The sequence below is a fragment of the Natronococcus sp. CG52 genome, assembly GCF_023913515.1.
GTDB lineage: Archaea > Halobacteriota > Halobacteria > Halobacteriales > Natrialbaceae > Natronococcus > Natronococcus zhouii.
Genome location: NZ_CP099391.1, coordinates 280,429 through 501,906 on the forward strand (window position 1 = coordinate 280,429; position 221,478 = coordinate 501,906).

General features: G+C 64.1%; 226 protein-coding genes, 10 tRNA genes, 1 other RNA gene and 5 pseudogenes (2 of these 242 cut by a window edge). 124 read left to right on the forward strand and 118 right to left on the reverse strand.

The genetic code is table 11. The annotated features are described in order from the left end of the window. A protein-coding gene (locus NED97_RS01395; RefSeq protein WP_252488956.1) for an MFS transporter crosses the window boundary here: on the reverse strand, positions 1-923 show its 5' portion. It extends 253 nt beyond the left edge of the window; 923 of the gene's 1,176 nt are visible here — the first part of the coding sequence; the start codon lies at positions 921-923; its stop codon lies beyond the left edge, outside the window. A 203-nt stretch (positions 924-1,126) separates the two neighbouring features. On the opposite strand from NED97_RS01395, the gene NED97_RS01400 reads away from it, so the two are divergent. From NED97_RS01400 to NED97_RS01410, 3 genes are read left to right on the forward strand one after another with little or no spacing between them, the layout of a single operon-like run. Continuing rightward, a complete protein-coding gene (locus NED97_RS01400) occupies positions 1,127-2,488 on the forward strand; it encodes an ethanolamine ammonia-lyase subunit EutB (RefSeq protein ID WP_252488957.1) in 1,362 nt (453 codons plus the stop codon). Between the two features lie 2 nt (positions 2,489-2,490). Then, positions 2,491-3,291 (forward strand): ethanolamine ammonia-lyase subunit EutC, encoded by an 801-nt coding sequence (eutC, locus tag NED97_RS01405; RefSeq protein WP_252488958.1) that lies wholly within the window; start codon positions 2,491-2,493, stop codon positions 3,289-3,291. 6 nt (positions 3,292-3,297) lie between these two features. Next, entirely contained in the window at positions 3,298-4,755 is a 1,458-nt protein-coding gene (locus tag NED97_RS01410) for an ethanolamine ammonia-lyase reactivating factor EutA (RefSeq protein ID WP_252488959.1), read from the forward strand. A 3-nt stretch (positions 4,756-4,758) separates the two neighbouring features. Here the strand turns inward: NED97_RS01410 and NED97_RS01415 are convergent, their stop codons facing one another. Together NED97_RS01415 and NED97_RS01420 are read right to left on the reverse strand one after the other, a co-directional pair. Then, a complete protein-coding gene (locus NED97_RS01415; RefSeq protein ID WP_252488960.1) occupies positions 4,759-5,079 on the reverse strand; it encodes a hypothetical protein in 321 nt (106 codons plus the stop codon). 79 nt (positions 5,080-5,158) lie between these two features. After that, on the reverse strand, positions 5,159-6,295 hold the full coding sequence (locus tag NED97_RS01420) for a thiolase family protein (protein ID WP_252488961.1): 1,137 nt from the start codon (positions 6,293-6,295) through the stop codon (positions 5,159-5,161). A gap of 181 nt (positions 6,296-6,476) precedes the next feature. Here NED97_RS01420 and NED97_RS01425 point away from each other — a divergent pair, with 181 nt between their 5' ends. After that, the gene (locus NED97_RS01425; protein ID WP_252488962.1) at positions 6,477-7,118 is read left to right on the forward strand and encodes a DUF5806 family protein; all 642 of its coding nucleotides are present in this window, start codon (positions 6,477-6,479) and stop codon (positions 7,116-7,118) included. Between the two features lie 3 nt (positions 7,119-7,121). Here NED97_RS01425 and NED97_RS01430 read toward each other — a convergent pair whose 3' ends face one another. Continuing rightward, the gene (locus NED97_RS01430) at positions 7,122-7,625 is read right to left on the reverse strand and encodes a DUF7529 family protein (RefSeq protein ID WP_252488963.1); all 504 of its coding nucleotides are present in this window, start codon (positions 7,623-7,625) and stop codon (positions 7,122-7,124) included. A gap of 97 nt (positions 7,626-7,722) precedes the next feature. Next, the gene (locus NED97_RS01435; RefSeq protein ID WP_252488964.1) at positions 7,723-8,445 is read right to left on the reverse strand and encodes a lipoate--protein ligase family protein; all 723 of its coding nucleotides are present in this window, start codon (positions 8,443-8,445) and stop codon (positions 7,723-7,725) included. 65 nt (positions 8,446-8,510) lie between these two features. On the opposite strand from NED97_RS01435, the gene NED97_RS01440 reads away from it, so the two are divergent. The 3 genes from NED97_RS01440 (at position 8,511) to NED97_RS01450 (ending at position 10,399) form a co-directional block, all read left to right on the forward strand. Beyond that, complete coding sequence (locus tag NED97_RS01440; protein WP_252488965.1) at positions 8,511-9,389, forward strand: hypothetical protein; 879 nt, start codon at positions 8,511-8,513, stop codon at positions 9,387-9,389. A 106-nt stretch (positions 9,390-9,495) separates the two neighbouring features. Next, positions 9,496-10,158, forward strand: a complete 663-nt coding sequence (locus NED97_RS01445) for a helix-turn-helix domain-containing protein (protein ID WP_252488966.1) — start codon at positions 9,496-9,498, stop codon at positions 10,156-10,158. Positions 10,159-10,216: 58 nt separating this feature from the next. Beyond that, positions 10,217-10,399, forward strand: coding sequence for a hypothetical protein (locus tag NED97_RS01450; protein ID WP_252488967.1), 183 nt, complete (start codon positions 10,217-10,219; stop codon positions 10,397-10,399). 75 nt (positions 10,400-10,474) lie between these two features. Here NED97_RS01450 and NED97_RS01455 read toward each other — a convergent pair whose 3' ends face one another. From NED97_RS01455 to NED97_RS01465, 3 genes are all read right to left on the reverse strand, one after another. Further along, positions 10,475-10,726 (reverse strand): Sec-independent protein translocase subunit TatA/TatB, encoded by a 252-nt coding sequence (locus tag NED97_RS01455; RefSeq protein WP_252488968.1) that lies wholly within the window; start codon positions 10,724-10,726, stop codon positions 10,475-10,477. Between the two features lie 167 nt (positions 10,727-10,893). Next, positions 10,894-12,279 (reverse strand): serpin family protein, encoded by a 1,386-nt coding sequence (locus NED97_RS01460; RefSeq protein WP_252488969.1) that lies wholly within the window; start codon positions 12,277-12,279, stop codon positions 10,894-10,896. 107 nt (positions 12,280-12,386) lie between these two features. Beyond that, entirely contained in the window at positions 12,387-12,896 is a 510-nt protein-coding gene (locus NED97_RS01465; RefSeq protein WP_252488970.1) for a DUF4385 domain-containing protein, read from the reverse strand. Between the two features lie 126 nt (positions 12,897-13,022). Between NED97_RS01465 and NED97_RS01470 the strand changes: the two genes are divergently transcribed. Further along, positions 13,023-13,508: a PaaI family thioesterase gene (locus NED97_RS01470; RefSeq protein WP_252488971.1), complete on the forward strand. Its 486-nt coding sequence runs from the start codon at positions 13,023-13,025 to the stop codon at positions 13,506-13,508. Between the two features lie 27 nt (positions 13,509-13,535). On the opposite strand, the gene NED97_RS01475 is transcribed toward NED97_RS01470, so the two are convergent. From NED97_RS01475 to NED97_RS01485, 3 genes are all read right to left on the reverse strand, one after another. After that, positions 13,536-13,709, reverse strand: a complete 174-nt coding sequence (locus NED97_RS01475; protein WP_252488972.1) for a hypothetical protein — start codon at positions 13,707-13,709, stop codon at positions 13,536-13,538. A 106-nt stretch (positions 13,710-13,815) separates the two neighbouring features. Then, positions 13,816-13,992, reverse strand: a complete 177-nt coding sequence (locus NED97_RS01480; RefSeq protein ID WP_252488973.1) for a hypothetical protein — start codon at positions 13,990-13,992, stop codon at positions 13,816-13,818. A 255-nt stretch (positions 13,993-14,247) separates the two neighbouring features. Beyond that, complete coding sequence (locus NED97_RS01485; protein ID WP_252488974.1) at positions 14,248-14,826, reverse strand: cysteine hydrolase family protein; 579 nt, start codon at positions 14,824-14,826, stop codon at positions 14,248-14,250. A 100-nt stretch (positions 14,827-14,926) separates the two neighbouring features. Here NED97_RS01485 and NED97_RS01490 point away from each other — a divergent pair, with 100 nt between their 5' ends. The 3 genes from NED97_RS01490 to NED97_RS01500 are packed head-to-tail and all read left to right on the forward strand — an operon-like array spanning position 14,927 to position 19,381. Continuing rightward, positions 14,927-16,579 (forward strand): Hvo_1808 family surface protein, encoded by a 1,653-nt coding sequence (locus NED97_RS01490; protein ID WP_252488975.1) that lies wholly within the window; start codon positions 14,927-14,929, stop codon positions 16,577-16,579. Positions 16,580-16,630: 51 nt separating this feature from the next. Then, on the forward strand, positions 16,631-18,148 hold the full coding sequence (locus NED97_RS01495) for an Hvo_1808 family surface protein (protein ID WP_252488976.1): 1,518 nt from the start codon (positions 16,631-16,633) through the stop codon (positions 18,146-18,148). Between the two features lie 30 nt (positions 18,149-18,178). Then, complete coding sequence (locus tag NED97_RS01500; protein ID WP_252488977.1) at positions 18,179-19,381, forward strand: nicotinate phosphoribosyltransferase; 1,203 nt, start codon at positions 18,179-18,181, stop codon at positions 19,379-19,381. A gap of 397 nt (positions 19,382-19,778) precedes the next feature. On the opposite strand, the gene NED97_RS01505 is transcribed toward NED97_RS01500, so the two are convergent. Further along, positions 19,779-20,378 (reverse strand): TIGR00296 family protein, encoded by a 600-nt coding sequence (locus NED97_RS01505; RefSeq protein ID WP_252488978.1) that lies wholly within the window; start codon positions 20,376-20,378, stop codon positions 19,779-19,781. A 213-nt stretch (positions 20,379-20,591) separates the two neighbouring features. Here NED97_RS01505 and rnpB point away from each other — a divergent pair. Continuing rightward, positions 20,592-20,964: RNase P RNA component (gene rnpB, locus NED97_RS01510), an RNA gene on the forward strand. Positions 20,965-21,027: 63 nt separating this feature from the next. Here rnpB and NED97_RS01515 read toward each other — a convergent pair. After that, the gene (locus tag NED97_RS01515; protein ID WP_252488979.1) at positions 21,028-21,819 is read right to left on the reverse strand and encodes a putative lipase; all 792 of its coding nucleotides are present in this window, start codon (positions 21,817-21,819) and stop codon (positions 21,028-21,030) included. Between the two features lie 593 nt (positions 21,820-22,412). Then, positions 22,413-22,485: transfer RNA gene (locus NED97_RS01520), tRNA-Arg, on the reverse strand. Between the two features lie 252 nt (positions 22,486-22,737). Between NED97_RS01520 and NED97_RS01525 the strand changes: the two genes are divergently transcribed. The 3 genes from NED97_RS01525 (at position 22,738) to NED97_RS01535 (ending at position 25,705) form a co-directional block, all read left to right on the forward strand. After that, complete coding sequence (locus NED97_RS01525) at positions 22,738-24,189, forward strand: single-stranded DNA binding protein (protein WP_252488980.1); 1,452 nt, start codon at positions 22,738-22,740, stop codon at positions 24,187-24,189. 63 nt (positions 24,190-24,252) lie between these two features. Continuing rightward, entirely contained in the window at positions 24,253-24,684 is a 432-nt protein-coding gene (locus tag NED97_RS01530) for a histone (protein WP_148857083.1), read from the forward strand. 1 nt (position 24,685) lies between these two features. Next, entirely contained in the window at positions 24,686-25,705 is a 1,020-nt protein-coding gene (locus NED97_RS01535) for a histone deacetylase family protein (RefSeq protein WP_252488981.1), read from the forward strand. Positions 25,706-25,722: 17 nt separating this feature from the next. On the opposite strand, the gene cca is transcribed toward NED97_RS01535, so the two are convergent. Beyond that, entirely contained in the window at positions 25,723-27,135 is a 1,413-nt protein-coding gene (cca, locus tag NED97_RS01540; RefSeq protein ID WP_252488982.1) for a CCA tRNA nucleotidyltransferase, read from the reverse strand. Between the two features lie 95 nt (positions 27,136-27,230). Between cca and NED97_RS01545 the strand changes: the two genes are divergently transcribed. From NED97_RS01545 to NED97_RS01550, 3 genes are all read left to right on the forward strand, one after another. Continuing rightward, positions 27,231-27,303, forward strand: a tRNA-Asn gene (locus tag NED97_RS01545). 185 nt (positions 27,304-27,488) lie between these two features. Continuing rightward, entirely contained in the window at positions 27,489-27,665 is a 177-nt protein-coding gene (locus NED97_RS23195) for a PDDEXK-like family protein (protein ID WP_345781217.1), read from the forward strand. Next, on the forward strand, positions 27,658-27,987 hold the full coding sequence (locus tag NED97_RS01550; RefSeq protein ID WP_345781218.1) for a group I intron-associated PD-(D/E)XK endonuclease: 330 nt from the start codon (positions 27,658-27,660) through the stop codon (positions 27,985-27,987). The genes NED97_RS23195 and NED97_RS01550 overlap by 8 nt, the downstream gene beginning before the upstream one ends. Here the strand turns inward: NED97_RS01550 and NED97_RS01555 are convergent. After that, positions 27,927-28,391 (reverse strand): CopG family ribbon-helix-helix protein, encoded by a 465-nt coding sequence (locus tag NED97_RS01555; protein WP_345781219.1) that lies wholly within the window; start codon positions 28,389-28,391, stop codon positions 27,927-27,929. The two genes, NED97_RS01550 and NED97_RS01555, sit on opposite strands and share 61 nt — an antisense overlap. Before the next feature lie 101 nt (positions 28,392-28,492). Here NED97_RS01555 and NED97_RS01560 point away from each other — a divergent pair, with 101 nt between their 5' ends. The 7 genes from NED97_RS01560 (at position 28,493) to NED97_RS01585 (ending at position 32,945) form a co-directional block, all read left to right on the forward strand. Next, on the forward strand, positions 28,493-29,701 hold the full coding sequence (locus tag NED97_RS01560) for a GTP-binding protein (protein WP_252488983.1): 1,209 nt from the start codon (positions 28,493-28,495) through the stop codon (positions 29,699-29,701). Further along, on the forward strand, positions 29,702-31,021 hold the full coding sequence (locus NED97_RS01565; protein ID WP_252488984.1) for a CobW family GTP-binding protein: 1,320 nt from the start codon (positions 29,702-29,704) through the stop codon (positions 31,019-31,021). It begins immediately after the preceding gene. 54 nt (positions 31,022-31,075) lie between these two features. Further along, positions 31,076-31,657 carry a MogA/MoaB family molybdenum cofactor biosynthesis protein gene (locus NED97_RS01570; RefSeq protein WP_252488985.1) on the forward strand — a complete coding sequence of 194 codons (582 nt, stop codon included), beginning with the start codon at positions 31,076-31,078 and terminating at the stop codon, positions 31,655-31,657. Between the two features lie 127 nt (positions 31,658-31,784). Next, the gene (locus NED97_RS23060; RefSeq protein WP_256493405.1) at positions 31,785-31,913 is read left to right on the forward strand and encodes a hypothetical protein; all 129 of its coding nucleotides are present in this window, start codon (positions 31,785-31,787) and stop codon (positions 31,911-31,913) included. Positions 31,914-31,986: 73 nt separating this feature from the next. Then, positions 31,987-32,061: transfer RNA gene (locus NED97_RS01575), tRNA-Ile, on the forward strand. Positions 32,062-32,288: 227 nt separating this feature from the next. After that, positions 32,289-32,519, forward strand: a complete 231-nt coding sequence (locus tag NED97_RS01580) for a hypothetical protein (RefSeq protein WP_252488986.1) — start codon at positions 32,289-32,291, stop codon at positions 32,517-32,519. A 9-nt stretch (positions 32,520-32,528) separates the two neighbouring features. Continuing rightward, complete coding sequence (locus tag NED97_RS01585; protein WP_252488987.1) at positions 32,529-32,945, forward strand: PIN domain-containing protein; 417 nt, start codon at positions 32,529-32,531, stop codon at positions 32,943-32,945. Between the two features lie 290 nt (positions 32,946-33,235). Here the strand turns inward: NED97_RS01585 and NED97_RS01590 are convergent, their stop codons facing one another. Beyond that, a complete protein-coding gene (locus NED97_RS01590) occupies positions 33,236-34,024 on the reverse strand; it encodes an NAD(P)-binding domain-containing protein (protein ID WP_252488988.1) in 789 nt (262 codons plus the stop codon). 219 nt (positions 34,025-34,243) lie between these two features. On the opposite strand from NED97_RS01590, the gene NED97_RS01595 reads away from it, so the two are divergent. After that, entirely contained in the window at positions 34,244-34,603 is a 360-nt protein-coding gene (locus tag NED97_RS01595; RefSeq protein WP_252488989.1) for a winged helix-turn-helix transcriptional regulator, read from the forward strand. A gap of 161 nt (positions 34,604-34,764) precedes the next feature. Here the strand turns inward: NED97_RS01595 and NED97_RS01600 are convergent, their stop codons facing one another. Then, a complete protein-coding gene (locus NED97_RS01600; RefSeq protein WP_252488990.1) occupies positions 34,765-35,454 on the reverse strand; it encodes a helix-turn-helix domain-containing protein in 690 nt (229 codons plus the stop codon). 166 nt (positions 35,455-35,620) lie between these two features. On the opposite strand from NED97_RS01600, the gene NED97_RS01605 reads away from it, so the two are divergent. Further along, a complete protein-coding gene (locus tag NED97_RS01605) occupies positions 35,621-36,205 on the forward strand; it encodes a PaaI family thioesterase (protein WP_252488991.1) in 585 nt (194 codons plus the stop codon). Further along, a complete protein-coding gene (locus tag NED97_RS01610) occupies positions 36,202-37,524 on the forward strand; it encodes an MFS transporter (RefSeq protein ID WP_252488992.1) in 1,323 nt (440 codons plus the stop codon). The genes NED97_RS01605 and NED97_RS01610 overlap by 4 nt, the downstream gene beginning before the upstream one ends. A gap of 147 nt (positions 37,525-37,671) precedes the next feature. On the opposite strand, the gene NED97_RS01615 is transcribed toward NED97_RS01610, so the two are convergent. Together NED97_RS01615 and NED97_RS01620 are read right to left on the reverse strand one after the other, a co-directional pair. Then, a complete protein-coding gene (locus NED97_RS01615) occupies positions 37,672-38,616 on the reverse strand; it encodes an LLM class flavin-dependent oxidoreductase (protein WP_252488993.1) in 945 nt (314 codons plus the stop codon). Positions 38,617-39,036: 420 nt separating this feature from the next. Further along, on the reverse strand, positions 39,037-40,050 hold the full coding sequence (locus NED97_RS01620; RefSeq protein WP_252488994.1) for a tyrosine-type recombinase/integrase: 1,014 nt from the start codon (positions 40,048-40,050) through the stop codon (positions 39,037-39,039). A gap of 420 nt (positions 40,051-40,470) precedes the next feature. Here NED97_RS01620 and NED97_RS01625 point away from each other — a divergent pair, with 420 nt between their 5' ends. From NED97_RS01625 to NED97_RS01635, 3 genes are all read left to right on the forward strand, one after another. After that, positions 40,471-41,595, forward strand: coding sequence for an FAD-dependent oxidoreductase (locus tag NED97_RS01625; protein ID WP_252490559.1), 1,125 nt, complete (start codon positions 40,471-40,473; stop codon positions 41,593-41,595). 117 nt (positions 41,596-41,712) lie between these two features. Next, positions 41,713-42,315, forward strand: coding sequence for a helix-turn-helix domain-containing protein (locus NED97_RS01630; RefSeq protein ID WP_252488995.1), 603 nt, complete (start codon positions 41,713-41,715; stop codon positions 42,313-42,315). Between the two features lie 192 nt (positions 42,316-42,507). Then, positions 42,508-43,290 (forward strand): DUF3267 domain-containing protein, encoded by a 783-nt coding sequence (locus NED97_RS01635; RefSeq protein WP_252488996.1) that lies wholly within the window; start codon positions 42,508-42,510, stop codon positions 43,288-43,290. A 101-nt stretch (positions 43,291-43,391) separates the two neighbouring features. Here the strand turns inward: NED97_RS01635 and NED97_RS01640 are convergent, their stop codons facing one another. Next, the gene (locus NED97_RS01640) at positions 43,392-43,784 is read right to left on the reverse strand and encodes a hypothetical protein (RefSeq protein WP_252488997.1); all 393 of its coding nucleotides are present in this window, start codon (positions 43,782-43,784) and stop codon (positions 43,392-43,394) included. A 292-nt stretch (positions 43,785-44,076) separates the two neighbouring features. On the opposite strand from NED97_RS01640, the gene NED97_RS01645 reads away from it, so the two are divergent. Next, positions 44,077-44,523 (forward strand): SRPBCC family protein, encoded by a 447-nt coding sequence (locus NED97_RS01645; RefSeq protein WP_252488998.1) that lies wholly within the window; start codon positions 44,077-44,079, stop codon positions 44,521-44,523. A 222-nt stretch (positions 44,524-44,745) separates the two neighbouring features. Here NED97_RS01645 and NED97_RS01650 read toward each other — a convergent pair whose 3' ends face one another. Next, positions 44,746-45,510: a CPBP family intramembrane glutamic endopeptidase gene (locus NED97_RS01650; RefSeq protein ID WP_252488999.1), complete on the reverse strand. Its 765-nt coding sequence runs from the start codon at positions 45,508-45,510 to the stop codon at positions 44,746-44,748. Further along, positions 45,511-46,173 carry an SdpI family protein gene (locus tag NED97_RS01655; protein ID WP_252489000.1) on the reverse strand — a complete coding sequence of 221 codons (663 nt, stop codon included), beginning with the start codon at positions 46,171-46,173 and terminating at the stop codon, positions 45,511-45,513. 188 nt (positions 46,174-46,361) lie between these two features. Here NED97_RS01655 and NED97_RS01660 point away from each other — a divergent pair, with 188 nt between their 5' ends. From NED97_RS01660 to NED97_RS01675, 4 genes are all read left to right on the forward strand, one after another. Then, positions 46,362-47,315: an ABC transporter permease gene (locus NED97_RS01660; RefSeq protein WP_252489001.1), complete on the forward strand. Its 954-nt coding sequence runs from the start codon at positions 46,362-46,364 to the stop codon at positions 47,313-47,315. Positions 47,316-47,419: 104 nt separating this feature from the next. Further along, positions 47,420-48,223 (forward strand): ATP-binding cassette domain-containing protein, encoded by an 804-nt coding sequence (locus tag NED97_RS01665; RefSeq protein WP_252490560.1) that lies wholly within the window; start codon positions 47,420-47,422, stop codon positions 48,221-48,223. 120 nt (positions 48,224-48,343) lie between these two features. Next, positions 48,344-49,894, forward strand: a complete 1,551-nt coding sequence (locus tag NED97_RS01670) for a multicopper oxidase family protein (RefSeq protein ID WP_252489002.1) — start codon at positions 48,344-48,346, stop codon at positions 49,892-49,894. A 1-nt stretch (position 49,895) separates the two neighbouring features. Beyond that, positions 49,896-50,324 (forward strand): hypothetical protein, encoded by a 429-nt coding sequence (locus NED97_RS01675; RefSeq protein ID WP_252489003.1) that lies wholly within the window; start codon positions 49,896-49,898, stop codon positions 50,322-50,324. Positions 50,325-50,413: 89 nt separating this feature from the next. Here NED97_RS01675 and NED97_RS01680 read toward each other — a convergent pair whose 3' ends face one another. Next, positions 50,414-50,887 (reverse strand): DUF6653 family protein, encoded by a 474-nt coding sequence (locus NED97_RS01680; protein WP_252489004.1) that lies wholly within the window; start codon positions 50,885-50,887, stop codon positions 50,414-50,416. A gap of 262 nt (positions 50,888-51,149) precedes the next feature. Further along, a pseudogene (locus NED97_RS01685) lies at positions 51,150-51,287 on the reverse strand (site-specific integrase); the annotation flags it as partial. Positions 51,288-51,478: 191 nt separating this feature from the next. Here NED97_RS01685 and NED97_RS01690 point away from each other — a divergent pair. After that, the gene (locus tag NED97_RS01690; RefSeq protein ID WP_345781220.1) at positions 51,479-52,591 is read left to right on the forward strand and encodes an acyltransferase; all 1,113 of its coding nucleotides are present in this window, start codon (positions 51,479-51,481) and stop codon (positions 52,589-52,591) included. Positions 52,592-53,984: 1,393 nt separating this feature from the next. Here the strand turns inward: NED97_RS01690 and NED97_RS01700 are convergent. Together NED97_RS01700 and NED97_RS01705 are read right to left on the reverse strand one after the other, a co-directional pair. Continuing rightward, positions 53,985-54,551, reverse strand: a complete 567-nt coding sequence (locus tag NED97_RS01700) for a DJ-1/PfpI/YhbO family deglycase/protease (RefSeq protein ID WP_252489006.1) — start codon at positions 54,549-54,551, stop codon at positions 53,985-53,987. 282 nt (positions 54,552-54,833) lie between these two features. Beyond that, positions 54,834-55,109: a PadR family transcriptional regulator gene (locus NED97_RS01705; RefSeq protein WP_252489007.1), complete on the reverse strand. Its 276-nt coding sequence runs from the start codon at positions 55,107-55,109 to the stop codon at positions 54,834-54,836. A gap of 443 nt (positions 55,110-55,552) precedes the next feature. Here NED97_RS01705 and NED97_RS01710 point away from each other — a divergent pair, with 443 nt between their 5' ends. The 3 genes from NED97_RS01710 (at position 55,553) to NED97_RS01720 (ending at position 58,630) form a co-directional block, all read left to right on the forward strand. Continuing rightward, a complete protein-coding gene (locus NED97_RS01710) occupies positions 55,553-56,272 on the forward strand; it encodes a queuosine precursor transporter (protein ID WP_252489008.1) in 720 nt (239 codons plus the stop codon). A gap of 134 nt (positions 56,273-56,406) precedes the next feature. Continuing rightward, positions 56,407-57,504: an aminopeptidase gene (locus tag NED97_RS01715; protein ID WP_252489009.1), complete on the forward strand. Its 1,098-nt coding sequence runs from the start codon at positions 56,407-56,409 to the stop codon at positions 57,502-57,504. A 511-nt stretch (positions 57,505-58,015) separates the two neighbouring features. Continuing rightward, positions 58,016-58,630 carry a DUF309 domain-containing protein gene (locus NED97_RS01720; RefSeq protein WP_252490561.1) on the forward strand — a complete coding sequence of 205 codons (615 nt, stop codon included), beginning with the start codon at positions 58,016-58,018 and terminating at the stop codon, positions 58,628-58,630. A 12-nt stretch (positions 58,631-58,642) separates the two neighbouring features. Here the strand turns inward: NED97_RS01720 and azf are convergent, their stop codons facing one another. Beyond that, positions 58,643-59,404: an NAD-dependent glucose-6-phosphate dehydrogenase Azf gene (azf, locus tag NED97_RS01725; protein WP_252489010.1), complete on the reverse strand. Its 762-nt coding sequence runs from the start codon at positions 59,402-59,404 to the stop codon at positions 58,643-58,645. A gap of 142 nt (positions 59,405-59,546) precedes the next feature. Between azf and NED97_RS01730 the strand changes: the two genes are divergently transcribed. Continuing rightward, on the forward strand, positions 59,547-59,909 hold the full coding sequence (locus NED97_RS01730; RefSeq protein ID WP_252489011.1) for a dihydroneopterin aldolase family protein: 363 nt from the start codon (positions 59,547-59,549) through the stop codon (positions 59,907-59,909). A gap of 128 nt (positions 59,910-60,037) precedes the next feature. After that, positions 60,038-60,547, forward strand: coding sequence for a DUF5790 family protein (locus NED97_RS01735; RefSeq protein WP_252489012.1), 510 nt, complete (start codon positions 60,038-60,040; stop codon positions 60,545-60,547). Positions 60,548-60,641: 94 nt separating this feature from the next. Here NED97_RS01735 and NED97_RS01740 read toward each other — a convergent pair whose 3' ends face one another. After that, a complete protein-coding gene (locus tag NED97_RS01740) occupies positions 60,642-61,379 on the reverse strand; it encodes a creatininase family protein (protein WP_252489013.1) in 738 nt (245 codons plus the stop codon). A 154-nt stretch (positions 61,380-61,533) separates the two neighbouring features. Here NED97_RS01740 and NED97_RS01745 point away from each other — a divergent pair, with 154 nt between their 5' ends. Beyond that, positions 61,534-61,881, forward strand: a complete 348-nt coding sequence (locus NED97_RS01745) for a DUF5789 family protein (RefSeq protein ID WP_252489014.1) — start codon at positions 61,534-61,536, stop codon at positions 61,879-61,881. On the opposite strand, the gene NED97_RS01750 is transcribed toward NED97_RS01745, so the two are convergent. Next, positions 61,878-63,797, reverse strand: coding sequence for an ABC transporter ATP-binding protein (locus NED97_RS01750; protein WP_252489015.1), 1,920 nt, complete (start codon positions 63,795-63,797; stop codon positions 61,878-61,880). The genes NED97_RS01745 and NED97_RS01750 overlap by 4 nt on opposite strands. Before the next feature lie 91 nt (positions 63,798-63,888). Next, positions 63,889-64,389: a DUF192 domain-containing protein gene (locus NED97_RS01755; RefSeq protein ID WP_252489016.1), complete on the reverse strand. Its 501-nt coding sequence runs from the start codon at positions 64,387-64,389 to the stop codon at positions 63,889-63,891. Between the two features lie 60 nt (positions 64,390-64,449). On the opposite strand from NED97_RS01755, the gene NED97_RS01760 reads away from it, so the two are divergent. Beyond that, positions 64,450-64,523: transfer RNA gene (locus NED97_RS01760), tRNA-Val, on the forward strand. Between the two features lie 256 nt (positions 64,524-64,779). Here the strand turns inward: NED97_RS01760 and NED97_RS01765 are convergent. The 3 genes from NED97_RS01765 to NED97_RS01775 form a co-directional block, all read right to left on the reverse strand. Then, positions 64,780-65,202 (reverse strand): ester cyclase, encoded by a 423-nt coding sequence (locus tag NED97_RS01765; protein ID WP_252489017.1) that lies wholly within the window; start codon positions 65,200-65,202, stop codon positions 64,780-64,782. 136 nt (positions 65,203-65,338) lie between these two features. Further along, the gene (locus NED97_RS01770; RefSeq protein ID WP_252489018.1) at positions 65,339-65,611 is read right to left on the reverse strand and encodes a hypothetical protein; all 273 of its coding nucleotides are present in this window, start codon (positions 65,609-65,611) and stop codon (positions 65,339-65,341) included. A gap of 433 nt (positions 65,612-66,044) precedes the next feature. After that, positions 66,045-66,491 carry a DUF7344 domain-containing protein gene (locus NED97_RS01775; RefSeq protein ID WP_252489019.1) on the reverse strand — a complete coding sequence of 149 codons (447 nt, stop codon included), beginning with the start codon at positions 66,489-66,491 and terminating at the stop codon, positions 66,045-66,047. 222 nt (positions 66,492-66,713) lie between these two features. Here NED97_RS01775 and NED97_RS01780 point away from each other — a divergent pair. Continuing rightward, positions 66,714-66,787: transfer RNA gene (locus NED97_RS01780), tRNA-Phe, on the forward strand. Between the two features lie 401 nt (positions 66,788-67,188). Then, positions 67,189-67,578 carry a hypothetical protein gene (locus NED97_RS01785; RefSeq protein ID WP_252489020.1) on the forward strand — a complete coding sequence of 130 codons (390 nt, stop codon included), beginning with the start codon at positions 67,189-67,191 and terminating at the stop codon, positions 67,576-67,578. 232 nt (positions 67,579-67,810) lie between these two features. Here NED97_RS01785 and NED97_RS01790 read toward each other — a convergent pair whose 3' ends face one another. Together NED97_RS01790 and NED97_RS01795 are read right to left on the reverse strand one after the other, a co-directional pair. Beyond that, positions 67,811-68,137 (reverse strand): RDD family protein, encoded by a 327-nt coding sequence (locus NED97_RS01790; RefSeq protein ID WP_252489021.1) that lies wholly within the window; start codon positions 68,135-68,137, stop codon positions 67,811-67,813. Between the two features lie 89 nt (positions 68,138-68,226). Further along, the gene (locus NED97_RS01795; RefSeq protein WP_252489022.1) at positions 68,227-69,774 is read right to left on the reverse strand and encodes a right-handed parallel beta-helix repeat-containing protein; all 1,548 of its coding nucleotides are present in this window, start codon (positions 69,772-69,774) and stop codon (positions 68,227-68,229) included. Positions 69,775-70,106: 332 nt separating this feature from the next. Between NED97_RS01795 and NED97_RS01800 the strand changes: the two genes are divergently transcribed. Genes NED97_RS01800 through NED97_RS01810 form a run of 3 tightly spaced genes read left to right on the forward strand, consistent with a single transcriptional unit; the run spans position 70,107 to position 73,194 of the window. Then, positions 70,107-71,225: an ABC transporter ATP-binding protein gene (locus NED97_RS01800; protein ID WP_252490562.1), complete on the forward strand. Its 1,119-nt coding sequence runs from the start codon at positions 70,107-70,109 to the stop codon at positions 71,223-71,225. Between the two features lie 28 nt (positions 71,226-71,253). Next, complete coding sequence (locus NED97_RS01805) at positions 71,254-72,213, forward strand: carbohydrate ABC transporter permease (protein ID WP_252489023.1); 960 nt, start codon at positions 71,254-71,256, stop codon at positions 72,211-72,213. A gap of 6 nt (positions 72,214-72,219) precedes the next feature. Then, positions 72,220-73,194, forward strand: coding sequence for a carbohydrate ABC transporter permease (locus tag NED97_RS01810; RefSeq protein ID WP_252489024.1), 975 nt, complete (start codon positions 72,220-72,222; stop codon positions 73,192-73,194). A gap of 53 nt (positions 73,195-73,247) precedes the next feature. Here NED97_RS01810 and NED97_RS01815 read toward each other — a convergent pair whose 3' ends face one another. Then, a complete protein-coding gene (locus tag NED97_RS01815) occupies positions 73,248-73,547 on the reverse strand; it encodes a hypothetical protein (RefSeq protein WP_252489025.1) in 300 nt (99 codons plus the stop codon). A 1-nt stretch (position 73,548) separates the two neighbouring features. Further along, complete coding sequence (locus NED97_RS01820; protein ID WP_252489026.1) at positions 73,549-74,751, reverse strand: ABC transporter substrate-binding protein; 1,203 nt, start codon at positions 74,749-74,751, stop codon at positions 73,549-73,551. Positions 74,752-75,164: 413 nt separating this feature from the next. Here NED97_RS01820 and NED97_RS01825 point away from each other — a divergent pair, with 413 nt between their 5' ends. Further along, the gene (locus tag NED97_RS01825) at positions 75,165-76,019 is read left to right on the forward strand and encodes an aldo/keto reductase (RefSeq protein WP_252489027.1); all 855 of its coding nucleotides are present in this window, start codon (positions 75,165-75,167) and stop codon (positions 76,017-76,019) included. A gap of 76 nt (positions 76,020-76,095) precedes the next feature. On the opposite strand, the gene NED97_RS01830 is transcribed toward NED97_RS01825, so the two are convergent. Further along, entirely contained in the window at positions 76,096-77,373 is a 1,278-nt protein-coding gene (locus NED97_RS01830) for a hypothetical protein (protein WP_252489028.1), read from the reverse strand. 80 nt (positions 77,374-77,453) lie between these two features. Beyond that, entirely contained in the window at positions 77,454-77,579 is a 126-nt protein-coding gene (locus NED97_RS23065) for a hypothetical protein (RefSeq protein WP_256493422.1), read from the reverse strand. Between the two features lie 85 nt (positions 77,580-77,664). Between NED97_RS23065 and NED97_RS01835 the strand changes: the two are divergent. Further along, positions 77,665-78,003, forward strand: a pseudogene (locus NED97_RS01835) (cupin domain-containing protein). Positions 78,004-78,482: 479 nt separating this feature from the next. On the opposite strand, the gene NED97_RS01840 reads toward NED97_RS01835, so the two are convergent. Further along, positions 78,483-78,554, reverse strand: a tRNA-His gene (locus tag NED97_RS01840). A gap of 292 nt (positions 78,555-78,846) precedes the next feature. Here NED97_RS01840 and NED97_RS01845 point away from each other — a divergent pair. Next, a complete protein-coding gene (locus tag NED97_RS01845; protein ID WP_252489029.1) occupies positions 78,847-79,302 on the forward strand; it encodes a DUF5814 domain-containing protein in 456 nt (151 codons plus the stop codon). 3 nt (positions 79,303-79,305) lie between these two features. Here the strand turns inward: NED97_RS01845 and NED97_RS01850 are convergent, their stop codons facing one another. Next, positions 79,306-79,713 carry a CopG family transcriptional regulator gene (locus NED97_RS01850; RefSeq protein ID WP_252489030.1) on the reverse strand — a complete coding sequence of 136 codons (408 nt, stop codon included), beginning with the start codon at positions 79,711-79,713 and terminating at the stop codon, positions 79,306-79,308. A gap of 144 nt (positions 79,714-79,857) precedes the next feature. On the opposite strand from NED97_RS01850, the gene NED97_RS01855 reads away from it, so the two are divergent. After that, the gene (locus NED97_RS01855) at positions 79,858-80,031 is read left to right on the forward strand and encodes a hypothetical protein (protein WP_252489031.1); all 174 of its coding nucleotides are present in this window, start codon (positions 79,858-79,860) and stop codon (positions 80,029-80,031) included. A 37-nt stretch (positions 80,032-80,068) separates the two neighbouring features. Here NED97_RS01855 and NED97_RS01860 read toward each other — a convergent pair whose 3' ends face one another. From NED97_RS01860 to NED97_RS01870, 3 genes are all read right to left on the reverse strand, one after another. Next, complete coding sequence (locus NED97_RS01860) at positions 80,069-80,704, reverse strand: RPA family protein (RefSeq protein WP_252489032.1); 636 nt, start codon at positions 80,702-80,704, stop codon at positions 80,069-80,071. A 1-nt stretch (position 80,705) separates the two neighbouring features. After that, positions 80,706-81,635 (reverse strand): replication factor A, encoded by a 930-nt coding sequence (locus tag NED97_RS01865; RefSeq protein WP_252489033.1) that lies wholly within the window; start codon positions 81,633-81,635, stop codon positions 80,706-80,708. Between the two features lie 151 nt (positions 81,636-81,786). Beyond that, entirely contained in the window at positions 81,787-83,034 is a 1,248-nt protein-coding gene (locus NED97_RS01870) for a sulfite oxidase (protein ID WP_252489034.1), read from the reverse strand. A 126-nt stretch (positions 83,035-83,160) separates the two neighbouring features. Between NED97_RS01870 and NED97_RS01875 the strand changes: the two genes are divergently transcribed. Together NED97_RS01875 and NED97_RS01880 are read left to right on the forward strand one after the other, a co-directional pair. Then, positions 83,161-83,472, forward strand: coding sequence for a DUF7091 family protein (locus tag NED97_RS01875; protein ID WP_252489035.1), 312 nt, complete (start codon positions 83,161-83,163; stop codon positions 83,470-83,472). Between the two features lie 6 nt (positions 83,473-83,478). After that, positions 83,479-83,817 (forward strand): annotated as a pseudogene (locus NED97_RS01880) (sugar phosphate nucleotidyltransferase); the annotation flags it as partial. On the opposite strand, the gene NED97_RS01885 reads toward NED97_RS01880, so the two are convergent. Further along, a complete protein-coding gene (locus tag NED97_RS01885; RefSeq protein ID WP_252490669.1) occupies positions 83,785-83,982 on the reverse strand; it encodes a hypothetical protein in 198 nt (65 codons plus the stop codon). The pseudogene NED97_RS01880 and the gene NED97_RS01885 overlap by 33 nt on opposite strands. A 70-nt stretch (positions 83,983-84,052) precedes the next feature. Between NED97_RS01885 and NED97_RS01890 the strand changes: the two genes are divergently transcribed. Beyond that, the gene (locus NED97_RS01890; RefSeq protein WP_252489037.1) at positions 84,053-84,730 is read left to right on the forward strand and encodes a hypothetical protein; all 678 of its coding nucleotides are present in this window, start codon (positions 84,053-84,055) and stop codon (positions 84,728-84,730) included. A 485-nt stretch (positions 84,731-85,215) separates the two neighbouring features. Here NED97_RS01890 and NED97_RS01895 read toward each other — a convergent pair whose 3' ends face one another. Continuing rightward, positions 85,216-85,470: a CDGSH iron-sulfur domain-containing protein gene (locus NED97_RS01895; protein ID WP_252489038.1), complete on the reverse strand. Its 255-nt coding sequence runs from the start codon at positions 85,468-85,470 to the stop codon at positions 85,216-85,218. 142 nt (positions 85,471-85,612) lie between these two features. Between NED97_RS01895 and NED97_RS01900 the strand changes: the two genes are divergently transcribed. Both NED97_RS01900 and NED97_RS01905 read left to right on the forward strand, forming a co-directional pair. Further along, a complete protein-coding gene (locus tag NED97_RS01900) occupies positions 85,613-85,852 on the forward strand; it encodes a PRC-barrel domain containing protein (RefSeq protein WP_252489039.1) in 240 nt (79 codons plus the stop codon). A 177-nt stretch (positions 85,853-86,029) separates the two neighbouring features. Beyond that, entirely contained in the window at positions 86,030-87,529 is a 1,500-nt protein-coding gene (locus NED97_RS01905; protein ID WP_252489040.1) for an amidase, read from the forward strand. A gap of 245 nt (positions 87,530-87,774) precedes the next feature. On the opposite strand, the gene NED97_RS01910 is transcribed toward NED97_RS01905, so the two are convergent. Then, complete coding sequence (locus tag NED97_RS01910) at positions 87,775-88,410, reverse strand: class I SAM-dependent methyltransferase (protein ID WP_252489041.1); 636 nt, start codon at positions 88,408-88,410, stop codon at positions 87,775-87,777. Positions 88,411-88,685: 275 nt separating this feature from the next. On the opposite strand from NED97_RS01910, the gene NED97_RS01915 reads away from it, so the two are divergent. From NED97_RS01915 to ribB, 4 genes are all read left to right on the forward strand, one after another. Beyond that, positions 88,686-88,880, forward strand: coding sequence for a cold-shock protein (locus NED97_RS01915; RefSeq protein WP_252489042.1), 195 nt, complete (start codon positions 88,686-88,688; stop codon positions 88,878-88,880). A gap of 208 nt (positions 88,881-89,088) precedes the next feature. Further along, positions 89,089-89,529, forward strand: a complete 441-nt coding sequence (locus NED97_RS01920; RefSeq protein WP_252489043.1) for a luciferase domain-containing protein — start codon at positions 89,089-89,091, stop codon at positions 89,527-89,529. Positions 89,530-90,006: 477 nt separating this feature from the next. Continuing rightward, positions 90,007-91,392, forward strand: a complete 1,386-nt coding sequence (locus NED97_RS01925; protein WP_252489044.1) for an FAD-binding oxidoreductase — start codon at positions 90,007-90,009, stop codon at positions 91,390-91,392. Then, entirely contained in the window at positions 91,389-92,120 is a 732-nt protein-coding gene (ribB, locus tag NED97_RS01930; protein ID WP_382205641.1) for a 3,4-dihydroxy-2-butanone-4-phosphate synthase, read from the forward strand. Before NED97_RS01925 ends, ribB begins: the two co-directional genes overlap by 4 nt. A 370-nt stretch (positions 92,121-92,490) precedes the next feature. Here the strand turns inward: ribB and NED97_RS01935 are convergent, their stop codons facing one another. The 7 genes from NED97_RS01935 to NED97_RS01960 all read right to left on the reverse strand — a co-directional run bounded on the left by NED97_RS01935 (position 92,491) and on the right by NED97_RS01960 (position 98,850). Beyond that, on the reverse strand, positions 92,491-93,030 hold the full coding sequence (locus NED97_RS01935; RefSeq protein ID WP_252489046.1) for a universal stress protein: 540 nt from the start codon (positions 93,028-93,030) through the stop codon (positions 92,491-92,493). A 16-nt stretch (positions 93,031-93,046) separates the two neighbouring features. Beyond that, entirely contained in the window at positions 93,047-93,370 is a 324-nt protein-coding gene (locus NED97_RS01940; protein ID WP_252489047.1) for an antibiotic biosynthesis monooxygenase family protein, read from the reverse strand. Between the two features lie 424 nt (positions 93,371-93,794). Next, positions 93,795-94,586, reverse strand: coding sequence for a helix-turn-helix domain-containing protein (locus NED97_RS01945; protein WP_252489048.1), 792 nt, complete (start codon positions 94,584-94,586; stop codon positions 93,795-93,797). 846 nt (positions 94,587-95,432) lie between these two features. Continuing rightward, a complete protein-coding gene (locus tag NED97_RS01950) occupies positions 95,433-95,822 on the reverse strand; it encodes a putative quinol monooxygenase (protein WP_252489049.1) in 390 nt (129 codons plus the stop codon). Between the two features lie 307 nt (positions 95,823-96,129). Then, entirely contained in the window at positions 96,130-97,119 is a 990-nt protein-coding gene (locus tag NED97_RS01955) for a sulfite exporter TauE/SafE family protein (protein WP_252489050.1), read from the reverse strand. Positions 97,120-97,121: 2 nt separating this feature from the next. Continuing rightward, entirely contained in the window at positions 97,122-97,268 is a 147-nt protein-coding gene (locus NED97_RS23430) for a DUF7512 family protein (protein WP_455429870.1), read from the reverse strand. A gap of 91 nt (positions 97,269-97,359) precedes the next feature. Continuing rightward, positions 97,360-98,850, reverse strand: a complete 1,491-nt coding sequence (locus NED97_RS01960) for an FAD-binding oxidoreductase (protein ID WP_252489051.1) — start codon at positions 98,848-98,850, stop codon at positions 97,360-97,362. 149 nt (positions 98,851-98,999) lie between these two features. On the opposite strand from NED97_RS01960, the gene NED97_RS01965 reads away from it, so the two are divergent. Then, complete coding sequence (locus NED97_RS01965) at positions 99,000-99,911, forward strand: helix-turn-helix transcriptional regulator (RefSeq protein ID WP_252489052.1); 912 nt, start codon at positions 99,000-99,002, stop codon at positions 99,909-99,911. A 265-nt stretch (positions 99,912-100,176) separates the two neighbouring features. Here NED97_RS01965 and NED97_RS01970 read toward each other — a convergent pair. Together NED97_RS01970 and NED97_RS01975 are read right to left on the reverse strand one after the other, a co-directional pair. Further along, positions 100,177-100,248: transfer RNA gene (locus tag NED97_RS01970), tRNA-Thr, on the reverse strand. 74 nt (positions 100,249-100,322) lie between these two features. After that, entirely contained in the window at positions 100,323-101,042 is a 720-nt protein-coding gene (locus NED97_RS01975; RefSeq protein WP_252489053.1) for a DUF7114 family protein, read from the reverse strand. Positions 101,043-101,102: 60 nt separating this feature from the next. Between NED97_RS01975 and NED97_RS01980 the strand changes: the two genes are divergently transcribed. Together NED97_RS01980 and NED97_RS01985 are read left to right on the forward strand one after the other, a co-directional pair. Next, positions 101,103-101,801: an enoyl-CoA hydratase/isomerase family protein gene (locus NED97_RS01980; protein ID WP_252489054.1), complete on the forward strand. Its 699-nt coding sequence runs from the start codon at positions 101,103-101,105 to the stop codon at positions 101,799-101,801. A gap of 61 nt (positions 101,802-101,862) precedes the next feature. Then, positions 101,863-102,396, forward strand: coding sequence for a GNAT family N-acetyltransferase (locus tag NED97_RS01985; RefSeq protein WP_252489055.1), 534 nt, complete (start codon positions 101,863-101,865; stop codon positions 102,394-102,396). Between the two features lie 12 nt (positions 102,397-102,408). Here NED97_RS01985 and NED97_RS01990 read toward each other — a convergent pair whose 3' ends face one another. Next, positions 102,409-103,203 carry an NAD+ synthase gene (locus tag NED97_RS01990; protein WP_252489056.1) on the reverse strand — a complete coding sequence of 265 codons (795 nt, stop codon included), beginning with the start codon at positions 103,201-103,203 and terminating at the stop codon, positions 102,409-102,411. A 268-nt stretch (positions 103,204-103,471) separates the two neighbouring features. On the opposite strand from NED97_RS01990, the gene NED97_RS01995 reads away from it, so the two are divergent. Continuing rightward, positions 103,472-103,542 (forward strand) — tRNA-Gly (locus NED97_RS01995). A 151-nt stretch (positions 103,543-103,693) separates the two neighbouring features. Here NED97_RS01995 and NED97_RS02000 read toward each other — a convergent pair. The 4 genes from NED97_RS02000 to NED97_RS02015 form a co-directional block, all read right to left on the reverse strand. After that, on the reverse strand, positions 103,694-103,864 hold the full coding sequence (locus NED97_RS02000; RefSeq protein WP_252489057.1) for a hypothetical protein: 171 nt from the start codon (positions 103,862-103,864) through the stop codon (positions 103,694-103,696). 88 nt (positions 103,865-103,952) lie between these two features. Further along, a complete protein-coding gene (locus NED97_RS02005; RefSeq protein WP_252489058.1) occupies positions 103,953-105,335 on the reverse strand; it encodes a hypothetical protein in 1,383 nt (460 codons plus the stop codon). A gap of 78 nt (positions 105,336-105,413) precedes the next feature. Further along, positions 105,414-105,776: a hypothetical protein gene (locus NED97_RS02010; protein ID WP_252489059.1), complete on the reverse strand. Its 363-nt coding sequence runs from the start codon at positions 105,774-105,776 to the stop codon at positions 105,414-105,416. A 1-nt stretch (position 105,777) separates the two neighbouring features. Further along, entirely contained in the window at positions 105,778-106,017 is a 240-nt protein-coding gene (locus NED97_RS02015) for an amphi-Trp domain-containing protein (protein WP_252489060.1), read from the reverse strand. A gap of 169 nt (positions 106,018-106,186) precedes the next feature. Here NED97_RS02015 and NED97_RS02020 point away from each other — a divergent pair, with 169 nt between their 5' ends. Then, on the forward strand, positions 106,187-107,020 hold the full coding sequence (locus NED97_RS02020) for an NAD(+)/NADH kinase (protein WP_252489061.1): 834 nt from the start codon (positions 106,187-106,189) through the stop codon (positions 107,018-107,020). On the opposite strand, the gene NED97_RS02025 is transcribed toward NED97_RS02020, so the two are convergent. From NED97_RS02025 to NED97_RS02035, 3 genes are all read right to left on the reverse strand, one after another. Then, positions 107,021-107,656, reverse strand: a complete 636-nt coding sequence (locus NED97_RS02025) for a DsbA family oxidoreductase (RefSeq protein ID WP_252489062.1) — start codon at positions 107,654-107,656, stop codon at positions 107,021-107,023. It lies immediately after the preceding gene. 113 nt (positions 107,657-107,769) lie between these two features. Further along, positions 107,770-108,540, reverse strand: coding sequence for a DNA-directed RNA polymerase subunit epsilon (locus tag NED97_RS02030; protein ID WP_252489063.1), 771 nt, complete (start codon positions 108,538-108,540; stop codon positions 107,770-107,772). 429 nt (positions 108,541-108,969) lie between these two features. After that, on the reverse strand, positions 108,970-109,890 hold the full coding sequence (locus NED97_RS02035) for a nucleotidyltransferase domain-containing protein (protein ID WP_252489064.1): 921 nt from the start codon (positions 109,888-109,890) through the stop codon (positions 108,970-108,972). Positions 109,891-110,313: 423 nt separating this feature from the next. Between NED97_RS02035 and mptA the strand changes: the two genes are divergently transcribed. Further along, entirely contained in the window at positions 110,314-111,240 is a 927-nt protein-coding gene (gene mptA / locus NED97_RS02040) for a GTP cyclohydrolase MptA (protein WP_252489065.1), read from the forward strand. An 80-nt stretch (positions 111,241-111,320) separates the two neighbouring features. On the opposite strand, the gene NED97_RS02045 is transcribed toward mptA, so the two are convergent. Together NED97_RS02045 and NED97_RS02050 are read right to left on the reverse strand one after the other, a co-directional pair. Next, positions 111,321-112,136 (reverse strand): TrmB family transcriptional regulator, encoded by an 816-nt coding sequence (locus tag NED97_RS02045; protein WP_252489066.1) that lies wholly within the window; start codon positions 112,134-112,136, stop codon positions 111,321-111,323. A gap of 81 nt (positions 112,137-112,217) precedes the next feature. After that, positions 112,218-113,858: a DUF255 domain-containing protein gene (locus NED97_RS02050; protein WP_252489067.1), complete on the reverse strand. Its 1,641-nt coding sequence runs from the start codon at positions 113,856-113,858 to the stop codon at positions 112,218-112,220. A gap of 138 nt (positions 113,859-113,996) precedes the next feature. Here NED97_RS02050 and NED97_RS02055 point away from each other — a divergent pair, with 138 nt between their 5' ends. Both NED97_RS02055 and NED97_RS02060 read left to right on the forward strand, forming a co-directional pair. Further along, on the forward strand, positions 113,997-114,584 hold the full coding sequence (locus tag NED97_RS02055) for an FxsA family protein (RefSeq protein ID WP_252489068.1): 588 nt from the start codon (positions 113,997-113,999) through the stop codon (positions 114,582-114,584). Positions 114,585-114,652: 68 nt separating this feature from the next. Beyond that, positions 114,653-114,726: transfer RNA gene (locus NED97_RS02060), tRNA-Ile, on the forward strand. Positions 114,727-114,958: 232 nt separating this feature from the next. Here the strand turns inward: NED97_RS02060 and NED97_RS02065 are convergent. Together NED97_RS02065 and NED97_RS02070 are read right to left on the reverse strand one after the other, a co-directional pair. Then, positions 114,959-115,468 (reverse strand): hypothetical protein, encoded by a 510-nt coding sequence (locus NED97_RS02065; RefSeq protein WP_252489069.1) that lies wholly within the window; start codon positions 115,466-115,468, stop codon positions 114,959-114,961. Further along, positions 115,468-116,013 (reverse strand): DUF7342 family protein, encoded by a 546-nt coding sequence (locus NED97_RS02070; protein WP_252489070.1) that lies wholly within the window; start codon positions 116,011-116,013, stop codon positions 115,468-115,470. The genes NED97_RS02065 and NED97_RS02070 overlap by 1 nt, the downstream gene beginning before the upstream one ends. An 833-nt stretch (positions 116,014-116,846) precedes the next feature. On the opposite strand from NED97_RS02070, the gene NED97_RS02075 reads away from it, so the two are divergent. Next, entirely contained in the window at positions 116,847-117,818 is a 972-nt protein-coding gene (locus NED97_RS02075) for an asparaginase (protein ID WP_252489071.1), read from the forward strand. Between the two features lie 367 nt (positions 117,819-118,185). Here NED97_RS02075 and NED97_RS02080 read toward each other — a convergent pair whose 3' ends face one another. Beyond that, positions 118,186-119,085: a polysaccharide deacetylase family protein gene (locus NED97_RS02080; RefSeq protein ID WP_252489072.1), complete on the reverse strand. Its 900-nt coding sequence runs from the start codon at positions 119,083-119,085 to the stop codon at positions 118,186-118,188. A gap of 120 nt (positions 119,086-119,205) precedes the next feature. Between NED97_RS02080 and msrA the strand changes: the two genes are divergently transcribed. The 3 genes from msrA to NED97_RS02095 all read left to right on the forward strand — a co-directional run bounded on the left by msrA (position 119,206) and on the right by NED97_RS02095 (position 121,533). Further along, a complete protein-coding gene (msrA, locus tag NED97_RS02085; RefSeq protein WP_252489073.1) occupies positions 119,206-119,871 on the forward strand; it encodes a peptide-methionine (S)-S-oxide reductase MsrA in 666 nt (221 codons plus the stop codon). Positions 119,872-119,961: 90 nt separating this feature from the next. After that, entirely contained in the window at positions 119,962-120,642 is a 681-nt protein-coding gene (locus NED97_RS02090) for a DUF502 domain-containing protein (protein WP_252489074.1), read from the forward strand. 138 nt (positions 120,643-120,780) lie between these two features. Continuing rightward, positions 120,781-121,533 (forward strand): TraB domain-containing protein, encoded by a 753-nt coding sequence (locus NED97_RS02095; RefSeq protein ID WP_252489075.1) that lies wholly within the window; start codon positions 120,781-120,783, stop codon positions 121,531-121,533. A gap of 64 nt (positions 121,534-121,597) precedes the next feature. Here NED97_RS02095 and NED97_RS02100 read toward each other — a convergent pair whose 3' ends face one another. Further along, a complete protein-coding gene (locus NED97_RS02100) occupies positions 121,598-121,942 on the reverse strand; it encodes a hypothetical protein (protein ID WP_252489076.1) in 345 nt (114 codons plus the stop codon). 1,466 nt (positions 121,943-123,408) lie between these two features. Between NED97_RS02100 and rdfA the strand changes: the two genes are divergently transcribed. Together rdfA and NED97_RS02110 are read left to right on the forward strand one after the other, a co-directional pair. After that, positions 123,409-124,035, forward strand: coding sequence for a rod-determining factor RdfA (gene rdfA / locus NED97_RS02105; RefSeq protein WP_252489077.1), 627 nt, complete (start codon positions 123,409-123,411; stop codon positions 124,033-124,035). Between the two features lie 78 nt (positions 124,036-124,113). Continuing rightward, positions 124,114-126,084, forward strand: coding sequence for an archaea-specific SMC-related protein (locus tag NED97_RS02110; protein ID WP_252489078.1), 1,971 nt, complete (start codon positions 124,114-124,116; stop codon positions 126,082-126,084). A 132-nt stretch (positions 126,085-126,216) separates the two neighbouring features. On the opposite strand, the gene NED97_RS02115 is transcribed toward NED97_RS02110, so the two are convergent. Together NED97_RS02115 and NED97_RS02120 are read right to left on the reverse strand one after the other, a co-directional pair. After that, positions 126,217-126,978: an IclR family transcriptional regulator gene (locus tag NED97_RS02115; RefSeq protein ID WP_252489079.1), complete on the reverse strand. Its 762-nt coding sequence runs from the start codon at positions 126,976-126,978 to the stop codon at positions 126,217-126,219. A 264-nt stretch (positions 126,979-127,242) separates the two neighbouring features. Beyond that, positions 127,243-128,406 (reverse strand): acyl-CoA dehydrogenase family protein, encoded by a 1,164-nt coding sequence (locus NED97_RS02120; RefSeq protein WP_252489080.1) that lies wholly within the window; start codon positions 128,404-128,406, stop codon positions 127,243-127,245. A 361-nt stretch (positions 128,407-128,767) separates the two neighbouring features. Here NED97_RS02120 and NED97_RS02125 point away from each other — a divergent pair, with 361 nt between their 5' ends. From NED97_RS02125 to NED97_RS02140, 4 genes are all read left to right on the forward strand, one after another. Then, a complete protein-coding gene (locus NED97_RS02125) occupies positions 128,768-129,814 on the forward strand; it encodes a TAXI family TRAP transporter solute-binding subunit (RefSeq protein WP_252489081.1) in 1,047 nt (348 codons plus the stop codon). 6 nt (positions 129,815-129,820) lie between these two features. Beyond that, the gene (locus NED97_RS02130; RefSeq protein WP_252489082.1) at positions 129,821-131,956 is read left to right on the forward strand and encodes a TRAP transporter permease; all 2,136 of its coding nucleotides are present in this window, start codon (positions 129,821-129,823) and stop codon (positions 131,954-131,956) included. Positions 131,957-132,040: 84 nt separating this feature from the next. After that, complete coding sequence (locus NED97_RS02135) at positions 132,041-133,633, forward strand: AMP-binding protein (protein WP_252489083.1); 1,593 nt, start codon at positions 132,041-132,043, stop codon at positions 133,631-133,633. Between the two features lie 183 nt (positions 133,634-133,816). Further along, entirely contained in the window at positions 133,817-135,001 is a 1,185-nt protein-coding gene (locus NED97_RS02140) for an acyl-CoA dehydrogenase family protein (RefSeq protein ID WP_252489084.1), read from the forward strand. A 15-nt stretch (positions 135,002-135,016) separates the two neighbouring features. Here NED97_RS02140 and NED97_RS02145 read toward each other — a convergent pair whose 3' ends face one another. Further along, the gene (locus NED97_RS02145; protein ID WP_252489085.1) at positions 135,017-136,162 is read right to left on the reverse strand and encodes a thiolase family protein; all 1,146 of its coding nucleotides are present in this window, start codon (positions 136,160-136,162) and stop codon (positions 135,017-135,019) included. A gap of 99 nt (positions 136,163-136,261) precedes the next feature. Between NED97_RS02145 and NED97_RS02150 the strand changes: the two genes are divergently transcribed. Together NED97_RS02150 and NED97_RS02155 are read left to right on the forward strand one after the other, a co-directional pair. Beyond that, positions 136,262-137,152 carry a 3-hydroxyacyl-CoA dehydrogenase family protein gene (locus tag NED97_RS02150; RefSeq protein WP_252489086.1) on the forward strand — a complete coding sequence of 297 codons (891 nt, stop codon included), beginning with the start codon at positions 136,262-136,264 and terminating at the stop codon, positions 137,150-137,152. Beyond that, the gene (locus tag NED97_RS02155) at positions 137,145-137,951 is read left to right on the forward strand and encodes an enoyl-CoA hydratase/isomerase family protein (protein WP_252489087.1); all 807 of its coding nucleotides are present in this window, start codon (positions 137,145-137,147) and stop codon (positions 137,949-137,951) included. The genes NED97_RS02150 and NED97_RS02155 overlap by 8 nt, the downstream gene beginning before the upstream one ends. A 344-nt stretch (positions 137,952-138,295) precedes the next feature. On the opposite strand, the gene NED97_RS02160 is transcribed toward NED97_RS02155, so the two are convergent. The 3 genes from NED97_RS02160 to NED97_RS02170 all read right to left on the reverse strand — a co-directional run bounded on the left by NED97_RS02160 (position 138,296) and on the right by NED97_RS02170 (position 142,902). Beyond that, a complete protein-coding gene (locus tag NED97_RS02160; RefSeq protein ID WP_252489088.1) occupies positions 138,296-140,527 on the reverse strand; it encodes an LUD domain-containing protein in 2,232 nt (743 codons plus the stop codon). Then, positions 140,524-141,030 (reverse strand): LUD domain-containing protein, encoded by a 507-nt coding sequence (locus tag NED97_RS02165; protein ID WP_252489089.1) that lies wholly within the window; start codon positions 141,028-141,030, stop codon positions 140,524-140,526. The genes NED97_RS02160 and NED97_RS02165 overlap by 4 nt, the downstream gene beginning before the upstream one ends. Before the next feature lie 108 nt (positions 141,031-141,138). Next, on the reverse strand, positions 141,139-142,902 hold the full coding sequence (locus NED97_RS02170; RefSeq protein ID WP_252490563.1) for an L-lactate permease: 1,764 nt from the start codon (positions 142,900-142,902) through the stop codon (positions 141,139-141,141). Positions 142,903-143,200: 298 nt separating this feature from the next. Here NED97_RS02170 and NED97_RS02175 point away from each other — a divergent pair, with 298 nt between their 5' ends. Then, on the forward strand, positions 143,201-146,284 hold the full coding sequence (locus NED97_RS02175; RefSeq protein WP_252489090.1) for an FAD-binding and (Fe-S)-binding domain-containing protein: 3,084 nt from the start codon (positions 143,201-143,203) through the stop codon (positions 146,282-146,284). A gap of 221 nt (positions 146,285-146,505) precedes the next feature. Here the strand turns inward: NED97_RS02175 and NED97_RS02180 are convergent, their stop codons facing one another. Continuing rightward, entirely contained in the window at positions 146,506-147,105 is a 600-nt protein-coding gene (locus NED97_RS02180) for a cupin domain-containing protein (protein WP_252489091.1), read from the reverse strand. 210 nt (positions 147,106-147,315) lie between these two features. Then, positions 147,316-148,410 carry a siroheme decarboxylase subunit beta gene (ahbB, locus tag NED97_RS02185; RefSeq protein ID WP_252489092.1) on the reverse strand — a complete coding sequence of 365 codons (1,095 nt, stop codon included), beginning with the start codon at positions 148,408-148,410 and terminating at the stop codon, positions 147,316-147,318. Positions 148,411-148,639: 229 nt separating this feature from the next. Between ahbB and NED97_RS02190 the strand changes: the two genes are divergently transcribed. The 5 genes from NED97_RS02190 (at position 148,640) to NED97_RS02210 (ending at position 152,752) form a co-directional block, all read left to right on the forward strand. Beyond that, the gene (locus NED97_RS02190) at positions 148,640-149,398 is read left to right on the forward strand and encodes a GNAT family N-acetyltransferase (RefSeq protein WP_252489093.1); all 759 of its coding nucleotides are present in this window, start codon (positions 148,640-148,642) and stop codon (positions 149,396-149,398) included. 148 nt (positions 149,399-149,546) lie between these two features. Then, positions 149,547-150,629: an anthranilate phosphoribosyltransferase gene (locus NED97_RS02195; RefSeq protein ID WP_252489094.1), complete on the forward strand. Its 1,083-nt coding sequence runs from the start codon at positions 149,547-149,549 to the stop codon at positions 150,627-150,629. 102 nt (positions 150,630-150,731) lie between these two features. Next, the gene (locus NED97_RS02200; protein WP_252489095.1) at positions 150,732-151,121 is read left to right on the forward strand and encodes a DUF5518 domain-containing protein; all 390 of its coding nucleotides are present in this window, start codon (positions 150,732-150,734) and stop codon (positions 151,119-151,121) included. 119 nt (positions 151,122-151,240) lie between these two features. After that, positions 151,241-152,002, forward strand: coding sequence for an SDR family NAD(P)-dependent oxidoreductase (locus tag NED97_RS02205; protein ID WP_252489096.1), 762 nt, complete (start codon positions 151,241-151,243; stop codon positions 152,000-152,002). An 87-nt stretch (positions 152,003-152,089) separates the two neighbouring features. Further along, positions 152,090-152,752: an HAD family hydrolase gene (locus tag NED97_RS02210; protein WP_252489097.1), complete on the forward strand. Its 663-nt coding sequence runs from the start codon at positions 152,090-152,092 to the stop codon at positions 152,750-152,752. Positions 152,753-152,755: 3 nt separating this feature from the next. Here NED97_RS02210 and NED97_RS02215 read toward each other — a convergent pair whose 3' ends face one another. Beyond that, complete coding sequence (locus NED97_RS02215) at positions 152,756-153,727, reverse strand: succinylglutamate desuccinylase/aspartoacylase family protein (protein ID WP_252489098.1); 972 nt, start codon at positions 153,725-153,727, stop codon at positions 152,756-152,758. A gap of 155 nt (positions 153,728-153,882) precedes the next feature. Between NED97_RS02215 and NED97_RS02220 the strand changes: the two genes are divergently transcribed. The 5 genes and pseudogenes from NED97_RS02220 to NED97_RS02245 all read left to right on the forward strand — a co-directional run bounded on the left by NED97_RS02220 (position 153,883) and on the right by NED97_RS02245 (position 157,604). Beyond that, complete coding sequence (locus tag NED97_RS02220; protein WP_252489099.1) at positions 153,883-154,401, forward strand: peptidylprolyl isomerase; 519 nt, start codon at positions 153,883-153,885, stop codon at positions 154,399-154,401. A gap of 231 nt (positions 154,402-154,632) precedes the next feature. After that, on the forward strand, positions 154,633-156,690 hold the full coding sequence (locus NED97_RS02225; protein WP_252489100.1) for a bifunctional metallophosphatase/5'-nucleotidase: 2,058 nt from the start codon (positions 154,633-154,635) through the stop codon (positions 156,688-156,690). Between the two features lie 131 nt (positions 156,691-156,821). Then, positions 156,822-156,935: pseudogene (locus NED97_RS02230) on the forward strand (SDR family NAD(P)-dependent oxidoreductase); the annotation flags it as partial. Between the two features lie 183 nt (positions 156,936-157,118). Further along, a complete protein-coding gene (locus NED97_RS02240) occupies positions 157,119-157,457 on the forward strand; it encodes a ferredoxin (protein ID WP_252489102.1) in 339 nt (112 codons plus the stop codon). Between the two features lie 63 nt (positions 157,458-157,520). Further along, positions 157,521-157,604: transfer RNA gene (locus NED97_RS02245), tRNA-Leu, on the forward strand. A gap of 297 nt (positions 157,605-157,901) precedes the next feature. On the opposite strand, the gene NED97_RS02250 is transcribed toward NED97_RS02245, so the two are convergent. Continuing rightward, complete coding sequence (locus NED97_RS02250; RefSeq protein WP_252489103.1) at positions 157,902-159,914, reverse strand: ATP-binding protein; 2,013 nt, start codon at positions 159,912-159,914, stop codon at positions 157,902-157,904. Positions 159,915-160,102: 188 nt separating this feature from the next. Then, positions 160,103-161,428 carry a CitMHS family transporter gene (locus NED97_RS02255; protein ID WP_252489104.1) on the reverse strand — a complete coding sequence of 442 codons (1,326 nt, stop codon included), beginning with the start codon at positions 161,426-161,428 and terminating at the stop codon, positions 160,103-160,105. Between the two features lie 199 nt (positions 161,429-161,627). On the opposite strand from NED97_RS02255, the gene NED97_RS02260 reads away from it, so the two are divergent. Continuing rightward, complete coding sequence (locus NED97_RS02260; RefSeq protein ID WP_252489105.1) at positions 161,628-161,870, forward strand: hypothetical protein; 243 nt, start codon at positions 161,628-161,630, stop codon at positions 161,868-161,870. Positions 161,871-161,899: 29 nt separating this feature from the next. Here NED97_RS02260 and NED97_RS02265 read toward each other — a convergent pair whose 3' ends face one another. The 5 genes from NED97_RS02265 to nadA all read right to left on the reverse strand — a co-directional run bounded on the left by NED97_RS02265 (position 161,900) and on the right by nadA (position 167,719). Beyond that, the gene (locus NED97_RS02265) at positions 161,900-163,375 is read right to left on the reverse strand and encodes an aldehyde dehydrogenase family protein (RefSeq protein ID WP_252489106.1); all 1,476 of its coding nucleotides are present in this window, start codon (positions 163,373-163,375) and stop codon (positions 161,900-161,902) included. 105 nt (positions 163,376-163,480) lie between these two features. After that, positions 163,481-164,170 carry an RNA 2'-phosphotransferase gene (locus NED97_RS02270; RefSeq protein WP_252489107.1) on the reverse strand — a complete coding sequence of 230 codons (690 nt, stop codon included), beginning with the start codon at positions 164,168-164,170 and terminating at the stop codon, positions 163,481-163,483. A gap of 69 nt (positions 164,171-164,239) precedes the next feature. Next, positions 164,240-165,055 carry a carboxylating nicotinate-nucleotide diphosphorylase gene (gene nadC / locus NED97_RS02275; protein ID WP_252489108.1) on the reverse strand — a complete coding sequence of 272 codons (816 nt, stop codon included), beginning with the start codon at positions 165,053-165,055 and terminating at the stop codon, positions 164,240-164,242. 6 nt (positions 165,056-165,061) lie between these two features. Next, positions 165,062-166,576 carry an L-aspartate oxidase gene (locus NED97_RS02280; RefSeq protein WP_252489109.1) on the reverse strand — a complete coding sequence of 505 codons (1,515 nt, stop codon included), beginning with the start codon at positions 166,574-166,576 and terminating at the stop codon, positions 165,062-165,064. A 9-nt stretch (positions 166,577-166,585) separates the two neighbouring features. Next, positions 166,586-167,719 (reverse strand): quinolinate synthase NadA, encoded by a 1,134-nt coding sequence (gene nadA, locus NED97_RS02285; RefSeq protein ID WP_252489110.1) that lies wholly within the window; start codon positions 167,717-167,719, stop codon positions 166,586-166,588. A 203-nt stretch (positions 167,720-167,922) separates the two neighbouring features. Here nadA and gfo6 point away from each other — a divergent pair, with 203 nt between their 5' ends. After that, positions 167,923-168,990, forward strand: coding sequence for a D-xylose 1-dehydrogenase Gfo6 (gfo6, locus tag NED97_RS02290; protein WP_252489111.1), 1,068 nt, complete (start codon positions 167,923-167,925; stop codon positions 168,988-168,990). Here the strand turns inward: gfo6 and NED97_RS02295 are convergent, their stop codons facing one another. Together NED97_RS02295 and NED97_RS02300 are read right to left on the reverse strand one after the other, a co-directional pair. Next, positions 168,991-169,968 carry an LLM class flavin-dependent oxidoreductase gene (locus NED97_RS02295; RefSeq protein WP_252489112.1) on the reverse strand — a complete coding sequence of 326 codons (978 nt, stop codon included), beginning with the start codon at positions 169,966-169,968 and terminating at the stop codon, positions 168,991-168,993. Positions 169,969-170,083: 115 nt separating this feature from the next. Then, positions 170,084-171,673 carry an amidohydrolase gene (locus NED97_RS02300; RefSeq protein ID WP_252489113.1) on the reverse strand — a complete coding sequence of 530 codons (1,590 nt, stop codon included), beginning with the start codon at positions 171,671-171,673 and terminating at the stop codon, positions 170,084-170,086. Positions 171,674-171,789: 116 nt separating this feature from the next. On the opposite strand from NED97_RS02300, the gene NED97_RS02305 reads away from it, so the two are divergent. Further along, complete coding sequence (locus tag NED97_RS02305) at positions 171,790-172,164, forward strand: hypothetical protein (RefSeq protein ID WP_252489114.1); 375 nt, start codon at positions 171,790-171,792, stop codon at positions 172,162-172,164. A 40-nt stretch (positions 172,165-172,204) separates the two neighbouring features. Beyond that, positions 172,205-173,431: a hydroxymethylglutaryl-CoA reductase (NADPH) gene (gene hmgA, locus NED97_RS02310; RefSeq protein WP_252489115.1), complete on the forward strand. Its 1,227-nt coding sequence runs from the start codon at positions 172,205-172,207 to the stop codon at positions 173,429-173,431. Between the two features lie 14 nt (positions 173,432-173,445). On the opposite strand, the gene NED97_RS02315 is transcribed toward hmgA, so the two are convergent. The 5 genes from NED97_RS02315 to NED97_RS02335 form a co-directional block, all read right to left on the reverse strand. Further along, entirely contained in the window at positions 173,446-173,802 is a 357-nt protein-coding gene (locus NED97_RS02315; protein ID WP_252489116.1) for a hypothetical protein, read from the reverse strand. A 196-nt stretch (positions 173,803-173,998) separates the two neighbouring features. Then, positions 173,999-174,391, reverse strand: coding sequence for a VOC family protein (locus NED97_RS02320; RefSeq protein ID WP_252489117.1), 393 nt, complete (start codon positions 174,389-174,391; stop codon positions 173,999-174,001). A gap of 169 nt (positions 174,392-174,560) precedes the next feature. Beyond that, positions 174,561-175,259, reverse strand: coding sequence for a helix-turn-helix domain-containing protein (locus tag NED97_RS02325; protein ID WP_252489118.1), 699 nt, complete (start codon positions 175,257-175,259; stop codon positions 174,561-174,563). A gap of 318 nt (positions 175,260-175,577) precedes the next feature. Continuing rightward, the gene (locus NED97_RS02330; RefSeq protein ID WP_252489119.1) at positions 175,578-176,102 is read right to left on the reverse strand and encodes a DUF5817 domain-containing protein; all 525 of its coding nucleotides are present in this window, start codon (positions 176,100-176,102) and stop codon (positions 175,578-175,580) included. 89 nt (positions 176,103-176,191) lie between these two features. Next, the gene (locus NED97_RS02335) at positions 176,192-176,638 is read right to left on the reverse strand and encodes a DUF6653 family protein (RefSeq protein WP_252489120.1); all 447 of its coding nucleotides are present in this window, start codon (positions 176,636-176,638) and stop codon (positions 176,192-176,194) included. A gap of 109 nt (positions 176,639-176,747) precedes the next feature. Between NED97_RS02335 and NED97_RS02340 the strand changes: the two genes are divergently transcribed. From NED97_RS02340 to NED97_RS02370, 7 genes are all read left to right on the forward strand, one after another. After that, complete coding sequence (locus tag NED97_RS02340) at positions 176,748-177,086, forward strand: cupin domain-containing protein (protein WP_252489121.1); 339 nt, start codon at positions 176,748-176,750, stop codon at positions 177,084-177,086. Between the two features lie 85 nt (positions 177,087-177,171). Then, a complete protein-coding gene (locus NED97_RS02345; protein WP_252489122.1) occupies positions 177,172-177,357 on the forward strand; it encodes a hypothetical protein in 186 nt (61 codons plus the stop codon). 67 nt (positions 177,358-177,424) lie between these two features. Beyond that, positions 177,425-178,801 carry an NRAMP family divalent metal transporter gene (locus NED97_RS02350; RefSeq protein WP_252489123.1) on the forward strand — a complete coding sequence of 459 codons (1,377 nt, stop codon included), beginning with the start codon at positions 177,425-177,427 and terminating at the stop codon, positions 178,799-178,801. Positions 178,802-178,877: 76 nt separating this feature from the next. After that, positions 178,878-179,114, forward strand: a complete 237-nt coding sequence (locus NED97_RS02355; protein ID WP_252489124.1) for a DUF7509 family protein — start codon at positions 178,878-178,880, stop codon at positions 179,112-179,114. 299 nt (positions 179,115-179,413) lie between these two features. Continuing rightward, positions 179,414-180,400, forward strand: coding sequence for a CDP-glycerol glycerophosphotransferase family protein (locus tag NED97_RS02360; protein ID WP_252489125.1), 987 nt, complete (start codon positions 179,414-179,416; stop codon positions 180,398-180,400). Continuing rightward, a complete protein-coding gene (locus NED97_RS02365) occupies positions 180,388-181,068 on the forward strand; it encodes an NTP transferase domain-containing protein (protein ID WP_252489126.1) in 681 nt (226 codons plus the stop codon). The genes NED97_RS02360 and NED97_RS02365 overlap by 13 nt, the downstream gene beginning before the upstream one ends. Positions 181,069-181,248: 180 nt before the next feature. Beyond that, complete coding sequence (locus NED97_RS02370; RefSeq protein WP_252489127.1) at positions 181,249-181,938, forward strand: glycerophosphodiester phosphodiesterase; 690 nt, start codon at positions 181,249-181,251, stop codon at positions 181,936-181,938. A gap of 69 nt (positions 181,939-182,007) precedes the next feature. Here the strand turns inward: NED97_RS02370 and NED97_RS02375 are convergent, their stop codons facing one another. The 3 genes from NED97_RS02375 to NED97_RS02385 all read right to left on the reverse strand — a co-directional run bounded on the left by NED97_RS02375 (position 182,008) and on the right by NED97_RS02385 (position 184,462). Next, positions 182,008-182,463 carry a GNAT family N-acetyltransferase gene (locus NED97_RS02375; RefSeq protein ID WP_252489128.1) on the reverse strand — a complete coding sequence of 152 codons (456 nt, stop codon included), beginning with the start codon at positions 182,461-182,463 and terminating at the stop codon, positions 182,008-182,010. A gap of 196 nt (positions 182,464-182,659) precedes the next feature. Then, on the reverse strand, positions 182,660-183,922 hold the full coding sequence (gene icd / locus NED97_RS02380) for an isocitrate dehydrogenase (NADP(+)) (protein WP_252489129.1): 1,263 nt from the start codon (positions 183,920-183,922) through the stop codon (positions 182,660-182,662). A gap of 207 nt (positions 183,923-184,129) precedes the next feature. Further along, a complete protein-coding gene (locus NED97_RS02385) occupies positions 184,130-184,462 on the reverse strand; it encodes a hypothetical protein (protein WP_252489130.1) in 333 nt (110 codons plus the stop codon). Positions 184,463-184,561: 99 nt separating this feature from the next. On the opposite strand from NED97_RS02385, the gene NED97_RS02390 reads away from it, so the two are divergent. Further along, positions 184,562-185,479, forward strand: coding sequence for an isoaspartyl peptidase/L-asparaginase (locus tag NED97_RS02390; protein WP_252489131.1), 918 nt, complete (start codon positions 184,562-184,564; stop codon positions 185,477-185,479). Between the two features lie 492 nt (positions 185,480-185,971). Further along, positions 185,972-186,868 (forward strand): type II methionyl aminopeptidase, encoded by an 897-nt coding sequence (gene map / locus NED97_RS02395; protein ID WP_252489132.1) that lies wholly within the window; start codon positions 185,972-185,974, stop codon positions 186,866-186,868. Between the two features lie 15 nt (positions 186,869-186,883). Here map and NED97_RS02400 read toward each other — a convergent pair whose 3' ends face one another. Beyond that, on the reverse strand, positions 186,884-187,084 hold the full coding sequence (locus NED97_RS02400) for a DUF7835 family putative zinc beta-ribbon protein (protein WP_252489133.1): 201 nt from the start codon (positions 187,082-187,084) through the stop codon (positions 186,884-186,886). Positions 187,085-187,328: 244 nt separating this feature from the next. Between NED97_RS02400 and NED97_RS02405 the strand changes: the two genes are divergently transcribed. The 3 genes from NED97_RS02405 to NED97_RS02415 all read left to right on the forward strand — a co-directional run bounded on the left by NED97_RS02405 (position 187,329) and on the right by NED97_RS02415 (position 189,362). Next, a complete protein-coding gene (locus NED97_RS02405) occupies positions 187,329-187,868 on the forward strand; it encodes an HIT family protein (protein ID WP_252489134.1) in 540 nt (179 codons plus the stop codon). Positions 187,869-187,957: 89 nt separating this feature from the next. After that, a complete protein-coding gene (locus tag NED97_RS02410) occupies positions 187,958-188,836 on the forward strand; it encodes a mechanosensitive ion channel family protein (protein ID WP_252489135.1) in 879 nt (292 codons plus the stop codon). Between the two features lie 115 nt (positions 188,837-188,951). After that, positions 188,952-189,362 (forward strand): cupin domain-containing protein, encoded by a 411-nt coding sequence (locus tag NED97_RS02415; protein ID WP_252489136.1) that lies wholly within the window; start codon positions 188,952-188,954, stop codon positions 189,360-189,362. A gap of 21 nt (positions 189,363-189,383) precedes the next feature. Here the strand turns inward: NED97_RS02415 and NED97_RS02420 are convergent, their stop codons facing one another. Beyond that, positions 189,384-189,620, reverse strand: a complete 237-nt coding sequence (locus NED97_RS02420) for a glutaredoxin family protein (RefSeq protein WP_252489137.1) — start codon at positions 189,618-189,620, stop codon at positions 189,384-189,386. 107 nt (positions 189,621-189,727) lie between these two features. Here NED97_RS02420 and NED97_RS02425 point away from each other — a divergent pair, with 107 nt between their 5' ends. Beyond that, positions 189,728-190,207 carry a redoxin domain-containing protein gene (locus NED97_RS02425; protein WP_252489138.1) on the forward strand — a complete coding sequence of 160 codons (480 nt, stop codon included), beginning with the start codon at positions 189,728-189,730 and terminating at the stop codon, positions 190,205-190,207. A gap of 21 nt (positions 190,208-190,228) precedes the next feature. Here the strand turns inward: NED97_RS02425 and NED97_RS02430 are convergent, their stop codons facing one another. Continuing rightward, on the reverse strand, positions 190,229-191,482 hold the full coding sequence (locus NED97_RS02430; protein ID WP_252489139.1) for a tRNA (N(6)-L-threonylcarbamoyladenosine(37)-C(2))-methylthiotransferase: 1,254 nt from the start codon (positions 191,480-191,482) through the stop codon (positions 190,229-190,231). 446 nt (positions 191,483-191,928) lie between these two features. On the opposite strand from NED97_RS02430, the gene NED97_RS02435 reads away from it, so the two are divergent. The 5 genes from NED97_RS02435 to NED97_RS02455 are packed head-to-tail and all read left to right on the forward strand — an operon-like array spanning position 191,929 to position 198,035. Further along, positions 191,929-193,017 (forward strand): M48 family metallopeptidase, encoded by a 1,089-nt coding sequence (locus tag NED97_RS02435; protein WP_252489140.1) that lies wholly within the window; start codon positions 191,929-191,931, stop codon positions 193,015-193,017. Further along, positions 193,014-194,621, forward strand: coding sequence for a DUF4129 domain-containing protein (locus NED97_RS02440; RefSeq protein ID WP_252489141.1), 1,608 nt, complete (start codon positions 193,014-193,016; stop codon positions 194,619-194,621). Before NED97_RS02435 ends, NED97_RS02440 begins: the two co-directional genes overlap by 4 nt. Beyond that, the gene (locus NED97_RS02445; RefSeq protein WP_252489142.1) at positions 194,618-195,307 is read left to right on the forward strand and encodes a DUF7269 family protein; all 690 of its coding nucleotides are present in this window, start codon (positions 194,618-194,620) and stop codon (positions 195,305-195,307) included. The genes NED97_RS02440 and NED97_RS02445 overlap by 4 nt, the downstream gene beginning before the upstream one ends. Continuing rightward, positions 195,304-196,647: a DUF58 domain-containing protein gene (locus NED97_RS02450; protein WP_252489143.1), complete on the forward strand. Its 1,344-nt coding sequence runs from the start codon at positions 195,304-195,306 to the stop codon at positions 196,645-196,647. Before NED97_RS02445 ends, NED97_RS02450 begins: the two co-directional genes overlap by 4 nt. Beyond that, entirely contained in the window at positions 196,644-198,035 is a 1,392-nt protein-coding gene (locus NED97_RS02455; RefSeq protein WP_252489144.1) for a hypothetical protein, read from the forward strand. The genes NED97_RS02450 and NED97_RS02455 overlap by 4 nt, the downstream gene beginning before the upstream one ends. On the opposite strand, the gene NED97_RS02460 is transcribed toward NED97_RS02455, so the two are convergent. Continuing rightward, the gene (locus NED97_RS02460; RefSeq protein ID WP_252489145.1) at positions 198,027-198,989 is read right to left on the reverse strand and encodes an AAA family ATPase; all 963 of its coding nucleotides are present in this window, start codon (positions 198,987-198,989) and stop codon (positions 198,027-198,029) included. The genes NED97_RS02455 and NED97_RS02460 overlap by 9 nt on opposite strands. A 256-nt stretch (positions 198,990-199,245) precedes the next feature. On the opposite strand from NED97_RS02460, the pseudogene NED97_RS02465 reads away from it, so the two are divergent. After that, positions 199,246-199,455 (forward strand): annotated as a pseudogene (locus NED97_RS02465) (SDR family NAD(P)-dependent oxidoreductase); the annotation flags it as partial. A gap of 194 nt (positions 199,456-199,649) precedes the next feature. Here NED97_RS02465 and NED97_RS02470 read toward each other — a convergent pair. After that, on the reverse strand, positions 199,650-200,669 hold the full coding sequence (locus tag NED97_RS02470) for an AI-2E family transporter (RefSeq protein WP_252489146.1): 1,020 nt from the start codon (positions 200,667-200,669) through the stop codon (positions 199,650-199,652). Positions 200,670-200,784: 115 nt separating this feature from the next. On the opposite strand from NED97_RS02470, the gene NED97_RS02475 reads away from it, so the two are divergent. After that, on the forward strand, positions 200,785-201,510 hold the full coding sequence (locus tag NED97_RS02475; RefSeq protein WP_252489147.1) for a DUF547 domain-containing protein: 726 nt from the start codon (positions 200,785-200,787) through the stop codon (positions 201,508-201,510). A 27-nt stretch (positions 201,511-201,537) separates the two neighbouring features. Here the strand turns inward: NED97_RS02475 and NED97_RS02480 are convergent, their stop codons facing one another. From NED97_RS02480 to NED97_RS02510, 7 genes are all read right to left on the reverse strand, one after another. Beyond that, positions 201,538-202,044: an amphi-Trp domain-containing protein gene (locus NED97_RS02480; RefSeq protein WP_252489148.1), complete on the reverse strand. Its 507-nt coding sequence runs from the start codon at positions 202,042-202,044 to the stop codon at positions 201,538-201,540. A 453-nt stretch (positions 202,045-202,497) separates the two neighbouring features. Beyond that, positions 202,498-203,226: a nucleoside phosphorylase gene (locus tag NED97_RS02485; protein WP_252489149.1), complete on the reverse strand. Its 729-nt coding sequence runs from the start codon at positions 203,224-203,226 to the stop codon at positions 202,498-202,500. A 122-nt stretch (positions 203,227-203,348) separates the two neighbouring features. Continuing rightward, on the reverse strand, positions 203,349-203,651 hold the full coding sequence (locus tag NED97_RS02490) for a HalOD1 output domain-containing protein (protein ID WP_252489150.1): 303 nt from the start codon (positions 203,649-203,651) through the stop codon (positions 203,349-203,351). 185 nt (positions 203,652-203,836) lie between these two features. Continuing rightward, the gene (locus tag NED97_RS02495) at positions 203,837-204,739 is read right to left on the reverse strand and encodes a carbohydrate kinase family protein (RefSeq protein ID WP_252489151.1); all 903 of its coding nucleotides are present in this window, start codon (positions 204,737-204,739) and stop codon (positions 203,837-203,839) included. A gap of 44 nt (positions 204,740-204,783) precedes the next feature. Next, complete coding sequence (locus tag NED97_RS02500) at positions 204,784-205,605, reverse strand: DUF63 family protein (RefSeq protein ID WP_252489152.1); 822 nt, start codon at positions 205,603-205,605, stop codon at positions 204,784-204,786. A gap of 96 nt (positions 205,606-205,701) precedes the next feature. Continuing rightward, positions 205,702-206,430: a hypothetical protein gene (locus tag NED97_RS02505; RefSeq protein ID WP_252489153.1), complete on the reverse strand. Its 729-nt coding sequence runs from the start codon at positions 206,428-206,430 to the stop codon at positions 205,702-205,704. Positions 206,431-206,497: 67 nt separating this feature from the next. Further along, entirely contained in the window at positions 206,498-207,478 is a 981-nt protein-coding gene (locus tag NED97_RS02510) for a ribose 1,5-bisphosphate isomerase (protein WP_252489154.1), read from the reverse strand. A 70-nt stretch (positions 207,479-207,548) separates the two neighbouring features. On the opposite strand from NED97_RS02510, the gene deoC reads away from it, so the two are divergent. Then, on the forward strand, positions 207,549-208,193 hold the full coding sequence (gene deoC / locus NED97_RS02515) for a deoxyribose-phosphate aldolase (protein WP_252489155.1): 645 nt from the start codon (positions 207,549-207,551) through the stop codon (positions 208,191-208,193). A 242-nt stretch (positions 208,194-208,435) separates the two neighbouring features. Here the strand turns inward: deoC and NED97_RS02520 are convergent, their stop codons facing one another. Next, positions 208,436-209,032, reverse strand: a complete 597-nt coding sequence (locus NED97_RS02520; RefSeq protein ID WP_455429866.1) for a DUF7344 domain-containing protein — start codon at positions 209,030-209,032, stop codon at positions 208,436-208,438. Between the two features lie 400 nt (positions 209,033-209,432). Then, complete coding sequence (locus tag NED97_RS02525; protein WP_252489157.1) at positions 209,433-210,611, reverse strand: NAD-binding protein; 1,179 nt, start codon at positions 210,609-210,611, stop codon at positions 209,433-209,435. A 256-nt stretch (positions 210,612-210,867) separates the two neighbouring features. Between NED97_RS02525 and NED97_RS02530 the strand changes: the two genes are divergently transcribed. From NED97_RS02530 to NED97_RS02545, 4 genes are all read left to right on the forward strand, one after another. Continuing rightward, the gene (locus tag NED97_RS02530; protein WP_252489158.1) at positions 210,868-212,682 is read left to right on the forward strand and encodes an outer membrane protein assembly factor BamB family protein; all 1,815 of its coding nucleotides are present in this window, start codon (positions 210,868-210,870) and stop codon (positions 212,680-212,682) included. A 131-nt stretch (positions 212,683-212,813) separates the two neighbouring features. Further along, entirely contained in the window at positions 212,814-214,064 is a 1,251-nt protein-coding gene (locus NED97_RS02535) for a potassium transporter TrkA (protein WP_252489159.1), read from the forward strand. Between the two features lie 43 nt (positions 214,065-214,107). Further along, positions 214,108-215,250, forward strand: coding sequence for a TrkA C-terminal domain-containing protein (locus NED97_RS02540; RefSeq protein WP_252489160.1), 1,143 nt, complete (start codon positions 214,108-214,110; stop codon positions 215,248-215,250). Positions 215,251-215,410: 160 nt separating this feature from the next. Further along, entirely contained in the window at positions 215,411-215,695 is a 285-nt protein-coding gene (locus tag NED97_RS02545) for a ubiquitin-like small modifier protein 1 (RefSeq protein WP_252489161.1), read from the forward strand. A gap of 167 nt (positions 215,696-215,862) precedes the next feature. Here NED97_RS02545 and NED97_RS02550 read toward each other — a convergent pair whose 3' ends face one another. The 4 genes from NED97_RS02550 to NED97_RS02565 form a co-directional block, all read right to left on the reverse strand. Continuing rightward, the gene (locus tag NED97_RS02550; protein WP_252489162.1) at positions 215,863-216,030 is read right to left on the reverse strand and encodes an ester cyclase; all 168 of its coding nucleotides are present in this window, start codon (positions 216,028-216,030) and stop codon (positions 215,863-215,865) included. Continuing rightward, the gene (locus NED97_RS02555; protein ID WP_252489163.1) at positions 216,002-216,331 is read right to left on the reverse strand and encodes an ester cyclase; all 330 of its coding nucleotides are present in this window, start codon (positions 216,329-216,331) and stop codon (positions 216,002-216,004) included. Before NED97_RS02555 ends, NED97_RS02550 begins: the two co-directional genes overlap by 29 nt. A 125-nt stretch (positions 216,332-216,456) precedes the next feature. Beyond that, positions 216,457-217,314 (reverse strand): hypothetical protein, encoded by an 858-nt coding sequence (locus NED97_RS02560; RefSeq protein WP_252489164.1) that lies wholly within the window; start codon positions 217,312-217,314, stop codon positions 216,457-216,459. 298 nt (positions 217,315-217,612) lie between these two features. Further along, on the reverse strand, positions 217,613-218,212 hold the full coding sequence (locus NED97_RS02565) for a cupin domain-containing protein (RefSeq protein ID WP_252489165.1): 600 nt from the start codon (positions 218,210-218,212) through the stop codon (positions 217,613-217,615). A 104-nt stretch (positions 218,213-218,316) separates the two neighbouring features. Here NED97_RS02565 and NED97_RS02570 point away from each other — a divergent pair, with 104 nt between their 5' ends. Further along, complete coding sequence (locus NED97_RS02570; RefSeq protein WP_252489166.1) at positions 218,317-218,496, forward strand: hypothetical protein; 180 nt, start codon at positions 218,317-218,319, stop codon at positions 218,494-218,496. Positions 218,497-218,608: 112 nt separating this feature from the next. Here the strand turns inward: NED97_RS02570 and NED97_RS02575 are convergent, their stop codons facing one another. The 3 genes from NED97_RS02575 to NED97_RS02585 are packed head-to-tail and all read right to left on the reverse strand — an operon-like array spanning position 218,609 to position 221,054. Then, entirely contained in the window at positions 218,609-219,550 is a 942-nt protein-coding gene (locus NED97_RS02575) for a GNAT family N-acetyltransferase (RefSeq protein WP_252489167.1), read from the reverse strand. Between the two features lie 5 nt (positions 219,551-219,555). Further along, entirely contained in the window at positions 219,556-220,800 is a 1,245-nt protein-coding gene (gene gatD, locus NED97_RS02580) for a Glu-tRNA(Gln) amidotransferase subunit GatD (RefSeq protein ID WP_252489168.1), read from the reverse strand. Between the two features lie 56 nt (positions 220,801-220,856). After that, positions 220,857-221,054, reverse strand: a complete 198-nt coding sequence (locus NED97_RS02585) for a hypothetical protein (RefSeq protein ID WP_252489169.1) — start codon at positions 221,052-221,054, stop codon at positions 220,857-220,859. A gap of 84 nt (positions 221,055-221,138) precedes the next feature. Between NED97_RS02585 and NED97_RS02590 the strand changes: the two genes are divergently transcribed. Beyond that, on the forward strand, positions 221,139-221,478 hold the 5' portion of the coding sequence (locus NED97_RS02590; protein WP_252489170.1) for a DUF456 domain-containing protein. Its footprint extends 242 nt past the window's final position; the window shows 340 of its 582 coding nt (coding positions 1-340); its start codon is at positions 221,139-221,141; its stop codon lies off the right edge, out of view.

The following is a 221,478-nucleotide window of genomic DNA, read 5'->3' on the forward strand; positions in this document are numbered from 1 at the left end:
GGAAAGCCGCTCGAGAGGCCGGCGCCGGCGACGAAGACGGCGACGAAGAGTATCGGTCCGGTCACGCCGGAGAACGCGACCGCCAGTGCGGGGATCGCGAGGGCGGTCGTGCCGAGCAGGAGCACGAGGTAGGGGACCCGGTCGACGACGAGCGTGTAGCCGGCCCGCGCGGGCACGTACGCCAGCAGGTAGGTCGATAACAGCAGGTTGGCCGTTCCCGTCCCGTAGAAGCCGCCGGCGTAGTAGGCGAGCCAGGTAAAGACGATCCCTTCGACGGCGCCGGTACACAGGATTCCGACGGACGCGCCGACGACGGCCGGCCGACGGAGGAGTTCTCCGAGCGCGTCGACCGAGATCGATCGCTCGGCCTCCATCGACGGGAGGTCGGTCCGAACCGCGACGACCGCGACCGGGACGAAACAGCAGGCGAGCACGAGGAAGACGACCCGCCAGTCGGTAACCACGAGAACGGCGCTGACGAGCTGGGGTCCGAGCACGGCGCCGACGGCCCACGCGAGCGCGTAGGCGGTGTAGATCCGGCCGCGACGGGCCGCGTGGAGGTGGCTCAGGACCGCACGGTCGATGCCGCGAAACACCCCCGCAGCCGTGCCCTGGGCCAGCAGCGCGAGCAGAAAGACGACGTACAGGGGGGCGGCTGCCATCGCGATGAGCGCACAGACGGCACCGACGACCCCGAGCGCGAGCGCCCGTCGCATTCGGATGCGGCCGGCGAGCAACCCCGTCGCGACGGCTGCGACGGCGAAGCCGACGGTTCCGGCCGGCGCGACCAGTCCGAGTGCCGCCTCGGACGCGCCGAACGTCGCCTCGAGACTCGAGAGGATCGGCCCTCTCGCCTGCATCGCCATCGCGTCGCCGAGGATGAACAGGAAAATCGCGACGGTCCACACTCGCGCTCGTTCCATACGTCGGCTGTCGTCTCGGCGGAGAAAACCGTGGCTATCGCGGAAGGTGTGGGACGACTCCGGCCCGCCGCTCGAGCGGGTTCGACGGCCGCACGCGTCGTCCGTCCCTCGAACGCACCGTGGCTTTCGTCGCAGCAACCGTTCGTTGGTAACAGCTACCAAACTATGAAGCGTATCCTCGTCATAGTGGCCGGCATCGCACTATGGCAATCCAAACCACTGATTCGGCGGCCGGGGATCGTTTCGATTCCGTCATCGAGGTTCTCGCCAAGGCGAACGAGCCCAAGACCGGCGACGAACTCGCCGGGATCGCGGCGTCGTCGGACGCCGAGCGGGTCGCCGCCAAACGGGCCCTGGCCGGAATGCGACTCGAGACGCTCCGCGAGAACCCGGTCGTCCCGGCGACGGACGACGAGGTAACGCGGGTCATCCAGGAGGCCGTCCGGGAGCCGGTGTACGACGAGATCGAGGAGTGGACCGTCGCCGACCTGCGGGAGTTCCTCGTCGCCAGCGACACGGGAGAGCGCGAGATCGCGGCGATCCGACCCGGACTCACGAGCGAGATGATCGCCGCGGTGACGAAGCTCATGTCGAACATGGACCTCGTCCTCGTCACCTCGAAGATGGAGGTGACGGCCCGCTGTAACACGACGGTCGGCGAGGCGGGAACCCTCTCGTTTCGACTGCAGCCGAACGACCCCGCGGACGACGTCTCGAACATCGTCGACGCCACGCGAGAAGGGCTGGCGTACGGCGTCGGTGACGCGGTGATCGGCATCAACCCCGTCCAGGACAGCGTCGAGACCACGACGCGCATCCTCGAGGCGACCCACGAGTTCGTGGAGGAGTGGGGCGTCCCGACCCAGAACTGCTGTCTCGCCCACGTCACCACCCAGATGGACGCCATCCGCGAGGGCGCGCCGGCGGACCTGATCTTCCAGAGCCTCGCCGGCACCGAGGCCGGGAACGACGAGTTCGGGGTAGACGTCGACCTCCTCGACGAAGCCTACGACCTCGCGCAGCGTCGCTGCGTGTCGTCCGGGCCGAACGTGATGTACTTCGAGACGGGGCAGGGTGCGGAACTCTCGGGCGACGCCCACCGCGGCGTCGACCAGCTCACTCTCGAGGCGCGCTGTTACGGCCTCGCGAAGCGCTACGACCCGTTCCTCGTCAACACCGTCGTCGGCTTCATCGGCCCGGAGTACCTCTACGACGGCCAGCAGGTCATCCGGGCGGGGCTCGAGGACGTGTTCATGGGCCAGCTACACGGCATCTCGATGGGGATCGACGCCTGCTACACGAACCACATCCAGGCCGACCAGAACGACATCGAGAACCTCGCCGTCCTGCTCGCCGCCGCGGGAACGAACTACTTCATCACGGTCCCGATGGGCGACGACGTGATGCTGAACTACCAGTCGAACAGCTACCACGACGCCGCCGCCCTCTGGGAGATATTCGACCTCGGCCCGACCCCCGCGTTCCGCGAGTGGCTCGCCGAGATGGATATCTGGCGCGACGGCCACCTCACCGACCGCGCGGGCGATCCGACCATCTTCACGTAACCATGGCATCCAACACCGATTCCGACTCCGACGCGCTCGAATCGACTCCCGATCACGACTCCAACCGCGATCACGCGGACGAGGAATCGCTCCGGCGAATCGTCGACCGCACGCCGACGCGCCTCGGCGTCGGTCGCGCCGGCCCGCGACCGACCACCGAGTCGCTGCTCGAGTTCCGGGCGGACCACGGCGTCGCCCGCGACGCGGTGCGCTCGCAGGTGAGAGACGAACTGATCGAGGACCTCGACCTCGTCAGGCTGCGGACGCGAGTCGCGGACAAGGATCAGTACCTCGCCCGGCCCGACCTCGGTCAAGAGCTCGACGACGGGAGCCTCGAGCGACTCGAGCGCGAGTGCCAATCCGACCCCGAAGTCCAGATCGTCGTCAGCGACGGGCTCTCGTCGACCGCCGTCGAGGCGAACGTCCCGGAACTACTGGCGGTCCTCCGGGACGGGCTCGAGAATCGCGGTATCTCCGTCGGAACGCCGGTCTTCGTCGAGTTCGGCCGCGTGGACGTGATGGACGCCGTCGGCGAGGAACTCGGCGCCGACTGCTGCGTGAACCTCATCGGCGAACGACCCGGTCTTCGGACCGCCGAGAGCCTGAGCGCGTACCTGGTGTACGGCCCGGAGCGGGGGATGGCGACCGCCAAGAAGTCGGTCGTCTCGAACGTCCACGGCGGCGGCCTCCCGCCGGTCGAGGCCGGCGCCGAACTCGTCGACCTGCTCGCCGAGATGCTTGAGGAGAAAGCCAGCGGTATCGACCTCCGCGAGGACGACCGCGAGTTCCGGACGGAGTCCTGACCGGCCGTGACCGAACGTCCGGAGCGGCTGACGAGCGTCGGCGTCGACGTCGGCACGACCACGACCCACGTAATCGTCAGCCGCCTGCGAGTCGAGACGCCGCCGGGAGGCGCCGCGAGCCCCGAGATCACCGACCGCGAGGTCGTCCACCGCGGGACGGTCCGCGAGACGCCGCTGCTCGACGCCGAGACGATCGACGTCGACCGCGTCGCGGCGTTCGTCGACCGCGAACTCGAGGCGGCCGGCGTCGAACCCGCGAACGTCGACACCGGTGCGGTGATCGTCACCGGCGAGACCGCGCGCCGGGAGAACGCCGAACCGCTCGTCCACCGGATCGCGGCGGACGCGGGCCAGTTCGTCGCGGCGACGGCCGGCGCCGACCTCGAGGCGGTGCTCGCCGGCCGCGGCTCCGGGGCGGCGACCCGCGCCGCCGAGACGGGCGGTACCGTCGCCAACGTCGACGTCGGCGGAGGCACGACCAACATCGCTATCTTCGAGGGTCGACCGAGTGCGGGTCGCGGGCGGAGCGGAGCGCGCGTCGGAGAGACGCGCTGTCTGGACGTCGGCGGTCGGCTCGTCGGGTTCGACGACGGAGGCCGGATCAGCTCGATCTCTCCGCCGGCACAGTTGCTCGCGGACGCGCTCGAGCTTCCGATCGCGGTCGGCGAACGGCCCGACGACGAAACGCTCGCCGCGCTCGCGGGGGCGATGGCGGATCGAATCGTCGCTCTGCTCGAAGGGCCGCCGTTCGACCCCCTCACGCGCGACCTGGTGATCGGCGACCCTCCGGAGGAACCGGTCGACCTGGACGGCGTCGTCTTCAGCGGCGGCGTCGGCCGACTCGTCGACGCGCCGCCGTCCGACCCGTTCGAGTACGGCGATCTCGGCGGGCTCCTCGCGGCGAGCCTCTCGAGCCACGAGACGGTCCGGTCGTGGCCGATGCTCGAGTCCGCGGAGGACATCCGGGCGACCGTCGTCGGCGCCGGGACCGAGACGACCGCCCTCAGCGGCCGCACGATCTCGCTCGAGGCCGACGCGCTTCCGCTGCGAAACGTTCCGGTCGCCGCGGTCGCGGGCGTCGCCGACCGTGAGGGCGACGCGCTCGTCTCGCGGTTCGAAGCGACGGTCTCCCGGATCGAGGAACTGCACGATCCCGCGGACCTCGACGCCGTCGCGCTCGCGATCAACGACGTCGGTTCCCTGGAGTACGAGCGGCTACAGGCGGTCGCCGATGCGCTCGAGGAGGCACTCGAGGCGCTCTCACGATCGGTATCCGTCGTCGTCGTCACTCGTCAGAACTGCGCGAAGGTCCTCGGACAGACGCTCCGGAGCCGAACGGACCGGCGGCTGCTCGTGCTCGACGAAGTACGAATCGCGGACGGGGACTACCTCGATATGGGGGCGCCGATGGCGGGCCACGAGAGCGTTCCCGTGGTGGTGAAAACGCTCGCCTTCGGGGAGTAACGGCTAGCTCTCTCGCTCGGACTGCCGTTCGTCCGCCGGCTCCCGATCGTCGCCTCTGGACGGCAGCGGCGCGTCGTCGGCCCTCGAGGGATGAATGTTGTAGTTGTTCCCTCTGTAGGGATCGCTCTCCGGATCGTAATCCAGCTCGCTGCGCTCGAAGAGGTAGACGAAGAAGCCAAAGAGCGGGACGAAGAAGGTGATCGCGGCCCACTTCCGCGGCGGCTCGAGGCCGACCCGCCCCGCGTCGTAGTAGACGAACGCGGTGATCCCGAGGTGCCAGGCGAGCGGAATCCCGATGATCGCCGCCAACAGGATGTTGCTCATACGCGCCCTACGACTCGAGACTACTAAATCGCCGGCCAAAAACGGACTCGAGAAACCCGAAGGGTCGAAATCGATCGCCTCAGTCGACTTCGAACTCGATCGCCGCACCCTGACCGAAGCCGACACAGAGCGTCGCCAGACCGAGACCGCCGCCGCGCTTTTGCAGTTCGTGGATCAGCGTTACCGGCAGGCGTGCACCGGAGGCGCCGAGCGGATGTCCGATAGCGATTGCGCCGCCGTTGACGTTGAAGATGTCGGGATCAATTCCGAGCTGATCGCGCGAGTAGAGACTCTGACTGGCGAAGGCCTCGTTGAGCTCGACGAGGTCGTACTCCTCGATGTCGCGGCCGTTGCGCTCGAGCAGGCCCTCGGTCGCGGGCACCGGGCCGATTCCCATAACGGTGGGGTCGACGCCGGCGACGTTGTTCCGGCCGACTTCGGCCAGGATCTCGAGGTCGTGCTCCTCGGCGAAGGCCTCGCTCGTCACGAGCAGGGCGGAGGCGCCGTCGGAGATCTGGGAGGCGTTGCCGGGGGTGACGGTGCCGTCGGACTTGAAGACGGTCGGCAGTTCGGCGAGCTTCTCGGCGGTCGTTCCGGGGCGGATCCCCTCGTCCTCGTCGACGGTGCCGTCCTCGGTTTCGATCGGGACGATCTCGTCGTCGAAGCGGCCTTCCTCGGTCGCCTCGGCGGCGCGCTGCTGGCTCTGTGCGGCGTACTCGTCCTGTTCCTCGCGGCTGACGCCGTACTCCTCGGCGACCTTCTCGGCGGTCATCCCCATCTGCAGTTCGCCGATGTTGTAGTACTCGGCCATCTTCGGGTGGACGTTCGAGTGATTCTCGCCCATCGGGACGCGGGACATGTTCTCGACGCCGCCGGCGATGATCGCGTCGCGGTTGCCCGCGGCGATCGCGTCCGAGGCGGAGATGACCGCCTGCATCGACGAGGCACACCAGCGGTTGATCGTCGTCCCGGGAACGTCCTCGCCCAGTTCCGACAGGAGCGCGATGACGCGAGCCATGTTGTTCCCCTGCTCGCCGCGTTGCTGGGCACAGCCCCACATCAGGTCGTCCACCTCCGCACCGGTGAGGCCGGTTTCGGCGAGGATATCGTCGATCAGCGCCACCGACAGGTCCTCGCTGCGGAGGTCCGCGAAGACGCCGTCTTCTTTCCCCTGCGGAGTTCGTACTGCCTCGACAACGACCGGTGTCTGTGTCATACTCTACCGAATGTCCTTCATGAACTTAAATCCGCGACAACTCTTACGGACGCAAGAGCCGTTTACGGCGCCGTTCGGTACGCATTCGTCGTCTGTCGCTCGAGACGCGTTCGTCCGCGAGAGGAGCCGCGTTCGCCTACGGGAGACAATCCTTATTTCGGGCGTGTGGGTATAGGCGGCCATGGACGAGGACGGACCGAGTGCAGGAGGGACGACGGACGAGAGCCGTGACGCCGACGTAGCCGAAACGACGGCCACCCGTGATGATAGCGAACAGCAGCGCGACGACGCGATGCCGGGCGTTCCGGATCCCGAACCCGAGGGGAGCGACGTGCCGGAAGACGTTCGAAAGTACGCCCGCTTCAAGAAGATGGACGGCGCCCAGTACGAGCGGGTCAACGAGTTCCTTCGCGACCGGACCTACATCACGGCCAGGGAGTGGGCTATCGCGCGGCTCTGTTCTGACTTCCGGACCGAGACCGGCGTCGAGATGACCAAGATCGGCGAGAACCTCCCCGAACTCGTCCCCTTCATGACCGACACCTACACGCCGCAGGCGGTCAACCAGGCTCGCTCGTCGTTCGAGGAGAAGGTGCGCATGGCGGGCGCGACCTTCCTCTACGGGGCGATGTGCGACTTCTTCACCGCCGAAGAGCTCGACGACGTGATGTACGAGTCGACCGAGGTCGCCAAGTTTCTGCTCGAGGTCGAAGGCGTCGACCTCTCCGTCGAGGACGAACTCGAGGCCGAGGAGCGCATCTCGAGCGTGATGCGGGAGGTGCGCGACGCGAGCGCGGAGCTTCGGGAGCGGGACGAGGAGTGAGGGCTACCCGTCGCCCCACTTCCGGACGTCCGACTCCTCGAGGAACAGCGACGGATCCTCGTGAGAGAAGACGATCCACTGCTCGGCCGCTTCCGGCCGGACGTGGATCTGGAGGTCCGCCTCGCGAAGCGCGCGCTCGAAGACGCCGTGGGACTCCGAGAGCGCGTACGTGAGCGGGACGAAGACGGCCGTCTCGGTCGCCTCGTCGCGCTCGACCGCAAGGGCGAATCGACGGTCGTCGCCCTCTGACGGCCGGTAGTACACCTCGGCGCCACCGAAGGTGACGTCCTCGCGGTCGACGAGTTTCGCGACGAGGTCGTACTCGTCCTCGGTCACTTCGACGTCGAGTCCGAACCGCTCCTCGTCGTCGACCGGCGTCACCTCGATCGGATCGAGCACGACGCCGTCCCAGCCGTCGTCGCGGTAGTTCGCGGCGATTCCGCCCGCGTCCGCGACCAGTTCCCCCCACTCCGGCGTCGTGACGGGGGCTCTGTCGTCGTCGCTCATCGCGACTCCTCCGAGGCTCGTCTGACCATACTCGAGACCACACCGTCCAGAGGAAAAACGTTGCCGCGACTCGAGCCGACCGGGATGGCTGTCGTCGCTATCGAGCGTCTTCGCTGACGCCCGCGGAGACGCCCTCGACCGCCGCCGAGTCGCGACCGTCGCCGACGAGCGCCTCCTCGAGCACCTGGCGGACCCGATCCGGATCCGACGGACCGCCCGCGTCGACCACGCTGCCGACGCTCGCCGGATCGAACGGCACCGCGAGTTCGCCGTAGACCGCCTCGAGCACCGCTGCGAGTTCCTCCCGCCGATCGACGAGGAGGATTCCCGAGACGAGCGCCGCGTCCTGTCGGATCCGCTGGGCGATGCCGACGATCTTTCGCGGTCCGTTCGCGCCTCCGGTCGACAGCGAGTGAGCGCCGGGACAGAACGAGTCCGCGGGCTCGCCGCGCTCGAGGTCGAGTCCCAGCTCTCCGAGTGCGCCCTCCACGGCCGCAGTAAGTCGCTCGTAGCGTTCGTCGGTCCCGCGGCGGAAGTCGGCGATCGGCTCGGCGCGAGCGAACGCGAGCGTCGTCTCGCCGTCGTAGGCGACGGCCCGCCCGCCGACGCTCCGTTCGACCGGCGGGAACCCTCGCTCGCGTACAGCCTTGCGGGCCCGGTCGTACCCGTCGAGTCGGCTGTCCCGTCGCCCGAACGCGACCTGGCGGTGGGGGATCCAGACGCGAACGGCGGGCTCGCCGTCCGCGGCGACCTCGAGCAGGCGGGCGCTCACCTCACGGTCGGTTTCGATCGTCCCCGCACGGCCCCGGAATACGCGCATACGCGGAGCGTTCGGGTCGATGCACCTAAACGCTCTCGCTGCGGAGTCGAACGCGAAACGTATCGATGGCCGTCTCCCTGCCCGAATCACTGCTCGTCCGGTACGAACGGTTCTCGCTGTACAACTCGCCCTACCGCGCCCACGACGGCGGCTGTGCGATCGACCTCTATCCGGGAACCCTGACGGACGGTCGAACGACCGCCGCACCCAGTCCCGTCTCCGGCACCGTTCGCGAGACGAAGACCGTCCGGGCGCCGCCGAAATCCTACGCGCCCGAGCACGACTACCTGATTCTCGTCGACTGCGAGGGCCCGGCAGGACTCGAGGGACTGACGGCCCGCGTGTTGCACGTCGATCCGGACGTCGAGGCCGGCGACCGGGTCGAAGCCGGTGACTCGCTCGGCACGCTCGTCCGTGCAGGCTTTTTCGCCCCGTGGGTCGACAACCACCTCCACGTCGGCTTTCGCGAACCCGGCCAAAATCCGCACCGGGCGTCGGGGTCGTTACCGGTCGATCCGGGCGTCGAGATCGAACCGCTCGCGTGGGACGGCGCCGGCACGGTCGTCGCGACGGGCGACACGTACGCCGTGCTCGACGCGCCGGCGCATCCCGACCCCGGCAAGACGTTCGTCGGCGTCGAGGCCGACGGCGGTGGAATCCTCGACGGCGGATTGCCACACTACGACGGCGGCGGCCTGCTCGGACCTGACGGGGCGATCGAGGGACCCGTCTCCCTGAACGGAGACCGACTCGGCGTCGTCGACGGTCGGACGATCACCTGGGGCGCCGTGACCGTTACCGCGAACGACGAGCCGATAACCGGGCTGTCGCTGTTCTGCGCTCGCGACGCCGACTTCGGGGCGAAGCTGATCTGTCCGGATCGGGCGTTCTCGGTCGGCGATCGAGTCGACGTATCGATTTACACTGATACGACGATTGCGTAGCGCGCAAATGCTCGTCAGAACTGGCGTACCTTCGTGAGTCGATGATTGTCTATCTGTCGTTAGCACGATATTATTATCGAGGGAGACGTAGTCGGGAGCCACGCGGATGGTCGTTATCCTCCGGTTCCAAACCCCCGTCGGAAACTCCGAACTCGGCAGTGCGCTTCGAGTGGAGAGCGGGAGCGCCGTCGAACTCGAGACGCTCGTACCGAGCAGGAAGCGGTCGATTCCGTTTTTCTGGATCCACGCTGCACCACCGGAGTCGATCGTCGACTCGCTCCGGGATCACGAGTCGGTCGAGAGCGTCGAGATCGTCGATCGAATCGACGACGCGACGCTCGTCGCGGTAGAGTGGGTTCCCGAATCGGATACCGTGTTTCGGGATATCGAGGTGTGTGACGGGCAGATCCTGCGAGCAGTCTGCCAGAAGGGGTACTGGGAGTTCGACGTTCGATTCGCCGAACACGATAACCTCTCGGCGTTCAGAGACCGTTGTGAACGTGACGACGTCGCTATTCACGTCCAGCGAATCTACCACGGCACCGACCCGGGCGAAGATCCGCGGTTCGGCCTGACGACCCCCCAGCGGGAGGCGCTGGCGCTCGCGGTCGAACGGGGCTATTACGATATCCCGCGACGGTGTTCGACGGCCGAGTTGGCCGCGGAACTCGGCATCTCGGGCCAGGCGATGACCGAACGCCTTCGACGGGCGATTGCGAACCTCTCTCGATATACGGTGCTCGCCTCGCGGTCGACGACCGACCGGTGAGACCCATGGTCTATCAGGTCCTCGGATTACCTGAATAGCCGCCGTACTTTCGACTGAGATGAGCACCGGAAGCATCGACAATGACCCTGATGAACCCGGCAGGGAGGACGATCGTGATCGCTCTCACGGCAACGAACTCTACATGATGACCGGTGGAACGTACGTCCTCTGTAGCGTCGACTCGTCCTCGACGCAGTGGATCGAAGTTAATTCGGTCGTCGACCTCGACGAATGGCGATGAACGGTCAGTGGCTGACGTAGCACGCCAATCGATGGGCGTCGCTTCCCGTTCGTGAGCCGCCCTCGAAAAACGGCGTCAGTCTGCGGCCCGCTCCGCTTCGGGTTCTGTCTCGGGATCGGGATCGCTGTCCAACTTCGAGGCGGTTCGCATCTCGTCGAGTTCTCGTTCGACCTGGACGCGTCCTTTCTGGAATTCACCCATGGACTCGCCGGCAGCGCGGGCGAGTCCGGGGAGCTTCGCCGAACCGAACAGCAGGACGGCGATGAAGAAGATGATGAGCAGTTCGGGCCCACCAGGCATCATGAATAGCGGTACTGTGGAACTCATCGCGAGCGAGAGTACGCCTTGGGAGGAGTTAAACTAGAAACCTGAGGCGGCCAGTACCGGACGGTGAACCGACCGCGCGGCGATTTCTCGGCGCTCTGTACAGCAACGCTCGAGCGGCCAACGAATACGAGCCGCGTCCAGACCGTGTGCTGAAACGTGTACGCTGATCACTCCCGCAGCGTCTCGCCGTCGACCACTCGACCGAAAAACAACGGCGTCTCCGTCGGTCGATCCCGAATATAAAACAGGAACGGTCGATCGACGGCCAGCTCGACCTGCTCCGCCGGCGCGCTCTCGTCCATCGCGACGGCCGTCGCGGCGGCGGCTTCGGTCCCTTCTTCGTCGACCTCGAGGAAGCTCTCGTGGACGATGTCGCTGATGAACAGGCCGCTCGAATCCCCTTCAACCATCCCGCTGAAGTCCGCGCCGCCTCCGAAGGCTCGCTCCATGCCGAGTTTCTGCATGACTTCGACGAGGCTGACCGTCGACTCGATGCCGAACTTCGGAAGCGCGAGGTCGACCTCCGGACGGGTGGTCTCCTCGAGCATGGTCGCCAGCCGATCGACCGAGAACGACTCCTCGAACGACTCGAACTCGCCCTCAGCCGGGAGAACGACGACCATGCTCGTGTCGTCGTTGGCGTACGGGAGCTCGACGAGCTGGTGGTCGTCGACGTCGGCGTAGCGCAACTCCTCGCGCTGGTGCATCATCTCGACTTCGGTCTCGCTCCCGTCGAGGCTCGCGAACGGCTCCGGCGTGGTATCGGCCGAGTCGAAGTCGTGTTTCCAGGCGGCGAGGAAGTACACCGCGTTCGTCAGGACGAGTCTGGTCGACTCGCTGATCGTGCTCTCGGGTAGCAGGTCCTCGATACGGTCGTCGGTCCGCTCCTCGACCCACGCGTTAATCTCCTGGCGTGCCGCTTCCGGACTGCCCGAGAAGTCGACGAGGCGTTCGCCGGCTTCGTAATAGAGTTCGAGCAACTCGAGGTACTCCTCCTCGAGCGCGAACCCGTCGTCGACCCAGACCGCGTTCGCACTCGAGAGTTCGAAGCCGAGTTCGTCCTCGTCGGTCTCGTTGTCGTCCGTACCGTACGGGTCGTCCACCTCCGCACCGTCTTCGTTTCGGCGCTCGAACTCCGCCTCGAGCGCGCCGAACGCCCCGTGAATCTCGTCGTCCTCGAGTTCGTATCGTAGGGCGTCGGCCATCTCCGTCGCCGTCTCGCCGCGGGCGCCGGCGTAGGTCATCGCCAGCGCGACGGAGACGCTGTACGGCGAGAAGAACAGGTTCTCGTCGGGCCCCTCGGCCCGAAGCTGCTCGAGGAGGTCGAGCGAGAAGGCGACGTTCTCGCGGATCTGTTCGGCGAGCAGGGCGTCCTCGAGGTCGGGATCGGTCACGAACCCGAGTTCCGGAAAGTCGCCGTCGTACTCGTCGGTCGGTTCGGTTCCGTTCGAATCGCCGTTCGACGTCGGGTCGTCGTCCGTGCCGGTACAGCCGGCCATCCCCGCGAGGAGGGCGCCGGAGAGCGCGAGAACAGTTCGTCGATCGGTCGACATGTGACTATCTCCCTCGAGCGCCTGTAAACGCTTTCTGGAGACTGAAACGCCGCTTTGAGCTTGATCGATCGTCGTACTCGATCGGCCGTCGCACTCGAACGGCCGTACTATCCGTGACGGTCGCGGTGTCGCTCCTTCGCGTTCTGATAGGCCTGGTCTTCACGGACTCGCTCCCAGTAGGACTCGAAGACCAGCGCCGCCGCACGCTTTTCGTCGTCGGCCCACTGCTTCGCCTCGCGTTCGCTCCCGTCGCTCGCGGACGCCGTCCGCTCGCCATCCGAGGCGCTGTGCGCCTCGCTCTCGTCGTACTTTCGCCCGCCAGGATACTTCGCGTAGCGCATGGCTCGAGTGTACCCCATCTGAAGGTACTTCCGGGCCATATCCATCCCCGGGAACTCGTCGTTCTCGCGGTACCGTTCGTACCGCTCGTAGATCGCTTCGGCCGACTCCTCGGCGCTCCCCTCGTCCGCGTACGACCACAGCGGCAGCAGTTCGCTCTTGTACGGTTCGACTTTGAACACGCCTTCCTCGCCGCGGCCGATCTCGTACTCGTCGGGGTTCTCGCGGAAGTCGGTGTCGTACTCTGGCCCCTCGGAGCCCTCAGACACGGCGATCACCGGACTTCTCGCGCGTGGTCGAACGCTGGTCCATACGAAACGGACGCCCTCGAGGCGAATGAACCTTCGACAACGGGTAACTCGTGAAACACAGCGATAAAGAGCGTCGCTGGTGGACGAGTGAGCATGAGCGACGATTCACCGGCCTCGGTCGAGGACGTCGACGACATCGCGCAGTTCCTCCAGAACTACATCGACGAGTACCACGAGTTCCTCTCGTGGATCGGGACGAGCGTCGACGACGTCGACAACGGGACGATGACGCTGTCGATCCCCTACGACGAGAAACTGACGAACATTCGGCCCCACGCCGGCGAGGATCAGCGACCCGACATCCACGGCGGGATCGCCGCCACCCTCATCGACACCGTCGGCGGATTCGCCATCCAGACGGATCTCGAGGATCCGCTCTCGACGGGCGTTGCGACGATCAACCTCAACGTCAACTACCTCCGGCCGGCGACGGGCGACCTCGAGGCGACGGCGGAGGTCGTCCGCGTGGGCTCGACCGTCGGCGTCAGCGAGGTCACCGTCGAGAGCACGACGCCGGACGGCGAGACGAAGGCGGTCGCGACCGGACAGGGATCGTATCGGATCTTCCGCACCGACTGAGGAGCGTCCGCTTCCGAGCGGGCACCCTCAGTCGAACGGTCGTTCGGAATCGGTTCGCGGTGGCTCGTCGTCCGGAACGGCATCCTCGCTGGCTCGAGACGCGCGGCGAAGCCGCCAGTGAAGATAGAGTCCGACTGCTCCAACGACGAGGAAGTAGAGGTAGATCGCCGTTTCCACGGAGGCGGGGACCGGGTCGAGCATCAGTGGAAACCTTGGTCCTGTTGCTCATACGGGTCCGCCTTCACAGTGACACGCTCTTTATATCGGGACGCCGGCTGTGACGAACCGATCGTGGTCTCGACTGTCGCTACCGTCCCGTGTCGTCGCTGGAGGAGAGCATCCAGTACCGGACGCCGAGATACGCGATGACGAGGCCGAACGTGACGGCGAACAGGAGCGCGCCGTCGGACACCGCGTACACCAGGGCGAGCGCGTTCAGTCCCACGCCGAGAAGGTATATCGAGCGGAGTCGGCGGTCGTTCACGGGTGTCCACGCTCCTCGGACCGATCGCGACCGGCGGCCGTTCGCGTTCGTCGACCGGTCGGACTCCGGCCGGTCGTCTGCGCTCGTTCGAGTTCCCGTTCCCGCCGTCTCGTTTGGACCATCACGGTGGAGCGTTGGGGGCCGTTCCCGAAAAACGCGTTCGGTTCGCGACCACGTTCCCGGCCGATGACGCGACCGACGACTGCCCGAGTCCACTCCCGTCGTGGTGCCGGGCGAATCCGCGCCGACCCGACGTTACTCGGACTCGAACGTGAGGTCGTCGCCATCGACGACTTCGCCGAACAGCCACTCGGCGTGCTCCAGGGCGTACTCGCGGTGTTCGTCTTCGATCGCGCCGATGTGGTCCTCGACCAGGATCGGCCGGAAGTCCCGAAGCCCGGCGCTGCCGCCGGTGTGGAGCACGCAGACGTTCGCGAGGGTGCCGCAGATGACCAGATCGCGGATGCCGCGGGCGTTCAACCACCCTTCGAGTTCGGTGTTGTAGAACGCGTCGTAGGTGTGTTTCTCGACGACGTGGTCTTCCTCCCGGACGTCGAGTTCCTCGACGATCTCGGCCTCCCAGGAGCCCTCGAGGACGTGTTCGCCCCACTGCTCGAACTCGTCGTAGTAGTAGGCCTCGTCGAACTGCTCGGGCGGGTGGACGTCCCGCGTGAAGATCACCTGCGTGTCGGTCTCGCGAGCCCGATCGACGAGGTTGGCGACCGGCTCGATCGCCTCCTCGCTGCCCGGCGCGTACAGCGTGCCGTCGGAGTGGCAGAAGCCGTTCTGCATGTCGACGACCATGAGGGCCGTGTTCGATGGCTCGAGGTGCATGTGTACCCGTAGGAACTCCGTCGCAAAAACGTTCTTGCGGTCGCTACCCGACCGGCGTCCTTTTTGTCCTCGCTTTCTTACTGGTAGTTATCACGGACAAATGAACGTAACGCGAACACGCCTGCTCGTCGTCCTCGTCGCGGTGGCGGCGATGCTGTCCCTCGTGGCGGTCGGCGGTGCCGTTCCGGGAGTCCTCTCGGACGGGTCGACCGGTGTCGAGGGCGGCGAGATGGCCGCTGCCGATCGTCCGAGCGATCCCACTACCGAGGACACCGTCGGCTACGTCGAAGGGTACTGGCACGACGACGAACTCGACGTCGACGACCGCGACGACGCCGTCGTCGAGGACGACGAACTCGAGGCGGTCGTCTACCGCTCGATGGCCCGCGTCGAGGAAATTCGCGGGCTGACGTTCGACGACGAGGTCTCGGTCGAGGTCATCTCGCGCGAGGAGTTCCAGGAGCAAAACGACGGCCTCTTCACCGACGCCGACGACCGACTGCAGTTAAACGTCAACAAGGAGGCGCTGTTCGCGGTCGATCGGAGCACCGACGCCACCGACGAACGGAGGGAACTCTACGGCGGCTCCGTCGCCGGCTACTACGAGCCGGGACCCGGTCAGATCGTTATCGTCTCCGACAGCCCGGAGACTCCCGAATTGGACGAGGTCATCCTCGGTCACGAACTGCTCCACGCCCTCCAGGACCAGCAGTTCGACCTGACGAGTTACGATCGGGAGACGGTCGACCAGAACAACGCCAAGAACGGTCTCATCGAGGGTGACGCCGTCCGGGTCGAGACCGAGTACGAGGAGCGCTGCGCCGGCGAGTGGGACTGCGCCCTCCCCGACGACGCGACGACGGCGCTGCCGGAACTCAACTGGGTCCTCTACACGATCATCTTCCAGCCGTACAACGACGGTCCCGACTACGTCGACCACCTGCGCGAAGGGGACGACTGGGACGCCGTCGACGCGGCCTACGACGACCCGCCGGACAGTAGCTCCGAGGTGATTCGGCCCGGCGAGGATCGCGACCCCGTCACCATCGAGGTCGAGGATCGCTCGAACGACGAGTGGCGCCAGTTCGAGGTCGGTGGCGAGGTCGCGAGCGAGACGTACGGCGAGGCGGGGATGGTCGCGATGTTCGCCGGGGACGCACACGACCGGAACCAGCCCTCGGTGATCGACAGGGACGAGTTCTTCGCCGAGGACCTGCAGGGGTACGACTACGACCAGCCGTACACCGACGGCTGGGCCGGCGACGAACTGGTCACGTACGTCACCGACGAGGCGACCGAGACCGACGATCCGGCGGCAGCGGCCGAACACGCCGGCTACGTCTGGCAGACCGAGTGGACCTCGAGCGAGGATAGCCAGCAGTTCGTCGACGGCTACCTGCAGTTGCTCGACCTCCACGACGCCGAGGCCGTCGACGGTCACCGGGACACGTACGTGATCGACGACGAGTACCCCGGCGCCTACCACGTCGACCGTGACGGCGAGACGGTGACGATCGTTCGCGCGCCGTCGGTCGACGAACTCCCGAACGTCGACTCCGGCGCCGCACCCGAGGGCGAAGACACGCTCGAGATCGAAGAGACCGATCCGAAGGCGTCCGACGACGGCGCCGGGGACGAGTCCGATGGCGGGAGCGACACGATCCCCGGCTTCGGCGTTCCCGCAGCGGTCGCGGCGGTTTCGATCGCAGTTCTCGCGATCGGCGTTCGGAACGCTGGTCGGAAGCGGCCCTGACCGTCACCCGGTCGACGAACCTTTGCTTCTCCCCTCGAATGCGTGCCACTGATGCGTCGAGTCACGCTGTTCGCGGTCGTCTTCATCGTCGTGCTGTCGGGGTGTACGCTGCCTGCCTCACCCGATCGATTCGATACCGACCGTGATCTCGGACACGTCGGCGACTACACCGCTGACGACACCTTCGAGTTCGACGACCGGACACATCTCACCGAGTCGCAACTCGAGGCCGTCGCGTACCGATCGATGGCCCGTATCGAGGTTCTCCGCGGGCTGAAGTTCGAACACGACGTCGAGGTCGAGGTGATCAGTCGGGCGGAGTACCGCGAGCAGCGTGGCGGCCGCTCGAACGCGTCCGCGTTCAGGAACGAACTCTGGCGCGGTGCGTTCGTCGTCGACGGCGAGACGGACGTCAACAGTGCACTCGACGACCTCTACGGCGAATCCGTCCGAGGTTACTACGCTAACGATCGGATCGTCCTCGTCGCCGACGACACCAGCGAGATCCGGATCGATCGCGGGACCCTGGTCCACGAACTGGTCCACGCCCTCCAGGACCAGCACTTCGGCCTCGAGCGACGCGGAAGCACGATCGACGAACGACGGGCCGAACTCGGCGTGCTCGAGGGCGAGGCGAACTACGTCCCACACCTGTACGAACAGCGCTGCGGCGAGGCGTGGCAGTGTATTCCCGATTACGAGCAGCCGGTCCCCGAACCCGACGATCGACCGTTCAACCCCGCGCTCTTCCTCTCGATCTACGCGCCGTACGCCGAGGGGCCGTCGTTCGTCGCCCACCTTCACGAGACCGGCGACTGGGACGCCGTCGACCGCGCCCACGACGACCGTCCGGCGAGCACCTCGCAGTTGATCCATCCAGAACGGTATCCCGACGCCGAACCGGTCGCCGTCGACGTCGCCGACCGCTCGAGCGACGACTGGGAACCGTACGCGGGTGGCGACGGCGAGCCGCGGACGGAGACGGTCGGCGAGGCGACGCTGTTCGCGACCCTCTGGGCGAACGGTGTGCTCGACCGGTCGCTCACGGAGGGCGGGACCGAGCTGGCGCCGTACAACTACTCGCATTCCACGACCGAGGGATGGGCCGGCGACACGTTCCGGGCGTATCACGACGAGGACGACCGGACGGCCCACGTCTGGGCGCTCGCCTGGGAGAGCGAGGAGGACGCCGAGACCTTCGCCGACGCCTATCGGGAGCTACTCGAGGCGAACGGCGCCGAGCCGGTCGACGACGATTCCGACCGTGTCGAGACCGACGCGGAGACGGTCGACAACGGTACCGACGTCTACCGGATCGGTGACGACGATCCCTTCGCCGGTGCCTATCGCATCACCGTGACGAACGAGAGGGTCGAGATCGTCGGTGCTCCGGCTGTCGACGAACTCGAGGCGGTACACGCCGCCGCGGACGATATCGAGACCGTGCACGGAACCGAGCCGGCCGTACTCGGGTCCGCCGACACCGCCGAACCATCGTCGCCAGCGGCGCCGATCCGACCCTCGACCAGTTCCGCGCTGTGGGCCGAGAGCGCGCCGGCAGACGGGTAGCTTATTTGGTCCCCGACTGAAACCGACGGTATGACGAACCCGTTCGGAACCGTCTCGTCCGAGGCGATCCTCGAGGGGACCGCGACGGACGCGTACTTCGAGCGCACGCACACGACGCTCGAGCACGCGGGCAAGGATCCCCACGTGGTCGCCGAGGTGACCGCCGATCAGTTTCCCACCGGCTCCTTCGACGTCTTCACCGGCGTCGAGGACGTCGCGACGCTGTTCGAGGGTCGCGACGTCGACGTCGACGCGCTTCCCGACGGCCAACTGTTCGACGGCGGCCCCGTCCTTCGGATCGAGGGGTCGTACCTCGAGTTCGCCGAACTCGAAACCTCGCTGCTCGGCTTCCTCTCGCAGCCGAGCGGCTTCGCGACGGCCGCACTCGAGGCGCGACTCGCGGCGCCCGACGCGACGGTTCTCTCGTTCGGAGCGCGCCACGTCCACCCCGCGATCACGGCGACGGTCGAGCGCGCCGCGCTGCTCGCGGGTCTCGACGGTTTCTCGCACGTCGCCGCGGGCGAGATTCTGGGCCGGGAGCCCGGCGGCACGATGCCCCACGCGCTCATGTTCTGCTTCGGCGAGGGGAATCAGTCCGAGGCCTGGCGGGCGTTCGACGAGGCCGTCCCCGAAGATGTCCCGCGGATCGCGCTCGTCGACACCTTCTGGGACGAGAAAAGTGAGAGTCTGCTGGCCGCCGAGACGCTCGGCGAGGACCTCGATGGCGTTCGCATCGACACCACGAGCTCCCGTCGCGGCGACTTCCGTCACATCATCCGCGAGGTGCGCTGGGAACTCGACGCCCGCGGCTACGAGGACGTCGACATCTTCTGTAGCGGCGGTCTCGGTCCCGACAACATTCGGCGCTTGCGGGACGTCGCGGACGGCTTCGGCGTCGGCAGCCACATCACCGAGGCCGATTCGATCGACTTCAGTCTCGACATCGTCGAGATCGGCGAGGGATCGGAAGAGTCCTCGAGCAGCCGGACGCAGTCCGGCGACGAGGGCGAACCGATCTCCAAGCGCGGCAAACTCTCCGGCGTGAAGGAGGTGTACCGCACCCCCGACGGCGGCCACCACGTCGCGCTCGCCGATCGAGCGGGTCCGGACGACGGCGAGGCGCTGCTCGAGCCGCTGGTGCGGGACGGCGAGATCGTTCGAGAGTCCGACCTCGAGGCCGCGAGCGAGCGCTGTCTGGCGGACGCCGAGGCGGTCGAGTTCGGCATCGAGTAGTCCGGAGACCGGATACTCGAAACGGTTCGACCCCGGAACTGGTCAGCACGGCTCCGTTTCGTCCGGAGGCGACTGACTCTCCGACCGAACTCGCGAACTGCCCGTTTTTGAGAATTGTCGCGTTACTCGTCCCGGCAACGTACGGTGGTGCCGTCGCTACGAGCGCTCTGTTCGCGTTCGGACCGGCCTGGCGGTTCGCTGTACACGTGGTTGTCTCGCTCACCGCGCTCTGGATCGCACGTCAGTTACTGTTCGAGGCGCTCGACGTCTTCCAGCCGGCTCGAAGAAAACGACTGACCAATCCGGGTATCCGTGGGTACAACCGGTACTGCTCGTCTGGTCCGCGATCGACAGCCTGACGCCGGTGAGCGACGAATAGGTGTGACGAACCCCGAGGTCAGAGCTCTTCGATGCTGCCGTCGGCTTCTCGCTCGCGGAAGACCTGTCCTTCGAAGAGCGTGACGACGACGTCGTCGTTCTGCCAGGCTCCCGGGGCGAGCTTCGCCTTCCGGCAGGTTCGATCGAGATACTCGCGGGCGCTCCAGCCGTTCTGGACGGGGACGGTCGGGTAGAGCCATCCACCCTCGCCGCCGTCGATGGCGACGCCGTGGGTACCGAGTTCGAGATCCGCCAGCGGATCGTCGGTGAGCACGACGCTCTTGACACCACAAACGGAGACGGTGAGGTTCTGTAGCTCCGAGGGACTGACTTCGGATCCGCAGGAGTCCTCGCTCGCTGCCTCGATCGCTGCGTCGACGATAACGTGTCCGAACTGGTCGTCCGAGCGGTAGCCGCCGGCACAGCCGCGCAGGCTGCCGCGGCCGCGGGTGGACTCGAGGCGAACGAACGCGCCGGTCCGCTCGTAGAACGCTTCTCGCATGCTGCCCGGTTGTTCTCGCTGTCCGTGTTGCACGTAGGATTCGACGGATTCGCGCGCGAGTTCGACGGCGCGCACTCCGTCTTCGTAGGAAAGGTCGACGCCGTGTCGCTGGGACATACAGATACACATGGTGATTCTCGTCCTAAAGCGCTTCCATTCGATCCGATCGGTGAACAGTCGCGCGACCGCGGGACTTATTCGGCTTCCACTCGTACAGTAAACTGGGAGAGAGAGCCTGGCTGCCGCGATGGTTGCGCCGGCGACGGCGGAACCACTCCACGTTGGTCACCCCTCCGGGTTGCCAACGCTCCTAACGTGGCCCACCTCTTCGAGATGTGCCACGCTCGCGAGGAAAGTCCCCCCACCTGTTCGGGCAGGTGACCGGACGCAAGTCCGGAGCGGGAGACCGCTGGCTCTGGAACAGAAACGACACGTCTCGGCCCGACCGATGATGCGCGCGAACCCGACCGAGAGGAAGGGGAGATAACCCGCAGAGGACGTGCGGTCGAAGAAACGTGGTTCAAACCCGCGGGTCACGCGTGGCGTGACCGACCGCACACAGACGGCCGAGGATCGATGGAACGGCGAACCCTCACCGGTGCAAGTCCGCGCCGTGGTAGCCCGAACGCCCCGCGGCCTCGCCGCGGACGGCGCGGACGCTCAGCCGAATGCCGGGACGAACAGAAGGGGGCTTACTCCTCTCACCCAGTTTTCGTACTCGAGTACCAACTACTGACGGCGTTCTCCGTCTCGACTCCACCGCCTCTCAGGAGTCGAAATCGTCGACGACTCGGTCCGCACAGCCGGCCGGCCGGTCGTGACGGAAGTACTCGCAGTGGCCCGGGACGGAGTCGGTGACGTCGACGTCCGCGTAGTCGTCCGGCGTCGGGCCATCCGAGAACCAGCCGCCGCAGTCGGCGCCCGCACAACCCAATCCGCTCTCGATGGTACTGAACTCGTAGAGAACGCAGACGGTGTCGTCGTCGCGGGAGTGATAGCTGTAAACGTCCGCGGCCGAGTCGCGGATTCCGTCCGCGAAGCGACCGTCCTCGCAGACGGAGTCGTCCTCGACTGCAGCGCCGAGCAGCGACGCGGTGTCGACGACGACGTCGCCCGCGAGTTCGTCGAGCGTCTTCAGTAGCAGTCGGCCACCGAGCGAGTGGCCGACGAGGCGAATCGTCGTGCTCGAGTCGTTACCGTACTCCTCGCGGAGCCAGCGACCCAGGCGAACGCCAGCCTCGTCGGCGTTGCTCTCTGCCTCCCAGAAGTTCGGCGAGTCGGAGTCCCACCGCGCCGCGACCATCGTTTCGCGGTAGTCCTCCTCCCGGAGGGCTAACTCGAGCGCGTACGTCTGGTCGTGGCTCGCTTCGTTCCCGTTCCAGCCGTGCGCGTAGACGCAGATTTCGTCGGCCTCGAGTCCCAGGGGGTCGGGACGCTCCTGCGTCAGGTCGACCGTCGGGTACTCGCGAGGCGAGTCGGGCCAGTCGCCGCAGTCTTTGACCTCTCCTGCGGACGCGACACCGCTGACGCCGGTTACGCCGACCGCACCGACCGTCACGGCCGACGTCGCCTTTAGAAGCCGTCGGCGCGTCGTTCCGTTATTCTCTCCGGGTCCACTGTCAGCATTGTTTTTAATAACCACGGTGAAGGTTACCAACGAATCTAGAAGCAAAAACCCTCTCCCGGTTATCCGTGAGCCTCTTTCGTCGCTCGACTCTCCTCGAGTCCGATTTCACTCAACAGATACTCACACCGCTACGCGGTGCTCGCGGGTTAGTTTCGTGAAAAGCGTCCTGACGGAGATTTGAACAGATGGCAGACGGTCGCTCACTTCGTTCGCGCTGCGACTGCCGTGTTCAAATCTCCGCATGGGAGCCACTTCCACGACGAATACTCGCACCGCTACGCGGTGCTCGTGAGTTTGTCGCGGAAGAATGACGTCCTGACGGAGTCTCACACGAACGGAGTGAGTGTGAGGCACGTCAGGTCGCGAATGAAATGAGCGTCCTGACGGAGATTTGAACTCGCCCAGAGGGTCCTGCTCACCTCGCTTCGCTCGGTTGCGCGGGCCGCCGCTGGTCTGCTCAAATCTCCGGGGAGTTTCGTCGACACCAGCCGCTCGCTTCGCTCGCGGTTTGGTGTCGACAGAAACGTCCTGACGGAGATTTGAACTCCGGTCCCTGGCTCCGCAAGCCAAGAGGATAGTCCACTACCCTACCAGGACTCATCTCTTCGTACCGCCGTCGGCATTAAAGCCCTTTCGAAAGCATCCGGCCGCTGGCCGCCGGTTCTGGGGTGTGATTGTCACTCGAGCCGCCCGCGAGTTTATATACGGAGGCGAGGCCAGCGATAGCATGATCGCCGACGAACAGGGTACCGGCGGCCCCTCGCAACGCCACGGTCCCCGTTCGGACCCCGTCCCGAAGATAGCGAATGAACAACGCTTATGCGCGGGCTACTCATGCACGAACATAGAATGAGCGACATCGAGGGCGTATACGAAGACCTCGAGGCCGACGTCTCTCTCGAGGAGTTTCGCGAGGCCGTCGAGGCGAAAGTCGAGCAGATGGGGGGACTCGCAGACGAAGAGACGGCGGCGATGCTCATCGCTCACGAGGTTGGCGAGAGCGAGGTCGGCGGCGTCGCCGACGTCGAACCCGGCATGGAGGAGGCGAAGTTCGTCGCCAAGGTGATCGACATCGGGGAGATGCGAACCTTCGAGCGCGACGGCGAGGACGCGGACGGCCGCGTCGTCAACGTCGAGGTCGCCGACGAGACGGGAGCGGTCCGCGCGGCGTTCTGGGACGAGCACGCCGAGGCAGCCATCGGCGAACTCGAGGAGGGCCAGGTGCTGCGGATCAAGGGCCGTCCGAAGGAGGGGTTCAGCGGCGTCGAGGTGAGCGTCGACGACGTCGAGCCCGATCCGGACACCGAAATCGACGTCCAGGTCTCGGATACGCACACCGTCGAGGCGCTCTCGCTGGGGCTCTCGAACGTCAACCTCGTCGGCGTCGTTCTCGACACCGACAGCGTGCGCACGTTCGACCGCGACGACGGCTCCGAGGGGAAGGTCTCGAACCTCACGGTCGGCGACTCGACCGGGCGCGTGCGAGTCACGCTGTGGGACGAACGGGCCGACCGATCGCAGGAGCTCGCGGCCGGCGACACCGTCGAGGTCGTCGACGGCTACGTCCGCGAGCGCGACGGCACGCTCGAACTGCACGTCGGCAACCGCGGCGCGGTCGAGGAGGTCGACGCGGAGGTCGAGTACGTTCCGGAGAGCACGCCCATCGAGAACCTCGAGATCGGACAGACCGTCGACATCGCGGGCGTCGTCCGCTCGGCCGACCCGAAGCGGACGTTCGACCGCGACGACGGCTCCGAAGGACAGGTTCGGAACATTCGCGTCCAGGACGCGACCGGTGACATCCGCGTCGCGCTCTGGGGCGAGAAGGCCGACGTCGACGTCGGACCGGGCGACGAGGTCGCGCTGGGCGACGTCGATATCCAGGACGGCTGGCAGGACGACCTCGAGGCTTCTGCGGGCTGGCAGTCGACGATCACGGTCCTCGAGTCCGACTCCGCGGCCTCGAACGAGAGCGATGGAGATCGGTCCGAAGACGGGAACGCGGGTCTGTCCGCGTTCGCCGAGGGGAACGACGGGTCGAGTACGAAGGCGGAAACCGACGCCGGATCGGCGGCCGATGGTGATGACGACACCGCATCGGCAGATGCGACGGACGATCCGAGCGACGGTGAGGAGATCGAGTTCACCGGGGTCGTCGTCCAGGCGGGTAGCCCGGTCGTTCTCGACGACGGCGAGACGACGATGAGTGTCGTCACCGACGCCGACGTCGGACTCGGCGAGGAGCTAACCGCCCGAGGGGTCGTCCGCGACGGCCGACTCGAGGCAAACGACGTGTTCTGAGGCGGTAAGCAGCGCCGAATTCGGAGGAAAAGCGTTAAGGGAGTTAGCTCCGGCTATGATGATATGAACGTCGAACTCCCGTTCGCCCCGGTAGATACGATTATTCGGCGGAACGCGGGCGAACTTCGGGTGAGTGCCGACGCATCGGAGGAACTCGCAAAGCGCATCCAGGAGCACGGAAGCGAGCTCGCGATCGACGCCGCCGAGCGAGCGACCGCTGACGGCCGGAAGACGCTCATGGCCGAAGACTTCGAGGTCGGTGTCGTCGTCGAGAAGGACGACCTCGAGCTACCGGTCGCTCCCGTCGACCGCATCGCGCGTCTCGAGATCGACGACCGGTACCGCGTGGCGATGGATGCCCGGATCGCGCTCGCGGACATCCTCGAGGACTACGCCGACAACGTCGCTCGAGCGTCGGCGATCCTCGCTCGACACGCCGACCGTCGAACGATCACCGACGACGACATCGAGACGTACTTCTCGTTGTTCGAGTGAGATGCAGTTTGGCTACAGCGAGGTCTGTCTCGCACACGATCCCGGGTCACGCCATCCGGAGGCCCCGGACCGACTGCGCGCGATCCGCGAACGACTGAAGAAGAAACACGGCGTCGAGTACGTCGAGAGCGATCCGCTCGGCATCGACGTGATGGAGGGCGTCCACGAGCGTGCGTACCTCGAGTCGGTCGAGGAGTTCTGCGCCGACGGCGGCGGCAGCTGGGACCCCGACACCACCGCCGTCGAGGAGACGTGGGACGCGATTCGACACAGCGTCGGGCTCGTCTGCTGGGCCGCGGAAGCGGCACTCGACGGCGCAGATGGTCGCAAGACGCCGTTCTCGCTCGGACGTCCGCCGGGCCATCACGCGGTCTACGACGACGCGATGGGCTTTTGCTTCGTCAACAACGCCGCGGTTGCCGCCCAGCACGTCCTCGATACCCGCGACGTCGATCGGGTCGCGATCGTCGACTGGGACGTCCATCACGGCAACGGAACGCAGGACATCTTCTACGAGCGCGACGACGTGTTCTTCGTCTCGCTTCACGAGCAAGGGCTATACCCCGGTACCGGTGACGTCGACGAGATCGGTGACGGAGACGGCGAGGGAACGACGATGAACGTCCCGATGCCGGCCGGAACGGACGACATCGGCTATCTCGACGCGCTCGAGGGACCGATTTCGACGGCCCTCGAGGATTACGATCCCGACCTGCTGCTCGTCAGTGCGGGGTTCGACGCGCACCGTCACGATCCGATCTCGCGGATCCGCCTCTCGACGGAGGCGTACGCGCTGATGACCGACCGGCTCCGGACGCTGTCCGAAACCACGGATGCGGCGCTCGCGTTCGTCCTCGAAGGGGGCTACGGACTGGACGTGCTCGCCGACAGCGTCGCTCTCGTTCACGAGACGTTCGACGGACGAGAGCCGATCGAGCCGGACGGAGAACGCGGTGCGGAGACGACCGAGGTGCTCGGGGAGGTCGCCGACGCGCACGACCTCGAACTGGATCTCGACTGAGTCGACGGCGGTCGAACTCAGGGGCGCGGATCGAAGTATTCTGCGAGCGCGGTTTCGAACTCGGGGAGCAGGGCCGACGTTTCGGTACCGACCAGTACCTCGTAGCCGTCATTGAGCGCCGTCTCCACGTGAGCGCCGAGTCCGACGTCGAAGAGCCGACCGCTCTCGAGGAAGGCACGGGCGGTAGTGAACTCGCGCTCGCGCTCCGTGACGTAGCGGCCCCCCTCGATGAACGGGCCGTAGGCGTCGGGGTCGTCCGCATACGACCCGTAGAAGCCTTCAGCGTGGTCGCGGACGTGGACGGGCGGGCCAACGTGTTGTTCGACCGCCGGTCGCTCGCTGACGGCGAGTTCGACGAAGACGACGGCGGCATCGTCGGCGAACGTCGTCGCTCGGAGGACGTCGAAGCCGCGATCGTCGAGACCGTTCGTGATCCCCTCAAGGGACTTCTGAAGCTGAGGGTAGAGCTGGTCGTCGACGAGATCCGGACTGTCGAATCGGATAGCGATGGGCGTCGTGGCACGGCGCTCGAGGTGGTCGCGGAGCGCCGTGGCGGTCAGGATATCCGGATCACGGGGATCGAAGTGATCGACGGAGGGCTCCTCGAGGAACTTCCGGGCGTAGTGCTGGAACCGGGCGACGTTCGCGGCCGAGCAGACGGCGGCGACGTTGCGCTCCGGATCGGTCGGATCGATGACGACGAGCGGATCTGTGAACGTCGCCTGGCCATGATTCTCGGGGTCGAGTTCGACCGGCGGCTGCCAGTCGGCCGTGGCCTCGAGCAGCGGGCGAAAGCCGCCGTACTCGACGACCAGCAGTTCGGTGAGGTAGCCGCTGAATCCGCGCGTCCGGAGGTCGCTGCCGTAGACGCCGATTCCCTTCAGGAACTGCTTGGTGAGTCGGACGTCGTCCGCGAGTTCGTCGTCGAGCCGTTTCTCGAGATACCGGGTGTGGAAGGGCGTGCGGTCGACGGCCGACCGGATTTCGGTCGCCGACTCGAGCCGAAAACACGGAACGACGTCGACGTCGAACCCCTCCCGCTCGCCCTTGACGTAGGGATGCTCGGCGTACTCCTCGTGGCCGTCGGGGAGCGTCGCGTGGCCGACCTCGAGTCCGTACTGCTCGAGCGTGTCTCGCTCGAGTTTGGGCGGGAAGCGGACGAAGACGTCGATGTCGCGGTCGCCGCTGATCCAAGTGTTGCGCGCGGTCGAGCCGACCTGTATCACGTCGGCGTCGGCGCACAGTTCGGTCGCCGCAGCTTCGGCTCGCTCGGTGAGCGTCGCCGCGACCTCGCGCAATCGCGCCCGTTCCTCCTCGTCGGGATCGACGCGGTCGTGAATCCGGGCAACGACGCTCTCGAACTCGGTCTCGTCGTCGTCGCTCGGCTCGTCCGGCTCGCTATCGTCGCGGTCGGCGTCCTCCTCGCTCATCGCCACCGAGTACTCGAGCGGTGCGTGAAAGGGTGTCGAACTCGCAGGAGGAAAAGCGAAAGCCCTATCAAATACCCACGACAACGTGGAAGTAAGCCGAAGTAGCTCAGATGGTAGAGCACCTCGCTGTTAACGAGGTTGTCCCAGGTTCGAGTCCTGGCTTTGGCGCTGTTTTTCACCGTTCCTCGTGAGAGAGCGTTCGCTCCGATCGAACTCGGGAGTGAAATCATCGAAACAGGCGGGTTCGATCCTGGCCCGGTCTTTTCCGGCCCCCTTTCGTCGCGAAGACGCCTTCCACTCTTGCTACCGGGACAACCCGTCAGTTGGGAGTCCGGTAGTTTATACCGGAAGAGGTGGCGAATCGGCGTCTGTCCGATCGACCGGCGTGCTACGAGGAACTCGAGGAGCCACAGAAGCGCAGCCGGGCGACGGAAGCGATCATGCAAGTGACGTTCGTGGTGCGCGACGTTCCCGTTCTCGTCCCGGCGTACGACAACGAGCCGTACGATCTGGTCATCGAGGTTGGCTGACGGATTCCACAGAATCCAGTCCAAGACTGCGTGTCGGAAGGGTGACGGGACGGTCGCGTTCGAGACGGTCAGTACGCGCCGACGGCGAGACGGCTACGATCGACGAGGGTACGACGATCGCGCCGAGTACTTCGGCGTTTGCGATCCGGTCAACGACAACCGCTATCTGATCTTCGTCTCCGAGGCCGCAACCGGAACAATGGAGATTCGGTTCCGCGAGCCGAAGCACGGACAGCGCGTCGGTACCAACTGGTGTGAAGACTACCTACTCGATGAGCGACTCGAGACGCTTCGAACTCCGGATCGGTTTTCCGGCAACTGACCGACGGCGTCGAGCGAAACGAGCGAGTAGTCGACGCTCTCGACGCCGCCGACGGCCCACAGCTTGCCGACGAACGACGAGATTTCCTCGAGTTCGGCCTCGAGAACGAACAGATCCAGACAGTAGTCGTCGACGTGGCTGTGATCGTTCGCTGCGACGGCAGCGTCGAACTCGTGGCGAAGCTCCGTGACGCGACGTTCGATACACGGCGTTCCGAAATCGTAGAGCACGCTGACGGTTCCGGCGAGGTAGGCGTCCTTGAGGCGGTCGTCCTCGAATCCGGGAGCAGCGATCCGGCGCTCTCGCGGACGACTTCGCTGCGGCCCGTATACTCGCGGGCGCCGCGTGGGCGCCGAGTCGCTCGAGTAGTTCCTCCGGCATCGAGACGCTAACGACGGGCGCATACCAAGACCTATACACGAATTAATAAATTTCGTCATTAAGTCTTATAGTGGTAGAAATAACTAACATTAACAAGAGGTGGGTTCGTATTCACAATCGGTCTATGACTGACGAGCGCATTCCGGTGACCGTTCTGAGCGGGAGTCTCGGTGCGGGGAAGACGACCGTACTCAACCGCGTGCTGACCGCCGACCACGGCCTCGACGTCGCCGTCGTCGTCAACGATATGGGCGAGGTCAACGTCGACGCCGAACAGGTTACCCAGCAGTCCGACCTGGGCGGCGAGGAAGAGATCATCGAGATGTCGAACGGTTGTATCTGCTGTCGCCTCCGCGGCGACATGCTCGAGGAGGTCGGTCGGCTCGCCGACCGCCGCGAGTTCGACTACCTGCTGGTCGAGTCCTCGGGGATCTCGGAGCCGATTCCGGTCGCCCAGACGTTCGCGATGGGCTTCGAGGACGCCGACTTCGATCCGACCGGCACCTACGACCTCGATACGATGGTGACGGTGGTCAACGCCCACAGCTTCTGGGAGTCGTTCGATTCGGGCGAGGCGCTCGCGAGCGAAGAACTCTCCGGCGATTCGGGCCGCGTTCCCGAGGAGGTCCTCCTCGATCAGATCGAGTTCTGCGACGTCCTCCTGTTGAACAAGTCCGATCTCGTCCCCGACGAGGCGCTCGAGGAGATCGAAACCGTCCTCGAGCGCCTTCAGCCGCGTGCGAAACTCGTTCGGACCGAGTTCGGCGACGTCGACCCGGCCGAGATACTCGGCACCGGCCGGTTCGATTTCCGGGAGGCGTCGAACTCGGCGGGCTGGAAGCACGAACTGCAGCACGAACACCACCACGATCCGCAGGAGGAGCACGGCGTTACCTCGTTCGTCTACGAGCACGACCGGCCGTTTCGTCCCGAGCGGATCGCCGGCCTGCTCGCCGACCTGCCGGACGAGCTGATCCGCGCGAAGGGGTTCTTCTGGAGCGCCGGCCGCGAAGACGTCGCGATGGGAGTCGACAAAGCGGGGACGTCCGTCCGCGCCGGTCCGTCCGGCCAGTGGCTGGCGACCCTCCCCGAAGCCGAACGCGAGCAGTACTTCGCCGCCCGACCCGGCCTCGAGGAGGACTGGGACGAGGAGTGGGGCGACCGGATGACCCGACTCGTCTTCATCGGCCGGGAGTTCGACGAAGAGCCCCTGATCGATCGACTCGACGAGTGCGTGCTGACCGACGCGGAGTTCGAGGACGAGGACTGGTCGACCTTCGACGATCCGTTCGAACCGGAAGACCGACGTGAACTCGCGCTCGCGAACGAGTAGATGTCCGTTCCGGTAACCATCCTCTGTGGCGAACTCGGCGCCGGGAAGACGACGCTGCTCTCGGGCCTGCTCGAGTCCGCAGACCGTGAGATCGCCGTCCTGGTCAACGACGTCGGCGAGGTCAACGTCGACGCGGACCTCGTGGAAGCGCGCACCGATCTCGAGACCGGCGACGAGGTCGTCGCCCTCGAGAACGGCTGTATCTGCTGTAGCCTCGGCGGCGAACTGTCGCGAGCCGTGATCCAGCTCTGGAAGGAACACGAGTTCGACCACCTCGTGATCGAGGCGTCGGGCGTCGGCGAACCCGAGCCGATCGCCCAGCAGTTCGTTCGCGGCCCCGCGGGCGGACCGTACGATCTCGACGCCGTCGTGACCGTCGTCGACGCTCGGCGGTTCTACGATCGATTCGCCGACGCCGACGGGACGCCGGTTCGTCAGGGTCCCGACGAAACCGGGACGCGACCCCTCGCGGACCTGCTGCTCGAGCAGGTGGAGTTCTGCGATCTGCTCGTCGTCAACAAGTGCGACCTGGTCGACGAAATGGAACGCGAGCGAGTCGTAGCGCTGCTCGAGGCGCTTCAACCCGACGCGGAGATCGTGACGACCGAGCACGGGGCCGTCGACCTCGAGCTCCTCCTCGGCGGCGACCACTTCGATTTCAGTGCCGCCCGCGAGTCGGCGGGCTGGAAGCGGGCGATCGAGACCGACGCGGACGATCGCGACGAGGCTGACGAACACAGCCACGACGGGGAGCAAGGCCACGATCACCACCGTGAACGCGGCGACGATCACAGCCACGAACACGGTGACGACCACGATCACGAACCCGATCACGCACACCCACCCGAGCGGTACGGTATCGACGTCGAGACGTATCACCGCCGCCGACCGTTTCATCCCGGCCGCTTCGCGTCGCTCTTGCGATCACTCCCCGACGGCCTCGTGCGCGCAAAGGGACTCGCGTGGATCGCCGGCCGCGAGAAGCAGGCCATCACGATGAGCTTCGCTGGGACGGAGACGACGCTCGAGGTCACCGGCCGTTGGATCGCCAGCTTCTCCGAGGAACGCCAGGAGACCTTCCGCCAGGGCCAGCCCGATCTCTCGTGGGGCGTGGAGTGGGGTGACCGCGAGAATCGACTGGCGCTCATCGGTCGCAACCTCGAGTGGGACGATCTCGAATCCCGACTCGACGACTGTCTCCTGACCGATTCGGAGATGGACGACGACTGGGCCGGTTACGAGAACCCCGCGCCGACGAGTATGGGCGAGACGGTGACGATCTCAGGGACCGAGCAGACGGAAGGAGCGTCCCGTGAATGATCGCGCTGCGCATCCGGGGAAGCGCTTATCGCCCCCCAGTATGGAGATACGCACATGACTGCTGATAGAGCGGATCGACGGAGCACGGACGACCACGGCCACGACGTTATCGACCCGCTGTACGTCGGGATCGTCACCGTCTCGAGTTCGCGCGCCGCGGAATCCAACCCGGACGATCCGGGCGGCGATACGATTCGGGACTGTTTCGAATCGGCGGGCCACGAGGTACAGGAGCGCGTACTGGTGCGCGACGACTACTCTTCGATCCGGACGGCAGTTCGCGGACTCGTCGCCCGCCAGGACATCGACGTCGTCTGTACGACGGGCGGGACCGGTGTCACGGCCGACGACGTCTCTCCCGAGGCAACCGCGTCACTGTTCGAGCGCGAACTGCCGGGCTTCGGCGAACTGTTCCGCTCGCTCTCGTGGGACGAGGTCGGCACCCGCGCGATGGCCTCGAGGGCGACAGCCGGGATCGCGGTCGATACGCCGGTGTTCTGCCTCCCGGGGAGTACGAGCGCCTGCCGGACCGCCTGCGAGGAGCTGATCGTTCCCGAAACGCCCCACCTCGCGGGGCTATCAACGCGTCACCGCGCCGGAACGATCGATCAGACGCTCGGGGATTACGACGAGTAGAGTGTCGCGATTCACCGCGGACATCGTCTCGGAATTCGTGTCGTTGTTATCTCGAGCTCGTCCGTTGTTAGCCGTCAGAACGCCTGAAACAGGATTTATCGACCTAGCTGACCTGGTTCTAAATGCTATGTGTCACCACTTCGAACCCATCACCGAGCTCAGCGAGGAAGAGCGGACTGACGTGCTCGAGTCTCACTCCCGGGAGGAACTCGAGGAGGAACTGAGCGAAGACGAACTCGAGGCACTCGTCGCGTAGGCTCACCGGCTATTTTCTTCGGGCAAAACAGACAGCAAGCGTTAACTATTGTGGACGGGTTCGTCAAACTCGAGGGCCCTTAGCTCAGTCTGGTTAGAGCGCTCGGCTCATAACCGAGTGGTCGATGGTTCGAATCCGTCAGGGCCCATGACGCCCGTAAAACTGGCTCTGGGGCGTTGAATCGGCTAAATTTGGCATTTCACTCGTTTTCGGTTGAAGGGCTCATCCAGAATGTGAAGGGTTCTGAGCCAGTGGAATTTGGCACTTTGTAGCCTCTCGACTCGAACTCTGCCCCTATCTAGCGCGGTGAACTCGATGCGTTCAACATGGGATGCACCGAAAGACACAGTATTCTGTGTACCCATAGATTCCTGTATGCCCAGTATCACGGTCAACGTGGACGACGACCTCAAAGCGCGAATGGAAAAGCACCCGGAGATCAACTGGAGCGAGGTCACGCGACAGGCCATCCAGGAGAAGATCGAGGCGCTCGAAATGATGGACGAACTCACCAGCGAGAGCGAACTCTCCGAGCGCGACGTTCAGGAAATCGCCGATAGAATCAACGAACGTGGACGCAAGCGCGTCGAAGAAGAATCGGCGTAGACTCGACGAATGAAGCTGGTCATCGACGCCAACGTCGTCATCTCTGCACTCATCGCTGATTCGAAGACGCGGGAACTCATCGTCACGCTCGAACCGGATCTTTTAACGCCCGCGTTTGTCCACGACGAAGTCGAGAACTACGAAGACCTGATCGTGGAGAAGTCCGGAATGGAGCCGGACCGAGTGGCACAGTTCATTGACCTCCTGTTTCAGTACATTGAGGTCGTTCCTGCCGACGACTTCTATCCGGCTATCGAGAAGGCAGACGCAGCTATCGGAGACACCGACCCCGACGATGTGCTGTACCTCGCGTGTGCAATCGCCAGCAATGGGGCCATCTGGAGCGACGATTCTGACTTTGACAAACAGGACCTAGTCAATACGTACTCGACGAGTGACGTGATCAACTCGTTTGATACGCTTTAGCTCGGCGGATCAGACTCACAGTTCCACGCACGCACTCGCAGAAATGACTCATCGCTGATCGCCACTATACAGCGCACCAAATCGGTCAGTACAGGTGAACGCGTTACCGGAGTAGCCATCCACCTGTCCGATAGTTGTTAAAAATTGATGATATTATTGATTGATGAGTTGCTCCGATCCTTGCCAAAGATATTATGGTATTGACTATCCACTCATATTCAGTTCATTGGCCAGTTCGGCTCTGGTGAGTCCCATGACGGCATAGACTTCAACCGTAGAGCTTGTGAGTCTTAACTAAAGGGGAATGACTTAAGATATTGACTGATGAGTTGTTCGGTTCCCAGATGAAGATATTCTGAGAGAGACTCTTCACTCATGTCTAATTCATTAGCAAGTTCTTGGATTGTGACTTCCTGCGAGGGGCTGTAATAGCCGTTTTCATATGCAGCCACAGTCGCTTTGAGTGCCGCTAACCGTGTCCGTGCCTCACTCGCGGTCAGTGAGCCAGTATAGATCGGCGAACCCGGTTCTATGTGACGGCCCCCCTCAGTAAGTAGACCTGTATCCACAGGAGTGAATCCAATATCTTCGATAAGACTCGAAACTACCCTTTTCGCCTCATCATCATCCCCAGCGATAAATATCGCAAAACGATCATCCGGATCGGCCTCAAGCCGTTGTCCGTCTCGGAGATTTTCCCAATAAATAGAATTGAATGCCTTGACCACTCTTGAGTCTTCGAGATGATCCGCAATGAGGTCCGTATGTGTCTTCCCTTCGTCGACTAGTCCATCACGCCCCGGATAATAATTTGAGGCACTGATAACGATCTTATCACTGAGAGTGTCCGCAGGGAGGGATTTGTATGCATTGAACGGAATCGCCTCCACGACGACTTCGCCGAAATCGGCTGCTTCAGAGACGGTCCCCGCATGAGCGTTGCTTCCCAGATCGTCAACGAGATCGGTGAGTGTTTCTGGCCCCCGAGAATTGCTGATCATAACCTCGTGGCCTGCTTCAACGAAGTTCTGAGCGGCTGTACTCCCGACATTCCCTGCGCCAATCATTCCGATTTTCATCAATGGTCTCCCGTTCCAGCCTATGAGTGGGGGACGTGAAAAGCTACCAAGTTAGGAGTCTGGTTGCTACTACCGAGAGTGGAAGTGAGGGGATCAACTTATCAATCCATACCCGTCTCAATTGAAACCTGAAGTACGTGGCTCGCTCCTCCTGTAGTATCCTCAACTGAGGATACTCCTCTTCGGAACATCTATTACTACGAATTTCGTAGTGGTGCTATGAGCGAGGGCAAAGGAAGTCAAGGGTCAAAACGGGGTGAAGGGGTTGATGAGAGTACGCTCTTCTCACTTCTTGGGAAGGCACATACCTTAGCAATCCTCAATGAAATTGTCACTACAGACAAGCAGTCGATCCGTTTCGGCGAACTCCAAGATTCGCTCGAACTTTCGCCGAATACACTCTCTCGACGACTCGATGAACTTGTCGAAGTTGGATTTCTTGAACGTACACAGTACGACGAAATTCCTCCACGAGTAGAATACGTAGAAACAGAAATGGTAAACGATCTCACGCCAGTTTTTCGAGGACTAGAGATATGGATGGAACGGCACGGATCAGATCAACTTGAGTGTTCCTGAGAATCAGTAGTTCATAAAGCCGTTAGCTGAAGCCTGTTCGGAACTCAATGTAATAGAGTGAGACGTTGTGGTCAATACAGGAGATAGAGGAATCGATCGGTATGAAGATTTCATCTACCGATTCGTACAATTACAACACAGATCGACTCTGACCCCCAGGATTATACCTCGTCCGTATCGTGCGTGGCTCCACTAAATACCGTGTTCGTCAGCCACTCTTCCGCTCTGCGGAGCCGGTACCGAAGTGTCGATTTCGGAAGATCTAGTGCAGCAGCCACGTCACCCAGCGATGCCTCTCGCGGCGTTCCGTAGTACCCGCACTCAACAGCTACCTCGATGGCCTGGCGCTGGTCGTACGGGAGGTTCATCTGTGAGAGATCTTGCCTCGGCCAGGCCGACGGAGACCCGACCTGGCTCAGCGAGATATTAACGCCCTTCGGGAGCCCGTCCTGTAGCTGGTCGAAAATCTCACCGCCCTTCGTTTCACCCGGGAGTAGGACTCGCCATTCGTACACGTTCTCGCGCCGTCGTGCATCGAACAGCGCCCCGTTCCCGACGGTTTGGGTTGTGAAGAAGGGTATCGAGTGGCAGTATCTCCCGCCGGACGTATACGCGTAGATGAGCCGACTTCCATTTTCCTCTGCGACCACTTCGTACTCTCCCTCGATAGTGCAACCGGGGTGCTCACCGAGGCACTCGTTGCATACCGAGTGATCCGTCATCACCCGCTCTACTTCGTTGAGCGCGTCCTCCGGCCCGACGAACCGGTCAACGCGCCAGAGTCCCGCACTCGATCCGGCAATCCGGAGCGCACGGCCGACGAGCTCTGGATACGAGATGAACACGTCCATGAGCGAATCAGCGCCTCGTTCGTATCTGGCTGTGAAAACAAATTCGCGCATATACAGTATCTGCCTCGGCTTTACAAATCTCTTCGGGGCCTTTGTGGAGGGTTTGGCCCGATAGTTACGTATGCGCGAACATAGAATTACGTGTTTCTCCGCCCGACAGCGTAGCATGAACGATCCGGCGACCCGAAACCTGGAAGTAGAACTACCCATTGACGTGGCCGAGCAGTTGGAAGATAACGACGAAACAGTCGCGGAAACGCTCGCGGCTCTCGCTAGGGATCATGTACAGATGCAAGAATCCATCAAAGCCTATACGGACCGAAACGATGAGGGGGCAGGACCCGATTCGGACCCGCTGGAGACCAATCCACCGATCGCAGAGTTACTCGGATTTCAGTTAGAGGCGGCTGGAGACGGCGAAGCAGTCGTTACTCTCGAACCTGGACCGGAACACGCCAATCCGATGGGAACACTTCACGGTGGCGTTCTCTGTGACATCGGTGACTTGGCGATGGGGGCCGCCTACGCGAGTCGGCTCGACGACGATGAGTCGTTCACGACGCTCGAATTGGACGTCAAGTTCCGGCGGCCCGTCTGGGAGAAGCCGCTCACTGCGACGGGGCAAGTCATGGATGCAGGACGAACCGTAGGGCTGGTCACGTGTGATGTCACCGGACCGGACGGGGAACTTGTCGCTCATCTCCAGAGTGTCTGTCTGACGTTACGAGGCGAAGCCGCTGGGGGCCGATGAGCGAGGATTCAGATTCTGTCCATTCGGAGATACAAGCGACCCTCTCTGCGATGTGGACAGATCCATCCTACCGTCGGTGGTTGGGGTGGGCCGCCCTGTCTCTCGCGTTTCTCTCCGTTGGGCTCCACCGTACCTCGATGGGCGTGCTCGCGGAAGTCCTCGTAAGGACGTTCAAGACGACCGGTACTGAGTTGGGGCTCCTGCACTCGTCGTTCTTCTATCTCTATGCTGCGCTCCAACTTCCTGCGGGAATTATCACTGATTACGCCGGGTCACGAAAGACGGCAGTGTATGGCACACTTGTTATGAGTGTCGGGGCAATGGTGTTCGCTGTCAGTCCCACTTATGCCGTTGCACTCGCTGCGAGGGCGCTCATCGGACTTGGTGCGAGCGTGCTGTATCTGGCAGTACTCCGATTCTGTGCGAACTGGTTTCGAGCGAACGAATTTGCGACGTTGTCCGGGCTGACGCTCACCGTCGGTGCTCTGGGTGGAATACTCGCAACGACTCCGTTGGCGGTCGCCGTGAGTCAAATCGGATGGCGCGAATCAATATTTGGAATCGGAGTTACTGGGATTCTCACTGCGATACTTGTGTATACCGCGGTTCGTAATACCCCGATGGATGCCGGACTTTCCCAAATCGATGGCGTCCCGCCTGCCCCCACCCAGAGTATTGCCGACATCAAATCGAATCTCTTTCACGTCCTCCAGACGCCCGTGACCTGGCTCCTCGGACTGTTTCTATTCTGTGGAATCGGCGTGGATTTCACGATCTTCGGCCTCTGGGGAATCCCGTACCTCGTGCAGTCGTATGGTCTGACTGTTACCTCTGCATCATCATATGTTCTCGTTGCTGGGATCGGCTGGGTGTTCGGACCGATAGTCTTTGGAGTTGTCTCGGATCGGTTGGAAACGCGTATGCCGTTGGTTCTCGGTTCAGTCCTAGTCGTCACTCTCATTTGGGTGACGTTTGCTGTTTTCGGGACAGCAAACCTCCTCATAGTCGGGGCGCTGTTTTTGACCGTGCGGTTTATGGGCGGTAGTGGGGCGCTTACATTCACCGTTATCAAAGAGCGGTTCGATCCGGCCGCCGCTGGGACCGCCATTGGAGCGATAAACTCGATGGGCTGGTTCGGTGCGGCAGTCTTTCCGGTACTGTTTGGGACCATGCTCGATACATTCTGGACAGGGGAAACGATCAACGGAGCGCGTGTCTACACGGAGACTGGATACAGAATCGGATTTGCACTTGCGGCTGGTGCTGCAGTTCTCATGGTGGTGTGTGCATTCTGGGCCATACGGCGACTCGATAGCTAATCGACAATCCTCACGATATCTTGACCCGAGTATCGAACAGTAGACGAGTCGGAGCGCCGCACAACAAAACGACATCGCCGACTCTACAGACGACCGCGGGATGCGGATAAACGAGGCGAGAGATTGGACCGCTGCTGAATTGGAGTGCTACTGGAACTGCGGGGCGATCTCGTCCCCGATCATCTCGTTCGTGCGACGCAGATTCTCAGTCCCGATGCCGGGATGATACGTGCGGAGAATCATGTGAATATCATCACCCAAGACGTCCTCGTACTCATCAAGTTCTTCAGCGATTTCCTCGGGGGAGCCGACCATCGTATAGTCGCGGATTTCTTGTTTCCGCTCCTGTGAGAGACCATCGTTACCGAGACCGAACCACTCGTCGTATTTGCGCTGTACGTAGAATAGACTGTCCTGAATCGTTTCCCACGCCGCTTCCTCGGACTCGTCAACGTAGCAGTACCGTTGGATGTATACAGTGAAGTCGCCAGACTTCTTCTCCACGTCGCGGAGCCGCTCGATGTATCGCTTCCGTTTTGCGATATCGTCAAGCGAAGTCATCTCGGGGGCCGTCCAACCGTCGGCCATCTGCGCGGAACGGCGAACCGCATTTTTCGATAGACCTCCTATCGTGATCTCGGGGGCGATATCGGGCTTCGGTGTAATCATTGCATCCTCGGAGACATCTGCAAACAGCGGCTGGTAGTCAAGCGGACCATCGCTCCACGCGCGGCGCGCAATCTTGATAGCTTCCTCTGTCCGGTTCGCACGTTCCCGTTTTGGGATGCCGAAGTTTTTGAACTCAACGTCCCGATAGCCGTTTGCGACACCGAGCGTGAAGCGTCCGTTAGACAGCAGGCTAAGGGTCGCTGCATTCTCTGCCAATCGGACCGGATTGTGTAGTGGGGCGAGGATCATCGATGTACCGATTTGGATATCATCAGTGGCCGTTGCGAGGCCACCAAGCGTCGTGGACACCCCTGGTAGATAGGCGTCTTCTGCGAAGTGGTGCTCAGAAGCCCAAAGACTGTCCAGGCCGACTTCCTCAGCGTGTTTACCGAGCTCAATCATCTCATCGTAGATTTCGGTCATCGAACGATCATCGTCCGGTCGTCGTTGACCGCTAAACAATCCAGTTCCAATGCGCATACTCTACCATCATCTTCGGGAGCATTGATTCTGTTGAAGCCCTATTAGTCAATACTATCCTCGGTGAACCAGCCGTTAGGTAGTTCCTCTGTACTGACCGACCACTAACGCTCGCAGATCCTTCCTCAGTTTTGCATTCTAGCCCTGTGTCATTTTATTATTGTGCTAACTCGGAGCAGATATCTGCCCTAAATAAAACGATACCAGTGATACAGCAGTGAGGATTAGCAGCATCAGCACCGTTTGTACCGAGAGGCTGTTAGTAATGCCAAGCACGCCGACTGCAAATAGCGCCATACCAGTTAGCAGGATCACAAATTGGGAAAGTCGTAGGTTAGCCATTAATCGAATCAGCTCATGGACTTAATTTCCGGGAAGGTAGCGTCGTCTCTGCCGGAGTTTTTCGCGTTCTGATCGTTGGTCATAATGGCGATCCAGAACTGCCTCGCTACAATCCATTCGATCACTCACGACATTCTCGGGAACGTCAGATTTGAGAAGATGGGTGATCGCACCACGCCGGACTGGGTGAGGGCTCAATGAGGAAGGGCAGGCATGCGAGTGCTCGGTCGGTAACGCGTCACAATCATCCAAATCCCGTTCGTGAGGACAATTATCGGTGTAAACGCACGGGCGCGTATACTGGTAGACGATCGTCCGACCACGGGTTCGGCTTAGCCGATCGCGTTTTGTTGCAAACAGCGGCTCACGGTCATACTGATCAACGATTCCTGGATGATTGACCGATAGCCAGTCATCCAAAACCTCGCAGACTCGGTCACTCAATGCAACGAATCGTTCGCTCTTTCGTCCGTTCTTGAGGGAAGTTCCGTCTTCGGGTCGGTGAACAAGCGTGAGGAATTGTTCGTCGCTGTTGTAATCCTCCCTGTCGAGCCCGATCACAGCTCCAATACGAAGTCCCGTGTGCCATAGGATTTCTAGTAGAGCGTGTTCTAAGCGTGCGTAGTGATATTGGTCGAGGAATTCCAATACCTGCTGGGCACGGTCCGGATTCAACAATTCGGAGCGAGCATCATCCTCGGTTGTCGTCGAGAGGATAATCTTCTCATCGGTCCCTGGCTCTACTGCATCGATCGTAGAACAAAAGCGGAGGAACATTCTCAGGGTTGCCAACTGTCCCTTCATACTGGCGGTTGCCAGCCCATCCTCGTTTCGTCGTTTGACGCGAAAGCGGTGAATGTCTCGCCCGCCGAACTCATTGAGATTGTCGATACCGTCTTGTTCACACCACTGCACAAACTGCTTGAGACGGTACCTATGAGACTGGATCGTCGCGTCCGCGAGTTCGTGACTCCGTTCGTCGAGGTACATCTGCATTGCCTCAGCTGGTGCGAGTGGTTCGAGGTTGTCTGTCATGGTTCTCTCACTGAAGGCCGATGACAAGCGAGTTCTAAACGCCATTCTAGGCGCTTCTCGCGTCTACTAACAGCTGGCTGAGACCCCAGAACATTCTGGACGTTCCCCGTCAGGGCCCATGGCACCCGTAAAATCGGCTTTGAGGCACTGAAGCGGCTAAATTTGGCATTTCACTCATTTTCGGGCGAGGGGATCATCCAAAATTTGCGGGGTTCTGAGCCATCAATATTCGAAGGAATGACGCGTCCAGAGGTTTGGTCTACATGTTCATCTGAATCTTGAATCTGGATTAAGTGCTATTACCTATTGATGAACCGACAAAATAACCGTAGCGCTAAACAAACGGCTAGCAATCAATCAGAGGTCTCAGATCAAAAAGCACTACTCATCGGGTGTGGGGTCGCAGGACCAGTCCTTGCGATGTTTCTCCAACGGATTGGAGTCAAACCGGTTATTTTCGAAGGGAAACCCGAACCGCGAGACGATGCGGGTTTCTTCCTCAATCTGGCGGCGAACGGGACCGACGTACTCGAAACGCTTGGAATCGAAGAGCAGGTTCTTGAACATGGCCACCGATCGGAGAAACTGGTTTTTCAGAATCACGTAAACAAACGACTTGGTGAAAATCAGCAGGAAACCGTACTCATCAAGCGCGGGCACCTTACGAAGGCGCTCCGAGAAGAAGCGCTCGAACGTGGAATCACCATCGAGTTCGGAAAGCGACTCACTGACGTCGAGATCCCGCACGAAGACATGGCCATCGCATACTTTGACGATGGAACAGAAGCCCACGGGAATTTCCTCGTCGGTTGCGACGGCATCCACTCCCAGACCCGGAAGTCACTCTTCCCAGGCGCACCTGAACCGGAGTACACCGGTATCATCGATTCCGGTGCATTCACGCGAAACGAGTCGGTCCCTCCATCCGACGGAATCATGCGAATGACCTTCGGCGTGAACGGGTTTTTCGGCTACCAGAAAGTCCCGACGGGGGAAATCTATTGGTTCGAGAATCACGAACGGTCGCAGGCACCGAGGCGTAGGGAGCTGGACGAAATCTCTCGGAGCCAGTGGAAAGACAAGCTGCTCGGGCTACACGAGCGAGATCACGAGCCAATTACCGAGATCATTCGTTCGACTGATGGGGACATCCGCAAGTGGCCAGTATACGACCTTCCATCGCTTTCGACGTGGCACCAAGACACGGTCTGTCTGATCGGTGACGCTGCTCACGCGACGTCTCCACACGTGGGCCAAGGAGCGTCACTGGCGATGGAAGATGCAATTGTACTGGTAAAGTGTCTCCGAGACGTTGAGGGAGTGTCTGATGCCTTCACAGCGTTCGAAGAACTTCGGAGAGAACGAGTGGAAGCGATCGTCGAGATGTCTCGGGAGACGAGAAATCAGAAGGCACCATCGAACATGATAACTCGAAAATTTCGTGATCTCGTCCTTCCGTTTTTCCTCAAACAGGGAGTCGAACGCTTCGAGCAGATCTACTCATATCGAGTTGGGTGGGACGAACCGATTGAAGTAGTGGAATAAGGTTGAAACGTTCCGCCGCGAGGACGCCAACATGTTCACCCGCGCCCCCAATAGGTCACACCTCCAAAGGTGCGTATGCCACGAGTCCGTCTGAAAGTTGGACCAATGCCGGATATGATGACATTGGCCGAGGAGTTTCCAGACATTTCTCTCCGATTTTTAGCGAACTATCCGAAAAATGAGGACGTTTGTAGCGTACTGGAAGTTCGAACGGATGAAACAAAACGGTTCAAAGAAACGATGGAGTACTGGGACACGGAGACTGTAGAGATATTGCACAGTGACGACGAGACGGTGGTCGTCATGCTAGAAGGGGAACCACCCGAGGGGTATTTCGTTTCTGAAGACATCGGATATCATCCGACGTCTCCCGTCGTCGCTCGTGACGGCTACCTGTTCATCGAGTTCGTTATGCCAGAATCGAAGATGGGTGACTTGTGGCAGTCTCTGGATGAGCGAGACGTCAATTATGACGTATTGTCTATCACAGAAGGATACGATGTTGTTGATTCGCTCACAGCCCGCCAGCGCGAAATATTGACCGTTGCTATCGAACGAGGGTATTACGATAACCCGCGCAAATGTTCACTCACTGATCTTGCCAACGAACTCGACGTCAATAAATCGGTCATCAGCGGTGTCCTCCATCGGGCAGAAGGAGAGATCATCAAAGATGCTATCGGAGATCCACGAGATTCCGAGACAATAGCCCAACCATGAAACTCGGATTTTCGGTAGTTATTCTCAGGAAGTAGTCCGCGTTCCAGATTTAGCCGAAGTGATGAAATGAACAACTCTACGGATACAGCAATAGCCGCTACTGATCGGACACAATTACTGAAAGAATGGCATCTGACTCGTCGCGTAGCCGGTCACTGGCTACTGGTATCGACGGGAAGTTTCTTCGTCGTTATGATTGCGTTCGGTTGGATCTTTCACTATCTCACCGGACATCCTCCGGACGTAACCTTCTCTATCGAAAGTGGGCGAGATGGGCTACTAACATTCGGGACGTTCGCTGCATTATTGCTCGCGGCAGTCGTTCCTCACGAATTGATTCACGGTGCAGCAATGTCCAGGTATGGTGGCAGACCTCGATACGGGGCGGGTGTCGCCTATTTCGTCCTCCCGTACGCGTATGCGACGAGCGACGAAGCGTACACACGCAATCAACTGTTGGTTATTCTCCTCGCTCCACTCGTTCTCATCTCACTTGTGGGTCTGGTGATAATGGTGGTCGTTCCATCGAGTTGGTTGCTCGTCCCGCTCGCTGCAAACGCGGCTGGTTCCGTCGGTGACGTCTGGATGGCGATCTTGCTACTTGATTACTCGTCGAACGTTCGTATCGAGGAGACGGCCGACGGAGTCGGAATCGAAATCTACGGCTCCGAAACCGATCGGCGGACGTATTCGTACGCGTCGCTCATCTGGAATACGGCTATAGGCTCGGCCGTCGTGTTCGGAACACTTGCTGGTGCTAGTATCTTCGCGGTCTTCGGTGCGCTCATATTCGGGGTTGAGTCGCTTACAGTCGGTGACCCCGAGACGTGGTGGTACGTACTCGATTACCACCGCGACCCCAACGGAAGCGGTGCTAGCTTCGGAGTCGGGGTTCGATTAATCGGCGTTCTTAGCGTAGTTGGCGGCGGAAGCTATGCACTGCTAACCGTCGTTCGTGAACGCTATCCGAAATGAACCAGTTACCCAGTACCGGTCGAAAATCGCATCGTTACACGCCGCGTGACTGGGCGCTGCTAGTTCCTATTTAAGAGCACACTCCCGCTCTACGCATGCTTCTAATTGTCAAAAACCACCGGTTCTAGTTTCGCACCGAGAATCCCGGCGATGATAGTGAGCAGGAACCGAACTCCCATCGTCAGATCGAGTGCGCCGAAGGCGAGCCCGATTGCGGCGACGAGGAATCCGACGGCGAATCCGTGCGTAGTGGCGGCCTTCGAATCAACTTTGCTGGCGACCCACGCCGCAGCCGGTATCGTGAGCAGAATTGTCACCAGGGGGAATAGCTGTGTCCCGACTACCGCGTTGAATTGGTCCAACGATCCCTGGTCGGGTTCGCCACCAGTCCCGAACGCGAGGAGGAACGTATAGGCGATGATCGCCACGATCAACAGGCCTAGTGAGAGAACGTGGGGTACGGTGCCGCCGATTACGATCCGTCTCCACTGCATGTCTGATAATTCCGTCATCACCTAGAAGACGGTCGCGCTGACGGTTGAGAATTGACGACCACATGTTCACTTCGGGGCTGTGGGTCGTTACCGGACGCGGGATAGAGCTCCTCTAGGTAAACTGCTCCTCCGTACTCGCTCACTGTCGCTTACTTCTTGGGACTAGGACACCATCTCGACTGGTGCTGAATATAGCGGTTGTGCGCGTCGCAGCGATTCGGACGGTGCAAAATTGTACAACTGGCACACGGAGAGTACGTTTATCTGGAGAGGCAGCGACTGAAGAGCTAGAATGCTGTTAGAAGAGACGACGGGTATGAAGGCGTCGCCGAGAGAGGTCTACCACTTTTTTGAAAAGATGGAGGAGAATTACGAGCGGTGGCATCCCGATCACATTACGTTCCGATGGGTCAATGGAGGTGCTTTAGAGGAGGGTGGAAAAGCCTATTTTGAGGAAGAGATCGCGGGAAAGATGCAGAAGAAAACGGTTCGATTCACGCGGATCGAACCGGATCGACACATCGAATTCGAACCGACGTCACGTGTGATCAAGCTTCTCATGCCAACCATCAGCTTCACTATCTCGCCTCACTCTGACGGCTGTGAACTTACGCAACACATCAAGGTACGAACAGGGCCGATCGGCGCTCGAATCAATCGACGGGAGTTCGAAGCCGTTCGAAAGCATATGAAAGAGGAAGGCGAAAATCTAAAACGCATCTTAGAAAGTGACGAGTAACCACTACCCGAGAGAATCGTTACGTCGCAAGTAGACCATCCGTAGCAGAGCGTCTCGTTCAGCCTCCTGTTCCGGTTCTGCCGACTACGCGGTGTGTGTCTTGCGGAGATTCGCATACCAAGGCAGAAGTATGAGCACGCGGATACGAGAGACGCTCCTTCCACCAATTATTCAGCCGACTATCTCTCACCGTTGACTCTTGATCCAGAGATTCGAAGATGTCTACGTGAGAATCCCCGATGCCAGTAACGTGGCAATCATAATGGCACCGTTCACGACGTTGTGGGCGACGATCGGTGCGACCAGACTCTCCGTCTCGTAGTATGCGATCGCGTAGTAGATTCCGAGGACGAACGCGAGCGCGAGCTGTGGGATCTGAAGGTGATAAATTCCCAGTGGAAACACCGTGAACCCGACGTGGGCGACGGTGAAAATCACCGCCGCAATGAGTCCTGATAGTGGGAGCACGTGGCCGAATACGGTGAACGTTCGATCGAAATACTGGGTCAGATACGTTTGAATGAATCCCCGGAACAGGATTTCCTCGGAGAGGCCCGAAACGATCCCCATGAAGACCAGGATCCCGATCACGTTCACGACAGTGACTTCGTACCCGAATTCCGGCGGTGTATCAGTCAGCAAAGGGACGAGCAACTCACCGAAAAACAGGAATAGGACTAGAACCGGAAAGAATCCCCGAGTGAGCAGCCGCTTCGACTCGCCCAGATTCTTCGTGTTCAGGCCCCACGAACGCCAGTCACCGCCGCTGAGATACCAGATACAGCCGAGTGCGAAACACAGCTGTACGAAGTGGTGGTCGATTGCGACGACCCACTGGACCGTCCGCAGATCGCTATTGAGCGGCAGGAGCCCCCGGAATCGGACCACATCTGTGAGCCACTGGCTGATATAGTAGAGGGAAAGTATGACGGCGACGGCAAGCAGTTGTGGGCCCCACAGCCGGAGGCGTGGACGGGTCGTGGACATTCAGGTACCTTCGGTATCGACTTCCCGTTCGATCCGTTCGTAGAGGTAATAAGAGTACACAACTGTCACGACCGCGGTCAGGAACGCCGGAACGAGCAAGAAGTAGATCGCCCACTCACCGAACAAGAGCCCGACAAGCGCCAGGATCGCCGTAAATTTGAACAGCCGGCCGCCGAGTTCGTGTGTTCGATACCACACCTCGTCGCTACTGAGCGTCCACGGAGTTCGAATCCCGACGAACCAATTCCGTTTGGCTTTCGTCAGGACGACCCCAATGTAGTAGAATAGGAGCGCTACTCCCGCGAGCAGCAGGTGCACGAAGGGAAACTCGTACCCGAGGTTGAACGCGAGAATTCCGGCGTGAACAAGAAAGAGAAAGGCAGTGAGGACGACGACGAACCAGTCGTAATACCGGCGAAAGACAGCAATGTTCTCCTGGAGTGGATCGATCCGCGGAAGCACGGCGAATAGTCCGATGAGGACAGCCATGAGCGCAGGCGGAAGCCACAGCGCCTGTTCTTTCGGCATGGTACCGCTCGGCTCGCCGGCGGCGTCCCAGTTCGTAACGAGTTGTTCGGGTACCGAGTCCCCGACGAGATAACTCAAGAGTGCTGCGAGTACTGCAATTCCACCTGCTATTGCGAGCCTGTGCGCTGTCTTCATACGCCAGCGTTCTCACTACAGCGTATCAATGTTCACCACTTCTCGATTCACACGAGCCGGAGGACCACACTCCCAATGACGGTGATGTGACCAAAGACACGGAAGAATCTGCGAACGGTCCTTGGAGTCAGTCACCCGGATCCGCGCAGATGATCGTCTTTCCTATAGTAACAATTGAAACGATTCACATGCTGATCGCCGATTCATCTGGTGATCAGGTGTGCAATGACGTGCAGTGGCTACTATATTTGATCTTCAGAGCTGAGTTCTATGGCTACATGTTCACCACAATGGTGAGACTCATTGGTGAGCGACCTTCTCTTGTGTATCCCAATCCAACCACTGTACGATGGACGCACCAAGTCGGTGCATTCACGCAACGGTACCTTCGGAGTCTTTCCCGAAGCAAACTCATACTCGCTCTCGCAATCGCCTGGCCAGTAGCGTGGTACCTGCTAACGATGGAATTTTTCATTCCATCGGAAGAACAGGTCGGAGCTATCAAAGCAAACAACGCGATTTCGTTCGGTCTCTTTGGCGCGTTTACCGTCACCGTTGCGGTTTTTGCAGGAGCGTTCGCGGGAGATCTCGAATCCGGTCGCTTCCGCATGTTGCGATCGCTGCCGATCTCGCCAACAGCGGATCTGACGGGTCGATTTCTCGCCGGGCTGGCGATCGCGGTCCCGTCGTTTCTCGTGACGATCGGCGCGGGATACGTCCACGGCGCAACCTACAGCCCTCGCGGGCTCCTTTCGATTCCGGTCGCGTTTCTGACGCTCTTCGTGTTCTGTCTCATTGCGATGGCACTTTCGATGGGACTCGCAGTGCTCATCACGAAACCGGAGTATATCACGACGCTCGCGGTCGTCATCGTCATCATGTCGTTTTTCCTCACGGGGTTCAACGGCGTCCAGCCGGCGATGCTGGCCGAAAATCAAGCGCTCGTCAACTATGTCCCGAACGCACTCGCAGCCCGCGTTCAAATTTTCTATCTGACCGATGCTGATTTCGCTCACTGGGGGTTGACGCCGCCGGCGATGCCTGATGGAATCGAACATTTGGGACTGCTCGTCGGATACGGCCTCGTACTGCTCGTCGCGTCCGTCGTCGTTATGCAGCGGGTTGCCTATCGGAGGGAGTGAAAATGACAATACTCGAAGCCACAAACGTACACAAGCGATTCGGTGATGAACAAGTTCTTCGGGGCATCGATATGCTCGTCGAAGATGGCGAGATCGTCCTCTTGATGGGACCGAACGGCGTCGGAAAATCGGTCCTTATGTCCTGTCTCGCAGGGAGTTCTCGGATAACGGATGGAAGTATCACACTGTTCGACTCGTACGATCCCGTCGAAGCGCAGTCGATGATGAGCGTAATGAAACAAGGGGAGATGACCGACCCGGACCTCACCGGTCGAGAGAACGTCGAGTTCTACCGTCGCCTCCATCCGCGTGGGGCCGGTGACGTCGGACGAATACTCGAACGACTCGAAATGGAAGACGACGCCGATCGTCTCGTTCGGACGTACTCCGGCGGGATGAAACGAAAAATCGAAGTCGCAATCGCGCTCTCGGTGGACGTTCCGTTGTATCTCCTTGACGAACCCGTCGCGGAACTCGATCTATCGATGATTCGGGTGTTGCATGACATGATCCTCGAACGTCGGGAGGCCGGAGCTGCGTTCCTCATCACCAGCCACACGCCACTCGATGCGCAGATCGCCGATCGTATCGCTTTCGTTCAGAACGGACGCATCGTCAAAAGTAGCGCACCAGACGCGCTACTCGAAACACTTCCATCCGTCCTTCGGGTTCGCGGCGGCGTGCCACCCGAAGAGTTACTCGTTGGTGGACGTGCGTTCCATCGCGGCGATGAAGTTCGTGGGTTCCTCCCCGAGGGAACCTCGCTCGATGACGCGAAGAGTGCACTGGACGCGAGTTACGAGTACGCACTCGTTGAAATCGATCGACCATCCTATACAGATATGTTCAACTATTACACCTACCTCGAACCGTCGGCAGCAGAGGGCATTCCTCCCATCGTAAAGTAATAGTTGACTGCCACTCGCAGAGCCAAACTCCGCGAACCCACACCGGGTTCTGCTTTCTGGTCAAGAGCAACATGTTCACCAGCATCTTGAACGGAATCTGAATCCAGATCCGAGTATCGCATGGAATTCACCCGTAGACGGTTGACGAAGCTCGGATTGACGGCTGGGGCAGGAGTAGTATTCCCAGTCGGTGCACTCTCGCGTCCCGTTGCGCGCCTTCTTGAAGCGAGTCGAGTTGCAAGTCCTGAAATCGAACGATTCGAGGTATCACTTCCCGTGCCACCGACGGCGGAACCGGTCCGTACCGATGAAACGACCGACTATTATGAACTCACACAGCGGGAGGAAACGGTCGAAATTCTCCCCGGATACGAAACGACGATCTGGGGGTACGACGGGCTCTTTCCCGGTCCAACGATCGAAGCACAAAGCGGACGGGAGGTCGTGATCGAACAGCAAAACGAGTTACCCGTTCCGGTCGCCGTACATCTCCACGGCGGCGTCACACCTCCGAAGAGCGATGGATACCCGACAGACCTCCTCTTTCCCAAAGACCTCGATCAAGATGCGATCCCCAGTCATCACACTGCTGGCACCGTTGATGGGATTTCCCACGGATCCAAAGAGTACACGTATCCAAACGAACAGCGGGCGGCGACGCTCTGGTACCACGATCATCGGATGGATTTCACCGGACCACAGGTGTACAAGGGCTTGGCAGGCTTCTACATCATCCGCGACGAAATCGAAGCGGACCTTCCTCTCCCATCGGGCGAGAAAGAGATTCCACTCTTGATCTGTGACCGTACCTTCCGAGAGAACGGGGAACTGTATTACCCGTCACTCGACCCGTCGCTCCTCGGCGAACACGGGGTCCTGCCGGTTGCGAGCGACGGGTGGTACGGCGATACGATACTCGTCAATGGGGCACCGTGGCCGAAATTAGAAGTTTCGAACACGAAGTACCGTTTCCGAATGCTCAACGGATCGAACGCGCGGGTGTACGATCTCGAACTCGATCCGGAACCATCCGCTGGCAGTGCGTTCGTACAGATCGGAAGTGATGGTGGACTGCTCGAAACACCGCTCTCACACGAACGGCTTCGTATTTCACCGGCGGAGCGATTCGACGTCATCATTGATTTCTCGAACTATTCGACCGAGACAGAAGTGACTCTCACGAACCGGCGCGGATCGGGAAAAACAGCCGACGTCATGCAGTTCGTGGTGACGCACGAGGAATCCGATGAAAGTGAAATCCCCTCGACGCTCGCACCCCCATTGGAGTTCCCCGATCCAGACAACGCTGTTGAAACTCGCCGGTTCAACTTCCTCGCGGGAATGGAAGGGGGAATGTCTACGATCAACCTCCAATCGTTCGACCCGGAGCGAATCGACGCCAAGCCGAAACTCGATACGACCGAAATCTGGGAGCTCGATAGTGACCCCGCCCATCCTGCTCATCTCCATCTGGTTCATTTCAAAGTCCTCTCTCGAAATGGCGATCCACCCGGACCGTACGATAGAGGATGGAAAGACACGGTATTTTTAGATGGAGACACTGTCGAAGTCGTCGCTCGATTTGGACCGTACCGTGGGAAGTACGTCTTCCATTGTCACAACCTTGAGCACGAAGACATGATGATGATGGCAAATTTCGAGGTGGTCTGACGTGAGTTTGGATCCCCAGCCGGACTCGGAGAGAACACTGGTCGGCGCTCTCACCAGTGAGTCGGTTACTCGCCTGCAATATTTCACAGCTGGTCTTGCGTTCGTTGTGGAACTGCTCTATCTCTGGGTAGCGGCGGAGGCGCTGTTATTCTGGCCAGTACACGGGGCGTTTTTTGCAGCGCTTGCTATTGGACAGGGCCTACTGGCTGTCAACTTGTTATTCGATCCCGGTCGGTGGACGTTCAGACTGGGAGTTCTATTCAACGCTGGTCTTCTCGTGTTCTGGGTTCTCGTTCGTGCCATTGAGACTACGTTCCCAGTATGGATTATTTCTGTCCGAACCCCTGTTGATGGCGTTGAATACATCGTGATGGCACTAGTACTCTCACTACTACTGTCCTTAATATGGATGTGGAATAATTCGAACTAACCGCAGTAAAGCCACGCCGAGAGGATACCGCGTTACGTACAGGTGACGCACGCATCGTTCTGGACGGAGGATCAATATGGGATATATTCTTACTGCGAATCGACTTCTTCGTAGTACTCGATAATCTCCTTCAAACACCACTGGTTGAGTCCTTGTGATGCGAGCGTGAAAACCAACGTTGAGACAGGCTTGCGTTTGTACGCCGCGTAGAGACCATAGAGCCCGATTGGGATACTCACGGTGTTTAGGATCTGTGGGTAGCCGAGACCGATGAGGCGGTGCCCGTCATTAGTCCAGCGTTCTTCATCACGTACGACCTTGTACATCCAGTCATCCAACTCTTCACTTGGTTCGCGGAATAGCACCGGATTGATGATTAAGAATAGGAGAATGAGCCCCAACAACTTCCATTGCCGATGGTAGAGTGCGCCCACGGCCACGAACCCTGCTGCCATTCGACTCCACCCGCTCTTCGGATTGGAGTGTCTGGCCCACATATTCTCTATCTCCGTCAACTCTTTGAGCATATCAACTATCTCGAAAGTGAGACGTTCCACTGTCACATTAACATTCCGCCACAGCGTTGAGTAGGCATTTGAACATACGGATAGTTCTGATCACTTGCAGTATTAGGATGTAGAAATTTGACCCAAATAAAACGACACCAATGACACGGTAGTGAGGATCAGCAGCATCAATACCGTCTGTATCGAGAGGTTGCTGGTAAGGCCAAGCACGCCAACTGCAAATAGCGCCATCCCGATCAGCAAGGTCGCAAATTGGTGAAGTCGGAGAGTAGGCATTGAATCGACTCAGTCCATAGACTCAATTTCCGGGAAGGTAGCGTCGTCGCTGCCGAAGTTTTTCGCGTTCTGATCGCTGGTCATAGTGGCGGTCAAGAACCGCCTCGCTGGCATCCATCCGATCGCTGACTACGTTTTCAGGGATATCAGCTTTCAGAAATGAGTGATCGGTGACGACTCACGGGGTGGAACGGATGATACACGGAACGCTATATCCTCCATCGAACAGCCTGTAAACGAGAGAGACAATTCGGACAGATTTGCGGTATAATTGGCTGATACTACTGTCCAACGGAGAATCGCTCAGCGAAGACAAAAGAACCATAATCGGGAACTGATTCTGTCCGAATAATGTCCGGACGCATTTACAGTATAGATTCTATGCGAATAATTGCGATGGTGTTCGTTGTCACAATCCATACAGACCTATTCAGGGGAGTCGGCGCGTATGGAAACGCGATCAATTTTGTGATAGACTCTTCGGCGCGGTTTGCGGTCCCGTTCTTTTTCATGACCGCAGGTTATTTTTTCGCCCTCAAAACCGCTCGTCGTGATCCGATCGCTTATTTCACCAGCCGAGCGGCCACTATCTCTTCGATCTACGTGTTCGGACTCTTGCTCACTACTCCCGTGTTCCTCGCAGGAGCCGCTGTACGCGAAGGTACTGGAGAGCGAGACGTTAGGAGTGTCATCATTCAGAGACTGTTCGAATTCGGTTCTCCGCTCGAACTAATTTACTATGGGAGCTCGGTATCGGAGATACTGTGGTTTCTTCCAGCACTACTTTTCTCACTTGCTCTCATTTGTCTCTTCGCCAGAACAAATATGGCAGCGTGGATGTTGCCCGTCTCGCTCGCATTCCACATTATTGGTCTCTTGGGGACGAGCTACACGATGTTCGTGGATATTCCGTTCGAGGTCAGAGACACGCTGTTCTTCGGGTTCTTTTACACTAGTCTCGGCTACTGGATCTACTCGCAGGAATGGCAGCCAAATGCCGATCGAAGCACGCTCTACCTCGGTGCAACCGTACTGTTCGGAGCGTTCCATATCGCCGAACGATACGTACTGGGATACGTTTTAACAGGGGAGTCAGTTACTCAGAGCGTCTATACGTCGAGCTACACGATCGCAACTGCCCTGGTCGCTGTCTCGTTGTTCCTCTTCCTCCTTTCACGGCCGAATCTCGGAAAGGCTACTCCGTTGCCGTCGTGGGGGAAATACGCCGTCGGTGTTTATGTCGCACACCCCTCAGTTCTGTTCATTCTGGAGCGGATGGGCGAGGTCCTGAGTGCGATGGGACACGAGATGAGGCACACGCTTCTGTGGCATCTCGCTCTGACTCCTACGACCTTCTTCGGTGCGTTACTCGTCTATCTCTCGGCTCACAGAGTAGGAGCCATTGAAATAGGTGGGACCCACCTGCCAAAATTAAGATCGATTCGAAATCACAATCAGAAGTGAATTGTCTGTCACGCCCGCCTAGATTCTTTCACCCGCTCTGGGCATCGACGTCGCGTTTTTGAGGAAATCCATCCGTGATTTCGTGGGTTTCCAGCTCGTCTCGGGTCAGCCCGGTCAGTCGGATACGCCTGGACGAGAATGACGAGCGGTGGAACGGTATCAGCGGTCCCGTCGCCGGAGTCCTCCGGGACTGCACCGACGGACCGCGAGAGAACGTGACCGACGATCACCACCGGTCGCTATTGCTGCCGACGAGATCGGGCCGACCCTCCGTCTCGACGATTCGAGATACGATGGAAGGGATTACCCGTCCGTGCTGGCGCGGCGCCGAGTGTCCGCGCGATCGCGGCCCCGCCGAGCGCGATGCCACTACCTACACGCGGGCGAGCAAGTGCCCGTCATCGAGATCACCCCACGACGTTCGGAGCGGTCGGGTGACGGCCTGCCGCCGCGAGGACGTCCCGCGTCGAGTCGTCGGTGATCGGCTCGATGCGAGCGATGACGTCTTCGACCGCCACTACGACCGACGAAACGTCCGCGAAAAGGCAGAACAGCGACGCGATTACCTTTCGGACCTATAACTATGAGTCACGACAATTCGAAGACTGCAACGAGCCGAACTCCATTCCCCTCAGAGCCGTCCAGAAACCTTCCGAACCGTCTCCGAATCGTCCGTGTTCCGATGGCGATCGCACGAACGCTACGCTCCGAACCAGAGCAGCCTATAGAAGCAAACGAACCGTACGGATGCGCTATCCGATCAGACTCCACGGTATTCGGGTGGCGAATACGGTCTCATTGCCGTTAATTCGAGTTAACTCGGCTTTAGCGAGGGAACAGCCATACCTATCGCCCGGCTGATACGGCCGATGACGAATAGTACGAGTGATCGGAACGAGCCGCTATCCGTTGCGCCCGGACGCTCCGTTGCGAAGCTGGCGGATCGGGACGTCTCCGTTGCTCCCACCACTGCACTACGGTACCAACTGAAACGGGTTACACGCCGATCGCACGACGGGAGCGCGGTTCGGAGCGAGCGAAGCAAGCGAGAACCGCGGACAGTGCGATCGGCTGCGCACTGACTTTCAGTGCCTACTGGAGTCGATCGATCCGGACGCACTCGAGCGACTCTTCGAATCGACGGCGGCCGACCCTCGCGCCTGAACGGTCGAATTTCGATACGCCGGCTATCTCGTGGGGATTAGCCGTTCTACCGACTTCGCGATTCCCGTCGAGGGCGTACCCGACGGACCAGAACGGGACGCCTTCGTCGGAGTAATTCAGCGAGGAGGGACGAACGTGCTCGCGGATGGCGGTCCGCGTACTCGTAACCTCCACCGCGTACGCTCGCGATGGGATCGACCAATCCAGTGGTTCCCCGTTCGGAGGTCCGTTACTCGGAAGCCGTCGCGAATTCCTCGACGAGCGTCTCGCAGAACGCCTCGAGGTCGTCCGGATTGCGGCTGGTGATCAGGCCGTCGTCGACGACGACTTCCTCGTCGACCCACTCGCCACCGGCGTTGCGGATGTCTGTCTCGAGGCTGTGGTAGGAGGTCAGCGCTCGCCCGTCGACGACGTCCGCCTCGACCAGGACCCAGGGGCCGTGACAGATCACGCCGATCGGCTTGCCGTCCGACAGGTGCGTTCGAATCAGGTCGATGGCGGCCTCGTTCGCCCGGAGGGTGTCCGCACCTACGGTGCCGCCGGGGACGATCAGTGCATCGTACTCGTCCGCGGAGACCTCGTCGAACGTTCGTTCGATCTCGTACGAGTCGCTGGGCTCGAGGTCGTTGTTGACGGTTTCGCCCGCACCGGTGTCGCTGCCGAGAACGTCGACGGTGGCCCCGGCATCCGTAACGACCTCCTTCGGTTCGGTGAACTCGACCTCTTCGGTGCCCTCCTGTGCGAGGAGTATCCCGACTGTCGTTCCCTCGAGCGGTTGCTGGTCGGTTTCGCTCATTGACGGGGATGACGACCGGTGGACGGACAAGGGTTGGACTTGCCGTTGCAACCGTCCACGTCGTCGCTCGTGGAACTCGTCACGGTACACCCGCCGCGCGCTCGAGAGATCCTGGAATCGGCCGAAACCGGCTTCGAGAGCCTGTCAGAACCCCCTCGAGAGCGCGTGTCTGCAGGATCGACGAACGATCGCCGACGCTGTCGCGCGGCTATGGGATAATCCTGTACTCCACACTCCGTCAGGAGTTGTTGGACCGCGGTGAGGTGGTTCCGAGCCGCCCGATCAGCCGTCGATGTACTGGGATTCCCAGTCTCGACGGTTCGCGATCGCGTCGTGGCCCGTGTCACTGATCGCGTAGTAGTTCGTCCGCCGGTCGAGTTCCCCCTTCTCGACTAGCTCTTTGTTGACGAGGGTGTCGAGATTAGGATACAACCGTCCGTGGTTGATGTCGCTGCTGTAGTACGTCTCGATCTCCTCTTTGATGTCCTGGCCAGATGGCTGGTCTGCTCCTGCGATGACGTACAGGAGGTCTCGCTGAAAGCCGGTCAAATCGTCCATACTTTACCTATCAGTAGCCACCAGTGCCACTCTATTTGTTATCAATCACGTATTACGTCTGTTGCAGCGGTTGTGAACGAGCTAGGCTGCTTGCAGTCGACGTGATCGTTCCTATACGTTCCGTAACTGACTGGTACGATGAGTCTCGTCGAATCGAACGTATACATCTCCCTGCACCGGTCTCAGCCCCCGAAACGGGCGAACACGGCTATCTGATCGTCGAAACAATCGTTTAGCGGCTTTCTATCGCAGTTTCAGACGGTTCGTTATTTGAGACTGTTCACAGTTGGTGAACGCTACCGCACATATTCGGTCCCGGCGTCGATGCCGACCGGAGGACGGGCGCCGACCCGCGATCGTGATCCACGCTCGCCTGCCGCGCGGACACGCGAACGCGGTTCGGATAGTATCGTTTAGGTATCCGCGCTCGAGACGCGGCCTGCATGGACCAGCATCGCGCCGCGCCGTCGATCGCGCAGGTTTCACTGATCGGCCTGTTCGTGGCAGCGCTCGTTACCGCACAGTTGACCGCCTCGAAGGTTCTCGCGTTCGATCTCCCCGCCTCGCTCCCGATCACGGGCGCGGAACTCGTCCTCCCCGGGGCGGCGCTGGCATACGCGTTGACCTTCCTCGCGAGCGACTGCTACACCGAACTGTACGGCCGGCGGGCGGCCCAGATCGTCGTCAACGTTACGTTCGCGCTGAACTTCGTCGTCCTCGCGCTCGTCTGGTCGACGATCGCCGCTCCCGCGGCGGAGGCGAGCGTCGATCCCGACGCGTTCTCGACGGCGCTCGGCGCCTCGACCAACGTCGTCCTCGGCAGCCTCCTCGCGTACCTCGTGAGCCAGAACTGGGACGTCTGGATCTTCCACCGGATTCGCGACTGGACCGGTCGCGAGAAGCTCTGGCTGCGCAACATCGTCTCGACCGGCACCAGCCAGGTGATCGACACCGTCATCTTCGTCTCGGTCGCGTTCGCCATCGCGCCCACCGTCCTCGGCGTCGGCGTGGCCCTCCCGCTCGAGGCGCTCCTCGCCCTGATCGTCGGTCAGTACCTGCTCAAACTCGTGATCGCCGTCCTCGACACGCCGATCGTCTACGCTATCGTCGCGCTCGTCCGGTCCCGGGAGTCGTCCGACTCGGAAGACGCATACACCGCCTGATTCGGTACCGCTCTGAACGGCGAGGATTCAGTAGCCGCTGGAAGTCGCTGCACACCCGATCACACAGCCGTCGTGCGATCGGTGCGGAGATCGTTTCAGTTGGTACTATAGTAGCCGGCGCGCGAGCCACGGGTATGGACGAACGCATCCGCGAACACGCCGAGGTACTGGTCGACTGGAGCGCTCGAGTCGAGGCCGGTGACGACGTCGTCCTCTCGGTCGGCCTCGACGCCCACGAACTGGCCGTCGCCGTCGCCGAGAAACTGGGCGAACGCGGCGCGAACCTTCTCGCGACGTACAGTTCCGGCGAGGTGAGCCGGGCGTACCTCCGGGCTCACGACGGCGACTTCGACGAGAGTCCGGATCACGAACGCGCGCTGCTCGAGGCGACCGACGTCTACCTCTCGATCGGCGGCGGGCGGAACACGAGCGCGACCGCGGACGTGCCGGGTGAGACGCGACAGGCACACCGCAGCGCCCGGACCGAGATCCGCGAGGCGCGCTACGAGACGCGCTGGGTGTCGACGGTCCACCCGACCAGATCGCTCGCCCAGCAGGCGAACATGGCCTACGAGGAGTACCAGGAGTTCGCGTACGACGCTATTCTCCGGGACTGGGACGCTCTCGCCGACGAGATGGCGAAACTCAAGGCGCTGCTCGACGAGGGCGCCGAGGTCCGACTGGTTTCACAGGGAACCGATCTCACGATGCGAATCGACGATCGCACCGCCGTCAACAGCGCGGCGTCGGTCGCTTACGACTCCCATAACCTCCCCAGCGGCGAGGTCTTTACCGCGCCCTACGGAACTGACGGCGAGGTCGTTTTCGACGTTCCGATGACGCTTCGCGGCGAACCGGTCCGGAACGTCCGCCTCGAGTTCGACGACGGCGAGGTCGTCGACTACGACGCGGAGCAGGGCGGGACGGTGATCGGCGAGATCCTCGACACCGACGAGGGCGCCCGTCGACTCGGCGAACTCGGGATCGGGATGAACCGCGGTATCGACCGCTACACGGACAGTATCCTCTTCGACGAGAAGATGGGCGAGACGGTCCATCTCGCGGTCGGTCGAGCCTACGACGCCTGTCTCCCGGAGGGGGAATCGGGCAACGAGTCGGCCGTCCACGTCGACATGATCACCGACGTCAGCGAGGAGTCCCGACTCGAGATCGACGGCGAGGTGATTCAGCGCAACGGGCAGTTCCGCTGGGAAGACGAATTCGGGAATTAGCTGTTTTTCGTCGACGTTTTGCGCGAACGATTTCCGGAGGCGACGTGAGCGGAAACAGTTGGTGTAGGTCGTGCAGCGAAACGGACGGATCCGCCGAGAGGACGAGTTCGAGGAGTAGTGCGGTTCGGAACGAACGAAGTGAGTGAGAATCGCGGATCGGAACGGCGGGAAGCACGAGCCGCGAGGAGTCGGTCCGCGAACGAAGGCGCTCGAGCCGGTCGAGATCCGTCTTCTCACCGGTACCAGGCCCCTCTTTCCCGTCGTTAGGGTCCTATTAGTACTGTTAACGGTCTCCAGACAGCCGGAGAAGCAACTGCATAATAATGGTACTGACCGGTATTTGTACCGAGTACCGCCATGACCGGTGGCGGAAGTAACCGGTCGGGGCGATCGCTGCACGTCCCCGATTTCCGCTTGTCGGCAGTTGTCTGCCCGCCCCGTCGGAGGCGGAACATATCCGGCGCTCACCGCTTTCCGTGACGTTCACACCCCTGGAGTGCCAACGATGGATATGTACAACCGGCTCCTGGCCGGCGTCGCGATCTACAACGATGGCCACTACCACGCCGCCCACGACGCCTGGGAGGACCACTGGCTCGAACTCGAGTCCGGCACCGACGACGAGCGGCTGCTTCACGGACTCATCCAGTTCACCGCCGCCGTCTACCACGCCCGCGAGCGGAACTGGGTGGGTGCGATCGGGCTGGCCGAGAGTGCCCAAGAGTATCTCGCCGGGCTTCCGACCGACTACCGGGGTCTTCGGCTCGAGCCGGTGAGGGCAGTGCTCGAGGAACTCGCGACCGATCCCGAAGTCGTCGAGCGCCGTTCCCCACCCCGGATCGAACACGGGGGAACCGCGCCGACGCTCGCGGATCTCGATGTCGAAACGACGGCGATCGCGGCGGCCGTTCTCGCGCCGGAGTTCGGATTCGACGCGGAACCGGTCGAGCGCGCGTGGACGTACGCGAGGCGGGATCTCGAGGCCGGCGAGGACGACAGTCGGTTCATCGCGCTGCTGTTCGACTTCGTTCGCGAGGAGCAACACCGAGGAATCATCTACCGCCGGCTGACCGGTCACGTCGACAGGCGACGGGCTCGAGAGGAGGACGTCGAGGGGCTGTTCTGACCGAGTCGGGAGCTACTCCTGCTCCGATTCGTCGGCGTGGTCCGCGGAGTTGTCCCGGGGTTCGTAGCCCAGGACCTCGCGAGCGCGATCGATCGAGTAGTACTTGCGGTCGTTGTCGGAGATGCCGTAAACGATCTCGTAACCGTAGTCGGCGCGGATACAGCGGTCGAACAGGTGCGCACAGTCCCGGTAGGAGAGCCACATCGCCTGGCCGCGCTCGTAGTCGATCGGCGGGTGGCCCTCGGTGAGGTTACCGATGCGAACGCAGACGACCGAGAGGCCGTACTCGTCGTGGTAGTACCGGCCGAGAGACTCGCCGGCGGCCTTCGAGACGCCGTAGAGGTTGCTCGGGCGGGGAAGTTCGGTCCCGTCGAGGAGATAGTCGTCGTGGCTCCGGTACATGTCCGGCGTCCGATCGTCGGTCTCGTAGGCGCCGACGGCGTGGTTCGAGGACGCGAAGACGACCTTCTCGACGTCCGCGGCGGCGGCAGCCTCGAAGACGGTCTGGGCGCCGTCGATGTTGTTCGTCAGGACGCTGTCCCACGGCGCTTCCGGACGCGGATCGCCCGCGAGGTGGATCACGACCTCGATCCCCTCCATCGCCTCGCGGACGGTCTCGTCGTTAATGATGTCGCCGACGACGAACTCGCCCGGCTGGTCGTCCGTCGGCGGATCGCGATCCATCAGACGCCACTCGTGCTCGTCGGCGAGGTCGCCGAGGATGGCCTGTCCGACTCGCCCCGCAGCCCCCGTCAGCAGGACTGACTGTGCCATTCATTCGGTTTGTGGGAAAGCGTCGATAAGTAACGTGCGGTTCGACGCCGACCTGATCGTCAGTATCACACTCGCACGGCGGGATTCGGCTGCGGGTAGACAGCATCGGAATTTCCTTGCCGACCGCGCTCGAGCATCACGTATGTCCGATTCGACGCCGACCGACGCGGAGGCCGCCTGCTTCGAGGCCGGCATCAAGTTCGGGTCGCTGTACCACCAGTTTGCCGGCACGCCGCTCTCACCCGAGAGCGCAGCCAGCCTAGAGACGGCTATCGAAGACGCGATCGAGAACCAGCCCCACTGTGCGGAGGTAACCGTCGAGATCCGACGAGACGAGCTCGAGGCCGAACTCGCCGAGTCGACGGCCGACTACACCGAACTGACGGGCCGCTTTCTCGAGGTCGAGATCGTCGTCGACTACGAGGGCTGTGAGGTCGTCACGCGCATGGCGATGGAGGATGGGTACCCGCTGATGCGCCTCGAGTCGGTCCGCGACGCCGCCTGAACGCCGCCGCTCCCACGACCTTCCTTTCGAAATCTCCCTGCCGTTTCGTCAATATCGGCCTATCAGGGGCCGTTTTCACTTTCACTTTCGGGCTATCTTTTAAACGAGGTGGCCGTGAAGGAGATGACATGAGTCAAGCGACGCTCGGCGACGACGAGGAACTGTTCGGCGAAGCGGCCAACGAGATGCGCGAGGACGTCGAATCCTCGCTCGAGAACGCCTGGGAGGCACTTCCGGAAGCCGGCGACGTCTGGGAAACCGACGCTGACAACGTGCTCGGCGTGCTCAACGCCCTCAAGTCCGCTCTGGATGCCGGCGACGCCGAGGAACACCTCCGCGACGCCAAGAAGTGGTACACGATGGGCCAGCGCGCGGACGCCTTCGAGGACGCCGACGACCTCGAGGCGGAGATCGAATCCCTCGAGGGGGCCATCAACGACATCTCCGAAGCGGGCGAGCAGGTCGGCGACCTCACCGCGACGATTCCGTCGCTTCGCGGGACGCTCGAGGACGCGGGTCCCGCAGCCGACGAGGACGAGAACGAAGACGCGGACGCTGCGGCAGACGAGGCCGACGAAGACGCCGAGACCGACGAGGCGGAGTCGGACGACGAGGAAGCGGCCGAAGCCGAGGAGTGAGCCGCGACACGCGTTCGTTATCCGAATCCGGCAGTAGTCACTACAGTCGAATCGAAGTGCTGCCGTCGTCGCTCCGCCGCACGTTCGTCTTCCCCTACCGTCGTTCGGGTCGCGAGACGTCCCGTTCGGCGACGGCCTCGAGGAGCCGACCCAGCGCGCCCGCCGCTAGCTCGAGTAACTCTTCTCCCCGCCGTTCGTCGCCGTCGGTCGGATCGCCGACGACCCCGTTGTCGGTGAACTCCGCCGAATCGTACGCCAGGTTCGCGTAGCTCACCCACTCGCCCCAGCCGTCCGCGGCGCCCTCTCTGGCGTCCTCGAGTCGGTCCTCGCGAACGAGGTCGGGAGCGACGTGTCGAACCAGCGCCGTCTCGAGGGGACCGCCGTGGCCCATATCGCTCGAGTGGTCGCCCACGGCCTGGAACCAGGTGAACGGGACGGCGTAGACCTCGCCGCTTCGCGTCAGCCGACCGCCGGCTTCCCGCAGCGCGTCGACGTTGCCGCCGTGACCGTTGACGAGCACCACGCGGTCGAAGCCGTGGTGGGCGAGACTCTCGACCGATTCCCGGACGTAGCTGCGGAACGTGTCCTCCGAGACCCACATCGTCCCCGGAAATTGTCGGTGCTCCTCGGCGATACCGACCGGAATCGCGGGCGCTCTGAGGACCTCGCGATCGAATGCCTCGAGCGCCGCGTCGGTCACCGCCTCGGCTGTCAGGACGTCCGTGCCGAGCGGAGCGTGGGGGCCGTGCTGTTCGGTGCTACCGACGGGGACGACCGCGAGGTCCGTCTCGAGGTCCCGTACCTCCGTCCACGTCGCCTCCGAGAGATTCATGAGGGAGTGAACCGACCCCGCGAGCATGAAACTCCCGGTGCGCCGCTCCGGTCAGCGATCGTCGGAACGCTGGCCCTGCGTACGTTTACCCGCCTCTCACGCCGTGGCGTACGCAGGGTTAACTTGTTTGCAGCCCGTAGCACACTATTCGACTATGAGCGATGATAACCGCGAACTCGGCGTCGAACTCGGCAACCTCGAGGAGGACCTCGAGAGCCTCGAGTATCCGGTCAGTCAGGACGAACTCCTCGAAGAACACGGCGACGAAGAGATCGGAATGGGCGGCGAGGAGTCGGCGACGCTCGAAGAACTCCTCGAACCGCTCAACGAGGACGAGTACGGGTCGTACGACGAGGTCGAGCAGGCGATCATGAATATGGTCAGCGACGACGCGATCGGACGGAAGAACTACAGCGACCGGACGCCGCCCGCGACGGGCGAGGACCGTCAGGAGGAGGGCGGTCCGGATCAGGAAGGGCAGAGCGAGCAGGAGTCGTTCTAGTCGTCGACTTCGGTTCGAGCCTGCCGTCGCTGGGCTCGCTCGATAAATTCTTGCGGCAGTTCGTCGATCTCTCCGGCCTGAACGCCCCAGAGGTGTGCGTAGAGTCCGTCGTTCGAGAGCAGATCCTCGTGAGTGCCGCGCTCGACGATCTGGCCGTCTTCGAGAACGATGATCTGGTCGGCGTCCCTGATCGTCGAGAGGCGGTGGGCGATGGCGAACGTGGTCCGCTCTTCGGTCAGGTCGTCGATCGAGCGCTGGATGAGCATCTCCGTCTCGGTGTCGACGTCGCTGGTCGCTTCGTCCAAAATCAGAATATCCGGGTCCTTGAGGATCGCACGAGCGATGGCGACGCGCTGACGCTGGCCGCCCGAGAGCTTGACGCCGCGCTCGCCGACCATCGTGTCGTAGCCGTCGGGCAGGTTCTGGATGAAGTCGTGGGCCTCCGCCGCTTTGGCCGCGTCGACGATCCCCTCCTCGCTGGCCTCGAAGGTCCCGTAGGTGATGTTCTCCTCGACGGTGCCGTAGAAGAGGTACGACTCCTGCCCGACGTACCCCATCGAGCGGCGCAGACTCGACAGCGAGACGTCGCGAATGTCCTGGTCGTCGATCCGGATCTCGCCCTCGTCGACGTCGTACATCCGGAGCAGCAACTTGAGCACCGTCGACTTTCCCGCGCCGGTCGGCCCGACGAGTGCGACCGTCTCGCCGCCCGGCACGTCGAAGGAGACGTCGTCGATGATCGTCTCCTCGTCGGTGTAGCCGAAGGTGACGTCCTCGTACTCGACGCGACCCTCCGTGACCGCGAGCGGGTCGGCGCCGGCGTCCTCCTCGACGCGCCCCGTCTCGTCCATCAGGCCGAAGATCCGCTCGCTCGAGGCCTCCGCACGCTGGTACATGTTGATGACTTGCCCGAACTGGGCCATCGGCCAGACGAGCTGCTGGGTCAGGAGGATGAACGTCGCGAACTGCCCGACCTCGAGCGTCCCGGTGAACGGGCCGGGTGCGCCCTGGAACACCCAGTAGCCGCCCACGAGGAAGGTGAGCACGAAACCGATCCCCGAGATCAGCTGCAGCCCGGGGAAGAACTTGATCCGGAGGTTGATCGCCCCCCAGTTGGTGTCGTAGTACTTCCGCGAGACGTCGTCGACGCGGTCGGATTCGTACTCCTCGGTGTTGCTCGCCTTGATCACCTGGATGCCGCCGAGGTTGTTCTCGAGCCGGGAGTTGACCTTCCCGACAGAGGAGCGGACGGCGGCGTACTTCGGCTGAATTTTTTTGACGAAGAGGTAGGTGAACGCGGCGATCAGCGGCACCGGTGCGATCGAGACGAGTGCGAGCTGCGGGTTGATCGTAAAGAGGACCGCGCCGACGCCGATCACCATCACGCCGAGCCGGAACGCGGAGTTCAGTCCGTCGTTGAGGAACCGCTCGAGCTGGTTGACGTCGTTCGAGAGGATAGACATCATCTCGCCGGTCTGCTTGTCGGCGAAGAACTCCATGTTCAGGCGCTGCATCTTGTCGTAGGTGTCGGTACGCACGTCGTGTTGGATGTCCTGTGCGAACGAGTTGAACCCCCAGTTCCGCACCCAGTGGAACGCCGCACCGATGGCGAACGACAGTGCGATAATGACGACGGTGAACGCGAACTGTTCGGTCTGATCCGTCGGGAGCCAGGCGTCCGGAACGAACTGGATGCTAAACGCACGTTCTTGCAGAAAGATCGCGTCGATCGCGACGCCGAGCAAGATCGGTGGAATCAGATCGAGCAGTCGCGCCAGTACGCTGCCGGTGATGCCGGCAGTCACCGAAAACCAGTAGGGACGACCGTACTCGAAGATCAGCCGCTTCATCGGGCTGTCGATGTTCTCCCGTTGTTCCTCGAAGGGGTCGTCATCCGCCCAGTCGACACCACTCATTGCCTTCGTCTCAGTGACCGCTGGTCATAAGAGTTCCCTACGAATCGAAACAGTCTCTACGAATCCGTGACGCGGTTTCGTCGCTGTCGCCTCACCCGTCGTTTTCGAGCCCGATCTCGACCTCGTCGCCGGGCTCGATGCCGGTTTCGTTCGCGTAGCCGAGGGGAACCTCGAGTACCCACTTCGCCTCTCCCCTGTACTCCTGTTCGCTGCCGTCCTCGTCGGGACCGGGTTCGGGCGCGTGGCGGATCGTCGCGATCTCGCGGTCGGCGTCGACGAAGATGATGTCGATGCCGAAGTCCATGTCCCGCATGACGTACGTCCGCTCGTCCTCGCTGGCGTGGACGAACAGCATCCCCTCGCCCGACTCGAGCGAGTCGTGATCGCTCAATCCGGTGTACTGCTCGCCGCGAGTGTCCGCGACCTCAGCGTCGACGACGGCTTTCGGTTCGCCACCGTCGTCGAGGATTCGGACGTCGGCTCGGTCCTCGCTCCAGGGCGCTGCCACGACGCCCAGTTGAACGAGGAACGCTCCGACGACGGCGACCGCAGCGACGACGAGGAGCCCTTTCCAGACCCGCTCGAGGACCATGCTACAGCTCCGACTCGAGAAAGTAAAGGTTATTCGGACGGGGTGATTTGTTCTCGGTACGGGCTCGTGGTCTAGCTGGTTATGACGCGGCCCTTACAAGGCCGAGGTCGGTGGTTCGAACCCGCCCGAGCCCACTATTGCTGTCGCGAACAATTCGTGAGCGGCAGTACCGTGATGTGAGGGCGGTTCGAATCAGGGAGCAGCTTCGCTGCGACCGTGGTTCGAACCCGCTCGAGCCAACTGATGCCGTTTCGACGACTCGCGAGCAGCAGTATCGCGACGAGCCCACCGCCGCGATTCGCGTTCAGATTCGTCGTACGGGCGGGATTTCTTCTCACTACGGACGATTCCAAAGCGGCGAGAATCAAGAGACGACGGTTCGTCGATCGACTATCGTTCAGACACCGTCCCGAGTTGTTCGAGGAAGCCCAGCACGTGATCGACGACCCACCGCTCGGCGATCCGTCCGTCCTCGACGCGGGCGAAGATCGTTCCGACCAGTTCGATCTCGTTTCCCGTCGGTTCGACGCCCATGAACTCGCCCTGGTGGGTTGCGTGCATGGTGAACCGATTCGCGACCGTGTCACCCTCGGCGATGACGTCGTCTACCGTTCCGTGCAGGTCGGGAAACGCGGCGTGGAAGTCTCTGATTTGCTGTTTGAACTCGTCTCGGCCGTGTAACTCCGACGGTTCCCACGGAGAGTGCTGGATAAAGTCTTCGGCGAGGAGGTCGTCGATCGCGTCCACGTCTCCCTCGTTCCAAACGTCTTCCTGCATGCGGCGGGCGAGCACTTTGTTGTCTTCGATGCTCATGAGCGTTATTCTGTGAGAGTAGTCGTAGGTCGGCCGTGGGAATAACGGTTGTCTCCGCGCACCCGTCCGGTTCGAAAATCGGGCCGTTACCGCCGTCCTCGAGGCCGCCTCGGCGCTCCGCAACCGGTTCTAACGGTCACTCGCCGCGGTCGTCTCGTTCCTCGTCGCGTCGATCCTTCCCCCGCTGCTCGTCTCCGAACGTGATCGTAAGTCCGGGCGGGAGCTCGACTTTCCGGAGTTCGACGCCGAAGGCGACGAGCAGCAGGACGAGAGCGCCGAAGAAGACGGCCGTCGGCTGGCCGTCCATCCAGACGACGAACGCCGCGAGGGCGACGGTCAGGATCGCGAAGAACGTGCGCTTGAACGCGGTCCAGCGGACACTCGAGGCGGGGGACGTGTTCGAATTCATAGTATCATCTCGGGAGCGGGCGCTGTCGGGGCCGGTACCGTGGCTGGCTCGGAAGCCCGGTCTAGCACGTGGGCGCGATGTAGCGGCTCGGTGAACCCGTGGTGCCCGTTTGTTTCTACTCGGCAGTACTATATTACTCTCCTCACCCGCGTTCCGAAAATTCCGATACCGGCTGTTTCCGCGTCTCGGACGGTACACGGCCGGCGATCGAACCCGCTCGCCGTTTCCGTTCCGTAGCCGATACGGGTTCGAGAACGTCTTGAGAGGACCACCTTCGATCGGCGGACTCCGAAGCGCCCGCTGTTCACAGTCGGTGGCTCGGTAGGAAGCAGTTCCGCGTGATTCAGCGACTCGACCCGAATCGAGACGGGACGTCAGGTGCTCGCGCGTAGCGCGGCATTGCGCGGAGTAGAACGGCCATAGGAGCGGGTAGTCAGTGCTTGAGCCGGGCGACGTTCTCCCGAATCTGTCCGATGAGCCCGCCTTCGGATTCCGCCTCGAGAGCGGCGTGGAGCGTCGAGTTCTCCGGTTCGTCCTTGACGACGATCCGGAGGTAGGGAGCGAGCTGTCCGAAGTTGTCCGACAGGATGACGGTGTGATTCTCCTCGTCGTGGTCGACGACGCCCGCGTCGGCCAGTTTCGGGACGTGACACTGCACCGACGAGACGTAGACGCTCTTGTACTCGTTTTTGGCGACCTCGTCCGGCGGCACGTCGTGCTCCCAGCCGGCGACTTGTTCGGCGATCCTCGAGAGCTCGACCGGCCCCTCCTGGCCTCGAAGCGCGTAGAGGAGATACCGTCGTCGACGGTTCGCCAGCAGCTCGAGAATCGTGTCTGCCGACAGTTCCTGGTCCTCCCGGTCCGAGCTAAGTGCTACCATAACATAGTGTTACCCGTCAGAGCGGAAAAGGGTGTCTTGAATATCCGCAAATCCAACACACGGTGGTAAATCGATGGTATACTTCGTATTATTCTCACCGTTATTGTTCGTTCATTTTCGTTTTTTCGAGTAGACTGAATGTATACCCGTATCGTTTGACCTGTTCGAACGTTGGCTCGGATTCGAAATCCTTTTTTATACCCTGAACGGAGGTGGGAGTAGGCCGCCTTAGCTCAGACTGGGAGAGCACTCGACTGAAGATCGAGCTGTCCCCGGTTCAAATCCGGGAGGCGGCACTTTTGGTGCGAACAAGACGACGAGCGCAGCGAGTCGTCCGTGAGCACCAACAGTGAAATCGACCGGTTTGAACTAGACTGAGGTTCTGCGAGCAACGCGAGCAGGTTCTCAGGCGTAGTTCACAATCCGGGAGGCGGCATCCCGATTTTACGAGATTCTCACTCGAGAAGTTACTGGGCTCGACTGAAGATCGAGCTGTCCCCGTTCCCGCGAGCGCAGCGAGCGGGAAGTCGAAAGACGAGCGCAAGCGAGTCTTCCTTCGGTACAAATCCGGGAGGCGGCAGTTCTGCTGCGAGCAAATCCGCGAGCAGCACCAACCCGCAAAAATTGCAGGTGAGAGGGGCCTCCCGGGGCGGTTGAAAGCCCAAAACGGTTAGACCCCGCCGTTCTCCACGAAACTATGTCCGACGATCGTCCCTCCGAAACGAACGAAGCACACATCGACAGTGCCGTGCTCGAGCGGACTACCGACCGGTCCGAGGTCGACGCAGAAACGATTACGGACGCGCTCGTCGTCCTCCACTCGGCGTTGATCGGCCGCCACGCCGAGTTCGAACGGGAGCACGACTACGCAACCGTCGGCGGCACTCGAGCGTATCGCGTTCCCGAAACCGTGTGGGACGACCTGGTCGACGAGTTCGAATTCGAGGACGAGGTCGCCACCGCGGTCAAATTCGCCCACACTGAGCAAGCGCAACTCGCGTTCACCGACGCTGTCAGCGTCGACGACCGCTTCGACGAAGGAGAGTTCGGCGTTGTCGTTGGTATCGATACCGCCGAGGAGTTCTAGCTCGTCCCGGGAGAGCAGCGGTTTCGGCGCGGTTCGAGTTCGGGAGGCAGCATCTCATTTCGATCGCCGGGGGTGAACGTACTCTTGCCAAATTCCGAACCCTCCCGGACGCGCAGCGGAGCGAACACGTCCGAGTCTGGCCCAAATCGTGGAAACGACGCGGGAACGAAAACGGAGGTTGCGTAATTTAAGAGTAGCCGATACATACCCCGTAACGGTGTCCCGTAATCGTTCAGTCTCCCGCCCGGACGACGGCGGTGCCACCAGCCACGTCTCCGACGCGCTGATGGGCGCCAGTCGCGTACGCGGCGACGATTCCGACGAGGTAGGGTACCGGAAGACCGCCCACCGGTCGGAGTAGACTTCGGACGACGGCGACTCGCCACGCGATCGGCGAGCCGTCGGCCTTTCCGACGACTATTCCGCGCGGGTGCTTGCCGACCGTCATACCGTAGTATCCTTCGAACGCCGACTGAGAGAGGAGTGCCGGTAATGCCGCGAACTGGAACGCGATGATCGAACCGATCCAGCCGCTGATTGCCCCGTCTACGAACGCCACCGGGGTGGGGATTTCTCCACGGGAAAACGGATGTGCCGTGCGGGCGGAGGCCGCCGAGCACTGAAAACCATCGGTACTGCAGGAGTGGTTCAGCGACGGACTTCGAAGCCCCACTGCAACCGGGCATCGTTCGCTGGCGGATCCGCGAAGGCGACGACGACCGTTTCGCTATCGGCTCGAGCGACGTGAAAACCGGTCGCGGAGCCGCTTTCCGCCCAGACGTTCCGGACGGAGGGAGTGACGTCGAGCCCGTGCGAGAGGACGAACTCGGTCGTCTCGCCGTCGCCCACGGCTTCCGCCGTTCTCACGGACTCCGTTCGGAAGCCCGCGTTGTCTCGAACGATAGCCGGTAACTCCTCGGCCTCGAGGGGCGTACAGTCGTGAAACTGGTTTCCGATGATCGTCGCGGAATCGTGGTCGGCCGCGAACGTGATCCCGGGTCCCCGGGAATCCGCCGCGCCGGAGATGTGACAGCCGGAAACCGTCACGCCGACCGTCCTGCCGCCGAAGCGGATCCCCGGTGTATCACCGTCACGGCCGTTGTCGGAGACGTCGCAGTCGGCCAGCCGGAGATCCGACCCGCCGTCAGCGAAGTCGACTCCCGGACCGCCGTTGTCGAAGACGCGACAGTCGGCCACGGCGACGTCGGCGATCCGCTCTCCCGTCGCGATGCGGACGCCCGCGCCGTCGTTAGCGGAAATCTGGGAGGTCGAGACGTCGATCGACGCGTTCTCGTCGGCCTCCGCCACGTGAACGCCGTGCCCGCCGTTCTCGGTCACGTGGCAGCCGTCGATCCGGTGTTCGCGGGCCGAAAACGGCGGTGGCCCCACCCCGATCCCCATCTCGCCTTTCTCGTCGATCACGATTCCATCCTCTTCGTTCGCGTGCGCCGAGCAGTTCGCGAACCGGGTCCTGCGATCCGCGGAGGTTCGGAACCCGACGCGGTTGCCGATCGCCGTACATCCGTGGACGAAGAAGTGGCCGGCGTGGCGCTCGCTCTCCTGCACCCCTGTCGCCTGGTTCTCGAACATGATCCCGTTGTTGCCATTCCCGCGAGCGTGGCAGTCGGCGACGACGACCGGTTCGGCGTCGGCCGCGAGTCCCGTTCCGATACCGATCCCGTTCGAGCCAATGTTGATCCCGTCTCGAGCGGCGTCGAAGTTTCGGCCGCAGTCCTCCGCGACGCAGCCGTGGACGAGGCTGTCGACCATCATGTCCGTCCCGATCCCGGTCGCGGCCGAGCCGGAGGCGTGAACGCCGACGATCCGACAGCGGCGGACGTGCTGGTAGTAGATGCACTTCTCGCCCGGATCGTACGACTCGCCGCCCGGGACGCCCGAGGCGTCGATCGTCATCCGTTCTACGGCGAGATCGGTCAGCGGCTCGTCCGATTTGCCGAATCCCTCGAGGGCGGCGAACCCGGATCCCTCGGCTCGGATCGTCGTCGCTCCCGTCCCGTCGCCGATCAGGCGGACGCGGGAGCGATGGGTGATCGGGCCGCCGATCCGGTACTCTCCGGCCGGGAAGTAGACACGGTCGCCACCCGCGTCGTGGGCGTCGTCCACGGCCGCCTGAATCACCTCGCGATCGTCGTCGGTACCGTCGCCGCTCGCACCGTACTCGGTCACTGATCGCATCGGGAGTAGCGTCGTCGGAACGGAAAATAACGGTTGTCGTCAGTTCGAGTGATGAACGTCGACTGTCGGTGAGAGCAGTTCTGACGGCTCATTCCGTACTCGAAAGCTACTGAGTTCACTCGAGACCGAGCCGCTTCCGTTCCTCTGAGCGCCGCTGGTACCGATCGAAGACAGCTTCGAAGCGTCGGCGTCGTTTCGACTCGAGATCGACGAAACAGGAGCGGCAGCTCCGACCCGTTTCTCCCCGTGCGGTTCGTATCAACAAATCTGGCGGTGCAACCGGGATTAATGGGCGAATACGACGTATCTCGTATTGTATGACATCGATCTCCATGGAAAACGTTAGCAAATACTTCGATTCGGGAGACACTGTCGCGAACTACCGAATCAACCTCGAGGCCGAAGACGGCGAGTTTCTCGCGTTTCTCGGGCCGTCGGGTTGCGGAAAGACGACGGCACTGCGGATGATCGCGGGGCTCGAGCAGCCGTCGGAGGGCGCGATCTACTTCGACGACGAGCGGGTCGACGGGCGTTCACCCAGTGACCGGAACGTGGCGATGGTCTTCCAAAACTACGCGCTGTACCCGCACATGACGGTCGCACAAAACATCGGCTACCCGTTGAAAGTCCGCGGGATACCGCCCGATGAGCGGGACCGAAGGGTAGCGGAGGTCACGAAGCTGCTGCACATCGAAGATCAGGTCCAGAAGAAACCGGCGGCGCTGAGCGGTGGACAGCGCCAGCGAGTGGCGCTCGCGCGCGCCATCATCAGGGAGCCGTCGGTGTTTCTCCTCGACGAGCCGCTGTCGAATCTCGACGCCAAGCTCCGCCAGGAGATGCGTATTGAGTTGAAGCGCCTCCAGAACGAGCTCGAGATCACGACGATCTACGTGACCCACAACCAGGAGGAAGCGATGAGCATGGCAGATAAGGTCGCGGTCATGAATCGGGGAACGATCCAGCAAGTCGCACCGCCACAGGAGCTGTACGATCGACCCCGAACGGCGTGGGTTGCCCGGTTTATCGGGTCGCCGCCGATGAACCTGTTCCAGGGGACCCGCCGTAACGGATCGATCGACCTCGGCGAGGCGGGGACCGTCGAGCTGGAGGGCGTGATGGACGTCGAAGCCGCCGTGGAAGCGGGAGGACGGGACGACGCGGGTGCGGCCAGTGTGCTGGCGAACAGCGCACACAGCGACGTCGCACTCGGTGTTCGGCCGGAGGACCTGACCGTTTCCACCACGCGGCCATCGTCGGGAAACGTGATCGAAGGAACCGTGGATACCGTCGAGCCGCTGGGCGAGTACGACCTCGTCAACGTTTCCGTCAACGACCAGATCGTGAACGCAAAAGTGTCGGAGGCGACCGTCGCGCGGGACGACAGCGTCTACCTGACGTTCGACGACGACGCCGCCTACCTGTACGACGACAACGGCGAGTTAGTCGTCTGATCGTCGAGACCGAGAGCTACGTGATTCCATGAGCTTACAAGATCACATCGACGGCCTCGCTACCGATCGCGACCTGGGCGAAGACCTGAATCTGGATCGCGAGAAGGTGGTCGCCCTGGCGGTGTTCCTGATTCCGGGCTTGACTCTCTTCGTTATTTTCTCCGTCGGGCCGATCGTCTACTCGGCGATCGGGAGTTTCTACTCGTGGGATACCTTTACGATGGAGAATTTCGTCGGCCTGGACAACTGGAGGCGTTCACTCACCGACCCCCTCATCGTTCACTGGTCGAACATGCGGGAGTTTCGGTATCCGATGGGCGCGCTCACCCACAACCTCCTCTGGGTCGTTATCCACGTACCCGCGAGCACGTTCCTGGGCCTCGCACTGGCGTTGCTGTTCGCCGATTTGAACGGTCGCCGCATCCTTCGCTCGATGGTCTTTGCGGGCTTTACCGTCCCGCCGATCGTCATCGGGTTGGTCCTGATGTTCGTCTACGATCCCCAGGCCGGGGTCTTCAACGAACTGCTCCGGGTGCTCGGTCAGGAGCAGTGGGTCCGCAACTGGACGCAGTCGCCGCAGGTGGCGATCTACGCCCTCATCGCGGGCGGAATCTGGGTCCACACCGGGTTCAGTATGCTGCTGTACAGTTCGGCGCTGTCAGCGATCGATCCGTCGCTGATCGAGTCGGCCAAGGTCGACGGCGCCGGCCCGTGGCGACGGTTCCGGGACATCATCTGGCCGCTGGTCAAGCCGGTGACCGCCGTGGTCGTCATCATGGGGATCATCTGGGTGATGCGGATGTTCGACATCGTCTACGCCGCCGGGGGCGCTGCAGGCGGACCGAACCACGCGTACTCGGTGCTGGGTATCGAGGTGTACCGGGCCGCGTTCCGGCCGGCGATCGACTACGGAATGGCGATGGTGGTGGCGCTGATTCAACTGTTCATCGTCGCCCCGCTCGCGCTATACATCGCTCGCATGAGGTGATTCGACGTGACTGAAGACGACCCACTCAAACCGACCGGCGCCGACGCGGGATCCGAGGCAGCGGCTGAAGACGACCGATACCTGCAGGTCGAGGAGGTGCCCGAGTCTGCGCCGGCGTCCGACTTCACCTGGCGGATGCGGATTGCTGACGCCGTTCCCTCGAAGCGACGGGCCCTCAAGTACGTCGTCGCGATCACCGTCGCCGTACTCTGGATCGTCCCCTTCATCGGCCTGTTCATGGCGTCGTTCCGGCCCCTTTCGGAGATCATCGGCGGCTGGTGGCACCTCGAGGGAATGACGATAACGTTCGAGAACTACTCCCAGGCGTGGAACTACAGCACCGCCCCGATGAGTCGGGCGCTGCTCAACACGTTCATCGTCACGATCCCGGCGGTGCTGGTCGTGATGCTCCTCGGGGTGATGACGGCGTACCCGTTCGCCCGGTTCGAGTTTCCGCTGAAGACGACGCTGTTCTTCCTGATACTGCTGGTTATGGCCGCGCCCCCGGAACTCGTTGCGATGGGCAACTACAACGCCCTCCAGGATATCGGGCTGTTCGACACGTACATGGGGCTGATACTGATCCACATCGGCTGGGGGCTCGGTTGGGTCGTGTTATTCCTGCGAAACTACTTGCTCGGCATCCCGGAGGAACTCGAGGAGGCTGCGCGCATCGACGGAGCCTCGCGGTATCAGATCTTCAGGACGATCATCCTCCCGCTATCGACGCCCGCACTCGTTTCGGTGGCGGTCATCCAGTTCACCTGGGTCTGGAACGCGTTCTTCTTCCCGCTGGTGTTCATGCGCTCACCCGAACTCTACCTCGCACCGCAGGTCCTCCCGCTGATGCGCGGGCGCGTTCAGGTCGAGTGGGGAATGATCGCCGCTGGATCGATCATGACGATGGCCGCGCCGGTGATCCTGTTCCTGTTGCTGGAACGGTACTACAAGCGGGGAATGGTCGCTGCCGTCGCGGATTGAACGTCGTTTCCGTTCGATCGTCCCTGCACCTCGTCGAATCGGTGAGCCGCCGATCACAGCGGCACCATCCCAGCTCGCGTCGCGCCCACGGTTACGACGATCACGACGACGTTCGTCAGGAAGAAGAGCCGTGAAGACATCCAGGCGAACGAGAGCAGGACCGCGATCGGAAGGGCGGCGATGAGCGCCGGCCAGAAGCCGCGAACCGCAAGCGTGGCGAAAAACGCCGTCGTGAATACGTACAGAAAGTCGACGGCGACGGCGTTGGCACTACTCCGCCGGACCTCCTGGCCGACGACGACGAGAGACTCGAGGACGCCGTCACCACCGCCGTCGTCGCCGACTCCGGACACGTTACTCCCCGACGGTCTCCCGTAACACGCCGTCGAGTGCCTCGACGATCGGTTCCACGTCCTGATCCGGCTCCGCCCAGAGCCCGAGCAGTTGCGACCAGAACTCCGCCTGGAACGGGTCTCCCAGCGCGTCGTCGAGGTCGGGCACGAGTTCGACCTCGTCCGCCTGTTCGGTTAGCTCGCGCATGACCTCGACCTCGAAGGCCTCTTCCGGGACGTTGAGGGACGAGGGGACGAAGCCCCCGCGTTCGGTCCAGACCTGTTGGCCGTCGGGCGAAATGATGCTCTCGACGGCGGTTCTTGCCTCGTCGGTCGCTTCCGTGTACGCGGGGACGGTAAACCAGTTGATGCTCGTCACCATCGCCTCGGTCCCGGGAAGCATGAAGTAATCCAGGTCCTCAGGGTCCTCGATCCCAGCGAACGCCGGCGTCCACGACCCCATAAAGTAAAGCGGCGTCTCGTTCTCCCAGAAGAATTCGTACTGGATCCCGAAGTCCCGGGCCTCGCTGAAGTACCCGGCCTGGAGGAGCTCCTGTAGCTCTTCGAAGGCGGTAACGACGCGCTCGTCGGTGAACTCGGCATCGCCTTCGATGAGGTCTTGCTGGAGTTCGTGGCCGTCCTCCTGTCGGAGAATGAACGCTTCCGTTACGTCGCTAAGCGGCCAGCCGACGCCGTTTCCGGAGGCCAGCGGCGCCTCGACGCCCTCGATGCCGTCGATCTCCTCGAGCAACTCGAGGAACGCGTCGTAGTTGCCGGGTTCCTCGAGCCCGTGCTCGTCGAAAAACGACGGACGATACCAGAACCCGGGCTTGAGATCCATCCCGAACGGGGCGGCGTATACCTCGTCGTCGACCGCCACCACCGCGTGCTCGGTGGAGTACTCGTCTTCGTTCCACAGATCACCCAGCGGCTCCAGGTGGCCCGCTGCCCCGTCGCTCCGTACTCGTCCCTCCGTGGGCAACACGACGATGTCTGCCGTTGCGACCCCCGCTTCGTAGTCCATCAGAGTCGACGTCAGGAGGGTTTCGGTATCCCGTGGCTCGTACGAGATCTCGAGACCGGTTTCCCCCTCGACGTAGTCGACCACCGCGAGGAAGTCTTCCTCCTCGTCCTCGGTCCAGACGGCGGTTACCGAAATCGCTTCCTGTGCGCTCACTCCTCCAGCGCTTCCCAGTCCAGCCAGTACGACGGCTCCTCCGCCCATACCTCGGAGTACGCTGCGCCGACCGGTGTGCGTATTGTTCTCGCCCATACAGAATCGTATGACCGATCGGATTCTTAATGGTTTTCCACATGTCTGTGTAATTACCGGTAGGCGTACAGTCGAATTTCGATATAGGTCGTCGCGAACGAGTGTTACACCGAACTCGCTCCGTCGGCGGCGCCGCCGGCGCAGTGCGATCGATTCTGCCCCGACCGTTCCCTCGAGTCGGACTCCGCCGCTGTCGAAGGAAGCGAGACGGTCGTCCGATCGGGTGCGCGGTTCGCCGCGGTCGACTACCGACCGGGCGAAGCGGGGAAAGCGGGCTCCCAGGGACTCGGATAGTTCCTGCCGTTCCGGTCGAAGCCGGCGGATGAACGGCCAACGGTTATCCGCCGCTCTCGAGTACCCCGCTCGTGAGCAACACTACGAACGAGAGCGATACCTTCGACATCGGCGAGACGACCGTCCGCCGGCTGGGATTCGGTGCGATGCGCCTCTGTGGCGACGAGATTATCGGCCCGCCGGACGACGAGGAGCGCGCACGCGAGGTTCTCCAGCGGGCGGTCGAGCTAGGCGTCGACTTTATCGACACGGCCGACTCCTACGGTCCGGGGGTGAGCGAACGGCTCGTCGGCGAAGCGATCGGCAACTCCGACGACGTTCTGGTTGCGACGAAGGCGGGACTGCTTCGCAACCGCGACGGCGAGTGGCTCGCCCACGGCGAACCGGACTACATTCGCAACCAGGTGCTCGCGTCGCTCGACCGGTTACGAACCGACACCATCGACCTCTACCAGTTCCATCGCCCCGATCCGGATACGCCGTTCGAGGACTCGGTACAGACGTTCGCCGAACTTCAGGACGAGGGTCTCGTCCGGAACGTCGGGGTCAGCAACGTCTCCGTCGAGCAACTCGAAACGGCCCGCGAGTACGTCGACGTCGCGACGGTCCAGAACCGGTACAACGTGGACGATCGGTCGGACGCGGACGTCCTCGAGGTTTGCGAGGAGAACGACATCGGGTTCATCCCGTGGGCGCCCATCGACAGCGACGACCTCGACGAACACGGCGAGACGCTCGACGAAATCGCGGACGACCACGACGCGACGCGGCGCCAGGTCGCGCTGGCGTGGCTTCTCGAGCGGTCGGACGTCGTCCTCCCGATTCCGGGAACATCGAATCCGGAGCACCTCGAGGCGAACGTCGCGGCCTCACAGCTGTCGCTGGACGACGAGGAAGTACAGCGACTGACCGAGGCCGGGACCTGATCCCGCCGGAGAGCGCGAGCGTCGTCGATCTCCCCCGGACCGACACACCGGGAACCCGAGCGAGAGACGGCTCGTCTCACCCGTCGAATCGGCTCGCGATACGCCGGGAGAGGTCGGTGAGGTAAAAGGAACCCCAGACCGCGGCGACGACGGCGCCGACGAGGTCGAACAGGAGGTCGACGATCGTATCGTCGATACCGTGCTGGGCGACGACCGCCTGGACCCCGAGTCGCTGTGCGCTCTCGTCGATGGCGAACTCCATGAGTTCCCAGACGACGCCGAACGCCAGGACGAACACGAGGATGAACGCGAACAGCATCGTCGGGGGAAAGTAGACCTCGTCGGTGTGAAGATCGATGGCCCGGACGACCGCGTACCCCGCCGCGGCGACGATCGACGCGGAGATCGTGTGTGTCAGACTGTCCCACGAACCGATAAACCCGTAGAACCCGGCCGAACCGAGCACGTGGAGGAAGACGGCTGCCGTGAGCCAGAACGCGAGTCCCGGCTCGATCGGCAGCCGGTAGTCCCGCTCGAGGAGCGCCGGCAGGAACGTAATCGCGAGCGCGATCGCGGCGTTCGCGATCGTCGTCAGGTCGCGACGGAGGAGGCCGTACAGCAGGAGGACGGCGAGTGCCACCTGCAGGACGCGAGCGAGTCGCCGGACGGTCCGGTCGGGAACGTCCAGCCGATCGCGGAGCAACGACGGCACCGCGACGGGTTCGCCGTCGGGTGCCGATTTCAGTCGAGTCGACTGCCGCTCGGCGACGCCCTCCGTGTGTCCCCGAAAGTACCGATCGAAGACGACGCCGGCGAGGAGCCCGGCAACCGCTGCGTAGGCGAAGTCGATCATCATCGCGCGGTTGGCCGCGTCCTGTGAGCGCCCGTCGAGAACGTACGCGGTTCCGAGCGCCGCGTCCGACAGCCACTGGGCGACGTTCCAGGCCCCGGCGACGGCGAGCGTCGTGAGCACGACCAGGACGACCGCGAACGTGTGGTTCATCCGGACCGGCGTGAACCGGTGGATCTCGACGGCGACGACGAGCGCAATCGCGGCGACGGCGATGTAGACGGCGACGGTCGTTAGGGGTGACTCGCCGAGTATCGTCGCGTCGGCGACGGGAACCAGGACGAAAACCAGCAGTTCCCAGGGTGGCATCACGAGCGGGTCTCGAAACGCGACCGCCGGGGCGAGCACGATAAGGACCGCAAATCCCGTAAATACGAACCAGCGATAGGAGCCGTCGAGTCCGTGAGTGACTGCCAGCACGGCGAGAACGGCTACGAGCATCCAGCCGAGGGCCGCGTTCCGTTGTGGCGCGTCGAGCACGTCGCCGAGTCGGGCGTCCGCCATACGCGTAGTACGGGCTGGAGTCCCTAAACGCGAGAGCCTGCGGCCGTCATTCTCCGACGAACACCGTCTTCAGGCGCGTTTCACAGTCCGGACAACAGAACGTCTGCCACGCCGTCGGATCGAGACCGCCCATCGTCTTCGTCCGGGTCGCGGTCGACGACGGTAGCACAGGTGGGACACTCGAGGCTGTCTTCGGAACCGGGCATCGACACCGACTACGTCCCCCTCGACGGTAGGTGTTGTTCGCGTCGAGGAGTGCCTTTAGGAGGGTGACTCGTGTGATGCTCGCGTATGGGCTACGATACTGCGTCGAAAGCGGACGTCGAGTCGGTCGTTCCGGACGAGTTCGGCGGAACGTGGTTCCTGAAGGACGCACTCGAGACGGACCACCTCGGACTGACGGTGCTCGAACTCGAACCCGGCGGCAAGGGAAAGCAACACGACGAAGCGGAGACCGGTTAGGAGGAGGTCTACTACGTCGTCGCAGGGAGCGTCGACGTCGAACTGGAGAACGAGACGGCGGCTCTCGAGTCGGGTGACGCGATTCGTCTCGATCCCGAGAAGCCCCGCCAGATCCACAACACCGGTGACGAGCGGGCGACGCTCGTGCTGGCCGGTGCACCGTTATAAGGCCACTCCCTTTTCGGACGCGTTTCTCGAGACGGATCTATTGCAGTGGCGTGTGCTGAGCCCCAGCGAGCCGACGGCGAACTGCGGCTCGAAATCGCGCGAGGGACGAGTGAGCGAACGGCGTGAGCGAGCGAATCGGCTGGGGAGGACGTGGTATCCGCAGCGTTCGCGCGAGCAGGACGCTCGTTTGTGCCGTTATCACCTCGTGTTGCCGCGCGTGTACGTACGAGAATCTGTGAAACCGGACGGAAGCCCGCTGCCGCCCGGGTGCGAGAATCGAACCACGGTCGTTCCGCTCGCGTTGCTCGCTTCACTCCCTGATTCGATTCTCTGACGACTCCTACGGCTCACGGATTTGTTCGCCGCAGGAAGTCCGGGTGCGAGAATCGAACCCGACTGCGAGACTCGCTCCGCTCGTCTCGCGTGATTCGATCTCGCCTTCCGGCATTTTCACTCCCCCTTTCAGTCGTCGTGAAAAAGTCCGGGTGCGAGAATCGAACCCGCGTCTCAGCCTCCACAAGGCTGAAGGATAACCACTACCCCAACCCGGACACGCTTACACTTACTTCTACATGCGGTTGGCCTAAAATACGTTACGACTCGAGGACGGGGATGTGCGACTCCGTACCGCACGTTTTCGATCGTCACGCTTCCGCTCACGGCTTTGCCGTTCGCGTTCCGCGGTTCCAACTCCGTGCTCACGGGTCGCGTTCGCTCCCCGTTCGCGTTCCGCGGTTCTCACTCACTTCGTTCGTTCCGAACCGCGCACGTTCCGAACCGCGCACGTTCCGAACCGCGCAACCGGGACGCTTTTTGGCCGGACGGCCGTAGGACCGTCAACGCGTGGCTATCACCGACAAGATCTACGTCAAGAATCACCGCCAGCTCAGCTCCCAGCTCGAGACGAACATCCCGAAGGGGGCGTTCAAGGGAGCGACGCTTGACGTGCTCTTCCAGGGCGAGGGCCTCGAGAAGTTAGACGAGGCGACCCGCGAGCGGGTGCTCGACTTCTCGGGTGACTTCCTCGACTGCGCCTGCGATAACAACCCCTACTGCGGCTGTCCGGAGCGGAAGTTCGTCCGGTACCTGCTCGAACTCCGCGCGCAGGGGCTCGGACCGAACGCCATCGTCGACGTGATGACCGACGACTACATGGTCTACGCCTACTCCGGCGACGTCCTGTCGTTTCTCGACAACGGCGTCCGCACGCTCGAGGCGGCCGAAGGGCTCGCGCGAGTCGAAGGCACGGAGGAAACGCTCGACGAGATCCGGCGGACGAAACGGGACCTCGCGAAGTAACGCTCAACGGAGCTGTGAGGGGCCGTCGGCGTCGTCGAGATCGTCGAGCAGGAGTACCTCGTCTTCCTCGTCCTCGAGTCGGTCCTGGAGTTCGTTGACGTAGGCCTTGTACTCGTCGAGCTGTTCGCGCAGGTGATCGGCCTCGAGTTCCAGGCGCTCGTGTTCGCGGATGAAGCTCTTGGGAACCTCGATCGTCGGGGGAAAGGAGAGGTCTTCGTCCGCGTCCGCCTCGCTCGCCTCGAGATCGGCCTCCGGAACCACGGCGACCTGGCCGTCGTGTTCGACGAGCAGGTCGACGTAGTCTCGGAAGACCGCGGACAACGAGATGTCGCGCTCCTCGGCGATGTCCTGTAACGCCTCGAAGGCGTCCTCGTTTACGCGAAACGAGATCGTCTTGTTCTTGTTCCCCATCGCGATAACGTTCGTCGGCCACGATACTTAACGATTCGTCAGACACGCAACCCGTGCGCTCCTACCGGGGCCAACCCCGGTTCACCTCGGCTCCGGGTTCGGCCGGCCGGACAGGCTACCCGCCTCGGCCCCACCCGTCCACCCATGCTCACCGACGTCCCCGGGATCAACCTCGAGCGCGTCACCGAACCCGCGCGGACGTTCGACCGGGCCGGCGGCGACGTCATCGAGCGACGCTGCGCCGACGTCGGCCACGAGGTAGCTGACGACGAGTTCGACGCGATTCGAACGATGATCGAGGCTGTTCGGTCGGAGTGATCGAAAAATCGGAAGCGCCGTCGGATCCGTGCTCAGTTCAGGCCGTCGCTTCGGCGTCCTCGATCTCCTCGAGGCTCTCGAGCGCCTGGATCACGTCGTTCCGGTAGTTGACGACCGGCGAATCGTACTGCTCGCGGGCCATCTGCGCGTACTCGTTCGTCGGTGCCGTCGAGCCGCTCTCGGGGGCTTCCTGCTCCGCTTCCCACTCCTCGAAGGCCTCGATGCGATCGAGGGTTCGCTCGGCGGTTTCGACGACCCAGCGGCTGCGGGTGTCCTCGTCGACGACCGCGATGGACTCGGGACGGACGGAGACGTTGACGCTTCCGTCGTCGGTCTCGTATGTACGAGGTTTGCCGACGATCGAGACGTAGGCCGGCGGCTCCGTGTCGCGGAGGACGGAGGCCGCCTCGGGCTGGTACTGGCCGGCGTAGACGAAGAACGTCCCCGTCGGGTCGACGACGCGGCCGCGCCAGTACTCGCTGTCCTCGCCGACGTCTTCGGTCTCGGTGAGCGTCCCGACGATGAACACGCGGTTCGCGCGGTCTCCCGTCGGAAGCAGCGCGTAGTTGGGTGCGCGTTCGTCGTCGCTTTCCTTGAACGTGTACGTCGAGTCGTTAAATTCGGAGGCGAAGGCGCGACGCGCGACTTCGCGGGTGAGTTCTGTCTGGGACATGTTACATCGACCTCGCTTTGATCAGCAGCTGTTCGGCGTCGACCGGCCCGTCGAACTCCTCGACGTCGTCGGCCAGCACGTAGCGGCCGAACGTCGGGCCCTCGATGCGGTAGTAGGTGCCGACGATCTGGTCTCGGATCTCGTCGGCGACGACGGTCGTGTCGAGCGCGTCCATCGCCATATCTTTGGCCTCCTCGAGGCTGATCCCGGTCAGCCCTTCGGTGGCGTCCTTGTCGAAGATGACCTCGTGGGCGTCGAGTCCGTCGTCGACGACGGCCTTGATGCGGAGGTCGAACTCGCCTTCGACCTCGCCGTGTTCGTTACAGCGGCCGTTCTGGAGTACTCGAGTGCAGTCGTCCTTCGGACAGCGCTTGATGAGACCGCTGCCGCTTTGCATGTCCACGAGAGCGCCCTCGATTTCGCTCGTGTCGTTGCCGACCTCTATCTCCTCGTCGAGTTCCTCGACGATGGTCGTGCTGTTGAGTTTGACCGAGTACCGGCCCTGGTACTCGTCGGTGACGACGTTGCGCAGTTCGTAGACGCCGCCCTCGTCGAGTGCGGGCAGATCGGATTTTGCCCACTTGGTGAACTTGATCGTCCCCGTCGGGTCGCCCAGCAGGCCGACCTGTGCGACGGAGTCGCTCCGGGGCTCCCACAGCTCGATGACCTTCGCGGTGAGGTCGATCCACTGTTCGGGTTCGTCGACGTCCTCGACCTGTGCGGCCTCGCTCGAGCCGCTCGAGAGGTCCTCGCGCTCGAGGCCGGCCTCCTCGAGGTAGTGGTTGGTGACGCTCCGGCGTGCCTCGTCGATCGGCACCTTGTACTCGTCGACGAGCGTCGTCAGTCGATCCTCGACGTCGTCGACGCTGACGTCGATGTGGTCCGAAAACTGGTCGTGTATGTCGTCCGCGTGCTGTCGTACGTCGCTCATTGTGTCACGCCTCCTCCTTGGTTTCATCGGGAGGCATACCACGTTTCGCTCCCGATCGTATTTAAACTGCCGGGACCGGGGTGAAAGTGAACCTCGAGCGCTCGCGGACGGTTCCGCTGATCGGCGATTAGCGCCGGATTACCCCGATCAGCTACGGTGGTACGACGTCGACCTCGACGGCGTTTGGCAGGACGGCGTTCGCCGCGTAACCACCCTCGTTCCAGGGGAACTCCTCGGCCTCGAGCGCGTCTCGCCAGGCGTCGGGATTCGAAATTCGCATGGGCTGCTGCCGTCCCCGCTCGTCGGTCGCGCGCGAAACGAGCACGTGTTCCCCCGGAACCGCGTCCCAGTCGTACCGGAACAGGCGCCACGCGCCCGCGTAGTCGGGGCCGAACAGCTCCGCAGTGTTCCACGCGTCGCCGCCGTCGATCGAAACCTCGACCCGATCGACGTCGTCGTCGCCGGCCCACGCTACGCCCGTGATCTCGATCGTCCCGTCTTCGGGAAGGGTGACGGCGGATTCGCCGTCCGGCGCCCCGATGATCGACATCACGGTCTGGTCGAACGTGTACGGATGCGTCGGCTCGCCCGTCTCGAGTTGTTCCCACGTATCGCCCGTCTCGACGGTCTCGTTCGATTCCGGTTCGACGCCGGCGGGGTGGATCCGGTAGGCCTCCTGCTGCCAGTAGGCGTGCTCGCCGGGCCGATCCAGGGAGTTCTCGACGACCATCGTGTCCATGAGCCGGAGCTCTTCGACCCACTTGACGCTGTTCACGCCGTACCAGCCGGGAACGATCACCCGAACCGGAAACCCGTGTTCGCGGGGCAGCGGTTCGCCGTTCATCTCGTAGGCGAGGATGCAGTCGTCGAGCGCCTTCGAGAGCGGGATCGACCGCGCGAAGACGTCCTCGCCGTCCGACGGATCGCCGCCGATAGCCGTGAGCCACGTCCCGCCGGCCGCGTTCTCCGGCTGGCCGCGCAGCACGGAACTGATCGGCGTTCCGGTCCAGACGGCCGTCCCGGCGGCCTCGCACCCCCACTGGACGCTTCCCGTCTCCGGTCGGTGCTGTCCGCGACCGTTTCCGGCACACTCCATCGTGTGCGCGACCGCGACGGTCGGGAACTCGTCTCTGAGTTCGGACAGCGAGTACCCTCCTTCGAGGTGGCCTGTCAGCGACACGCTCCAGGAACCCGCGTCGGCGTCGGGCATGTCGTTCCGGTGGCAGACGAAGTGCTCCTCGACGGGCGTCAACCAGTTCGCGTACGTTTCTCTGCTGGCCGCGCCGACGACCGTGTACTTGTCGGCCTCGTCGCGCGTCTCCCGCACGCCGCCTTCCTTTCGCTCGAGGATCGCGTCGATCTCGTCGTGACGGCTCTCCCGGGACTGTTCAGTGGCCATAGGTAGCGTGCAACACGAAGCGAAAAAACCCTTCTCCATGGTCGCCCGTCCGAGTGCCGTCGGCGCGAAGAGGGTTCGAGGGCGCCGGCGACGGGACTATGTGGCCCGCTCCCCAACGAGACGACGATGGCGGATCGTCGCCGGCTCGAGCGATTCATTCGAACGAAGCTCCGGGAGGCGGGCGAACAGTACGAGGCGTTCCGAAAATCGGGCGACGGACAGCTCGACGAGGCCCGGAGCGCCTACCAGTCCGCGAGGAACGCCCGCGGACTGCCCACAGACGAGCAAAACCGGGCCAAGATCGTCTGTCGCCGCCACGCCGAACGGCGAGCGGCGCTACTCGACGAGCAGTACCGGCCGGCCTGTTACGACGCGGGTCATCCGGACTGTGAGGGCTGCGTCGAAGACGTTCGCGAGGGTCGGATCGAAACCTGGTGACCGCCGATGGATCGCCCCGTCGTCGCCTGCATCCTCGCCGGCGGCACCGGAAACCGGCTCTACCCGGCGAGTCGACCCGGGCGGCCGAAACAGTTTCTCACGCTGGGTGGCGACCGGTCGCTGCTCTCCCGGACGCTCGAGCGTCCAGTTTACCGACGAACGGTGCGTCCTGACCACCGAGGGGCACGTCGATGCGGCCCACGATTACGCACCGGGTGCGGGGGTGCTGGTCGAACCCGAGAGCATGGACACCGGACCCGCCCTGGTGTACGCCGCCTGGCGGCTGCGAGATCGGTTCGAGCCGAACCCGCGTTACTCGCGCTCCCGAGCGAGCGCCACGAAACCCTGGTCGCCGAAGACGGTGTGATCGCCGAGCTCCTGGGGCATCACAAACTCGGTGCCGAATAGCGTCCCGGTCGCCGAGCGGACGCTGGCGAGAAACGCCACCAGCAAATCGATAGCTCCACGATTTAGAACGCCGAGAATCCATCTTCTGATTGATATCTCCACGATTCAGAACGCCGAGACCCCGTCTTATCAGACTCATAGATATACCCTCTATCCGTAACGGGTGAAGCGTATGACAGACTCAGCGGGACGCGACAACGAGGACCTGACCGTGAGCGATCGATTCGACCGACGGTTCTTCCTGAAGGGGATAGGCGGCGTCTCGCTGGCCGGCGGGGCGCTGGCGTCGAGCACCGCGGCCGGTGCGGAATCGGACGATGACGAAGAGGCGGAGCCCGAGGGACCAGCGGAATTCAAGAATCTCGGAGTGCAACACGGCTGTCCCCGCCATTTAGACGGGGGACGGATCATCGTCTTGAACGATAACGAGGCGGTGGTGAACGTCACAGCGACCGGGCCCGACGGATACGAGGAGACGATCGAGATCCAGATGCACGACGTCGGCCAGTTCGAACCCCTCGACGACGGTGAGTATCACCTCGAGACTGATCGCGACGATTTCGTTTTCGAGCGGACGGCAGTCGAGATCGACTGTCCAACCGAGGCGGAGTTCGTGGACCTCCGCGTGGACCTGGAGTGTGTCGACGGGAGAGGCCTGATAACGGTATCGAACGACAACGACGAGACGGTGAACGTCACGGTGACCGGACCCGACGGATACGACGAGACGAAGGAGGTGCCGGCCGGTGGCTCGACCGAGTTCGCAGGCCTAGAGAACGGTACGTACGAACTCGAGACCAGCCACGAAGACATCGGCCTCAATCGGACGAGCGTCGATATCGACTATTGACGAGTTCCGTGTAATCGTTAGCCAATACGGGCTGTCTTCCGAACCGGATTGGCAAGTGGAGATTTCTGTCAGTCACTGTCGCTGGAGGTGGCAGGATAGACGAGTACTGTCGACTTCGTTCCAAGCTCGTCATACTGTCGGACGAAACTATTTGAAGATCGGTCGCTCGAACTCAGCCGTCTCCGAAGGTGACGGGCGACCATTCGCGACCGACTTCTCACTGACTTCTGTCCGACAGTATCAGTAGGGGATCGCTGCAAACTCCAGAAACCGTGTGGCGTCGTTATTCCCCGCTGTAATGGGGGGTGACTCTAGGCTTTCTTCTGGCGGATAACGCATTTTCTGACGACTAAGACCCGATCAATTTCTCCTCATCCGACCGTCGACGACGGACTCCTCGTCGCGGACCGAGACCGGGCCGATCGGGTTCGAGAGGTCGTCGCTCGTCGCCGAAACGAAACGCAGGGGTGACCGCTCGACCGGCGTTACTCGTCGTCTCGTCCGTCTCCGTCGTCTTCCGTCACGACTCGCTCGACGACCGACCGGTCGCCATCGTCGTCGTCGTAGACGTACACCGTCCCCTCGTCCTCGTCGAGCGTCTCCCGGTGGCTCCCGTCGCAGAACGGGAACGAGTCCGAGAGCCCGCACCGACAGACCGCGACGTCGCCCTTTTCGCCGTCGATGTCCGACGGATCGAGTTTCCGCGGCCCGGTTTCCTCGAGTTCGACCAGTCGTGTCATCGGTGGGCCTCAGGGCCGGAGCGACGAAAACGTTCGCCTCGGCGATCGACGGCGGACGACGTTCGTTCCACGCCGTTCGCGCAGTGGATCCCTGCAGTTTCCTGCGGAGGTTATACAATTTCACGTACTGATGAGTATGCGTATGTGTGCAACCTTTACCGGCGACGACGAGGGAAAGCGCGTCGTTAACGACAACGGCGACGATATCGGGATCGTCAGCGAGGTCGACGACGGGACGGCCTACGTCGATCCGGATCCGGGGATCACGGACAGGTTCAAGTCCCAGCTCGGCTGGGGCGATGCCGACGAGGAGACGTACTCGCTCGACCAGCGTAACGTCGAAGCGATCACCGACGACGAAATTCGACTGAAACGTCTCTGAGCTACCGCCCGATCCGACGTGACCCGTCTCGGATGCCCTCGAGCGGTAACGTCGCCCGGGCATCCCTACCCGTTCTCTCCGCTCGTCGACCTCCGGAAGCGACGGGACCGCGACCGGTACCCGTTGCTTGCTAGTGCCACCGCCGTTCACTTCATCCGGACGAACGATTGGCCGTGTATGCCTATGCGGCCACCGACGAAGGCAGCCCTCGACGAACTCGGGGAGGAACTGTATCTGGATCTCACCGACGAGGAACTCGAATTCTTCGCCGAGATGGCCGAACGACGGATGGAATCGTACGAGACTGTTCTCTCCTACGATCCGGAACCGCGCCTCGGGGGTGCCGAGCGTCGCGAACGGAGTTCGGGGCGACGAGTCTCGAGCGACGAGGATCCGCACAACGCGTGGGTGACGCAGTGTTTCGTCGCCGGCGACGACGGCGGCGATCTCGACGGATGGGAGATCGGGATCAAGGACAACGTTTGCGTCGCCGGCGTCGAGATGACCTGCGGATCGCAGGTCGTCGAGGGGTACGTGCCGAACCGCGACGCGACCGTCGTCACGCGCCTTCTGGAAGCGGGTGCGGACGTCGTCGGGAAGACGAACATGGACGACATGGCGATGACGTCGACCGGTCACAGCGCCTTCGGCCCGGTCCTGAACCCCCACGACGACGACTACCTCGCGGGTGGCTCGAGCGGCGGCAGCGCGGTCGCCGTCGCCAGGAGCGAGGTCGACGCGGCGATCGGTTCCGACCAGGGCGGCAGCGTCCGCGTCCCCGCGGCGTTCTGCGGCATTGTCGGCCACAAGCCGACATACGGTCTCGTTCCGTACACGGGCTGTATCGGTATCGAGCACGCGATCGATCATCCGGGTCCGATGACCTCCGACGCCGAGAGCGCCGCTCGCATCCTTTCGGAAATCGCGGGCAGCAACGAACGAGACCTTCGAGAGCCCGGCGCGGTACCCGTCGAACGGTACGAGGAGGCGCTCGACGGCGACGTCTCCGATCTCTCGATCGGCGTTCTGGAGGAAGGGTTCGATCGATCGGGTGCGAACGACGACGTCCTCGCGACCTCGAGGGGGGCGATCGATCGGCTCGCGGAGCAGGGCGCGTCGATCGACGACGTCTCCGTGCCGATGCACGCCGACGCGCAGGACATCCACGACGTCTGTACCTCCGAGGGGCTGCTCGACGCGATGATCGGCGAGGGACTCGGCCACGGCTGGAAGGCGTGGTACAACCGGTCCTGGGTCGAGTCGTTCGGCAAGTACCGGCGGGCACAGAGCGACGACTTCCCCGCTCGGCTCAAACTGCTGTTGCTCATGGGCGCGTACACGAACCGCGAGTACCACTCGCGGTACTACGCGCGCGGTATGAACCTCGTCGTCGAACTCACGGAGCGCTACGACGAGGTGTTCGCCGGTTACGACCTGCTCGCGATGCCGACGGCGGTGACGAAACCACCCGAACACCAACCCGACCGAGATCAGTACGATCGCCTTCGAGAGACCGATATCGTCCACAACGCGACGCCGTTCAACAGAACCGGCCACCCCGCGGTGAGCGTTCCGGCGGGCGAGGTCGACGGGCTTCCCGTCGGTCTCATGCTCGTCGGCCCCCGCTTCGACGATGCGACGGTACTGAACGCCGCGTACAGTCTCGAGTCGACGTGACGCGAGGCGGGAGTTACTCGAGAACTATAGTAGCCACTGAAAGTCAGTGCACACCCGATCGCACGACGGCTGTGCGATCGGTGTGTAAATCGTTTCAGTTGTTACTATAGCGCTGACGGTTCGTCGGCGTGAGGAGAACTATCGTTAAAGTCGAACCGGCCGATATGTAGCTTAACTGTCGGCGGTAGGCGGATTGCATCGTGGGCCAGGTCCACGGAACTCGACCGCCGTACTCGACCAGTTACTCAGCGATTGGTTCGGTTCGATGTCGTTCGGAACGTTCGGACGGTGTTCCGCTTGCCGGGTTCCGAAGCAACCTCGTCGAAGCCCCGTTCGGTGAAGATCCCGTTCCAGTTGCGGTAGTAGAGGGGGAACTCGTCGTCGACGTAGTTCACGTCGGGCTCGGTCGACCGCGTTCGATCGGTTTCGCCCTCGTTCTCCGCTACGACGAGCAGATCGTCCGTAATCCGGGACAGTTCCTCGAAGACCCACTCGGCGTCCGGATGGAGGTGCTGGAGCGTCTCCACGGAGTAGATCGCGCCGAACTGGTCGTCAGCAAAGTCGCCGACGACGTCTTCGATCGCGTCCAGATAGAACTCCCCGTCGGTAGCGACACCGGGATAGGCGTCCTCCATCACGTCGATCGCCTCCTCGTTGAGTTCGATCCCTGCCAGACTCTCGAAGCCGTGCTCGCGGAGATGCGAGAGGTGGCGCCCCGAACTGCAGCCGAGTTCCAGAATCGGCGCGCTCCGGTCGGCGAACCGCTCGAGCGTACGACGAATCACGTCACTCGTTTCGTTCGGGCCGTAGTGGGCGTAGTACTCCGGTGAGTACGCTCCGGACCGTTCCTCCCACTGGCGCCGAACATCGTTAGAATCCACACCTACCAACCGCGGGGGCGACATAAAAACCCCGTCGGAGTCCGTCTTCCGACGCCGCGAGCGAGCACGCGGTCGGTTGCCAACTGCTGCAAGTGTGGATACTACAGAACCACCGCACCGTTGCGACGAATCGGACGGCACTGCCCGAATAAGTTCTGACAGGTGGCCGAACGTCGATTAGAAACGACCATAAGTGGGTGCTCGGACTCTGTCGGGAGGGATTTGCGGACAGATACGGAACCCTTAACCGTACACTCGATATTTATTTGGTCGTAATGGCAAACGGTAAGGTTGACTTCTTCAACGACACAGGCGGCTACGGATTCATCGAGACTGAGGATGCTGACGACGACGTGTTTTTCCACATGGAAGACGTTGGCGGCGAGGATCTGACTGAAGGTACCGAGATCGAATTCGACATCGAACAGGCCCCGAAGGGCCCGCGCGCGACGAACGTCGAGCGCCTATAATCTGACTCCTGTCGCCTCGAGGCGACATCACGGTGTAATCGATTTTTTGAGGCTTCGAGTTAGGTAGCAACTGCTCGGTTCGAGCTACCGTACCGGCTGAAACGGGTTTCGAAGCGAGAACTCTCCGCTACTTCACCGACCGGAAAGCCGTCTCTCGCGTCTCGCCCACCCGATCAGCTCATCTCCCGATACCCCCTCTCTAGAGGGGATGACAACCGATATCGAACCCCTCGTCACGTCCTGGCCGGGAATCGAGGCCGCTCCGCACCGACTCAGCGGTAGGGAGTTCACCCTCGACGGCCGCGAACTCGGTCACGTTCACGGTCGGCAACAAGTCGACATCCCGCTTCCGAAGCGCGTGCGCGACATCGTCGTCGCGAGCGGACTCGCGTCGAAACACCACCTGTTCCCCGAATCCGGCTGGGTTACGAAGTACCTCGAGTCGGATGCCGACGTCGACGAAGCCGTCCGGCTGCTTCGAATCGCCTATCTCTACCAGGTTGCTGCCCTCCAGCGTCGGGAGACGGTGGACGAGGCGATCGCCGAAGTAGACGTCGCGACCGAACTCGACGGCACGACGCTTCCGGACGGGCTGCGGGAGGTGTTCCCGCCCCTATCCTCGCTGTCACAGACACCGACGAACGAGTGAACCGCCTCGTTCGGGTCGATCAGTACGCCAGCGGGGCTATCGGTGTGTCGTTCCGACGAAACGGGAGAGCACTACTCTCCCGGATCCGGCGCACGGAGAACTGGTAACGAACGTCCGAGATCGACAAGAACTCCAGCGTCCCATCGCCCCGTACTATCGCCGAGTCCGGTGTCGCCGATCTACCTGCTCTGATATCAGCGCGCCCTCGGCGTTCACCGAGTCGAATATCTACAGAGGAGTGTCGCATCGGCGTGCGTGAGTGCTGGCGACGGGCGCAAGTGAAGAGACGATCCGAAGAGCGGAGGCACTCATGAAAGGGGAGTGACACATTGCATCGTCTGCACAGAAGTCAGCGGCTGCCGGCATGCCACTAGATAGCTATCTCCCCCTCGCAGTGGTAGCTAGCGTGGCTCACGTCACGCGCGTGGCTGGGAGCCGACAACTGTTCTCCAGAAGGGGAACGGGAGAGAAGAAACCATGGCAACAGCAACGAAAGACGACGCGGAGATTGAGCGATTATCGGGAACCCTCCGAGGCGAGCTGATCCAACCCGACGATCCGGAGTTCGACGACGCGCGCGCAATCTACAACGCGATGATCGACAAGCACCCGCGACTGATCGCCCGGTGTGCCAACGTCGCAGACGTCCTCGCAGCCGTGACGTTCGGGCGCGAACACGACCTCGAAACGGCGATCCGCAGCGGCGGTCACAACGGTGCCGGTCTGGGCACGGTCGACGACGGGCTAGTAATCGACCTTTCGAACATGACCGGCATCCGCGTCGACCCCGAAGCGAAGACCGTCCACGTCGAACCCGGGTGCACCTGGGGCGACGTGGATCACGCCACCCACGCCTTCGGACTGGCGACGGTCAGCGGGGTCATCTCCACGACCGGCGTCGGCGGACTGACCCTCGGTGGCGGTCACGGCTATCTGAGCCGCAAGTACGGCTTGACCATCGACAATCTGGTGAGTGCAGACGTCGTGCTGGCCGACGGTCGACTGGTTCACGCGACCGAGGACGAACACCCGGACCTCTTCTGGGCACTGCGCGGCGGTGGCGGTAACTTCGGCGTCGTCACCTCGTTCGAGTTCCAGCTGTATCCGGTCGAGACGGTCGTCGCTGGGCCGATGTTCTGGCCGATCGAAGAGCTCGAGGACACCATGCGCTGGTATCGGGAGTGGCTGCCGGAGGCACCGGAGGACGTCTATGCGGTCTATCTCACCGCCGAGGTGCCGGGTGATCCCTTCCCGGAAGAGATCCACGGCGAGAAGGTCTGCGGGCTCGTGTGGTGCTATCTGGGGCCGGAGAGTCGGGTGGAAGACGTGATTCAACCGGCCCGGGACGTCGCCGAGCCGCTGTTCGAACACGTCGGGGAGATGCCGTATCCGGCGCTCCAGAGCATGTTCGACGATCTCTACCCGCCAGGCGACCAGTGGTACTGGAAGGGTGACTTCGTGAACGAACTGACCGACGACGCTATCGCCGAACATCAGCGCTTTGCCGAAGTGCCGACGCCACAGTCGGGGATGCACCTCTATCCCATCGACGGGGCCGTCCATCGCGTGGACGGGAACGAAACCGCCTGGGATCATCGTGATGTCACCTGGTCGATGGTCATCTTCGGCGTCGATCGGGATCCGGACAAGAGCGACCTGATCACCGAGTGGGCCCGCGACTACTGGGAGGCGTTCCACCCGCATTCGGCCGGTGCATCGTACGTCAACTTCATGATGGAGGAGGGACGGGATCGGATTCGAGCCACCTACGGCGACAACTACGATCGGTTGGAAGAAATCAAGGCGAGGTACGATCCTGAGAACTTCTTCCACGTGAACCAGAACATCGAGCCAGCAACATGAGTCGTTTCGAGCGGAAGACGGAACTGCCGCCCTCGGAGAGAGCGGGAAGACGACCATCTCTCTCCGTGAGCAGTCGCCAGTCGCCGACCGACGTTGACGATGCGGTCGCCGCGTTCCGGGCTGGTGACCCGGTGTTGATTCACGATGCCACGGACCGGGAAGGTGAGACCGACCTCGTCTATCCGGCGCACGCCGTCACGCCGGGTGCCGTTACGCGGCTGCGCAACGACGCCGGTGGGCTCGTCTGTGTCGCGTTGGCCGACCGGGTGGCCCGCCAGTGGGGCCTGCCGTTCCTTCAGGAGACACTAGACCATCCCGCGACAGCGAACCACGACCTCGAGTACGACGAGCGTTCGTCGTTCTCGATCGCGGTGAACCACCGCGACACCCGCACGGGCATCACCGACGAAGACCGCGCGTACACCGTCTCTACCATCGGGGCGGGTGCTGCAGCCCCCGAGACGCTTGATTTCCCTGCCGAATTCCGCACGCCCGGCCACGTTCACCTGTTGCGGGCGGCGCCGGACCTGGTGGCCGACCGGGAGGGACACACGGAACTCAGCCTTCTGCTAGCGGAGGCGGCGAACCTGCCACCGGCCGCGGTCGTCTGCGAGATGCTCAACGACGAGACGGGGCGGGAACGTTCGCCAGTCTCCGCGAACTCGTCCGCGGATCGTAACGGCTTCCACTTCGTGGAAGGTGAACGCCTCATCGAGAAATTCAGTTAACAAATCCACCTTATTTCAAAACGGTCGGAGGATCCACGATTAGGCTCTGTAAGCGCCACTCAGCGTGTCCGCAACAGAAAATCGTGTAGAGAGGTACAACAAAACGAGAAGTGCCTGGACCGGGGTTCCCAGTCGAATTCGTGAGAAGAGTACCATAATAACTGAGTGTCCAGGTAGATAGAAATACCACTTGTGAATAGAACGGGAACACTCCACTCGTTCTCCGTTGTTCACCCATGGTCTCTGGTGGGACGACTTCTATCCGGGGTCTAAACAAGGCCCGACTACGTAAGGAGTCGGGAACGAGTAACTACTCCCTCCGAATAGTATTCGAAGATCACTCATCCCGTCAAGGAACATTTCAATGATGTCACGCTCTTTCTGGTCGGTCACGCGTCGCGATCGCGGGCGGCGTTTCGTTGCCGAGAGCCTCTTCAGTGCGTCGCACTACGATCACTGAAATGGGTGACCGACGAACAACGCTTTCGGAAACGCTTCCATACAACAGGTGAGCAAGTCCATGACGGCCGTGGCTTCCGATAACGATCTGGTCGAATCTGCCACCGACGGCCTGTTCGACGATCGTCTGAGCCGGTTTTCCCGATACCATCATCGTCCTGATTTCAAGCCCCTTTTCGGATGCTTTCTCTTGAGCTACTTCTAACAGCGTCTTTGCGTCACTTACCAACGACTCGTACCGGGGGAATTGCTCTTCAGATTTTACGAACGCTGCCCAGTACCCCTCGGGAAGCCGAAGGACGTGCAGCACCGTAATCTCTGTCTCAGGAAACGTTTCAAGTGCAAATTCGAATGCCTCATCGGCCTCCGATGAACCGTCTATTGGAATCAAAGTCTTTCCGACCTCGTGGTCGGTCTGTACGCCAGTTGATTCGATGCTGTGGTTGTTCATATTACTCTCTTTTATTCTACCTTTTCAGCAGCGTGGCTACGTTGCCGGATACACATCGAAGTGTCTGACCGTCGGTTCGAACTCCAGCAGGAAGTCTTCGTTCGGGATAGTATTTCGCTATCTCGATGTCAGGGCCAACGAACGCCTCTATCGCCGTTTCTGACTCCCAGAACGTGAGCGTGAAGAAATGCGCCTCGTCGCCTTCGATCCGACGGAGGAGATACGCGGCACGGTTCCCCTCGACCGACTCGTGGTCCGGAATCGCTCGTTGTTCGGTAAATTCGAGATACTCGCCTGCTTTCGATGCAGGCGTTTCTCCGTGCCAGATGCGCGCAATCATCGTTATCACGACCTTCGGCTGTGGTTCTCCTCATCCGATGAACGGCGTCCCTGAGCGGTGCTGATGAGTACCACTTCACACCGCTGACACTGATAGAAGGCGGTGGCACTCTGGTTGCCGAGGTACGTGCGGTGACCGGTAGGGTGCGTGCACTCGTTCACGTCTCCAATGACGAATTCCCGCCGTACCATCCGTCTCTGCCTGCTCGGTTTCGTCATCTGCAAGTATCCGTACGCACGGTCCATCGATAGCACTGCATTTGCACTATTACAAACCGAGTGGGCCAGATATACGCACAGTAATGAGGGAAATTCCGCTTTGCAGACGCGCCGCTGTCTCCCCTCAGTGTCGCGGTCACTCGCCGAGCGGAGGGATGATAGATCCGATTGCGGTCAGATGATTGATCAGACGTTTCAGTGGTAGGTTAGTCTTCATCGAACTGCGTAGCTGACACAGCGGTCACGTCCTGCTCATCGGAGATCTGACCGGCAGGAAGCGTGGTTCCTCGAGCTATCGTAACTGCCCAGGCTTCGGCGCGACGAAGTCGATACCGAAGCGTCGTCAGTGGCAGGTTGAGTTCGTCGGCGACGTCTTCGAGCGTCGCCTTGCGCGGATACTCGTAATAGCCGAGGCGCACGGCGGTTTCGAGCGCTTTGCGCTGTTCGTAGGGAATGTCCGTCCCGTTGCTTCGGTTAGTGTGTTGCCACTGCTCGGGCGTCCCGACGCGGCGAACCGTGAGGGTAACGTCGTCTGGAAGGTCGCTTTGGAGCGCGTCGTGGAATACGCCGAGGTCTCGGTTGGCGGGAATCAGGACGCGCCATTCGTAGTGCGGTCCGCGCTGTGTCGCATTAAACACGAGCCCGTCACCGAGGGTCGCGACGGCGAGCGCGGAGACGGAGTAACAGAAGGTCTCCTCGGCCGTTGAATGGTAGACCGTGCGGGTGGTCGGTTCGTGTTCGAGCACCTCGTACTCGACCCGGGCGTCACAGGCCGGATGTGGCCAGATGCACTCGTTGCAGATATCCGGATTGAGGTAGACGGTTTCGAGCGCATCAAGCGCGCGTTCAGGTCCCGTAATGCGTTCAACTCTCCATCCGGTGTCCGGAGATGCTGAAATAGCGAGGGCGGTTGCCACCACTTCCGGATGGTCGATATAGATATCTCTGACCGGATGAACACCTCGTTCGTAGGTGAAGAGAACGGAGTATTCGCGCATGCATACGGTTAGGGGAGGATCGGGCTTAGCTATTGAGCCAGATGTGGGCGAAATACTCGTTTGACTACAGTATACCCTCTGGATATTCGGGTATATTCGAACCGGTACTCTACCTCTGTTTCGAGAAAATCATTCGTGCGCTAATATTCGGATCGTCACGGTCCGATCGAACTAAACCAGACAAGCTAGAAATCACGCGGCACTATAGTACCAACTGAAACGATTTACACACCGATCACACGACAGCTGTGCGATCGGGTGTGCGCTGACTTTCAGTGGCTACTATACGTAGCCAGACAGATTCGTCGCACCGGAACTGTCTAGGTTACTGATCGAACCCTAGCGAGAGCCAGACGGGTTAGAAGCCGAGAATCCGTTGCGCGCGATCGACTGCCCCTGCTGCCAGTATAGTAGAGACAGTTCATCTCGAATCGATAGCGGATTTCTCACTCTATATTTCAGTCAGAGCATGTCGGAATCGTCTCTTGGAGGCTCCGTAGCAGAAGCTTTCGAACGGAAATATCAATAAATTATAATATCCTAGGCCGGGATTGTCTATTGATTTTGCGAGAGCTGTACCAAGTTCACTGACCGTTCGAGTAGCAAGATCTGGCAGAATAGATGGCGCTGTCGGGCGATTGTTGCGCCACAAATGTATGGGCGCTATAGGCTTCGGTTCGACTATCGAGCGAATGATCATTTGAGGCGTGAGGCGTTCGAATTCGGGGGTCTGAAAACAGTGATGCAAACGGGGATTCGGGTGGACACGGCCGCCGAGGCTCAGACCCACCGTCCCTAATCGTACACTCGAACTGTACATCGCCGATCGGACGACCACTCTTCGACTCAATCGTCTGGAACGCGATCGACACCTCGGTGAAGTTCGTGGACTAAGACACGTCCGCTTCCCAACTCTGAGGCTTTGTTCCTCAGCTCCTGGGTGAGGTCCTCGCCAATGTGGCCATAGACGTCGATGGATTCGAGTTCGATGAACTCGCCAATTGGGGGGAACTTCGGACCCGCAACCTCCATGTGAAATTTCAACGAGTCCTGATCAGCGTGCTTGTGCATCACGGTCATCCGATCTCCGTCGGCGCTGAAGTAGACGTCGTACGCCAGGATCTCCGGCTCGTTGGTCTCGACGAAATCCACTAGCTCCGCCATCGCCGGTTTGAGTTCTTCCAACTTCCCGTCGCGCACTACCGATCGGTCGATATACACGATGGAGTCAGACATCTCGCCCCCTGTTCTTGACGCTGCAACGGCGTTGTACTGCTTCCGTGTTGATCGCTACTGTTGTTGCCATAGGATCCCCTCTAGTCGCTGCGCCCAGCACGACAGAACCTCCTCCAGTACCGAGGCATCGGTGCAGGCGCCATTGGCCGGTTACGACGCGTGTTGTGTTAGCCGTTGTCACGGGGGGCAGTAGTTTCTATTAGCTCGACGAAAACACCCAGCAATATTGCTGCAGAAACCACGACAGGCCGGCGGGCAGCCTACCGTTCGGCCTCTATAGTAGTATCAGTCGAAGCTATGCTCGTAGTTAGTGGGTCCGTGGCGACCCATGTTCTCGATTCTTCCTGAGCGAATCGACCGACGCGTGGACGACCGCACCACTGACCAGAACTGCAGTTACGAAGACGAGGGCTGCACTCGCTGTCTCAAGCGTCTCGACGCCGTATACCGCACTCACCTGCTTACTTGCGGTGGCAATACTCCCAGCGAGCAGCATACCAGCGAAGTATCCCTTGATGTCAGCTTCGTTTACGAGACGCGTCGCACCTGCACCGATGCGAGCGCCGAGCGCGCTCCCGCCGAGCAACGCGGCGACAACAGGGATATTGACGGCGTTCGACTGGGCGTAGACGAACGTCCCGAACGCACCCGAAATCGAAATCTGGAGGATGCTGGTTCCAGCAGCGATTGCTGTGGGAATGCCGAACCCGTAGACCATGACGGGGAGCAGAAGGAATCCTCCACCGACACCGAGACATCCGCAGAGGATGCCGATACTCGACCCAACAGCAAGGATAACCCACACCGAGACGGTCGCACCGCCAGGTAGCGACATCATTGGTGGGAGTGTGATGGACTGAACTTCGGTAGCAACTCGGCCCGTTCCCGTTTCGGTACCGTCAGTACGAGCATCTCGGAGGACAACGAGTCCGACAACTCCCAGAAGGCCAACGTACGCCGCGCTGATGACGAAGTCAGCGCTGCCGAAATCCGTAAGCAGGAACACGATCCGGGTGCCGACCTCGATGCCGAATGTCATTCCGAGAATCATCACCGCCGCCAGCGTGTAGCTGACCTGACCGTGATCACGGTGTCTGAGCGCACCGATAACACTGGTGCCGAAGACGAACGCGAGTCCGCTCCCGACAGCTACCGGGGCCGGATATCCGATCACCAACAGCGTTGGCGTCACGAGGAACGAGCCTCCCATCCCGAAGAACCCAAAGAGGACGCCGATGAGCAGGCCGAACCCGACGAAGAGACCGATCATCGGGATACCGAGGCCAAGAGGTTCCATGGTCAGGTACTCACGAGCATTTCACGAGCGGCCGGGCTAGCAACCCGCGCCAGTGCCCCGTATCCGACGTACAGCACGAGTGCTTCAGCCAGCACGTAACCAACCGTGGCAACAGCCTGCCCGGACTCGCCGAGGACGGGAACGACCAGTAGGACGCTCAGACATACCACCGTTATACTCAGTAGTACGACCCAGACTGTCGATAAGCGGCATCCGACGGCCGGGGATTCCGACTCCCAATCACTCATGGTAGGCTCCTCCGTCGGCCTCAGCGCTTCCGGACGGCGTGATGTTCTGGTTTAGGCTGAACAGATTCGTCGGGTCGTACTCGTCTTTCAGGGCGACTAACCGCTCGTACGTCGGTCCAAACGTGGCCCGCATCATGTCGTTGCCCTCTTCGAGGAATCCCGGGAAGTTCAGGTACACCGACCCGTCCGAGAACTGGCGCATGTCGTCGAGACAGTCACGCACCCACTCGACGTTCGCGTCGTCGCCCTCCGGGCACTCCCAGTTCGCTTCGACGCCGAGCAGGAAGGGAGCGTGCCGTCCCGCGAACGCACTGTCTTCGACGTCTACTCGTTCGATCGCGCCACCCAACTGCCAGACATCGACCGTCGAGAGTGGTGACGGTGCTACATCGGTCCAGTAAGCGATTCGATCGATGGCGGAGTCCGACAGACCGTCGAGGTACAGCGACTTCCAGTAGTAGCGCATCCCGTCGGGGTAGTCCTCGTCGAAGAGCTGCTGGTAGTCCACGTACGGCATCGTCCCGCTGAAGTCGACAATCGGTTCAGCGATCTCCCGCAGGGGCGCGAGCGCGCGCTCACCGTCCTCGACCGACCCCGCGTAACAGCCCGTGATGGCGATCTTGGTGTCGTCCACCGCGTCCGAGGAGAAGAGTTCCTCATCGGGCATCACACCCGACAACGTGAGCGTGCTGGCTTCGTCGGGTGCTGACGCGACGTACTCGCGGTACGCGCGCAGACACTCGCGCATTCGGCCCCCCGGATAGAATACGAGGCAGGTCGCCACCTCGGGCCCGACCGGGTGGAGGTCGAACTCGAAGCCGGTAACGACCCCGAAATTCCCGCCGCCACCGCGAAGGCCCCAGAAGAGGTTCGGGTTTTCGTCTTCGCTGGCGGTCAGGTAGCCACCGTCTGCCGTGACCAGATTTACGGAGGCGAGGTTGTCGCAGGTTAGGCCGTACTTGCAGCGGAGGTGACCGATGCCACCTCCCAGCGTCAGTCCCGCGACGCCCGTCTCAGAGACGACCCCGCCGGGCGTTGCGAGACCGAAGGCCTGCGTCTCGTGATCGACATCCGCCCACGTGGCACCGGCCTGGACCCACGCTGTCCGTGCGTCAGGGTCTACCCACACACCCCGCATCTCGGAGAGATCGATGACGAGGCCGTCGTCGCAGACGGCCGTCCCGGCGACGTTGTGGCCACCACCGCGAACCGCCACCAGCAGATCGTTCTCGCGCGCGAAGTTCACCGCGCTGATGACGTCGCCGACGCCACGACATCGGGCAATCAGGCCCGGACGCTTGTCGATCATCCCGTTCCACACTGCACGCGCGTCGTCGTAGGCAGCGTCCTCAGAACGGCTGCGCCGTTCTGATGGAGTCGAAAGAGCGAAGCTCTTTCGAACGTCGTCAGGACAAATTAGATCGCCGTGGAATCCTGCTTCGAACTGTTCGATCTGTTCGATGGGGATGGCTAGTCGTGCCATACAGGAGCGGACGACCGCACGGATGTTGACCTCACCCGTCGAGTAGCATTCGGCATCGAGAGTACCGTTTCAGGTGGTGAGACGAATTTCGGATCGGGTACCGGATAGAGTTACTATCAGCGCCTCCCTCTGTCTAGAGGGTGAGTCACATGGTGCCTGACCAAGACGACCGATCGGACGGGGATAGTCGTCCACCCCCGGGCTCGCCGGTCTTAGAGGCGATTCTGGAAAACGAACGGAACCGTCGTTACCTCGGCCAGCGTCTGGACGCCGCGGGTGATCGTATCGATACGGACCTCCTCGGCGACATCGTCAGGCACGGTCCCGTCCTCGAAGCACTGCTGGAGGAACCGCTTGATCGGCGGGAAATCGAAGCGCGCCTCGACATCTCGCGGGCGACGAGCCACCGCTACACGCAGTGGCTCGACGAGCAGGGCTTCGTCGAGAAAGTCGATGGCCGATTCCAGTTGACCTGGCGCGGCGCAGTCATCGCCGAGGAAGTCCTCCGGTTCGAGGCGAACGTCCGGACCGCACACAGAATGACGCCGCTTCTGGACGCGGTCTGTGAGGATCACCGGGACTTCATCCTCGAACCGTTCGTGGATGCGACGATCACCGTCGCCGAATCGGACGATCCCTACAAACCAGTCGAGCGGTTCGTCGCGCTCGTCAACGAGTCGGAGACATTCCGGGGGTTCAACACGACGCACATGGCACCGCTGGTCCTCGGCGAGTTCCACCAGCGGGTGTTCGACGAAACCGACACCGAGATCATCTACCTGCCGCACATCGTCGAGAAACTCTTCGAGACGTACCCCGAGCGCGCCCGCGAGGCGATCGATCGCGGACACTTGACTCTCCGAACGCGCGAAAACCTGCCGTACGGCCTCGCGCTGTTCGACGACCGCGTCGGGATCGGGGGCTACGACGAGGCAACCGGTCTTATGCAGGTGTTCGTCGATACGGACGCGCCGATTGCGCGCGAGTGGGCCGAGCGCGTCTACGCATCGGTCAGAGCGGATTCCAAATCACTCGAAGAGCAGTCGGGTCCAATCTGGTAACACGCTCTCGGTGTGAAGGAATCGTTTTCTGAGTAGCTTCTCTCTGTGCGTAATACGGCTACCGAGAATCTATCAATACTATACGGTTTCAATGGAGGCGGCGATCTGAATTTTGGGCCGAGAACTCGCGCGAGCCGATAGTGTCGTCTTCTACGAGATGGATTCCATAGAATTACTTTGACTATCTCATCTAGAAACGCTTGGATCCCTCTTCAGAGAATTCTCAAGAGAAGGTTCTGCGCGGTATTATCAACAAAATTATAAGAGCCTAGGCCGGGATTTGAACCCGGGCTCTCGTCCTTACCAAGGACGCGCTTTACCGCTAAGCTACCCAGGCGCGTACTTTCTCGTTGACTCGAGTCCTCTTTATGGGTTTCGATTCGCCACCGGGCGTGGGTTACCGTAGCGCAGTTAGCTATCCGTCGCGGAGGTCGCCCGATCGGTCGTGGATTCCTCGATCGAACACTCGGACGGGATCGAGTCGGGCCCGATCAGACAGTGCTCGGCGGGCGGGAACGACGTTCCGGCGGTCGCGGCGAGCTCCTCGACGGTCTCGAGGAGCGTTGCGGACGGCGTTTCGTCCACGGCGGCGGCGCCGGCGAGGACGGCGAGTTCGAGGACGTCGCGCTCGAGGTTCGCGTCGTGGCTCGCCGGATCGACGACGTCGCCGCTGTCATCACGGTCGTCGAGGCGGTGAGTCTGGTCCTGGCCGAACGCCTGGACCGTCCGGACCGCCTTGCCGGCGGCGTCGGTGCGAGCGAGGAGGTAGAATCCGCGGGCGACGAGGATATCCGCAGCCAGGATCTCGAGGTCGCCGTCGATGTCCTGGCCGCCGTCGGTCCACGGCTCGGAGTGGGCCAGTGATCGCGTGAGGCGGAGTCCTTCGTAGATGAGCTGGACGCCGGCCGCGTGCGTGACGACGCCGTCGGTCTCGGCGGAGTCGCGTTCGTCCGTCTCGTCGCGTACGGTGGTCGCCTCGGACGCGACCGCTGTGGCGCTCTCGAGTGCGAGTGCACCAGGAAGCATCGATGCGTCATCGAGCGTCGATTCGATGAAGTCGTGCAACCGCGGTGGTTCGACGTCCGCGACAGCCTCGACGGCCGCCCGCCGACATCTGTCGGCCTGTTCCATCATGGGGCCGTTACGAGGGAGGAGGCAAAGACCTTTGGAAACGCCCGGTAGAGTCGTGGCATGATCGACGCTGACGACGACGGCTCGTTCCGGATCGTCACGATCGAGCGGCCTGCGCGGCGAAACGCGCTGACGGTCGGAACGCTCGAGTCACTCGAGGCGGCGATCGCCGAGGCCGAGGAGCCGGTGATCGCTCTCCGCGGAGCGGGGCCGGCGTTCTGTGCCGGCGCCGATCTCGCGGAGGTCGCCGATCTCGACCGAGGAGAGGCCGAGGAGTTCGCTCGGCTCGGACAACGCGTCGCCCGGACGATCGAGGAGAGTTCGGCCGTCGTCGTCGCCGAGATCGACGGCCCGGCGCGCGGCGGCGGGCTCGAGCTCGCGCTCGCCTGCGACGTCCGCGTCGGCACGCCCGATTCGACCTACGGCGAGCCCGGCGTCACTTTCGGACTGTTCGGCGCCTGGGGCGGGACGGTCAGGCTCCCACGGATCGTCGGCGAGGGCGACGCGCTCGAACTCGCCTGTTCCGGGCGGGTCGCCGACGCCGAAGAGGCGCTGCGGATGGGGCTGATCTCGCGACTCGAGGACGACCCGCGGACGGTGACGGAGGAGATCGCCGCGAACGCGGCCGACGCGTTGTCCGTCCTGAAACGTCGCCTCCGGGACGATCGCGACCGAGAGACGCAGGAACGACTCGAGGCCGAGGTCTTCGGCGACCTCGTCGCCTCGCACGCCGCGGATCTCGACGCGGTTCTCGACTAACGCGCCACTGATTGCCACACCGCCGAACGATTTTTCGACCGGCGCGAGAGAGAAGCGAGCGATGCCCGGACCCGCGTTCCTGCTCGGCGACGACGTGACGCTCCGGACGATCGAGGAGGCGGACCTCGAGTTCCTGCAGACGGCGGTCAACGATCCGCGGATCTGGCGGCCGATCGGCCGATCGACGCCCATCAACGCCGAGCAGGAGCGCGAGTTCTTCGAGAACGTCGTCTGTGACGACGACGGCGTCCACCTCCTGATCGCCGCCGACTCGGAGTCGGTGGGGACGATCGGCCTCGACTCGATCGACTGGGAGGCGCGGCAGGCGGAGCTCGGCTACTGGATCGCGCCCGAACACCATGGGCGGGGGTACGGCACCGAAGCCGCTGCACTGCTCGTCGAGCACGGCTTCGACCAGCTCGGGCTCCACAAGATCTCCGCGCGCGTGTTCGAGTTCAACGACGCCTCGCGGCGACTGCTCGAGTCGGTCGGCTTCACCGAGGAGGGGGTCCACCGGGACACCGAGTTCATCGACGGCGAGTTCCAGGACACACACTGGTACGGACTCCTCGAGGACGAGTGGCGGGCCGAGTGAGAGCCGAGCGTGTTAGTCGAGCGGCTCCGGGGCCGGCGGCACCCGGCGCTTGTGCGCGCTGCGCTCGTACATTCCGCGAATCCGTTCGACGGTCTCCGGCTCGATCTCGAGCTCTCGAGCCGTCGCGTCGACCGACAGCGGCCCGTCGACGTGGGTCGCGAGGATCGAGTCGAGCGTCTCGTAGCCGATCCCCATCTCCTCCTCGTCGGTCTGATCGGCCCACAGCTCCGCGGTGGGGGTCTTGGTCACCAGATCGTCGGGGACACCCGCGTGACGGGCGAGCTGGCGCACCTGTGCCTTGTAGAGGTTACCGATCGGGTGACAGTCGACCGCTCCGTCGCCGTACTTGGTGAAGTAGCCGACGGCGGCCTCGCTGCGGTTGCCCGTTCCGAGCACGACTCGATTCTCGTGGTTCGCCACCAGGTAGTTCAGCACGGCCCGAACGCGCGCTCGAGCGTTGCCGACCGCCTCGTGGTCGCTCTCCGCTTCGGGATAGGCGCCGAGCAGCGAGTCGACGATCGGCTCGATCTCGATCACGTCGTGGGTGATCTCGAGGTTTCGCGCGACGCGCTCGGCGTCGCTCATGTTCTCGTCGCCGCTGACGCGTGCGGGCAGGACGAGCCCGTGGACGTTCTCGGCGCCGAGCGCGTCGACTGAGAGGTTGGCGACGAGGGTGCTATCGATCCCGCCGGAGAGTCCGAGGACGGCGCCGTCTACGCCCGCCGCGTCGATCTGCCCGCGGATGAACTTCGTAATGTGGTCGTGTCGTCGTTCCAGTTCCGCGTCCGAAAACCGAAGGTCGATCATCGGCCGAGTGTACGTATGGATCGGCCTAATAGGCTCCCCTCGACCGAAAAAAGTGGACGGCCGGTCGATTCTCGAGGATTCGTGCGGAACGCTACGTTGAAGTGTAATCGGCAGCTACGTTCGGGTGACGAAAGCGTCGCGCGCCGGCGGTGAGCGATTTCGCAGGAATCGCGATCCGCGGGGCAGACGAACGAAGTGAGTCTGCGCCGGTGGTGAGCAAATCCTCCGAATTTGCGAGCCTCGGCGCGTGAAGAGTACAGCGACGAACGCGCCGGTGGTCTAGTGGCAGGACATAAGCTTCCCAAGCTTATAGCCCGGGTTCAACTCCCGGTCGGCGCACTTTTGCGGCGAACAAGAGCGCGAGCCGCACTTGCGGTCGAGGGGAGTGAGCCCTGCCAGTCGAAGCGGACGAGCGGAGCGGGGTCGAGCGCCTGGCTCTCGTTCGACTCCCGGGTCGGTGCATCCTTCTCGAGCAGCCACTCACAACCGCTCAGTCCCCGGCAAGTTCTCGGCTGACCGTCGCGAACAGCACGGCGTCACACGAGTAACAGGTGAACACGTCGGGTTCGATCCTTCGACTGCTTGTCCCCTCGTGAACGATCACCGATTCGGGTTCGACGGCGAGTTCCAGCGGCTCGTTACAGTGTGGACAGGTTTCCATACCGGTCCTACGGCCGTGCGGACCGTATACCGACTGCTCGCACGTGTTCCTCGAGAGGACAAGACCGGACGGCGAAGAGCCGAAACCGCTACAGGTAGCCGAACAGGATCCCGACGAGCACCAGCACCCACATAGCGACGCCGGCGAGCAGTAGGTCGTTGAATCGGGACTCTCGAGTCGCCCGTTTGGCCGCACCGGCGGCGATCAGCCCGAGAGCGATGACGACGAGCATCCGTTGGAGGACAACGTCGAGCGGGATCGCGTCGACACCGAGCAGCCCGTAGTCGAGCCAGATGGCCAGTGACAGCGAACCGGCGGCGACGATCGCAGCGTCGAGCCGTCGAGTGAGCCCGCGCGCGATCAGATAGGTCGCGGTCGGGATTCCGACCGCAATCACCGGGTAGAGCAGTGCCGCGATCATGTGTGGGGTGAGGAAGTGAGTGCGCCGCTCGAGGAGCAGTCCGCCCATCCGAACGCCGAGCAACAGCGCGAGGATGGTAAACAACAGGATAACGTGGCCGGCCTCGAGCCGACCGGCGGCGGCCGCGATCCGCTGGCGATCGTGGTCGGTCAGGCGACCGCCGAGCCCGCTCGACTCGCGCTCGGCCGGTCGTTCCTCGAGGGTTTCTCCGGCACTGCTGGCGCGTCGAACGCGACGGTTGGCTACCAGTCCGGCTCCCGCGGGGAGTACAACCATCCCCGTCAGGTCGACGACGGTCGCCCAGCCGTTGGCGTCCGACGGGCCGGCGTTGTCGAGATAGATCCGGCGAACGTCCTCTTCCGTGTCGACGCGGGGATGATCCATGAAGTCCGTCTCGACTTTCGACTGGGCGGCTTCGACGCCGTCGACGCGGTGACGGAGGGTGAACCAGTCGAAGTGTTCGGTGTGGGCCTGCATGGCGAGCCACTCGTCGTCCTCGTTCGGGCTCTCGTAGAGCCGGATGTGGTAGCGCTGGCCGTAGTAGTCGCCGTCCTCGAACTGGAGCGACTCGGTCGCCCAGTAGCCGTCCTCGCCCGGGCCAGGGTCGATCCAGGCGTAGCGAGTCGCCCCCGTGGCCTCACCCCAGGCGATACCGGTCGCGTGGCGACCGTCCTCCTCGAGGACCGTGGTATTCTCGAGGACGGTATTGTTCTCGAGAATCGTGTCGTTCCCGGGGCCATCCTCGGCTTCCTCTTCTTTCTCTTCGACCTCTTCCCAGTCGCCGTCTCCCCGTTCGCTCATCGCCCAGAGCACGTCGTCGGTCTCACCGCGGACGATGACGTTTACTGGGCTCCGCTCCTGGAAGCGTTCCTGCGGGCTGAGGAACCGCCAGAACTCGCTCTCGGAGTCCTCCAGCGAGACCAGTTCCGGCGTCTCCTGTGCGTCCTCGGTCGGTTCGTCGATCGAACTCGAGAACAACAGCGAGGGACCGCCGATGAAGAGAAACGCGGCTGCGATGAGGACGACTGCGACCACGTGCGAACGGCGCATTCTCTTCCCTGTTGTGGGAGACGATATATCAATATGCGCGTTGGTACGGCAAGGTTACCGGGCGTAGCGCCGGTCGATCTACACGCCGGGCACGCCGAGCACTTCGGGTGCGATGATGCCGACCATCGCAAACGCGTAGACGATACCGACGGCGACGAGCCAGGCGACGAATCCGATCGCGACCGCCGTCCCCCAGCCACCGGGATACCGCCAGTTTACCACGCCGATCCAGACGACGAGCATCACCAGCACGCCCAGAATCGGAATCCAGCCGACGAAGTAACTCGCGAGGGCCCACGCGAGTGCGCCGATCAGCGCCGTCAGCGCGGCGTTTGGAACCCCCGCGTCCGTGTCGAGTACCAGTCGCGCCCCGGCGAGGATGGCGACCGTCCCCACCAGCAGACTGAGAACGAAGACCAGTACGGCGTCCTCGGCCGACATTTCAGGGTTTCCAACTCAGTTCGATGGCGATGGTTTCGCGTTCCCCCCGGAGTATCGACGAGCGCTCCACGACGTCGACCGAGACGTTGACGTTCTCCGGTGGACTGAGGGAGACGGTTTTGTTGCCGACGGCGACGGCGATCTCTTCGCTTCCGTCGTCGAACTCCTGGGCGAGACTCGAGAGGTACGACGCGAGTTCGGCCCGAGTCATCACGTCGTCGCTTGTCGTCCGTTCCGCCATACCGGTCCGGTCACGGGTCGGCCGCAAAAGTATGGACCGCGAACGCGCGATCAATCCGGATTTACTCGCGAGAACGCGTTGAAACGGGTCGCTACTGACGGCGGCGTCTGATCGGCCGACAGCCGACGGGACGCATGACTTTTTGTCCGCGGACGGCTAGCCGCCGACGATGGACGTCGCCGTCGGAATCGTCGCACAACGTGACAACGAGCGGGCACAGGAACTCGCCGCGACGCTGGTCGAGACGCTCGAGCGAGCGGACGACACCGTCGCGGTCGTCGACGAGGAAACTGGGACTGCGATCGACAGCGATCACGTCCCGGTCGCGGCGATGGCCGACCGCGATCTCGTCGTGAGTATCGGCGGCGACGGTACGCTCCTGTTCGTCGCCCGCGAGGTCGGCAGCGCGCCGATCCTCGGCGTCAACCTCGGCGAGGTCGGCTTTCTCAACGCCGTCGCACCGGAGGCCGCCGTTGCCGCCGTCAGGGACCTCGTCGCGACGCTCCGGGAAACCGGCGACGTCGAGAGCCGAAAGCTCGCTCGGCTCCGGGCGAGCGGCGACGACTGGACGCTCGACCCGGCGCTCAACGAGATTCTCGTCCACGGCCCGCGGCGGGGCCGCGGCGGCGGCGTCACCGTCGAGATCCGCGTCGACGGCGAGCGATACGCCGAGAGCCACGCCGACGGCGTTCTCGTCGCCACGCCCACGGGGTCGACCGCGTACAACCTGAGCGAACGGGGACCGCTCGTCCACCCCACGGCCGACGCGTTAGTCGTGACACAGATGGCCGCGATCGATTCGATGCCGCCGCTGGTCGTGGATTCCGACGCAGAGATCACGCTTACCGTCTCCGGAGCCGAGACTGCGTACGCGATCAGCGACGGCCGCAACCGGCAGGAACTCGAGCCGCCGGCGACGGTCGAGGTTTCGGTCGCCGACGACCCCGTTACGCTCGTCGGCCCGCAGGCCAGCTTCTTCGACGGGCTCGAGAAACTCGAGTGATCAGTCGTCGCCGTCGATCAGGCGCTCGAGCTGCGCCGGCGGCACCGCACCGCGGGCCGCGTACCCGTCGTGGACGAACGTCGGCACGCCGGTGACTCCCTGCTGCTGGGCGTCGGTGAACCGATCCTCGAGCTCCGCCCGAAGCCCGTCGTCCTCGATCGCCTCCCGAATTTCGTCCTCTGGCAGGTCGGCGTCGGTAGCGAGGGCGGTCAGCACGTCGGGATCGCCGATGTCGCGTCCGTCCTGCCAGAGGGCCTCGTAGATCGCCGCGTCGAAGTCGGCCCACCGGTCCGGGTAGGTTCCCGAGACGTACCACGAGGCGAGCTGTGCGTTCAGCGAGTCGACCTCGATCGCCAGCTCCTGGGCCATCTCGACGTCGTACTCCTCCCGGAGTCGACGGACGTTCTCCCGCGCCTGCTCGAAGTAATCGTCGTCTTTCCCGTCGTCGGCCGAGTGATCGATCGAACCGTCGTCGTTTCGCTTCCCCCGCCGCAGGTCGAACGGGTGCCACTCGACCTCGAGTGACCCGTCTCGTTCGTCGCGGTACCGCTCGAGCGACTGTTTGCCCAGGTAACAGAAGGGACAGACGTAGTCGGCATAGAGCGTGAGTCGATCGATCTGCTCCGTGTCGGACATGCTCGCGGTAGGTGTTCGCGACGGAAAAGCCACCGGTCACCGGCAGTTGGCTCGGGAACCGGGCGAGCCTGAAGTTCGAGTGAGCTCCCTCGAGCAGCGGCCCTTCGGCCGGGTTACTCGCCGGCGTCGTCGGTCTCGGAGTCGCCAGTCGCGTCGCTCGACTCCTCGTCGGTGCGGGCCTCGAGGCTCGGCAGGTTCGGGTCCCGGTAGGGGTTACGGCCGTAGGCCGGGAGTTCGTCCTCGAGTTGCGATTTCAGCACTCGACGGAGGCGGTTCAGATTCGTCGTGTCGAGGCCGTACTGGGCCGCGAGTCGCTTGAACGCCTCCTCGTCCGTGATATCGTGGGCGCGGTACTGGCCGAACAGCTCGTCCATCCGGTCGGGTGACAGCGCCGAGGCGTCGATATCGTCGAGGCCGAAGTACGCCTGGCGGTCGACGTCGACCACGTGGCGGATGACGACCAGGGCGACCTTCGGAATCGCGCGCTGGCTGCCGAACTCGGTGAGGTCGATCTCGTCCATCACGCCGAGCGCGAGGTCTCGCTGCCACGGCGTCAGATCGAGGGCGTTACACAGCGCCTGGGTCGTCCGCAGGCGGTCGAGTCGGTGGGCGCGCTCGCTGTATCCCGGCGTCGCGCCGTGTTGTTCGTCGTGGAGCCGCCGGACGCTCTCCGGGAGCTCCTCGTCGGGCGACTCAGCGCGACCGATGACGGTCGCGCTCGGCGTGACGACGCCCCACTGGCGGACGGTCGAATCGCGCTGGACGTCTGCTCGGGAGAGTGACCCGGAGCCGGGGCGCGTCTCGAGGCGGCGGTCACCGTCCCGGCCGTCGGGATCGGGGTCCCGCTGGAGGGCTGGCCCGGAGTCAACACCGTCGTCGTACATCGTGTGTCGCTCAGACCGGGAGACGGAAAAAGACTTGCTCGTTTTGCCGCCGTTGGGACTGCTAAACCGATTAACACGTCGTTCAGAAGTACAATCGCCCGATACAATCAGGTGCGAAAAAGCCCTTCGTAGCTCTACTTTGTGACCAGAACTACTCAAAGGAAACCGGCCCCTCGATTAACGACAGTCGCCCGGCTGGAGCGTCCGAGAACGGTAGAACGACCGACTACCCGTCATAGCTCTACCTTGTAACCAGAGATACTTAAAACGAAAACGGCTCGAGTGAGAACACCAGTGCCGAAGTGGGATACCGGACGCGTCGCTGAGGAACGATCGAAACCAGTCGAACGGATAACTTCCCGTCGTATCTCTACCTTGTGACCAGAGACACTTAAAGAACGGACGGGCGGTGCGCCGCCGCGACCCGCGTCACCGTACCGTCTCGAGCATCTCGTCGATGAACTCGTCCAGTCGTTTCCGACTGGGTCCGTCTCGAGCGTGAATCTCGGGATCGATCCGTTTCGACGGGTGGGCGAACGCCCGACCCACCGCGTCGCCGACCCGAACGTCGCCCTCACCATCCCGCTTTCGCTCGAGTAGCGCTCGAGCGCGGTCGATTCGGGCCGCGTCGAACGCCGACGGAGCCTGTTGGTCGAGGAACGTCTCGAACTCGAGCGCCGGGAGCTCGTGGTCGCCGCGTTCGCCGGTCGCTCGCAGGTAGCGCGCGGCCATCGCGGCGCGGCAGACCGTCAGGTTTCGTTTGACCGTCAGCCTCGTCCGCGTCTCGGTGAACCGTTCGTCGTCCGCAGAAACGGTCGTCGTCCCGTCGTCGTCCTCGACGACGTACTCGTCTGCGCGCGCCTCGAGGATCGGAAAGAGCCGACCGTCGCTCCGAACCAGGTGCTCGGAGAGGTACTTGCGGTAGTTGTTCGCGGCGATCCCTCGCCACGCGTGGTAGAGGTCGATGGGGTTGTACGTTCGCTCGACGTACGCGGCCAGTTCGTCGGGGTCGTACGCGGCGCGGTATCGGATCGGACTCCGGAGGAGATCGATCGCACCGTCGTTCGAGTCGGCGAGCAACGCCGCGAACTTGCGGACGTCCCAGCCCTGGTACTCGAACGCGTCGCGCTCCGCGAGGGTAACGTCGTCGACGCCCTCGAGGTGGGCGTACCGCCGCAGGTCCGTCGGCGCGTAGACGAAGCCGACATCGTAGTCGCTCGCCGGACTCGCCGCGCCCCAGGCGTGACTCCCGCGGGCGACCGCCAACACGACCGACACTTCGTGGGCGCGTTCGATCTCGGCGAGTTGATCGTCGACCGTTTCGCGCACGTGAGCGGGGACCGATCCCATCGTTACCGTCGTCCGCTACGTTTCGAGAGTGGACAAGTGCTCCGGCCCTCGTCCTCGCTCGAGGGCGTACCACACGCGTCGCTCGAACGGAGTTGAGTGCGGTAGAACGGACGACTTCCCGTCATAGCTCTACCTTGTGACCAGAGACACTTAAAGAGCGAGCGGGTGATCGAAGCGAAGAGATCCTTGAGTCGACGAGCGATGGCTGCAGCGCTCACCGTTTGTAGGACACCCCGAGAACGGACGACTTCCCGTCATAGCTCCACCTTGTGACCAGAGACACTTAAAGAAACGAGCGTTCCCGAACACCACCCGCTGCCGGAGGTTCCGGCACGAGCGTGTTCGTTCGACACCGAAACTCACGTCGAAGGAGGGAGTACCGGTTCCGAAAGGTCTAATCGCACGCTACCCTGAATACGGACAATGAGTCAACAGCTTCCGGACGTGCAGGCGTCGTCCCCCGACGTTACCGTCGGCCTGAGTCAGGTTGGCGTCACCGGCGTCGAGAAACTCGTCAAGATCGCCCGCGAGGACAAACGACCGATCGTGCTGACGGCCGAGTTCGAGGTCTTCGTCGACCTCCCCGCCTGGCGAAAGGGCGCGGACATGAGCCGCAACATGGAGGTCATCGACGAGATCCTCGAGGACGCCACCAGGGACGAGGCCTACCGCGTCGAGGAGGTCTGCGGCGAGGTCGCCGAACGACTCCTCGGCAAACACGACTACACTTCGCGCGCAGAGGTCTCGATGGAGGCGGAGTTCATGCGCCGCGAGCAGACGCCCGCGAGCGACCGCGAAACCCAGCACACGGTCGACATCATCGCGGCCGCCTCGGCGACCGAGGAGGGTACCCGCGAGGAGATCGGCGCGAAGGTCGTCGGAATGACGGTCTGTCCCTGCTCGCAGGGGATGTCCGCCGCGCGCGCGAAACAGACGCTCGAGGACCTGGGCGTCGAGGAGGAGACGATCACGGAGTTTCTCGACCAGGTGCCACAGCCGGGTCACTCCCAGCGCGGGCACGCGACGCTGACCGTCGAAGCGAACGGCGATCCGGACGTCGACCTCAACGACGTCATCGACATCGCCCGCGACTCGATGAGCGCGCGGATCTACAACCTCGCAAAGCGACCCGACGAGGATCACATGACGTACGCGGCCCACGCGGACGCGAAGTTCGTCGAGGACTGCGTGCGGTCGATGGCCGAGGGGGTCGTCGACGAGTTCGATCACCTGCCGGACGACGCCGTGGTCACGATGAAACAGTCGAACGACGAGTCGATTCACCAGCACAACGCTCACGCCGAACGAATCGTCGAGATGGATCAGTTGCGTTCGGAAGTCGACGACTAGCGAGGCGACTGTAGCCATTGGTGTGCCGACTGCACGGCGAGAGGAAGATCGGCGCTGTCGAATCGAGTCAGGACCGATCTTCAGTTGCCGCTGTCGAGTACGAGCTGCTCTGCCTCTTCCCACCGCGGAACGAACTCGGAGTTGACCTTCGCGGCGAACTCCGGATCCTTGAGATCGATCATCCCGAACGCGTCGCCCGACGAGAGCGGGTTCGGAACCTGGATGCAGACTTCGACGCTGTCGATAACGTTGAACGAGCCGGTAACGGCGTCGTTGGTTCGGACGTCGTAGTTGTCGCGCGTCTGTAACACGTCCCGATAGCGCTCGCCGACCTTCGGAGAGAGCGAGTTGACCATCTCTCGTGTCATCAGAATGTCGACTGCCACGCCGCGGTCGAGCGCGTTCTCGATCTCCGCGTGGATCTCCTCGCTGACGACCTGTATATCTCGCGCGGGAACGGGATCGGCAAAGACCATCACGATGTGCTCGTCCGCGGCCGCCAGCCGCTCCAGCAACAGATCCACCGTCTCCTCCGGGCCGACGGCGGCGGTCCAGAACTGCTCCTCGACGGGGTCCGCCGCGTCGAGTTCGCTGGCGAGGTTATCGACGATCGACTCGTACTGCTCCGCCTTCTCCTCGAGTTCGCGCTTCTTGTCGTCGAGCAGGCGATCCAGCGCGGTCGAGGGTTCGACGGCGACGTACTTCTTCGGCCGACTCGCGGTCTGGCTGCGGACGAGATTGTACTGTTCGATGCTGTTGAGCACGTCGTAGATCCGCCCCATCGGCACGTCGCTCGCGCGCGATAGCTCCTTGGCGGTCGTGGGACCGGTGTTCAGCAGTGCTCGGTACGCTCGAGCCTCGTACTCGGAGAGCCCGAGATCCCTGAGACTGGCCATACGAACAGAGGTTCACCCGAGAAACAAAAACGCTGTGGTAGTTTGCTGAATTTCTGACCTGCGGCGTCTTACCCCCGTAGCTCACTCGAGAACTGTCCGGACTCGATCGCTCAACTTCTCCGGAGTTTCGGCCGGCGGTGAGACCTGATCGCCGCGTTCGACGCGTGCGGTACCGGATTCCAGCCCGTCGGCTCCCGGGACGACGACCTTCTCGTGATCCGCGAGGCGCAACGCCGCGCGATGGAGGTCCGAACCGGGATCGTCACCGACACGGAGCACGAGCGGCCCCTCGAGCAGCCGGGAGACGACCGTCGCGTACTGGGCTATCTGGACGCCGAAGCGGTCACTGGCGCCGGCAAAGTCCTCGAGCGTCTCTCTGGCGATCCGTCGGTATCGATCCTCGCCAGTGAGCACCGCGAGCTCGGCCAGTCCGTCGGCGAGGGCGACGTTCGCGTCCAGCGGTCGCAGCGGTCGGTCGCACAGTCCGACGCCGTCGGCCGCGCTGTCGACGAACGAGTCCCCCTCACGGAGCCGGTCGATCGTCGCGTCGGCGATCGCCGTCGCATCTGCGAGGACGTCCGTCTCGAGCGTGCTCCCGGCCGTCGTCAGGGCGGCGAGCCCGCGGGCCTGGTTCGAGAGCAGGCACACCGGTTCGTCGGCGGTGTCGCCGTCCTCGAGTGCGTGTGCGACGACGCCGTCGACGAGCAGTTCCTCCCGGAGCGTCGCGAGCGCGCGCTCGGCGTACCGCCGTGCCCGCTCGTCGTCCGTGTAGGCGTAGTAGGTGAGCAGCCCTTCGATCGCCAGCGCGTTCGGGCCGGCGAAGACGCCCTCGTCGACCGGCGGATCGTCGGCAGCCTCGCGCTCGGAGGGCTCGAGGCTGTAGCTCGCCGCGTCTCCGGGGGCCTGACTGTTCGCGAACGCGTCGGCGTCGGCGTTCCACAGCGTCGTCGTCAGGAACTCGATAGTGCGTTCGGCGGGGTCGCGGTACTCGTCTTTCCCCGTGTGGAGGTAGGCGTTCGCGAACGCGCGTACGAGCGCGGCGTTGGAGTCGAGCAGCTTCTCGTGCTGGAGCCCCGACCAGTCGCGTTCGGTCGCGAACCGGTAGAAGCCGCCCTCGTACTCGTCGAGCAGGTTCGCGCTGACAGCGTCGAACGAGCGCAGCGCCATCTCGCGGTCGCGCTTGAGCGCGAACTCGAGCGCGTCGGGCAGCGGGAACTTCGGTCCCGACCCCCAGCCCCCGGCAACCTCGTCGTAGGCCTCGGTAAGCTGGCCGAGCATCGACGCCTCGTCGTCGCTCGAGAGCGCGCCGGCCGGCGGCTCGTCCTCTCGAAGCGCCCGGGGGACGCGAGCGGCGCCGCTGCCTTTCGTCTCCCACATCGTGCGGACGCTGTCGAGCACCTGGCGCATCCCGTCCGGGCCGAGGTAGCCGGCGCCGGTCAGGACGTTCCCGTCCGGGGCGAGAAAGACCGTCGACGGAAAGCCGCCCATGTTGTACCGATCGCGCACGCGCGGATGACGGTCGACGTCGACTCGAACCGGGACGAAGCCGTCGTTGACGTGTGCCGCGATCCGCGGCTCCGCGTAGGTCTCCGCATCCATCTCGTGGCAGTGATCGCACCACGCTGCGGTGAGCGAACACAGAACTGGGACGTCGGCCGAAGCGGCCTCGTCGAAGGCGTCCTGGCCCCACTCGCGCCACTCGACGCGCGTTTGATCGTTCATACTGGTCCGTTGGCCGTCCGCGGCCTAAGAGCTTCGTTCGGGTTCGAGCGGACGGACGGATCGATCCGCTCCGCCGCGAACGTCCGCGTCGCGAAACGAGTGTAAAGGGTTTTCACCCGGCAACGGCTATATTGCGGTATGCTCCGGTGGATCCTTGCGCTACTGCTGATCCCGTTTCTCGATGCGGTGCTCCTCGGGTTCGTCGCGACCGCCTACACCGGCTGGACGCTGATGGTCCTGCTGGTCGTGTTGACCGGTCTCGTCGGAATGTTGCTCGTGCGGGCCGAGGGACGGCGGACGATCCGAAAGATGCAGCGGTCGCTCGCCGAGGGGAGACCGCCGACCAACGAGTTGCTCGACGGCGGGTTCCTGATCGCCTCCGGAGCGTTTCTGCTCACGCCGGGTCTGGTCACGGACCTGATCGGCTTCCTGCTGGTCGTTCCGCTGACCCGGATCCCGATCCGAACCGCGCTCAAACGCTACGTGATCGTCCCGTACGCGGACAAGAAGACTGGCGGCTTCGCCAGCGGCAAGGTCTGGACGTTCGGCTTCCCGGACGAGAACGAATCGGGGGCGAGCCGAACCGAATCGACCGATGGCGGGACCTACGACCTCGGCAAGGACGCCTACTCGGTCGATTCGAACGACGAGGACTCGTACACGATCGAGTTCGGCGACGAGGAGACGGACTCGAGCGACGATAGCGACGACCCCTTCGCTCGGTAGCGGTTCGCACGGGTCCGAGAGAAAGAAACGCTTAAACATATAACCGCACAACTGACTGATGCGGACGCGGGCCAATAGCTCAATTAGGTCGAGCGCCACTCTGATAAGGTGGAGGTTCTCGGTTCAAATCCGAGTTGGCCCACTCAGCTTCTGAACGCTTCTTAGACACTCGGAAACGCCAGGTTTAGCGTTCAACGGTTCCGTTCACGGCGTTCGAGGGAACCGATGTCCCCTCGATTTCGCCGCTTAGTTGATTCACTTCTGAACGCGGGTCGCCTCCGTCTTGGGATTCCAATTAGCCCAAACGGTTGTATAGTTGATAAAATTTTGGGTGGTCAGACATCGTATTTCTAAATCAAAACGCATCTTTGGCATTACTCGAAGAGAGGCGCAGACGTGTCGAACCCGATTGGTCGTTCCCCCTCCCAGTTGACGGCGAGGATCGCATCTCGAAACGATTTGATTCTCTGCTCAACGACGTCGAGCGGATGCGTGTCGATGAATTGCGCTTGTTCGTGAGCGACGACCGTCGAGCCGTCGTTCACTTGCAAGTGTACCGGTCCGAGGTCGTGGTGAGTGTCATCTTGGTGCCAGCTGACCAGCAGACTTCGGTCCGGCTCAATCCAGTTGATCCTGTAGTGCTCATACGGATCGCTCGTTCGTAGCTGGAACCCGACCTCGACCCGAGCGCCTGTCGCTGGATACTCGTCATCGTCGAGAAACTGTCGCGGATTCACGTCGCCAATGACATAATACGGGCCAGCTTCGCGCGGCTCAGCACGCCGTCGTCGAACGTTGTCACAGTCAGCACTGAGCCGTTGCTGGATACGGTCGTGGAGCCGTTTGCTCTGCAAGTTCGCCCGATTAGCGAGAAATACAACCATTAAGCGAACGACGAACGCGAGTCGGTTCGGGACGAGGAGAGTTCGACGACATCTCCGTACAGCTGGAGCGCATGCTTTACGAGCCCGAGTTCCGTGTTGATCGCTTCCCATGTAGCGATCACGTTGCGATGCTCTCTAAGCTCTTCAGCCGACAACTCGTCCGTAGCGAGTCGCTCTCGGAACTCCGTGAGCGATCCAACGTTGTACTCCGCCGCGAGCTCTTCTTGCTCCGCTTTCAGCTCCGTGAGTTGGCTTTCTAACTCGTCGCGCTGTTGCTCCTCCGGCGGGACCTGCGGGACCATGACTTTGGTGTGCAGGTCCGGATCGACCGCCTCGATCGATCCGCACCAGCGGAGGAACACGCGGATCGTACACATCTGCGTCTGGAGCGAGACGGTGTTGAGGTCGCCGTCCTCCTTCCGCCAGAGACGGTACTCGTGTACGTGCCGCCCCGTGAGGTCGTTCATGTTGTCGATGTCTTTCTCGTCGCACCAGCGGACGAAGTGGTTCGTCCGGTAGCGGTGGCCGCGAACGGTCCACTCCATCGATTGCGTCTCCTTGTGGTCGAGGTAGAGTTGCTGCGCGGTGCGCGGATCGATCGGTTCGAGATTATCATTTCCGTGATTGGATATGGCTTTCCCCGGAATCCCAACTTGAAGGAAACCACCTGACAGCGTCCGATTATCAGAAGCATTCAGACGCTGAACGGAACTGTAAGGTCAACGAACCATTTCCGAGTTGGCCCACTTTTCGTTGCGACTATACCGTGAGCAGCGAGTACGTGCTGCCACGAGGATTTGAAGTAACGAAGTCGCAGCCCAGGACGAATACGAAATCTGGACCGACAACACGCATGCTGAACGGAACTTCGACGTTCAGTAGTTGTCTCACGTCGCATCACCACGTTTAACCACTTCCAAAGAAGGCTGCGATCGGTTCAAATTTCGACCGCGCCGATCCACCGTTCCGTCCCGTGCACTGGACAGAACGATTGGTGGTTCCGTTTGCAGTTCGGATCCATACACCACCCGCATTCACACCACCGCTGCAGTGACCGGTTCGGGATGACTTGCCTGCAGAGCGTACACCTGGACTTCATATACTATGGTATGCTTTACCACCTCATAGTTCTATGCGTCGAGAAGGGTGTTTTTCACGCTAACGTCCGCGCTAATGGCTGGAACGGAATTTCGTCGCTGTATTTCCGTTTCGGCCGGGTGGTCGTGCGTTCGAGCCGAACGGTCTCGAGGAAGCGGTCACGAGACGGCTTGACCGAGACACTCGTCGTGTGAACGGGGAACTACGGCCTCCAAATCGCGCGGGAACGCCGTTCGGACGCCCGCACACCTTTTCGTCCGTCGGCGTCGAAGCCGTCGACATGGACGTGACCGTTCTCGGTACCGGCGGCACCATCGCGAGCACCGACGCGACCGGCGGTGCGACGCCGACACGAACGGGTGAACAACTCCTCGAGGCCGTTCCCGAACTCGAGGACTACGGCACGCTCACCGTCGAAGAAGTCGCTCACATTCCGAGCTACGAGATGGACGCGGCGACGCTCGAAACAGTCGGCGAGCGGGTGCGAGCGCTCGACGACGATCCGACGGTCGACGCCGTCGTCGTCACGCACGGAACGGACACGATAGAGGAGGCGGCCTACTACCTCGACGTTACCGTCCAGCCGGATACGCCGGTGTTTCTGACGGGCGCCCAGCGCCGCCCGGACGAGGTGAGCCCGGACGGGCCGAGCAACCTGCTGTCGGCGGTCCGTGCCGGACGCGCGTTCGCCAAGCGTGGCGCCGGCGGTACGTTCGTCGCGTTCAACGAGTCGGTTCACGCCGCGCGATCGGTGACGAAGACGCACACGTCGGCCCTCGAGACGTTTCGATCCGTGAACGCCGGGCCGGTCGCGACCCTCGACCGAGACGGCGTCGCGGTCCACCGTGCTCCTCGAGCCGAGACCCGACCGCTCGCGGCGACGTCGCTCGCCGCGACCGTCTTCACGATCAAGAGCGGGAGCTGCGTCACCGGCGGTCTGCTCGAAGCCGCACTGGAGCGCGACGCGGACGGGATCGTCGTCGAGGGCACCGGGCTGGGGAACGCGACCGCAGGTATCGCCGAGGCCGCCCGCGAGGCGATCGACGACGGGGTGCCGGTCGTCGTCGCGTCGCGCTGTCTCGAGGGACGAGTAACGCCGGTGTACGGCGGCGACGGCGGCGGCGAACGCCTTCGGGAGTACGGCGCCATCTTCGCCGGCGACCTTCCCGCGCAGAAGGCCCGGATCCGACTCGCGCTCGCGCTCGAGGCGTACGACGACGAGACGGGGATTCGGGACGCGTTCGCCGAGTAGTTAGCAGTCGATAGGGACGATTCGGTAATTGCGTGTGCATACTGAACAACCGCCGTTGAGACCGCAGTGCCGATCGGCCGCTGCCGGGCGGGACTGAAAGGGGCCAGGGACTTTCGCAGTGACAACTACGGGACCAGGTCCCGCTCGCACGAACACACGGGATGGCCACACCCTCCCCAGCCGACTCACTCGCTGCGCTCGTTCGTCCCTCGCACAATGTTGTCGACCGCCCTCACTGGCGTTCGGCCGGTCGACAGCGCGCGCCACTGCAGGAGAGGGATCGGACCGAAGTGATACGTAGTTCCCTTGTACGTACCACGAAGTTTCACGTGAGGGTCTGAGTAAGAAACAGCAGTACCAACTACCGTTAGACGTAGTCGCTCTCGCTCTCGTAGACCGACGGATCGTCCCTGTACTTCTCGGCAACGGTCTCGAGGGTGACGAACTGTGCGTTCTCGTGGCCCTTGACGTACCGGATGAACTCCTCGAACAGCGGGATCATGTGCGGCAGGCCGTGGATGTCCGGGTGGATCGTGAACGTGTAGACGCCGGCACCTCGCCGGTCGTACAGGAAGTCGAACTGGCGCTTGTAGTACTGTTCGTACATCATCTCCGGATTCTTGTAGCCGGCGTGGTAGATCGGCTGTTTGATAAACAGCATCGGCGGGATGTCGTCCCGGTACCAGCTGATCGGAATCTCGACGACGTCGGTTTCCTCGCCGTACTGATACGGCCCCATCCACGTCTCCGGATCCTCGTCGTACTGGATCTTCTCCCAGCTATCTCCCTTGCGCATCCAACCGGGCTCGAACTGGCGCTCCATCAGACTGCTGTCGTAATCGAAGCCGTGCTTCTCGACCAGATCCGGCGTATTCTCGCTGAACTCCCACCAGCTGGCGCGGTGGCCGACGGGCTCCGAGCCGGTGATGTCCTCGATGAGGTCGATCGACACCTCGAGGATCTCGTCCTCCTGTTCCCGCGAGAGGTCGGTCGGATTTTCGTGCGAGTAGCCGTGGACGCCGAGTTCGTGTCCGGCGGCTGCAACCGCCTCGATCTCGTCGCGGAAGGTCTCGATCGTGTGACCGGGGACGTACCAGGACGTCTCGATGTCCGCGTCCTCGAAGAGCGCGAGCATCCGCGGAATGCCCTCGTTTCCGGCGGACAACCCTCGAGAGAGGTCCGCGGGCGAGTCCTCGCCGCCGTAGGAGCCGAGCCAGCCGGCGACACAGTCCGCGTCGACGCCGATCGCAACGTCAATGTCACCCATAGTGTATCCGAGACGGCCACCGACCAGCCTAAAGAAGGCTATCACCCCTATCCGTGACTGTGTTCCGAGAGCGACCGTTCGCGGCGACACACGCATACGGCTTCGGCCGAACGTTTCGATATGACACGGACGAGCGACGGGTCGACGGAACCGGCGCTGCTCGAGGGCGCGCCCCTCGAGATACCCGACGCGACGGAGACGGCGACGTTCGGAATGGGCTGTTTCTGGGGTCCCGACGCCCGGTTCGGCGCGCTCTACGGCGTCGCCCGGACGCGCGTCGGCTACGCGGGCGGGACCGAGCCCGATCCAACCTACTTCTCGCTCGGCGACCACACGGAGGTCGTCCAAGTTGCGTACGATCCCGCGGAGCTGTCCTACGAGGACCTGCTCGAGGTGTTCTGGACGAACCACGACTGGAGCACGTCGGCACCCAAACGGCAGTATCGCAGCGTCGTCCTCGCTCACGACGACGACCAGTACGAGGCGGCGTGCGGTGAACGGGCCGCGCTCGCGGAACGGACCGGTCGGTCGGTGACGACCGACGTCGAACGACTCGAGGGATTCACCCCTGCAGAGGAGTTTCACCAGAAGTACGAACTGCAGTCGACGCCGGTCGTCGGGGACGAACTCGAGCGCCTGTACGGCGACGGGTTCGTCGATTCGACGGTCGTCGCGCGACTCAACGGGTTCGTGGCCGGTCACGGAGCGCCGGCACAGCGCGACGAAGTGCTGGCTGCGCTGGACCTTCCGATGCCGGTTCTCGCGGAACTCCGCCGTCGCCTCTGAGTCGGCTGTTCTGGATCACCCGCGCGGCCGATCGACATCTAAACCTATTCATACGATGCAGCGAGTAGCCGTACGTGTGGGAGAAGTAACATGAGTTCGTGGAAGCGAGACTTCGGGAGGGGGCTCATCGTTCTCGTTCCGATCCTCGTTACGCTGTTCATCGTGTCCGTGCTCTACTCGTTCGTCGCGAGCGTCACCCCGGCAGTGATGCTCGACGGCGACGTACTCGGCACGGTGCTCGTCGGCGTCAACGAGGAGACTCTCGAGCACCTCGCGGGTGTGATTCGCGTCCTCGTTTTGCTCTCGATCGTCGGGCTGTTGATGTACGGAATTGGGGGCCTCGCGCGAACGACGATCGGCGAACTGTTCGAAGCCTGGCTCGATCACGCGGCGAATCGCGTTCCCGGGTTGCGTCTCGTCTACAACGCGTCGAAAACCACGACTGAGGTAACGGTCGGGACGGATGCGGTACAGAGCCCGGTCAAAATTGAGCTCTGGGAAGGGCTTCGAATGACTGCGTTCAAGACCGGCCACCGAACCACGGACGGGCGCGTGCTCCTCTTCCTGCCGACGGCGCCGAACATTACCACGGGATTCGTTCTCGAGGCGGATCCCGACGACATCACGGAGCTAGACGAGAGCGCGGAAGCGGCGCTCACGCGGATCATCAGCGCCGGCTTCGGCGACGCGACGCGCTCTCGAGGCGAGAGTAGCGCCGAACAGCTGATCGACGGCGTGGACGATCGGTCGTCCCGTCGGCCGGACTCGTAGGGAGGAGACGCCGCAGACACAATCTCGGTGCTCGAGCCATCCTTCCGTCGGCCATCTGGCGCACCCTGGCGGAACCGGGCTGGAGCCGACGCGGGCACTGTTAGCTTCAAGCCCGTGGTCGACGAACTGTGCGAACGAATGTCTGACCACGGAACCATCACCTTCGTCCCCAGCGTCCACTTCTCGAGGACTCACCGACAGCGAACGCGCGAAACGATCCGAACCGTCGAACCCGACGTCGTCGCCGTCGAACTCGACGAGCGCCGGTTCGAGAACTTCCAGCAGGGCCGGCGACCGAACCCGGTCGAACTGGCTCGCGACCTCCCGCCGCCGGTGGCGGCCGGATACGTGGTGTTGCGAGCGATACAGCAGACCGTCGTCCGACTGTCGGGTCTCGATCCCACGAAAACGGACATGGAGACGGCGATCGAGACGGCCGCCGAACTCGACACCGAGGTCGCCCTCATCGACGAACCGCTGTCGGAGACCGTTACCGCCCTCACGAATCGCGTCGGCCTCGAGACGCTGCCGAGACTGCTGTTCCGCACCCAGATGCTGGGCCCCGAGGAGTACGCCCGGCAGATGGAGGTGGTGGCGACCCCGTTCTCGGCGATCGATCACGGCGACGACGTCCAGCCGGTGATCGACAACATGCGACGGCTGCTTCCCGAAGTAGCGGAGGTCCTGATCGATCGGCGCGATCGAGCGATGGCCGAACGCCTCCACCGGCTTCGACGCGCGGGATACGACGTCGTCGCGATCATCGGTGCCGGACACCACAACGGAATTCGTCGCGCACTCGAGGAACTCGAGACCGAGTCCGCGGATCCCGACGTGCGCGTCCCTCTCGAGCGACCGGTGCGCAAGGTAACGCGGATCCCCATCGACTGACGAGTAGAATCGTCGATGTCGCCGGCCGCCCGCAAGCGACGATTGAGTGTTTCCGGAACGAGCGTCAGTTCCGCCCGCTGCGACCGGTGCTTTCCGGCTTCTTCGGCAGGTGCTGGTACCTGTAGAGCTCTCCGCTCTTGATCAGGACCACGAGAACGTCCCGCTCTTCGACACTGTCGAACTCGTCGACGTCGAGGACGAGTTGGTCGACCACCTGGTTGTCCTCCTCGAGTAAGAGTACGACGTGCCGTCCATCGACGATTCGATCGACGACGCCGATATACCGGTCAGCATCCTCGGGAGGGGCGGATCGTGCACCGACCGTAACCGATGCAGCGACCGTCGAGACGCCTAGGGCGCCGATCGTTCGGAGTGCGACTCGTCGTGACAGTTGATTGGATGCTGTCATACCCCGGTTGGGCGCGGTCTGGTATATAAAATCGCGGACCGACGGAAACGGCACCGCTCAGAGAGGGCTGAGTAGCGTACCGTCTGGCTCGAGCGCCGACGCCAAGGCCCGGTAGTCTCGCTGGTACTACTCGTGATCTTCGATTAGGGTTCGCGGAGCGGAGGTAACACGACACGGATCGTTCGATCGAGCACCTGTCTTCGTTGAGCAGAAACAATCACACACAGATACTACTCTAGAATTAGAGTGATCGAGCCGAACGGCTCGACCGATCGTTGGTGATCGTCTACGGAAGATCGATCGGCGGCCGGCGGTTGGAACGCAACCGAATCGCACACTGCGGTCGCGAATCTGCCACCCTGTCTGAAAACAGGCGCTACTAACGGTACACTATAGTAACCACTGAAAGTCAGTGCACACCCGATCGCACGACAGGAGCGCGGTTCTCGCTTGCTTCGCTCGCTCCGAACCGCGCACAGTGCGATTCTCCCTACTGCGAACGGCAGCAGCTCCCGATGCTCCTCGGTAACCTTCGAAAATAGCGTCTGTGGTATCATGCATCGTCGTACTGACACTGCTGAACTGCGGCCTCCGGCGGCGAAACTAGCACAGTGGGTTACCGCTCTTTCTTCCGGTCGCTGGTCCCGTGGTCCGACTATTCTCAATTCGATAACTGTGGATCACCTTTCGTATCCAACTGTGAGCTATCTACTACCCGATCGGATACAGAAACTCTCTAAGATATTATGACTGCTATCCCTATTGAAGCGAGTAACGGTTCACACTTCAATTATATTTATTCGGTACCCTCGTTCGTGACAGATTCCGCGTACGTAGAACTCGGTGTACCGGACGTGATCAACGCCACGGGAACGAAGACGCGAATCGGGCCGGAAGCCGCCGAGACCGTGAACAGGCCTTCCTCCGGCTTCGCCCGGGTCTCGGACCTCCAGGAACGGGCGTCGAAACACGACCCGGAGCCACGCACGCTACTGAGTCCGCTATACGGAACGGGCTCGCCGGTCGCTTCGCGCGGAATATATGAGATATTAAATAACTTTGCAGAATTAAACGAAAACTATCATACTCTCCCCGCCGGCTACCGCTTACAGTCGCTTCCTCGGATCGATTCCGATAGCTGTCAGCGAGCCCGCCCGATACCGGCGAAACCGGACGAAACGACGATTAACCGCTCTCGTCCTGATCGCTCGAGGTCGAACTCTTCTATCGGCACCGCTGACCACGAAACCGCGCTATCTGTCCGCTACTCGAAGGTATCGACCGATGATTCGAACTTCGAGTGTTCAGTAACGAGCCTCGCCGATCTCCCATTTATGTCTGGTACGTTCTTATTATCTATTTCAGCTATGTCTGTGAAAGTTCCGGCAGTACCGTTACGAGCATACGTTCGTAAATGACGCTCGCTCTCGGAATCCTTTTTGCGGACCGGGTTCATCGCTCTGGTAGTGACCGATCGTAGTGATTCCGCGGACCAGCGCGCGGCGTGTTGTAAGCTCGGGCGAGTTGCGGGCGAGTACGACCTCTCGAGGCTCGACGACGACCTCGTCGCGTACTGGACCGGAGACGGCGACGAACAGCACAGCACGCGGGAACTCGCGACGCTCGTGAACCAGCGCGTGCTCGAGGCGGCCCTCCGGGAGGCCGGCGTCTCGTACAAGGAAGGTGAGATCGAGAACACCTACCGGTTGCTCACCGACGACGACGTCACCAGCGGGACCCGGGTCCAGACCCGGAACGAACTCGAGCGCGACGGCGTCCCGGTCGAGGCGGTCGAATCCGACTTCGTCTCCCATCAGACCGTTTACAATCACCTGACCAAGTGTCTCGAGGCGTCCCTCGAGGCGCCGGACGACGAGGAGCGCCTCGAGCGCGGGGCGGAGAAACTCGGGGCACTCCAGAACCGGACCGAGGCGGTGACGGTCGATACGATCGCCCAGCTGCGGCGCAACGACGTGATCGACGTCGGCGAGTTCGACGTGCTCGTCTCGGTGACGGTGACCTGCGAGGAGTGCCACCAGCAGTTTACCGTCCGGGAACTCCTCGACGAGCGAACCTGCGGCTGTGCGGACTGACGACGCCGCGATAAAACTGCTTTCGACGGACCGGCCGATGTGATAATACCTATCTGTACGGACCCGTTATCGGGGTGTATGAGCACGAACCAGAACGTAGAGAACCGCGAAACTCCCGAGCAGACGACGCTCTCGGTCACCAACATCGGTGGAATCGAGGAGACGACCGTTTCGTTCCAGCAAGGAATCACCGTACTCTCCGGCCGAAACGCGACGAATCGCACGTCGCTGCTCCAGGGAATCATGGCCGCGCTCGGGAGCGACCGGGCGAGTCTCAAGGCCGACGCCGACGAGGGGTCGGCGATTCTCGATTTCGACGACGAGACGTACCGACAGACGCTCCGTCGGCAGAACGGGACGATCGTCACCGAGGGTGAGCCGTACCTCGAGGATCCGGAACTCGCGGATCTGTTCGCGTTCCTGCTCGAGTCGAACGAGGCGCGCCGGGCCGTCGCGCGCGGCGACGAACTCCGGGACCTGATCATGCGCCCGGTCGACACCGACGCGATTAAAGCGGAGATCCGACAGCTCGAACAGCGGAAACAGCGTCTCGACGACCAGCTCGGCGAACTCGACGATCTCGAGGATCGCCTCCCCGATCTCGAGGCGAAGCGGACGCGGCTGGCCGACGAGATCGAGGAGCTCCGCGAGGAACTCGAAACGGCCGAGGAGGCTCTCGAGTCGACGAACGTCGACGTCGAGACCCGACGCGAGGAACGATCGGAACTCGAGACGAAACTGGACGAACTCCGCGACACCCGTTCGGAGCTCGAACGCACTCGCGACCGGATCGACACCGAGCGCGAGAGCATCGAAGCGCTCGAGGCGGAACGCGATGAGGTGGAGGCACAGCTCGACGAGCTCTCGACGGGCGAGGAAGCCGATATCGATCGTCTGGAGGCGGAAATCGACACACTGCAGGATCAGAAGGATGGTCTCAACGAGGAAATCTCGCAACTGCAGCGCACGATCCAGTTCAACGAGCGGCTGCTCGAGGATCCGGGCGAGTTCCTCGCGGGCGACGATGGCGGCGCCGGGGGCGACGGCGCCGTTACCGACCAGCTGCTGCCGGACGACGATTCGGAGACGGTCACCTGCTGGACCTGCGGCTCGTCGGTCGCCACGGAACAGATCGAAACCACGATCGAACAGCTTCGGACGGCACACCAGGACCGACTCGAGGAGCGGTCGGCGGTTAACGCCGACCTCGACGAGAAGCGAGAGACGCTCACCGAGATCAACGAGAACCGGACGGAGTACCGGCAGGCCACTCGTCGCATCGAGTCGATCGACGACGAGATCGACCGCCGCCGCGACCGAATCGACGAACTCACGAGCGAGCGCGAGTCGCTGACCGACGAGATCGACGACCTCGAGGGCGAGATCGACGACCTCGAGAGCGACGGCTCGGAGGACATCCTCGAGAAACATCGGGAGGTCAACCAGCTCGAGTTCGAACTCGAGCGGAAGGAACGCGAGCGCGACGAGATCGAGGACGAAATCGCATCAGTCGAGGATCGACTCGGCGACCGCGAGGGGCTCGAGGCGCGCCGCGAGGAGGCCACCGAGGAGCTCACCGGCCTGCGCACCCGCATCGATCGGATCGAGGAGGACGCTGTCGAGGCGTTCAACGAGCACATGGCGAACCTCCTCGAGACGCTCGGCTACGACAACCTGGACCGGATCTGGATCGATCGGACGACCCGCGACGTCCGCGAGGGACGCCGAAAGGTGTCGAAGTCCTCGTTCGACCTCAAGATCGTCCGGAGCACCGACGAGGGTGCGGCCTACGAGGACGCGATCGAGCACCTGAGCGAGAGCGAGCGCGAGGTGACCGGACTCGTATTCGCGCTGGCGGGCTATCTCGTCCACGACGTCTACGAGACGGTGCCGTTCATGCTGCTCGACTCGCTCGAGGCGATCGACGCCGAGCGAATCGCGGCGCTCGTCGAGTACTTCGAATCGTACGCGCCCTACCTCGTCGTCGCGCTGCTTGAGGAGGACGCCGAGGCACTCGCCGAGCAACACGACGTCGTCACCGAAATCTGACGGCACCTGCCGAGTTCCGGGGCTGTACCGTTTTCCAATCGTACTCGCCGTCGCGTTCCAGTGTGCGGACTCCGAGAACGCTCGCTGCAACCTCGCGACCCGTCGCCGGTTCAGCCGTGATTCTGCCGTGGTTTAGCCGTACGCGAGCGTCACCCTGATCTCGCCCGCCTTGTCCCGGAGTAGGTTCACGAACTCCTCGTGGACGTCCTCCGTGAATCGGCTCGCCGGACCGAACAGCCCCAGTGCGCCGAGGAGTTCGTCGTCGGGCGTGTGAACCGGAACGGCGACGCCACAGAGACCGTCCATGTACTCCTCGTCGTTGATCGCGTAGCCGCGGTCCCGTACCCGGTCGAGTTCCTCGGAGAGCGCGTCCGGGTCGGTGATCGTGTTGCTCGTGTGCCTCTCGAGCCCCTTCGTCTCGACGAAGTCGGCGACCGCCTCGTCGTCCCACTCCGCGAGAATCACCTTTCCGGAGGCCAGCGAGTGCAGCGGGCGTCGCTTCCCGATCATCGTGTCGGAGAGGCTCCCGTACCGGTGGAGGTAGACGGCGTCGTACTCCTCCTCGACGACGAACAGCGATCGCTCGTCGGTCTCCTGTCCCAGTTCGAACACCTTGCGTTTCGCGGCGGTGTACCCCGTCTTCCGGTTTCGGGTCTGCTCGCTGATCTCGAGCAGTCGGAGGCCGATGTAGTACCCCCCCTCGCGTTCGATGACGTACCCCATGTCGGTGAGCGTCGCGAGGTGACGGTAGACCGTGCTCTTCGGCAGTTCCGTCCGCTCGGTGATCTCGGTGATCGTCAGCCCCTCCTCGGACTTGAGCGCCTCGAGGATCGCGAACGTCTTTCTGGTCGTCGAGACGCCCGTGTTGGCCCCGCCGTCCCGTTCTGCGGTCATATCTACTCGTCTCCCGATATCCCCATCAATGTTCCGGATAGCAAAACGCGAACGCCATCATACGAAACGAATGCCGCGAACGTCACGGACAGCGGGGCGGCAGGTCACTATGCGGAACGCGAGTTCGAGTGCCGGATCGTCCTCGAGTCTCCTCGGTTGGTTCCGTCGACGGTCGCACCGCGGCTCGGTAGCGTGACTCGTCGGATCGGAGCCCTCGTGTGCGAGAGAATTACGAGTTTTCGGCGCGGTCGCCGTCGGCGCGACCTACTGGTAGGCCTGGAGGCCGGTGAGGTCCTCGCCGAGGACGAGCGTGTGGATGTCGTGGGTCCCCTCGTAGGTGTAGACGGTCTCCATGTTCGCCATGTGGCGCATCGGCGAGTAGTCGGTCGTGATGCCGTTGCCGCCGAGCATCTCGCGGGCGACCTTCGACTGCTCGCGGGCCATCCGGACGTTGTTCCGCTTGGCCATCGAGACGTGTTGGGGGCGCATCTCGCCGCGCTCTTTGAGATCGGCCAGCCGGTAGGCCAGCAGCTGGGCGAGCGTGATCTGGGTCGCCATCTCCGCGAGCTTCTGCTGTTGAAGCTGGAACCGACCGATCGGGCCGCCGAACTGCTCGCGATCGATCGCGTACTGGCGGGCCTCCTCGAAGCAGTCCCGCGCGGCGCCGACGGCCCCCCAGGCGATGCCGTATCGCGCCTGGGTGAGACAGGAGAGCGGCCCCTTCATCCCGGAGACGCCCGGCAACACGTTCTCTTCGGGGACGTAGACGCCGTTCAGCCCGATCTCGCCGGTGATCGACGCTCGCAGCGAGAGCTTTTCGGTGATCTTGTTCGTGGAGACGCCGTCGCGGTCGGTTTCGACGAGAAATCCGCGAACGGGGTCGTCCTCTGCCGAGCGGTCGCGCGCCCAGACGACGGCGACGTCGGCGATCGGCGAGTTCGTGATCCACGTCTTCGAGCCGTTGAGGACGTAGCCGTCGCCGTCTTCCTCCGCATAGGTCTCCATCGCCGACGGGTTCGAGCCGTGTTCGGGTTCGGTGAGGCCGAAACAGCCGATCGCTTCACCCCGGCCCATCGCCGGGAGCCACTCTTCTTTCTGATCCTCGCTCCCGTACGCGTGGATCGGGTACATGACGAGCGCGCCCTGGACCGACGCCATCGAGCGCAGCCCCGAGTCGCCCGCCTCGAGTTCCTGCATCAGCAGTCCGTAGGCGGTCTCCGAGACGTTCGGCGAGCCGTACCCCTCGAGGTTCGGCGCGTAGAAGCCGAGTTCACCCATCTTCGGGATGAGCTCCTTCGGAAACGTCCCCGCTTCGAAGTGGTCGCCGACGTCGGGTTTGACGCGTTCTTCGACGAACTCTCGGGCGGTGTCCCGGATCATCCGCTCCTCCTGGTCGAGGTCTCCCTCGAGCTGAACGAAATCCAGCATACCCGCTAGTACGCAATTGCCCCCATAGGTATTGTGGTATATCTATCGTGGCAGTGATCGTTTCGGATCGATTGCCGTTCGTCTCACCTCGAGAGTAGAACATCGCTCGTTCTGCACGGCGAAACGCGTCCTCCTAATCGGAGTCGCTCGATCGGCTTTGCCGCGGCGAGTTTGCTATGTGAAACGCGATAGGGCCGGGACGGAACGCCGCGCTCTCGCCGACTTGCCGCGCGTACCGTCGCTCGGCCGTCCGCTCAGACGGTGCTTACGGAGTTCGGAAAGCGGAACGCACGCCTTGCGTTGTAAGCGTCTCGGACGATTAACGATAACATTATGTGCGATCGCTATGGATCACCGTACCATGCCGACCAGAGAGACTTCCGGTTACGTCCAGAACCGTCGCTCGTTCCTCGCTGCCGCCGGTGGCGGCGCGACTGCAGCGGTTGCGGGCTGTCTCGGCGATATCGAGGGTGCGCTGGAAGACGACGAACAGCAGAACCTCCGGATGCGCACTGCTGCCGCGGAGACGGCGGCCTACGGCGCGAACGAGGGGATCGCCAGCGTCGTCAACGACCGGACGGACGAGATCTACGTCGAGGCGCAGACGAGTTCGGGAACGGAGGCCAACATCGGCGCACTCGACGACGAGAGCGCCGAGATGGTTTACATCCAGAACTGGTCGGCGCGAGAGGTCGCGGAGGGCGTCGAGCCGTTCGACGACCTCGACTTCGAGATGGCGCAGGTGTTCCACTTCTACGACCTGCCGTGGTTCTTCTGTAGCGCGGACGAGGAGCTCGAAACCCTCTCGGATATCGACTCGGAGACGGCAGTTTCGCCGACACCGGAGGGGTCGGGCACCGCACCCGCCCTCGAGCACGCCCTGGAACGGGTCGGCGACTACGACCGCGTCAGTTACAGCTACGGCGAGCAGGGGAGCGCGATGAACGAGGGACAGCTCGACGTCAGCGTCGGGACGTACATGAACTTCCAGATCGTGCCGGGATGGCTCCAGGAGATGATGGGTACCGTCGACCTGAACGTTCTCGGCGTCGACGACGACACCCTCGAGGACTGGCGGGACGACGACAAACTGCTGATCGACTCCTTCGACGGCGGCGACCTCGAGGAGGCGACGTCGACGCCCGAGGAGGTCCACTGCCCGACGTTCGCGTACAACTTCGTCTGTCGTGACGACCTCGACTACGACACCGTCTACGCGTTCCTCGAGACGACGTACGACCACCGCGAGGAACTCGAGGAGTACAGCGCGTTGCTCGACCAGCTCGCAGACGACGAGTTCTGGGTCGAGAACATGTACGACGGCGTCCCGTTCCACGACGCGGCCGCCGACTTCTACGAGGAGATCGGGATCTGGTCCGACGAGTTCGAACGCGTCGACGACGCCTGACGGACGATGGCGACGAACAGTCAGTCCGACGTGCGGCGGAACCCGCTGTGGGTGCTGGACGGCGCAGCCTACGCGCTGGGGGCGTTCCTGACGCTGTTGACGCTCGGCTACGCGACGGTGTTGGGGTTCGGCCTCCCGCGGGTCGGTATCTACGCCCAGTCGGAGCTGTACGTGAACGTCTTCCTCGGGGTCGGGTTGGCGGCGTACTACGCCGACTACGCGCGGTCGCAACTGCGCGACGTCGCGGAGCAGTCGGAGCTACACGACGGAGCGGCGGACGCCGACGAGCCCGGTGATGGGACCGCTGACGCTCGGTCCCGCCGTGTTCGCGATCGACTCCGGGCCAGGTACGCGCGGATCGATCCGGCGATCTCCATCGCGCTCGCGGGCGTCGCACTCGCCTCGACGGCGTACGTTCACGTCAACTTCGCGCGCCTCTTCGAGGACGCCCACCTCGCCGGCTACACTCCCGTCGACATCGTCGTGGGAACCGTCCTCATCTTCCTCGCGGTCGACGCGACGCGACGCGCGTTCGGCTGGGTGATCGCCGCGGTCGCCGTGCTGTCGGTGCTGTACGCACACTGGCTGGTGATCGGCCTCGTGTTCCTGGCGTCGAACGCGGTTCCCGTCGTCGACGTTCCCGGGCTATTTCGTCACACCGGCATGAGCTGGACCGACATCGCTCGCGACGGAGCGATCAGCATCAACGGCGTTTACGACCCCCAACTCATGGGAATCGGCTCGACGTGGGTCGCGATCTTCATCATGTTCGCCGGCATCGCGAAGGCGTTCGGCCTGATGGACTTCATCCTCGCGGTCGGCCGCGAACTCGGCACCAGCCTTCGAACGGGGGTCGTCCAGATCGCCGTCATCTCGAGTATGATCATGGGGTCGATCACCGGGAGCGCGGCCGCGAACACGGCGACGACGGGGAGTTTCACCATTCCGATGCTGAAGGAACAGGGCGTTCGCGACGACTTCGCCGCGTCGATCGAGGCGGTCGCCTCCGCCGGCGGACAGATGCTGCCGCCGGTGATGGGCGTCGCCGCCTTCCTCATGGCGGACATCCTCGGCGTCAGCTACGTGCAGATCATCCAGGCGGGTACGATCCCGGCGGCGCTGTTCTACCTCTCGGTCTGCATCGCCGTTCACTTCACGGTTCTCAAGTTCGGCTGGATCTCGAGCGACCTCTCGTCGTTCGACTGGCGGCTCCTGCTGGGCGGCGTTCACTTCGCGATTCCGCTGTTCGTCCTGCTGTACACGCTGATCTATCTCCGGTACACGCCGCTGTCGTCGGGCCTGTACACGATCCTCTCGATCTTCGGCGTGATGATCGTCAAGAACGTCTACGAGGACGGTCCCGACCTCGAGACCGCTCGAGCGACGGGCAGGCAAACCCTCGACGGCCTCTCCCAGGGCGGGCTCGAGATGGCCCCGCTCGTCGGCGTGCTCGCAGCGATGGGGCTGATCGTCGAACTGCTCGAGGGCACCGGACTGACTCAGGGCGTCGCGACGACGATCGTCGGCCTCGGCGGCGGACTGCTCGTCGTCGTGCTGGCGCTCGCGATGCTGGCGAGCATCCTGTTCGGGCTGGGGATGCCGACGCCGGCGGCGTACATCCTCGTCGTCGTGCTGGTCGCCCCCGGCGTCATCGGGATGGGCGTGCCCGAACTCACGACCCACATGTTCGTCTTCTACTTCGCCATGCTGTCGGCGATCACGCCGCCGGTCGCGATCTCGGTCGCGATCGGCTCGCGCATCGCCGGGACGAGCTTCACGAAATCCTGTCTGCAGGCGCTGCGGATCGGCGCGCCCGGGTTCGTCATTCCGTTCGCGTTCGTCACGAACAACAGCCTCATCTACTGGGCCCCGGAGACGCTGTTCGCGTTCCCGGTCGTCCTCCTCGGAACGGTCGGGCTCATCGTCGCGACCGTCGGATTCGACGGGGCGCACGACCTCGACTACCCGTGGCGGGCGCTCTACGCGGTCGCCGCGTTCGCCGCGATGTTCGGTGCCGTCGAACACGTCGCCTTCCAGGTGGTCGGCGCCGTCATCATCGCCGCCGGACTGGTGTACGCGAACGTGATCGTCGGTTACAGCGCCGACTCCCGCCGGAGCGTCGACGAGTCGACGCTCGAGTGAGCCCTCGCCGCTCCCTTTTCACCGCGCTCGCTCGAACCGGAGTAACAACGTTTTTGTATTGTTCACATGACGCATGCACAAGGAATGACGAATCTCGTCACAGCAGTCGCTGCGACCGTCGATTCGAACCCGGAGTCGCCCGCGATCGCGTTCGACGGCGATCGAGTGAGCTACGAGGCGTTCTGGGACCGGGCCGGACGATTCGCGAAGGCGCTCGACGAGCGAGGGGTCGGCGAGGGCGACCGGGTCGGAATCTACCTCCCGAACCTGCCGCAGTTCGTCACGGCGTTCTACGGCACGCTCCGGGCCGGCGGCATCGTCGTCCCGATGAACCCGCAGTACAAGGCCCGCGAACTCAGTCACCTGCTCGGCGACAGCGGCGCGAAGGCGGTCGTCTCGCTCGGCGCGAACGTCGACGAAGTCGGCTCGGTGCTCGAGGACACCGCCGTCGAACACGTGATCGCCGTCGGCGACACCGAGGATTCGGCGGCGGTCGGCTTCGAGGAGTTCCTCGCCGACGAGACGCTCGAGATCGTCGACCGCGCGGACGGAGACGTCGCCGTCCAGCCCTACACCTCGGGGACGACCGGCACGCCGAAGGGCGTCCTGCTCACCCACCGCAACCTCGCCTGGACGACGCGGGCGAACGCCGACGTCCCGCCGGGGGGATTTCAGGAGTCGGATCGACTGGTCGGCACGCTCCCGCTCTTTCACATCTACGGGATGTCCGTCGTGATGAACGGCGCCATGTACAGCGGCGGTACCTACTACCCCGTTTCCGAGTGGGACGCACCGACGGTGATGGACCTGCTCGAGGACGCGGAGATCTCGATCATGTTCGGCGTCCCGGCGATGTTCAACGACGTGATCAACCAGCCCGAGGCCGACGCCTACGAGTTCGACTCCCTGCGGTTCGTCAACTCGGGCGGGGCCAGTCTCCCGATCGAGGTGCTCGAACGCTTCGAGACGCTGTACGGCGTCCAGTTGAACGAGGGGTACGGGCTCACGGAGACGAGTCCGGTTACCCACGCCAACACGGCCGACTCGCGGCGAAAGGGTAGCATCGGGCAGCCCCTCGACGGCGTCGAGGCGAAGGTCGTAGACGAGGAGTTCGAGGAAGTGCCTCGAGTCCCGGAGGGGCCGGTGAACGAGGAGAGCGTTGCGTCGACGACGCAACGGAACGGAGGCGGCGAAGCCGCCGACGCCTCCCTCCACGAGATCACGGGAGAACTCGTCGTCGCCGGTCCGAACGTGATGAAGGGGTACTACGGACTGCCGGAAGCGAACGTGGAGGCCTTCACCGAGGAGGGCGGCACGCGCTGGTTCCACACCGGCGACGTCTGTTACTGGGACGAGGACGACTTCTTCTTCGTCGTCGACCGCGAGAAACACATGATCGTCACCGGCGGCTACAACGTCTATCCGCGAGAGATAGAGGAACTTCTCTTCGAGCACGAGGCCGTCGCGGACGCCGCCGTCGTCGGCGTGCCGGACGACCGTCGCGGCGAGACCGTGAAGGCGCTGGTCGTGCCGGTTCCCGACGCTGACGTGACGCCCGAGGAGATCAAACGGTACTGCCTGGACGGCCTGGCGGAGTACAAACACCCGCGGGAGGTCCAGTTCGTCGAGGAACTGCCCCGAACGACGACCGGGAAGGTCCAGAAGTTCAAGATCTGAGACGGAGACGAGTAACGTTCGAACGCTACGAACCCCTCGAGTCGCCGTCGTTCGCCGACAGTCGGATTCGCGCTTCCGTCCGAGAGCGGCGACTGTATTTACATTGTTCACTATATACGATAATATACTTACACTGTTAGACACAACCGAAGCTATTTTGTACGAGTATTCCGATGGTACGGTATGGCATTCGCTCTGTCCGACGAGCACCGCGCAATCCGCGAGGCCGTTCGCGAGTTCGGCGAAAACGAGATGAAACCGGTGGCCGAAGAGTACGACCGGGAGGGAACGTATCCCGAAGAGATCCGCAGGGAGGCGGCGCAGTACGACTTCGTCGCGCCGGGGATTCCCCTGGAGTACGACGGTGCCGGGATGGACAAGATCTCCTCGACGATCGTCACCGAAGAGCTGTGGCGGGCCGATCCCGGGATCGGCTCGGCCGTCGGCAGCGCCGGCTTCGGGACGAACATGATCCTCGAGTTCGGCGACGAGTGGATGAAAGAGGAGTGGCTCCCGAAGATCGCCAACGGCGAGACCGCCTCCTGTTCGATGATCTCCGAACCCGCACACGGCTCGAACGTCGCCGGCATCGAGACCGTGGCGGAGCGCGAGGCGCAGGGCGCCTCGGAACGAAGCGGTGCAGCCGCTGAGAAGGACGGCGACGGCTACGTGCTCAACGGGAACAAGATGTGGATCACGAACGGGACCGTCGCCGACGTCGGCGTCCTGATGGCCAAGACCAGCCCCGACGAGGGCCACCGCGGGATCACCGCGTTCCTCGTCGAGATGGACGCCGACGGCGTCCGGACCGAGAAGATCGACAACAAGCTCGGCATCCGCGCCTCCGACCTCGCCGAGGTCATCGTCGACGACGTCCGCGTGCCCGAGGAGAACGTCATCGGCGAGGTCGATCAGGGATTCTACCAGCTGATGGAGTTCTTCGCCTCCGGCCGCACCAGCGTCGCCGCCCAGGCCGTCGGCGCCGCCCAGGGTGCCCTCGACGCGGCGCTCGACTACGCCAATCAGCGTGAGCAGTTCGGCCAGAAGATCAAGGAATTCCAGGCTATCGAGCACAAACTCGCCGAGATGGCGACGAAAGTCGAGGCCGCTCGATCGCTGACCTACCGCGCCGCGACCCAGGTCGAGCGGAACAACCAGGACGTCGCCGCGCAGTTCTCGAGCATGGCGAAGCTGTTCGCCAGCGAAATCTCGGTCGAAGTCGCCGACGAAGGGGTTCAGGTCCACGGCGGTTCGGGCTACGTCACGGACTACCCGGCCGAACGCTACTACCGCGACGCCCGCATCACGAAGATCTACGAGGGAACGAGCGAGATTCAGAAGAACATCATCGCCGACCAGTTGCTGTAGGCGCTCTTCTCTCCGCTACCTCCCGTCCGGAACGCGGAACTCGACCGCGGCGCCCTGTCCGTAGCCGACGCACATCGTCGACAGGCCGAGACCGCCGCCGCGTCGCCGCAGTTCGTGGACGAGCGTTACGGGCAACCGAGCGCCCGACGCCCCGAGCGGATGTCCAAGGGCGATGGCGCCGCCGTTGACGTTGAAAATCTCGTCGTCGAAACCGAGTTCGTCCCTGCAGTACAGCGTTTGGCTGGCGAACGCCTCGTTGAGTTCGACGAGATCGTAGTCGTCGGCCGAGCGGCCGTTTCGCTCCCAGATGCCCCGGACTGCCGGAACCGGGCCGATCCCCATCAGTTCGGGATCGACGCCGGCGACGTTGTGATCCTCGATTTTCGCCATGATCTCGAGGCCGCGCTCCTCGGCGAATGCCCTGCTCGTGATCAGGACTCCTGCGGCCCCGTCGGAGACCTGGGAGGCGTTGGCGGCGGTGACGGTGCCGTCCTCCTCGAACGCCGGCGGGAGGCCCGATATTTTCTCCGTCGTGGTACCGGGACGCAGGCCCTCGTCTTCCTCGACGACCCGTTCGTCCGTCTCGATGGGGACGATCTCGTCGTCGAATCTGCCCGCGTCGGTCGCCTCGACCGCACGCTGCTGGCTGCGAGCGCCGTACTCGTCCTGGCGCTCGCGAGGGATGTCGTACTCTCGGGCGACCGTTTCGGCCGTCTGACCCATCCGGAGGCCGGCGACGTCGTACTGTTCGGCGATGCCGTCGTAGGAGCCGATCCCCTTCCGGCGCTCGTTTCGGCTCATGTTCTCGACGCCGCCCGCGATAACGACCTCGCGCTGGCCGGCCCGAACGGCGTCGCTCGCGCTCGTGATCGCCTCGGTCGAGGACGCGCAGAGGCGATCGATCGTGGTTCCCGGCACGCTCTCGCCCAGTTCCGAGCAGAGCGCGATCACGCGGGCGAGGTTGTTGCTCTGTTCGTTCACCTGCTTGGCACAGCCCCAGCGGATGTCGTCGATATCGGCGCCGGAGAGTCCCGTCCGCTCGAGCATCGTATCGACGAGCGGGACCGAGAGCCCCTCGCTTCCCGTCTCGGCGAAGACGCCGCCCCGTTTCCCCTGCGGAGTTCGCACTGCCTGGACCACGACTGGCTGCTGATCGGACATTGGGATCCGGTCTCACTCCGTCGATATAGGTGCTGCGCTCTCGGGGATCCCACCGCGCGAAGGAGAACGTTTTTGATGATCAATCGGCTGCATTAGCACATGCAAATCGCAGTTCTCGGTGCCGGCAGCATGGGGCACGGAATCGCCCAGGTGTCCGCGATGGCGGGCCACGACGTCGTCCTGCGGGACGTCGAATCGGAGTTCGTCGAGAGCGGTCTCGAGGGAATCCGCGAGAACCTCCAGGGGGGCGTCGACCGGGACAAACTCACGGAGACGGAGATGGAGGAGACGATCGCGCGGATCGAGGGGACGACCGACCTCACGGACGCCGTCGGCGACGCCGACCTCGTGGTCGAGGCGGTCCCCGAGGACATGAACCTGAAACGGGACGTCTTCTCCGACGTCGAGGATGCCGCGAGCGAGGAGACGGTCATCGCCTCGAACACCTCCTCGCTCTCCGTGACGGAGATGGCCAGCGCGCTCGAGCACCCCGAACGCGCGATCGGGCTCCACTTTTTCAACCCGCCGCACCTGATGGATCTGGTCGAGATCGTGATCGCCGAACAGACCGACGACCGTACCGAAGCATTCGCCGTCGACTACGTCCGCGAGATCGAGAAGGAGGACGTCGTCGTCCGCGACAGCGCCGGCTTCGCCACCTCGCGGCTCGGTCTCGTGACGGGGCTCGAGGCGATCCGGATGGTCGAGGAGGGCGTCGCGAGCCCGGCGGACATCGACGAGGCGATGAAACTCGGCTACGGCTACCCGATGGGCCCGATCGAACTCGGCGACCACGTCGGTCTCGACGTTCGCCTGCACATCGCCGAACACCTCCGCGAGGAGCTCGGCGAGCGGTTCAAGCCGCCGCAGGCGCTGCGCCGAAAGGTTCGGGCGGGCAAACTCGGCAAGAAGTCCGGCGAGGGGTTCTACGTCTGGGAGGACGGCGAACGCGCCGGGATGAGCGGCGAGTGGGGTGACGCGGATGAGTGAGCTAACCGACGAGTACGAGGTGCTCTCGGTCGAGGTCGGCGAGCACGCCGACCGCGTCGCGACGGTCGCCATCGAGCGCCCGGACGCCCGCAACGCGCTCAACGGGCAGGTCCGAACCGAGCTGAAGGACGCGGTCGCCGCCGCGGAGGCGGACGACGACGTCCGCGTGCTCGTCCTCACGGGCGGGGAGGGCTCGGGTGCGTTCGTCGCCGGCGCGGACGTCACCGAGTTCCAGGATCGCGGTCTCGTCGAACAGCGCGAGGCCAGCCAGCGACCCCGCGTCTACGAGACCGTCGACGACGCCTCGATTCCGGTCATCGCCCGGGTCAACGGTCACGCGCTCGGCGGCGGCTGCGAACTCGCGCAGGCCTGCGACGTCCGGATCGCCGAGTCGGGCGCGAAGCTCGGCCAGCCCGAGATCAACCTCGGACTCATCCCCGGCGGCGGCGGCACGCAGCGTCTCACCCGCCTCGTCGGCGAGGGCCAGGCGATGCGCCTCGTCCTGTCGGGCGAACTGATCGACGCCGCGGAGGCGAAGGCGATCGGCCTCGTGGACGACGTCTACGACGCCGAGGACCTCGACGAGGGCGTCTACGGCCTCGCGGAATCGATGGCCGAGAAGAGTCCCATCGCCCTCGAGTTCGGCAAGAAGGCGGTCAAGGCGGGCTCTCGAATGGGACTCGAGGAGGGCCTCGAGTACGAGTCCGAACTGTTCGTCCAGCTCTTCGCCACCGAGGACAAGGACGAGGGGATCGGCGCGTTCCTCGAAGGACGGGAGCCGAAGTTCGAGGGGAAGTGAGGCGGCTCTGCTGAACCGACAGACCGTTCGACGAGAGCGTAACTCAACAAACTGTCCTTTTCTCCGCCCTTTCGAATATCAAACAGGTATGTCCAGTTTCGTCTGTCGGGTGTCCCGGAAGCTGTTACCGCCGGAGAAATCGCCCGCTCGAGCAATTTAACTGGCTACCGAGCGATGAGAGATCGAATGACCCGTCGAACCCGTCGAAATCGGCTCTGTCTCGAAACAGCCCTGAGATCCCTTCGAACGGGCGAGAGGGGCAATCTGCTGTTTGCCCGGCTTCGTGCTTCTCCCTGACGGATACGCGATGTATCATCTGCGAGTGATTCTTCAAATTTGTCAATTTACCGCTGACCGTTCCGACCGCGACGTGCCGGATCGAGCACCTCGACCGGGTGCGTCGCGTCGCGCTCGAGCAGCGCACCCAGTTGCTCCTCGCAGGAGGTTCCGCTGGCGACGACCAGTCTGTCTCGCGCCGTCGGCGTCGTAAACTGGTCGCGGAGGCGGTCGCCGACGTCCATACTGAGTTCGTAGTACTCCGACTTGTAGCCGAAGCTGCCGGCCATCCCGCAGCACTCGACGTCGCTCTCGAGGACGTCGGCGCCGAGGCGGTCGAGCACCGCCGTCGTGTAGCGCTCGAGGCCGAGCGTCCGCTGCTGGCAGTGAGCGTGGTAGGCGACCGGTCGCTCGGGCGCGCGGAGCGCCGAGGAGTCGGCGCCGTTCTCGAGACGGCCGTAGACGTACTCGAGGATCTCGTAGCTCCCCTCTCGAAGCCGCTCGAACGACCGCTCCGGGAGCAGTTTTTCGTACTCGCGGTGGAACATCGCCAGGTCGGAAGGTTCGATAACGACGACGTCTCGGCCGGCGTCGAGGTGTTCGGCGAGCGCCGCGTACACCCGGCTCGCCCGCTCGTCGGCGGTGTCGATCATCCCCTGCGAGAGGGGGGCGCGTCCGCTCTCGCCCACTGGGGGAATCCGGACGTGGACGTCCAGCGCCTCGAGCACCCGGACCGCGGCTTTTCCGCGGTCGACGTCGACGTAATTGGTGTAGGTGTCGGGATAGAGGACGGCCTCGCGGCTGGCGTCCGCTTGCGAGACGCCCGGTCCCCGCGCGCTATGCCAGCCCCGCAGCGTCTCACGTTCGAACTCGGGGAGCGACCGCCGCTCGTCGACGCCGAGGGTTCGATCGAGGAGTGTCCTGACCGGACCCAGGTCGGCAACCCAGTTCGATACCGGCGCGGTCGCGCTGCCCAGTTTCGCGAGCGTCTCGTAGTTGCCGAACAGCCGCTTCTGGGGATCGATCCCGCTCGGCTCCTCGTCGGGAACCAGTTCGTCGTAGACGAACTCGAACTGACTATCGTCGCCCTCGCGGTTGAGCCGGTCGCGGACCACGGTGTTGATCCAGGGGATGTCGATCTTGACCGGGCAGGCGTTGACGCAGCGCGAGCAGCCCGTACAAAGGTCGTTGAACTCGGCGGCGCTGTCGGAGCCGTGGACGCCGGTCTCCCAGCCCGTCGCGATGCCGCCGGAGTAGGTTTCCCCGCCGAAGGCGTGGCCGCCGACGGACTGGAAGTTGGCACACGAGTTCGCACAGGCCGAACAGCGGATGCAGTACAGCGTCTCCCGGAGCTGATCGTCCTCGCGCATGTCCATGCGGCCGTTGTCGACGAGCACGAGGTGGAAATCGCGGTCGTCCGCGGTCGCCGAGGAGAGCGGTGCGTCGGGATCCCGGTCGAGCGACGGCGCGTCGACCGGCGGCGTCAGCACGGAGACGTAGGAGGTGATGTCCTGGCCCGTTCCCGATTTGCCGATGAGTTCGACGAACGGGTGGAGGTCCTCGACCGTCGGGATAATTTTCTCGACCCCGGCGACGGCGATCTGGGTGTCCGTCGCAGTCACCGTCTTCCGGGCGTTGCCCTCGCTGGTGACGAGCGCGATCGATCCCGAGTCCGCGGTGACGAAGTTCGCACCGGTCATCCCGACGTCTGCCTCGCGGATGCGCTCGCCGAGGAACTCGCGGGCGAACACCGTGAGGTCCTCGGCGGTCTCGAGCGGGGTGTCCGGATCGAACCGCTCGCGAAACAGCTCGGCGATACCCTCGCGGGACTTGTGGATCGCCGGCGCGACGATGTGCGATGGTGCTTCGTCGGCAACCTGGAGGACGAACTCTCCGAGGTCGGTCTCCCAGACGTCGATATCGTCGCGCTCGAGCGCGTCGTTGACCTCGAGCTCTTCGGTGGTCATCGACTTCGACTTGACCACCGTCTCGGCCTCGGCGTCGGCGACGACCTCTCGGACGTAGCGGTTCGCGTCCGCGGCGTCGTCGGCGAGGTAGACCGTCCCGCCGTTTGCCTCGACGGACGCGGTGACCTCGTCGATCAGTTCGGGCAGATTCTCGATGGCGTCCTCCTTGATCTCGCGGGCCCGATTCCGGTACGCCTCGGCGGCCTCGAGGTCGCCGATGGCGTCGTACCGCCCCCGGTTGAACGTCTGCGTGTTTCGCTCGACGGCGTCGCCCTCGGTCCGCAGCAGGTGGTGAATGCGGCTCGCTTTCGCCTCGCGCGAATCGGAGCTCATCGGTCCTCGATCACCACCGCGCGAACCGCCTTCGGCCCGTGTGCGCCCGTGACGAGCGCCCCCATGTCGGCCGTCGCGCTCGGTCCCGTCGCGAGTACGGTGTCGGCACCACCGCCTCTGGTGTCGGTTCCGAGTCGCTCGAACGCCGCTTCCATGTCGGGAAGCACGTCGCTCGCGGCGACGATCGCGACGTGGACATCTGCGTAGAGGCTGCTCGGCTCCTCGCCAGTTGGCGAGGACCTGATCGCGACGGAGCCGTAGTCCGCGACGGCGAACTCGACGGCCGTGATCCCCGTCGTCGCGGCCTCGAGTTCGTTCGGCGTCGGCTCCGTCTCGACCCCCTCGGGCAGCGAGACGCCGTCGAACGGAAGGGGAGTGCCGACGGCCGGGGGCTCGAGGATGTCCGCTACTGCGTCCCGAGCCTCGGCCGCGATCGTTCGCTCCAGCCTGACGTCGACCCCCCGGAGGGCCGATTCGAACGTCCCGATTGCGTCGCTTTCCATTAGTGGTGTGTTGCCGGAGCGCACAGTAGGGTGTTTCGTCTCCACTCGTCTCGTGTGACGGCCTCGAGTCGGGTCGATCGACCCGACTCGAGCGCCGCGCTCGTTCCGTCAGTAGACGTCGAACACCGCCGGCAGCACGTCGGGCATGACGTAGACGAACAACAGTGCCAGCAGCCCGACCAACACCGCGTAGTAGAGCAGCGGGATCAAATTCAGCCGGATGACTCTCCCTTCCTGGCCGACGAGGCCGACCGTCGCCAGCGCCGCGACGACGTTGTGGATCGCCACGAGGTTGCCGACCGCGCCGCCGACGGCCTGCGTGCCGACCATGATCTGGCTCGAGAGACCGAGTTCGTGGGCGGCGGTGAACTGGAAGCCGCCGAACGTGATGTTCGAGACGGTGTTCGAACCGGCCATCGCCGCCCCGAGGCCGCCGATGAGCGCCGCGATGAACGGGTACACCGGCCCGACGACGTTCGCGGTGGTGATCGCGAGCAGTTCGATCATACTCTGGTCGAACGCCGCGCCGGGGGCGCCGCCCGAGAGGAGCATCACCTGTACCATCGCGATGACGAACACGAGCGCGATGAACGGCGAGACGAGCTTTTCGCCGGCCTCGAGCCAGGCGGCTTTGATCTGCGTGGCGTTCATCCCGAACAGCGGAATCGCGACGAGCGCGCTCAGGACCAACCAGAAACCGGGAACGTTGACCCAGGCGATCTCGGCCCCCAGCCCCTGTCCGAGGATGTCGCTCCACGCGAGGACGATGCCGACCGTGAACTCGCCGACGGGAGTGGCGACGTCCACGCCGATATCCGCGTCGGTGATGAACGCGGCGATCGGTTCCCAGACGCGAGTGAGCACGAGCAACGCGACGAGGACAACGTACGGCGACCACGCCTTGAACAGCGACATCGACGAGCTGTCGGTCCCGTCGGCGCCGTTGATCTCCTCGGCGTCGGGTTCGATCGTTCCCACCCAGTGGGCGGGCCACTCCTCGCGCGGCGGGAAGTCCCACGTCTCCTCGGGCAGGAAGTAGCCGGCGCGGAGCATCGCGACGGTGATCGCGCCGCCGACCATCGCCCCGATCAGCGACGGAAACTCGGCGGTGAGGAACCACGCCGAGATCCAGTAGGGGACCGCGAACGCGATCCCGGCGAACAGGCACAGCGGCGCGACCTCGAGCGCCGGCCGGATCGACCGCTCCTCGCGCGGCCCGAAGAAGTAGACGACCATCCCGACGGCGAACAGCGGCATGACGAAGCCGACCAGCGCGTGGTAGGTCGCCGCCCACGCCGCGACCTCGTTCGAGTACTGGGTGACGGACATCCCGCCCTCGGAGACGATCCGGTCCTCGTAGATGGTGAGCGGTTCGCGGATGCCGACGATGATGGGCGTCCCGACCGCGCCGTACGTGACGGCGATGATGTGGCCGATCAGCGCCGCGATCACGGCCGCCAGCGCCGGAAAGCCGAGCGCGAGCAACAGCGGCGCGACGACCGCCGCGGGCGTGCCGAACCCCGCGGCTCCCTCGATGAACGTGGCGAGGAAGAACGCGAGCAGGACGATCTGGACCCGCCGGTCGTCGGAGACGGACGCGAAGCCCCTGTTGATCCGGTCGAACGCGCCGGCCTGCATCAGCGTATAGAGCAACACCAGTGCGCCGAAGACGATCCACAGGATCTCGAGTGCGGTCATCACGCCGACGATCGACGCTCCCGCGAGGTACCCCGGCGGGTTGTTCCACCAGACGAACCCGACGATGAGGGCAGTCACCCAGGCGATCGGCATCGCTCGCGTCGCCGGCCACAGCAACCCGACGAGCAACACCGCGACCACCAGCAGCGGAAGCGCCGCCGCGACGACGTCCATCACCACGCTCCCCCACCTCCGCGATACCGCTCGAGTAACCGTACCCCTCTCTTGTTCACTGTGAACATCTACCACTACACCGTTCCTGATGAATAATAAGCGTATTTTCGAGTTGTATCTCCTGAGAATCGGACGCTCGGGATCGGTCGGCCCGAAATCGAACGCGTCCCCGGCGCGTCAGCGCGCCGGGAATCACCGGATTTCGGACGACCCGTTCCGAAACCACCCGACGCCGAACCGGTCTTTAATACGCTCCGGCAACATCTCTTCAACCAGCACCTGCGAGGCTCAACGTCACATGACAGCGCACATCTCTCCGTCTCACGGCGATCCGGCAGTCGACGACCGGGCGAACTACGACTACTGCAGCGACGACGTCGACCGTCCCGCGCTCGTCTCCGACCTCGAGGCCCTCGTCGACTGTGACGTTCGATTCGACTCCTACTCCCGCCAGCTGTACGCGACCGACGCGAGCGCCTACGAGGTGACGCCGATCGGGGTCGTCCTCCCCGAGTCGACGGCCGACGTGGTGGGCGTCGTCGAGTACTGCGCCGAGCGCGAGATTCCGGTCCTCCCGCGGGGCGGCGGGACGAGTCTCGCCGGCCAGAGCGTCAATCGCGCGGTCGTCCTGGATTTCACGCGGCACACGAACGAGATCCTCGAGATCGATCCCGACGGTCGAACCGCGACCGTCCAACCGGGGACGATCCTCGGGACGCTGAACGAGGCGCTCGCACCCCACGACCTCAAGTTCGCGCCGGATCCCGCCTGGGGGGACAAGAGCGCGATCGGCGGCGCCATCGGCAACAACTCGACCGGCGCCCACTCGCTGCAGTACGGCAAGACCGACGCCTACGTCGAGTCCTGCGAGGTCGTCCTCGCCGACGGCACCGTCACCGAGTTCGGGGAGGTCACCCTCGACGAGATCGACGAGCGCGCCGACCCCGACGGCGACCTCGAGGGGCGGATCTACGCCGAGGTCCGGCGCATCCTCGAGGAGGAGGCGGACGTCGTCGAGGACGCCTATCCGAACCTCAAGCGGAACGTCTCGGGTTACAACCTCGATCGGCTCGTCGCGGAGGCCCGCGGCGAGACGCTTCCGGGTGGCGAGGAGACGGGCGAGACGGGAACCGTCAACCTCGCGCGTCTGCTGGCCGGCAGCGAGGGGACCCTCGCGATCGTCACCGAGGTGACGGTGTCGCTCGAGCCCGTTCCCGAGACGAAGGCGGTCTCCCTGCTCTGTTACCGGGATCTCCACGAGGCGATGGCCGACGTCGAGCCGATCCTCGCCCACGACCCCGCCGCGGTCGAGGTGTTAGACGACGTGCTGATCGACCTGGCGCGGGATACCGCCGAGTTCGGCCCCGTCACCGGGATGCTGCCCGACGGGACCAACGCCGTTCTGCTGGTCGAGTTCTACGCCGACGACGCGGCCCACGGGAAGGAACAGGTCGCCGGCCTGCTGGCCGACCGCTGCCCGAGCGCGACGGCCGAGGGCGACCCGGCCGCGGATATCCCCCGGACGGATGCCGAACCGATCGCGATCGAGGCGCTCGAGGCCTACGAGAAGGCCGAGCGCACACAGCTCTGGAAGCTCCGCAAATCGGGGCTCCCGATCCTGCTCTCGCGGACGACCGACGAGAAGCACATCTCTTTCATCGAGGACACCGGCATCCCACCGGAGCGGCTGCCGGAGTTCGTCGAGGAGTTCGAGGCGATCCTCGAGGACCACGACACCTACGCCAGCTTCTACGCCCACGCCGGCCCCGGCGTCCTCCACGTCCGACCGCTCGTCAACACGAAGACGGACGTGGGACTCGACCAACTTCACGGCATCGCCGACGACGTCACCGACCTCGTGGTCGAACTCGGCGGCTCCGTCTCGGGCGAGCACGGCGACGGCCGCGCGCGCACCCAGTGGAACCACAAGCTCTACGGCGATCGGATCTGGGAGACGTTCCAGGATCTCAAGACCGCGTTCGACCCCAACTGGCTCCTCAACCCCGGGCAGGTCGTCTTCCGCGAGGGGGAGCCGACGGATCTGCGCGAGCACCTCCGATTCGATCCCGACTACTCGTTCGAGGAGGGATTCGAGCCCGCACTCGAGTGGGAGAACGACAACGGGTTCCGGGGGATGGCCGAGCTCTGCCACGGCTGTGGCGGCTGTCGCGGCGAGCAGGAGACGACCGGCGGCGTGATGTGCCCGACCTTCCGGGCGAGCCGCGAGGAGATCACCAGCACGCGCGGCCGGGCGAACGCGCTCCGGCAGGCGATGAGCGGCGATCTCGATCCGGGCGAGGCGTTCTCCGACGAGTTCGTCGAGGAGGTGATGGGGCTCTGTATCGGCTGCAAGGGCTGTGCCATCGACTGTCCGAGCGAGGTCGACATGGCGAAGCTCAAAGCCGAGGTAACCCACGAGTACCACGAACGAAACGGGGCGACGCTCCGCGATCGGCTCTTCGCCAACGTCGCGACGCTCTCGCGGTGGGGCTCCAAACTCGCGCCGTTCTCGAACGCGTTCCCGAAGCTGCCGGGCGCCCGAGCGCTGCTCGAGACGACGCTCGGAATCGACTCGAGCCGCCCGCTCCCGACGTTTCATCCGGAAACGTTCCAGAGCTGGTTCGAACGGCGCGGCGGGGCTCGTGTCCCCGAGGACGCCGCCGACCGGAAGGCCGTCGTCTACCCCGACCCGTACACGAACTACAGCCACCCCGAGGCGGGGAAGGCCGCGGTTCGCGTGCTCGAGGCCGCGGGCGTCCACGTCACGGTCCCGGACGACCTCGACGACACGGGCCGGCCGGCGTTCTCGAAGGGCTTTCTCGAACGGGCCAGGGAGACGGCCCGGGAGAACGTCCGCTCGCTCGCCCCGCTCGTCGAGGAGGGGTGGGACGTGGTCGTCATCGAACCTTCGGACGCGGTCATGTTCCAGTCCGATTACCTCGATCTACTGTCGGACGGGGGCGCAGCGACGCTGGCGGACGCCACGTACGGCGTCTGCGAGTACGTTGACGTCTTCCGGCTGGACGAACGGATGGGGTTCGACGCGGATCGGGCGAACGCGGACCTGACCTATCACGGCCACTGCCACCAGAAGGCGACGGCGAAAGACCACCACGCCGTCGGCGTGCTCCGCCGGGCAGGTTATCGCGTCGATCCGCTCGATTCGGGTTGCTGCGGGATGGCCGGCAGCTTCGGCTACGAGGCAGAACACGCCTCGATGAGCGACGCCATCGCGAAGATTCTGTACGAGCAGGTCGACGAGAGCGACGGGGGGCGGGTCGTCGCTCCCGGCGCGTCCTGTCGCACCCAACTCGAGAACCGCTCTCGACGCGCCGAGCAGCCGCCGACGCCGATCGAACTCGTCGCCGAGGCGCTCGAGTAGTCCCTTCTCGAGGCAACCGCTGATTTCCGAGAGTTCTGTAGTACCGACTGAAACGGTTTACACGCCGACCGCACGGATCCCTCGCAGGCTGTACAATCATCGTGCTCGCTCGAGAGCGATCGAGACGAACCTCGCAGAAAAAGGCCGGAAGACGGGTTCCCGTCCCCTCGCGCTTCGGTCCTGCTCGCCGGCGTGAGCGACCGCATTTCCGGACCGGGTCGTCAGCAGTCCACGGGCTCGACCCACTCCGTCGCCGGCTCTCCGTCGGGGATTCCCAGGAAGGTGACGTGTGCGAGCGCGCCGCCCTCGCTGTCCGCCTTGTGGACGTGGCCGGGGTCGATCCACGCGTCGCTCGCCGAGTACGTCCGCGGGACGCAGTCGTCTTCCATCATGTGCTCGATTTCGCCCTCGAGCATGCGGACAATGGACATCCCGGGGTGGCGGTGCCACCCGGACTCCGCTCCCTCCTCCCACGTCGCCTCGGCGAGGATGACGGTCGAGGCGTCGTCGAGGTCGACGACGATCGGTTCGTCGGCGTCGTCGTAGGTCACCTCGAACGTCGCGGCCACGTCGTCGGCGAAGGCCGCGTGCTCGGCGATCACCTCCACGTCGAAGCCCTCGGGTTCGTCCACGTCGGCCTCCTCGTCGTAGTCATCGTCTTCCTCCTCCTCATCGTTGTGCTCGTCGGCGGTAGCGGGCGTGCTTACGGCGAGCGCGCCCGCTGCGACTGCGCCGGCTTTCAGAACTGTTCTGCGTAACACGCCGCCAATCGATTCGGTGTCGGCAGTCGTAGTACGGCTCTCGCTCGTATCGTCGATCATAGTCGTGTATTCCTCCCAGCAGGAGGAGCTACGAGAACGGTGATCGAGTAGTTACCCGGTGATACTGCGCTACTCGGTGACGGTTTTGCAGCCGCTGACTACCGCTCAACGGGTGCAAGGTTCACTCAATACGAGCCGAATCTGATGCGAACAGCGCCGCACGCTCGGCACGCCTGAATCGATCCGGGACGCTCGCAGGTCACGCTGCCGTCAGGTGCCGACGATATCGTCGTACCGCGCGCCGGTCTGTTTCAGCGTCTCCGTTGAGTAGAGTTTCTCGTGGTCGACGGGGAGGTACTCCGTCGCCAGCTCGTCCACCTTCGCGTCGACGGCCTCGGAATCGCGACCGTGGATCATCGTGAACAGGTTGTACGGCCAGTCCTGGTCGGTCCGGCGCGGGCGGTGATAGCAGAGCGTGACGTACGGCAGGCCGCCCGCTCGCTCGCCGCGGGCGTCGAGTTCGTCGTCCGGCACGTTCCAGACGACCATGCAGTTCGAATCGAAGCCGGTGACGACGTGGTTGACGACGCAGCCGATCCGTTTGATACAGCCGTTCGCCCGCAACCGGTCGATGCGCTCGAGCACCGAATCGACGTCCGCCTCGAGCGCGTCGGCGACGTCCCGGTACGGCGTCTTCGTGAGGGGGAATCCACCCTGGATCTCGAGCAGCAGTTCGGCGTCGAACGGCGAGAGGTCCTCGGCCGCGTCCTCGCTGATTCGGGTCGCCGAGGCGTCCGTTCCCGCCTCCAGCGGGTTCGGGATCGCAGCGTCGTCGGTCTCCGACTCCGGGGCCACGGGAACCGTGCTCTCCCGTGCGAACCGATCGGCGTTGACGACCGGGAACTCGAGGTCGATGTAGTAGTCGGTGAGCATCGGTAGCACGAGGACTTCACAGCCGGTTCGGCGCTCGATCTCGTCGATGATCTCGTCGCGCGTCGTCCGCGATCCCGCGGTGACGACGAACCACATGTTCCACTCGTGATCCCGGGCGTAGTTGTGGTTGACCTGTCGGTACTCGTTGACGATCGACGCGACCTCCTCGAATCGATCCCCGGGAGCCTGCACCGCCGCGAGCGTCGAGGAACCGATCACGGGTGGGTTGAGGACGGCACCGAACCGACGGACGATCCCGTCGTCGTAGAGGCGCGAGACGCGCTCGAGGACCTCGTCTTCGTCGATCCCCAGCGAGTCGCCGACGCGGCGAAACGGCCGTTCTTCGATCGGCACGCCGCTCTGGTAGCCGTCGATGATGGCCGCGTCCGCGTCGTCGATGGCCTCGCGCCAGTCCTCCGACAGGATGCTCATTGGTGAATCTAGGGAGAACGCCACCGTATCGTTTTCGGGTCCGTCCGCGAGGCGGTAGCGACGCGAGTTCGTCGCTCACGACAGGTCTGAGATCTTCGTCTTGCGGTTCTGTCACGGCCGACAGCACAGCCAGTGGGCGACGAGCGAGATTCGGCGAACGACTGGTAACTGCGTCGTTACGCCGATCCGACTATAACGATTATTACTGTGGGTGCCGTTAGCACTATTCATGGGAATGACTGAACCGATCTCGATCGAGGAGGACGACCGAACGAGTATCTACGAGTACGTCGAGGCCCACGGCGCGGTCGACCGGGACCGGGCTCGAGCGGAACTGCTTCCGCCGGACCCGCCGGGAGAGCCACAGCACTCGCGAGCGTTCCGGCACAACCTCGCGATTCTCAAGCGAGACGGCTACCTCGAGGAGGACGAGAACGGGACGCTGCGCATCGCGGTCGACGCGGCCGACGACGAGGAGTTCACCGCCGACGACGTGGCGGTCACCATCAGATCGGCGCGACAGGAGGACCTCTCGGGGATCGTCGGCGCGATGCGTCGCGTCGTCGAGGAGATGACCTACATCGAGGCGGAGACCATCGCGGACGAACTCGACCACGAGGACGTCCTGCTCCGACACAACGAGTTCGAGTCTCGGATGTTCTTCGTCGCGACCGTCGACGACGAGGTCGTCGGCTGGGCGCACCTCCACACCCCGAATCTCGAGAAGCTCTCCCACACGGCGGAGCTCACGGTCGGCGTGCTCGAGGAGTACCGCGGGGTGGGAATCGGCAGCCAGCTCCTCGACCGTACGCTCGAGTGGGTGCGCTCGAGGAACCACGAGAAGGTGTACCAGAGCGTCCCCTCGACCAACGAGGAAGCGATCGAGTTCTTCGAGGGCCGGGGCTGGGAGACCGAGGCCGTCCGCGAGAACCACTACAAACTCGAGGACGAGTACATCGACGAGGTGATGATGGCGATCGAGCTGTAACTCGCCGTTCGCCGGCAAATCCCGGGCGCGACGTCGACCGGAACCGGTCTCCCGGCAGCCACTCGCCGAGCGACGCGCCCCTCATTTGCAGGGCGTGGAGATGCCCGAAAACGGGAGCCTTTTGCGCCCGCCTTCCCAACGACTGTCCATGGCGCAGACATCCCAGGAGTTCGGCGAGTGGCCGCTCAAACGGCTGATGACCGAGGTCGTCGGATCGGGTCCGAAGTCGGCCGACGACATGACCCACGAACAGGCACGCGAGGCCTTCCAGCGCATCCTCGCGGGCGAGCCCGACGGGACGACCCTCGGCGCGTTCTGGCTGGCGAACCGCTGGAAGCGCAACAACCCCGAGGAGCTCGCGGCCTACACCGACGTCATGCGCGAGGAGTCGGTCGTTACCGCCGAACCGGACGCCGACCCGGTCGACTGCGGGGCGAACTACGACGGTAAGCACACCTCCGCCCTGCTCGGCGTCGGTGCGGGACTCGTCGCCGCCGCGGCCGGAACGCCCGTCGTCGTCCACTCCGGCGACGGCGTCCCGACCCAGAAGGAGACGGCCTACAAGCACGTCCTCGACGAACTGGGCGTCCGGACCGAACTCGAGCCCGCGGAGAGCGCCGACATGGTCGACGAAACGGGCTTCGGCTTCTACTACCAGCCCGCGTTCAACCCCGGGATCGACGACCTGTTCGACCGGCGCGATCAGATGGGCGTTCGAACGTTCGTCAACACCATCGAGACGGTCGCCAACCCCGCGAACGCCGACGTCCACCTCGGCTCGTTCTACCACCTCGCGTTCGCGAAGAAGCTGACCGACCTCATCAAGGGAAGCGAGCGACTCGACTACTCCCGGGCGATCTTCTTCCAGGGGATGGAGGGCTACGACGACATCCGACCCGGTTACACGAAGGTCGCCGAGTGGGACCGCGAGGGCGACGACGGCGAGGAGTCCTTCGAGGACTACGAGATCGAGACCGCCGAGTACGGCATGGAGATGGAGAGCGAGGATCTGGAAGTCGAGGACGTGACTACTGACTCCGCGACGATCACCGAGGAGGTGCTCGCCGGCGAACGCGACGACCACTTCGCCGACGCCATCGCGCTCAACGGCGCGTTTCGGATGTACGCTCGTCAGGACGTCGACTCGCTCGAGGACGGCCTCGAGCGGGCCCGTGCGGTTATCGACGACGGTAGCGCCGAATCCGTGCTCGAGGAACTCCGGGACTTTTGAGAGCGATTCCCGCCTCGAGACCGCAACGAGGCGGCGGATTCGACGACCGGCCCGATTTACCGATCCTCAATACTTTTTACCTGGCCGACAGTACTCGATCGCATGGTTCCCGACACCTCCGCGCCCTCGAGGGTCGACGACGCAACCGCCGGCGACAGCTCTAACACCGTTATCAACGCGTTCATCGGCGGAATCGCCGGCGTGATCCTCTCGTTCGTGCCGCTGTCGACGGTCCTCGGCGGTGCGATCGCCGGCTATCTCGAGGGCGGCACGTCGGAGGACGGGCTGAAAGTCGGGGCGCTCGCCGGCGTCGTCATGCTGGTCCCGTTCGTGGTTCTCGCCGGCTTCTTCTTCCTCGTTTTCGCGCCGCCGGGAACGCCGATCGGGTTCGGGCTGCTCGGATTCGTCGTCCTGTTCTTCGGGATGCTCTACACCGTCGCGCTCGGCGTTCTCGGCGGCTATCTCGGAGTCTACGTGAAGAACGAGTTCTAACGACGACCGGCGGGGGCTCTTACCACTGTTCGGTAGGCGGACTATTTCTATAAACATCGTCTCTAATCAAGCGTAAAACCATGAACGAACTTATGTAGTCTCCCTCCGAGTATCGTGCTATGCGACTCGAGAACGAGACGGCCCTCATCACGGGTGCGGCCTCAGGCATCGGACGGGCGACCGCCGAACGGTTTGCGGCGGAAGGCGCGCGCGTCATCGTCACCGACATCGACAGCGACGGCGGGGAAACGGTCGCCACCGCCCTCGATGACGACGGTGCCGACGCGGAGTTTCACGACCTCGACGTCACCGACAGCGAGGAGTTCCACGCCGTCGTCGACGCCGTCGCGGAGGAGTACGGTCTCGACATCATCGTCAACAACGCCGGGACCGGCCACCCCTCCTCTCGGCTCGAGGAGACCGACGACTCGATTCGCGATTTCGTCATCGACGTCAACGTGAAGGGCGTCTGGAACGGCTGCCACGCCGCCTTACCCCACATGAAAGAGCAGGGCCACGGCGCGATCGTCAACGTCGGTTCGCTGGCGAGCATCCTCGGCCTTCCCAAGCAGGCGGCCTACTCGCTGAGCAAGGGCGCCGTTCTGAATCTCACTCGAGCGGTGGCCGCCGAGGCCGGACCCTACGGCGTCCGCGCCAACACCGTCTGTCCGGGCTTCACCGACACGGCGCTGCTCGAGCAGTACCTGGCGGTGCAGGACGACCCCGAGGCGGCCCGCGAGGAGATGGCCGCGGAGTACCCGCTCAAGCGACTCGGCGAAGCCGAGGAGGTCGCCGACTCGATCCTGTTCCTCGCGAGCGACGAGGCTTCCTTCGTCAGCGGCCACGGACTGGTCGTCGACGGCGGGTTCTCGACCTGCTGACGGCTTCGAACCGGTTCGGATTCTCCCGACTCATCGCGGGCTCGTCGAACCGAAACGATCAATTATCCGTTCTGACATCTTCGGCACGTGAGCACCTACGACGCGATCCTCTTCGACAGCGACGGCGTGCTGGTCGAGCCGCCCACCGCCGAAACCCAGACCGAAGCGACGCGTGCGGCGTTCCGGGCGGTGGGCGTCGAGGACGTCGATCAGCGGTCGCTCGACGACGTCGTGAACGGCGTCACCGTCGGGCGGCTCCGCGAGATCTGTACGAGCTACGACCTCGAGCCGGTGGAGTTCTGGCGAGCGCGCGAACACCACGACGAGCGCTCGCAGTTCGAGCAGTTCGACGCCGGCAACCGCGACCGGTACGCGGACGTCGCCGCGATCGGGGACCTCGAGCAGCCCCGCGGCGTCGTGAGCAACAACCACCACAGCACGATCGAGTTCGTCCTGGACGCGTTCGACCTCGCGCCCCTGTTCGACACCTACTACGGTCGGCCGAAGACGATCGAGAGCCTCGAGCGGAAGAAACCGAATCCGCACTACCTCGAGCGCGCGCTCGAGGACCTCGGCTGCGAGACGGCGCTGTACGTCGGCGACGGCGAGAGCGACGTGATCGCGGCCGACCGGGCCGGGATCGATTCGGCGTTCGTCCGTCGGCCTCACTGCGCGGACGTTACCCTGTCGGCGGCCCCGACCTACGACGTCGAGACGCTGGACGACGTCGCCGAAGTCGTCGCCGAGTGACGGTCACTCCTCGCGAATCAGGGCCACGCTCCCGAGTTTCCCCCCTGCGGTGACGGTCGCTTCCCGCGTGAGCGTGTACAGCAGCCCCTCGCGATCCGCGACGGCCTCCTGGAGAACCTCGTAGGTCGTCGGATCGTAGACCGTTCCGAGCGCCGCCCCCTCCGAGACGAACTGGCCGACCTCGAGCGACGGCTTCGGCCGAAATAGGCCGGAATCGTCGGCGATGACCTGGCCGAGGTGGTTCCGGGCGAGGGTCTGTTCGCGTTCGGGAGCGTCGCCGGGGAGCAATCCGAGGTAGCGACAGACGCCGAGCAGTCCGTCGACCCCCTCCTCGACGGCGCCCTCGACGATCTGCTTGTTGTAGGCGAGTTCGGGCGTGATCGAGGGAATTCCCTCGTTCGCGGCCGCGACGCGGAGCTTTCCGGCGAAACCGCGGCGGTGCCACTCCTCCGAGGCGTCGTCGTCGGCCTCCTCGGAGAGCAGCAGGTCGGTGCCGAACGCCTCGGCGAGCGCGCGGGATCGCTCGTCACCCTCGAGGAAGACGACGTGCGGGAGCATATTCGGACTCCCCGTGTGCAGGTCGACGAGGGCGTCGGCCTCGGCGACGTACTCCCAGAGGCGGGCGGCCATCCGCTGGTGGAGGCTCCCGTCGGCGTCGCCGGGCCAGACCCGGTTCATGTTCGGGTTGACGCTGTCGAGCACTTCCGGCGTCGTGTAGGTGATATGGTCGAACGTCAGGGGGTTCGCGACGGGGACGGCGACGATCGTTCCCGACAGCGAGTTCAGCGGGAGTCGCTCGTGGAATCGGCGAAGGGTCTCGGTGCCGTTGATCTCGCGGCCGTGCTGGGCGGCCTGCACGTAGAGCGTCGGTCCGTCGCCGTCGCCTCGGTAGGTGTGTACCGTCGTCGTGATCGCGACGCCCGACGGCAATTGCGCGAGCGTCACCGTCTCGGCCGTATGGGTCCCGCCAGTCATGGTCGGCCGTACCACGTCCGCCGGTATGTACCTGCGGCCTGTCGGCGCTCGAGGTGTTCCGTCGCGGCCCTCCCTCGGTCGTCCGATCGGCCCGTCGATCGGGTTTGCCTGCCCGAGACCACTAGGGTTTTCACCCGTCCCGACGACGCCGACGTATGGGCAACGTTACTGCGACCCTGCACACCACGAAGGGCGATATCGAGGTCGAACTCTACGACGAGCGCGCGCCGCGAACCGTCGACAACTTCGTCGGGTTGGCTACGGGCGGTAAAACCTGGACCGACCCCGAGACGGGCGAGGAGGTCGAGGGCGAACCGCTGTACGACGACGTTGCATTCCACCGTATCATCGAGGACTTCATGATCCAGGGCGGCGACCCGACCGAGACCGGTCGCGGCGGCCCCGGCTACCAGTTCGACGACGAGTTCCACGACGAACTGGGCCACGACGACGCGGGTATCCTGAGCATGGCCAACTCCGGACCCGACACCAACGGCTCGCAGTTCTTCATCACGCTGGACGCACAGCCGCACCTCGACGGCCGCCACTCGGTCTTCGGCGAGGTCACCGACGGGATGGACGTCGTCCGCGAGATCGGGAGCGTCGACACCGGCCCGAACGACGAGCCGAAAGAGGACGTGGTGCTCGAGTCGGTCGACGTCGACTACGAGTAGCGACGTTCACGGACTCCTGCGCGTTTCGACCGGCCCGCTTTTTCGTCGCTTCACTCCCCGATCTGCTCTCGTACTCGAGACGCAGTTCGCGTTTTTATCGCTCGCTCGAGCCAGCGGGCCGAGACGGTTTCCTTCTCGATAACGGCGAATAGCTCATCGTTCTGTCGGGTTATAACAGGAACAGTAGGTGCATGAGAAATACTTTCATCGATGATTTTCTACTGTAGACTGATGTCTCCCGACCAGTCAGACTGCGGACGGCGAACGGCCGTCCGACCGACGCGAGGCGAACCGGCGGCGGACCGAAGTCAGGTGTACGCGATCGACGACGGCGAACTTCGAGCCAGGGATCCGTCGGAGGTCGACCGGGACTGCGGCTGCGGACGGACGCACACGCGTCGAACGTTCATGGGTGCGACCGCAGCCGGCGTGGCGGGACTGACACTCGGTTCTCAGGTCCCCAGCGTCGCGGCCGAGGAACCGGAGGGTGACACCGTCACGATCGTCCACGACCTCCACTCGCACAGCGAGATCGGCGAACCCGGTGAGCCGAACATCGCGCGCTACCAGCGGGTCGTCCAGGAACAACTCGCGGACCGCGACGACGCGGTCTTCCTCGCGAACGGGGACGAACTCGGCTCGTCGACGATCTCCTTTTTCACCGAGGGGGCGCACAAGATCGACTTCATGAACGACATGAACCTCACCGCCGCGGGCGTCGGCAACCACGACTTCGACTACGGCGTCGACGTCGCCGAGCGGCGGTTCAGAGACAGCGAGTTCCCGTGGCTGAACTCGGCGCTGTACACCCCCGACGGCGAGCTGTTCCCGGGCACCGAGCGGTACACGACGCTCGAGATCGGCGACCTCACGGTCGGTCTCTTCAACGTCGTCCTCCGGGACTTCCACGGGATCACCGACTACCCCGACGAGTACGAGCAGCGGGATCCGGTCGAGACCGCCCGGGAAATGACCGACCTCCTCCGGGAGGAGGAGGGCGCGGACGTCGTCGTCTGCTCGTCGCACACGCCCCACGAGACCCACTTCGAACTCGCCGAGGAGGTCGACGGCCTCGACGCGATCTTCGGCTCGCACTCCCACTACACGATGGACGCGGCGGAGATCCACGAGGGGACCGTCATCAGCGAGGTCGGCTACGCCTACTTCCACCTGGGCGTGATGACTCTCGACGCGGACGGCGACCTCGTGAGCTGGGAGCGGATCGACCTGGACGGGGACGTCGAGCCCGATCCGGAGTTCGAGGAACGGATCGAGGCCCAGTACGACGAACTCGAGGAGGAACTCGCCGAGCCGGTCGGCGAGACGGCCGTCGAACTCACCTCGTCCGGCGCCGTCAACTACGCCCGCGAGAGCCGGCTCGGGAACCTCATCACGGACGCGATGCTCGACGTGCACGACGAGGCCGAGGTCTCGTTCCAGAACGCCGGCGGCATCCGGACGAACACCACCTACGGGCCGGGCGAACTCACCGCAGGGGACGTCCTGAGCGTTCTCCCGTTCGGGAACGAGGTCGTCGTCTTCGAGGCGACCGGCGAGGAGATTCGGCAGGTGCTCGAGAACCGGGTCGACGTCCTGCCCGACAACGCCTTCGGCGCCCAGCAGGCTCAGCAGGTCGGCGGCCTCCAGTTCGAGTGGAGCGGTCACGAGACGGACGAGATCCACGACGTCTACGTCGACGGCGACCCCCTCGAGCCCGACGAGACGTACGTCGTCTCGATGACGGACTACCTGAAGGACGTCGCGGGCGCCTACGAGCCGTTCCGCGACGCGGAGCTCATCTGGGACGCCGGGATCGTCCTCGGTCCGGCCGTCATGGAGTACATCGAGGAGCACAGCCCCGTCGAACCGACGCTCGAGAACCGCATTTTGCGGGTCGACGAGGACGTCGGGAGCCAGCGAGAGGTTGCCCGCCGACGCGGTCGCACGATGCTCCGGTTCGACGTTCCCGAGGGCGCGACCGAAATCGCCGACGAGGAGACGTTCTACGGCCTCGTCTGGGACGACGGCTTCGACCCGGATCCGGAGTACGTCGAGGTCGACGGCGACGAGCTCTGGATCGGCTACGACACCGACGAGTTCCAGCGCTTCCTCGCGGAGACCGACGCCGAGGAGATCCGGATCTTCGGCGGATTCTCCCCCGACGAGGAGCACTACGGCTACACTGGCCCCGACGGAAACCTCCTCGAGCTTCCCGTCGCGGTCGCGTACGACCGCTTCAAGCTGAAGGCGACGATCGACGCGACCTCGCCGTCGCTTCGTTCGGACTGAGGAGACGACAGGGTGCTGCGAGACCGCGCGGCTCTCCTGCAGATCCCCGCGACGGCGTTTAGGACGCCGCAGTTCGCACCTCGCGTACGGAACGGGCGGCTGCGGACGTTTCCGACCAGCGCGGCCGGAGGATCGTCGTCACGGGCGCGAACAGCGGCATCGGTCTCGAGACGGCCCGCGAACTCGCACGCAACGGCGCGACGGTGATCGTAGCCTGCCGCAGCGAGAACCTGCGTCGGGACGCCGGCGGCCGAGCGTCGCGGGTCGTCACCGTCTCGAGCGAACTCCACGAGCGCAGCGAGATCGACTTCGACGACCTGCCGGCGGCGATCCGCGCCGTCGAGTGACGCTCGAACGGGACGATCGACGTCCCGGTTCGACGCGATCCGACCGTAACGCGAAAGGCCGCTCGCGCGAAGCCCTACGTAATGAGCGACGACGGCATTCAGCGTGCGAGCGAGGTCGGCTCGTCGGACGCGCCGCCGGTCGAGGAGAAGCCGTACAAGATCATCTTCGAGGCCAACAAGTGCTTCGGCGCGGGCAAGTGCGCGGAGGTCAGCGACAACTGGGAGATGTCCATCGCTTCCGGGATCGCCAAACCGAAAGCGTATTTCTTCGGCGAGGAGGCCCTCGAGCACAACGTCCGCGCCGCGGAGGTCTGCCCGGCGAAGAAGGACGAGGGCTGTATCCACGTGATCGACCGTCGGACGGACGAGGAGATCGCGCCGGATCCACACGGGGACGGGACGCTGAGCGTCGACTGGTAACGGGTCGATCGAACACCGAAACGCACATCCCAGAATAGCGGCTATCATCGAGTGCCTTTCTGTGCGAGGGTAGCCAAGCAGGCCAACGGCGGTGGGCTTAAGACCCGCTCCCGTAGGGGTCCGAGGGTTCAAATCCCTTCCCTCGCATCGCTGTCGCGAGCAATCCGCGAGCGACAGCGATCGAACGGAAGGATTTGAATCAGGGAGTGGAGCGAAGCGGAACGACCGTGGTTCAAATCCCTTCCCTCGCATGTCGCCGCGAACAACTCGTGAGCGGCGACTACGTAACGGAGGGATTTGAATGAGACCGAGGTTCTGCGAGCGAAGCGAGCAGGTTCTCGGACGCGGTTCAAATCCCTTCCCTCGCATACCGACTCGAACGAACGCGAGAGTCGCGTACTCGGGGTAACCAACTGCCCGGTCCGGGAAGATGGTCTCACACGTCTACGACTCCTCGACCGCGGGAAGCGTGAACGAGAACGTCGCCCCCTCGCCCGGTTCGGAATCGACCCAGATGCGTCCACCGTGGCGTTCGATAATACGCTGACAGAGCGCCAGGCCGATCCCAGTGCCGGAGTGCTCCTCGCGAGTTTGGAGTCGCTGGAACACCTCGAAGACGCGCTCCTGGTCGGCGGGGTCGATACCGACACCGTCGTCGTGAACCGAGATCTTCCACGCTCTCCGTTGGCAATCGGCTTCGACGTGAACCCGTGGTTGCTCGTCGCCGCTGTATGCGATCGCGTTACTGAGAAGATTTTGGAAGACCTGTCGCAACTGGCTGTCATCACCTTCTACGCGAGGAAGATCGTCGGTCGTGATTTCGGCGTTGCTCTCGTTGATCTGCACCTGCAGGTCTTCCCGTACTTCCTCGAAGAGACAATCCAGATCGATCGGCTCGAGCGGGTCTCCCTGCGTATCCACTCGCGAATACGCGAGGAGACCGTCGATCATGTCGCGCATTCGATCGGCACCGTCGACGGCGAACGCGAGGAACTCCTCACCGTCCTCGTCGAGGTCGTCCTCGTACCGACGGTCGAGGAGCTGAAGATAGCTCGAGACCATTCGAAGCGGCTCCTGGAGGTCGTGCGAGGCCGCATACGCGAACTGTTCGAGGCGCTCGTTGGACTCCTCGAGCTGGCGCTTGCGTTCCTTGAGTTCGGATTCCAGGCGCTTGCGCTCGGTGATATCGGAGATGATTCCCTCGACGTCGATGACGCCCTCCCCGTTGTCGACGACGCTGCGGCCGTAATCTCTGACCCACCGCACGTCACCGTCAGCGGTTTTGATGCGGTAGGTTTCGGAGAAGGGCTCTCCTTTCGCCGCCTGCCGGTGGATCGTCTCCCTCAGTTTTTCGCGGTCCTCCTGAATCATGACGTCCTCGCCCCATCCGATATCGCCGCTCTCGAGGGTGACAGGGTCGTAACCGGTCAGTTCTTTGCACGCATCGCTGACGAACTCCATGGGCCAGCCGCGCTCGTTCTTACAGCGATAGACCATTCCGGGAACGTTGGCCACCAACGTCGAGAGGCGTCGCTCGCGCATCTCGAGCGTTCGTTCGCGCTCCTTGCGCTCGGTAACGTCGCGATCCGAGACGATTATGGACACGATATCACCGTCGTCGTTCCTGACTGGCCTGAAATAGCCGCTGAGCGTGTATCGCTCTCCGTTCGGTCGAGTAAGGTCGGTCTCGAAATCGACGTACTCGCCGGCCGCTGCTCGCTTCGTCCATTCTTTCACCTCGGTCTGAACCTCGTCTTCTTCTTCCCACCACGGCGTCTCCCAGAACGGTTCGCCCGTCACGTCGCTGAGGTCGTCGTCGATGTACTCCATCGCCGTCTGATTGATATCCACTACCGTCCCGTCCGGCTCGAGCAGTCCGACGAGGATGTTCGGATCTTCGAAAATCGCCTCGAATCGTCGCTCCGTCTGCGTGTTTTCGATCGCTGACGCGAGAACGTTAGCGACGCTCTGGACGAAGTTGGCGTCGTGTTCCGTAAACTCCCGCCTCTCGGTCGTATGCGTTCCCAGGACGCCCCACGGCTCTTCGACCGAGCCGATGATGACGCTGATGCCGCTGACGACGTCGTGACTGGTGAGCAGTTCGGGACCGGAAAACCGTTCCTCGGTGCGGAGATCGTCGACGACGATCGGTTCCTCGGAGAGCAGCGTGTACCCCGCCTGCGAGTCCACGTCGGTCGGCACCGTCGCGTTCCCGACGAGGCCGTCGCGCCAACCGACACCCTGTCGAAGGAAGACTTCGTCGCCGCCGGGGAGCAACTCGAGCACCTTGGCGTACTCGTTGTCGAGCGTTTCCGCGACCGCGACCGAGGTATCGTGCATCAACTGGTCGAGATCGTCAGTCTCGAGCGCCTGCTGTCCGAGTTCGGCGACGACCTCCTGCTGACGGATGCGGGTGTGAACCGCCGCGTCCACATCCGTCTGAGGAGAGTTATTCATTCAGAACAAATACTATCGGAAGCAGTATAATAGCTTCCCCAGAATTACCGCTGCGAACAACTCGCGAGCGTCGGCGATCGAAGAACGGGTCCGAGGCTCTGCGAGCAAACGGAGCAGGGTCTCGGACGTGATCTACTCCCGTTCCTCGCACTCACGACGACCGGGCTGGAACAGGAGTACCGGAGCGGCTACAGCGGGATTGCTCCCAGAAGCAGCGCGACGACGAGGATCACCGACGACGGGATCACCATCAGCGGGAGGGTGAACTTGATGTGCTCCCCGAGTTCGATTCCCGCCAATCCGATGAGGAGGTAGGTCGCGCCGGTGAACGGCGACACCGGGAAGCCGACGGTCTGTCCGACCAGCGAGGCGCGAACGACCGCGACCGGATCGTGTCCGTACGCCGCACTCGTCTCGGCGAGGACGGGCAACACGCCGAAGTAGAACGCGTCCGGGCTAAACAGCAGTCGAGCGGGCAACGACAGAACGGCGACGACGATCGGCAGGCGAGCGCCGAGCACGTCGGGGATGAGCAGGACCATGATGTTCGCCATCTCCGTTACCATGCCGCTCTCCTCGAGAACCCCGATGAGTACGCCCGCGGCGAAGAGAATGCCGACGTAGGTCATCACGTCCGGCGCGTAAGACTCGAGGACGTCCTTTTGTCTCTCGTAGTCGGGCACGTTGACGATCAGCGCGATGACGACGCCGAGCATGAACGAAACCTCCGGTGACGTGACTCCAGCGATGAGCGCGCCGAGCACCGCGATCGTCAGGAGGAGGTTGAACGCCCACTTCCGGTCCGTCTCGATGTCGCGTCCGTCGGTCGCCTCCTCGACGAGTGACTCCTCGTCGACCCCGTCGAAGGCGGTTACCGTGTCCAGATCCTGACGAATCTGTCTGCCGTAGTAGCCGCTGATCGCGAACACGGACAGCATCCCGGCGGCCTGCGCGGGGATCATCGGGTTGAACACGTTCGAGATCGTCGCGGGATCGATCGCGGCGACGCCGCGGACGACCTGTCCGCCCCACGGGACCATGTTCATCGTTCCGGCGGTGAGCGCGACGAGCGCTGCGAGGATCTTTCGGTCGACGTCGAGGGCGTCGTACAGCGGGAGCAACGCCGGGATCGTGATCAGCATCGTCGTCGCGCCGGCTCCGTCCAGGTGCGTCACCATCGCGAGTCCGACGGTTCCGACCGTGAGCAGCGCCGGTTTACTGATGATATTGTCGACGATTCGGACGATGAACGGATCAAACATCCCGCTGTCGCGCATGATGCTGAAGTACCAGACCGCGAACGCGAACATCGCCGTGATTCCGACGATTCCCTGCAGTCCCTCTTCGGCGAACGACGCGATCTGTTCCGGAGAAAACCCCGCGACCAGCGCGGCGACGATCGGAACGATGATCAGCGTCGGGACGACGTACAGTCGTTTTCCGATGACCAGAAACAGGATGAGGAAGATCGCTCCGTACCCGATCAGTCCGAGTGATAAGCCAGATCCTAGCACGAATCGATGATTTCCGACCTGCCTTAAAAATCGTAATGTCCGGTCTGCTATATACGGTGTTCGGTTCGGGTAATTTTGGACCGAAGTCACGATTCTCGAGCGGTCGTCGGGTTCGCTGCGGTGCGCCACCGGATCGGGCGCGCCCTGCCGGAGGGTGCAGGTACAACCGTTTCACGCATCCGCTTCCTGTATCGAACCAATGGAAGATCTGGAGAGCGACGGGTCGCGAATCGCCAACAACCGGCTGGCGGTCGCCGTCGTCGTCGGCTCGCTCTGTCTCGTCGTCGGGGCCTGGTTACTGATACAGGCGGGGCTACTGGACGACCTCATCCCCGCGCACGGCCCCGCGGCCGACGCGGTGCCGCTGTATCTGCTGGTCGGACTCGTTCTCGTCGGACTCGTCGTCTGGAGCTGGCAGCGGTTCCTCTCGCTTTTCGAGTAAGGACGAGAACGCCACTCCGTCAGAACACGTCAGAACGGGTAATCCCGCGGCTCGCGCTGGACCGAGATCCACTTCGTCGTCGTCAGTTCGTCGAGGATCGACTCGCCGTTGTACCGACCCAGCCCGGACTGTTTCATCCCGCCGAAGGGGACGTGCGGTTCGTCGTTGATCGGCTGATCGTTGATGTGGATCATGCCCGTCTCGATCCCGTCGGCGATCGTCCGGGCCTGCTCTATATCCTCGCTGTGGACCGATCCCGACAGCCCGTGGATCGTGTCGTTGGCCAGCTCGATCGCCTCCTCGTCGCTCGAGTACGGGATCACGGGGGCGATCGGACCAAAGTGCTCGTTACAGGCGGCGGCCATGTCGTTGTCGGCGTCGGAGATCACCGTCGGCTCGACGACGAGGCCGTCCGCCTCGCCGCCGGTCTCGAGCGTCGCGCCCGCGTCGAGGGTGTCCTCGACGAACTCGAGCATCGTATCGCGCTGGGTCTCGTCGATGACCGGCCCGATGACCGTGTCGCCGTCCTTCGGATCGCCGATCGGCAGGTTCGCCGCTCGCTCGGTCAGCGTCCCGACGTAGTCGTCGTACAGCGACTCGTGGACCAGGTGGCGGTTGATCGAGATGCAGGCCTGCCCCTGGTGAAGAAAGGAGCCGAAGACGCCGCCGTCGACGGCTCGCTCGAGGTCCGCGTTCTCGGTGACGACGTGAACGTTGTTGCCGCCGAGTTCGAGGGCGGGCAGCGCGCAGTTGCCGGCGGCCTGCTTCGCGACCCGCTGGCCGATCTCGGTCGAACCGGTGAAGGCGAGCACCCGCGGAATCTCGTGGTCGGCCATCGAGTCGCCGATCTCGGAGCCGCGACCGGGAACGACGCCGAGTAGTCCCTCGGGAACGCCGGCCTCTTCGAAGATGCGCGCGAGCAGTAGCCCGCCGGTGAGCGGCGTGTTCGAGGCGGGTTTGAGCACGACCCCGTTTCCGGCCGCGAGGGCGGGTGCGACGGCTCGCATCGACAGGTGGAACGGGAAGTTCCACGGCGAAATGACGCCGACGACGCCCGCCGGGACGCGCTCGACGACGTTCTCCTTGCCGGGGACGATCGACTCCGCGTGCTGGCCCTTCATCCGGAAGGGGTAGCTCGCGGCCTCCTGCATCATCCCGCGAGCGGTCTGGATCTCGGCGTCGCTCTTGACTTCCGTGCTGCCGGACTCGAGGGCGAGCAACTCGACGATCTCCTCGCGGTGCCCGCGGACGAACTCGAGGGCGGCCGTGACGAGTCCGGCCCGTCGCTGCGGCGGCTGTCGTGCCCACGACTCCTGGGCCTCGCGGGCCGCCTCGTACGCTTTGTCGACGTCGTCTGGCGTCCCCGCGGGGACGGTCGCGATCTCCTCGCGGGTGTAGGGGTTCTCCACTGCGATCGACTCCCGGTCGCCGGGGCCGGTCCACTCGCCGCCGAGATACAGGGCGTTCCAGCCCGAGTCGGGCGTCAGCGGAAGCTCGTCGGTCATACGGAGACGGTACTCCGGTGGCGCGAATAAGAAACACACGTGCACTTGCAACGACCCTCGCGGATTGGGAGTGCGCTGCTCTTTCGAGCGGTTCGCGGCCGGTCTTCAGTCGTCGGTCACCGACGCGTCCGGCTTCGCCTCGACGATGTACTCGGGCGGCACGCGATCGGTCGTGTACGTCTTGGTCCCCCGCTTCGCGATCCGATCGCCGTCCGCGAGCATTCCGGCCGCGTCGATGATGAGAATAATCGGGTTGCTCGTGTGCCGGTTCGCGACGCGGCGCGCCTCCTCGCGGCTCTCCGAGAGGTGGACGTGCTGGCGGGACATCGGCTGCAGACCGTCCTCGAGGATCGACGCCACGTTCTCCGGCGCGGTTCCGTGATACAACTCGCCCGGGACCGGCGTATCCGTCGGCTCGAGCGAAACGTCGACGGAGTGACCGTAGGCGGCCCGGACGAGCTCGTCCGACTCGTCGGCCGACGCGTTCCCGGCGGTCCGCTCGAACCGCCCCTTCGGATCGGTCGCGATCACCGCCGCGACGTGCTCGGCGGTCGCCCACTCGTACGTCCGTTCGACCGCTTCGACGAGTGCGCCGTAGCCCGTCCAGCCCCGGTCGTCGAGCGCGAGACCGGCGTCGCCGGGGAAGTGTCGGAGCGCGCCGCTCGCGAACTTCGAGAGTCGGCGCCGTCGATCGCCCGAGAGGAGCACCGTCCCGCGTGCGTCACAGAAGGGACACACCCCGCTGTCGGTCGCGAATACGCCGTGGTCGTCGCATATGCGAATTGGCTCCGTCACGGCAGTCAGTGATCGCTCGAGGAAGAAAAGTTCGAACGGTGACTGCGCAGCCCGGATCCGCGCGGTTTGTTACCCGCCGGTCCGGAACGACAGATCGAGCGACGGGGCCGAGTGCGTCAGCGATCCCATCGAGATTACGTCGACGCCGGTCGCGGCGTAGTCGGCGACGGTCTCGAGCGCGATCCCGCCGCTCGCTTCCGCCAGCACGTTCTCGTAGTCGGCGAGCAGGTCGACGGCGGCCGCCGTCTCTTCGGGTGTCATGTTGTCGAGCAAGACGATATCCGCGCCGGCGTCGGCCGCCCGCGGGGCGTCCTCGACCGCCTCCACCTCCACGTCGAGTTTCGTCGCGAACGAGGTCCGCTCGCGGAACTGCGAAACAGCGCCCTCGAGCCCCAGTTCGGCCACGTGGTTGTCCTTCACCATCACCATGTGCGAGAGGTCGAGCCGGTGGGTGTCGCCCCCGCCGGCGACGACGGCGCGTTTCTCGAGGCCGCGCAGGCCGGGCGTGGTCTTCCTGGTCGCGGCGATCCGCACGTAATCCGATTCCGCTCTGGCTGCATCAACTGCCGCTCGCGTCCGGGTCGCGATCCCCGACGCGTGCCCGACCAGATTCACGGCGACGCGTTCGCCCCGGAGCACCTCGCGTGCCGGTCCCTCGACGCGGAGGACCTCGTCTCCGGGGTCGACGGCGGTTCCGGCCTCGAGCGTCTCGAGGACGTCCGCGCCGAGATAGTCGAAGACGGCGCTCGCGGCCTCGAGTCCGGCGGCGACGCCGGACTCCTTCGCAACGAGTCGACCGGCCGTCTCGCCGGGAACCTGGTTCGTGACGTCGTGGTGGCCGACGTCCTCCCGAAGCCAGCGTTCGATCTGTGAGTTCGTGATCATGGCTGCTCAGTCGTCCACCGCGGATTCGATCGTCGTCTCGTCCGTCACGAGGTGGTGACAGCCCCGCGACTCGGCGTTCTCGCTCGCCGCCCGCGCGATCAACAGCGCGGTGACGCTGGCGTTTCGAAGTTCGTAGAGGTCGCGAGCCGTCCGCGTCCGGGTGTAGGCGTCGACCTCGCCCTTGAGTCGGCGAAGGACGGCGCTCGCGCGGGCGATTTCGTCCGGGTCGCGCTCGAGGCCCAGGTACTCGTCCATCGTCCGCCGGAGGCGAGTGAACTTCTCGGCGGCGAAGCGCTCGGGCAGATCGGGGTCGCTGTCGCGGAGTTCGGGTGCGTCGACGACCTCGGGTTCCGCTCCGACGGCATCCTCGCCGGCGCGCAGCCCCCAGACGAGGCCCTCGAGCAGGCTCGTACTGGCGAGTCGGTTCGCGCCGTGGACGCCCGTCCGGGCGCACTCGCCGACGGCGTAGAGTCGGTCGAGCGAGGTGCGCCCGTTCTCGTCGACGTCAATCCCGCCGCACAGGAAGTGCTCGCAGGGGGCGACCGGGATCTCGTCGGTCTCGATGCCCCGATCACGGCACTTCTCGGCGATGGCGGGGTACTCGTCGTCGAACTCGAGCGGACTGACGTCCAGGACGACTTCGCCGGTCGCCTCGCGTTCGGCGCCAACGGCGCGGGCGACGACGTCCCGCGGGGCGAGGTCGCCCTGCGGGTGGTACTCCTCCATGAACCGTTCACCGTTGCCGTTGCGGAGCACTGCGCCCTCTCCGCGCAGCGCTTCCGAGAGCAGGAACGGATCGTCGCCTGCATAGGCCGTCGGGTGAAACTGAACGTACTCCACGTCCGCCACGTTCGCTCCCGCGAGCGCGGCCATGGCGATCCCGTCGCCGGTCGCGTCGTCGGGGTTGGTCGAGCGCGTGTAGAGCGCGCCGATCCCACCGGTCGCGAGGATCGTCGTACCGGCGAAGACGGGATGCCCACTCGTTTCCTCGTCACTGACGATACCGTGGACGCGTCCCTCGTGCGTAACGAGGTCGAGCGCGGCGGTACCCTGTCTCACCTCGATGCGTTCGTGGTCGTCGACGTAGTTCAGGAACGGCCGCAGGATGTGGGTGCCCGTTGCGGCGTCGACGTGGAGGATGCGGAACTCGGAGTGGGCCGCCTCCCGCGTGTAGTCGAACTCGCCGTCGACAGTCTCGTCGAACTCGATCCCGAGCGCGTCGAGCAGGACGTCCTCGACCGCGTCGTCGGCGTTTTCGACGAGCACGTCGACTGCCTCGGGGTCTGCAGTGCCGTCGCTGGCCTCGAGGACGTCCCGTTTGAGACTCGCCGGATCGTCGCGAGTCGTCGAAATCCCGCCCTGTGCCCAGTCGGTGCTGGCGTCGCCGGGTTTCGTGGCTTTCGTCAGCAAGAGCACGTCGGCTCCCTCGCGCGCCGCTGCGAGAGCGGCCGCACAGCCCGCGATGCCGCTGCCGACGACGAGGACGTCCGCCGTTTCCGGAGTAGTGGCTGTTTCGGTCATACTTCTCGATTATATCTCGAGCATGCGGTCGAGGGCGACGCCCGCGAGTTCCTTCTCCTCGGGTGCGACCTCGATCACGTTGCGTTCGCGACCCGCGACGAGTTCCTCGAGCACCCAGGTGAGGTAGTTGGGGTCGATCTGGCGCATGGCGTTGCAGTCCATGCAGGCGTCGCCACAGAGCGGGAGGACGTTCACCTCGGGGTGCCAGCGCTGGAGGTGGTTCGTGAGGTGGATCTCGGTCCCGACGGCCCACGTGTCGCCGGGATCGGCGTTCTCGACTGTCTCACAGATCGCCGCGGTACTCCCCGCTCTGTCGGCGGCCTCGACGACCTCGCGGCGGCACTCGGGGTGGACGATAACGTTCGCGCCCTCGTGGTCGGCCCGAACCCGGTCGATGTGATCCACGCGGAACCGCTCGTGGACCTGGCAGTAGCCGTCCCAGAGGATGATGTCGCTCTCGGCGACCTCGTCGGCGTCTTTTCCGTCGGGATCCCACGGATCCCACTCGGCGATCCGGTCTTCCATACCCAGCCGGTGAGACGTATTCTCCCCGAGGTGCTTGTCCGGCAAGAAGAGGACCTTGTCGCCCCGTTCGAAGGCGTACTCGAAGGCTCTGTGGGCGTTCGACGACGTGCAGACGAGTCCGCCCTGGCTCGCACAGAAGGCCTTCAGGTCCGCGTAGGAGTTCATGTAGGTGATCGGGATGATCTCGGCGCCGGGAGCGACCGCGGTGATCTCCGCCCACGCGCTGTCGACCTGGAGCGCCTCGGCCATCCCCGCCATCGGGCAGGAGGCCTCCATACTCGGGAGGATGACGGTCTGGTCGTCGTCGGTGATGATGTCCGCGCTCTCGGCCATGAACGTGACGCCGCCGAAGATCACGTACTCGGCATCCGCGCTGGCGGCTTCCTTCGAAAGCTGGTAGGAGTCACCGACGAAGTCGGCGTGCTCGACGATCTCTCGCCGCTGGTAGTTGTGCCCGAGGATGACGACGTCGTCGCCGAGGGTCTCGAGCGCGGCCTCGATTCGCTCCGTTCGCTCCGATTCTTCGAGCGTGCGGTATTCGGATGGGAGTTGCTCAAGATTATCGTACTTGAACAGGCTTAGATCGGTTTCAAGTTCTGTGGTTTGCATCTTCACCATTCGACTCACCCGTGGTTAATAGCATACCATAGCGCACTCTTGAATAACTTTTTCCTTCGATAGCCGAAGCTGAGTACGCACCACCGGCTGATACAACGGCAGAAAACAACTCGACAGTTGTTCGGCAGCACCGGCAGATCGCGTCGGCGGGAGTTTGGCGATCGTGGAGTACGCCCTTCTTTCTCTGGAGCGTATCCGTACGTATGCGACTCGAGGACACGTTCGCGGACTTCGCGCGCCGCGACTGGGAACGCGAATCGGTCGACGGGACGGTTCGGATCGCCGTCGTCGGTACCGGCGGCTTCGCACGCAATCGCGCCCTGCCGGCGATCGCGGACGGGAACTACTGCGAGACGACGGTTCTGGTCACGAGCGCACCCGATCGCGCGCGGTCGCTCGCCGAGGTGTTCGGCGCGTCTCACGTGATCGACTACGACGCGTTCGTTGCGGGCGACCGCGCCGACGCCTACGACGCAGTTTACGTCGCGACGCCGAACGCCACCCACGGCGAGTACGCGGTCGCCGCGGCCGAGCACGGCAAACACGTCCTCTGCGAGAAACCGCTCGAGACGACGGTCGAGCGCACCCGCGAGATCATCGACGCCTGTGCGGAGGCCGACGTGACGCTGATGACGGCCTATCGGCTCCGGACCGAACCGACGGTTCGTCGAACCCGCGAACTCGTCCGGAACGGTGTCATCGGCGAGGTCGTGCAGGTTCACGGCGGGTTCTCGCACCCGCTGCTCGAGCACTCGGGACCCGACACGTGGCGACTCGACCCCGCTCTCGCCGGCGGCGGCGCGCTGGTCGATCTCGGGGTCTATCCGCTGAACACGATCCGGTATCTGCTCGACTGCGACCCGGTGAGCGTCTACGCGACGACGCACTCGAACGGCGAGCCGTTCGAGGCGGTGGACGAACACGTCGCGTTCCAGCTCGAGTTCCCGACGGGCGCGACGGCCTCGTGTACGGCGAGCTTCGACGCCCACGGGAACAGTCGCCTCGAACTGATCGGCACCGACGGGATGATCTCGATCGCGTCGCCGTTCGGCGGAGTCGTCCCGCAGGAGATCGTCGTCGAGAGCGGCGACGTCCGCGCGGAGTACACCGGCCCGCCGGTCGACGAGGTCCGCGAGGAGTTCGACTACTTCGGCTACTGCGTACTCACGGGGACGACGCCCGGACCCGACGGGGAGGACGGACTCACGGACCTGCGCGCCATCGAGGCGGCCTACGAGTCCGCCGAGACGAGACGGCGGGTGTCGCTGTAGCTACGCCGTGGGAGCGAGGGCTTCGATCGTCCGCTCCGCAACCTCGTCTGCGGCCGGATCCGGAACCACGACGATCGGGTGATCGATCCCCGCCACCCTGACGAGTCGCTCGAGTTGCTCGCGCGCCTCGTCGGGCGTTCCCGCCACGCCCAGGTCGTCGACCATCTCGTCGGTGACTGCGCTCGCCGCCGCCCCTCGGTCGCCGTCTCGCCACGCTTCGGCGATCCGGCTAGCTTCGTCGGGAAAACGCGTGCCGACCGCCCGGCGGTATCCCTCGCCGCTGCCGACGTAGTAAGCGAGGTGGCGACGAAGGACGTCGCGGGCCTCCTCGGGGTCCTCGCTGACGGCCGACGGGACGTACGGCGCGACGGTGATCTCGTCCGGGTCGCGGTCCCGCTCTCGCGCCGCCTCGGCGACGACCTCGAAGGCCTCTTCGAGCCGGGAGAACGGAATATTGTGGGGGATCCAGCCGTCGCAGAGCCGCCCGACGACCCGGCGGTTTGCCCGCCCGAGCCCTGCGTTGTAGATCGGCGTCGGCGCGTCGAGCGACGGGAAGTCGGCCACCTCGAGCAGTTCGCCATCGTACGCGACGGGGCCGTCGCCGGCGGTGAACGCCCTGACGAGTTCGATCGTCTCGTGAGCGCGCCGCACGGGCCGGTCGAACGCCATCCCGTGGAGGTCTTCGATCGCCTTCGGCGTGCTCGTCCCGAGACCGAGCGTGAACCGGCCGTCCGAGACGCGCCGGAGCGAGGCCGCCGTCGACGCGAGCACGGCCGGCGATCTCGAGTAGACGTTCAGGATCGCCGTCCCGATCCCGATCTCGTCCGTTCTGGCGGCGATCTCGGTCGCCCGGACGACGCCGCTTTCGCCCCAGAGTTCGCCGAGCCAGACCGCGTCGTAGCCCAGTTCTTCCGCGCGCACGGCGACGTCCGCCTGATCGTCGTCGCCGAATCCCGGTGCGATGAGTCCGACGTTCATGGTTCTGAATGGTCGGGGGACGACAAAAATTCCGGTGGCGTCTTTCACGAGCCGTCTCGAGCACTCGGCCGGCGGTGCTCACGTCCCGAATCGTCTCTCGAGCGGCGCGACGGAGCTACTCGTCCCGGCGCAGAGCCTCGCAGCCCTCGAAGACGACCTCGCCGTCGACCAGCGTCATCGATACGTCGATCTCGTCGATCCGTTCGGGGCGGTCCCACGGTGACTCCTCGAGCACCACCAGATCCGCTCGCTTTCCGACCTCGAGGGTTCCCAGCCGATCCTCGTCGAAGCCGGCGTAGGCCGCTCCGTGCGTGTAGGCGCGGATCGCCTCCGTGACCGACAGCCGCTGCGCGTCGGTCGGCGCGTTGACCGCGTGGTGGATCCCCAGCAGCGGGTCGAGCGGCATGCAGTCCGAGCCGAACGCGAGGGGGATATCGTGCTCGAGCACCCGTCGGAAGCGGTTCGTCCGGTTCCGGCGTTCGGTGCCGAGTCGCTGATCGTAGAGCCCGCCCTCGCCGGCCCACTGGTGGAAGTTCGGTTGCATCGAGGCGACGATGCCGGCCTCGGCCATCCGCTCGAGTTGGCCGTCGGTCGCGAGTTCGACGTGTTCGATCCGGTGGCGCGAGCCGGCGGGATCGTCCGTGGTCTCGAGGGCCGACAGCGCCTCCTCGATCGCCTCGTCGCCGATGGCGTGAGCCGTCACCTGAAATCCGGCGCCGTCGGCCTGTTCGACGATCCCCTCGAGTTCCTCGGGAGTAATAACCCACTCTCCGTCGTCCCCGGAATCGGGAACCGACGCCTCGCCGTCGCTCTCGTAGGGCTCGAACAGTTTCGCCGTCCGCGCCCCGATGCTGCCGTCGGTGTACGTCTTGATCGCGCCCGTTCGAACGCGGTCGCTCCCCGAGTTCGTCGTGAGGCCGACCTCGATCACGCTGTCGGCGTGGTCGGCCCAGTAGTTGATCCGCACCCGGGTCGGGAGTTCGCCCGCCGCCTCGAGGTCGCGGTAGACCTGCGGCGAGCGCGAGTGACGGACCATGTCGTGGACGGCCGTCACGCCCTTCGCGGCGGCGTGCTCGAGACCGGCGGTGACGAGTTCCCGGGTCTCGTCGTAGCCGGGTGCGATCCGAGAGCGGACGATTTCGGCCGCGTCCTCGACGACGACGCCGGTCGGCTCGCCGGCGGGCGATCGGCGGACGTCGCCCTCGGGGAGGTCGTCGGCGAGGCGCTCGAGCGCGACGGAGTTCAGCGACGCGGCGTGCATGTCGATCCGCAGGGCGACGACGGGTCGCTCGTCGCTCACCCGATCGAGGCGGTCACGTGTGAGGTATGCGCGGTCGTCGCCCGTCCACTCGCTCTCGTCGTAGCCGAAGCCCTGGACCCACTCACTGTCGCTCTCCTCGGCCCTCGCCGAGAGGCGCTCGATACACTCCCCGGAGCCGGACGCGCCGGTGAGGTCCGCGTGGACCAGGAACCGACCCGTGTTCTCGACGTGGGTGTGTGCGTCGACGAATCCGGGCAGGACGACCCGTCCCTCGCAGTCGATCGCGTCGGTCTCGACGCCCTCGAGGAACTCGATCTCGTAGGCTTTCCCCACCCGGACGATCTCGCCGTCCCGGACGGCGAGCGCTTCCTTCGGGTCGTCGTCTCCCTCGGCGAGCGAGTGGACCCACGCGTTCGTCAGCACCAGATCGGCGGCCTCGGTCATAGGTGAGACCCCACGCGCGAGGTGCAAAATCGTAGCGGTCGTCGCTTTGCCGTCCCGGGGCACCCCATTACTATCAGATCAGAAACTATTAGCGCGCCGCGATCGAAGGATCTCCCATGCTGAGCCGTGAGAACCGGGCGATCCTCGCCTCGTTCGGAATATTCGTGCTCGCCCTCGCCGGAGTCGCGCTCCTCGAGGGGACGCTGGGCGTTCCGGCGGGCGACGGGCCGATCGCCGCGCTGGCCTTCGCCGTCGCGATCGTCCTCCCGCAGGTGTATCTCGCGCAGACCGACGACGAGATCGCACCCCGGACCAGACTGGGGGTCGCCGCCGTCCTCGCGGGACTGTTCGCGCTCGGGTTCGTCGCGGCACCGACCGGAACGCTGTCACTGCTCCTGTTCGGGGTTGCGGGGATCGCGCTGCTGGCCGCCTGCTGGTCCGAGATCCGCGCAGCCTACCGGGAGTCGATCGCGAACGGCGACCCCACCTGAATCAGCAATCCTTAGGGCGAGCCCGCGTCTTGGCTGACTCATGACAGACCCCGCGTCCCTCGCAGACCGCGTCCAGGAGGGGGAGCTTCGCATCCACGAACTCGAGGCCGAGGCCGACTTCGACACCGCAGCCGAGGCGCGTCGGCTGCTGATCGAGCGCGAAACTGACACGGATCTCGAGATGATCGGCGACTACGCCTTCCCCGCCGAGCGGGCGGAGCCCAATATCGAGAACATGATCGGCGCGGCCCAGGTGCCGCTGGGTGTCGTCGGCCCCGTCGCCGTAGAAGGGGGTGCCGCCGACGGCGAGCACTACCTCCCGCTCGCGACGACCGAAGGTGCGCTGCTCGCGTCCGTGAATCGCGGCCTCTCGGTGATCCGCTCCGCGGGCGGCGCCGACGCCCGCGTTACGAAGAACGGGATGACCCGCGCCCCCGTGTTTCGGGTCCAGGGCGTCGCCGAAGCCGCCGAGACGGTCGACTGGGTCGAAGACAACCTCGAGTCGCTGCGGGAGGCCGCCGAATCCACGACGGGCCACGGCGAACTGCTGGGGGTCGAGCCCTACGTCGTCGGCGACTCCGTCTACCTGCGCTTCGCCTACGACACGAAGGACGCGATGGGGATGAACATGGCCACGATCGCGACCGAGGCCGCTTGCGAGGTCGTCGAGAGCGAGACGCCCGCCTCGCTCGTCGCGCTCTCCGGAAACCTCTGTTCGGACAAGAAGCCCGCCGCCATCAACGCCGTCGAGGGCCGCGGGCGTTCGGTCACTGCGGACGTCGTGATCCCCGGCGAACTCGTCGAGGAGCGTCTCCACACGACCGCCGAGGCGATCGTCGAGGCCAACACGAGAAAGAACCTGGTCGGCAGCGCCAAGGCGGGCAGTCTGGGATTCAACGCCCACGCGGCCAACGTCGTCGGTGCGGCCTTCCTCGCGACCGGGCAGGACGAGGCCCAGGTCGTCGAGGGCGCGAACGCGATCACGACGATGGACGCTCGAGCGGGCGAGGACGGATCCACCGACCTCTACGCCTCCGTCTCGCTGGCCTCGCTCGAGGTCGGCACCGTCGGCGGCGGGACGAAACTGCCGACCCAGGCCGAGGCGCTCGAGATCCTCGGACTCCGCGGCGGCGGCGATCCGGCGGGTTCGAACGCGAACGCACTCGCCGAAATTATCGCCGTCGGTGCGCTCGCCGGCGAACTCTCCCTGCTCGCGGCGCTGGCTTCGAACCACCTCGCGAGCGCCCACGAGGACCTCGGCCGGTAACGTCGCTCGCCGGGTTACTGAGGAACCTCTCGCGCCTCTCGGCGAACGCGGACCGTCACGACGGAGACGTACGAACCGCCGGCGACGAGCAGAAGCAATCCGGCCGCGACCTGGAGGCCGCCGGCGGCGAACACCACGAGCGCGAGTCCCGCCGCGGCGGTCGCGTGCGCGACGGCGAGATCTCGCCGCCCGTACGCGCCGTGAAGCGCCGCGATGGCGAGAAACGTCGCGGCGAAGACGCCGGTCGCCAGCGAGGAGGCGTCGATGCCGAGGATCGATTCGCTGACGAGCGTTCCGTACGCGAGAAGCGCGACCGCGACCACCGTTCCGACGCCGATCGTCACCGCCTGCACGTCGATCGTCTCGTCCATTTGCACCTCGTTTCGCCGCCGTCCGCAAAGCCCTGACGCTCGTCGCTCGAGGGATCGTGCCGAAGCGAGTTGTCGTCCGATCTGTTCTGTATCGAAGCAAGCATCGCGATAGGTCGTCTGGCCGTTCAACGCACTCCGTAAGCGGCGTTCGCCGTTCCTTACGCCTCGGGGAGACGACACGAACGATTCGGCGGATTCAGCCGTCGGAGGCGTCCGCTGCTGGCTCGAATAATTCGACGAGATTGCCGGCGGGATCTTCGAGCAGGATTTGTTTTCCGCCCTCGCCAGTTACGATCTCGTTTCGGAACGACGCTCCCCGGTCCGCCAGTCGTTCGACAGTGGCGGAGAGATCGTCGACCGTGAGCTGGATGCGGTTCCACCCACCGGGTTCAGGACGCGTTCCGTCGGGCAGGGCTCGCCCTGCACCGCCCGCTCCCGGCGCGTTCAGTAGCAGCGTGCAGCCGTCGCGTTCGAGCGCTGCGAATCCCGGAGCCGGATGCATCCGGACCTCGAACTCCAGTTGATCGACGTAGCACTCGATTGCCGAATCGACGTCGTCGACGATGTATCGAACAGTGATCATACTCATGGTCCCTACTTCGTTACTGACTGCCGGAACGAATGAGTCGTTCCCTCCTCGTGACGGGCCTTTATTCCCGTCGAGCAGCCAATCGAGGTGTGCGGATCGAACCTCAGTGACTCGCGACGAGCGACGTCCCGACGACTTCCGGCGATTGCGGTCGAGCTGAACCGGTGTTTCAGCTCTGCTTCGGCGTTCGCGACGTGAGCCGTTCGTTCGTCATTGCGGTTTCAACGAGCCGCTGTTCGGCGCGGCGGAGTCGCTCGGAGAGGGACCGCCGAGAAATCTCGAGCCGATTTCCGAGCTCGAGAGGGGTCGTCTTCCGCGGGATGTCGTAGTACCCGTTTTCGTACGCCAACGTCAGCGCCTCGCGCTGTTTCGGGGTCAAACTCGCGAGCGTTAGCGTCGCCTCCCCACGAAGCGGTTCGGGTTCGTACAGTCGCTCGAGCGCGAACCCGATCCCGCGATCGGTACACGAATCGCGATACGCCCGAAGAGTCTGGCGGTCGGGAAACCGCGCCCGCATAAGCCACCCATCGGCGGTGATCGACGCGCGAACTGGCGTCGTGCCCCGGTCGATGAACGTCGCGCCGATCGCGACCGTGACGTCGGTCGGTGCCAGCCGGAGGCGATACAGCCGAGCGGATTTCGTGGCCTCGAACAGCGACCACGCCTCGATAGCCGGATCGTCCTCGAGTGTCGCCTCGGCGGTGCCGTACGAGTCGGCGTCGATCCAGCAGAGCAGCACCGGCCGGGTCGATTCCGGACGGAGTAGCTCCTGCAGTTCGAACCGCGCGTCGGGTATCGCCGCCGCGAGGTCGACCAGCGGGAGCGACGAGGACGACAGGCGGAACTCGGCGTGTAGGTCCGTGTCCATACCGTCCGTACGCCCGGTTCGAGTATTGACTTTCGTGCCGTACGCGGCGAGATCCGTCCCACACCGCCCTCGAGATTCACGTCTCGGAGAATTCCCGGATCGATTAGACGGTTCGACGCTGGGCCCGGTGAGAGGACGCGCGTCTCGAGCCACCGCCGCTCAACGCCGACCTCGAGCCGGTCGAGCGCGCGTTCGCTGTGCGCTTGGAGGAATCGTTTGCCCTCGCGAGACCGGTGTATTGACGTCGTGCTCGTCGGCTACGGGATCGGCGAAGGAACGGAAGCAGCTTCGCCGGTCGACGGGCAGCGGCGTCCGATCTCAGAGCCGCCGGTACCGGCCGCGACTCTCGCTCACCTCGCCGCGTCTCGCGAGTTTCTCGAGTGCATTCCCAACGTACTCGGCCGACACCCCGTGCTCGCCGGCGTAGTCGGCGACCTCGTCCTCGGTCGGTCGGTCGAGTTCCTCGAGCGCACGCTCGACGATCTCCTTCTTGCTGCCGCTTCGAGTCGATCCGCGCGGGTCGCGGTCGCCGGCCGCCTCGACCTCGTCGACGTCCAGTCCGGACCCCTCGAGGTACTCCTCGTCGCTGACGACGCCGTCCGCGACGTCGTCCTCGAGGTCGCCGAACGAGTCGAGTTTCGCGAAGGCGTCGCCCTCTCCCTGCCGGTTCGCGAGCATCGACGCCCGAACGTCGCGGGCGTGGTCGGCGTCGTCGGTCTCGACGAACTTCTTGCGCTTCTCGTAGGCCTTCCGGGAGCCACAGCGGGGACACTGCGTAGTCTCCGAGCGGCCCTCGATGATCCAGAGGTTCGAACACTCGCTGCAGCCGACGACGGCGTACATGTCTCGTCTCGAGGTGGGGTCGCCCGGTAGTTCAAGGTTCGGCAACCGGAGCGGAAGTGGTCTCTGCGGGCCGTTTCTGGCTCGCGAGTTTACCGTTCCGGTTCGGTCGCCGGCCCCTCCTCGTACAGTCGGGCCATTCGACGGAAAAACAGAAGCATGAGGAGCAGCGAGAGGACCGTCCCGCCGGCCGTCCCGAGCGGCCGGCGCTGGACGGCCGCCCGGAGCGTGTAGAGATACACTGGTGCGCTGGCGGCGACGAACAGGGCGTTCGCCGAGAAGAACGATCCCTGCTCGAGCCACGCTCGTTCGCCGAGGACGACGCGGGTCGCCCAGGCCTCGTCGTCCGCCGGCGGGGCGAACAGGAGCGGGTTCACAGCTACGAATCCGAGCGTCCCGAGCAGGAGCCTCCGGTCACGACGATAGATCGCCAGCACCAGCGTCGGATACGCGAGGACGAAGGTCCAGACGCTGCCCGGATTGGCGTGTCGGGACCAGAAGTATCGTTCCGAGAGGGATTTCGCGAAACGGTCGGGCATGTACCTACTGTAACGGAGACAAATACATAAATTGGCTGAACTGGATCGGACACCACGAGCCGTCGGGGCCCCGTGGAACTATTACCCACGCCGTCCCTTCTCAGGGCGTATGGAACACGTTTCCCTCTCCGACCTCGAGACGTCGGAGGCCGCCGAGGGCGTCCACCTCGCGCTGATGGCCGGCGCCGAATCGATGAACGTTCAGCACTTCGAGATCGAACCCGGTGCGACGGTCGAAGAGCACAGCCACCCGCACGAGCAGACGGGCTTCATCTACGAGGGCGAACTGACGTTTCTCACCGACGGCGAGGAGATCGTCTGCGGACCGGGTGACTCCTACGCGCTGCCGGGCGATCAGCCCCACTCCGCGGAAAACCGCGGCGACGAGACGGTCCGCGGCGTCGACATCTTCAGTCCGCCGCGGGAGAACCCGAGCTGGCAGTCGTAGCGAAGCGTCTCGACGGGACTTTTTCCGGTGACGGTCGACGATACCCGGTAGCGGCGCGTGGCGACTCGAGGAGCCACTTCCCACGGTGGCCGTGGCGCTGCCGGTCGACTGGCGAACCCGTCTCGCCGAGACCGTCGCCGTCGGTTACCCGCTCGCCCCGATCGCACTCGTCTTCCTCGGATTCGTCGCGCTCGCGTTCGCGGTGGGCGTCCAGTCGCATCGGGATTCGAGCAGCGCGCGGTCGCTCGAGTCCGATGCGGCCGATGATTAACCGGACGGGGCGACGCTGAACCGAGAGATACCACGGAGTTATATGGGCCAGATCGTAAGAGCGACCGATGGCAACCGAAACTCACTCGCGGGAGTTCGGACGAGTGGAGTCGTTCGTGCGGCGACTGGGACCGACGTGGCTCGCCGGCGCGATCGCCGCCGGGCCGGCGACGATGGTCAGCCTGCTCGTCGCGGGCGCGAGTTTCGGCTACGCGCTGCTGTGGGTCGTCGTGCTCTCGGCGATCCTCGGGACCGTCGGTCAGTACCTCTCGATGCGGCTCGGACTGCTCACCGAGGCGGGGATCGTCGCGGTCGTCGAGGAGCACCTCGGCTCGTTCTGGGCCTGGATGCTCGTGATCGACGCCGTGCTCGCCGCGGGGCTCGCCCAGCTCGTGATCATGAAGACGCTGGCCGACGTCAGCGCGACGATCGTCGGGAGCGCCGGACTCGGTATCGCCGCCCTGGCGGATTCCCGCCTCTGGGGAATCACCTGGGCGGTCGTCCTCGTACTGGGGCTGGCCGGCGGCGGCTACAGACTCGCGGAGGCCGGCGCGAAAGTTCTCGTCTCGCTGGTCGTCCTCGCGTTCGTCGCCGCCGCGTTCACCGTTCCGATCGATCCCGCCGCGGCGGCGACCGGTCTCACGCCGGAACTGCCGGCCGGCGCCGACAGTGCGCTCGTCGCCGCGGGCGTCCTCGGCGGCGCGGTCCACATCACGCTGCTGACGATGCAGAGCTACACGATGCGCGCCCGCGGATGGACCGTGCGGGATCGAGATATCGCGACGTTCGACGTCGTGAGCTCGATGCTGGTCGCCTTCGGAATCTTTAGTCTCGCGGTCTTTCTCGTCGCGGCGAGCGTCCTCCCCGAGGCGGGCGTCGATCCCGGGACGCTCGACGAGATCCAGGCCGCCCGGGCGCTCGGCCCGATCGCAGGCGAGTACGCGACGTGGCTGTTCCTGCTCGGACTCTGGGGCGCCGCGGTCTCGACGCTCGGCGGGAACACGATCGTTCCGCCCTACCTGCTCGCGGACAAACTCGACTGGGAGCAGTCGGTCGAGGACTCGCGGTACCGGCTCGCACTGATTGCGGTCGCGCTCGTCTCCTCGGTCGGCGCGTTCCTCGAGGGCGCGTTCTTCCAGCTCCTGGTCCTCGTGCTCGCGTTCGGACTCGTCGGGACGCCGTTCGCGCTCGCGGTGATCCTCTACCTGCTGAACGACCCCGACGTCGTCCCGGAGACGAACTCGCACCTGGAGAACGCCGGTGGCCTCGTCCTGTTCGCGATCGCGGCCGTCCTCGCGAGCGAGTTCGTCCTCGGGGAACTCGAGACCGTCACCGAACCGCTCTCGGCGTTCGTCGTCGCGTTCGCCGCGGCGATGGTCCTGGCGGTCGTCGGACTCGCTGCGACCTACGTGCGGGATCGACTCCGCGCTCGCTCGAGCGGCTAACTGTACTCCTCGAGGGCGTCCCACCCCGGGCCATCATGTTCGCGGACTCGATGACAGCCTCGGCGTCGGGATCGAGGTGGGGTCCGTCCTCGAGGCGCTATTCGACGCCGAAACGGCCGATCACCACTGCGAGCGGGTCGTGTTCGTCCACGAGTCCGGCGTCCGCAGCGCGATGATCGCCGCGGTCCGCGATCGGTGGGAGGCGCGGATCTACTCGTACGACGATCGCGAGGAACTCGAGCGCCAGCTCCGGCTGTTCGTTCGCGATCTCATCCGCAAGGAGCGGACCGGTGACTTGCCGGCGCTCGACTGAGTACCGGACGGTGCCAGTACGAGTTCCGCATCCGGGAAGACCCGTGGTCTATTTGTCGCGCGCGGATGCGAACATACCGCGAACAGCTCTCGTATCGAGTTCGCGCTCGGTATGGAGCGCTGTTTGCTCGCAATCCTATATTTCCACTAAAATGACCGATTATAATACAAGTATTATGGGTGTAGCCGGCATAGTTTTCGTATGCTGTCAACTATACCTTTCAAAGCTCGACAAACGACTGTGGTCTACCTGCCGGTTCGACAGTACTCGCCACGACGTTCGGTAGGAGATCCCACAGGATGGTAGAGGTACTGTACGCTATCGAGCGGCCGTTCATGCGGAAGACGTTCGAAGCGATCGACCGTCACGTGGATGTCGAGTCGGCGTTTATCCCGGTTCGAGCCGATGCGATCGGCTGTAGCGACCGCATCGACGAAGTCAAGGTGGATGATCCTGGCGCGGTCGACGACAACGTGCGAGCGATCGATCCCGCCGTAGTCGTCTACAACCACCGGTTCGGTATAGAGCGGTTCACGTTTTACGACGAGTACCCGCTCGTTCACGTGCGACACGGTGCGTCGATCGGCCGCGACGAGATCGCAGTCACGACGGACACGATTCTCGGTATCGTCGCTGCCGCACTCGCGCCCGGCGAGCGGTGGGCAGCGGCGTATCGGGCCGCTGCACCGCCGAACGTGACGATTGCCGTTGTCGGCATCCCGGAGGCCGACGCGCTCGTCGGAGCACCGCCACCCCGTGAACGCCGGGTGCTGTACGCGCCGACCAACTACCTGGTCGGCCGAGGAGCGTACGCGAACACCGCCCGCTCGGTCGTCGAGTGCTTCGCCGACACGGAGTACGAACTACTCTTTCGCCCCCACCCGACCGATAGACGCGAGGGTCCGGGGCTGGCCGTCACTCGCGAATGCAGGGAACGGATCGCCGAGTTGCCGAACGTCGTCTTCGATACGGCCGTGACGCCCACCGAGAGCATGCGCCGATCGGACGTTCTCATCTCGGACTACTCGGGGTCGATCGCAGAGTGGCTCCACACGGGTCGACCACTCGTCCAACTGATGAATATCGATGCACCGAACCGCGACGTACCTCGAATCGGCGTCACGTCGGATGCGATCGACATCGCGCTCGTCGACGAACTGTACCAGAACGGCGAGCCCGACTCCGCGAAAGATCGACGGGCCTCGTGGCTCGAGCGTCTCGGCATCCCGATGGACGGACGAGCCGGCGAGCGCGCCGCCAGGGAGGTACTCCGATGCAGGGCGTAATCCTGGCCGCGGGTCGAGGCCGACGAATGGGTCACCACACCGACGACGTCCCGAAGGCCTTCCTCGAGTTCGACGGCCGGACGCTGTACGATCGACAGCGCGCCTTGCTCGGACCGCACGTCGGCAAAACGAGCGTCGTGCTGGGATACCGCCACGAGACGGTTCTCGACAGGTACGATCCCGAAGAACCGCTCGTTCTAAAAGAGTGGGATCGATACGAGAACGCCGCGTCATTGCTTCTCGCGCTCAGACACGTCGACGACGATCTGCTGGTCCTCAACGGCGACGTGCTCATCGACGAGCGCGAACTCGGTCGAATGACCTCCCGATTCGATGCTTTCGGGGGTCACCTCAATCTCGTCGGCTCTATTCCGGGAATTCAGGACTCGGAGACGGCGATTCGGTGGGACGAATCCGGACGGGTGACAGCGTACGGCCTCATCGAAGGCCACAGACACGCGGGGGTCGGAATCGTGAGCCGCGACCATCGAGACGCGGCGATCCGGGTCCTGCAAGAGCGACTGGACGACTGGTACCCCTGCGTGTATCCCCGAACGCCGTCCCGGCCGCTACTGCTGCCGGCCGGTCGACACATCGAGATCAATCGACCGGCTGACCTCGATCGGGCACGAAAGTGGATCAGATCCGAGCGGATCCGCTGTGCGTGATCGACGACCGACGGGTGGTGGAACCTGCAGCTATCGCGAACCCGTGAGATCTCCGGTGGAGATCCGGCGATACTCGTCCGCGAACACGATACTCAGCCTTCGATTATATTCTGAACAATTGACCGCATACGGCGTGAGAAACACAATATTGATATCCGTTCGCTGTTGGATGCCCGGTAGATGGAGATTATCGGCCACCGTGGCTGTGCAGATCAGTTCCCGGAGAATACCCTCCTCGCTATCCGCGAAACCGCCCGTCGACTGCCTGCAGTCGAACTCGACGTGCGACGGTGCGGGTCGGGTGAACTGGTAGTGTTTCACGACGCTACTCTCGAGCGCGTGACCGGCGCTGACGGACGGATCGCGGAGACGCCGTGGTCGGATCTCCGCGAGCTAACCGTGTTCGAGTCGGACGAATCGATTCCCCGCCTCGAGACGGCGCTGCGAGCCGTGCCGAACGACGTAACCGTTCAGATCGAGCTGAAAGAAACTGGGATCGCTTCGGATACGCTGCAGTTGGCGATGGCGGCAGGGGCCGACGTCCGCCTCTCGTCGTTTCTCCCCGAGGCGCTCGCGGAAGTCCAGTCGAGCTGTCTCGAGGTGCCGAGCGGGCTCCTTTTCGAAGAGGGAGCCGACGCGAACCTCTCGCGAGCGCTCGATCTGGGGGCTACACACGTGTTCCCCCACTACCGTCTCTGCATCGAAACCGATGTCGTATCCGTCGCTCGCGAGCACGGACTCGACGTTATCGCCTGGAAGGCGGCGCGGACGCTCGACGACGTTCGCGCCCTGCGCGAGGCCGGCGTCGATGGGGTTACCGCGGATCGGTACGATATCGCTCCGGCCTCACCCACCGTAGATAGCATCTGAATCGGTCGTAACCTGTGATCTGCGGAACGAGTCCGGCGCGGAGGGACCCCTTCGCCTATCGGACGGGTATCACTCTCGCGACGCACCGTCCGACTCGTTCAGTCGCTTTCGCATCTTCACGTGGGGAATCCCGGCCTCCTCGAACTCCCCGCCGCGCTGCTCGTACCCGAGGTCGCGATAGAAGCCGGCCGCGTGGCTCTGTGAGTGCAGCTTGAGTTCCTCGAGCCCTAGCTCTCGAGCCTGCTTCTCGACGGCGGCCATCAGGTCCCGGCCGATCCCTTCTCCACGACGCGACTCGAGGACGGCGACGCGCTCGACCTTGGCGATCCCGTCCTCGAGCTCCCTGAGCCGGGCGGCACCGACCGATTCGTCGCCGTCGTACGCGGCGAAGTGAACGGCGTCGGGGTCGTGCTCGTCGTACTCGAGTTCCTCGTCGACGCCCTGTTCCTCGACGAACACCTCGTGGCGAACGGTGAACGCATCCTCGCGCTCGTCCTCGGATTCGGCGACGCGTACCTCGACCATTTGCGAGCGGCTACGGACGCACGCGTCGAGAGCGTTACGACATTCGCCGGTCTCGTTTCGAGAAAACCGCACAAAAGAATCGAGAGCGGTCGGCAGATCGGTTCTCGCGGCGTCGCCGCGAGAGGACGAGAAACTCCCTGCGAGATTTCTCGGTGCCATCAGACGCCCATCGGCGCCTGACTGCTCGAAAAACGGTCTACGACAGTTTTTCGATATTCTGAACGACTTCGTCGGCGTACTCGCTGGTGGCGAGCTTCTCAGCGTCGTCAAGCTGGCGCTCGAGGTCGTAAGTGACCTTGCCCGAGGAGATGGTCTCCTCGACGGCGTCGCGGACGAGATCCGCGGCGTCGTTCCAGCCGAGGTACTCGAGCATCATGCGGCCCGAGAGGATCATCGCGGTCGGGTTGACCTTGTCCTGGCCCTCGTACTTGGGTGCGGAGCCGTGGACGGGCTCGGCGAGCAGGCGGCCGTCGCCGAAGTTGGACCCGGGAGCGATGCCGAGACCGCCGATCTGGGCGCCGGCAGCGTCGGACATGTAGTCCCCGTTCAGGTTCATCGTCGCGATGACGTCGTACTGGTCGGTCCGCGTGAGAAGCTGCTGGAGCATGTTGTCCGCGATGCGGTCGTTGACGACGAGGACGTCGTCGTCGACCTCGCCGTCCTGTTCCTCCCAGAGGGTGTCCTCGGTGATGACCTCGTCACCGTACTCCTCTTCGGCGACCTCGTAGCCCCAGTCGCGGAACTGGCCCTCGGTGAACTTCATGATGTTGCCCTTGTGGACGAGCGTGACCGAGTCGCGGTCGTGCTCGAGGGCGTAGTCGATGGCGCGGCGGACGAGTCGCTTCGTTCCGAACTCCGTGATCGGTTTGACGCCGATGCCGACGGGGCCGTCGTGGATGACGTTGTCGGCGCCCATCTCGCCTTCGACGAACTCCTTGACTTCCTCGACCTCGTCGGTGCCGGCTTCCCACTCGATGCCGGCGTAGACGTCTTCCGTGTTCTCACGGAAGGTGATCATGTCCATCTGCTCGGGTTCCTTGACGGGCGACGGGACGCCGTCGAGGTGGTAGGTCGGTCGGACGTTCGCGTAGAGATCGAGCAGCTTGCGGAGACCGACGTTTAGCGAGCGGAAGCCGGCGCCGACGGGCGTCGTCAGCGGGCCCTTGATCGCGACGCGGTGTTCCTTGATGGCTTCGACGGTCTCGTCCGGCAGGTTCTCGTCGTACTTCTCGCGAGCGGACTCGCCGGCGTAGACGCGCATCCAGTTGATCTCGCGACCGGTCGCCTCGGCGGCGGCCTCGAGAACCTTCTGTGCGGCGGGACCGACGTCGCTCCCGACACCGTCACCGTAGATGATCGGAATAATCGGGTTGTCGGGGACCTCGAGCTCGCCGTCGATGCCCTCTTTCAGCGTGATCTTCTCCCCCTCCTCGGGGACCTCGATCTTGTCGTAGCTCATCTCGTCTATACGGTGCCTCGATGGGGGTAAAAGGTCTCTCATTTCCGCCGATGTTGCGTCTCATTGTTCTCGACCAGTCGGCCGCTCTCCGCCGATCGTGTAAAAATCAACCCGTAGAATCACTCAGACCGCCAAAACACCGTTTCGATCGTTACAGACCAGTTCGTCAGACGTCGAATTCAACCGCGACGAACCGCGACACGGCCGTTACGCGCGATCGCCGCCGCCGTCGGCCTCGTTATCATCACCCTGACGTGTCGGCGATCTCTCGGCATCGGTCGCGGTCTCCCAGTGTCGATTGATTACGACCGCGCCGGTCCCGACGGCGGCGAGACCAGCGATCGACAGGAGGATTCGTCCCGGCAGCGATAGCCACGCCTCCTCGAGCGCGATCCACAGCGCCGACAGGAGCGTGATTCCGAGAACGACCAGTGCCGTCCCGACGTCGATCGGACTCCGTTCGTCGTCGACGGCCAGGCGGCCGATCGCGATCACGGTCATCGTGGCGCAGAACCCGACGACCAGGACGGACGGCGTCATCGTCGCCGATACTCAGGCTGCGCTCGTAAGTGTAGGGGTTTTCCGCCGACAGCAACTCGTCGCGAAAGCGTTACTGTGGTCGCCTTAACAGGAGAGCGTATGCAGGTACTCGTACACGGCGGTGCCGGCAGCACGCCGGAGGAACCGGAACCGCGCCAGGCGGTGCTCGTCGAGGCTGCGGAAACCGGTGCAGAGCAAGCGAACCCGGTCGACGCGGTCGAGGACGCGATCGCAGTCCTCGAGTCCTCGCCGCGGTTCAACGCGGGCGTCGGCAGCGCGGTCCAGAGCGACGGCCAGATCCGGACCGACGCGGGCATCATGACCGACGACCGGGCGGTCGGTGCGGCCTGTTCGATGCCGGATGTCGAACACGCGGTCAGCGTCGCTCGAATCGTTATGGAGGAGACGCCACACGGCTTCGTTTCGGGGGAGCACGCGGTCTCGCTGGCCGAGGCCTACGGCGTCGAAACGGACGTCGACCTCTGGTCGGGGCGAACGCGCGAGAAGTGGGCCGACCTCGAGCCGCCGAGCGGCGGTCCGCAGAGCGAACTCGAGTGGATCGGCGAGCGGTACGGACAAACGGATCCCGACGGTCGCGACGAGGAAGGGAGTCGGGACGCGGACGCTGCCGATCTGGATCACGACACCGTCGGCGCGGTCGCCTTCGACGGCGAGCGCCTCGCCGCCGCGACGTCGACGGGCGGGCGCTGGCTCGCACTCGCCGGCCGCGTCGGGGACGTCCCGCAGGTGGGCTCCGGCTTCTACGCCTGTCCGTCCGCCGCGGTGAGCGCGACCGGCGCCGGCGAGGACATCGCCCGCGTCACGCTCTCGCGACGAGTTGCCGGGCACGTCGAGCGCGGACTCGACGCCGACGCGGCGACGGAACTCGCGATCGAGGAGTTCGCCGAACTCACCGGCTCGACGGCCGGCGTCATCGCGATCGACGCACGCGGGACGCTCGGCTCGGCGTACAACAGTGACGGAATGCAGACCGCGGGAGCGACGGATCGATCGTGAACGCCTCGAGGCCGACCGCTCTCCCGCCGGGTACGCTCGTCGGTCGTCGGCCTCGAGGGATCACGTCCGCGTCGTTCGTCCGGCGTTCGTGTGAATCGCTCGAACGTGGCGTCTCTCACGCCGGGTGAACGGAGGCGTTCGATCGCCAAAACCCCGATGACCGTTTCAGCCGTTTGCCGCACGTTTCGTCGATAAACGATCGGTCACCGTCCGATCGTCGGGCGCGTTCGACGATCAGCGGGCGGTGTTCGACGATTGTCGTGGGCCAGTTTTATTATCGTCGTGACTCTCCCTACGGACAATGCTTCAATCACCGCACCACGGTTCACGACGCTGCCCGCGCTGTGAGGCGAGGCTCTCGAACGTACAGGGCGTCGAAACCTGCCCAGTCTGTCGCTGGGTCGCAGCGTCGGCACCTGCGCCGTGACCGAACACGTCTCTCACTCGCCCTGAGACGGAACCTCTTTTTGTCGACCGATCTAACTCCGGTGCATGGCTGAGTCCGAGGTGGATCTGGAGTCCGAGAAGTACGAGAAACACCGCGAAGCGGGCGAGATTCTCTCGCAGGTTCGCGCGGAGACGGTCGAGCGCGTCGAGGTCGGCGCGAGCCACTTCGAGCTCGCCGAGTACGCCGAGGACCGAATCCGGGAACTCGGCGGGAAACCGGCGTTTCCGGTCAATATCTCGATCGACGAGGAGGCGGCCCACGCGACGCCGTCGATCGACGACGAGTCGACCTTCGGCGAGGAGATGATCAATCTGGACATCGGGGTCCACGTCGACGGCTGGCTCGCCGACACCGCGATCACCGTCGACCTCTCCGGCAACCCCGAACTCGCCGAGGCGCCGGAACAGGCGCTCGAGGCGGCACTCGAGATGATCGAGCCGGGCGTCGAGACCGGCGATATCGGCGCGGAGATCGAGGACGTCATCGACGGCTACGGCTTCAACCCGGTCGTCAACCTCACCGGCCACGGGCTGGGCCACTGGGAACAACACACCAGTCCGACCATCCCGAACCGCGCGGTCTCGCAGGGAACGACGCTCGAGGTCGGCGACGTCGTCGCGATCGAACCGTTCGCGACCGACGGCGGCGGCAAGGTCACCGAGGGAGCGAGCGAGGAGATCTTCGCGCTCGAGCGCGAGGGAACGGTCCGGAACCGACAGGCCCGCGAGGCCCTGGAACAGATCACCGAGGAGTTTCGCACCCTCCCGTTCGCGACCCGCTGGCTCGAGACGGATCGCGCGGAGATGGCGCTGCGCCGACTCAAACGAAACGACATCGTTCACGGCTACCCGGTGCTCAAGGAGGACGACGGCTATCTCGTCAGTCAGAAGGAGCACACGATCATCGTCACCGAAGACGGCTGCGAAGTGACGACGGCGTAACCCGATCGGAATCGCTCACGCGTTGTTCATTCGCTGGCTGGTACGATTCCCGCAGCGCTGGCATTCGGCCACGCGGTAGGGTTCGCGGGAGAACTGCGCGTTCTCCTCCTTGCCGCTCTCGGTCCGGATCTGAACCGACACTTCGTGCAGCGTTTCGAGATTGCAGTCGTCGCAGTGTTCGGTCAGTCCATTGAATGAGTCGTCCGTCGTTGCCATTATTACTTCTTTGTCATAGCAACATCTTAAACCTCTCCATCACCCCGAACAGTGAGACACTCGATCCCAAGGACCTATTACTGATCCGTCGGGAGGCGTCGAGATCCGCCGAGACTGTTCATAGACGCGGCAAAACGCGCCTCTTCGGAGGGAACCACTCTCGGTAGTGGGACGGCGAGGGGGCCGATTGGTGTCGACGCGCGCAGATTGAAACGCTTTAGGCGTCGCTCGAGTGGGCAGGGGTATGGACCAGGTGTTTGCACCGTGGCGGATCGAGTGGATCAGACGCGACAAGGAGAACGCGGAGATCGACTCGTGCGCGTTCTGTGAACTCCCCGAACGGGAGTCGGATCGGGAGAACCTGCTCGTCGCGCGCAGCGAACACGCGTTCGTCCTGCTGAATAACTACCCGTACAATCCCGGCCACGTGATGGTTGTCCCGCACGCTCACACCGGCAAGTACGGCGACCTTACCGACGAGCAACTGCTCGATCACGCCCGGCTGAAACAGCGAACCTTCGACGCGATCGAGGTCGGCCTCGAACCGGACGGCTTCAACGCCGGCCTGAACCTCGGCGACGGCGCCGGCGGGTCGATCGACGATCACCTCCACACGCACATCGTCCCCCGCTGGCAGGGCGACACCAACTTCATGCCCGTCATCAGCGACACGTCGGTGATCGTCGAGGCGCTCGAGGACACGTACGAGCACCTCCACGAGGCGTTCGCCGACCAGGAGGGTGCGACGGTGCCCGACGAGGACGGTGCGGTCGTCGTCGACTGACGGACCGCCGCGTCTCGAAGTCCGACACCGCGCCGTCGCCGCGAGTGCCGGCCGAACCCTTGTGCGGATCGCGGTCGAATCGGGACGCTGTGTCCGTGCTGACCTCGTTCGAGGAACTGATCGGCGCGTACCTCTCGCTGCTCGACAACGTCGCGACCTTCCTGCTGACGTTCGCGCTGGTGTACGCGGTCGGACGGTTCGTCGCCCTTCCGCTTCTCGGCCTCCTGCTGGACTACCGGGGTCCCGAACGCACCCTCCGGGAGGGACTCGAGAGCGTCGCCTCGTTCGGCGTGATTGCGGGCGCGGTCGTGATCGGCCTCTCGCTGGCCGGCCTCGACTTCATCCTCGAGCGCGCCGCGATCCTCGTCGCCGGCTTTACCGTCGCACTCGGCTTCGCCGCCCAGAACGTGGTCGGCAACTTGGTCAGCGGCGCCTTCATCGTCACCGATCCGACGTTCAACATCGGCGATTGGATCCGCTGGAACGAACAGGAGGGCGTCATCGAGGACATCCGGTTCCGATCGACGCGGGTCAGAACCTTCGACAACGAGGTCATCTCGGTTCCGAACTCCGAACTGACCGCGAACGCGGTCACCAACGCCGTGCTCAACGAACGGCTCCGCCTGACGGTGCCGGTGCAGGTTAACTACGACGACGACCTCGATACCGTCGTGCGGATCCTCGCGGACGCGGCGGCCGAGCATCCGGACGTCCTCGAGCGGCCGGAGCCGGTCGTGCGCGTCACGGAACTCGGCGAAACCGTCGAAGTCGTCGCCTCGCTGTGGATCGCCGATCCGGATCGTATCACCTACGGTCGCGTCCGCTCGGGGTACGCCCGCGAGATCGTCGACCGCCTCGAGGAGGCGGGAATCGATCTCGGACAGGCGAACCCGCAGGCTCTCGAGGGCGAAATCGGCGTCGTTCCGAAGTCGGCCGCGGACGACGGCGGGAGCGGGTTCGATCCGTGACCGGCCTCCCGACCGCGCGACGCGACCGGGCCGAACCGCCCCCGTTCGTGAGAACCAGCAAACGGGACCGGTCGACCGGTCACTTTTGGTCCTCGTCGCCGTGCGATAATCTGGCATGGAATACGAGGTGGTTCACACCGACGAAGTTCCGCTGACGGATCTCTCGGAGATCGACGAGGTACCCCCGGACCTGCAGATTCGGGCCATCGACGACTTCCTCCCGTCCGAGCACATCCAGCTCAAGCTCTGGTACTTCGAGCCGGGCGAGGAGATCAAGTACCACGCCCACGCCGAACAGGAGGAGCTGTACTTCGTTCTCGAGGGCGAGTTCTCGCTGAAACTCGGCCGCTCCGGCGAGGAGGAGTACGTCGAGGCAAAACCGGGAACGTTCTGGATGGCCCGACCGGAGGTCGGCCACGGCCACCGCAACGTCGGCGACGAGGAGGGGGTCATCCTCGCGATCGGTGCGCCGTCCGTCGACGACCCCGGACTCGACCCGCACGCGATCGACGGCGAAGCCGAGTGAGCGCTCGCTGACGGACGGGAATCAGGCGTACGTCGACTCGAGGTAGTCGAGGATTCGTTCCGACTCGGGCATCGTCACGCCGTACTCGTCGTCGACGACGACGGGAACGCCTCGCTGTCCCGAGACGCGCTTTACTTCGTCGCGTTTCGAGTGGAGCCCTTCGACCCAGATACTCTCGTACTCGACGTCGAGTTCTTCGAGACGATCGACGACGACTTCGCAGTACGGACAGCCCTCGAGGCGGTACAGCGTAACCATGCACGGGCGTTTATCTTCCCGCAGTAAAAGCCTACGCGTCCCCTCACTCGTCGGCCGTCCAACCCCGACGTGCGGAGATTTTTGGTGATCGCCCGAGAGTCCCGGATATGCCACCGACCGTGGGCGAAACCCTGCCCGACTTCGAGGCACCGCTGTGTGACGGCGAGACGTTTCGATCGGCCCGGCTCTCCGACGCGCTCGGCGCTCGAGGCGGCGTGGTCGTCTGTACCGGCCTCGCGTTCGGCGCGATTGCACAGAACTGGTGGAAACGGTTCGTCCGCGCCGGCTGGGGGGAGCTCGAGGAGGTCCCCGTACTCGGCGTGAGTCGGGACGGCCCCTACGCTCAGAACGAGTTTCTCCGATGGCTGGATCGCCCCGATTTCCGATTCTTCGCGGACGTAAACGGCGAGGTGAGCGAATCGCTCGACCTGCTGGAGGAGCGATCGCAGATGGCGAACGTTTCGACGCCCTGGCGATCCGCGTTCGTCCTCGATCCCGACCGCGTGGTGCAGTACGCTTTCGTCGCCGACGACTGGATCTCGCCGTTACCTCGCGAGGAGATCGAGGCGGCCGTCGCGGATCTCTGATCGCCGCGCGAACGACGTGCGCTACACCGGTTCGCCGAACGCGTACATCGTCTCGTGAGCCGTCACCTCGAGATCGACGAAGTCGCCGGGCTCTATGCCGTGATCGCTGGCGTTCCGGACGATGAGCTGGCGGTAGGCCGAATCGCGGCACTTCACGGAGTCGGCGGTGCCCTGCTCGACGACGAGGACGTTTTCACGCGTCTCTCCGACCATCGACTCGTACGCGTCGCCGACGATCTCGCGTTTGACCGCGCTCATCTCCTTCGAGCGCTCCTTCTTGATCGTCCCGCCGAGACCCTTCATCTCGGCGGCGTCGGTGCCCGGCCGCTTCGAGAATCGCGTGACGTTGATCTTCTCCGGGCGAGTCTCCCGGAGCAGCGCCATCGACTGCGCGTGATCGTGGTCGGTCTCGGTCGGGAAGCCGACGATGAAGTCCGTCGAGAGCGTCCAGTAGTCGAGCGCCTCGTCGAACGCGTCGATTACCTCGAGATACTCCTCGACCTGGTGCTGGCGGCGCATGTCGCCGAGGACGTCGTCGCTCCCGGACTGGACGGGTGCGTGCAGGAAGTCGTACAGTTCGTCGTTTGCGGCGAACACGTCCGCTAGTTCTTCGCGGATACCGTGGACGCCCTTCGGGTTGGCCATCCCCACGCGGACGCGAAAGTCGCCGTCGATCTCGCAGATTTGCTCGAGCAGCCGGTGAAGCTTGCGCTCGCCCTCGTCCCAGCCGTAGACGCCGGTGTCCTGGCCGGTGATGCGGATCTCCTTCGCGCCGGCGTGGATCAGCGCGCGGGCCTTCTCCACGTTCTCCTCGATCGACGGCGAGTCGATCTTGCCCGTCGCCTGTTTGGTGATACAGTACGAGCAGTCGGACATACAGCCCCGTGCGATGGGGAGAATGCCGACGACGCCGTCGAGGATCGGTTCGGCGTCGGGGGTCGTCGTCGGACACTCGCCGTTGGTGACGGCCTCGGGAACCTCGTCCCAGTGGAGCACCTGGCCGTCGACCTCGGCGTCGGCGAACTCCTCGCCCTGCGCGAGGGCCATACAGCCCGTGATGAACAGGTCGGCGGTCTCCTCGGCCAGTTCCTCGGCCCGCCGGAGCATGTTGCGCTCGGTCTTCTCGACGACGGTGCAGGTGTTGAGGATGGCGACGTCGGCCTCGTCGGCGCCGTCGACCCGGTAGTGGCCCGCATCGCGGAGCCGTCGCTCGATCTCGCGACTCTCCCCGCGATTGGACGTGCAGCCGTACGTTTCGATGTGATACCGGGCCATCGTCGTTGCTTCACTCTCGGGCCCCGCCGGCCAAAAGCCCGACGGATCAGGGCGGCCTCCGCAGCGGCGCGTGGCTCGTTCGCACGCGTCTCCGTCCGGCGGCTCGACGCTCACGCATCGACAGACCGATCTCGTCGGCACTCACGCGGCGAGTACGCTGGCGAGGAGATCCGTGGCTTCGTCACACGGGTACGGATAGCCGTCTCACTCACGATCTCGACAAAACGGTCGGGAGTAGTTGGCTAACAGGAGGTGATCCCGTTTGTGACTGTCAATGGAACCCGACCGATTCGAACGACGAGTGCCGCCCGGAAGTATTCTCTCACCAACACACGTTCCACGACGTGAAAAACGAACCGCGGTCCTCGTCGAACGACAGCGGGAATGACTATCACTACGCACAATACTTTTGGGAGTGCGCTGGCGATTTTGAACTAACGCCCTCCATGAGTCTTCGGCTTCGGATCTGTGCCGTCCTCGCCGTGTTCGCCGCGGTGAACGCCCTGTTCGTCCTCGCGCTGCTGTGGGCCTACGGCGTCTTGCTCCCGGCGGTCGTCGGCGGCAGCATCGTCTACTTCCGCCACGGGAGTGTCGGGTTCGACCTCTTGCAGCTCCCCGTCACCCGGTCGACGTTTCTGGTGCTGGTCGCCGGATTCCTCGCCGCGCAGGTCTGCTACGGCTACCGGCGCGTCCTCTCGAGAACGGGACGGACCGCCGGCGACGAGAAACGCGCGGTGGCGCGGACGGTCCGTCGACTGGCGATGGCCGTCGACGTGCCGGAACCGAACGTCCGCGTCGTCGACGACGAGACCGCGAGCTGTTACACCGTCGGCCGGTTCACCGACGCGACGATCGTCGTCACGACGGGGCTGATCGACGCGCTCGACGCCGACGAACTCGAGGCCGTCCTCGCCCACGAGGTCGCCCACGTCGCCAACCGCGACGTGACGCTGATGACGATCACGACGCTGTTTCTCGAGATCGCGGACCGGGCGTACTACGCCTCGAAGCTCGCCCGTCGGGCGGTTCGACGGCCGACCGAACTGTCGGGACGGGGGCGTGCGGCGCTCACCTGGTTCCTGCCGCTCGTCGCCCTGACCTCCGTCCTCGTCGCACCCGTGCTGTGGCTCTTTCCTCGAGTGGCCGACCGGACGACGCGGACCCTCTCGCACACTCGAGAGTTCACGGCCGACGCCGCGGCCGCCCGGATCACGGGGAAGCCCCTGGCGCTCGCGACTGCGCTCGTGACGCTCGCGGAAACCGTCGAGAGGCCGGCGACGGACCTCCGGGTGGCGAAAACGCGCGCGCTGTGTATCGTTCCGACGGAACCGATCGCCGGACGCGAGGCCGCGTCGCTCCCCTCGATTCGGCGACCGATCGACGAGAGCTGCCGTCGCGAGCGCGTTTCGTCGTGGCTCGAAGGAACGACTCCGTCGATTCCCGCCGACGGAACCGCCTCCGGGACCCACCCGCCCGCCGACGATCGCGTTCGACGACTCGCCGAGATCGCCGCCGAACTGGAGGGACGCTCGTGACCGAGACGAGACGGCTCCTGTTCGTTCTGGCCTGCGTCGTCTGTCTGCTCACCGTCGTGAGTGCGCTGCCGGCGGCCGATCCGCGCCTCGAGACGCCGGGCGGAGCCGACGGCGAGTCGGCGGCCGGCGGCTGGGAGACGATCGCGGACGAGTCGGATCCGGCCGAGCGGGCGACCGAGACCGAACGCGACGAGAGCGACACCGACGAGTCGACCGGGGACGACTCCCGCGAGATCGAGATCGACGGCGAACTCGAGCCCGGTAACGAAGTCGGGGTGGTGATCGACGACTCCCCGCATTTCGAAGAGCGGACGATCGAGGTAAACGGCGAGGCGGTCGCAGAGCCGAGGATCTCCGGTCGGGCCAACGTCGAGGTCCCGTACGCCGAGGAGATGACCGTCACGGTTCCCGAGATCGACGAGTCGAAAACGGTGACGGTCGAGACGAACGCGACCCTCGAGACGGGCGACGGCGCTGCCCCGAACCGCGACCTCGAGGTGGCGGCTGCGGTCGGTTCGACGCCGGTGGAAAACGGGACGATCTTCCTCGACGGCGAGGTCGTCGCGACCACCGACGACGACGGGACCGCGACCGTGACGCTTCCGGAGTCGGCCGGGCCGGCGGAGCTGCGGGTCGAACGCGGCCCGGTCGCCGGCGAACGGACGGTCGACGTCGCCGAACCGGACGTCGAGTTCGTGACCTCGCTGCTGTTCCCGGGCTCTCCCGCTCCCGTTCAAGTGTCGGCCGACGGCGTCGCCGTTCCGAACGCGACGGTCTCGCTCGAGTCGGGCGAGGAGGTGCGGACCGGCGAGGACGGCCTGGCGCGGCTGTGGCTGCCGGTCGACGACGAGGCGACCGTCACGGCCGAGGTCGGCGCGGAGACGGCGACGGCGACCGTCGAGAACCTCTACCTCCGACTGACGGCGCTCGCCGTGCTCGTTCCCGGACTCCTCCTCGGAGCGGCGATAACGTATCTGCGCTTCGCCGCGGCCTACGAACGACGCCGCGGAGAACGCCTTCCCGGACTGTTCGTCGGGATCGCGGGGGCGTTCGCCGTCTCGCTCGACGGGGCGCGGTGGCCGTCGAGACCGCGACTGAATCGGTCGGTCTCGCTCCCGCGGGTCGGCGTCGGACTCCCGTCGTTCGACCTCTCGCTGCCGTCGGTCGGTCGACTGTTCGGCACGCTTCCGTCGCTCGGCTCGATTACGGGTCCGTCGGAGCACAGCGTTCGGTCGGCGTTCGGCCGGGGCGATGACGCCGGGAGCGAGGAAACGACCGCCGCTCGAGCGACCGACGACGTCGACGTCCCCGTCCTGGCGCCCGAACGACTCGAGCCCCGGGGCCCGCGAGCGGAGGTTCGAGCGGCGTGGCACGTCTTCCTCGATCGGCTCGACCTCGAGGACCGCGAGACGCGGACGCCGGGAGAGGCCGCCCGTCGCGCGCTCGCCGCCGGATTTCCCGCAGCGAGCGTTCGGCGGCTCGTGGGGATCGTCCGGGACCTCGAGTACGGCGACCGCGAGCCGTCGTCGGACCGCGTCGCAACCGCGCGGGAGGCGACCGACGAACTGCTCGCTCACGAACCCGACGAGGAGGGCGAAGAATGAGCGGCTCGAAATCGTGGCGCGGGGCGACCGGTCGGCTGGCCGCGCTCGACCCGGAGCGGACCGCAGCCGCGGTCGTCGGTCTCGGCACCGTCCTGACGGTCGGCGCGGTGCTGTTCGGCGGCTACGTGCCGGCGATCGGAGCCCTCCTCGCGACGACGCTGTATCCGCTCGCGGTGCTGTTCCCGGTGCTCGGGCTGGCGGTCGTGGCGAGCGCCGTCTGGTGGCTGTGGACCGCCACTCGACCCGACGTACCGTCGATTGATCGGGGAGCGCCGCCCGAGACGGGCGCGACGCACGCGGCGGCGCCCGTAACTCGCGAAACGGAACGGATGCTCGAGATCGCCGCGAACGGCCGGTACAGCTGCCGGGAGACCCAATCGGGACGGGACGCTCGCGCGCGGCTCCGAGAGGGCGCGGTCCGTGTCATCCGGACGAGACGCGGCCTCGCGGCCGAGACGGCCCGCGAGCGCGTTCGCTCGGGCGAGTGGACGGACGATCCCGTCGCCGCGGCGTTCCTCGCCGAGGACCGGCTACACCCCCTTCCCGAGCGACTCCGCGGCGCGGTTGATCCAGGGACCGCCTACTATCGTCGCGTTCGCCGGACGCTCGATGCCATCGAGCGCATCGAGGAGATCGGCGGAGCGACCGCAAGAAGGCGCCTCGAGCACCGCGAGGTGGACCGATGACCGACCGCGACGTCCGTCGCCTCGACCGGGGCGAGTGGGCGCTCGTCGGCGCGCTCGCGCTCGCCGGCCTCGGTCTCGCCACCGGGAGCCGGGTGCTCGTCGCCGCCGCGACGCTCCCGCTATGGTACGTCGCCGCGGCCGTCTTCGGTACTCGGCCGGCACCCTCGATCCGCGTTCGGCGGCAACTCGTCGTCGGCGACGCGTTCGAGCCGCCGGTGACCGACGAGGCCGGGACTGCGGGCCGTGAATCGGACGCTATCGCCGGCGATCCCGGCGACACCGTCACGGTTCGAACGACGGTCGAGAACGTCGGCCCGGAGCCGCTCGTCGACCTGCGGATCGTCGACGGGGTGCCCGACGCGCTCCCGGTCAGTTCCGGTTCGCCTCGACGCTGTGTGACCCTCGATCCGGGCGCGGAGACGACCCTCGAGTACGCGGTCGAACTCAGGCGCGGCGAGCACGCGTTCGAGGACGCGACCGTCCGGATGCGCGACCTCACGGGGACGATTGCAGAGACCGGGACCGAACTCGTGACCGGCGACGACGCGCTCCGCTGCTCGTCGGCCGTCGAACGGGTGCCGCTCGGGGGCGGCACCAACGACTACGCGGGGGAGGTGCCGACCGACGAGGGCGGCGGCGGCACCGAGTTCTACGCCGTCCGCGAGTACGCGTCGGGCGATCCTGTTCGGTCGATCGACTGGCGCCGGTACGCGAGCACGCGGGAGCTGGCGACCGTCGAGTACCGTGCCGAGCGGGCGACGCGGATCGTTTGCGTCGTCGACGCCAGATCCAGTCAGCACCGCGCGGCGACGGCACAGCTTCCCGCAGCGGAGCTGTCGGCCAGTGCCGCCGAACGGACCCTCGATACGCTGCACGGGGCGGGCCACCCGACGGGCGTCGTTACCCTGCACAACCGGTTCCTGAGGGCCGTCTCGACGGGTACCGATCCGGAGACGCGCCGACGGGCGACTGATCTGTTACAGGCAGTGCGGAAGTCGGAATCTGCCGACGGAGTCCGCGCCCGCACGCTGACGAGCGATCCGATCGCGACGCTTCCCCGGACGCTCCCCGGCGAGGCGCAGGTGTACCTGTTCTCCTCGTTCGTGGACGACGAGCCGCTCGAACTGGTCGAACGGCTCCGGACGCTCGGCTACGCCGTCCGCGTCGTGGCTCCCGACGTCGCCGACGCCGACGACGTCGCGACGCGACTCGAGTCGCTCGACCGCGATACTCGACTCGCCCGCGCTCGAGCGCTCGGCGCCCGCGTCGTCGACTGGCCCCTCGATCGACGGCTCGGGATCGTATTACACGACGCTATCGGGGAGGTGGGCGGGCGATGAGCGACACTGACTCTCGGCTGCCACGGACGACGGTTCGAGCGGTCGTCGTCGCTGCGGTCGTCGGCACGATCGCACTCTCGGCTCACGAACCGACGGTCGCTGCCGCCGTACTCGGGGGAACGGCCCTCGCAGCGACGGCCGCCGAGTTCGACGGATCGCTCCGGCGCGTGGCGCTCGCGTCGGCGCTGCTGCCAACCGTCGTCCTGGGGACGCTCGCCGGCGTCGGTCAGCCGGCCGGACCGAGCGCCGCCGTGCTGGCGTTCGTCGGCGTGACGCTCGGCTTCGGCATTGGCGCCACCGCCGTCGGCTCGCCGTCGTCGGCCGCGCTCCGACGGGCGGGAATCGCTGCGGGAGCCGCGACGGCCGTCGTCGTCGCCGTCGGGCTGTTCGCAGTCGGCCTCGAAACGTCGCCCCAGTCGCAGTCGCCCGTCGACGCAGCGATCTGGTTCACCGGAGACGGACTCTCCGGACTGTTCTTCGGGATCGTCGTCGCTGCGCTCGCGGTCGCGGGCGGACTGCTCGCCGTACCGCCGGCGGCGTTCGCGACGCCGACCAGCCGCGGGCCGCGGGTCGCGACGAGAGACGCACTGGTGCGGACGGTCGTGCTCGGCGGCATCGTCCTCGCCGTCGGTCTCGCGGCCGTGGAAGCCGTCGGCTGGATCCTCCCGCCCCTCGAGCGGCTCGTTGCGGCCGTCGTCGAAAGCGCGCTCGTTCGCGGACTGCTCGCGCTCGTGACGGTCTCGGGCCTCGGATTCGCCGCGCTCGGCGCCGTCGCTCGCCGCTCGTGGCCCCGATCGAGCCGGGAGAACGCCGTCCTCTCGATCGTCGTCGGCGCGGTCTGCGGAATCGCGATCTCACTCGTTCTCGCCTTCGCCCTCATCGTCGGCGCTCTCGGGGAATCGACCGATACCGCCGCGGCGCTGTCCGGCGGAGCTGTCGTGGCGCTCGGTGCGGGCGGAGCACTGGCGTGGTACGTCGGAACCTTCGGCAAAGACGGATTCCCGGAACCGGTCGGCGTGATCGCCGGCGCGCTCGCCGCCGGCGCCGTCGTCGTCGGTGCGCTCGCGGACGGCAGCGCGACCGGACTCGAGGCCGTCCGAACGGGCACAACACCGTTCGTCGCGCTCGCGGCGAGCCTCCTCGTGTACGATCTCGGTCGGTACGGACGGGGTCTCGCACGCGAGATCGGCCCGGAGGGAGCCACACTGCGACCGCAGCTCGTCCGGGTCGCCTGGAGCGCTACCGTTGCCGTCGTCGGCGTCGTCGTCGCCGCGTTCGGGCTCTGGGGCGCGACGCTGCTCGAGCCGACGCTGTCCGTGCCGGCCACGGCGGGCGTGCTCGCCGGCGTCGTCGCGGTCGTTATCGGGGTGCGGTTCCTGTTACGGTGAGGGAGATTCCATCGCCGGCACGTCGACGGCGTCGAGAACCGAGTCGACGACTGCACGACGGGTCGCCCCCTGGATGCTCGCCTCCGGATCCAGAACGAGACGGTGGGCGAGCGCGGGTCCGGCGATACGCTTGACGTCGTCCGGAACGACGTAGTCGCGGCCGTCGAGGACCGCCCGCGCGCGACTCACTTCGAACAGCCGCTGGACGCCCCGCGGCGAGACGCCGACGTCGACGCGGCCGTCCGTGCGCGTCCTGCGGCAGATCTCGCCGATGTAGTCTCGCACCGGCCCCTCGACGGCGACGGACTCGGGCACCCGCTGGAGGTCGAGCACCGCCTCGCGGTCGACGGCAGGTTCGACGGTCGGCTCCGGACGATCGCGGTCGGCCCGACGGTCGATCAGCTCCCGCGTGCCGTCGGCGTCGGGATAGCCGAGCGAGGTTTTGATCATGAACCGATCTCGCTGGGCCTCCGGGAGTTCGAACGTCCCCTCCTGTTCGACGGGGTTCTGCGTCGCGATGACGACGAACGGATCCGGAAGCTCGTGGGTCTCGCCGTCGACCGTGACCTGTCCCTCCTCCATCGCCTCGAGCAGCGCGGACTGGGTCTTCGGCGGCGCGCGGTTGATCTCGTCGGCCAGCACGACGTTCGCGAACACCGGACCGGGAGTGAAGCGAAACTCGCCGGTCTCCTCCTCGAAGACGTACGAGCCGGTGACGTCGGCCGGCATGAGGTCGGGCGTGAACTGGATCCGGGAAAATGCGAGACCGAGCGCGGTGGCGAACGACCGCGCGGTCAGCGTCTTGCCCGTTCCGGGCACGTCCTCGAGGAGGACGTGTCCGCGGGCGAGCACTCCGGCGGTGACGTCTTCCAGGACGGTCCGATCGGCGACCACTGCGGAGAGGATCTCGTCGACGACGGCGTCGGCCGTCGTCGCGGCGTCGGGGACTGACATATCCAGTACCCGTCGCTTCGTTGACTTATAGTTCCCGCAACCGACCGCTGACGGTCGCCTCGGGGACGGTACCGGCCGCTCGGAAGCGGTGCACGCGCATACAGGCGCCGAGCGCAAGACCGTCGTTCCCGTCACGATACTATAGTAGCCACTGACAGTCAGTGCACACCCGATCGCACGACAGGAGCGAGCGAAGCAAGCGAGAACCGCGCACAGTGCGATCGGTGTGGAAATCGTTTCAGTTGTTACTATAGCGATGAACGTTCGACGACTCACCGGTATTCGAGGCGGCGGACAGGGACTCGCGGAGCAGGTGATCGTGATCACCGGCGCCTCGTCGGGCATCGGGCTGACGACCGCGCGGATGGCGGCGGACCGCGGTGCGCGCGTCGTCCTCGCGGCGCGGAGCCAGGACGCCCTGCGGGAGGCGACCGAGGGGATCGAGGACGAGGGCCACGTCGCCGAGTCGAGTCTCTACACCCGGCTCCGAAAGCGCGGGCGGACGCCGAGCGGGGCGGTCCTCGGTCTCGGCGTCGCCGGGATTCTCTACGCAAGGTACGGGGCGCTTCGCAGCGAGGATCGGTAGTCGATCGCGGCCGGTTGAAACCGCCGGCCGATCGTTGGACGCCGTCTCGAACCGCGTGACGGACGCGTTCCTCCTTACGTCGTCCCGGACTCGCCCTCGAGTCGGTCGTAGTTACCGTCGACGACCTCGAGGACCGCGATCAGGGCGCCGACGATAACGGGACCGAAAAACAGGCCCATGACGCCGAACGCGTAGATCCCCCCGAGCACGCCCACGATGATCACGGCGGGACTGATCTCGGCGTAGCGGTCGACGACGATCGGGCGAAGGTAGTCGTCGGAGACGCCGACGATGATCGTGCTGTAGACGGTGAGCGCCACGGCGAGCGCCGGCTGACCGGTCAGGAAGAGGTAGATCGCGGCGGGGCCCCACACCAGCGGCGCACCGATGAGCGGCACGAGCGCGAGGATGACCATGACGAACGTCCAGAACGCGGCGTTCGGGATACCGACTGCGAACAGCCCCAGACCGGCGATGACGCCCTGGATGATCGCGATCAGGACGTGACCGGCCATGACGGCCCACATGACCTCGTCGAGTTCACCGTAGAGGTCGTCCTGAACGTCGCTCGGCAGCGGCGTGATACTGCGGATCCAGCCCATCAGCTCTTCTCCCTCCTTGAGCAGATAGTAGAGCAGGAACAGCGCCAGCCCGAAGCCGATCACTGCGTGAGTGACCGCGCTGAACCAGGCCGTCGCCTGTTCGAGCACGATCGTGCCGACCTGCTGGGTCGAGTCGGCGGCGGTGCCGACCAGGTCGACGCTCATCCCGGTCCGGTCCTGGATTATCCGCTCGAGTTCGTCCAGTTGAACCGTATCGGAGTCGAGACGCTGGACGATGTTCGCGGCGTCTTCGGCGATCACCGCGGCGACGAGCACGAACGGGACGATGAACCCGACGACCGCGAGGCCGACGAGCGAGAACGCGGCGATCGCCGGCGAGACGTGCCCCTCGAGGCGCTTCTGAAGCGGAAAGAGCACGAACCCGAGCAGGACCGCCAGGAGAACGTACTGGAGAAAGGGAACGACGAGTTGCCAGGTGAGATACGCGAAGATCGTGACGAGGGCGAGAAGATATCCCTTGCTGAGATTCACGGATTAGCCATCGGCGGTCACGAAGATAAAACCGAACCCGACATATTCCAACAGAAGAGTGTCGTAGACAGCCGCAACACGGCTTCAAGGGTCTGGTTGGCCAAGTACGGCACGGATGTCTACCCAGCTCGATCCCCTCTCTCTATCGGCGGATCTTCTGTACACGGTCAAGACCGAGGGGACTCACGACTGGTTGCGAACGCACCTGGCGACGCTCGATCGATCCCGGCTGGAACGGGCCCTCTCCAGTCGCGAGCAGCGGCTCTCGTTCTGGCTCAACTGCTACAACGCCTACGCTCAACTACTGCTCGAGGAGACCCCGGAACTGCTCGAGGGCGGCATCGTCGACCGCTGGAAGTTCTTCGTTCGGGATCGGATCCCCGTCGCCGGCGTCTGGCTGAGCCTCAACGACGTTCTGCACGGGATGCTTCGACGTTCGAAACACCCCTGGGGGTTCGGGTACGTACCGCGCCCGTTCCCCTCACCGTTCGAACGGCGGTTTCGTCTCGAGATGTGCGAGCCGCGGGTCCACTTTGCGGTCAGCCGCGGTAGTGAGCACTGTCCGCCGGTCGCGGTCTACTCCGCGGACGACGTCGACGAGGAACTGGACATCGCGATCCGGTGGTACTTAGAGGAGACCGTCAGCTACGACGCCGACGACGATACGGCGACGATCCCGCGGCTCTTCCGGCGGTACCGCGGCGACTTCGGCGGCAAACGCGGGATTCGCGAGTTCCTCCGCGAGTACGACGCGATCCCCTCGGACGCGACGCCGTCGCTCGAGTACGAACGACTCGATCGACGCGACGGCTTCGACCTCGACGAGTTCGCCGACCGGTGAGTCCGGCGTTTCCCGGTCGATGAGCCGTTACGACGCGTCGCGGCGTTCGATACGCGCGGTCGGCGCGTTTCGCATGACGCCGCGCGCCGCTCGCTCGGCGTTCGACCGCGAGGTGTACCCCTCGCCGCTGTCGGCGATGATGTTCCCGTTCCAGTGGACCAGCCGCCAGCGCCACTCGTCGGCGCGGTCCCGGTACACCTCGAAGCGACTCCGTCGGCCGTCCTCCTGACTGATCTCGACTCGCTCGCTCTCGCTCGCGCCGTCCGACTCGTCACCCTCCGGGTCCGCAACGCGAACGCTGGTTCCGTCGGGATCGTCCCACTCGAGTTCGAACTCGAGTTCGGTTATCTCCTCCTCGTGCTCGGCCTCGATCTCGGCGACGACCCTGGCGGGGACGTCGACGCTGAGGCGAGTCTCCGCCGTGTGCAGTTCGACGGTGGTCCCGTCCTCGAGCGCGTCCGCGAACTCGCGGAAGATCTCGGCCAAGTCGGCTCGGTCGTAGGCGTGCTCGAGTTCGAACAGCGTGTCTGCCATACCCACCCCTAGGAGACGCGTCCGGTTAGCGCTTTCACCGGCGTCCTCGACGCGGTGCTCGACGGAGCCGCTTCGTCTCGAGACCGCTGCGTCGAAAGCGACCGTCAACTACCGGTGGAAATGGCGGAAAGCGTATCGCTGGGTGTGGAGATCGATCAGCCCTGGTGGAAACCGCGTCCACGACGCCACACGGGTTTGGCCGCGTGCAGTTTGCGTCCACCTGCTACGTCGGTCTCGGCGTCGCCAGTACGCTGGCGGTGATCGCGCACGGTCTTGCCGCCCGAACTCGCGTTCGTCGCGTTCCTCGCCGCGTGCGCCGCCCCCCTCGTTCCGTTCCGACCTCCGTTTCGACGGCTTCACCCACCAGCTCCGACGACTGACTCGGTGAGAAACCGATATCGGCGAGGCTGGCGGCGTCAACGGTGATCTCGACGAAAACCTTGGTTCGGCCGGTTACAGCTCCGTCGTGGCCTCGAGCGCGATGTCGATCGCGCGGCCGACGTTGTTCTTCGCCTTCTCGGGGAGTTCGTCGTCCTCGGTATCGGTCCCCTTCTGGGTTCCCTCGACGAGGTTGCCGTCGACGGTACAGATCGCGCCCGCGCGGAGTCCGCGCCGACGCGCCAGCGTGAAGACCGCGGCGGCCTCCATCTCGACCGAGAGCATCCCTCCGGCTTCCCAGTTCTCGACGTACTCCTCGGTCTCGGCGTAGTAGGCGTCGTCGGAGGCGATCGGTCCGACGTGGACGTCTTCGTTATTGGCTTCGGCGGAGTCGACGAGCGACGAGAGAACCCCGTAATCGGGGACCGCCGGGTACTCGACGTCCTCGTACCGCTTCGAGGTCCCCTCGTTCTTTGCCGCGCCGGTCGCGACGATCATGTCGCCGATCTCGATGTCGGACTGGAGCGCGCCGGTCGTCCCGACGCGGATGAACGTCTCGACGCCGACGTTCGCCATCTCCTCGAGCGCGATGGCCGCGGAGGGACAGCCGATCCCGGTCGAGCAGATCGTCAGCTCCCGATCGCCGTACGTCGCGTTGACGACCTTGTACTCGCGGTTCTGGGCGACGGTCTCCGCCTCGTCACAGTGGTCGGCGATGCGGTCGACGCGGCCCGGATCGCCCGGGATGAGCGCGATATCGGAAAGCTCTCCGTCGTCGACCAGCAGGTGTGGCTGCGTTGCCATACGCCCGCGTTCCGCGGGCGTCGAGAAAAAAGATTCGAGGACGAGTCCCGACCGTCCACCGGTCGGCGATCCTCGACGCCATCCCTGGCCCCCACCAAGGGTCGATCGAATCGAACGGCAAGTTACCTGGACGGATACACCTCGACCTTGTCGGATCTGACAGCGACCGTGAGCTCGTCGACCTCGAACACGACTTTGCCGATCGACCGGTCGTGTCCGCTGTGAGTGGTCCCGAAGAGCGAATCGAGCGCTTCGGGATCGACGTAGTCGTACAGCCGGACGCTAGATGCGGTAACGTCCTCGCCGTGGTATGCTGCCAGGGCCGTTGCAACGGCGATACTTGGCGGTTCGTTCTCGTTTCGATCGTACTGGACGCGCTGACCGAATTCGCATCCAGGGGACTCTCCTCTCGTTCGTTCCTTCATGTCTCTCAGTCACGTCTCCGTGACTACCCGTGCGAGTGGCCAACGCCACTTGACAAATAGGTACCGCTACCTAACACCGATTGAGAATCGTCGGACGCGTGCCGTTCGTCCGTCACTCGACCGTCATTCGTGTGTCTGACACGTGCACTTCTCCTGTCATACGGAAGTGTATAAAGAACTACCGCTCAGTGGCGGTCCGCGAGAAACGACTCGACCTCCGCTGCGGACGGAACGTTGCGTGCCCCCTCTCGGATCGCCGTGAGCGCACCGCAGGCGTTCGCGTACTCGAGCGCTCGTTCGACGTCGAACTCGTCGCCGTCCAGGGGCACGCCCGCTATCGTCGTTGCGATAAATCCGGCGGCGAAGGCGTCGCCAGCTCCGGCCGTATCGACCGACTCGATCTCGAATCCGGGATGGACGAAGGTTCCGTCCGGCGTGTGCACCTCCGCGCCGTCGGCACCGTGTTTGACGACGACCATCTGGTCGACGAAATCTGACCCGATGTACTCGTCCTCGAGCATCGTTTCGGCCTCCCGATCGTTCACGAAGATGATGTCGGCCAGCGAGAGCGCCTCGCCGTAGTCGCGGTCGTCGAGACGGCGGCCGGGATCGAAACTGACGACGAGATCGGCCTCGCTCGCGATCGACGCGATTTCCGCCGCGGTATCCGGCCGCTGGCTCGTCAGGTGAACGTGGTTCGCCGCCCGGATGCGTTCCGGATCGAGATCCGCCGGCGTCACGGCTTCGTTGACGCCGTCGTTGCCGAGGACCGCGACCTCGCCGCTGTCTTCCACCAGCAGGTACTTGACCGCCGTGTTCGCCCCGTCGACGATCCGTACGCCGTCCATCGAGACCCCGGCCTCCTCGAGTTCGTGGCGAGCGAGCAGTCCGTTGTCGTCGTCGCCGACGCTTCCGATGAGTCCGGCGTCGATCTCGAGTCCGGCGAGGGTCGCGGCGACGTTCGCGGCGCTCCCGCCGCCGGACTGGTGCTGTGAGCGGATCGACGCTTCGCCGTCGGCGGCGGGGAGTCGATCGATACGTAGCGTCACGTCCCAGTTGACGTGACCGGCAGTGAGGACCGTAACCATAGTAGATCGGGGATATCGGGCAGACGATTTCAGCGCCTAAAAGTCTAGGTGACGAGGAACAGCAACACGTTGTGAATTCCGGGGCCGAGTCCGACCGCGGCGACCAGCGCGAGGAGCGCTCGCGCCTGCCGCGGCGCGTCCTCGACGTAGTCCTTGAACAGGCCGACGATCGCCAGCGCCAGCGCGACCTTTACGACGATGAACAGCCAGCCGCCGCCGATGTAGTCGGCGGTCGGAAGGGAGCTGCCGGCCTCGAGGAGTATCTGCGAGACGGGAACCTCCTCGCCGGCGCCGAGGACGTCGTAGCCGATGGCCGTCGAGACGCCGTCCAGCGCGTGACCGAAGACCACCAGCGCGCCCGTCGTTCCCGTGACGGCGGCGACGTCGGTAAACCAGAGGCTGAGCGCGATCCAGGCCAGCGCCGTCACGATTCCGGTGACGACGACGGCGATGACGGGCCAGAACGGCTCGAAAAGCCCCTCTTCCCAGCGAACCGTGATGGTAATCGTCGCGAACGTGACGAAGAAGCCGGTGCCGACGACGCCGACGACTCGCTCGATGGTCGACAGGAGTCCGCCCGCGTGGAGAAAGATCCCGATCAGCCAGACGACGCCGGCGACGAGAGCCGTCACCGCGTAGACGCTCGGCGTACTGAACAGCACGGCGATGCTGTCGGGGTACGCCTCGAGCCGGTAGAGCACGTGTAACGTCGAGCCGAACATCATCCACGGTGCGAACGCGAGCACCGTCCGATCGGTCACCGGCGGACCGATCGCCCACAGCAATGCGACGACACCCACCAGCACCACGACGAGCGGGACGAGTAGCTGCCACGGTGGAACCGTAAACCCCTCTGGAAGCACCATACGTGCACACTGGCACACAGCAGTGACTAACAGTTTCCGATTAGGTATCGGACGCGAAGACGGTCGTCCCCTCGAGCGCCGTCGACGCCGAGGGCGCTACGTCGGCCCGTCGACGTTCACGACCCACGGCTCCCCGCCGCAGAGCCAGATGATTCCGGCGTGGGTCTCGTCGGTCGGATTCGTATCGCGGTGGATCAGCCCCCGCGGAACGTGGAAACACTCGCCGATCTCGATCCGCGCGACCCGCTCGCCCGCCGGGCCGTACTCGGTTTCGCTCGGCCCGTCGACGGCGTAGCCGAAGTACGCGTTGTCCCCGTGGTGGTGCCAGCCGGCGGCGGCACCGCCCGCCGCCCGGACGCGCATCGGAAGGACGTCACCGCCGGGGAACGGCGTCTCCCGGACCAGATCCGGACTCTCGACCGTCGGAACGAGGTCCTCCGGTCCGACGACGTCCACCGCCGCGCTCTCGTCGCCGGTGACCGGCGGATCGACCGCCGTCGCAGCCGCGTCACCGTCGACGACGGCGAGCGCCTCGAGCGATTCGCTCCCGGCGGCGTACTGACGGGCCGCGCCGGCGGGAACGCGGAAGAAATCGTCCGCTGACACCGCCGTCGGTCGCTCGTCTCCGGCGCCCGCGACGGTTCCGCGGCCGGCACAAACCCAGCCGTAGACCGCCCCTTTGCGGCGGAACCACGACGATTCGTCGATACGGAGCGCGACAAGCCGTCGGTCGTCGACTCGAAAGGCGGTCCGTTCGACGAGACCCGCGACCGGTTCTTCCGGTTCGGCAGCCGTCGGATCGACGACTCGAATCTCATCGCTCATGGTGTGCGGTAGCGTCGGTCCCGCATTACTACTGTCGGAGAATCGAACCCGACGGCCGTCCGGTGGTCTACGCCTCCCAGGGCTCGCCCGTCGTGTCTCCGAACAGCTCTCGCATGAGCGTGACGACGCTCTCGGGCGGGAACTGACCGCGCTCGGTGACGATGGCGTCGACGTACCGGGGCGGGGTGACGTCGAAGCCGGGGTTCTCGACGACCAGGCCCTCGTCGGCCGGGTCGCCGCCGGTGATGTCGGCGCGCTCGGCTTCGGAGAGCACCTCGGTCTCGTCGCGCATCTCGATCGCGACGGTGTGGCCGGTCATCGTGTCGGGGTGGAGCTTGATCGTCTGGGCGGCGACCATCACCGGCACGCCGCGCTCGCGGGCGTTCACGGCGAGGCCGCTGGTCCCGATCTTGTTGATGACGCTGCCGTCGGCGGCGATGCTGTCCGCGCCGACCAGGACGTGGTCCGCGTCGTCCAGGTAGCGCCGGGCCGCGTTGTCGACGACCAGCGTCACTGGCACGTCCCACTCCCGGAGCTGGCGCGCCGTGATGTGGCCCTGTTTGCGCGGCCGCGTCTCCTTGACGATCGCCTCCACGTGCTTGCCGGCGTCGATCGCCGCCTCGACGCAGGAGAGGGCGTCCGTCGAGTGACAGTGGGTCATCACCACGTCGCCGTCGCGCAGGCGGTTCGCCCCGACCTCGCCGAGGCGCTCCTGGGCCTGCTCGAGTTCGTCCTGGAACTCCTCGGCCCGGTCGATCGTCGACTTCCGGAGTTCGGCGACGGTCTCGCCGTCCATCCCCTGGAGCACGTACCGGAGCGCGTTCGGCAGGCTCACGGCGGTCGGCCGGGTCTCGTAGAGTCGTCTGGCGGCGGCGCGCAACTGCGCACGAAACGCCGCGGGCGTCGCGGCGTCGGAACGGTCGGCCTGAACGGCGAGCGCCTCGGCTGCCGCGTCAGCGATCGTCGCGGCCCCCCGAATTTCCATCTCCGCGATGTCCTCGGCGGTGGTTTCGACAACCGTCTCGACGCCGGGATGTTCGTCAGCCATACCTGACGTAGCAGGTCAGGGCCAATAAGGGATCGGGCGGATTTTTGATGATTCGCGGCGTCGGTCCGCTATGGATCGCACCGATCTTGCGCCGCTGATCGACCACACCGTCCTCGGTCCCGAGACGACGCTGGCCGACGTCGAGGGAGTACTCGATGCGGCCTCCGAGCGCGGGATGAACGCCTGTATCCCGCCGTACGCGCTCGAGCACGCCGCCGAGTACGCGCCCGACGTGACGCTCGCGACCGTCGTCGGGTTCCCCCACGGCCAGAACGCGCCCCAGGTGAAACGCCGCGAGGGCGTCCTCGCCTGGAAGGCCGGCGCGGACGAACTCGACGTCGTGATCAACGTCGCCCGCCTGCAGGCGGGCGACCTCGAGGCGGTCGAAGCCGAACTCGCGGAACTCGTCGCCGCCGTTCCGATCCCGGTCAAGGTGATCATCGAGACCGCACTGCTGACCGACGAGGAGAAACGCCGGGCCTGCGAGGCGGCCCGCGAGGCGGACGCCGCGATGGTGAAGACCTCGACCGGCTTCGCAGATGGCGGTGCCGTCATCGAGGACGTCGAACTGATGAGCGAGTACCTCCCCGTGAAAGCCAGCGGCGGCGTCGGCAGCTACGACGAGGCGATGGCGATGATCGAGGCCGGTGCCGAACGGATCGGCGCCTCGAGCGGCGTGGACATTCTCGAGGGCGCGCCCGACTCGTCTGCATAGTCGCGATCGGTGGGTGGATTGCACTACTCAACGCCGTGACTGAAGCCGATTTGACCGATGTATTATCGACAGAGTGTGCGTCTACCGTTCTCGGCAGTGACCTCTAGTAGTCACTGAACGTCAGTGCACACCCGATCGGCGTCACCTCGAGGCCGACGCCACCGACCTCGCCCACGACGGGAGCGCGGTTCGGAGTCCGACGGGCGAGAACCGCGGGCTGTGCGATCGGTGTGGAACCCGTTTCAGTTGGTACTATAGCGCGTGTCAGCGGCGTTCGCCAGGAGGAACGCGGTAATGATGAGTCCGCCAAGGGCCACGCCGGGCAACGAGACCAGTTCCAGTGCCCCGACAATCAGCAAGAGACCGCTCAGTCCGGCCGCCGCAATGTACCAATCGGCGCCACCGCCTTCATCGGAGTCCGCGGAGTCAGGGGTCGGTCGAGCACTGCTGTCGTCCTCAGTTATCGACTCGAGATACGGGCGGAAGATCTCCAGACGATCGGTCGGCCGGACGAGTCCGCGGGACTTCTCGTACTCGATGACACCGCACTCGTCGAGTTTGGGGAGGTGCGATTGATACAGTGGAATATAGACTCGTTGATATTGATTGCGGGGTATCTCCGTAGTGGCAGTCTCACACTCGGCCGCTGCGACGTACTCGACGAGCTCGGTCATTCGAACGGGGCCCTCCGTCCGCAGCAGATATCGGATCGTCTCGCGTCGGCGGCGCGTCTGCAGGAGGTGAAAACGTTCGCTCTCCGAGAGGGCCTGCGTCTCGGATTGGGAATCGGAAGGGGCAGTGTTCGAACCCTGGGACCGACGTTCCGTTGTGAGTACCATTGGTGAGTAGCGGCAGGTTCCTCTGGTCTACCAGTCCCGATACTATGAGATAACTTCTGTTATAAATTTAGAGTAACAACACTACAGATTAGCACCACCTACTGGAGGGGGACGGGGCCGATTTCTACAGGCGGAGCAGGCCGAGTGCCTCGGGGTCGTTCGGAAGACCTTCGGTCTTCCGTGAGTGAGCAAACGCTTCGCGTTTGCGATCTATGCAAGACCTCTGGTCTTGCAGTATGACGAGAGAGCGACGCTCTCTCGAACCACTTGACCCCGAGGCGGTTCACGTAACGGGTGTTCCAGGAGTAGTCCCGAAACGGGAAATCCGCACTCCAAACGCCGCTGGTAGTAGCACGACACAACTCCCGTTCGATGCCCGCAGTTGCTCGAGCGCGACCGTCTACTCCGTCTCGAGCAGTTTAGAGACCAGCGGCGACTCGTCCTCGCCGAGCGCCGAGCGGACGAGCAGGTGAGCGCCGAGTTCGGCGAGGCTGACGACGTCGTCCGCGCCGGCGCGCTTGAGTTTGCGGGTGTTCTCGCGATCGGTCGCGGCGGTGACGATGCGGACGTCGGGTCGGAGTTCGCGGGCGGTCAGCACCGCCATCGCGTCCTGGGCGTCGTCGTTCGTCGCGACGAGGACGGCGCGAGCGTCGGCGATTTTCGCCCGCTTGAGCGGCTCCTCGTCGCTCGGATTGGCGGTCAACACCCGGATATCGCGATCCGACAGTTCGCTTGCAGCCGCCTGATCCTGGGTTACGACCAGGAACCGCTGGTCAGCCTCGTGGAGTTCGTTGACGATCGGTTCGGTCAGGTCCCCGTAACCGAGGACGATGATGTGGTTGTCGAGGAGTTCGAGTTCTGAGTCGGTCATCTTTCCGAGTGTTTTCGAGATACGGGCCTGAATCGCGGGTCCGACGAGCGCCCCGATGGCGATACCGAAGCTGGCGACGCCGAGGACGACGACGGACATCGTAAACAGCATCGCTTCCTCGGTTTCGGGGGCGATGTCGCCGTAGCCGACCGTGCTCGAGGTGATCAGCGTGAAGTAGAACGCGTCGAGCAGGTGTCCGATGCCGTCGAAGTCCTCGCGCAGGGCGTACGCGCCGAACGTGCCGTACGCCTGGACGCCGACCAGCGCTCCGCCGGCGGCGAGCTGGGTCGTCGTCAGCGAGAGCGAGCGGTCGAAGCGCTTTCGCGTGATCAGGAGAACCGGTATCGTGACGACCGAGAGGACGACCAGCGGAAACGAGTACGGACTCGCCTGGAGCAGCCCCTGCCCCGCGGTCAGCGGCAGGAGCAGTAGCGTCGCCCACCAGCCGGCCCGGAGTCCTCGGCGCAGCGCGAGGGCGCTCCCGACCATCAGAAAGCCGGTGAGCGCACCGGTGAAGCCGGCCGCATCCTGAACCGGTTCCGGAACGTGAATCGCGAGCGGACCGGAGACGTAGTCGCTGTCGATGTGGATGATTCCGGTTGCGACCGAGAGTAACGCAACGAGAAGGGCGAGGCCGACGGCTGCTCGCGTCGTCACGATCCAGCGCCAGTTGTCCGGCAATCGACTCACGACGCGCTCGCCGACCATACACACCGGTCCAGTCCGGTCGCAGTTATACTGTTCGCTGTCCTCGCCACTACGGTACGGGGTTTCGTGACGTAGGGCCGGACGTCGCCCCCTCTTTGAGGACCGTTCTCCACTCGAACCGACCGCGGAGAAAACGGCTGGCCGTCCCGTCGGGGCATAAGCTTTCTCGGTTTCGTTCGGTATACAACAATTCTACGAGTACAAACAGTCGTCTACCCCTTGGATAATAATATAGCCCATTTCGTCAAGCAAAGGTATGCCTACGTTTCGACGACGGTCTATACTGGCAGCCTGTGCAGCACTTTCGACGACCGGAGCGCTCGCCTCGGCCGGTTCGACGGCGGCCGAGGAGACGGTCTCTGATTCGTTCGCTGCCGGCCACCCGAACGGCTGGTCCTCGGCTCTCGGCAACCCCGCGAACTCTCAATACCTCCCGCTCGAGGAGGGCTTCCCGGAACCGGATACCGTCGCCTGGCGGTACGAGGAAGCCGGAAGCGTCGCCGCCGTCGACGGCCGACTCTACGTCCGGACGGAGTCCGAACTGCAGGCGGTCGACGCCGCGAGCGGCGAACTCCAGTGGCGGGCCGAGGTCCCCGAAGGGAGCTATCCCGCGGCGGTGTTCGAGGACGGCATCTTCGTCGGCGGAGAGAACCGCGTGACGGCGCTCGAGACCGCGGACGGATCCGTCCGATGGGAACGAGAGTTCGACACCGAGGAGCCGGTTTCGACGCTGACGGTCGCCTTCGAGACCGTCTACGTCGTCGCCGACGAAACGCTCCACGCGCTCGACGTGGCCGACGGCTCGTCGCGGTGGGATCGCGAGACCGTTTACGCGTACCCGGAGGACGACCGAGACGGCAACCCGATGCCGGTTTCGTTCCGTCCGGAGACGGTCGCCGTCGCGAACGGAACCGTCTACGCCGCGCTGAAGGGCGGGACGTACACCGACGGCCGCGAACTCGAGTGCGCGTTCGGCGCGATCGATGCGACGGCCGGCGAGGACCTGTGGGGGATCGCGTTCGACTCCTCCGGCGCTTGCCCCGTAGAGAGCCCGATCATCGCGACGGGCCACGCCGTCTACGCGAACCATCCGGGACAGGGCGGCTTCTCGTTCGATCTGGAGACCGGCGAGGTCGACGCCCTCGACCGCGTGATGTGGGCCGGAACGGCGGACGCTCGCCTCGATATGGGTGTCGACATGCGCCAGCACATCAACATGCATAACTGGGAGACCGACGAGGCCTGGACCGCGACGACCCAGATCGACGCGTGGCACGAGTTCGTCGTCGCTGGCGACACGGTGATCGCCCGTCACAGCCCCTACGACGGGGAGGAGGCCGACTACCCGGACAATTCGATCGTCGGCTTCGACCTCGAGGACGGAACGGTGCGGTGGGCGCTCGAGTTCGACGGCAACATGCCTCCTGCTATCGCCGCCGTCGACGAGAACACGCTCTACCTCGAGGACGACGGGGAACTCGTCGCGTTCCGGCCGTCCGAAGCGGTGCCGGACGACGAAGACGGATCAGACGAGGGTGAGGAGGAGCAGGACGAGACGGACGACTCCGACGATACGGAGGGGTCCGACGACGGAGGCGAGGAAGAAACGGAGCCGGATGCCGGTGACGAGGACGACGATTCGGCCGAGTCCGACGGAGGTACCGACGACGAGGTCGAAACGGACGACGGAGACGAGTACGGTCCGGGCGAAGACGAGTCGGACGACGAGACCGACTCGTCCGACGACGGCGACGACACCGGCGAGAGCGAAGACGGAGACGGCGACGAGGGCGACGATGAGGGCGAAACCGACGATGGTAACGACGGGCTCGGCGGAACCGGTGACGAGGACGACGACGCGGAGTCGGACGGTCAGGACGATACCGACGACGCCGGCGACGCCGACGATGCCGAGTCGGACGACGACAGCATGCCCGGTTTCACCACCGGTGCGGGCATCCTCGGCGGCGCAGCGACCCTCGAGTGGCTGCGCCGGAAAGCTGGAACGGCAGCGCCGGCCGAACCGGGTGAACCAGCCGAGTCGACCGAAGCGGACGAACCGGCCGAGTAACTGACGACGCCGGTTCGCGATGGTCCCTTCGCAGAACGATATCTCCTGCCGGCAGCACGGATAGTGCGCCCGAGGCTGCAACTGAGGACCAGCCGGTACCGGTTTAACGATTCCGGCCCACCGATCGAGCAATGACGCTCCCGGTCGAAGTACTGCTCGGACTCTATCTCGGCCTCCTGACCGGAATCGTGCCCGCGTTCGTCTCCGGCGCGCTGGGATTTCTCGTTCGGTACGTTACCGGCGTTACCCTGCCCGGCTTCGGTGTGGTCGTCTTGGCGCTCTCGATCGCCAGCGTTCAGGGTGGACTGCTCGGCCTCGTCGAACCCGACATCGCCCAGTCGCCCCGGCTGCTGGTCGCCGTACTGGTCGTCCTGATGCTCGCACTGTACGCTCACAACCAGGGCGACAAGCTCGGTGCCGAACTCCCCCGACGACTCTCGCTCTCCCAGCTGCGCCAGCGGACCCTCTCGGCCGACGTCATCGAGTTCGTCGGAACCGTCGGGCAGGCCGCGATTCGAACCACCGGCGAGATCCGCGATATGGAGGGGTATCCGCCGCTGTCGTCCGACCTCCGCAGGACGCTCCGAACCGGTTCCTGGCGGCTCCCGGCGGACCTTCCGATTTCCGAACTCGAGGTGCGTCTCGAGGAACGGCTGCGAACCGAACACGACCTCGCGGACGTCGTCGTCTCGATCGACGAACGGGGCCGCGCATCGATCGCCGCGGCACCGCCCACCAGCGGACTCTCGCGGCGCGTGCCGGACGGGAAGCGCGCGGTTTCGGTCGCGACGCTGGTACCGACCGGGCTGGCTCGCGGGGACGAGGTGACCGTTCGAAGCGGCGATCGATCGATCGCCGGGACGGTTCTGAGCGTCAGGACCGAACTCGACGACGGACGGGAGCTGCCGGCGGAGGATCCCGATTCGAACCGGACCGATCCGGCAGTATCGGACGGCGGCGAGGCGGAGCCGACGACCCCGTCGCCGGGAGGATCGGGCCTCGCGAGCGCTGGCGGTGTCGGTCGCGTCACCGTCGCCGTCGACCGAAAGAAGGTGAAACCGCTGCTCGAGGCCGAGACGCCGCGTCTGGTCGTTCAATCGCGCGGGACGAATCGCGATTTCGAGGCGTTCGCGCTGGTCAAACGCGCCGGGTACGCGATCCGTCGGGTGACCGTCGGTTCGGCTGCCGCGTCCGACGAAGCCGATTCGGCCGCCGACCTGACGGTGCTCGCGGTTCGCAGACAGGGCGGCGAGACCGACGGCTTTCGCCCGGGGTGGCAGTTCGTCCCCGGACCCGAGCGCCGACTCGAGGCCGGTGAAGAGGCGTTCGTCGCCGGTCCCGAACGGACGATAGATGCGTTCACAGAGGCGGTCGGGAGATGAGTCGATCGTCCGCGTTCGACGGTTCGAGTCGGGGTGATCGCGCGTGATCGACCCGCTCCTCACGCAGGCCGTTCAGGCGGACCCGGCCCTCGACGCGCTGTTCGACGCGCTCGTCAGAATTCTCGGCTTCGGCGTCCTCGCAGCCGGAACGGCGGCGGCCGCGGCCGTAACCTTTCGGTGGTACAGCGCCGACGAACTGCCGGAGGGCGTCGGGGTTCTCGTCGGTATCACGGCGGTCGCGATCTGGTTGAACACGAAGACGGCCCTGCAGGACGCGATCATCGGAACGACGCCGCTGCTCGAGACCGAAACCGCCGTCTACACGGTCGTCGTGTTCGTCGCGAGTGCGATCGCCGCCGACGGCGGTCGTCGGCTCGGCGATCACTTCGGCCGGGACGTGTTCGCGTTCGCCGCGCCGCGGACGATCGACGACGTGGGCCAACTCGTCCGATCGGCCGGCCGCGTGATCACGGTCGAACTGCCGGCGACGATCGAGGACGTAGACGGCTACGATCCCGTCGAAGCGGGGACGAAAGCGGACCTCGCGGGTGAGACGTTTCACTTCCCGCGACGCCTGACCGTCGGGAAGTTGCGCGAACGGCTGACCGCGCGCCTCGAGCGCGACTACGGGATCGGTCACGTCGACGTCGAACTTACGGCCGACGGCGAGATCGAGTACCTCGCGCTGGGGAGTCGGCCGGCGGGAATCGGGCCGACCCTGGCTCCCGGGACCGTTGCTGTCTCTATCCGCGGTGATCCCGCAGCCGACGCCAGTCCGGGCGATGCCGTCCAGATCTGGACCCGCGGCGACGAGGGGAACCGGTGTCTCGCCGTCGGCGAACTGCGAGGAACCGCCGCCGACGTGGCGACCGTCGCGGTCGACGCCGACGACGTTCGTGCGTTCGACTCCGAACTCCCGCACCGACTCGTCACGCTCCCGGGGACGCCCGACGCGGAGCGGGAACTGGTCTCCGCGCTCCGGGCGGCCGACGAGACTGTCACCACGCTGACCGTCGATCCCGGTGGGTCACTCGAGGGAACGACGATCGACTCGGTACCGGCCCTGGTGCTCGCGATCGACCGGGGTGACGACGCCGTCGCGCTGCCGTCCGGGGACCGTCGTTTCGCCGCCGGCGACGTCGCGTACGTGCTCGGTCGCCCGGAGGCCCTTCGCCGGACCCTGTAGTAGTCACCGAACGTCAGTGCACACCCGATCGCACGACAGGAGCGCGGTTCGGAGCGAGCGACGCAAGCGAGAACCGCGGACAGTACGATCGGCGTGGAAACCGTTTCAGTTGTCACCGGAGAGCGGTAGCTACTTGCCGTCGGCACGGATAGCGCCACCTATGCCCACGGAGTGGAAACTGTTCGCCGACCTCGCCGAACGCGCGGGCGACAAACACGTCACGGTCGACGCCGCGGCCGGCGACACCGTCGGCGACGCGCTCGAGGACCTCCTCGCGGACCGATCCGACCTGGAGGCCCGCGTCCTCGACGACGACGGCGAACTGCGCTCGCAGATCAACGTGCTTCGTAACGGAACGAACGTCCTCGTCGAGGAGGAGGGGCTCGAGACGGAACTCGAGGAGGGCGACGAACTGGCGCTGTTTCCGCCGGTCAGCGGCGGCTGATTCCGTTCGGTTCTCGGTCTGGAGTCGCCCTGGGACGATCGCCGGACAGTCACCGCTCGAGCGAGTAGTGTCTTCGATCCATTCGCCCGTGTCGTTCGGTCCGCTGCCGATCGACTGGACGAACGAGAACGATTCACTCGAAAAATGACAGCTACCGGTTTGCGCGATCAGGCGGCGACGTCGTCCATCGCCGGGACGACCCCGACCTGCTGAAGGAGGCCGAGGAAATCGGCTTGGATCCACGACTCGGCGATCTTTCCGTCCTCGATTCGGTGGACGTCGATCCCGCGGACCTCGGCCTCGACGTCAGTCGGGGGGGATACCCATGAAGTCACCGTCGTGAGTCCCTCGATACGTGTACGACGTGCAGACGTACTCGCCGTCGTCGTCGCTGAAGGCGAGCCGTTCGACGCCCTCCAGGTCGGAAAACGCGGCGTGGAACATCCGCATCGTCTCGACGAATTCCTCGATACCGCGAAGTTCCGTGTCCGCCGTGGTCCCGTGCTGGACGTAGTCTTCGGCTTGCAGGTCGGCGACGCGATCGTACTCGCGGCCGTTGAATACCTCGTCGTTGAACCGTCGAACGAGGTCGATACTCCGTGTGCTGGCTGCAGTAGCTGCCAGAGTATATGTCAATAATTCTAGGGGCGACGCTTGCGGAGATAAAGACCGTCTACGCCGGCTGTGACACTCTTGATAGCAGTCAACAACCTGTTGAACAGCCGATACAGAATCGGCAGCCGAGTCGAAAAATAGCCCGTCTAGCCCGATCGCTCGATCCCGCGCCGGAGCACCGCGGATCCTCCCATTCGCGAGTACTCCGCGACCGCGACGAACGCGATCGCCCAGAGGATGGCTGCAGCTCCCCACATCACGCCCGTCGAGCCCGTTTGCGTGGTGAACGAGATCGACAGGAGTCCGTAGTAGGCCATCGGGAGGGCGGCGAGCCACGAGGCGAGTCGCCAGCCGTCGAACCCGAGTGCGGCGACGATGCCGTACGCGAGCGGCGCGATCGCGAGCCCGGCCATCATCACGTAGTGGCCGTCGAGGGCGTGGGGATCGATCGTGCTCGAGGACAGGCTCAGCTGCGTCGCGACGAACGCGAGGAGCGGAACCGCAGCCACGGCGACCAGCGCCAGGAGCGCCGGGCTGTAGGAGTCACCTCGTCGTAGCAGTGTTCGACCTGCTGGGTGTGCAACGAGTGCGAGCCCCGTGACCACGAAGAACGGGACAACCTCCTCCGGCCGTCCGACACCGTATCCGACGGTGCCGGCGGTGACGGCGAGGATGACGAGGAACGCACCCCACACGGACGCGACGCGCTTTTTCGGCTGGTACGCCTGTGCGAACAGGCCGAGCAGGAACACCGTCACGACGGTGGCGATGCCCATCACGTGGAGTCGGTGGATGCCGAGTTCCGCCGCGCCGTCGGCGGTCCAGCCCGTCACGAGTGTGGCGAGCAGATCCGGGAGAAACAGCACGGACATCACGCCGGCCAGCAAGAGCGGGAGATAGAAGGCCCCCAGCCGGGCCGTCGCGAGCGTAGAACGGCGTTCGCCCGCGTCTTCACGTTCGAGTTCCGCGTCAGTGTAGGTTGCATCGTCGATAGTCGTTCCCATGATACGGTAGTAAGCACGTCACAGAAGGAGATAAATATATCACAACGGATATGAAAACCGGAAACTCTAATAACCTGTATTGAAAGTCTGTGAAGAGGAGAGGTAAAGAGAGCGCCTCACTTGTAACGCTGTGTAACAGCGTCAGTTCGTCTATACTCCGATTCATCGACTGTTCGATATAGTTATCTTCTCTTACATTTCGTAGCAACAGTCTAGAAGACACGATTTCCGTCGTGGGAGGTCATCGCGTGTCTTTCACAGGATCGTCTCTGGTCGGAGAGACTGCGGTTTCTCGTCGTCACTCCGCTGGCGCCCTCCGCGTGCTGTACTCGGGATAGAACGCGCGGTAGCCGATTAGCCGACCGAGCGGAGCGAGCAGACCGAACACCAGTTTCTGTATCGGGTCCGGAGGAGTGACGAGATCGTTGGTCTCCCAGTAGTGGTCCGCGATCACGGCCATCTGCAGGGGATTCGGAATTCCCTTCGCGTTCGTCTTGCCGTCCGCTGCGAGTCCGTAGACTGTCTCCAGAAACTCGGCGATCTCGAGAGCGGGACGGACCTCGACGCGGGCCCGGAGCGCTTCGTTGCGGTCGTTCCACCAGCCGTGCGGCGTCCCGGCCGAAACGACGAAGGACTCGCCAGCGGAGACGGTAAACGGCTCCCCATCGAGCGTGCCGGTGACGCTCCCCGCGAGAATCTCGAAGAACTCCTCCTGGTGGTCGTGGACGTGTTCGGGCGGACCGGCCGCGAACGGTTCGGCCACGAGTTCTAACTCGACGAGTTCGCCGTCGGTGTCATCCCCTCGGCGCAGGAACGTCACCCGTTCTCCCGCGATTGGGTTTTCGATCACCTGCGACGACGCACTCTCGGCCGTCGACTCCTCGCTTCCGTCCGTCATACTCTCGGTCACGATCCCCTCTATATTGGGTTTCTGAGGGCATAGCCTCGCTCTACGATAGCTAACTTGCTGCTCTCACACTGCCGACTACAGCAGTTGTCTCTGTGGTATGGGCTTCCTCGACCTGCTCTCACGCTGCCAGCAGTGGGGGACAGCAGCCGAGGCGCGTCTCGCTCGCTACCGTCCGGTATCCGGATGTTCAGTACACCGCGGGAGCGATCGCCTACGTGGTCTGGCTGTACGTCATCGTCGAGATCGTCGGACTACTGCTCGGGATCTGGTAGGAAGCGGTCCGGGAGCGGCGATATCCGGTCGGCATCTGTCTTCGGAAACACGACCGAATTCGAACGTTTATCGTCTCGCACTGCGAGCGGCGCTCCCGCCGGAACCGAACCCTCACTCGTTCTCGGAGAGATCGATCTCGAGAACGAAGTCCGGCTCCTCCGATATCTCGGCACCTGCGTAAGAGGCGTCGCTGACGGACGCGGCCGTTTCGGGAATCAGAACGCGAGTCCGGTCGGCCCCGACGGCGGCGGCGTCCCGTGCGATCGCCCCGAACAGCGAGCGAGCCGCGTCGACGTCCTCCCAGGCGCCGACGCCGTACTCGGCCCAGGTCACCGTCTCGCCGTCGTCGCTCTCCCGGTCGTACGTCCGGACGCGGTACGAGGCGCCGACCAGCTCTCGTTCGCCGTCGCTCTCTCGCTCGTGATCGCGTTCGACCGCGAAAACGGCCGTCTCGTCGGCAGAATCCGTGAAATCCTCGCGGGTGAGTTCGCGCGTCGCCCACGTCTCCTCCGGAGCGAACCCGAGGCCGTCCAGGTGGTCGCGCGTATCGCTGTGGGTCCAGTAGCGCCAGGCGGCTGCAGGGTCGCTCGAGACCGAATCCGGCCCCGACGCGTCCGGATCGGGTTCCGGATGGGCGAACCGAAACTCCGTGATCGGATCGAACCCGCCCTTCCGCGCCGCGCCTAGCGAGGCGGCGTTCCACGAGAAGATCATGATGCGGCCGACGGTCGCGCCCCGCTCGCGGGCCCAGTCGAAGCAGGCCTCGTTCAGGCGGCCGCTTAACCCCTGGCGCTGGTAGTCGGGGTTGACGCGCATCCCCTGGAACCAGGCCTCGTCGGGCGAGAGCATCACCGCCTGGACGATCCCGGCCACGTCGTCGCCCGCGTCGGCGAGGAACGTCTTCTTGTAGTCTTCGCCCTCGTCCTCGAGCCAGTCGTGATAGATCTCCGGGATGTAGTCGCCGCCGCGGTCCTCCCAGAGCGTCTCGGTGAACGCCTTCACGCCCTCGTAATCGTCGTGCGTCGCTCGCCGTATTTCGATACCGACCGACATCGAGATCACTCCCAGGGGACGGACCGCTCCTGCAGTTCGCCGGCCAGCGACGTCTCCATCGCCTCCGAGACGTTCTCCTCGTTCGCGAGCGCCCACATCAGCTTGACTTTCGCCGTTCCCGGCAGGGTGTCGCCGGCCTCGACGACGTCCGCCTCGAGCAGGTCCCGGCCGGTATCGTAGACGCGGTCGCAGACCCGCCCCTCGAGACACTGGCTGGTCATGACGACCGTCGTGCCCTCCTCGACTAACTCCTCGATTCGCGGGATGAGGTCGGTGTGGACGTGACCGAGTCCGGTTCCCTCGAGAACGACTCCCTCGCTCCCCTCGAGAACGTCGAGGAAGCGGGGATCCATCCCCGGCGTGAACTTCAGCAGTTCGACGTCCTCCTCGAGGTCGGCCTCGAGCGCGAGGTCGGTCTCATCTCGCTGCTGGTAGTCGCGTCGGAATTCGACGCTTTCGGTCTCGTAATCGACTTCGCCGAGCGGCTCGGCGCCGATCGTCTCGAAGGCGTCGCGACGGGAGGTGTGGTTCTTGCGGACTCGAGTACCGCGGTGGAGCGCACACCGGTCGTCGCTCTCGGAGGCGTGCATGCAGACGAGCACCTCCGCGCAGTCGCTCTTGGCGGCCTCGACGGCGCAGACGGCGTTCATCACGTTGTCCGAGGAGGGTCGGTCGGCCGAGCGCTGGCTGCCCGTGAAGACGACCGGAACGGGCGTCTCGAGCATGAACGCGAGCGCCGACGCGGAGTACTGCATCGTGTCGGTGCCGTGCATGACGACGACGCCGTCGGCGCCGTTTTCGATCTCGTCGCGGACGGCCTCGGCGAGTTCCTGCCAGATCGGCGGCTCCATATTCTCCGAGAGGATGTTAGCGACGACCCGTCCGCGATAGTTCGCGCGGCCGGCGAGATCCGGCACCGCCCGGAGAACGTCCTCGGCGTCGAACTGCGCCGTGACGGCGCCGGTGCGGTAGTCGACCGTCGAGGCGATGGTGCCGCCGGTCGAGATTAGCGAGATGGTCGGCAGCTCCTCGTCGAACTCGACTTCGGAGGCGCCGTCGTCGCTGCTCGAGCTATCGATCTCGTAGACGTCTTCGGCGAGAACTTCGACGTCGGCCGCGTCGCGGTCGATACCGACGTTGTAGCCGCCCTCGAGTTTCACCACGAGCTGGTCGTCAGTGCCGGAGGGGAGCAACACGCCTTCGTAGGTGCGGTCCGCGCGATCGACGTGAACGCGGTCGCCTGGATTCATAGCTTCTCGTTGCGCGGCGGCGGACTTGAAGGCACGCTTTCGCCTTCGAGGTTGGGTTACGTGATCAGGCCGATGACGACGAGTCCGATCCCCGTCAACAGGAGTACGCCGGCGATGACCGCTGTCAGGAGGCGGACGGTACTCAACGCGTCGCGGGTCAAGTCGAGTTGCGGATACAGGCGCCGTCCAGCGTAGAGCAGCCCGCTGCCGAGAGCGATCGCCGCCATCCCGAAGATAATCAACTCGGTACTCACTGCCCTCCGATACGACGGCAGGCGTAAAAAGAGCGCCCGTTAGTGTGGGAAACATCCTTGGTGACAGCGCACCTGTCGAACCGTATGGGCAACCGTTCGGACGAACTCACCGAGACGAGTGAGCGGTCCCCGAACTCGACCGACGAACTGCTGTCTGAGACCGAGCAGCTGCTTTCGAGAGCCGACGCCGACGCTAGCGTCGGTGAACCGTCCGCCCGATCTGCGACGGAGCCGGAACCGACGGCCCCGGAACCCTCGTCCCCGCAGTCATCTCGCCTCCCGTCGGTCTCGTCGTTCCTCTCGCTGCCGTCTACCCCCTCGATACACCGGTACTTCTCGCCGAAGGCGTTTCTCGCCCTCGTCCTCGTCGTCGGGGCCGGGCTGCTCGCCGGCGGGATGGCGATCCCGCTTGCCGGTCGCATCG

Excerpts from the sequence above, each read along its gene's own strand:
- NED97_RS02225 (WP_252489100.1), top strand. The coding sequence starts at position 154,633 with ATGTCTCCCGACCAGTCAGACTGCGGACGGCGAACGGCCGTCCGACCG.
- NED97_RS02200 (WP_252489095.1), top strand. The coding sequence starts at position 150,732 with ATGGTTCCCGACACCTCCGCGCCCTCGAGGGTCGACGACGCAACCGCC.
- NED97_RS02035 (WP_252489064.1), bottom strand. The coding sequence starts at position 109,890 with ATGGGATCGGTCCCCGCTCACGTGCGCGAAACGGTCGACGATCAACTC.
- NED97_RS01615 (WP_252488993.1), bottom strand. The coding sequence starts at position 38,616 with ATGACCGAAATCTACGATGAGATGATTGAGCTCGGTAAACACGCTGAG.
- ribB (WP_382205641.1), top strand. The coding sequence starts at position 91,389 with ATGAGTCGTTTCGAGCGGAAGACGGAACTGCCGCCCTCGGAGAGAGCG.
- NED97_RS02300 (WP_252489113.1), bottom strand. The coding sequence starts at position 171,673 with ATGACCGAGGCCGCCGATCTGGTGCTGACGAACGCGTGGGTCCACTCG.
- NED97_RS02530 (WP_252489158.1), top strand. The coding sequence starts at position 210,868 with ATGCCTACGTTTCGACGACGGTCTATACTGGCAGCCTGTGCAGCACTT.
- NED97_RS02110 (WP_252489078.1), top strand. The coding sequence starts at position 124,114 with ATGAGCACGAACCAGAACGTAGAGAACCGCGAAACTCCCGAGCAGACG.
- NED97_RS02240 (WP_252489102.1), top strand. The coding sequence starts at position 157,119 with ATGAGCGACGACGGCATTCAGCGTGCGAGCGAGGTCGGCTCGTCGGAC.
- NED97_RS01450 (WP_252488967.1), top strand. The coding sequence starts at position 10,217 with ATGAGCACCGGAAGCATCGACAATGACCCTGATGAACCCGGCAGGGAG.
- NED97_RS02150 (WP_252489086.1), top strand. The coding sequence starts at position 136,262 with ATGCAAATCGCAGTTCTCGGTGCCGGCAGCATGGGGCACGGAATCGCC.
- NED97_RS02500 (WP_252489152.1), bottom strand. The coding sequence starts at position 205,605 with ATGGTGCTTCCAGAGGGGTTTACGGTTCCACCGTGGCAGCTACTCGTC.
- NED97_RS01415 (WP_252488960.1), bottom strand. The coding sequence starts at position 5,079 with ATGAGCAACATCCTGTTGGCGGCGATCATCGGGATTCCGCTCGCCTGG.
- NED97_RS01720 (WP_252490561.1), top strand. The coding sequence starts at position 58,016 with ATGTACAACCGGCTCCTGGCCGGCGTCGCGATCTACAACGATGGCCAC.
- NED97_RS01425 (WP_252488962.1), top strand. The coding sequence starts at position 6,477 with ATGGACGAGGACGGACCGAGTGCAGGAGGGACGACGGACGAGAGCCGT.
- NED97_RS01820 (WP_252489026.1), bottom strand. The coding sequence starts at position 74,751 with ATGGGCGGAGGAGCCGTCGTACTGGCTGGACTGGGAAGCGCTGGAGGA.
- NED97_RS01715 (WP_252489009.1), top strand. The coding sequence starts at position 56,407 with ATGGACGAACGCATCCGCGAACACGCCGAGGTACTGGTCGACTGGAGC.
- NED97_RS01490 (WP_252488975.1), top strand. The coding sequence starts at position 14,927 with ATGAACGTAACGCGAACACGCCTGCTCGTCGTCCTCGTCGCGGTGGCG.
- NED97_RS01420 (WP_252488961.1), bottom strand. The coding sequence starts at position 6,295 with ATGACACAGACACCGGTCGTTGTCGAGGCAGTACGAACTCCGCAGGGG.
- NED97_RS01960 (WP_252489051.1), bottom strand. The coding sequence starts at position 98,850 with ATGGCACGACTAGCCATCCCCATCGAACAGATCGAACAGTTCGAAGCA.
- NED97_RS02100 (WP_252489076.1), bottom strand. The coding sequence starts at position 121,942 with ATGACAGCATCCAATCAACTGTCACGACGAGTCGCACTCCGAACGATC.
- NED97_RS02195 (WP_252489094.1), top strand. The coding sequence starts at position 149,547 with ATGGCGCAGACATCCCAGGAGTTCGGCGAGTGGCCGCTCAAACGGCTG.
- gatD (WP_252489168.1), bottom strand. The coding sequence starts at position 220,800 with ATGAATCCAGGCGACCGCGTTCACGTCGATCGCGCGGACCGCACCTAC.
- NED97_RS01795 (WP_252489022.1), bottom strand. The coding sequence starts at position 69,774 with ATGCGATCAGTGACCGAGTACGGTGCGAGCGGCGACGGTACCGACGAC.
- NED97_RS02545 (WP_252489161.1), top strand. The coding sequence starts at position 215,411 with ATGCCCACGGAGTGGAAACTGTTCGCCGACCTCGCCGAACGCGCGGGC.
- eutC (WP_252488958.1), top strand. The coding sequence starts at position 2,491 with ATGGCATCCAACACCGATTCCGACTCCGACGCGCTCGAATCGACTCCC.
- NED97_RS02435 (WP_252489140.1), top strand. The coding sequence starts at position 191,929 with ATGAGTCTTCGGCTTCGGATCTGTGCCGTCCTCGCCGTGTTCGCCGCG.
- NED97_RS01740 (WP_252489013.1), bottom strand. The coding sequence starts at position 61,379 with ATGAATCTCTCGGAGGCGACGTGGACGGAGGTACGGGACCTCGAGACG.
- NED97_RS01485 (WP_252488974.1), bottom strand. The coding sequence starts at position 14,826 with ATGCACCTCGAGCCATCGAACACGGCCCTCATGGTCGTCGACATGCAG.
- NED97_RS02120 (WP_252489080.1), bottom strand. The coding sequence starts at position 128,406 with ATGCTGGATTTCGTTCAGCTCGAGGGAGACCTCGACCAGGAGGAGCGG.
- nadC (WP_252489108.1), bottom strand. The coding sequence starts at position 165,055 with ATGATCACGAACTCACAGATCGAACGCTGGCTTCGGGAGGACGTCGGC.
- NED97_RS02130 (WP_252489082.1), top strand. The coding sequence starts at position 129,821 with ATGGCGACGAACAGTCAGTCCGACGTGCGGCGGAACCCGCTGTGGGTG.
- NED97_RS02315 (WP_252489116.1), bottom strand. The coding sequence starts at position 173,802 with ATGGACGAGACGATCGACGTGCAGGCGGTGACGATCGGCGTCGGAACG.
- NED97_RS02005 (WP_252489058.1), bottom strand. The coding sequence starts at position 105,335 with ATGCGCCGTTCGCACGTGGTCGCAGTCGTCCTCATCGCAGCCGCGTTT.
- NED97_RS02015 (WP_252489060.1), bottom strand. The coding sequence starts at position 106,017 with ATGGCGGAACGGACGACAAGCGACGACGTGATGACTCGGGCCGAACTC.
- NED97_RS02220 (WP_252489099.1), top strand. The coding sequence starts at position 153,883 with ATGGGCAACGTTACTGCGACCCTGCACACCACGAAGGGCGATATCGAG.
- NED97_RS01805 (WP_252489023.1), top strand. The coding sequence starts at position 71,254 with ATGAGCTTACAAGATCACATCGACGGCCTCGCTACCGATCGCGACCTG.
- NED97_RS01865 (WP_252489033.1), bottom strand. The coding sequence starts at position 81,635 with ATGAGCGACGTACGACAGCACGCGGACGACATACACGACCAGTTTTCG.
- NED97_RS02370 (WP_252489127.1), top strand. The coding sequence starts at position 181,249 with ATGGAGATTATCGGCCACCGTGGCTGTGCAGATCAGTTCCCGGAGAAT.
- NED97_RS02535 (WP_252489159.1), top strand. The coding sequence starts at position 212,814 with ATGACGCTCCCGGTCGAAGTACTGCTCGGACTCTATCTCGGCCTCCTG.
- NED97_RS02390 (WP_252489131.1), top strand. The coding sequence starts at position 184,562 with ATGCAGGTACTCGTACACGGCGGTGCCGGCAGCACGCCGGAGGAACCG.
- NED97_RS02050 (WP_252489067.1), bottom strand. The coding sequence starts at position 113,858 with ATGAACGATCAAACGCGCGTCGAGTGGCGCGAGTGGGGCCAGGACGCC.
- NED97_RS02280 (WP_252489109.1), bottom strand. The coding sequence starts at position 166,576 with ATGACCGAAACAGCCACTACTCCGGAAACGGCGGACGTCCTCGTCGTC.
- NED97_RS02305 (WP_252489114.1), top strand. The coding sequence starts at position 171,790 with ATGCTGAGCCGTGAGAACCGGGCGATCCTCGCCTCGTTCGGAATATTC.
- NED97_RS02445 (WP_252489142.1), top strand. The coding sequence starts at position 194,618 with ATGAGCGGCTCGAAATCGTGGCGCGGGGCGACCGGTCGGCTGGCCGCG.
- NED97_RS02080 (WP_252489072.1), bottom strand. The coding sequence starts at position 119,085 with ATGGGTGACATTGACGTTGCGATCGGCGTCGACGCGGACTGTGTCGCC.
- NED97_RS01590 (WP_252488988.1), bottom strand. The coding sequence starts at position 34,024 with ATGAAAATCGGAATGATTGGCGCAGGGAATGTCGGGAGTACAGCCGCT.
- NED97_RS02425 (WP_252489138.1), top strand. The coding sequence starts at position 189,728 with ATGCCACCGACCGTGGGCGAAACCCTGCCCGACTTCGAGGCACCGCTG.
- NED97_RS01435 (WP_252488964.1), bottom strand. The coding sequence starts at position 8,445 with ATGCGCGTATTCCGGGGCCGTGCGGGGACGATCGAAACCGACCGTGAG.
- hmgA (WP_252489115.1), top strand. The coding sequence starts at position 172,205 with ATGACAGACCCCGCGTCCCTCGCAGACCGCGTCCAGGAGGGGGAGCTT.
- NED97_RS01470 (WP_252488971.1), top strand. The coding sequence starts at position 13,023 with ATGAGCGACGATTCACCGGCCTCGGTCGAGGACGTCGACGACATCGCG.
- NED97_RS02160 (WP_252489088.1), bottom strand. The coding sequence starts at position 140,527 with ATGAGCTCCGATTCGCGCGAGGCGAAAGCGAGCCGCATTCACCACCTG.
- NED97_RS01560 (WP_252488983.1), top strand. The coding sequence starts at position 28,493 with ATGACTGACGAGCGCATTCCGGTGACCGTTCTGAGCGGGAGTCTCGGT.
- NED97_RS02190 (WP_252489093.1), top strand. The coding sequence starts at position 148,640 with ATGGGAATGACTGAACCGATCTCGATCGAGGAGGACGACCGAACGAGT.
- NED97_RS01710 (WP_252489008.1), top strand. The coding sequence starts at position 55,553 with ATGGACCAGCATCGCGCCGCGCCGTCGATCGCGCAGGTTTCACTGATC.
- NED97_RS01475 (WP_252488972.1), bottom strand. The coding sequence starts at position 13,709 with ATGCTCGACCCGGTCCCCGCCTCCGTGGAAACGGCGATCTACCTCTAC.
- mptA (WP_252489065.1), top strand. The coding sequence starts at position 110,314 with ATGAGTCAACAGCTTCCGGACGTGCAGGCGTCGTCCCCCGACGTTACC.
- NED97_RS01980 (WP_252489054.1), top strand. The coding sequence starts at position 101,103 with ATGATCGACGCTGACGACGACGGCTCGTTCCGGATCGTCACGATCGAG.
- NED97_RS01600 (WP_252488990.1), bottom strand. The coding sequence starts at position 35,454 with ATGGACGTGTTCATCTCGTATCCAGAGCTCGTCGGCCGTGCGCTCCGG.
- azf (WP_252489010.1), bottom strand. The coding sequence starts at position 59,404 with ATGGCACAGTCAGTCCTGCTGACGGGGGCTGCGGGGCGAGTCGGACAG.
- NED97_RS01460 (WP_252488969.1), bottom strand. The coding sequence starts at position 12,279 with ATGTCGACCGATCGACGAACTGTTCTCGCGCTCTCCGGCGCCCTCCTC.
- NED97_RS01705 (WP_252489007.1), bottom strand. The coding sequence starts at position 55,109 with ATGGACGATTTGACCGGCTTTCAGCGAGACCTCCTGTACGTCATCGCA.
- NED97_RS01785 (WP_252489020.1), top strand. The coding sequence starts at position 67,189 with ATGTCCGACGATCGTCCCTCCGAAACGAACGAAGCACACATCGACAGT.
- NED97_RS01800 (WP_252490562.1), top strand. The coding sequence starts at position 70,107 with ATGGAAAACGTTAGCAAATACTTCGATTCGGGAGACACTGTCGCGAAC.
- NED97_RS01775 (WP_252489019.1), bottom strand. The coding sequence starts at position 66,491 with ATGGTAGCACTTAGCTCGGACCGGGAGGACCAGGAACTGTCGGCAGAC.
- NED97_RS01955 (WP_252489050.1), bottom strand. The coding sequence starts at position 97,119 with ATGGAACCTCTTGGCCTCGGTATCCCGATGATCGGTCTCTTCGTCGGG.
- map (WP_252489132.1), top strand. The coding sequence starts at position 185,972 with ATGGCTGAGTCCGAGGTGGATCTGGAGTCCGAGAAGTACGAGAAACAC.
- NED97_RS02145 (WP_252489085.1), bottom strand. The coding sequence starts at position 136,162 with ATGTCCGATCAGCAGCCAGTCGTGGTCCAGGCAGTGCGAACTCCGCAG.
- NED97_RS02070 (WP_252489070.1), bottom strand. The coding sequence starts at position 116,013 with ATGGAGTGGACCGTTCGCGGCCACCGCTACCGGACGAACCACTTCGTC.
- NED97_RS02010 (WP_252489059.1), bottom strand. The coding sequence starts at position 105,776 with ATGTCGGCCGAGGACGCCGTACTGGTCTTCGTTCTCAGTCTGCTGGTG.
- NED97_RS02205 (WP_252489096.1), top strand. The coding sequence starts at position 151,241 with ATGCGACTCGAGAACGAGACGGCCCTCATCACGGGTGCGGCCTCAGGC.
- NED97_RS01990 (WP_252489056.1), bottom strand. The coding sequence starts at position 103,203 with ATGATCGACCTTCGGTTTTCGGACGCGGAACTGGAACGACGACACGAC.
- NED97_RS02525 (WP_252489157.1), bottom strand. The coding sequence starts at position 210,611 with ATGGTCGGCGAGCGCGTCGTGAGTCGATTGCCGGACAACTGGCGCTGG.
- NED97_RS01765 (WP_252489017.1), bottom strand. The coding sequence starts at position 65,202 with ATGAGCATCGAAGACAACAAAGTGCTCGCCCGCCGCATGCAGGAAGAC.
- NED97_RS02475 (WP_252489147.1), top strand. The coding sequence starts at position 200,785 with ATGTCTACCCAGCTCGATCCCCTCTCTCTATCGGCGGATCTTCTGTAC.
- NED97_RS01940 (WP_252489047.1), bottom strand. The coding sequence starts at position 93,370 with ATGATTGCGCGCATCTGGCACGGAGAAACGCCTGCATCGAAAGCAGGC.
- NED97_RS23060 (WP_256493405.1), top strand. The coding sequence starts at position 31,785 with ATGTGTCACCACTTCGAACCCATCACCGAGCTCAGCGAGGAAGAGCGG.
- NED97_RS02340 (WP_252489121.1), top strand. The coding sequence starts at position 176,748 with ATGGAACACGTTTCCCTCTCCGACCTCGAGACGTCGGAGGCCGCCGAG.
- NED97_RS01580 (WP_252488986.1), top strand. The coding sequence starts at position 32,289 with ATGCCCAGTATCACGGTCAACGTGGACGACGACCTCAAAGCGCGAATG.
- NED97_RS02360 (WP_252489125.1), top strand. The coding sequence starts at position 179,414 with ATGGTAGAGGTACTGTACGCTATCGAGCGGCCGTTCATGCGGAAGACG.
- NED97_RS02485 (WP_252489149.1), bottom strand. The coding sequence starts at position 203,226 with ATGGCAACGCAGCCACACCTGCTGGTCGACGACGGAGAGCTTTCCGAT.
- NED97_RS02400 (WP_252489133.1), bottom strand. The coding sequence starts at position 187,084 with ATGGCAACGACGGACGACTCATTCAATGGACTGACCGAACACTGCGAC.
- NED97_RS01595 (WP_252488989.1), top strand. The coding sequence starts at position 34,244 with ATGAGCGAGGGCAAAGGAAGTCAAGGGTCAAAACGGGGTGAAGGGGTT.
- NED97_RS02265 (WP_252489106.1), bottom strand. The coding sequence starts at position 163,375 with ATGACCGACGAGCTTCCGCTGACGCCCGACTCGGGCTGGAACGCCCTG.
- NED97_RS02405 (WP_252489134.1), top strand. The coding sequence starts at position 187,329 with ATGGACCAGGTGTTTGCACCGTGGCGGATCGAGTGGATCAGACGCGAC.
- NED97_RS01915 (WP_252489042.1), top strand. The coding sequence starts at position 88,686 with ATGGCAAACGGTAAGGTTGACTTCTTCAACGACACAGGCGGCTACGGA.
- NED97_RS02480 (WP_252489148.1), bottom strand. The coding sequence starts at position 202,044 with ATGGCAGACACGCTGTTCGAACTCGAGCACGCCTACGACCGAGCCGAC.
- NED97_RS02520 (WP_455429866.1), bottom strand. The coding sequence starts at position 209,032 with ATGGTACTCACAACGGAACGTCGGTCCCAGGGTTCGAACACTGCCCCT.
- NED97_RS01630 (WP_252488995.1), top strand. The coding sequence starts at position 41,713 with ATGACATTGGCCGAGGAGTTTCCAGACATTTCTCTCCGATTTTTAGCG.
- NED97_RS01445 (WP_252488966.1), top strand. The coding sequence starts at position 9,496 with ATGGTCGTTATCCTCCGGTTCCAAACCCCCGTCGGAAACTCCGAACTC.
- NED97_RS01735 (WP_252489012.1), top strand. The coding sequence starts at position 60,038 with ATGAGTCAAGCGACGCTCGGCGACGACGAGGAACTGTTCGGCGAAGCG.
- NED97_RS02420 (WP_252489137.1), bottom strand. The coding sequence starts at position 189,620 with ATGGTTACGCTGTACCGCCTCGAGGGCTGTCCGTACTGCGAAGTCGTC.
- deoC (WP_252489155.1), top strand. The coding sequence starts at position 207,549 with ATGGATCGCACCGATCTTGCGCCGCTGATCGACCACACCGTCCTCGGT.
- NED97_RS01610 (WP_252488992.1), top strand. The coding sequence starts at position 36,202 with ATGAGCGAGGATTCAGATTCTGTCCATTCGGAGATACAAGCGACCCTC.
- NED97_RS01870 (WP_252489034.1), bottom strand. The coding sequence starts at position 83,034 with ATGGCCACTGAACAGTCCCGGGAGAGCCGTCACGACGAGATCGACGCG.
- NED97_RS02020 (WP_252489061.1), top strand. The coding sequence starts at position 106,187 with ATGGACGTCGCCGTCGGAATCGTCGCACAACGTGACAACGAGCGGGCA.
- NED97_RS01860 (WP_252489032.1), bottom strand. The coding sequence starts at position 80,704 with ATGTCCCAGACAGAACTCACCCGCGAAGTCGCGCGTCGCGCCTTCGCC.
- NED97_RS01905 (WP_252489040.1), top strand. The coding sequence starts at position 86,030 with ATGCCTATGCGGCCACCGACGAAGGCAGCCCTCGACGAACTCGGGGAG.
- NED97_RS01655 (WP_252489000.1), bottom strand. The coding sequence starts at position 46,173 with ATGAAGACAGCGCACAGGCTCGCAATAGCAGGTGGAATTGCAGTACTC.
- NED97_RS01605 (WP_252488991.1), top strand. The coding sequence starts at position 35,621 with ATGAACGATCCGGCGACCCGAAACCTGGAAGTAGAACTACCCATTGAC.
- NED97_RS02430 (WP_252489139.1), bottom strand. The coding sequence starts at position 191,482 with ATGGCCCGGTATCACATCGAAACGTACGGCTGCACGTCCAATCGCGGG.
- gfo6 (WP_252489111.1), top strand. The coding sequence starts at position 167,923 with ATGCGACTCGAGGACACGTTCGCGGACTTCGCGCGCCGCGACTGGGAA.
- NED97_RS01535 (WP_252488981.1), top strand. The coding sequence starts at position 24,686 with ATGCAGTTTGGCTACAGCGAGGTCTGTCTCGCACACGATCCCGGGTCA.
- NED97_RS02505 (WP_252489153.1), bottom strand. The coding sequence starts at position 206,430 with ATGAGCGATGAGATTCGAGTCGTCGATCCGACGGCTGCCGAACCGGAA.
- NED97_RS02250 (WP_252489103.1), bottom strand. The coding sequence starts at position 159,914 with ATGAATAACTCTCCTCAGACGGATGTGGACGCGGCGGTTCACACCCGC.
- NED97_RS02325 (WP_252489118.1), bottom strand. The coding sequence starts at position 175,259 with ATGGACACGGACCTACACGCCGAGTTCCGCCTGTCGTCCTCGTCGCTC.
- NED97_RS01625 (WP_252490559.1), top strand. The coding sequence starts at position 40,471 with ATGTTTCTCCAACGGATTGGAGTCAAACCGGTTATTTTCGAAGGGAAA.
- NED97_RS02095 (WP_252489075.1), top strand. The coding sequence starts at position 120,781 with ATGTCTGACCACGGAACCATCACCTTCGTCCCCAGCGTCCACTTCTCG.
- NED97_RS01750 (WP_252489015.1), bottom strand. The coding sequence starts at position 63,797 with ATGAGTGGTGTCGACTGGGCGGATGACGACCCCTTCGAGGAACAACGG.
- NED97_RS01430 (WP_252488963.1), bottom strand. The coding sequence starts at position 7,625 with ATGAGCGACGACGACAGAGCCCCCGTCACGACGCCGGAGTGGGGGGAA.
- NED97_RS01620 (WP_252488994.1), bottom strand. The coding sequence starts at position 40,050 with ATGACAGACAACCTCGAACCACTCGCACCAGCTGAGGCAATGCAGATG.
- NED97_RS02025 (WP_252489062.1), bottom strand. The coding sequence starts at position 107,656 with ATGTCCGACACGGAGCAGATCGATCGACTCACGCTCTATGCCGACTAC.
- NED97_RS02090 (WP_252489074.1), top strand. The coding sequence starts at position 119,962 with ATGAGTTCGTGGAAGCGAGACTTCGGGAGGGGGCTCATCGTTCTCGTT.
- NED97_RS01660 (WP_252489001.1), top strand. The coding sequence starts at position 46,362 with ATGCTGATCGCCGATTCATCTGGTGATCAGGTGTGCAATGACGTGCAG.
- NED97_RS02565 (WP_252489165.1), bottom strand. The coding sequence starts at position 218,212 with ATGACGGACGGAAGCGAGGAGTCGACGGCCGAGAGTGCGTCGTCGCAG.
- NED97_RS02125 (WP_252489081.1), top strand. The coding sequence starts at position 128,768 with ATGCCGACCAGAGAGACTTCCGGTTACGTCCAGAACCGTCGCTCGTTC.
- NED97_RS01830 (WP_252489028.1), bottom strand. The coding sequence starts at position 77,373 with ATGGCGGACGCCCGACTCGGCGACGTGCTCGACGCGCCACAACGGAAC.
- NED97_RS01665 (WP_252490560.1), top strand. The coding sequence starts at position 47,420 with ATGGGACCGAACGGCGTCGGAAAATCGGTCCTTATGTCCTGTCTCGCA.
- NED97_RS02460 (WP_252489145.1), bottom strand. The coding sequence starts at position 198,989 with ATGTCAGTCCCCGACGCCGCGACGACGGCCGACGCCGTCGTCGACGAG.
- NED97_RS01925 (WP_252489044.1), top strand. The coding sequence starts at position 90,007 with ATGGCAACAGCAACGAAAGACGACGCGGAGATTGAGCGATTATCGGGA.
- NED97_RS01570 (WP_252488985.1), top strand. The coding sequence starts at position 31,076 with ATGACTGCTGATAGAGCGGATCGACGGAGCACGGACGACCACGGCCAC.
- NED97_RS01945 (WP_252489048.1), bottom strand. The coding sequence starts at position 94,586 with ATGCGCGAATACTCCGTTCTCTTCACCTACGAACGAGGTGTTCATCCG.
- NED97_RS02560 (WP_252489164.1), bottom strand. The coding sequence starts at position 217,314 with ATGGGAACGACTATCGACGATGCAACCTACACTGACGCGGAACTCGAA.
- NED97_RS23065 (WP_256493422.1), bottom strand. The coding sequence starts at position 77,579 with ATGCCCGGTTCCGAAGACAGCCTCGAGTGTCCCACCTGTGCTACCGTC.
- NED97_RS02000 (WP_252489057.1), bottom strand. The coding sequence starts at position 103,864 with ATGGAAACCTGTCCACACTGTAACGAGCCGCTGGAACTCGCCGTCGAA.
- NED97_RS02170 (WP_252490563.1), bottom strand. The coding sequence starts at position 142,902 with ATGGACGTCGTCGCGGCGGCGCTTCCGCTGCTGGTGGTCGCGGTGTTG.
- NED97_RS01585 (WP_252488987.1), top strand. The coding sequence starts at position 32,529 with ATGAAGCTGGTCATCGACGCCAACGTCGTCATCTCTGCACTCATCGCT.
- NED97_RS02065 (WP_252489069.1), bottom strand. The coding sequence starts at position 115,468 with ATGGTTGTATTTCTCGCTAATCGGGCGAACTTGCAGAGCAAACGGCTC.
- NED97_RS02135 (WP_252489083.1), top strand. The coding sequence starts at position 132,041 with ATGACGAATCTCGTCACAGCAGTCGCTGCGACCGTCGATTCGAACCCG.
- NED97_RS01770 (WP_252489018.1), bottom strand. The coding sequence starts at position 65,611 with ATGAATTCGAACACGTCCCCCGCCTCGAGTGTCCGCTGGACCGCGTTC.
- ahbB (WP_252489092.1), bottom strand. The coding sequence starts at position 148,410 with ATGAGCATCCTGTCGGAGGACTGGCGCGAGGCCATCGACGACGCGGAC.
- NED97_RS02375 (WP_252489128.1), bottom strand. The coding sequence starts at position 182,463 with ATGGTCGAGGTACGCGTCGCCGAATCCGAGGACGAGCGCGAGGATGCG.
- NED97_RS01965 (WP_252489052.1), top strand. The coding sequence starts at position 99,000 with ATGGTGCCTGACCAAGACGACCGATCGGACGGGGATAGTCGTCCACCC.
- NED97_RS02575 (WP_252489167.1), bottom strand. The coding sequence starts at position 219,550 with ATGTCGGTCGGTATCGAAATACGGCGAGCGACGCACGACGATTACGAG.
- NED97_RS01985 (WP_252489055.1), top strand. The coding sequence starts at position 101,863 with ATGCCCGGACCCGCGTTCCTGCTCGGCGACGACGTGACGCTCCGGACG.
- msrA (WP_252489073.1), top strand. The coding sequence starts at position 119,206 with ATGACACGGACGAGCGACGGGTCGACGGAACCGGCGCTGCTCGAGGGC.
- NED97_RS02260 (WP_252489105.1), top strand. The coding sequence starts at position 161,628 with ATGGAAGATCTGGAGAGCGACGGGTCGCGAATCGCCAACAACCGGCTG.
- NED97_RS02175 (WP_252489090.1), top strand. The coding sequence starts at position 143,201 with ATGACAGCGCACATCTCTCCGTCTCACGGCGATCCGGCAGTCGACGAC.
- NED97_RS02330 (WP_252489119.1), bottom strand. The coding sequence starts at position 176,102 with ATGTACGCCGTCGTCGGCTGCAGCGAGTGTTCGAACCTCTGGATCATC.
- NED97_RS01565 (WP_252488984.1), top strand. The coding sequence starts at position 29,702 with ATGTCCGTTCCGGTAACCATCCTCTGTGGCGAACTCGGCGCCGGGAAG.
- NED97_RS01505 (WP_252488978.1), bottom strand. The coding sequence starts at position 20,378 with ATGTCCCAGCGACACGGCGTCGACCTTTCCTACGAAGACGGAGTGCGC.
- NED97_RS02030 (WP_252489063.1), bottom strand. The coding sequence starts at position 108,540 with ATGTACGACGACGGTGTTGACTCCGGGCCAGCCCTCCAGCGGGACCCC.
- NED97_RS01640 (WP_252488997.1), bottom strand. The coding sequence starts at position 43,784 with ATGCAGTGGAGACGGATCGTAATCGGCGGCACCGTACCCCACGTTCTC.
- NED97_RS02155 (WP_252489087.1), top strand. The coding sequence starts at position 137,145 with ATGAGTGAGCTAACCGACGAGTACGAGGTGCTCTCGGTCGAGGTCGGC.
- NED97_RS02495 (WP_252489151.1), bottom strand. The coding sequence starts at position 204,739 with ATGGTTACGGTCCTCACTGCCGGTCACGTCAACTGGGACGTGACGCTA.
- NED97_RS01690 (WP_345781220.1), top strand. The coding sequence starts at position 51,479 with ATGTCCGGACGCATTTACAGTATAGATTCTATGCGAATAATTGCGATG.
- NED97_RS01400 (WP_252488957.1), top strand. The coding sequence starts at position 1,127 with ATGGCAATCCAAACCACTGATTCGGCGGCCGGGGATCGTTTCGATTCC.
- NED97_RS01975 (WP_252489053.1), bottom strand. The coding sequence starts at position 101,042 with ATGGAACAGGCCGACAGATGTCGGCGGGCGGCCGTCGAGGCTGTCGCG.
- NED97_RS02450 (WP_252489143.1), top strand. The coding sequence starts at position 195,304 with ATGACCGACCGCGACGTCCGTCGCCTCGACCGGGGCGAGTGGGCGCTC.
- nadA (WP_252489110.1), bottom strand. The coding sequence starts at position 167,719 with ATGGTGAAGATGCAAACCACAGAACTTGAAACCGATCTAAGCCTGTTC.
- NED97_RS01890 (WP_252489037.1), top strand. The coding sequence starts at position 84,053 with ATGACAGACTCAGCGGGACGCGACAACGAGGACCTGACCGTGAGCGAT.
- NED97_RS02140 (WP_252489084.1), top strand. The coding sequence starts at position 133,817 with ATGGCATTCGCTCTGTCCGACGAGCACCGCGCAATCCGCGAGGCCGTT.
- NED97_RS02115 (WP_252489079.1), bottom strand. The coding sequence starts at position 126,978 with ATGACCGCAGAACGGGACGGCGGGGCCAACACGGGCGTCTCGACGACC.
- NED97_RS01525 (WP_252488980.1), top strand. The coding sequence starts at position 22,738 with ATGAGCGACATCGAGGGCGTATACGAAGACCTCGAGGCCGACGTCTCT.
- NED97_RS01440 (WP_252488965.1), top strand. The coding sequence starts at position 8,511 with ATGGCCGTCTCCCTGCCCGAATCACTGCTCGTCCGGTACGAACGGTTC.
- NED97_RS02385 (WP_252489130.1), bottom strand. The coding sequence starts at position 184,462 with ATGACGCCGTCCGTCCTGGTCGTCGGGTTCTGCGCCACGATGACCGTG.
- NED97_RS01855 (WP_252489031.1), top strand. The coding sequence starts at position 79,858 with ATGCTCACCGACGTCCCCGGGATCAACCTCGAGCGCGTCACCGAACCC.
- NED97_RS01500 (WP_252488977.1), top strand. The coding sequence starts at position 18,179 with ATGACGAACCCGTTCGGAACCGTCTCGTCCGAGGCGATCCTCGAGGGG.
- NED97_RS01700 (WP_252489006.1), bottom strand. The coding sequence starts at position 54,551 with ATGAGCGAAACCGACCAGCAACCGCTCGAGGGAACGACAGTCGGGATA.
- NED97_RS02295 (WP_252489112.1), bottom strand. The coding sequence starts at position 169,968 with ATGAACGTCGGACTCATCGCACCGGGATTCGGCGACGACGATCAGGCG.
- NED97_RS01455 (WP_252488968.1), bottom strand. The coding sequence starts at position 10,726 with ATGAGTTCCACAGTACCGCTATTCATGATGCCTGGTGGGCCCGAACTG.
- NED97_RS02415 (WP_252489136.1), top strand. The coding sequence starts at position 188,952 with ATGGAATACGAGGTGGTTCACACCGACGAAGTTCCGCTGACGGATCTC.
- NED97_RS01670 (WP_252489002.1), top strand. The coding sequence starts at position 48,344 with ATGGAATTCACCCGTAGACGGTTGACGAAGCTCGGATTGACGGCTGGG.
- NED97_RS02215 (WP_252489098.1), bottom strand. The coding sequence starts at position 153,727 with ATGACTGGCGGGACCCATACGGCCGAGACGGTGACGCTCGCGCAATTG.
- NED97_RS01635 (WP_252488996.1), top strand. The coding sequence starts at position 42,508 with ATGATTGCGTTCGGTTGGATCTTTCACTATCTCACCGGACATCCTCCG.
- NED97_RS01755 (WP_252489016.1), bottom strand. The coding sequence starts at position 64,389 with ATGGTCCTCGAGCGGGTCTGGAAAGGGCTCCTCGTCGTCGCTGCGGTC.
- NED97_RS01745 (WP_252489014.1), top strand. The coding sequence starts at position 61,534 with ATGAGCGATGATAACCGCGAACTCGGCGTCGAACTCGGCAACCTCGAG.
- NED97_RS02490 (WP_252489150.1), bottom strand. The coding sequence starts at position 203,651 with ATGAAGGAACGAACGAGAGGAGAGTCCCCTGGATGCGAATTCGGTCAG.
- NED97_RS02350 (WP_252489123.1), top strand. The coding sequence starts at position 177,425 with ATGGCAACCGAAACTCACTCGCGGGAGTTCGGACGAGTGGAGTCGTTC.
- NED97_RS01895 (WP_252489038.1), bottom strand. The coding sequence starts at position 85,470 with ATGACACGACTGGTCGAACTCGAGGAAACCGGGCCGCGGAAACTCGAT.
- NED97_RS02055 (WP_252489068.1), top strand. The coding sequence starts at position 113,997 with ATGCTCCGGTGGATCCTTGCGCTACTGCTGATCCCGTTTCTCGATGCG.
- NED97_RS01495 (WP_252488976.1), top strand. The coding sequence starts at position 16,631 with ATGCGTCGAGTCACGCTGTTCGCGGTCGTCTTCATCGTCGTGCTGTCG.
- cca (WP_252488982.1), bottom strand. The coding sequence starts at position 27,135 with ATGAGCGAGGAGGACGCCGACCGCGACGATAGCGAGCCGGACGAGCCG.
- NED97_RS02320 (WP_252489117.1), bottom strand. The coding sequence starts at position 174,391 with ATGAGTATGATCACTGTTCGATACATCGTCGACGACGTCGATTCGGCA.
- NED97_RS02335 (WP_252489120.1), bottom strand. The coding sequence starts at position 176,638 with ATGCCCGACCGTTTCGCGAAATCCCTCTCGGAACGATACTTCTGGTCC.
- NED97_RS01920 (WP_252489043.1), top strand. The coding sequence starts at position 89,089 with ATGACAACCGATATCGAACCCCTCGTCACGTCCTGGCCGGGAATCGAG.
- NED97_RS02455 (WP_252489144.1), top strand. The coding sequence starts at position 196,644 with ATGAGCGACACTGACTCTCGGCTGCCACGGACGACGGTTCGAGCGGTC.
- NED97_RS01730 (WP_252489011.1), top strand. The coding sequence starts at position 59,547 with ATGTCCGATTCGACGCCGACCGACGCGGAGGCCGCCTGCTTCGAGGCC.
- NED97_RS02510 (WP_252489154.1), bottom strand. The coding sequence starts at position 207,478 with ATGGCTGACGAACATCCCGGCGTCGAGACGGTTGTCGAAACCACCGCC.
- NED97_RS01875 (WP_252489035.1), top strand. The coding sequence starts at position 83,161 with ATGGCGGATCGTCGCCGGCTCGAGCGATTCATTCGAACGAAGCTCCGG.
- NED97_RS01650 (WP_252488999.1), bottom strand. The coding sequence starts at position 45,510 with ATGTCCACGACCCGTCCACGCCTCCGGCTGTGGGGCCCACAACTGCTT.
- NED97_RS01950 (WP_252489049.1), bottom strand. The coding sequence starts at position 95,822 with ATGTCTGACTCCATCGTGTATATCGACCGATCGGTAGTGCGCGACGGG.
- NED97_RS01900 (WP_252489039.1), top strand. The coding sequence starts at position 85,613 with ATGTGTGCAACCTTTACCGGCGACGACGAGGGAAAGCGCGTCGTTAAC.
- NED97_RS01555 (WP_345781219.1), bottom strand. The coding sequence starts at position 28,391 with ATGCGCCCGTCGTTAGCGTCTCGATGCCGGAGGAACTACTCGAGCGAC.
- NED97_RS02045 (WP_252489066.1), bottom strand. The coding sequence starts at position 112,136 with ATGGCCAGTCTCAGGGATCTCGGGCTCTCCGAGTACGAGGCTCGAGCG.
- NED97_RS02165 (WP_252489089.1), bottom strand. The coding sequence starts at position 141,030 with ATGGAAAGCGACGCAATCGGGACGTTCGAATCGGCCCTCCGGGGGGTC.
- NED97_RS02365 (WP_252489126.1), top strand. The coding sequence starts at position 180,388 with ATGCAGGGCGTAATCCTGGCCGCGGGTCGAGGCCGACGAATGGGTCAC.
- NED97_RS01935 (WP_252489046.1), bottom strand. The coding sequence starts at position 93,030 with ATGAACAACCACAGCATCGAATCAACTGGCGTACAGACCGACCACGAG.
- NED97_RS01850 (WP_252489030.1), bottom strand. The coding sequence starts at position 79,713 with ATGGGGAACAAGAACAAGACGATCTCGTTTCGCGTAAACGAGGACGCC.
- NED97_RS01530 (WP_148857083.1), top strand. The coding sequence starts at position 24,253 with ATGAACGTCGAACTCCCGTTCGCCCCGGTAGATACGATTATTCGGCGG.
- NED97_RS02075 (WP_252489071.1), top strand. The coding sequence starts at position 116,847 with ATGGACGTGACCGTTCTCGGTACCGGCGGCACCATCGCGAGCACCGAC.
- NED97_RS02180 (WP_252489091.1), bottom strand. The coding sequence starts at position 147,105 with ATGATCGACGATACGAGCGAGAGCCGTACTACGACTGCCGACACCGAA.
- NED97_RS01645 (WP_252488998.1), top strand. The coding sequence starts at position 44,077 with ATGCTGTTAGAAGAGACGACGGGTATGAAGGCGTCGCCGAGAGAGGTC.
- icd (WP_252489129.1), bottom strand. The coding sequence starts at position 183,922 with ATGAGCTACGACAAGATCGAGGTCCCCGAGGAGGGGGAGAAGATCACG.